We start from the raw sequence: 224477 nt of genomic DNA, 5'->3' as shown, positions 1-224477 counted from the left end.
GCAGCGCATCGCTGAAGAAGCGCTGCGCTGCGTCCGGGGCACGGGAGCGCAATGTGCGCGCATACTCTCTCCACGTCGTCATTGCGAGCGCAGCGAAGCAATCCAGAATCCCTCCGCGGAAACACTCTGGATTGCTTCGCTGCGCTCGCAATGACGGAGTGTGTGGCATCTGCGTCGTTCTCCAAATACCGCCGTCATTCCCCGCCTTGTGCGCAATTGCGCACTGGAGCAGGGAATCCTGTACCCCGCGGCTCCTCGGCTGAACCACGACTGTCTCGGAGAAAATGACGACCACATGATCGCCCCTCAAGGATGAGCCGGGATGAGCAATATCTACGACAAATCCGAATTTCGGTAAAGTGGAATATTTTTGGCGCAAGGGCCTGACAGTGACATCCACCGAAAACGTCGGCTGGTTTGCCCGTCGGACAATGACGCCGGGGCCGCGTGGAAAATCCATGAAACGGGCAGTCGAAGGCTGGACTGTCTGATCTCTCGTTGTCATTGTATTCGCGGTTTCCGGCAGAGCCACGAGCGCCGGGCCAGGAAACGACCTATGGTTTTTCAGGGGGCAAAATGAAGAATAAGGTTTTGATTGCTGCCGTCGCGGCGGTTTTGGGGGCATCGACGGCGAAGGCAGCTCCGCTCTACGAGTGCCATGGCGATCCGTCCTGCCAGGCCAAACGCGACAGCATGTCTCGTGCGACATATGACAGAAACATCAGGCGATGCCTCGCCTCCGCGGGTGCCACGATCGAGCAATGGCGGGCCCATGCCGTCCCGAGAGGACCCGCCGACAAAGTCCGCGCCTGCCTCGCCGCCAACGGATAACGCGAGCAGGCCCCTTACCCGCCGCCGAAATCCCGCGGGCTGAACGGCAGGTCCAACACCTTCCATTCCTCGTATTTGTCGGCCGGCAGCATCTTGTAGGGCTGGCAGGCCTGCAGCGCGCTCGTTGCGGACTTCACGATGGCCACGCCCTTCGCGGATGGCGGGGCTTCGAGCAGGATCGGCGGGCGCGCCAGCGTGCCGTCGGTGGCGAACACCGTGCGGAGCTTGATGTGCACGTTGTCGGTCGGGTCGACCCCGGCCGGCAGCTTGGCGCAGCCTCTCAAATGACGGCGAAGCGCGGCGATGACTTCGGCCGGCAGCTTGGCTGCAATTGAATCCTTGGCATCGCCGCCATCGTCCTTGGGGGCATCTTTCGGTAGGTCGGGCGGCAGTTCGGGCGGCAGCCCGAGCATGACGCCGTACTTGACGGTGACGTCAGGCTCCGGCGCCTGATAGGCCGGCGGCGGCGCGGCCTGCGGCGGCGGCATCGCCTGTGGCGGCTGCGGCGCCGGCTGGGGCTGCGATGGCTGCGGTGGCTGCGGCGGCGGCAGTTGCGACGGCTGAGGCTGCGGTTGCGGCGGCTGTGGCTGCTGGACCTGTGGCTGCGCGGTCGCCTCAGTTTGCTTCGGCGCCTGCGAAGGTTGCGGCTGCGGCTGTTTCTGCTCCGGTTCGGGCGACGCCTTCTGCTGCGATGATTGCGATGCGGCCTGCTGCTTGGCCGCAGGCTTCGGCGCTGTTTCCGCCTTGTCCTTGTCGCTAAAATCCAGCTTCGGCAGCTTCAGGTCGGGGACCTCTTGCTTTGCCTTCTCCTCTGCCTTCTCTTGGGCCTTCTCCTCCGCCTTGGCCTCCTCCTGCTTCACCTGCTCCGGCGTGACGATGTCGACCGAAACGGTCTCGGGTGCCTGGCTACGAAACGGATGGACCTCGCTGATCACGATGATCAACGCCACCAGCGTCAGATGCGCGATCGCCGACGCTGCAATGTCCGTCCGTATGATCTTCCGCAGTTCCATCGCCCGGTCTTGGGTTGCCGCCCTGCTGTTAGCATACCGCGGTCTCCCCTCAATCCCATTTCGGTGCGAAGCCGAAATCGGTCAGTCGGCCCTTGGGGCTGGCCAGCGCGGCGACCTGCGCCATCTCGTCGTCCGAGAGCTCGAAATCGAAGATATTGATGTTCTCCGACAGGCGTTCGACGCGCGAGGTGCGCGGGATCGCAGCGACATTCTGTTGCAGCAGCCAGCGCAGGCAGACCTGCGCCGGCGTCTTGCGATGCGCGCGACCGATGGCGACGAGGGTCTGGTCGGACTTGATGCGGCCCTTGGCGATGGGGCTGTAGGCAACCAGCGCGAGGCCGTGCTGGTCGCAGGCCGCCCTCACCTTCGCCTGGTCGAGATAAGGATGGAATTCGACCTGGTTGCAGACCAGCGGCTCTGATGACAGCGCCACCGCCTGCTCGATCAACGCCACCGTGAAGTTGGAGACCCCGATGTGGCGGGTCAGCCCCATGCGCTTCGCATGCGACAGCGCGCCAAGCGTCTCCACCAGTGGCACATGCGGATTGGGCCAGTGCAGCAGCAGCAGATCGACGCAGGGAAGCCGCAGGCGCGCGAGGCTCTCCTTGACCGAGCGCTCGAGATCGTGGGGCGCGAAATGGTTGGTCCAGACTTTCGTCGTGAGGAAAATGTCGTCGCGGCGCACGCCTGAGGCGCGTAAGCCGTCGCCGACCTCGCGCTCATTGTCGTAGACCTGGGCGGTGTCGATGTGGCGATAGCCGAGCCGCAGCGCCTGCTCGACCACACGGGCGCAGGTGCGCCCTTCCAGTTCCCAGGTCCCGAGCCCGATCGACGGGATCCTTACGCCATTGGCCTCGACGAACAGCATGAGGAGTCCTCTCTGTTACGCAGCCCCGGCCGACATTATGAACCTCACCCGTCATGGTTGCCAACGGACGTCGGTGCCTGCGGGACGGATATTCAGGGCAATGCTAACAGGAGGTTCGCGCGAAGCCTTGACGTCGGGCCTCAGGCCTTGGCCAGTGCCTGGAACACCGTGTCGGGCGCATGCGCGATCACCGCGAGCAGCGCGCGGGCGGGTCCCCGCGGAGCGCGCTTGCCCTGCTCCCAGTTGCGGATGGTCTCGACGGGAACACCGAGCTTGGCGGCGAACTCCATCTGGGTCAGGCAGGCACGGCGCCGCAGGTCGCGCACCGCGAGCGAAGAGGTGTCGCTGGACGCGGCATTGGCCGCCGGCTGGACCGGAAATTCCTGTCCGTCCCGCAACTCGACGATCCGTCCATCCGCCTTCAGCCGCAACCGCATGTCCATTCCCCCAAGCGCAGGCGATGATGCGGCAGGTCGCTTAAGTTCGGATTAAAGATAGCGAGGTCTCGTGCCCCGGACGCGGCGCAGCGTACCCGGAGCGTGAAAGTGAGGGGGCCCAGCTGCCCGCCGCCGTCATTGCGAGGAGCTCTTGCGACGAAGCAATCCAGACTGCCACCGCGGGGATTCTGGATTGCTTCGCTACGCTCGCAATGACGTGGAGAGAGCCCGGCCTCTCAAGCTCTCCTACTTCAACCCGAACCAGAGCGTCGCGATGCCGAGGAAGGAGAAGAAGCCGACGACATCCGTCACCGTGGTCACGAACGTGCCTGATGCCACCGCAGGGTCGGCCCTAACGCGTTCGAGCGCCATCGGGATCAGGATGCCGCCGAGCGCGCCGGCGACGAGGTTGCAGATGATGGCGAGCCCGATGACGATGCCGAGGCCCGGGATCTTGAACCAGGCGACCGCCGCGATGCCCGTGATCACAGCGAAGGCGAGGCCGTTGACGAGGCCGACCAGGCCTTCGCGCATCACCACGCGCCAGGCGTTGGAGGAGCCGAGCTCGCGCGTCGCCAGCGCGCGCACCGCGACCGTCATGGTCTGGGTCGCGGCATTGCCACCCTGGCTCGCCACGATCGGCGCCAGCACCGCGAGCGCGACCATCTTCTCGAGCTGGCCCTCGAACAGGCCGAGCACGGAGGACGCGAGGAACGCCGTCGCGAGATTGACCAGCAGCCAGTTGAACCGCGCGCGCGCAATGGTGAACACGGTGTCGGACAGTTCTTCGTCGCTGGTGACACCGCCGAGCGCCTTGAGGTCTTCGTCCGCCTCTTCCTCGATGACGTCGACGACGTCGTCAACGGTGATGACGCCGACGAGGCGGTCCTGGGTGTCGAGCACGGGGGCTGCGACCAGATTGTACTTGCCGAACATGCGCGCCACCTCCTCCTGGTCCTCCAGGACGGAGACGCGGCGGCGATCCTCGTCGGTCAGCTCGGTGAGCGGCACTGGACGGCGGGCGCGCAGCAGCACGTCGAGCGAGACCGCACCCTGCCAATGCTGGTCCTTGTCGACCACGTAGATCTCGTAGAAGCGGTCGGGCAGGTCCGGCGTCTCGCGCATGTAGTCGATCGCCTGCCCGACGGTGAAATCCTGGGGCACGGCGATGAACTCGGTCTGCATGCGGCGGCCGGCGGAATTTTCCGGATACAGCAGGCTGCGCTCGAGCGCGACGCGCTCCTGCAGCGGCAGCTTCTCGAGGATCTCCTCCTGCTCGTCCTCGTCGAGGGTCTCCAGCAGCTCGACCGCATCGTCGGATTCGAGCTCGCGGACGCCTTCGGCCACCGTCTCCGGCGGCAGCTCCTCGAGGATCTCCTCGCGCACGGCCTCGTCGACCTCGTTCAGCGCCGAGAAGTCGAAGTCGCGCCCCGTGAGCTCGACCAGGCGGACGCGGTCGTCGGGCGCGAGCGCGCCGATCAGATCGCCGAGGTCCGCCTCGTGCAGCTCCGCGACACAGGCGCGCAGCGCGGCGCTGTCGCCGGCCTCGATCGCATGGGCGATTTCCTCGACGAATTCGTGACGAATCTCGCCGTCTTCATTGCGCATCGGGACGTGGTCGAGTACCGAATCCGCAGCGGATGGGGCACCGTCCATATGTTCATCCATGGTGCGCCTCGCCGTTTGACAGGTTGGAACGAGTGGTCTGAGCTGATGGTTCAGGCAATACCCACAAGGCAACTGCAAGCGCAATGGCAAAGATGCTTCGGCTGAAATGGACATCGATGTCGGCGGGCGCGGTCCTTGCGGCCCTCACCGGCATGGGCTCGGCGGATGCCGCCGAGTGCCCGCGCAAGGATGCGCTCGGTACCTCGCGTATCCTGAGCGTCGATGCCAAGGCCACGCCGCGCGTCGGCCTGAAGAGCTTCCCGCAGACGCTGGCGCTGGCCGATCACGAGGTCGTGCTAACCTTCGACGACGGCCCGCATCCGCCGACGACGTCGAAGGTGCTGGCGGCGCTGGCGCAGGAATGCGTGCGCGCGACGTTCTTCCTGATCGGCCTGCACGCCTCCGAGCACCCCGAGATGGTCAAGCGCATCGCGCGCGAAGGCCATACCATCGGCCATCACACCTTCTCGCATCCGTTCATGGCGCGGATCCCGTTCGACAAGGCCAGGAGCGAGATCGACCGCGGCATCGCAGCCGACGAGATGGCGCTGCACGGGGTCTCGACGACGACGCCCTCGACGCCGTTCTTCCGCTTCCCCTATTTCGAAGCGACGCAAGGACAACTCGACCTGCTGCAATCGCGCGGCATCGTCGTGTTCGGGGCCGATCTCTGGGCCAGCGACTGGAACGAGATGACGCCGGAGCAGGAATTGAAGCTGGTCACCGAGCGCCTCGCTGCGAGCGGCAAGGGTATCATCCTCTTCCACGATCCGAAGGCGCGCACGGCGGCGATCATGCCGGCCTTCCTGCGGTATCTGAAGCAGAACGGGTTTCGGGTGGTTCACGTGGCCCCGGCGGGCACGTCACAGAAAAGCGCCGATGCGCGCTGATGCTGGAATGTCACGGCGGCGCAAAATGGGGTGATTTTGGCCCTATTAACACTCTGTTCATGCTAAGGCATGCAATGATGGAAGGGTATGGCGGCTGAACCGTTTCCAGGCGTCTCCGACCTACTATGGCGGCAATCGCATGAGGCAGACGGGATTCATGATCGGAAGTAGCGTTGTGGTTCGGACGCGATCGTGGATCGTCCTGTGTCTGGGTTTTCTGACCGTGGGCGCACCGGCAGCCTATGCGGCCGACTGCCCCGGCCACCCGGACGCGCTCGGGACGTCCCGCACCCTCGTGGTCGATCCGCGCGAGCATCCGCGCATCGGCACCATGCAGTACCGCGAGACGCTGCCCCTGAAGGACCACGAGGTCGTCCTGACCTTCGACGACGGCCCGCTGCCGAAATATTCCAACCAGGTCCTCAAGATGCTCGACGACGAGTGCATCAAGGCGACCTTCTTCATCATCGGCCAGCAGGCCAAAGCGAACCCGGAAGGCGTGCGCAAGCTGGTCGCGGCGGGACACACCGTCGGCACCCACAGCATGAGCCATCCGCTGACGTTCGACCGGATGCCGGTCGAGAAATACGAGCCCGAGATCAACGGCGGCATCGAGTGGACCTCGGCCGCGATGACCGATCCGTCAAAACTCGCGCCGTTCTTCCGCATTCCCGGCCTGATGCGTGCCGAGGGCGTCGAGAACTATCTGATCTCGCGCGGCATCCAGGTCTGGAGCGCCGATTTCCCGGCCGACGACTGGCGGCATGTGTCGTCCGATCGTGTCTACCAGCTCGCGATCCAGCGGCTGGAGGCCAAGGGCAAGGGCATCCTGCTGCTGCACGACATCCAGGCGCGGACGGTTGCAGCGCTGCCAAAAATCATCCGGGACCTCAAGGCGCGCGGCTATCGCATCGTGCATGTGGTGCCGGCGACAGCGGACCGGCCGGCGACGCCGACCACGCCGGTCGAATGGCTGCTCCATCCGCCGACCGAGACGACGCCGATCGCGCGCTGGCCGTCCGTTCCGAATTTCGTGTTCACCGAGACCCGGACGCTGCCGGCGCCCGCGCTGGCCGACCTCAATGCGCAGACCGAGCACCAGCCGCTGCTGCCGCGCCGGACCAAGGGGCAAACAGATATTGCATCCACCCTGCCCGTGCCCGGCCACGATCTCTTCTCGATTCCGGAGGGCTCGGTCGAGGTGCTGCTCTCCACGACCCTGTCGCGGCGCGCCGCGACGCGGATGGCCATGGCGGCCGAGACGCCCCGCGCGGGCAAGGACAAGGCTGCAAAGGGCAAGGCCGTCAAGCCACACGCTGCCCGGACGGCGCGTGCGGCGCCTGTCACCCCCAAGCATGCCGCGCAAGCCAAGCCCCGCCCGACCCGCGTTGCGACCAGCGTGAAGAAGCGCGCCTAAAGCGGCTATTGCCGCATGATCGCGGCGACGCAGAGCAGCACGATCAGCGCCAGGAAGAACAGGTCCATATAGGACTTGAGCTCGCCATCGCGGCGCAGCCGTGCGACGTCGGCAACGACCTGCTTGCGCGCACTGGTTCCGCCCGAGCCGTCGTTGATCGGGGCCTGAAGACGCTTCGTCTCGGCCTCCAGCTTCTCGATCTTCTGGAAGAAGTAGAACGCACGCAGCGTCGAGGCGGCACGCATGCCGGCATAGACCAGCACCAGGATCGCGAGGATCGCCCGGTTCGGATACTTCTCCATGAAGTTCAGGCTGAAATAGACCACCGCCATGAACGCGAAGTTGGTGACGAAGCGGTAGACGAAGCTGAGAAAAACCATGCTGGCTTGAGCCTTGAGGGCGCACAGGCGGGCGCGCGTGCGAATGCGGGATCGGGGAGCCAGACCGGAACTGCCAGCCGGATCCCTGCAGACGCCCGTCTACGCCAAGATTGTTTCAACAAAGATACCACGGCCCTGCAATTTGCCGCCTTTTAGCCACGCGCTGCCATAATGCAAGGGCGCGCCTGCCGGACGCGGGCCGTCCGCGACGGCTCAATGGCGATTTGGCGGAAGTCGCGTTAGACTGGGCGGCGCCGCCATATCTGGGGTCTGCCGATGCCGAAGAAGGGAATCACGGGCCACGACGAATGGGTTCTGACCGAGGCCCTCGCGACCGCGCTGGTCGCGCTGGAGCAGCTCGCGCCGAAGCACCAGCCGAGCGCGCATATGGACGACATCCGCAAGATGCTCGCGAACGGCAAGGAGCCGGCGGCGGTGAGCCTGCACCTCGCCCAGGCCAAATGCCGCCTGTTTCCGGATATGGATCCGCTGGAGATCTACAAGGAATACGGCATCGGCGAGGAATACGGCTGAGGCGCATTCGCCCCCGGCTCCCTCGCCGGCCTCCGGCCGCCGCTAGTTTCCCGACACCTTGAGCAGCGGGCATTCGCTTTGGCTCAGGGGAAGATAGGCGTCCTCGGCCGGTATCTTCTCGACGACCTTGTAGTAGTCCCAGGGGGTTTTGACGTCCGCGGTCTGCTTGACCTCGACCAGGTAGAAATCGTGCACGAGCTTGTTGTCGGCGCGCAGCCGCGCTCCCCGGGCATAGAAGTCGTCCACCGGCATCGCGCGCATCTTCTCCAGCACGGCGTTCGTCTCGTCCGTTCCGGCCGCAGCCGCGGCCTTTAGATATTGCAGCACGGCGGAGTAGACGGCGGCCTGTGGCGCGGTCGGCATCGCCTTGTGCAGCTTGAAGAACCGCTCGGCGAAGGCGCGCGTCTCCTCATTCAGATTCCAGTACCAGGCCGTGACCGTGGTCAGCCCCTTCGCTGTTTCGACGCCCATGGCGTGGACGTCGGTCAGGAACATCAGCTCGGCGACCGGCTTCTGCGGCCCCGTCGTCATTCCGAACTCGTTCCACTGCTTCATCGAGGTCACGAGCTGCTCGCCGGCATTGGCGAAGGCGACGACCTTCGCCTTCGAGGCCTGGGCCTGCAGCAGGAACGAGCTGTAGTCGGCATTGCCGAGCGGGTGAAAGACCGCGCCGAGCGATTTGGCGCCGGCCGCAGCCAGCACGCGCTGCGACACCTCCACCATGTTGCGCCCGAACGCATAATCGGCCGCGATGAAGAACCAGCTGTCGTAGCCCTGCGACACCAGCCTGCGAACGGATCCTGCGACCAGGTTGTAGTTGTCGTGCAGCCACATCAGGCCAGTGCGCGAACATTGCTTGCCGCCGATATCGGTGGTCCCGACCGCCGAATAGATGACGATCCTGTTCTTGTCGCGCGCGATCGACTGGATCGCGAGCGCCACCGCGGAGTTGCCGACATCGGCCACCATGTCGACGCCGTCAACGTCGAACCATTTGCGCACCACCTGGGCGCCGATATCAGGCTTGTTCTGATGATCGGCAATGACGATGTCGACCTTCAGCCCCGGCGACGTCTTCTGGAAATCCTCGACGGCCAGCTTTGCGGCGACGACCGAGCCGGGTCCGGCGAGGTCCGACAACGGTCCGGCCTGATCATTGACGATGCCGATCCTGATCTGCCCGCCGGAGAACTCGGCGGCCGCGCTTCGCGCAATCAGCGCGACCGGACCCAGCGCCAGGACAAGAGCCAGGCTCATCCGGCAAAGCCGTCGCTGCCACGACCGCAACTCTCCAACACGACAAGGCGCCATTGCCCCCTCCGTTTCAGCATCGCGACGCATGTCGGCGATGACCTGCGCTATCCCCGTTGACCCACGGCCTTCCTGACGAACTCCAGCCGCCGCGCCTGTGACGGCGCCACGCGCTCCTGCATCGCCGCGACGATCGCGGCCGGCGCCGTATCCGGCGAGCCGGCCTCAAACGGTGGCGCGGGATTGTATTCCATGCGGAGCTGGATCATCTCGGCGGCGGCGCGGCCCCGGAGCATCGAGACCAGCGTGAGCGCGAAATCGATTCCCGCCGTGATGCCGCCGCCTGTGATGCGATTGCGATCGATGCACACCCGCTCCCGCGAGACCGAGGCGCCGAAGAACGGCAGAGCATCGACGGCCGTCCAGTGCGTCGCCGCGCGATATCCCTGCAACAGGCCGGCGGCGCCCAGCACGAGCGAGCCGGTGCAGACCGACGTGACGTATCTGGCGCCCCGCTCCTGCTCGCGCAGGAACGCGAGGACCTCCTCGTCGAGCATCAGCTCGTCGGTGCCATAGCCCCCGGGTACACAGATCACGTCGAGCTGCGGACAATCGGCAAAGGTGACGGTCGGCGTCAGCAGGATCACGGAATCGCTCGGCACCGGTTCGATCCGCTTCCAGATCAGATGCACGTTCACGTCGGGCAGACTGGAGAAGACCTGCGCCGGACCGGTGAGATCGAGCTGGGTGACGCGGGGAAAAACCAGAAGACCGATCTGCAACGGACCCGACATGACCAACCTCGACATCGCGCTTGACGATGGCAGCCTGCCATGTTGGCCTTGAGATCGGAAACGGCGTAATTCCCTCATTTTTGGACGCGTCCATGATCGGCTTCCTGATCTTTCCCGAATTCCAGTTGCTGGACGCGGCAGGTCCGATCTCGGTGTTCGAGATCGCAAGACGCCATGTGCCGCATGCACCGCGCGTGATCACGGTCGCGGCCAAGGCCGGCGCGGTGCGCAGCTCGTCGGGCACCGAGATGCTGGCGCGCAGCCTGCGATCGGCCAGCGGGGTCACGACGCTGTTCGTCGCAGGCGGCGAAGGCGTTGAGGCCGCGGCGCGCTGCAAGACGACGATCGCCTTCATCCAGAGACTGGCGCGGCGTGGCGTGCGCATGGCCAGCGTCTGCTCCGGCGCCTATCTGCTCGCCGAAGCGGGACTGCTGGACGGCCGCTGTGCAACCACGCACTGGTCCTGCACACGCGACTTCACCGGACGCTACCCGAAGATCCGGCTCGAGCCGGACCAGATCTTCACCCGCGACGGTCATGTGTGGACGTCGGCGGGCATCACCGCCGGAATTGATCTCGCACTCGCCATGATCGCCGAGGATCACGGAGAGGACGTCTCGCAAGCCGCCGCGCGGCAGCTCGTGCTCTATCAACGCCGCGGCGGCGGGCAATCACAGTTCTCGACCTTGCTCGAACTCAAGACGCCGAGCGGCCGCTTCGCCAGCCTGCTGTCCTGGGTGCGGGAAAATCTCGACGCGCAGCTCACCGTCGATGCGCTTGCCGAGCGCGCGGGATTGAGCGCGCGGCATTTCGTGCGCTCCTTCATCGCCGAAACCGGATCGACGCCGACCAAGGCCGTCGAGCGCCTGCGGGTCGAGGTGGCGCGCGAACGGGTGCAGTCCTCCGGCGAGGCGATCGAGCGCGTCGCGCAATCCACCGGCTTTCGCGATCCCGAGCGGATGCGCCGCGCCTTCATCCGGGCCTTCGGCCACCCGCCGCAGTCACTGCGGCGCTCAGCACGGAGCGCGTGACGGCAGGCGAATCGGCGAGGAATACGCTGAGGGCGGCCGACCGCGCGAGCTAGGGTCCGCCCGCGACCGATCCCGCGATCACCATGACCAAAGCGGCAAGATCGATCCTGCCGTTGACGATCAGCTCTTCCGAGCGGTTCGCCTCGCTCGCGCCCTGGAGCTTCAGCGCTTGCGGCCGGTCAGCCGCCTGGCGTTCCAGTTCGCCGATGATGGCTTCCTTGAGCTTCTCTTCCAGCATGGGCATCGCCTCACGCTGCCATCGCGCGGCAGGATTGGGCGCAGGAGCGGCACATCGCGACGCATTCGTCCATGCCGCCGATCCGCTCGCAGTCCTTGGCGCATTCGCTGCAGATCTCGGCGCATTCGCCGCAAGTATGCCGGTGATGCGGCGTGTTGATCAGCATGAAATGCGCGGCCGTCCGGCACATTTCGGCGCAGGCCATCATCAGGCGGAAATGGTTGGGCTCGACGTGCCTGCCGCCGGTCTCGAGGCAATGGTTCATCGCCGTGCCGAGGCAGGTCTGGTAGCAACTCATGCAATGCGCGATGCAGCGCGTCATGTCTTCCGATTGCACCATGCGGTCTCTCCAGTCGTGCAGACGTCGCCCTCGCCCGCTCAACCAAGGCCAGCCACCGCGCTTGGTTCCTGGTTCCCGCGATTGTGAGACTTGATCGAGGTCAGTCACACCAGGCGCCGCGGCAGGCCGTGATGGATCGTGCAGGCGGCAACCGCCGCGTGGCCGAACGCGACCGAGATCTGGTGCAGGTCGGTGACGACGTCGCCGATGCCGTAGAGCCCGCTGATCGTCGTGCGCTGGTGGTCGTCGACCTTGAGATAGCCCTCCCCGGTATGCTCGGCGCCCAACGCCATCGCGAGCTGCGAGCGCACCTGCGCTCCCATCGCGGGATAGACCACGTCGAAGCGCGCCGTCCTGCCGCCGGCAAAGACGGCTTCGAGGCTGCCGTCGCCCCGTCGCAATCGCAGGTCGGGCGCGATCTCGACCTGAACCCCCGCCTCGGCCAGTCCTGATCTTGCGGCTTCGCCGTCATCCCACCGGGTTGCGAGCAGCATCACGTCGCGCGAGTAGCCGCGCAGGAACAGCGCCTTGCCGGCGGCACGGTGAAGCGGTCCGATGACACCGATGCGGCGGCCGCTCGCCTCGAAGGCGTCGCAGACCGGACAGTAGCGCAACAGACCATCGGCGACCGCGGCACGCCATTGCTCGAACGGCGGATGGGTATCGACGATCCCGCAGGCGAGAATGACGGTGGCGGCGCCGTGCGCACCGCCGTTCCAGCTCGCCTGAAAAACGCGGTCGTGACGTTGCAAGGCCGTGACCTCGGCCTCCACGCGTGTCACGGCGAGCTCGTCCAGTTGCGCCGACATGCGCGCGATCAACTCGTCACCCGACAGGCCGTGCACGAAGCCGGGGACATTATGACTGCGTGGGATCAGCGCGGCCCGGCTCGCACCCGCGTCCACGACGCAGACGCGGCGACGGAAGCGCGCCAGATATATCGCCGCCATCAACCCTGCCGGGCCGCCCCCGATGATGATGCAATCGAACGCCTGCGTACCGCTCATTTGGAGGGTGGATCCCGAAGCCTTGCGCCGGTCTCCTCGAGGCTCCTCATCGCTTCGCGCGTGGCGTTTTGCCCCAGCGACAGGCTGACCGGCCGAATTCCATCGCGAAGGTCGATCACCATCTTGCCGGCTCCTCCTCAAATCGATCCCGTGTGACCAACCTTGAGGTGCGGCTTGCGGTTCCAAGCGCGCGATGAACCGGGCTGCGGGCCGCGATTATCGCCTACGTCCGCCATAACTTCGTCCGGGGTCAATTCGCGCCCCATGTCAGCGTGTTTTTGACCTGCGAGGTAATCGACCGAGCGCGGTCGCGTGAAGCACTCTTCCCGGGCAGGCCCGATACGCCGTTCCGTCGCCGCCGAACACATGCCGAGGAGAAGCACCATGCCGGTCACCTATGTCATCAAGTTTGACGTCGTTCCCGAGCAGCGCACGAATTTTCTGCGACTGCTCGGGGCGGTGCTCGACGCGATGAGACACGAGCCGACGTTTCATCAGGCGGTCCTGCATCGCGATCCGGCGTCCGAAAATCGCTTCATGCTCTACGAGACCTGGGAGAGCCATGAGGAGGTCGTGAACGTCCAGATCAAGCGACCCTATCGAGACGCCTGGCATGAGGCGCTTCCCACATTGCTCGCACGTGATCGCGATATCGAGATGTGGCAACCGCTCTGTTAGGGCATCACACAGATATGAGGGTGGTCGAAATGAAAAACTGACCTGCAAGCCAGCATTATGTTTCGAGCAGCGCTCGAGCGACTTGCTGAAGATCATCGAGGTCATCAAGAACCACACCGAGAGCCTGGTGACAGGCAAACATCCGGCTGAGGAGGTGATGCCCAATCTGGTGCGGGATGTGAACGGCCTCATGCCCAAATGCAGCGGCTAGAGCTGGGTGAGCCAGGCGAGCAGGAGCGATGCCCGCACCGGCTCAGCCCTGGCGTCATTCCCGGCTCAGCCGCCACACTGCTGCTTCATGTATTTCAGGTAGTTGCCGAGGTGGTGCTGCCAGAAATAGTCCAGCTTCTGGCATCCCGGCGTCCCATCGGTCGGGTTGCCGCCCGGGTTGGCGAATAGCGGCAGCAGCGAGCCGGCGTCAGCATAGTTCAGCGAGGCCTGAAGCTGGTCGAGGATCTGCTGGATCATATCCGCGATCGTCGATCCGGTGATCGCTGCGGCGGTTGCCGCGCCGAGATCGGCGGCGTTCAAATGGATCGTCTCGGATGTCAGTCTCCGAGAAAGACTCTCGACCCGCTGCTTGAGCCGCCTCACCGCGTCGTCGCGAACGCGATTGACTGCGCTCTCACCGTCGGCGGCCACGCTGCCGAGCGCGATCATTGCCTCAGGATTGGGACTGCCGCCGAACCCACGCAGCGGCGGCGAAGGCGAGCAGGAAATCGGCGGCCTTCGAGGCCTTGCTCGCGGCGCGGAAGATCGCGCGGCTATCTTCTCGGAGGACCTTGAGCCATGAGCCGAGATAGTCGGCATGGCGGACGGTGGGCTTGATCGACAGCGCGGCGCAGACGAAGGCTGCGGTCAGTTCAGCGATCAGCTCTTCGTTGGCGTAGAGTTTCGAGCCAAATGCGCCTGACAGCTCGCGGTTCAAGCGCGAGAGGTGGCCAGTCCAGTGGCCATTATGCCGATATCGGCATAACGGTCATTATGCCGTAAGTCGGATTATGCCGCATGGCCGAGTTTGGCGGCGGTTACGCCTGCTCTTGGCCATGCGGCGGTTCGGCATAATCAGAGCGCTTCGAGGAAGGCGAGCAGTTCGTCGCTGGGACGATACCGCCCGGGATGCATTTCTGGACTGGCGACCTGCGAGAGTGCCTTTTCCTTCAGCCTCATGTCGGCGTGGATATAGATCTGTGTTGTTTCCACGGACTCGTGCCCGAGCCATAGCGCGATCACGGATTGGTCAACGCCGTGATGGAGCAGCTCCATCGCCGTACTATGGCGCAGCGTGTGCGGCGTGACGCGTTTGCCAGCGAGGCGCTGGCAGGCTCGCGATGCCGCTAGGCAATGCTTGCCAACCAGATGTTCCAAAGCATCACGGCTGAGCCGCTCGCCCCGGATCGATGGGAACAATGGTCCGTCGCTGTCAAGGCGTTCGCCTATCCAGGCCTGGATCAGCTTGGCCGTGTCACGACGAAGAGGCGTGCTGCGTTCTTTCCGCCCCTTGCCGATGCACCGGATATGAGCCCCCGTGCCGAGGATCACGTCCTTGCAGCGCAGGTGGATCAATTCGGACGCCCGCAACCCGGTCTGAAGTGCAAGCACCAGCAGGACGTGATCACGCCGGCCCACCCACGTCTTTCGATCCGGCGCGGCCAGCAGCGCCGCTATCTCCTCAGCATCAAGGAACGTCACGCTCCGCTTCACGTACCGCTTGTTCGGCATTGAGAGAATGCGCTGGCAATGAAGAAGGCAGCTCGGGTCGGTCAATGCAACGTAGCGGAAGAACGAGCGGATAGCGGCAAGACGCGTATTGCGGGTGCGTGCCGTGTTGCCTCGCGCCGTTTCCACATGGGTCAGGAAGTCGGCGACAAGATCAGCGTCGAGATCTTCGATCGTCAGTTTCGTGGGTGGCTTTCCACGCCGTGAACTTGCATACCGGATCAGCAACCTAAATGTATCGCGGTAGCCAGCGACGGTATGGCGGCTCGCTTCCATCTGCGTGCCGAGCCGATCGGTGAAGAAGCGCTGGATCAGCGCGGGGAAGTTGGTCGCCTTCATCGGGTTTCCGCCTCCACTGCCGCGCCTGTTATCCGAGCGGAGGCCAGCTCCAGCAGTTCCGGGACCGCTTCGAGATACCAATAGGTATGGGCGGGGTTCGCATGACCAAGCCATGTCGTGAGCTTGATCATCTCGCGGCCGACGTCTTTGCCCGACCGATACCAGCTCAGCATGGTACGCACCGCGAAGGTATGGCGAAGATCGTGGATGCGTGGTCCACGGCCGTGCCGAAGATAAAGCTGCGGCTCTCGCAGCCCGATCTGCTGGCATACATGCGCGAAGTTGTACCGCGCACCGCAATCGCCAAGACGATGCCCCTCGCAGGTCACGAAGAGTGCTTCCGGCCTGCGCCCGAGCAGTCGGTCCCGCTCGCGGCCGTAGCTTTCCAGCCGCTGCACGACGCTTGGGTCCAGCGGCAGCAACCGTTCCTTGCCGAGCTTGCCCTGCCGGACATGAAGCACGCCGGATTCGACATCGAGATCGGCAGGGTCGAGACCGAGAGCTTCGCCGATCCGAAGTCCGGTCACGGCGACAAGGCCGAAGAGCGTCGAGCACGTCAGGCCACGCATGCCGTAGACCGATGGCAGAGTCCGCGCATGCTCGATGATCGCAACGATTTCGGCCTCACTATAAATATATGGATGCACGCGTTGAACGCGACCGGGCACCAGTCCCCGGGGCGGGGCTTCATGCTTGGGGTCTATGCCATGCAACCATTCGGCAAATTGGCGAGCTACTCTGAAGCGTGTTGCCCGGGTTCCGGTACTGGCAGAGGACAAGCTCTCGAGCCAGCGCATGATCAGGTTGGTATTGACGTACTTCATTTCATCGCGGTCGGCGAAGATAGCGAAGCGACGTAGTATCCGCTCATCCGTGCTCAGATCGGCGCCGAGCTGTCTTCTGACGGTCAGGTAGCGGTCGAGTTCGGCAAGGAAGCTCATCGTGCCACCTCCGCGACCGGCCAAGGCTGGGCGATGGAACGCAGGCCATCCGTGTCAAGCTTCGCGTAGATCATCGTCGTCGCCCGCGATCGATGCCGCAGCAGATCGCCGATCTCTTCCAACGAGGCGCCGGCGCGAACCATGTTCGTCGCCAGGCTGTGGCGCAGAACATGCGATCCCACGTAGGGTGTCGGCGGCTTCACGCCCGTCGCCGCGAACGCCTCCTTCAATATGGCGTTGATGACCTGGCTGTCCTTGAACGGGCGGTTTGGCGCCCGATGCGTCACGAACAGCGTGCGCGTGCGCGTGGTCGTTGAGGTTCGCTCCTCCTGTAGATATCGGATGATCGCTTCGCCGACGTCTGGCGGGATCGGCAGCCGGTCATGGCGCTGCCCTTTTCCACGAACGAGAAGCTCGCCCGAGCGCCAATCGATGTCATCCAGTTGGATAGCGATAACCTCCGGCGCGCGCAGGCCAAGGCGGGCCATCAGCAGCAGCATTGCGTAATCGCGTGCGCCGTGCCGCGGATTGGTGCGCACCGAGGCCAGAACAGCCTCCACCTCATCAAGCGACAGATAGCGAGGGAGCCTTGCGCCCCAAGGTTTGTGGGCCCTGGGGACGCAGAGCGACAAATTTGTCGTCGTGAGGCCCTGTGCGAACAGATACTGGAAGAAGCTGCGAAGATGAGTTGCCGGTGTCTTATCGCGGAATGGGCGCTTGCGTGAGAGAAGGTGCTCCATGAACGCCACGACATCCCGGGCGTTAAGCGCCGGCAGATCGAGCACATGGTCGCCGAAGCGATGATGGAGAAAGCGATCCGCGAACCGGAGCACGTGATAGACGGAGCGAGGGCTGAGGCCGCGCTGCCGCAGAAGATAGGTTTCGAAGTTGCTCAGCAGTTCGTGACGTTCGGCCTGCGAAGGCGTAAGCGGTGGTCGGCTCGCCACTCCTATCTCGATGAGATGCAGGACGAACAGCCTGGCAAGATTGGGAACCTTGATCTGGCTCTTCGGTGTGATCGGCAACCGCCGCCCCAGCGCGACAGCAAGGTCTGGCGTCAACGTCGACGGCACAATGCTCTCGGCTTCGAGCAAGCGGCCGAAGCGTCGAAGCAGGTAGCGATAGTTCGCCAAGGTCTCTGGCTTGTAGTTCCTTGAAGAAAGACTTTCCTCGAATGATACGAAGTAGGGATCGAGGCAGGTAATCTTGTCGGATATTTCCATTTCTTGTGCTCCATGTTGTTGGAGCAACAAACTTCCCATCAAAACCTCGATATGTAACTAGCCATCGGCGTTCCCGCGCTGAGGATCAGCGCAAGTGGCAGGGCCGCCGCTTACAGAAAGCCCGATGTGCCGCAAAAGTCGGCCGCAAATCGCCGACTTTCGCGATGGATTTTTGCGACACGAATTCTCTTTAGATTTGAGGGGGCTTAGATTTGAGGGGGCGATCTGCCGTGAAACTTAGGATTTTTGCGACGCCGCGGCAATCGCCTGAAGTAGTTTCGCTGTGCTGTAACCGATATCTTCCCGCGTCAATCCCATGCGCAGGATCACCAGTTTACGCGAGGGGATGATCGCGATCACCTGACGCAGGTGCCCTTGCATCATGAACGTGTCGGCTGGAAGTCGGAATCCCTGGCCCGGCCCCAACCAAAGCTGTCCGCGACCGTAGACCGGGCCATGTCCCTCTTCGGAAACCAGCACAGGCGAGCGCATGTAATCGACGAAGCCCGCCGGCAAAAGCTGTTCGCCGTTCCACTCTCCGTTCAGGCGCAGGAATTCGCCGAAACGCACCCAATCATGCGCATTAGCGAAGAGAAAAGCTTCACCAAGGAATGTACCTGAAGGGTCGGCTTCGAGAACGGCGCTGGTCATGCCCAAAGGCTTGAACAATCGCTCCTGCGGATAAGCTCGCGCGTCCGCTCCAACCGCGTTCTGCCAGAGCCGGGCCAATAGGACGGATGACCCCCCGGCATAGTTGAACTTCGTTCCAGGCGGGGCGACGAGCGGTCGATCCCTCGCGAAGGCCGCTGCATCCTTTGCGAGATTCTCCAACCCGTCAGGGTCGGGAGAATCGCCAGCTTCACTCCATTTCAATCCGCTCGTCATGGCCATCAAATCGGCCACGGAAATGTCCGCACGCGCGTCGCCGGCCCACTGCGGAAATAAGTTCTGTCGATCGAGCGAAAGCTTTCCGTCCTTGATCGCCATGCCGGCCAGGGCAGCGTTTACGGTCTTCGTCATCGACCAGCCCTGCAAGGGCGTCGAAGCGCTAAACCCTTCGCCATAGGTTTCAGCGACGATGCGCCCGTCCTGAACCACGACGATCGCGCGCATGCCGGGCCCTTGGAGAGCCGGATCGTTCAGCGCTGCCAGCAAACGCTTGTCTTCGGACAATTGCACCCTCTCGCCGGCCGGCCAGAGCGCATCAGGCTTTGCCGGACGTGAAGGCGGCGCGGCGCGATCGGGGATTTCGTCCTTCGAGACCAGCGTGCAACCGCGTCCGTCCTCATATTGGGCGTCGCGTTTGGCGAAGAGGCCGCGAAATGCCACTTCGACACGCTGGTTGGCGGGGTCCACCGAGATTTTCAGACGGTTGGCGACATGAGGGAGCGCAAACGCTACATCGCTTCCAATGACGGAGGCCGCGTCGCGTTTGGCAATGAAGACGTTCGAACAAACCATTTTTGCCGCAACGGCCGATGCCGATAGAAGTCCATCGGGCGGGCTGAAGGTTAGCCAGCCGATTATCCCCGAAATCCCAATCATTGTAATTGCAACAACAAAAAGGAATAGTTTCTGGACGCGCCGCATATTTCCCGACCTTCCAATATCCTAAAAGAACTGTCGCGAAATTCCCGATTAAAGCGACGATTTTGAATCCGACTTCAGCTACGTTGCAGAATAGCGAATTTTGCAACGGCTTCAATGTCAGCAAAGAAAGGCCTCTCGGAACGATTATGCGTTTCGTATAGTTGGCGCGATTATGCCGACTGTCAGCGCATTGACGACGTCCAATTCCAACGGCCTTCTCGAAAATTCGGCATAATCCGGCTTACGGCATAATGGCCAAGCTCATGGAACAGCGTGCGGTAATAGTTGATCTGCTCGAAAAAGGCAGGCTGTGGCGGGACGTGGACGGTGTCGTCTGATGGTGAATAGAAGGCCTTTGCGCCGCCGATGCGGATATCAGCCCGTGTTGCGACAGTGAGCGCTTCGGCCTGCGGCACGATCTCGCGCTCAGGCAAGGCCGGCGCTTCCACGAGGTAATGATCCGGCAGGTCGTCGCACTGATCGACGTTGAAGACGGTGTAGCGCCGCAAGAATGGAACGGCCGCCCCTTCCGCGTCCTGCTGGTCTTGAGAGGCACGCCCTGCGCCACCCTGCTCGCGCTTGGGAACGAAGCGGTCAGCATAGCAGACCGTAACGCCGTGCTCGCCCTTGCGTACCGATCCGCCGAGACTTGCGGCCTGGCGGAAGGTCAGCCATCGCCCCGAGGCAAAGCTGCGCTCGAACAGCCGTCCCCACAGGATCAGAACGTCGATCCCTGAATAGGTCTTGCCCGTGGCTGCATTTCTCGGCAGCGCGAAGGCCTGATTGCCCCCACCGGTGCTCCATGGCCGGGCCCATGGGAAGACGCCAGCCTCCAGATCGGCAACGATGTGGGCGGTGATTTCTTCGTAGAGACTTGCCTTCGGCTTGGCCGCGTGACGGCGGGTTGAATTCTTGGACATGACGATCTCCGCTCGCTCCTCTTCCGCGCCCTGCCCCCGAAAGGCGGGGTGGGCGGCGAAGAGCGACCGGAAAGCCCCGAACGTGAAGGTGGACCGCACCGGAACGGCCGGAGCGTCAGCGGAGGACCGCGCCGGGCACACAAGCGACACAGAGAGCCTAAGCAAGGCGCGGTTGCGGGCCGCCGGTTCGGGGCTATGCGGGAGCGCCGCCCACCCCGCCTTCCGGGGGCTTATCAAAAGCGCCGGCCGCCTGCGGCCGGCTCCTCAAAAGCATCGCCTCAAACGGATCGCCGGCATGTCATCGAGACCGTCGCGCACTATCGACCACGCAGACGGCACATGGGCCCCTGCATCCGCGGACGACGTGTTTGCGCCAGGGATCGAAGCCGGAGGCCGAGACCGCAAAGCGGGCTCGGTTCACGAGAGCCCGGCCCGCAAGCGGCAGCCTGCGGGAGGCGCCATGTTAGAAAGGAAATCCCAAAACTGTGCCTGACGGCCTGATCGTCAGAGACGCGCCTCATTCGAGGAGTGCTTGGCGGATCGTCGTAGAGATGAGCGCCCAAGCATGGAACGAGACCTCGGCGACCGACGAGCAAAGACTACGAGTTTGGCCGCTGCACCCTATTTCAGCAATTGCCGGATTTCCCCGATCAGACCGTGATCGCCAAGGCACACGGCCCACTCCAGCAATGTCTGGCGAACAGTCGTCACGAGCATGCCATGGAGCACCAGACGGTCGAACATCGGCCTCCGTTCGGCTTCGCGCCTCGCGGCCGACAGATCTGATAGGAGGCGTATATCGTAGCCCCGCGCGGCGCCCTCCAGGGCTGTAATAAGCACATCCTCCTCGAGCCAGGCGCCCGCGAGATACAGGAAGCGAAAGCCGTCTTGCACCATACGTTGGACGAACCGCTCATCCTTCCAAAGAAGCTGTCCATCAAGCGGAATCATTTGAAAGACTTGCCCCGTACGCGCGGCCGATGTTTGCAGCTTGCAGTCGCCCACGGCTAACGGGGTGACGCCCAATATCCGACACCCCGCCTCCAGAAGCGGGAAATTCTCGATATGGGCATCTACCTCCGGAGCGCCGGTCCTCGGCCAGTCGGGATTCAAGATGACGACGACGCTGTGCCTCGGGTCCGCCAGCATGGATCACCTTCCGGCCGTTCCCGGAAAGCTTTGACCGCATAACGTCAAGCTGCGGCAGGAATAGACGTGACCGGAATCAAAACCCGCCCAGGGACGCCAGCGGCTTGGTAGAGCACGTGAAGGGCCGCGTCAGAGGCATGAAGGTATCCTGCGAGAGCTGTGGTTTGTCCGACACGGCACGGTGCGCCTAGCCGCTCGAGGGGCCACCCCGCGCGGCGCAGGATACGCTCCATTCGAACGTCCGTCACAGTCACGATGCTATCGGCATTTGTGGCCTTAAGGTATTCGATCATGGCCGCAAACATCATGATGGTAGCGCGATTGATGCCGTTGCCGGCAAGTTGGGAGGCCCGATGTGTATCTACGCAGAACCTCGAGCTTTCGAGGACCTTCTCACTTCGCGGCACTGGACTATCGCCCAGCAAGAAGGGAAATGTGTCCGCGAGCATGTTTGGCCCGACCGTCCGCAACAGCCTGACGCTGCCCACCACAGCGCCATCATCAGTCAGCACCAGAAGATAGGTTGGACTGAGAGCGTCGAAGAGATCGACTTCCATGTCCCCGGAAACCGCGACCGACCAATCGAGCCGGTCTTTGAAGATCTGCCTGCGTAGCCGATACATGTCGGCAAGCAGATCGACATGCTGTCCGAAAGCGTGATGGTTCAAAGCGGTTGCAAGCATGGTGACCTCCGGTTGAATCGGTGACAAACCACCACAGCAGAAACCGCAGTTTGCAGCGCCTGTGTTTTTTAACAGGTGCCTCCGGCAGAACCGAACTTAGAAGAATTTTGATCTAACGAGATCTTGGGGCCCGGCCAACGAATGCCAGCTGTTCTTGCGGGCCAGCATACCGAACGGCACCGGCGCCGACTCATTCGTGGCAACGGCCGGAACGGGCTCGGCGGCTTCCATCGAACACGCCAGGCCACTTAGGAAGTTCTCGGAGGTGTCACTGCCGACGGCGATACTGGTTAATGCGCCTGTCTCGGTGGCCTATTTTACGTACCAGCAGCCCGTATTGTTTCGCGATAAACTGCCAACCGTGCAAGCCGAGGTAGCAGGAACCTGGATGAAAATCGCCTAAGTCAGCAGGCGACGACGGATGGCCTCGGCGACGCATTGCGCAATCGAGGTCGCATCCAGCTTGCGCTTGGCATTCTCCAGGTGAAAGGACACGGTCCGGGGCGAGATTCCCAACAGCAGCGCGCTTTCCGAGACCGTCTTGCCACGTGCCACCCAGGCGAGGCATTGCCGTTCGCGATGTCCGAGGACCGGATCGACCAGCGGTACTTCGGCGACCAACTGGCGCGCCGCCAGATGCGTGTGGAAGTGCAATCCGACTAGACGCAATATCTGCGCCGAGGTCGCAATCAAGCGCTCGGGATGCAAACCACGATCATCGCTGGCCAGCGTAAACGCCGCCATGCGGCCGAAGCCGCCACGGATCGGTATCGTCACGCCGCAGCGAATTCCAAAGGAGACAGCCTCTTCAAAGAACCTGCGCTGATCCTTCGTGCCACCCGGCCCTGCCGCGCCGCTCCTCCAGCAGAAAAGGTCATGGTCGAGCCGGGCTCTGCGAATCACCGGATCAAGCTGCTGATAGTGCAGATCGAAATAGCGGCTTGACCACGATTTGGGATAGCAGGAGATCAGCTTCGGTGCCCCCTCGACTATCCTCAGATAAGCAAACCAACGAAAGCCAAGACACACCGCTGTGCGCGCCGCCGTACGCTCGAACTCAACGTCGTTGCGCGCCAACTCGATCGCATCCACGAAGTCCTGAAACACGCGATCCCATCTCTTCATCGTGGCTGATCCGATACGCAGCAACCGCCGCCGGGCTCGTGACGGCTGGTCCGGAAGGGCATTACGGAAGCGAGGCCTTCTGATGGCTCATAAGAGCGCGTCGCGGCGCTGAGCAACGTGGCTTTCGAGAGCAATCGCTGTCGAAGCGAGAGTTCAGAGGGGCTCCTCGTTCGAGGACAATAGGTCGTCTGAACAGATATTCAGCTTGCCTCACCCGTTCGCCCTGCTTGGAAACGGGGACTTCAGCAGTGCTTGCGCCATCTCCAGCGCCTCTGTCTCCGAAGCGGCGACCAGCATCGGGTATCCCCAAAACTTCTCTGACACGATCTGGAAGGCTCTCATGCCGAGCCGCTTCGTCCTTGAGGGCTCAACATAGATCAGGGCCTTCACAAATTCGCGCAATCGCGGTTTGTGCTTCTTCGACCAGAGCGCAAGCCTTCTCTGCTCACCCGGATCGTGCTCGTGGTCGTCGATATCGGCGTTTGCCCCTTGCCCTATGATGACGAAGGGCGCGGCACGATCGAGCAGAGCTTCGAAGGCAGCGAAGGCCTCGTCAGCCGTTTCGGCCGGGCCCTGATCGTAAGACAGCCTTACAATCGGAAAAGTCGCGGTATTCAACAGCATCGTCATCCCTATCGGTCAGGTTTGCGCAGCGTGGTTCAATTCACGTGCGCATGACCAGCGACGATAGTTTGGATGATGCCTTAACTCATTCACCCAAGGCGCCAAAGCGTTACCCAAATCAGACAATCACTGCGACCCGCAACCAGATGCTGCGATGCCAGGTCTTGGTTGCCAAGTCTTGGCGGCATTTTGGACGAATTCTTGGCCGCTGGCCGAATTGAGCAATGGTCTGGCCGGATTGCACGATGCAGCGCCGCACCGGGCTGCTGTAGCCATTCCGTTAAACCCCGGCCTGCGCGAAGCGAAGCACGATGCCAATCCACCCACAGCCCAGAGCTGTTCCTGAGCGCCTGTCCAGGAGGCTTGCAAATCCCTACGCCTCAATGGCCCTGCCCCGACCACTCCTGCAAATTCGCGCGCAACGTTTGACCAAGGCGCAGCTGCGTGACTTGCTCGTCAGCAATCCCCACGATGCGACGCAGTGGATCAAGGCAGCAGCCGCGGCCGATATCATTCCCGCGCAGATCGTGTGGGGCCAGTTGCTGCTCGATGGGACGCAGGCCGCGCGTGATCCGGTGGCCGCCTTCGTCTGGTTCGAACGTGCCGCCCAATTCGGGGACCCGGACGGACAAAACATGGTTGGCCGCTGCTACGAACAAGGCTGGGGTGTCGAGCCAGATCCGAAGCTCGCGACGGAATTTTTCGAGCTGGCCGCGGCAGCCGGCCACGTCTGGGGCCAGGTCAATCTGGCGCAGATGCTGATGCGCGGCGGAGATCCGGCGGATCGGCCGCGGAGCTTCGAGCTGTTTCGGGCAGCAGCGGAAGGCGGCACCTCCAAGGCCAACCTGAAGGCAATGAATTCGCTTGCGCGATTTCTTGAAGAAGGCTGGGTCGTGCCGGCCAATCCGAGAGGCGCCCTGTATTGGTACAGCCGCGCAGCGGCGCTTGGCGATCACTGGGCCCAGTACAATCTGGCCACGATCCTGCACGCTGGCGGTGACCCGGCCGGTGCCGATGTTTGGCTGGAACGGGCGGTGTCCGGTAGCGATGATGGCTTTCGCCGGCGCATTGCGCCGCTGTTGCTGGCGCACGGCGAACTTGCGCTACGCCGGCATGGCCTCGAGGCACTTAGGCGCATAGCGGCTTCCGGCAGTGCCGCCGATGTGCAGGCCTACGCCTCCGCGCTCAACGACGCTGCAGCAACACCCTCTGACCTTGAAGACGCCAGGAGGCTGCCAGAGCGACCGCCAACCGATGGACATCCGGATTCGCGGAATTGTCGTCAGGCGTCGATCGGCCGAGGCCTCGTTGGCTATCTCGGTGGCCGTCTCGCAGCGATGTCACGCCGCATCGCAAGACTATCCAACTCAACATCATCCTGCTCGAAGGGGGCTCTGTGACCATCATCGAAACTTTGCGGCCAGCACTTTCCGGAATTGGCGCAGCAGCGAGCCTTGCGAACGGCTTTCTATTCGTTACCGCCGCGAACGCGGAAGGCCAGAACAATCAACCGACGTCGGCGCCTGCGGACAAGGCTACAGCGCTTCCACCGGTCGAGGTGGACGCTCCTGTTGCCAAGCGGCGACGAGCGCCGGACGCCGGCGCGAAGCAGGCCTCGAGACCTGTCTCGGCCAGCCATCCGAGCAAACCGGCCGAACCGCGTCCGCAGGCTGCGTCCTCGGCTGTTTCGCCTGGGAATTCGCTGCAGCGAACCACTGGTCTCAGCCGTCTTTCCGATTCTCTACAAAGCACGCCGCAAACCGTCACTGTCATACCGCGCCTTGTAATCGAGCAGCAGCAAGCAGCCACCATCAATCAGGTGCTCCAATATGTGCCGGGAATCACCGTCGCCACCGGAGAAGGCGGCGGTGGCATCAACGGAGATCAGTTCCGCATCCGGGGTTTTGACGCTTCTGGCGATGTGTATGTCGACGGCTTACGCGATTTTGGTTCGTATGTGCGCGATAGTTTTGCAACCGAAAACGTATTGGTGCTGAAGGGACCCTCGTCACAGAGCTTCGGCAATGGCACGACGGGCGGCGTCATCGAGATCGAAAGCAAGAAGGCACATCTCGGCGACCAATCAACGTTCGAGGCCTCGGCTGGGACGGGCCCCTACGGACGCGGCATTCTGGACATCAACAAGCAGATCAACGACACGACGGCCCTCCGATTCATCGCCATGGGGAACGGCCAGGATATTGTCGATCGCGACCATGTCTATTCCGACCGGGGCGGCTTCCTCGGCTCGCTAGGACTTGGCCTCGGCACCGAGCAGTCCCTGATCGTCAACTACATGCATCAGCAGAGCGTACAGCGCCCTGATTTCGGCGTTCCGATCGTCAGCGCGCCGGGCGTCGTCGGGAAGCCCGTGACGGAGTACGGAGTTCCCCGCTCAAACTATTTCGGCCGGGAAAGTGATCGCGACCGCGCGACGGCCGACGTTGCAACCGCTCTCTACAAGGGCGAATTCGGCGATTGGCTCACGCTAACGAACGACACGCGTGTCGGTTACTATACACGTGACCTGAAGTTTACGCCCGCGCTCTGCGCCTCGCCCGGCTTCCCGTTTCCAAGCAGCTGCGCAACGGACGTTCTCGCCGGCAATCTGGCGACGCCCTACACAATCTGGTCCGTCGGCGGGACGAAGCAGGTCAGTCACGGCGGGGAAAACGTCACGACCGCCACGATGCGTTTCGACACCGGGCCCTTTCGGCATAAGCTCGTCGCCGGCTTTGACGTCTATTCTCAACATGCGACGACCAATTTTTATCTTCCTTCGGGCCCCGAGCCGGCAGGGACTCTTCTCGATCCCATTTTTGCGAACTCACCCGGGTTTGCACTGACAGTCTCGCCGGGCAATCAATTGTCGGCCACGAGCTGGGACGTTGGTCCTTTTATAAGCGACCGCATGTGGTTGACGCCCATGCTCTCGATCCTGACTGGTGTTCGATGGGACCACTATCGGGTCGACGGCCAGGCAGGCGCGTCTCCGCTTGCGACGACGTCCGAGTTCGCCAGCCCAAAAGCATCCCTGATCTTCGAACCCACCACGCATCAAAGTTACTACTTCAGCTATGCACGTTCATTCACGCCGCCGGGCAACAACATCACTTCGCTGAGTTCGTCGCTCGGCCTGTCCCAGGCGCCAAGCGCTGCAAACCTCCAGCCGGAAGCGGATACGACCTTCGAGGTCGGTGCGAAGTGGGGCCTGTTCGAGGACCAGCTCGGCGTGACGGCAGCATTGTTCCGCGTCGAGAAGAACAACGCGTCCTATACCGACCAGGTATCGGGAATCCAGACGACGACTGACGACAAGGTGCAAGTCCAGGGAGTTGAGCTCGGATTGACCGGCAAGCTCACGGCGAATTGGGACGTTCAGGCCTCCTATTCGTACATGGACAGCAAGATCATCGCTTCGTCGATCAGCCCGTTCACGCCCGTCTCGGCCGCAGGCAACCGGGTCCCGTACGTGTCTCAGCATGGCTTGGCGATCTGGACCACTTACGACATCGCTCCCCTGCTGCCAAACGTGCCGGGTCACATGCTTGTCGGAGGCGGGCTCAATTATCGTTCGGACTATTACCTCAACAACCTCAATTCGATGGTGATCCCTGCAGCGACCACGATCGATGGGATGCTCTCCTACGATCCCAACGAACGACACCATCTGGCGTTCAAGGTTACGAATCTCACGAACAAGCTGACCTACAGCTCGGCCTTCGGAAACGGCTACGCGACACCCGTTGCTGGCCGCAGCGTCACCCTCACCGCAGCAATCAGATTCTGAAGACACATGCTCATCGAAATCCCAGACCTGCTATCCGCCGACGAAGTTAAGTCCGTACGCAGTATCATCGAAGCCGCTGACTGGATCGACGGACGGGCAACTGCGGGTGAGCTGGCATCGCGCGCCAAGCGCAATGCTCAGGTCCCCGAGGACTCGCCTCAGGCTCGCCAAGCCGGCGACATCATCCTGCGAGCTCTCGGTCGGAATGCATTGTTCAATAGTGCCGCGCTGCCCTCGCGCGTCCTTCCGCCCCTTTTCAATCGATACGACACCGGGATGTTCTTTGATTCCCATGTCGATGGCGCAGTGCGATCCGCGCCTGGACTCGGCACTCGCATGCGCGCCGACCTGTCTTCAACCCTCTTCCTCACGGCACCTGAGGATTATGACGGTGGCGAACTGATCATCGAAGACAGTTACGGCGTTCACGCCGTCAAGTTGGCGGCCGGCAGCATGGTCCTTTATCCAGCGGGGAGCCTGCATCGTGTGAGCGAGATCACCCGAGGTGCGCGCTTGTCATCGTTCTTCTGGACTCAATCGATGATCAAGGACGAGGGGCTTCGCACAACGCTCTATGATCTCGACCGGGGCATTATTGAACTGCGCAGATCTCTGGCCGGCGATGCACAAGGCATCCTCACGCTTACCGGCGTCTATCACAATCTTCTGAGACGATGGGCGGAGCTGTGATGGCAGATCCGACGCTCTGAACGAGCTTAGCGCGACAATCCAAGGTATCGATATCAAACTGGGTTACGACAATGACTGATATGACGACTGAACTCGGCGCTCAATTTGCCCGTCAAAAGGTGGCGCTGCTATGGTTGATCTGTGGACTCGGAAGCACGATCTACGCAACCATCCAGATCCTTACTTTCGTTAACCGCCAAATCGACGGCTCCGGCGCGGCGTCGGCCGCATTCGATGCGGTGGCTCTTTGGTACTTTGGCGTCGCATGCTCGATATGGATCATTCCTGCCCTACTTCCTCTCGTCACACGGGGGCGCGCTGGGGTTCTCACCTCGTCCGTCTTGGGAGGCCTTCTGGCTGTCACCAGCGTCGCGGGCGGAGTCTTCGACGGCATGCGCGACGGCATTCACATAGCAGCGACAGCAATCATCGCCGTGGCCCTGCCCGGAATTTGTGCCATTCGCGCATCCTGGCGACACTTGCGAGGTGGGGATGCGCCTGTCCATCCTGTCAAGGAAACAGCATCTGGGCCAGCCCTGCAGCGACCTGCCACACCGGTTTAGATTGCTTCAAGACGCCGCAATTCCGGGTGGCCCCTCTCCTTTCGATTTGCGATGGTCGAGTCGAAATATTTGGTGGGTCAGTTCCCGACACAAGACTTCCGAAAAGGCGACGAGATGCTCCATCGCTCTGTTGACCCCGACATCGACCGCGTTCCCCGGGCCGTTGCACTCCGAAGTGAAACGCTGTCGAGTGATTGGACCTATGGTCGGCACCAGCATCGCAAAGCTCAATTACTGTACTCCCAACGGGGCATTCTTTGCTGCGAGACGGCCAATACCGTTTGGCTAGTACCGCCGGGATGCGCGTTATGGATCCCCGGTCAGCTGGCGCACTCGGCTCGTGGCGCCGGTCTCGTAGAATGCCACTGCCTGTATATTGAACCGAGCGCCGCCAAGAGCCTGCCCAAGACTTGCTGCACGATCTCGATATCACCCTTGATCCGGGAGCTGATCCTCAGAGTGGCTAAACTTCCGGAGTGTTATCCGCTCGGAGGTCGCGAGGATCGACTGGTAATGACCTTGTTAGACGAGCTGTCCGATGCGCCGATCAGTGACCTGAACTTACCGATGCCACGCGAGGCGCGCCTTCGGCGTCTCGCCGAAATGCTGATTGCCGATCCAAGCGCGAAGACCTCGTTCACGAACTGGGCAACTTCGCTTGGCATGAGCGAGCGCTCCTTAAGCCGCTTGCTCATACAGGAAATCGGAATGAGCTTCGGACGCTGGAGACACCAGCTTCATGTTATCCTAGCATTGCAAAGAATGGCGCGCGGTGACAGCGTCAAGACAGTCGCCATGGAGCTCGGATACGAGAACGCAAGCAGCTTCGTCAACATGTTCCGAAAGACCTTGGGCAAGCCGCCGATTCGCTATCTGGCGGAACATCGCGTCACTGCGGTGAGCGGCTGAACTGTAGGTCCCAAAAACCCCTAGTGCCGTTCGGGGGTCCGCTAAATCGCTAGACCCACTATTTTTGAAATCCTGTTTTCCTATCGAAGGGCAGCCTAACTCAAGACGTGGATCCTGGTAGTTCGTCAAATGCGGCCGTTCGCACGCATCCCTCGCCGGCGAGAAATGGTCCGCGAGTAGGTTCAAATCCTGGAGCCGCAACCACCGTTTATTGATTGAGCAGCCGGGTGCGATTGAGAGGCAGTGCGGAGGAGAGTGTCAATTAGTCCCCGTTGAAATATAGGCCGTTCTTCATTTCAGCACAGTCAATCTGCGATCTTGGCTACCAGTAGCAACCCGGCGAACGGGCGACGCTCCACTTCGACGACCAGGGCGCGATAGATTACCCGTGAAGTCATCGATTGCTCCTGTCAAGTTCCGAAGGCCTCGCGATGAAGGGGTTCGACGCGCGGCGCAAGCTGCCGACAATCGTAGCCATTCGGCATCGGTTTCTTCGGAAGGCCTCCTCAACGGCAGCCAATGCGGCACAAACCCGCAAAGATCACCCGATGCCAATCGGGAGCTAAGCATGTCCCAGTCAGTAAACGATCGGGTCTTTCGCGACCTTGTGGGCGACGGAGGCGTTGTTGACGACCCGGAGCGGATCGTCACCTACACAACGGATCAACGTCAGCTCTTCACCGGGTCGACGTTTGCCGTGCTGAAGCCGGCCACGACACAGCAAGTCGCCGATGTCGTACGGCTGGCGGCGCACTACGGTATCGGCATCGTTCCGCAGGGCGGCAACACCAGCTACTGCGGCGGCGCGACACCGGATGCTTCCGGACGGCAGATCATCTTGAGTCTCGAGCGGATGGACAGGATTCGTGAAGTCGATCCTGTCTCCATGAGCATCTCTGTCGACGCTGGCGTCATCCTGAAGAACGCTCAGGACGCCGCAGCGGCTGCCGGCCTTCTGTTGCCGCTTAGCCTCGGCGCGGAAGGCAGTTGCCAGATCGGCGGCAACATCGGCACGAACGCCGGCGGGCTGTCGGTCGTCAGGTACGGAATGACGCGCGATCTGCTGCTCGGGATCGAGGCAGTGCTGGCGGATGGCACGGTGGTCTCCGACATGCGCAAGCTGCGGAAGAACAATACCGGCTATGACGTCAAACAGTGCTTCGTCGGAAGCGAGGGAACTCTCGGCATCGTCACGGGCGCAGTGTTGCGTCTCGCGCCTCTGCCGACCCGCCGCGCGACTGCCTGGCTGAAGCTCGCGAACGGCGCGCCGCTCGCCGAGCTTCTAGCTCTGGTCCGTCGCGAATCCGCAGATCTGCTGACCACGTTCGAATTCATGGCGGCCAGATCCATCGCGCTCGCGACCGAAGCAATGGCCGACCCGCCCTCCCTTCGAGCAGGCCCGACAGGCGCCGTTCTCGTCGAGCTCGCCTCTTCCTCACGGCATCTCGATCTCGACGAACTGATGCAAGCTGTTCTGGCCGAGGCGATCGAGTCCGGATGGATCGAGGACGCATTGCTGGCGCAGATCGGATCGCAGCGGACCGCGATGTGGCGGCTCCGCGAGACCATCCCCGAGGGCGAGAAGCGCCGGAACGGATCGGTCAAGCACGACATCTCGATACCGCTTTCCTCCATTCAGCGCTTTCTGGATCTGGCCGGCGCGCTGGTGCAACGGTATGACGCCGACCTTGAGCTGTCCATCTACGGCCATGTCGGCGACGGCAATCTGCACTACAACGTGCTCGTTCCTCCCGATGTTGACCGGCTGGAGTTCACCAAGCGGATCGAAAGCAGCCTTTCGTTGCAACTCTACGACACGGCCGCGGCGCTCGGCGGCACGTTCAGCGCGGAGCACGGTGTCGGTCGTTTCAAGAAGCACCTTCTGGAGCGGTACGGCGATGTCGGGCGTATCGCGGCGATGCGGCGAATCAAGACCGCCTTTGATCCGGCTGATATCATGAACGCCGGCGCGGTTGTTGGCCCGTTGGGAGAGAAGTCTGCCCGTTGAACCATCGGCCGGCGAGCTGACGATGCTTTCGTCCAGGCCCAAACGGTGCATCTGCGGCCGAGTCACGATCAGCCAAATCGTCTTATCCATAAAGAAAGAGCCACTCCGAAGGAGTGGCTCAAGTTGGGGAGGAAACGCCCTTAGGGACTGCAGGGCCTGACTTCCGGCTCGATCTTCAGATGGCGGCAATGTCCAGCTTGGAGCCGTCAACCAGACGCGACAGCCGGAACGGTGTGGGATCGACGCAAGGCGTGTCGTTGACGACAAGCTCCGCGGCCAGATAGCCGAGCCCCGGGCCCAGACCGAAGCCGTGACCCGAGCAGCCCGCCGCGAGGACGAGACCTTCCACTCCGTCGACCTGCGACACCACGGGCACCGCGTCTGGCGTGCAATCGACGAAACCGCCCCAGGCGCTGTCGATCTTTATTTCGCCGAGTTGGGGAAAGGTTTTCCGGACACTCTCCACTACTTGGCTCACCAGCCATTTCAGGGGTGGAGGATCCAGCACGCGATTCTGTTCGAAGATCCTGTTGTCGTTGGTCAGCAGCGCCGCCATCGAATCCGGCCCCGAAACGAACGATTGGCCGACACCGAGCCTGACGTTCTTCAGGCGACGCAAGAACTGCGGCATGAATTCGCGGCTATACCTGATTGCCTGCGGCGTGATTTCGAGGTTCGCCTTGCCGCTGATCGCAAGCGTGTAGCTGCCGTCCAGTCGGCGCGTAATCGTGCAGTAGGGTGTGGAGATCGCCTCGCCTATGTTGATCGTCGGGGTGGAGCGCAGCGCGGTCTGCCGGATGCTCGCTTGGGGGAAGCTGATCCCGAGCGGCCGAAGGAAGCGCGACGACCAGGCGCCGGCGGCGCACAGCACCGCGCTGGTTCTGATATAGCCCTGTTCCGTGTGCACGCCTGCAATCTTGCCGTTGGCCAAATCGAGCGCCCGCGCGGCGCATCCCTGGTGGATCGTGGCGCCCAAAGTTCTGGCCCCCTCGGCAATACCAGGCGCGGCAAGCGCAGGTTCGGCCTTGCCGTCCCGCTCCGAATAGGTCCCGCCGACCCATTTGTCGCGGGCTTCGGGGACGCGCTCGGCCACCTCCGCCCGGCTCAGGACGCGGGTGTCGACGCCGTACTCCCTGGCGATCTCGCGCCACTTTTCCCAGCCGGCGAGCACAGCTTCGTCGTGGGTTGCATAGACGAGACCGCAGCGTCGAAATCCGAGGTCCCGATTGATATCGCGCGTGAGCTCGTCCCACAGCCGCATGGAGAGCACCGAGAGTGGCAGTTCGCGCCGGTCGCGGTTTTGCTGACGGCACCAACCCCAGTTCCGGCTCGATTGCTCACAGGCGACGTAGCCCTTCTCGAGCAGCGCCACGGAGAGGCCGCGCTTCGCCAGGAAGTAGGCGGCGGTAGAGCCAAGGATGCCGCCGCCGACGATGACGATGTCGGCTTCGGCCGGGAGACGCTCATCGCTGTGAATGCGCTCGACACGGGGCGACATGCTTCAACGAACCTCGGCTGCCAGGAATGCGGAAGCAAAGTTCCGATCAGCCCTTCATCGCATCGTGCGCGCGACAGAATATGCTGAAATCATCTAGAACTTCGCAAGATGTTCGGTTTTTGAGCGCGTGAGCGATACGCGCTGCTTAAGCGCATGGTCGACGGCGATAAGCGTTTGCTCCAATCGCAGGCAGACGGTCTAGCCATCGTGAGCGGCGCCGGCATCCAGGGCTGTGCCGGGTTCGAGCAGCACGACCTCGCAGATGTCGTCCAGCGCGACAGGGCAATGCTCGACCCCGTGCGGGACCACGATGAACTCGCCTTGCTCGATGATCTCGTCCCGATCGCGGAATTTCATCAGCAGGCGGCCCTTGTGCACCAGGAAGAGTCCATCCCTGCTCCTGTGAAAGCGCCAGGCGAACTCGCCCGCGAACTTGGCGAGCTTGATTTGCATGTCGTTGATCTGACCGGCGATCCTCGGAGACCAGGTCTCCTTGAGCTGCCCGAACGAGCTGGCCAGGTTCTTCTTGTGGAGCGGCGAGAGATGTCGATTGAGCGCGGCCACGTCGCGGATGATGGCCCCGAGCTGGCGAGCGACGTCCTTGTCGTCCGCAGGATACTTGCCGTCCAACGCGGCCGTGCCGATGGTGAATCCGGCGGCGCCAGCGTCCTTCAGGGCGGCGATCCGCTCGGGCGTATCAATCGAGCCGGCCACATAGACGGGTTTGGACACCGCCGCGCAGACCGCTTTGATGAGGGCCGGGACGTCCTCCCTGGAGCGATAGGCGAGCAGGTCGAGGCCGTGCACGCCCTCCCGCGCGGCGAGCGCCTTGGCGCTTTCAACGATCTCCTCGATGCTCCCTTCGAGCACGCTCGGGTGACCCATGATGCGCCCCGGGAAGGGACAGTATTGAATGTCCGTGCCCGCAAGGATCGGCAGGACATCGTCCACGCGTGTGCCGCCGAGCAAGACGTCAACGCCGATTTCGACCGCCGCCTTCGCCGAAACGATCTCGCTCTGCTGGTCAAGTGAAACGACTTCGAGGTAGGAGGTCGCGCCGTCTGCCTTGATGGCCTGGTTGAGAACTTTGAGTCGATCGGTCGGCAGCCCGATGTCCTTGAAGCCAATATGACGAACGCCGAGGCTCAGCGCGGTCTTGAGCTGTTCCGAGGCGTCCTCGACCGTGCGATCGTTGCGCGTGAGCATGAAGATGAAGCGAAGGCCCATTAGACTACCCTTTTTTTGTCTTGATTTGCGCGGCGACGAGCCTTCGCGCGTAAGCCAGCGCGGTCTCGAGACTGGCGGTGTCGGCGATGCCTCGGCCCGCGATGTCGAACGCCGTGCCGTGATCAGGGCTTGTACGGACGAACGGCAGGCCGAGCGTGATGTTCACACCCTTTTCGAGGCCGAGATATTTCACGGGGATCAGGCCCTGATCGTGATATTGGGCCACGACCACATCGAAGCGGCCCTTGCGGGCCTGCATGTAGACGGTGTCGCCGGGCCACGGGCCGCTGGCGTCGATGCCCTCCGCGCGTGCCGCCTCGATCGCGGGACCAATGATCCGGATTTCCTCGTCGCCGAAGAGACCACCTTCGCCGGCATGGGGGTTGAGCCCTGCGACCGCGACGCGAGGTGCCACGATTCCGAGGGCCTTCCCACCCTCGTTTGCGAGCCGGATGGCCGACATCTGCGCATCAAAATCCGCTTCGTCGATGGCTTTGCGCAGAGACGTGTGGATCGTGACGAGAACCGTGCGGATATCGTCGTTGGCCAGCATCATCGCGACACGCTTCGCACCACCATACTCGGCGAGAATCTCGGTATGCCCGGGATAGCGAACGCCCGCCCTTGCCATTGCCTCCTTGTTGATCGGTGCGGTGACGATGCCGCTGACTTTGCCGGTTTTAGCTGCCGCGATGGCCGCGACGACGGCGTCGAAGGAAGCTTGGCCGGACATGGCGCTGACGCTCCCGAGCGGAGGCGGCGCGATGATTTGCGTCGCCTCGACGACCTCGATGGACCGCGGCTCAGAGCGCGCCTCTTGGAGTTCGGCGATGCGCTTGACCTTGAGGCCGAGACCCAGACGACGGACGATATTCTCCATCACGACCGAGCTGCCAAAGACGACCACGCTTTCAGCGCCTTTGGCCAATGTCTTCGCCACGATCTCCGGGCCGATGCCTGAGGCATCGCCCATGGTGATGGCGAGGGGAGCGATTTGGGTCACTACAGAGCCTTTTCTGATACCGAGGCGCAGGCGCGGAGCCGCGCGACCGCACGACGTAGGGTGTCGTCGTCGCCAAAGCCGCCTGCCTTCATGGCGATGAGCAGCTCTCGTCCATTCCCGAGGGACGCGCGGCCAAGCGGAAACCCTGGCTCGAGCTCCTGCAGAATCTCGAACGCAGAGATGTCCAGGCCATCGAGGATCGCTTCCATCGTATCCCCGCCAGTGGCCACCACCACGTCGCAAGGCTCATCGACGACCCTTCGAGCCGCGGCCTGCGCAATGTCGCGCAGAATGGAATTGGGGTCGTCGATACGTTCCACCGGAGCTCTCAATAGAGCAACGCCGCGCTCGACCCCGATCCGATCGGCCTGACGATGGCTGCGCGGGTTAGCGCTACCGACAACAACAAGAATCTCACGGCCCCCGGCCAGCGTCACGTCAGACGCAACCTGAACCGGCGCAAGCCGCTTCGCCAAAGCCAGAGCCATGCCTGGAGAGCCCACCCACAGGATCGACTCCGGATCCGGCAATGCTGCAATCTTTGCGTCGAGTTCGCCCTGTGTCGTAGCATCGAGGATCACGACATTGCCGATGGAGGACGGGACGAGTTCAACCAGCCGCGAGTGTCGCGCCGGATGGACGGGATCCCGACCATAACCGGTCTCCGCGACCGGGATGCCATCGACAAGCTGAACGCCGCTAACGGTCGTACGCCCTGCGCCCGGAAACGCAGGTGCGAAGACCAGCATCTTGCGACCGCTGGCGGTAAAGGCCGCTTCCATCTCGGCCCTGACATGGCCGCGAAGAGTCGAGTCCACGGTCTTGTAGAGGACATCCTGTGAAGCGAGTTGCCCGGCAAGTTCCGATGCTCGCTGCATCGCCTGCGAAGCTAGAAGCGATCGTGATCCGCTATCGACGGCAAGGATCGTTGCGTTCGGTAGAGGCAGTCGGCGTCGGCCGACAACGGCTCGCAGGCCCCGCTGCACAAACGGAGCGGCCCCATCCGCGGCGCTGGTCAAGTCGTCGGCAAGAATACCGATTGTGTACTGGCCATTGGTTCGCATGGATCAATTATGCGAACAAGTTCCAGCGTGAAAAGCGATACTTTCTGCGCGCAATTGGTGATATAACATCACCAATGAAGCGGTCAGAAGTACCTTCCTTGGACGACTTACGTGCGTTCGAGACCACGGCGCGCCTCGGGTCTGTCCGCTTGGCCGCAGACAGCCTCGCCTTGACCCACGGGGCCGTGAGCCGCCGCATCACCAAGCTGTCCGAAGACCTTGGCTTCAAACTCTTCGAAAAAAGCGGACGTGGCTTGCGCCTCACTGCCGCGGGAGAGGCGCTCCACCTCACGCTCGGCCGATTCTTCACCGAGTTGGCGACAACCGTTGAGAGCTTGCGTGCTGCCAACGCTCGGCAGAATTCCCTCGTTCTCTCATGCGAACCTTCAGTGGCCATGCGCTGGCTTATTCCACGACTTGCGAACTTTCAGGCCGTCCATCCCGACATCGCTCTCCATCTTTCTGTCGCCGGCGGCCCTGTCGAGTTTCGCCGCGACCGGATCGATCTCGCCATACGCCGGCTCGACTTTGCGCTTCCAGATGCGTGGCATGTCCGGCGCCTTTTTCCCGAAAAGGTAGGACCGGTCATGAGTCCGCAACTCGCGTCGGCGTTTGCTTCCGGGGAGTACATCGCCTTGGGATCAAAGACCCGGCCGGACGCCTGGTCGCGCTGGCTTTCCGTCCACCCGTCAGTGCGGCGCCCCACGGAGATTCGCTTTTACGACCACCACTTCCTGATCGTTGAAGCCGCATCCGCCGGGCTGGGTGTTGCGCTCAGCCCTTGGGTCCTTGCTACCGACGACATCGATAGAGGGCGGCTCATCGCACCTGCCGGTTTCGATGCCGACGAAAGCCACTACGGGCTCATCTGGACAGGAGAACCTGAACTGTCAGGGACAGCACACCATCTTGCTCAATGGCTGCAAGAACAGGTGCAAAATTTCGTTTAAAGCGTGATGGCATCGGGTTTGATAGTCCAGCCCCGATGGCGTCTGTGATCTAGTCTAGCCTGCGATCTTGATGAGCGCCCGCTCCATGGTTGCTAGGAAGAGGTCAACATGCTCGGCGTCGCAAACGAGCGGAGGGCGCACTTTAAGGGTATCTTCATTGGCACCGGTCGTGCTGATAAGCACCCCGTCATCCCGCATTGCGTTGACCAGGTCCAAAGCCATCGCACGCCGACCTGCCGGCGGGGTCCCCTCAGCCCCTATGTCGACGCCGAAGAAAAGACCAGCATTTCGTATGGCGCGAATTTCATGTTGCTGCTTTGCGAGCTTCTCCAGTCCGCTGCGGAGGCGCGCGCTCATCGCAAGGGCCCTTTGCGGAATTTGGTCGCGCTGCAAGATCGTTAGCACGGCGTCCGCTGTTGCTATCCCGACTGTGTTTCCGGCGAATGTGTTCGAGTAGCGAGAGGTGGCACCAAATTGGTCCATCCATGTTCTGCGACCAACGACAGCGCCAATCGGGAATCCGTTGCCCATCGGCTTGCCGAGGGTAACAAGATCCGGAACGATCCCATGTCGCTCGAAGCCCCACATACCGGCGCCAGTTCGTCCGAAGCCTGGTTGAACTTCGTCGGCAATGACGAGACCACCGGCCTCGTGCACCGCCGCAACTCCGCTCGCGATGAATCCAGGAGGATCTACCCATACGCCATCGCTGGAGAAAATGCTGTCGATGAGCAGGGCCGCAACGCCCATGCCACGACGGTTTAGATCCATTATGGCCGAACGAATCTGGCTCTCGAAGAACTCCGCAGCCTGGGCTTCCGGTATGCCCGCCGGCCCGGGTAAAGACACCGTCCGCACAAACGGGCTGAGCTCGACTGCGTCACCCAGGTTCGGCGAAACCGCGGCAGTCGCAGCACTAGTGCCGTGATAGGCATAGGTGGACACGATCACGCCTTCGTTGCCGCTCGCACATCGCGCAATGCGAAGCGCCAGATCGTTGGATTCACTCCCCGTGCAGGTAAACACCACGCGATCGAGCTCGTTCGGGAAAGTCCCGACGAGCCGCTCGGCATAGTCGACAAGCTTTGGCTCGAGATAGCGCGTATTGGCGCTTATTCGGCCCGCCTGCTCAGCCATTGCAGCGTTCACTTCCGGGTGGCAATGGCCGAGACACGGCACGTTATTGTAGAAGTCGAGATAGGCCCGGCCGTCCGGATCGTACAGCCACATACCTTCGCCGCGAACGAAGTGCACGGGCCGGCGGTACTGGAGGCGATAAGAAGCGCCCAGAACTTGGTCACGACGAGCAATGAGCTCGGATTCGCGGTTAGGAAGGTTTGATTCGCCAGGTCTGTAGCGGTTGGGCATGAGATCTGTGGACATGTGCTGCTGCCTGTTTGAAAGAGTACCGCGGTTACTTCGCAATTTTACGCCCCTGTTGCTCGAGGGAACCTAAGCGGCGTTACGGCAAGGACGACGATACCGCCGCCAGGACTGCCGCCTCGCCCAACGCGACATCAAGAGGCTCCAGGATAGAAAGGCCGTGCTCGGCACGCGCGACGTTCTTTTTGATGTAGTGGGCGTCGGCCGGAAAAAGGTGGGCGCGCCAGTAATTGACCAGGATCAATGCACTTTGTCGCGCCCGCATCAATCCGACGAGGAGTCTTGCTTCCAGCCTTGAAAGCGCAATGACAGAGGCGTAGCCGGCAATGAGATATTCTGCGCCCCCCAGAGGAAGCGTCGAATCCGATACGAGGTGGCTTGCTGCAATCGTCAGATCCTGGATCCTGGGGCTCCAGCAGCCATCACCAAAATCGATGAAGCCCAGTCCCTGGCCAGTCACAATCATATTGAACGGGCTGGGATCGTTATGAGTGACCTGCCAGACGACGTTCGAGAGTTGCGGCTCAACAAACTCCAGATACTCCGCCATAGCGGCGCGAACGCTATCGGCAACGCTCCCGCTTGGTAGGTATTGCTCCAGTTCCATCAGCCGCGACCAGCACCCGACATGCCAAAGAACGGGCCGATGGGCTGCAAGCACGTCGACTTGCGCAAGCGCCAAATCAAGCCGAGCGAGGGCGCAGCCAGTCCGAAAAAGCAGCTCGGGAGTGGGCACCACCTGATGCAGCGGAATGCCCTCGATCCGGGTCTGCAGGTACCCGCATATCCCCTCTTCCTCAAACATCAATACGCCGCTGCTCGTGCGGAGCACTGCGGGTGCAACGAAGCCCGCGGCCTCCTGCAATCCTGCCATGGCCGAGGTTTGGAAACGGAAGCTGTCGACCGCCTCCGGTCTGGTCGACGTCTTCAGGATGCAGCGCCCGCCGTCCGGGATGCCGACTTCGACGGTGCGCTCAACCTCGGACGACAATGTCGCGATTGATCCGGTCACTCCGTAGTGACGCTTCAGCAGTGTCGCCGACATGTCCGGTCCGGAGGAGCCGGACCGCATAGCCAGGGCGGCGGCAGCCGCGCGAAAATAGGTTTCAGCAGACTTTGCGGCAGCGTTCATCGGTAAAATCCGAGGACGGCCTTGGTCTCCAGATACTCCTCCATGCCCTCACGGCCGTATTCCCGGCCGTTGCCGGAGCGCTTGTAGCCGCCGAAAGGTGCGTTGGGGTCCCAGTCGGGATGGTTGAGATGCACTTGCCCCGACTGGATCTGACGGGCGACTGCGCGCACCGTCTCCATATCAGTGCCTTGTACATGGGCGCCGAGACCGTAGACGGTATCGTTGGCAATCTCGATCGCCTCGTCTACGGTGTCGTAGGGAATGATCGACAATACTGGACCGAAGATCTCCTCCTGCGCGATCCTCATGCCGCGACGGACATTGGAGAAGATCGTCGGCCGCGCGAAGAAGCCAATCTGAAGGTCGCCGGGCCGCCCCGGCCCGCCGATGATGAGCTTGGCGCCTTCGTTCAGACCGACATCGATCATGGTCTGCACGCGCTCGAACTGCGGCCGGTTGGCGATCGGGCCATGCGTCGTGCTTTCCGCAAGGGGATCGCCGACCACCAATTCAGAAGCGGCCGCCACCGCCAGGAGCTCGACCTCGTCCATTTGTGAGCGGGACACAAGCATGCGCGTCGGTGCGCTGCAGGACTGGCCGAGATTGCGGAAGGCGGCGCTGACGCCGAGCGGAACAGCGCGCCGCAGATCGGCATCCGGCAAGATGATGTTCGGCGACTTGCCGCCGAGCTCCTGGGCGACACGCTTGACGGTGGGCGCCGCCGCTTGCGCGACGAGAACGCCGGCCCGGGTCGAGCCGGTGATCGAGATCATGTCGACCTGCGGATGCGACGCCAGAGCAGCGCCAACGATCGGACCTGTTCCATTGACGAGGTTGAAGACGCCGGGCGGACAACCGGCATCGTCCACGACCTCAGCGAATAGCAAGGCGCTCAGCGGCGATAATTCGCTCGGCTTCAACACCACCGTGCAACCGGCCGCGAGCGCGGGGCCGACCTTGGCTGTGATCTGGTAGAGAGGCCAATTCCAGGGGGTGATGAGCCCGCAGACACCGATCGCCTCGCGCATGATCGCCGTGCTGCCGCGTCGGGTGACGAACGGATAATTCGCGAGATTGTCGCGGGCGACACGGATATGTTCAGCGGCCAGCGGCACCTGGGCGCGGCGCGCGTAGGTGATGGCGGCTCCCATCTCGCACGTGAGGGCCTGCGCGAACGACTCCAATCGCTTGAGGAGCAAACCATGAACCCGGTCGAGCAGCGCCGCTCTCTCAGCAGACGGTGTTATGGACCAGCGGGCGAAGGCTCGTCGAGCGGCTGCGATGGCGCAGTCCACATCATCGTCATCGCCGAGCGTAACCTCGGCGATCGGCTGCTCCGTCGCCGGATTGACGACGGTTGATGCTGCCGCGTGTGATCCGATCGGCTTCCGCCATTCTCCGTCGATGTAGAATTTTCCAAGGAAGCCGGCTTCCCTCAGGTGTGGAAGGGGAGAGGTCATTGGGGGCGATCCTTTCGACAGCCTACCAGCCGCGCATCCGGGGCCATCGCGCTGCAATCGCGCGGCTGCCGGCGGAGACGACGTTGTAGAGTTCGTGCTGCGAGGCCGTTGCACAGGCATGATTGGGGAGAATCCTGACCTTCGCCCCGATCGAAAGGTCGGGCAAGGCCTGCGCCGACCCGGGCCTGATAGCGAGGATGCCGTGCTCCTGGCTCGCTTGGGAAACGATCAGGTCGGGATAGACCTTGCCGGCCACATCGCAGACCAGACCGTATCCCTGGTCGACGTGCTGCGCCGCGGTGCCGCGGTCGCGCGACAGCGCCATCCACCCGGCATCGACCAAAATCCAGCCCTTCTCGGGCTTCTTGCCGATCACGGTGGCGAGCACAGAGATGGCGATGTCATCGGTTGTGCAGACGCCGACGCCGTGCATCACCAGATCAAAGAACATGTAGACGCCGGCTCGCATTTCCGTGACGCCGGTCAGGTCTTGGGCAAAGTGGGCGGTCGGCGTCGAGCCGACGCTGACGACAGAGCACTTATGCCCCGCTGCGCGCAACCTCGCCGCAGCAGCGACGGCCACGGCCCTTTCGTTCTCCGCAGCCGCCACGAGGGTTTCAGGCGCGCAGAGACCATAGGATTCGCCGGCATGGGTGAGAATGCCTATGAGGTTGACGCCGGCCTCGGCCACGGCGTCCGCGAGGGCGATGAGCTTGGGGTCCTCAGGCGTCAGCCCGCCACGGTGACCATCGCAGTCGATTTCGATGAAAGCAGACGGCGTCACGCCGGCGGCACGAGCGGCCGCGCCGAGGATGATCGCCTGCTCCGGCGATTCGAGCAGCACCTTGACGTCGACGCCGGCTTTCCGCAGACGCATAGCTCTTTCAGCTGTGTGGGGCGCCAGACCCACGGCATAGGTGAGATCCCGGAATCCATGCTGCGCGAAGTACTCCGCCTCCGCCAAGGTCGAGACAGTGATTGGTCCCGGCCCCGATGGATAGACGCGTTGGGCAACGCCAATGGATTTCGCCGTCTTCATATGGGGACGCAGCACGACGCCTTGCCGGGCCATACGAGAGGACAGGCGCGCCAGATTGCGATCCAGCCGGTCCTTGTCGAGCAGGAGCGCCGGTGTTGCCAGCACATCAATCGTTGCGGCCGTCTCGCCCGCACCGGCGTTCGGGACATCCGTCCTGTCCATCTCCACCCGCAGCATCCCGATGCCCCCTTAGCCGAATGACTGGTTGGCGAGCCCGAACATGCGCGCTGGTCCAGTCCATGGAGCCGGCGTCCCCAGCACCATGGTGGTGGCATCACTGACCAGACGCAGGCCGATGCTTTCGAGCCATTCCCCGAGTTGCGAGGATGCAGGAGTATCGATCCGGACAAAGACAGGCCCGAGACGCGCGATCGTGAATTCGATCAGCGCGCGCGCATCGGTCGGGTTTTCGGCCACGACGGGACCGATGACATGCCCACGGCCGAAAAGGCGAGAGATGGCGTATCCGCAAAGTAAGCCGTCACGCAGCAGGACATAACCGTCACCGCTATCGAACAGCCGATTCAGCAATTGCCGGCGCTCCAACCCAGTAGCAGTGCGGTCGAGCCGCGCGATCGCTTCGAACTCCGATGCGGCCATCGGTCTGAGGAGGCCCGATCGTGGCGTCTCGTGGCTTTGGTGTGGAATTCCCTGATGCTGATGGATGATCCCGGTCGGCACAAAGCCGCGGCGGCGATAAAGCGTAATGCCTTCGGCCGTCGAGTTCAGCGAGATGGTCCGCGGGCGCGCGGACTTCAGCAACGCATCCATCAGCCGCGCCCCATAGCCGCGGCCCTGAGCGGCCTTCGCGACGATGATCATGCCGGCGGACGCATGAGTCTCGCCGTATGGCCACCACGCCGCGGTTCCGATCACCGCCCCGTCGCGCTGCAGAACGAAGCCATGGCCCAACTGCAGCGCAACGTCCCAATCCTCGATTCGGTAGGGCCAGGACATCTCCTGCGAGAGCGTCAGGGCGCCTTCCAGATGAGCTCTGGAGAAAGGAAGCAGGGCCACGTCCTCATTGTCGCAATGCCCGACTGGATAAGCTGCGGCTGTCATGATCGGTCAACGTCTCTTGCTCGGGTTGCAGGCCCAATCGCCAGCACCTGATACCGTGAGGCCACCTCGATGACCCCCGCACAGTTCGCAGCGTAACTTGGGTCCGACAGCATTACGCAACCCGCCTGGCGCAAAGTTCGGCATAGAATTTCATTGATGATGCGGCGGCAGGATCAATCTGCCGTCCTGCGGCAGGCGCACTCTCGAAGGCGTATTCACGCCTTCCAGTCCAGGACGATCTTGCCGCAGTTGCCAGTGCGCATGATCTCAAATCCGGCCTTGAACTCCGTCACCGGCAAGCGGTGCGTTATGATTTTCCTGATGTCGAGACCGCTTTCGAGCATTGCGAGCATCTTATGCCAGGTCTCAAACATCTCCCGCCCGTAGATTCCCTTGACGGTGAGCATCTTGAAGACAAGCTTGGTCCAGTCGACCGTGGCGGGCCGAGCAGGGATGCCGAGCATCGCTATCTTGCCGCCCATTACCAGATTTTCGACCATTTGGTCGAACGCGACGGGCGCGCCGCTCATCTCGAGCCCGACATCGAACCCTTCCTTCATGCCGAGGCGCTGGGTCACGGATCGAAGATCTTCCTTGCTCACGTCGACGGGAACGACGTCAGCGACATCAGATGCCAATGCCAAACGATTCGGATTGACGTCGGTAATCACGATGTGCCGCGCACCGACATGCCTGGCGACGGCGGCGCTCATGATGCCAATTGGGCCTGCCCCGGTGATGAGCACATCCTCGCCCACGAGGTCGAACGACAGCGCGGTGTGGACGGCGTTGCCGAGCGGATCGAGGATGGCCCCGATCTCGTCGTCGATGTCGTCAGGCAGCGGCACGACATTGAAGGCGGGCAAACGCAGATATTCGGCAAAAGCTCCGGGAATGTTGACACCGATCCCCTTAGTTTCGGGATCCAGGTGAAACCGCCCTCCCCGTGCAGCGCGGCTGCTCACGCCGACAACATGGCCCTCACCCGAAACCCGCTGCCCAATCGCGAACTTCGTGACGTTCGCGCCCACCTCGGCGATCTCGCCTGCATACTCATGGCCGACGACCATCGGGACAGGGACGGTCCGCTGCGCCCACTCATCCCAAGCGTAGATATGGATATCCGTGCCGCAGATCCCGGTCTTGTTGATCTTGATGAGAACGTCATCCGGTCCGATCTGAGGGATCATCCGTTCGTCGAGCCAGAGCCCCGGTTCGGCAGCTGCTTTGACAAGAGCTTTCATGAGAGCACCTTTGTAATCATCAAATCACGCCAAGCGCCTTGCCGGCGTCGGCGAAAGCGTCGACGGCCTGTTCAACGTCCTTTTCGCTCAGGGCGGCGGACATCTGTGTCCTGATCCGCGCCTTTCCTTTGGGGACGACGGGATAGAAGAACGCGGCGACGTAGATGCCGCGTTCATCCAGCGCGGCTGCCATATCCTGCGCCAGGCGCGCGTCGTGCAGCATGACTGGAATGATTGGTGTCTCTCCCGCGAGCAGTTCGAAGCCAGCCTTTTCCAAGCCCGACCGAAAGCGCCGCATATGCGCAGCAAGAATCTGCCGTCGGTCGTCGGCTGTTTCCGCGATCTGGATCGCCTTGATGGATCCCGCCGCCACTGCCGGAGCGAGGCTGTTGGAGAAGAGATACGGACGCGCTCGCTGTCGAAGCAGATCAACAATTGGTTGGGACGCCGCAACAAAGCCGCCCATCGCGCCACCGAGGCTCTTGCCGAGCGTTCCCGTGACGATGTCGACCTGCCGGTTTGTGCCTGTTAGCGTCGGCGTGCCGCGGCCGGCTTCGCCGATATGACCGGTGGCATGGCAGTCGTCGACCATGACGGCGGCGCCGTACCTCTCGGCCAAGGCGCAAATGGCGGGGAGCCTGGCCACGTATCCGTCCATCGAGAACACGCCGTCCGTGGCGATCAATTTGAACCGGGCTCCGCCCCTGTCTGCCTCCTTGAGCCGATCCTCGAGCTCGTTCATGTCGCCGTTGGCAAAGCGGTAGCGCCTCGACTTGCAAAGACGCACGCCGTCGATCATGGAAGCGTGATTGAGAGAATCAGAAATGACGGCGTCGTCGGTCTCTAGAAGCGGTTCGAAGACCCCGCCATTGGCGTCGAAGCAGGCCGCGAACAGGATAGCGTCATCCTTGCCCAGATAGCGAGCGATCGTGCGCTCGAGTTCGCGGTGCAGGGTTTGCGTACCGCAGATGAATCGCACGGATGCCATGCCAAACCCGAACTCATCCAGGCCCCGCTTGGCGGCTGCGATGACTTCGGGATGATCGGCGAGGCCCAGATAGTTGTTGGCGCAAAGGTTGACGAGCTCGCGCTCGGAGGACTTCGAAACGACGCGGATCCGGCCCGCCTGCGCGCCAGTGATCATCCGCTCATGCTTGTAGAGGCCCTCCGCCTGGATCTGCGAAAGAAGCCCGCGAATTCGGCCTTCTAGGGTCGGCGCCAACGTACCGCCATCCTCGCTGCTGCAAATTGGACGATCATGATAATGCGAACTCTCCCCGGAGCATGAGTAAGATTCGCTCGAAGTGGCTGGGATCATGTGGCTTGAGGAGCGCAGCCTGCCGAGGCAGGTGCACATCCCACAGGCGCGACAGCCAAAACCGGAATGCCGCAGCGCGCTGCATCGCAGGAAGCAGCTTGTGTTCGGAGGAAGTCAGCGGCCGGACGCTCTCATAAGCACCCAGGAAAGCGGCGGCTCGCTCGACATTGGCGCGGTGGGTGAGGCCATCGACACACCAGTCGTTGAGGCACACCGCTATATCGAACAGAAACGTGTCGCATCCGGCGAAATAGAAATCAATGACGCCGGACAGGCGCCCCCTCTCGAACAACACGTTGTCGCGAAACAGATCGGCGTGGATCGGCCCCCTGGGGAGTTGCCTGTAGGTCGAGGACAAAGCCAGCTCGTTCTGAAAGGCCAATTCAGTCGAGAGCAGCGAGCGCGGTCCGGCAGATACGCGGCGGCCGAGCACCGACACGACCTCGTTCCACCATTGAAGACCGCGCGGATTGGCTTGGCGTCGTGGGTAATCACTCCCGGCCAAGTGCAGGCGCGCAAGGCACTCCCCGACGGAACTGCAATGGGCGGCGGTAGGTTCTGCCGCGCTTGCACCAGGAAGCCTGTTGACAACCACGGCGGGCCGCTCCCTCAGAGAGTGAAGGATAACGCCATGTGCATCATCAACCGGATCCGGGACGGGCATGCCTCGAACCGCGAGATGCTTCATCAAGTGCAGGTAAAAAGGCAATTGCTCGAATGTGAGACGCTCAAACAAGGTGAGCACATACCTTGCGCCATCCGTTTCGACGAAATAGTTCGTGTTCTCAATTCCGCTGGTGACGCCGCGAACGGCAAGCGGCGCGCCAAGACCCAGCGCTCGAAAGAACGCAGCAACCTCGTCGAACGACAACTCGGTAAAAACGGCCATCGTGCAGCAGCTCCCGGTCCGGACTCGTCTGTTCAGCTGCCCTGCACGACGTCGGCGATGTAGTTCTTGACCGCCTCTGCATCTGCCGGAAGGACTCTGACCCGTTTCGGCAAATCTTCGATGCCATCGAAACGTTGCGGGCGATCCGGATCGCGGCCTAACGCTTCCCTGATCGTCGCGGCGAATTTGATTGGCAGCGCAGTTTCGAGCACGATCATCGGCTCCTCGGGGGAGCCGTGCATACGCGCGATCGTCACACCATCTGCAGTGTGGGGGTCGATCATAGTGTCATAGCGCTCCCACGTGTCACGGATCGTCGCCAGCCGATCGGCATGGGTGCTCCTGCCGCTCCGAAAGCCGAAACGCGTTGCCGCGTCGGCGAAGCAGGGATCTCCGCTTAGATCGAACGCCCCGCGTTCCCTGAGTTGATCTTCAAACAGTAGTTTGGTCCGACTGGCGTCGCGACCGAGCAGGTCGAACACGAAACGCTCGAGATTGGAGGCCTTGGAAATATCCATCGAGGGGCTCGATGTTTCAAGCGTGTCAGCCCGGCTTCGAACGCGATACACGCCGGTGCGGAAAAACTCGTCAAGCACGTCGTTCTCGTTGGTCGCAAGGACGAGGCGGGATATCGGAAGGCCCATCATGCGCCCGACGTGACCGGCGCAGATGTTTCCGAAGTTTCCTGATGGCACGGCAAAGCTTGCACCCGCCGACTGCGGCTCGGTCGCCTGCAGATACCCATAAAAGTAATAGACGACCTGCGCCAGCAGCCTCGCCCAGTTGATCGAATTCACCGCGCCGATCTTGTATCGCTGCTTGAATTCCAGATCGCCGGACACGCGCTTGACGATGTCCTGGCAGTCGTCGAACACACCATCGATGGCGATGTTGTGGATATTGTCATCCTGGAGGCTGAACATCTGAGCTTGCTGAAATGCGCTCATCCGCGCGCGGGGTGACAGCATGAAGACACGCACCCCCTTCTTGCCACGCATGGCGTATTCTGCAGCGCTGCCGGTGTCGCCGCTGGTCGCGCCCAGAATGTTCAACTCCTCATGCCGGCGCGCCAGTTCGTACTCGAGCAGATTGCCGAGCAACTGCATGGCCATGTCCTTGAACGCCAGCGTCGGACCGTTCGACAAGCCCTGGAGGTAAAGGCCGTTCTCCAGCTTTCGCAGCGGCGCGATCTTCGAGCTTCCAAAGACCTCCGGCGTATAGGTCCTCTCGCAAATGGCTTTCAGGTCAGCGGGCGGGATATCGTTGATGTAGAGCGACAGAACCTCGAAAGCCAGGCTCGGGTAGGACAAGGTACGCCACGCATCCAGCGTCGCGTCATCCACACGAGGGTAGGTCTGGGGTATGTACAGCCCGCCATCCGCGGCGAGGCCTTCAAGCAAGGTCTCAGAGAACTGCTTGCGGCCCGAATGGCCGCGTGTGGAGACGTAGTGCATCGATTCTTTTCTTTCGAGAGGCGGCGGCGCCCCTAATTTGGACGATATGCTGCTGGCCCTCAGCGGCTGGCACGCCACAGCGCAATGCGATCACGCATGCGATAGGTCTGGATGAAGGCAGGCATGAACCATGGACTGCCTCGATAGAACGGGATGAAGGCCGGCGGCCGGAAGTCAAAGGCCGTGCGTGCCCCCTCCTCATGCCCCATGAGCTTGTGGGCCGCATGCATGCCGATCCATGGGGCCCAAACGACGCCCGAGCCGCAAAAGCCGGTGGCATAGACCACGCCGTCCTTCTCGAAGATACGGGGAATCATGTCGCGGTTCATCGCCACGTTGCCGAACCAGCTGTGCGAGAGGCGAACGCCGTCCAGCTCCGGAAACAGATTGACCAGGCCCTTGCGCAGAAGCAGCTTTGGAGCCACGGGATCGCCGACGCGGGAACTGTCGCGGCCACCGAGCAGAATGCGTTTGCCGTCCGGCGAAGGCCGGTAATAGAAGCCGACCTCCCGATTTTCGATAATCATCATCCGTTTCGGCATCAGCCGCGCCATGACCTCGGGCGCAAGCTCCTCGGTCGCAATGATCCGGCTGCGAACCGGCACCAGCCTGCGGCGCAGGAAGGGCACGGCAGCATCGGTGTAACCATTCGTGCAGACCAGCACCTGACGTGCCTGCACCGAGCCGGCCGAAGTGACGACGCGGAATCCGGCGCTATCTCTTTCGATCGAGATCACGGGCGTCCGCGCGTGGACTGTCAATCCGGAAGCGAGCGCGACCCGCAGGAGCTCAGCGTGGAATTTGGCCGGATGCAGTCCGCCGATGTCCATCCGAACCGTGCCGCCGCGATAGACATCCGTGCCGATGTACTTTCGCTGCTCGGCATAGGGCACTGTGTAAGCCTCGATCCCCAGCCTCTTCGCGAGCCTCTCCGCGGTCCGCGCCATGGATTCGTATTGTTCATAGCCGAATGCCCCCTTGAACTGTCCCACCGGCTGGAAGTCGCAGGCAAGTCCTTCCGTCTTGATGAAATCGTACAGGAATTCGCGCGCGCTCTTGCCTTCGGCCTCGATCGCCAGCGCCCGGTCCTCCCCGAACCGCCGCGTAAGCGTCGCGAAATCCGGCCGAATGGATCCGCTGGTGATGCCGCCGTTGCGCGTAGAAGCTCCCTCTCCCGGATCCATTGCATCGAACGCCGCGACGGAGCGTCCTTCGCGCGCCAGCACCAGACCAGCCGAGAGTCCGGCATAGCCCGCGCCCACGATCAGCACATCGAGTTTCTTGGACAGTGGCTGTCGAGGCAGCGGTTTGAGCGGGGCGGCCTCCCACCAATAGGGCGTCGCCTTCTCGTCAACTCTCGGCGCATGCATGGCGTTTGCTTCTCTTATGACATCTATGTTCAGCCGCGGCTTGGTTCACATTGATCAAAAATTGTCGTTTCGCACGTCGAGGGCATCTCGCAAGCCATCGCCGATGAAGTTGAAGCTCGTCACGGCGATCGTGATCGCGGCACCGGGAATGATCGCAAGCCACGGAGCGCTCGCCAGATATTGCTGCGCGCCATTGAGCATGTTGCCCCAGCTCGGCAGCGGCGGCTGGATGCCGTAGCCCAGGAAGCTGATATAGGCTTCAAGAAGGATCGCGCGGGCGACCGCGAGGCTTGCGGCGACGATGATCGGGCCCATCGCATTGGGCAGGACCTCGCGGAACATGATATGCCCTCGGCTCAGTCCCACCATACGCGCCGCCTGGACAAACTCGCGCTCGCGCAGCGAGCGGACCTCGGCCTCGACGATGCGCGCAGTCTCCATCCAGCTCGTGACGGCAATGATCACGGTAATCATCACCGGACTCGGCCGCAGCGTCGCGGCCAGCGCCAGCACGAGGAAGATCGAGGGATAAGAGAGGAAGCCGTCCACCATGCGCATCAGCGCCGCCCCGACCCAGCCGCCGCGATAGCCGGCCGTCACGCCGACGAGTGTTCCGATGAGTGTTGACAGCAACATCGCCGAGAATCCCACCAGCAGCGAAACCCGCCCGGCCATCAACAGCCGCACAGCCAGATCACGCCCCAACGGATCCGTGCCGAGGTAATGCTGACCGGTGAGCGGCGGAGCAAAGCGGGCACGCAGGTCGATGTGGAGCGAGTCGTAGGGCAGAGCATAGGGCCCAATGGCGCACGCCAGCACGAGCAGGGTGATCATCGCGATCCCGATGAGCGCCAGATGATGTCGCATGAAGCGATAGACCGCGCGGCTGTGCCACCAGCGGGTCGGAGCTGCGTCGGCTACGATGGCGGTCATATCTGCTAGCTCCTCTAGTCTGTCGTGAGTCCGCAGGCTCAGGCCAGGCGAATGCGCGGATCGACGGTGGCGGTCACGATGTCTGCGATCAGATTGCCCAGCACGACCAGGATGGCCGAGAAGATCAACAGCCCCATCACGACCGGATAGTCACTGTAACCGAGACTATCGAGAAACAGCCGGCCCATTCCGGGCCACGTAAAGACCGTCTCCGTAACCAATGCGCCGGTCAGAATGCTGGGCAGCTGCATTCCTGCCAGCGTGATCATCGGTAGCAATGCGTTGCCGACGACATGCTTCAGCAGGATGCGGCGCTCGCTGACGCCCTTGGCGCGCGCGGTCTTGACGAAATCCTGACTTAGCGCATCCAGTGTCGCCGTCCGCATGTAGCGGCTCCAGACCGCGACATGAACCAGCGATAGCACCAGGCTCGGCAAAATCAGGTGGTGCAGATGGTCCAGCACCGAGCCGTCGCCGATCGTGTACATGTTGCCTGCAGGAACCCACCCGAGCTTCAGGGTGAAGATATAGATGCCGATGAGACCGAACCAGAAAGTCGGGACCGACAAGGCGACCATGGCGCCGACGGTCGCGCAGTAGTCAAACAGGGAATAGCGGTGGGTGGCGCCTCGGATTCCGATCCAGGCACCGACCGCGATCGCAAATGCGGTGGATGTCCCCATGAGCAGCAGCGTCGCCAGCAGGTGCCGACCAATCACCGCCAGCACCGAGGAGCCGTCGCGGAACGAGTGTCCCCAATCGCCCTGGAGCAGCCGCCAGGCCCAATCGAGATACTGGATCCATAGCGGCCGGTTCAACCCGAGCTGCGCTGCGAGCCGCTCCACGTCCTTCTGCGTCATGCCCGGATCGAGCCCGAACTGCGCCAGAGGACCACCCGGCATGAGGTTGAGAACCGTAAAGCCGATGATCGAGACGATCACCAGCAGGACGATGCTCTGCGAGAAACGATTGAGCAGGAACCCGGACATTGGAGCCACCATGTTGGCTTTGCAGCATCACTCCAGCGCCGGCCTCGGCCTCCCGGGCCTAGGCCGGCAGCACATCAGCTCGCCCAATACCAGGCCAGCGCATTCCAGGATTCCGTGCGCGTATTGCCGTTCGGCACGAAACCGTTGATCCCCTTCTTGAGGCCTTCGACCGCATTGGTCTGATACAGCGGCAGGAAAGGCAGGTCGCGACGCACGAGTTCCTGTACCCGGAAGTAGATCGCGCGCCGCGCTTCCGGATCGAAGGTGCGTGCGCCCTTGTCGAGCAGGGCATCGACCTCCGGGTTTGTAAATTGTGCATTGTTCGAGCCGCGGCCGCCCTTCGCGGCGATCGACCGCGAGTGCAAGCGGTTGGTCACGTCGGGGTCTGCGCCGATCAAATAGGTGCTGCCGACGATGACGGAATCGAATTTCGATTGCCCCCAGAACTCGCCCCACATCACCGCGGCGGGCAGGTTCGATATCTTCATCTCGACCCCCAGCTGAGCAAACGTTTGCTGCAGATACTGCTGCACCTGTTCGCGGAGGGGATCGCCCGACGTGGTCGAATTGGTAAAGGACAGGCGAACGCCGTTCTTGGCACGAATGCCGTCCGCGCCTTTTGCCCAGCCGGCTTGATCGAGGATCTTGCCCGCGCGATTCACATCAAATTGGTGCAGGGGCAGATTGGGGTTGAAGAAGAAGGACTGCCTCGGCATGAACGTCTCGGTCGGACTAGGCACCCCGTAATACAGCCCCTGAATGATCGCCTCCTTGTCGATCGCCGCGTAGAGCGCCTCGCGAACGGCAAGCTCCTTGAACTGCGGGCGCTCGAGATTCAGATAGAAGGATTCGAACGCGGTCCTTGGAACGAGCGTCACCGTGCGGTTCGGCAACGTCTTGGCTTCCCCGTAATGATCGGGCGTGATGTAAGGCTGACCTACGAGATCAATGTCGCCGCTCTTGAACTGGGTGTAGAGGACGGTGAGATCGGGAATGTATTTGAAGACCAGCTTTTCGATGTGCGGGCCTTCACCGAAATAGTCGGGGTTCGCCACGAGCTCGAGATGATCGCCGGCGACCCGCTGCCCCCACTTGAACGGACCGGTGCCGACCGGCGCCTGATTGAAGGCGGCGTTGTTCGGATTGGACTCCTTCCCGAGGATGTGCTTGGGGACGATGAAGGTTTCGGTCAGGAAGGACAAATACGGCGCAAAGGCCTCTTCCATCCGCCACGAGATCTCCGTCGGCGAGATCACGGTGATGTCGCGCACGAGAGCATGGCCGGCCGTGCGCCAGCTGCGGAAGTTGGGATTCATGATCAGCTCGAGCGTGAACTTCACGTCCTCGGAGCTGAACGGCGTGCCGTCGTGCCAGCGCGCATCATCACGCAAACGAATGCGCCAGTTGAGACCGTCCTGCGAAATGCCGCCGTTCTTCTGATCCGGCACCTCCAGGGCAAGGTTGGGGCGGATGACGCCCTGAGGATCGATGCGGAACAGCGCGTCGAAGACCGAGAAATGCACGCCGTCATCGACTTCAATATGTGCCATCAGCGGATTGAAGACGGTCGGCTCTTGTCCAAGCCCGACGACCACGCGGCCGGTCGGTTTCGCCGTAGTAGTACGTGCGAAGGCAGGCTGGCCCAGCAAATTTGATCCCGCGAGGCCAGTTGCCCCCGCGATCATCAACTGGAGTGCGCTACGCCGCGAATAGATCGGTGCAGTCTTTGCTTCAGTCATGACCCCTCCTCATTTGTGGCTGTGTCCGGCCAATGTCGACTGGCTTCCGACGGCGCGGGCGCTGCTTTGCTGCTCGCCGGGGATGGCAGCGACCAGTTCCCGTGTGTAGGCGGATATCGGGCTCAGGAAGATCTGCGACGGCGGCCCATGCTCGACGATCTGCCCTCGATGCATGACCGCGATTTCATCGCAGATCTGGCTGGCCACGCGCAGATCGTGCGTGATGAAGATCATCGATACGCCGGTCTCCCGCTGGATCTGGTCCAACAGCTTCAAGATCTGCGCCTGGATCGATACGTCGAGCGCTGAAACGGCCTCGTCAGCGATCAGCAGCTTCGGCTTGAACATCAGCGCCCGAGCGATTCCGATGCGCTGACGTTGGCCACCCGAGAACTCGTGGGGATAACGATCGAAGGTTCCCGCATCCAGGCCGACATGGGCCAGAAGCTCTCGTGCCTGCTCACATGCGTCCTTGCGCGGCACTCCATGCGCGATCGGACCAACCGTCAGTATTTGCCCGACCGTTGATCGCGGATTGAGCGAGGCAAATGGATCCTGGAAAATCATCTGGATCTTTGGCCGAAGCGGCCGAAACTGGGCTTCGGATAGCCGGGCAACGTCGCCTCCCTCGAACAGGATAGAGCCGCTGTCACTGTCGAGGAGCTTGATCAACAATCGCCCGAGCGAGGATTTGCCGGACCCGCTTTCTCCAACCACGCCCAGGGTGCGTCCCGGCGAAAGGTCGAACGACACGCCGTTAACCGCGGGCACGATCCGCTGCTTGCCGAACAGCGCACTGCCGCTGCGATAGGTCTTGACCAGACATTCGACCTTCAGGATGGAAGACGAAGCCGCAGCTTCCGCCGGAACGCGGTCCTTACCCGTCAGATGCGGCACGGCCGCGATCAGACGGCGCGTGTAGAGATGGCTCGGGGACTTCAGCACCTGCTCGGCGCTCCCCTGCTCCACGCAGTGACCCTTCTCCATCACCACAACGGAATCGGCAATCTCAGCCACGACTCCGAAGTCATGGGTAATGAACATCACGCTCATTCCCTTGCGGCGTTGAATGTCGCGGATCAGTTGCAGGATTTGCGCCTGGGTCGTCACGTCGAGTGCGGTGGTCGGCTCGTCCGCGATCAGGATCGCGGGCTCGAGAGCCAGAGCCATGGCGATCATCACCCGCTGTCGCTGCCCGCCCGAGAGCCGGAACGGATATTGATGATACATCAGCGGCGGATCGGGCAGGCCTACCTCCGTCAGCAATTCTATGGCGCGGCTACGGCGGGATTTCGGCGTTCCGATCCGGTGCGCCGCCATCACTTCTTCGATCTGCGCGCCGACTGTCATCAGCGGATTGAGCGCGGATAGCGGGTCCTGGAAGATCATGGAGACGACACGGCCACGGAGGTCTCGCAGACTCTCTGGCGAGAGTCCTACGAGGTCCATGCCTTCCAGATGGATTGCTCCCGAAGACACGCGGATCGATTTGGGCAAGAGCCCCATGATCGCGTTGGCCGTGACAGACTTGCCAGAACCGGATTCCCCAATGATGCAGAGGATCTGCCCGCGCTTCAGTTTAAAGGAGACGTTCTCGACCGCGTGCGCCCGCTCCATGCCCGCCGGCAAGCTCACAGTCAGATCGCGGACCGCGAGTGCCACATCTTCCGAGGCTAAAGGCTGCGGGGCAGAGATCATCTGAACATTCTCCCCTTTCGAGCGCATCCCATGATCCCGTTGCGGATCGGCTCTTCGGCCTCTTTTGCCGCCACTACGCTCGGACAGGTCAACAACTCGTCGCTCATTCTGCCATTCTCCGCGCGGTGAATACGACATGATTCAGAGGTGGCTGCTCTATAGGCAAAGGCGTCGCAGAGGGCCGACGATCAGTCGAATGGACCGCTCGAACAATGAATCGAGGTCCGGGAGGCTGCCATTGGCGCCCAGCTCGATCGCTTCGGCGAAGGTCTCCTCCCAGACAAGGCACATCGCGCGTCACCTTTTGAATTTCTGCCCGTTGATCGACATTGATCCGGTACTCACAAGTCTGGCCGCTTCAATCATCCCGGAGTCGCCGAAACGCGAGGGGTAGGCAGCATGAAGTTCTAAAAACGAAGCCCGATTTGGCATTTCGGTCTGCGGCTGCCGGCGCGCATGTTCGGCTGAGGTTTGCCTCCAAGCCACGAAAAGGCGGATCCGAGTGCAGAGATTATCCTCAGTTTCGCGCCGACGGGATCGCGTACGATCGAGATATCTTCGCAATAACCGCCTGCACCACAAGCCGCAAACCGCAGGATATTCCGCGCAACCACGAAAGTCCGCAACGTGCGTGCCGCAACTGCTCGGATACGATACGGCGAGCATCGGAGTCTCCGCCCCCATGAACGCGCCACTCATGCACATCGAATCCAGCCCCTCGCTGCCTCGAGAGGCAGACGTGGTCGTCATCGGCGGCGGGGTCGTGGGCGTGTTCACGAGCTATTACCTCGCCCGCCGCGGCCTCAAGGTCGCCTTGCTCGAGAAGGGCCGCGTCGCCGCCGAGCAATCCAGCCGCAACTGGGGATGGTGCCGCCAGCAGAACCGCGACGCGCGCGAGTTGCCGATCGCAACCAAGAGCCTCGATCTGTGGGAGCAAGTCGCCCGAGAGACGGGCGAAGATACGGGCTTCCGCCGCTGCGGCCTGTTGTATTTGTCGAACGACGAAAGTGAGCTGGCCGGCTGGGCCAAGTGGCGAGATTTCGCCAGAACGGTGGGCGTTACGACGCACATGTTGAGTGCCGAAGAAGCCAACGAGCGAGGCAAGGTCACCGGCCGCAAGTGGAAAGGCGGCGTCTTCTCTCCCACCGACGGGACGGCAGATACCTCAAAGGCTGTGCCCATCGCCGCGCGTGCGATCATGGCGGCCGGTGGGACGGTGCACCAGCAATGCGCGGCGCGCGGCGTAGAGCTCAGTGGCGGCCGGGTCAGCGGAGTGGTGACCGAAGCCGGCACGATCCGGACAAAGACGGTGGTCATGGCAGGAGGCGCATGGGCCTCTTCGTTCTGTAACCAGCTGGGAATTCGCTTTCCACAAGCATCCGTGCGCTCTTCCATTCTCGCCCTGGCCCCCGGCGCAGCGGGGCTACCTGGTGCCCTGTACGCCGGACTGGTGTCGCTCACCCGGCGTGGCAATGGCGGATACACGCTGGCAATCAGCGGGCGTGCGCGGGTCGATCCGACGCCGCAGCAGTTCAGGTTCGGCCGCGAATTCCTGCCCATGTTCGCCCGCCGGTGGCGAAGTCTTAGCCCTGGGGCTTTCGAGGGCCTGCGGCAGGGCCATGAATCCCTGGCGAAATGGGGGCTCGATGAGGTGACGCCGATGGAGTTGAACCGGACGCTTGATCCTCGCCCTGACATGAGACAGATTCGGCTGACGCATCGACGAGCCTGTAAGCTGGTGCCGGAACTCCGGCACGTCGCAATCTCCAACGTCTGGGCCGGCTACATCGACAGCACGCCGGACGGCATCCCCGCAATCGGCGAAGTTCAGTCGATTCCAGGTTTCATCCTGGCCGCAGGGTTCAGCGGCCACGGTTTTGGCATTGGCCCGGGCGCAGGGCATATGATCGCCGACATCATCACCGGTCGTGCGCCGATCGTCGACCCGCGCCCCTACAGGCCGGAGCGCCTCAAAATGAGCGCCTGGGGCAAGGTCAGCGAGTTCTAGAGTCCGGTTTTCACCCCCGATGGGAAAAAATGCTGGTTGGTGTTATGACAATGCATATGACGCTGAAGCCTCGAACCCCTGACGCCGTTGTCGGCCCCATCTCATGGCATTGCGATGAAGCTCGATAAGATCGACATCAGGATTTTATGCGAACTGCAGAAGAACGGGCGGATTTCCAACGTCGAGCTCGCAGAGCTGATCAACCTTTCCCCGAGCCCGTGCCTGATGCGCGTCAAGAGGCTCCAGACCGAAGGTTTCATCACCGGCTATTCCGCCCAGATCGATGTTGCCAAGCTCGGACAAACTCTGACCGTCTTCGCCGAAATCACCCTGAAGAATCACCGGCAGATCGATTTCGCGCGCTTTCTCACAACCATCGAAAAGATCGATTCCGTCGTCGAGTGCCATCTCGTTTCGGGCGGGTACGACTATCTCGTCAAGTTCATCACGGCGGGGATCAGCGAATACCAGGCGGTGATGGAGCGCCTGGTCGAGATGGATATCGGTATCGACAAATACTTCAGTTTCGTCGTGCTGAAATCGCCAATCGTGAAGTCCCATTTGCCGCTCGAAAGCATATTCAACGGCTAGAGGACAGGCTGGGTCCTTATCCCTTCATGGCCGCGCGGACGTCCTCGTCTTCGAGCGTCTGGTCGAGCGTTGTCCTGGTCCGCTCGATGATACCGTCGATATCAGCATCCGTGCAGCACAGCGGTGGCGCATAGCCCAGCACGCCTTGCGCGAACGCGCGGATGACGAGACCGTTGTCCCAAGCGCGGTCGAAAATGCGGCGCCCCGCGTCGGCTTCCACTGGCAGGGGCGTCTTGCGCTCTTTGTCGGTCACGAGCTCGATTGCAGCCAGCATACCGCGCCCCCTGACATCGCCAACAAGCGGATGATCAGCAAGCGCGCGAAGACCCTCCATCAGACGATGCCCTGCCTTTCGGCCGTTTTCCAACAGGCCGTTTTCGTAAAGGTCCAGGCACGCGAGCCCGACAGCTGCGCTGACGGGATGTGCGGAATAGGTGTAGCCGTGGCCGACGGCCGCCCTGCCGGCGCCGTCTGCAATGGTGTTGTAGACGCGGTCGGACATCAGAACGGCCCCCATCGGCACATAGCCCGAAGTCAGGCCTTTTGCCGTGGTCATAAGATCCGGCACGACGTCGTCGTCTTCACAGGCGAACAGCGGACCGACACGACCGAAACCGGTGATGACCTCATCGGCAACGAACAAAACATCGTGCTCCTTGCAAACAGCGTGCATCGCTTTCAGCCAAGACGGCGGCGGAACGAGGACGCCTCCGGACCCCTGTATCGGTTCGACGTAGAAGGCGGCGACGCGTTCGGCGCCGAGCTCGGCGATCTTGGCCCGCAGAGCTGCGACCGATGCCGCAATGATCGCCTGGGGATGCGAACCGACGGGATTGCGATAGGCGTAGTGCGACGGGATCTTGTGCTGCCAGCTGTAGGGCACTCCAAAGCCCGCATGAAAGGCCGGTAGCGCAGTCAGGCCGGACCCTGCCGTCGACGATCCATGGTAGCCAGACTCGACGGAAATGAACTGGTCCTTCTGCGGCCTACCCTTGGCGTGATAATAGTACCGGATGAACCGGATCGTGCTGTCGACGGCATCGGAGCCGCCCAAGGTGAAATAGACATGGTTCAGATCGCCCGGCGCCAATTCGGCCAGCCTGGCGGCAAGCCGAATGGCCGGGTCGGAGCCCAATCCGAAATAGCCCGTCGCATAAGGCAGTTCGCGGAGCTGCCTCAAAGCCGCTTCGACGATGCTGTCCTGTCCGTAGCCGGCATTGACACACCACAGACCCGCAAAACCGTCCAGCAATTGACGTCCCGAGACATCGGTCAGCGTCGCGCCCTTCCCTGACTTCAGCACACGGACGCCCGTCGCCTCGTGGCTGCGATAGGATGAGACCGGGTGAATCAGATGCGCGCGATCGAGTTCAATCAGCGAGTTGCTCAACATGTCGTCCTCCAGCTCAACTGCAATGCTTGTGCGGCCACCACGATGTCTTCGGAGCTCAACGTAAGACGCCCAGGACGGCAGTTGCTCCCGGGCTGAACATGAACGAAGAGCATTTTGACTATCATTGACGACCGGCGCCGCATCTTATGCGGGCATCGGGCTGCGCAAGGCATTGGCGCACAACTCGGAGGCGCCTTTTCACAAAACTCTCTGCCACAGCTCCGATCCGATACGACACAATCTGCTCCCGGTCGCCGCGACAGCGGTGCTTTATCCGGTCGTCTGCCCGCTATGATCCCTGTCGTACCGGAACGCGGTGCGTGAGGACCAAAAGGATTGAACCATGGCAACGTTTAGACCCAAGTACATCACCTTCGACTGTTACGGCACGCTGACCAATTTCGACATGGCCGGCGCAGCAAGGAGGGTCTATGGCTCTGAGCTCTCGGCGACGGCTATGGCAAAGCTGATCAAGGACTTTTCTGCCTATCGCCTGGACGAGGTTCTCGGCGCGTGGAAGCCGTACTTCGAGGTCGTGCACAATGCGCTGGAGCGCTCGTGCAAGCGCAACGGCATCGTATTTCGGCCGGAGCATGCCCAGCGCATCAATGACGAGATCCACACATGGGGTCCACATCCCGATGTCCCGGCAGGTCTCGCCAAAGTTGCCAGGGAGATTCCGCTGGTCATCCTGTCGAACTCCATGAAGAACCTCATCATGTCGAATGTGGAGAAGCTTGGCGCTCCCTTCCACATGGTCATCACGGCCGAGGAAACCGGCGCCTACAAGCCACACATGAAGGGCTTCGAGTATATGCTCGACAAGCTGGGTTGCGGCCCGGAGGATATCACCCACGTCTCCTCCTCCTTCCGCTACGACCTGATGACCGCCTACGACCTCGGCATCAAGAGCAAGGTCTGGGTGAACCGCGGTCACGAGCCCGCGAACCCCTTCTATGAATACACCGAGGTCGCCGGCATCGACGGGCTTGCGGCGGCCGTCGGCCTGGAGCCTCTGCGCAAGAGCGCGTGAGCGCAGTTCCCTCGGGCCCACTCGTTGCGCTTCAGTTCTTCAAAAGCTTCAATCGAGATCGGTGTGCTGTGAAGGAAAAAGGGGGCGGTTCAGCCGCCCCCTTTTCTTGTTCAGATACTAATCCGATAAGCTTTCAGTCCAGCCCGCCGACATGCAGCGCCTTGATCTCGAGATATTCTTCTATCCCGAGCTGGGATCCCTCGCGTCCGAGGCCCGACTGCTTGACGCCACCGAACGGCGCCACCTCGGTCGAGATCAGGCCGGTGTTCAGGCCGACCATGCCGAATTCCAGCGCGTCGGCAACACGCCATGAACGCTTGAGGTTTTCCGTGTAGAAATAGGCGGCAAGGCCGAAAGGCGTGCCGTTGGCGATCGCAATTGCCTCGTCCTCGGTCTCAAAGCGGAAAAGCGGCGCGACCGGACCGAAGGTCTCTTCTGAAGCCAACAGCATCTCAGTGGTTGCGCCGCCGAGCACGACAGGGCGGGCATATTGCCGCCCTTCCGGCACCGCTTCACTCTCCGAGATGATCTTTGCGCCCTTGTTCAGTGCGTCCACGACGTGCCGTTTGATCTTCTCGATCGCTGCGCCGTTGATCATCGGCCCGATTGCGACCCCTTCTTCCGTACCGGGACCGACCTTCATTTTTGCGACCCGGCTGGCAAGCTTCTGGGCGAAGGCGTCGTATATGCCGGATTGAACGAGAATGCGGTTGCAGCAGACGCACGTTTGCCCGCCATTGCGGAATTTTGATGCAATCGCTCCCTCGACCGCCCGGTCGATATCGGCATCGTCAAAAACGATGAACGGCGCGTTGCCGCCGAGCTCGAGGCTGAGCCTCTTGATATTGTCGGCGGCACCCTTCATCAGCAACGCGCCGACGCGCGTCGATCCGGTGAACGAGATCTTACGGACGGTTTCGTTGGCCATCAACTCCGCGCCAATTTCCACCGGCATGCCCGTCACTATGTTGATCACGCCCGCCGGGATTCCGGCCCGCTCAGCCAGAACAGCGATGGCGAGAGCCGAAAAAGGCGTAAACTCAGATGGCTTGATGACGACTGTGCAGCCCGCGGCAAGCGCAGGCGCCACCTTGCGCGTGATCATCGCATTTGGGAAATTCCAGGGCGTGATGATCCCGCAGACCCCGACCGGTTCCTTCAGCACCAGAATGCGGCGATCGGCGCTGGGCGCCGGGATTGTCGATCCGTTGATGCGGCGGGCCTCTTCGGCAAACCATTTGACGAAGGATGCCCCATAACGGATCTCTCCGAGCGATTCAGCAAGCGGCGTGCCCTGTTCCAGCGTGAGCAGAAGAGCCAAATCCTGCTCATGGCGCCGCATGAGCTCATACCAGCGCTCCAGCAGCGCGGCACGCTCTGCATGAGCTTTGGCCTTCCAATGCTTGAACGCAGCGGCCGCTGCGTCGATTGCTGCCCTGGTCTCGTCTCGGCCCATATCGGGGATGGTGCCAAGCACTTTCTGGCTGGCAGGATCAATGACATCAACGCTGGCTTTCGTGCTCGCGTCCCGCCAAGTGCCGCCGATCAGCGCTTGCTGGCGAAACAGATCCTTGTCCTTTAGTGCAATCATGGGCTTGCTCCTTGCCTTCGGGTCGGCCTCACCATCACTGCCTGATTTGGGAGTGGCGAGACGAAGCCGTCTCATGCGAGCAGTACAGGACTGCACGAAGCATTTTTCATTGAGAATGAAGTGTCTGGCCGCGTTGAATCTGCTCAGACGCTGTGCCGGAGGTCGAATATTCTGAGGGCCGCTCTAGTGCCCCTCAGCATCGTCTCAATCGTAATGGCAGACGTAGATCTTTCGCACGGTCTCGATCGTGCGCCAGACGCCGACAAAGCCGGGTTTCATCACAAAGCTGTCGCCGGCGCGGTACCTCCTGGTCTCGCCACCCTTTTCCTCGATTTCGATGAGGCCCGAGAGAATGTGGCAGAACTCGAAGGTGGTGCCCTTGATGGAATGGGTCTCGCCAGGCGTTGCTTCCCAGACGCCGGTCAGCACCTTCTCGCCTTTCGAGGCGTCCTGGGCCCAGGTCTTGAAGGACGGATTGCCGGAGATGAGCCGTTCCGGAGCAGGCAATGCGTTCTTCGGTGCGAAGTCCGGATTGGTGTCGATGGTGACCAGAAGTGACATGGCGCTTTTCCTGTTAGTAGCCGAGTGTTCGATCGACAAGGCCGATCGGATTTCGTCCAGCGCGGTGCCGCCGGATGTTCTCGATGACGGATCGTGCTGCCGTGTGCGGTTGCGTCACGGACGCGATATGCGGCGTGATGATCACCTTCGGATGGGACCAGAGTGGATGGCTTTCCGGCAGCGGCTCGGGATCGGTGACGTCAAGCATGGCGGCTGCCAGCTGCCCGCTGTCCAGCGCCTCGATGAGTGCGCCCTGGTCAAGCTGCGGGCCGCGGCCGACGTGCAGTAGCCTCGCTCCCGCTGGCAAAAGCGAGAAGAGCCTTGCGTTCAGGATGCCGCTCGTTTGCTCCGTCAGGGGGAGAAGACAGACGAGGATATCCGTTCCTCGCAGGAAGTCGCCAAGCTGGTCGTCGCCATGAAAGCAGGCGACGCCCTCGATCACCTTCTTGCTTCGGCTCCACGCTGCAAGGGGAAATCGAAACGGTTTCAAGCGGTCGATCGCGGCTTGCGCCAGCATGCCAACGCCGAGGAAGCCGACACGCCGATCAGGCGCCTGGGACGTTGCCAGCGCTTGCCAAACGCCCCTTCTCTGCTGCTCCCGATAGGCCAGCATCTCGCGATGCAGCGTCAGCACCCCGAGGACGACGTATTCCTGCATCATACGTATGATGCCATCCTCGACCATGCGCACGAGCTTTACATGGTCAGGTATGGTTTCCGGCCTGAACTGATCAACCCCGGCGCCGATGGAAAAGAGGACTTCCAGATTACGAAAGCGCGAGAGGTCGTCGGGCGCGCTCCACATCAGCAGGTACCGCACCTTTTCCGGGTCGAAACTCTCGCTGCAATGATGAAATCCAGGTCGGGGAGCTCGCGCGCAAAGACCTGGCGGAAGATTGCCGCCCTCGCAGCATCTGACTTGAACAAAAATGCCATCGGTGTACGCCTCTGCCTAGGTTGGCGTGTCGACGACGCCGGGAAAAGCGACTAGCCTCGCAAGACCTTCTTGAGCATTCACGGCGCCCCACTCTACTGCGCAGTTTGCCCAACACCGAGAGGGTAGCTGCAAGCCGGAGCTTTCCCTGCCGAATTACGTTGCAAGACAGGCCGAAGATTTCGAAAAGAAGGCCCAAACAGGGGAAACCTGCTGGCTTTCCGTGCGATAGTGCGGCGAAATACGCCTGCTACCCTATTGTGGCGGAAGAGAAAAGGCGCGATGTGCGAGCAATTGGCATCCCGCGAAGGAACGGACGAGTCGAGATGGGACGAACGGTACGCGTGAAGTCCTTTGAGCTGGCCGCGAAGGACATCAACGACGTTGATGTGACGCTGCTCCACGCACTCTCGACCGGCGTTGGCTGGCCGCATCGACCCAAGGATTGGGATTTCTTGCGCCGCGCAGGTCATGGCATCGTAGCCGTCGATGGTATTGGACGCGTCTTTGGCAGCGCGATGTGGTTCCCATATAGCCGCGAGTTCGCGACGATTGGCCTGGTGATCACATCGCCCCGAACGCAGGCTCAGGGTACTGGCCGCTGGCTCATGGAGCAGGTGTTCGAGCGGTGTGGCGACCGGAATTTGGTCCTCAACTCGACCGATGCCGCGTATCATCTGTATCTTTCGCTAGGCTTCACAAAGGAAGCCACCGTGTATCTGTGGCAAGGAGAGGTCGTGTCACCGTCTCCGCCAGTGCCGGCTCTCGACGGCGAATTGAGCTCGCTGTCTACCGGGAATATCGAAGAGATCGCAGCACTGGATAAACGCGCGTTTGGAGCCAGCCGTCAGAAGCTGCTTGCATTGCTTTCTGAAGGTTCGTCAATCTGCGTCCTGCGCCGTGGCGGTGCGACCGTCGGTTATTCCATGAAGCGCGAATTCGGGCGCGGTCATGTGATCGGCCCCATCGTTGCCAGCAATGATTGTGACGCGATCCATCTTACGGCCGTGCATCTCAAGGATCTCGCCGGAAGGTTCGCCCGCGTGGATACGCGGGAGCAGACTGGTCTATTTGCGGACTTCCTTCAACAGAGCCGCCTCGGGATGAACGACACAGTCACAACCATGTCCAAGGGACGGCGATTCCTGAACCGAAAGGAAAACGAGCCGTGGGTCTACGGATTGGCCGGTCACGCCTTGAGCTGAAGCTGTGAAGCGCTTCGTCAATTGAAGATTGGCGCGCATCCTGCGACCAAGCAAACCTGTCCGGAGGCACACCACTCCATCAATTTCTTGCCGGCGCCGCATCGCGGACAATATCGTTCCAACCATTCGACGGCAACGTGAGCTCTACGCGGACGTCTCCTCCTTGACTTTGCTTCGTGCTCATCTGCCCCCTCACTCGAGTTGAGACGCTCGGCGCCGATCAACACGGCCGAGCCTTCCTGGGACAAGCGCAGATCAATGACCAGTCTGTTCTGGTCTCACGAACACATACACATGATGACGGTGGGCTGATCCGTACGTCGATGGCGACCCGACGCTCTCTCGCGGGGAGGCCAGATCACGAGTGAACCTGGGCCGGTAGCTCGCGAGTACAAAGCCGCGCGAAAGCGCGCACGATCGTAGAGGGTCGTAGGTTGGCGTACAAATCGCGCAAATGCGGAGAGAGTGGGACTCTCTGCCACCCAACGGGAGATACCAGAATTCGCAGAAAAATCAGCTTGTTACAGACGCCCGATATTCGGGCCGTGTACCAGAAACGTGTACCTGGTACAAGCCCGATCGCGAGCCGGACGCAGTGAACGAATCCTTGGAAGGCGATGCATCGGCGAATGCACCAAGAGACGTTTCAGGTGATGAGCGGACGACTGTGCCCCGTCTCGGCGGGGCAATTGCGCAGTCCGATGCCGCAGCAACGAAAGCGCCGCATCAGATGACTCACCTCGGCATCGGCGCATGAAGCACGCTGAGGCTAGCCGCTACGACGGTCCTGCCGCGGCCGGGCGCGAGCTCCTCGAGCTGGCCGCCGGGGTCGAGCCGATCCAGGATGGAGGAGACGCGGCGGATCATTGAGGAGTACGCCGCCGACCTCGAGAGCTGCTTCGGAAACTACGCCGCAAGATGAACTAAGGTCGTCTTCGGCTGATCTGCATTTCGCGCAGCCTAGACCGTCCGGGAACCGGAACGTCGGCTTCTGCATATTGGATTCGTGAAATTCAAACCCAACGGTTAGGACCCGTCAGACGAGGTTGTGTCATGCAGCGACGACGCCGTTTCACGCAAACCGTGTCCCTGGAAGAACGCCTTGCCGAAGAAGCAAAACGCCTCCGAGAAGCAGCCAGATCCCTCCCTCCCGGTCCGCTACGGGAGGACACCCTCCGCAAAGCCCGCCAGGCCGAGATCGGCTCGCACATGAGCCAGTGGCTGAGATCGCCCGGCCTACAGCCGCCGGACTGAGACGGCCATGGCAATGCCCTGGGTTTGGTAGTGAGCGGCCGCGGCAACGCGTGGGTCAAGAAGACCTGCGCGCAGCGGGAGACGCTCACCATCGCCGGTTTCGCGCTCGAGGAAGGCAAGTGGGACGGCATCTACCTTGGCCGGCGCAAGGGCGGCGACCTCGTCTATGCCGGCAAGGACGGCTTCGACAAATCCTCCGCCGCCGACCTGCAGAAACGGCTGAAGCCGCTGATCCGGAAGACGCAGCCTTACGCCAAGCGCATCGCGCACAAGGGCATCTGGGTCGAGCCGAAGCTGCTCGCGGAGATCGAGTACCGGGCCAAATCGGCCGAAGGAAAGGTCCGGCACCCGCTCTTCAAAGGACTGCGAGAGGACCTTTAAGAAGCCAGTTACGCAGCCTTTACGTGCCCTAAGTCATATGTAGCGGACTGATCGGGGAATCCGCCGTGCAAGTCGTCCAGTAGCCGCTGCTCGCGCTCGATCCGGCTTCGGTAGAGCTGGCGCTCGGCCTCGGTTTTGGCGCTCGCCAGCAGGAGGCGATAGTGTCCGATCACCTTTTCGCTGCCGCGGATGAGGAGGTCGCGAAGGTCGCTCATAGCCCGCCCCTCGCTTCTACGGAGCCAACCGGGCCGTTCGGCACCGTAAACGCGACAGGCAAGGTTTTCGTGGCAAGGGATTCGAGCGAAGCCTTCTCCTCGGCGAGGCGACGTTCGATAAATTGACGTTCAAGCTCCGATAGCTTCGTGCGAAGCAGTCGCCGGTAGCGGTGGATGTTGTTGCGGTGCGCGCGGATGCGGGCCAGATCTTCATCGAGCATCGTCGTCACTCCTGACGGTCGTCACGGTCCTTTTGGTGTTGAGCAAACTGGGAAAGAGAATTCCCGGCGCAAAAAAATATTCGGACGCGAGTGGCTGTCAAGTCACCTCTCGCCGCATCTCCGAGTCCTTGGTAGTGCGCTGCAGCAGGTGGCGAGCGGGGCCGGGATCGCCGCAAAAATTTTTGTGGCAGACCTCTTGAAACGGCTTCTCGTTTTTCTAGATCATTTTTCGCCGCGAGAGCGGTGTGCCGGGCGCCTTCACGGGTCCGGCGCGGGCGCCGGGCCGGGTATCAGACCCGCTCTGACTCCTGCCTTGCGCTCCTTGTATCCATCTTGCTCTTTGGAGGACTTGGTTATGAGGACCACGTTGGACTTCGCGCCCCTGTGGCGCTCCACCATCGGCTTCGACCACCTGGCCGACCTCGTCGACAGCACGCTGCGCCAGGCAAGCGAAGACCACTATCCCCCGTACAACATCGAACGTACCAGCGAGGACCACTACCGGATCTCGCTTGCCGTCGCCGGCTTCGGAGCCGACGACATCGCCGTGACGGCCGAGCAGAACGCGCTCATCATCGACGGCAGGAAGCCGGAGAAGGCGGCCGGCGAGTACCTGTACCAGGGCATAGCTGCGCGTCCGTTCCGGCGCGTGTTCAACCTGGCCGACTATGTCCAGGTGAAGGACGCTTGCTTCCGCGACGGCCTGCTCATCATCGATCTCGTCCGCGAGGTGCCAGAAGCCATGAAGCCGCGCCGGATCCAGATCGGAAGCGGCGCCTCTCCGTCGCAGATCGAGCAGAAGAAGGCAGCCTGACGCTGGATCGAGGTTCGGCGGCGGAACGCGGCGCGCGCAAGCGTGGCCGCGCTCCCTGGCCCATGCAATGAAGGAGAAAAATCATGGCAGTTCGTGATCTCATTCCCTGGTCCAGAAACCAGGAGCTCGCGACGGGGCGCGGCACTCACGATCCCTTCATGACGCTTCATCGCGAAATGAACCGACTGTTCGACGATGTCTTCCGCGGCTTCGGCGGGACAGGCCTGTCGCCGCTCGCGGAAGGGCAATTCGGCTGGCCCAAGATCGAGCTCAGCGAGACCGACAAGGCGCTGACGATCTCGGCCGAGCTTCCGGGCATGACGGAGAACGACGTCCAGATCGAAATCGCGAACGGCGTCTTGAGCATCCGGGGCGAAAAGAAGAGCGAGCGCAAGGACGAAGGCAGATACTTCAGCGAGCGCTACTACGGCTCGTTCCAGCGGCAGATCGCGCTCGAGGACGTCGATGAGGACAAGGCCGAAGCGTCGTTCAAGAACGGCGTCCTGACCATCTCACTGCCGAAATCCGAGAACCCGAGAGCGGGCGTCAAGCGTATCGCGATCAACACGCAGTAACGATCATCACGGGCGGCGGTCGCCGCCGCCCGAACTCACCGAAACCGTCCCGAGGAAAGGAGTGTAAAGGGAGGCAATCGATGACCAACGCCAATACCAACCCAGGTAATCTCAATCCCCTCTTCCATCCGGCCGCGTACTATGCGTCTCCGGAGAATGTCCTGAACGACAACGAGCTCTCCGCGCCGGAGAAGCGGATCATCCTGTCGTCCTGGGCGTCCGACATGTTCGCCGTCGAATCCTGTCCCGCGCTACGCGAGATTCCCGGCATGGGCCACGCGATCCGGCTCGCCGATATCCTCGCCGCGCTGCGGCGGCTCGACGGCGACGACGACCCGCCGCCACGCGGGGGCGTGCCGATGCGGTTGCGGCGGCCTTGGGCCGCCGCGTTGTGGAGGTCGGCATGATGTTCACGCAGGCCGTCCTGACCTTGGTATTCCTAGGCAACGCCTCGGCGGCGTGGGCCGTCCCCTTTGTCGCCCTCATGGGCGGGACGGGAGCCGGGCAAGCGCGATGAGCGCCGAACGGTCTCGGCGCTCCGAGGCAATCCTGTGCACGACGCAGGCAACCTCGTTGTCCGTGTGCAGGTTTTCTGGGCGGGCAGCAAGCAGGGTCGGCACGGTATCCCGCAGCTTGAGGGACCTAACCACGCCCAGGGTCGTGGACCTCGTACGTCTTGAAAATGCGCCTGTTCGAGACGAGCCTTGTACGCCCCCACGTCCGCGAACATCTCGAACACGAAGACGTGGGCCGGATCGTCGTTGTCGGCGCAGGAGACAGCGTCAGGGGGCCGGAATCGCCCGAGCCATCGCAGCTTCCATGGTTCCGATGCCCTCGAGCACCGGTCGGGCGAGATGGAGCAACATTTGCCCATCATCCGTCAGGCTGAGCTTGCGGGTGGTCCTATGCAGCAGTCGAACTCCAAAACGCTCGTCCAGAAAGGTCTGCGTGACGCGCACCAGCACCTTCAAGGCGTTTACGATGTCCATGCTTGCGAATTTCGGACGCCCAACATTTCCAGACGCCGATACCTCGGCGTGGACGCCGTGCGTTCCGGTATCAAACCGATATGAAATCTCCGGTTTCCGCGGCGCGCTTGATCGCATCGATCACTCGAAGGGTTTTCAGCCCTTCGCGCCCGCTCACCACAGGCTCGGTGGTACCGCGGATAACCCGACAGAAATTTGCGATCTGCAGGCCAAGCGGGTCCTGCTTCTCGTAGCGCAGCCGCTCGCGCTCGATCGGCGCCCACCAGCTGGCCTTGCTTGGGTGACGCCATAGATCCAGTTGCGGAATGGCCAGCGATGCCCTCGTGCCGCCGATCTGGTAACAGGCCTCCTGCGTACGACTGTAGGCCGGGTTCTCACCGGCCGTGAATTCCCAGCTCCAAGGCGACTGGATGGTGTCCGAGACATTGACCGTTCCCAGCGCTCCGGAGGCGAAGTGCAGAATGATCACCGCCGTCTCTTCAACCGCATGTCCACGCAGCCGATTGGACTGGGCAGCCTGTACGGACACGATATCCCCACAGAGGTACCGCAGCAGGTCGACATCGTGGATGAGATTCAGGAAAACAGGCCCCGCACCTTTTTCGCGGCGCCAGGCCACATCGAAATAATCGTCCGGCTTGATCAGCCAGAACATGCCATGCACCGACACGATCTGGCCGAGCCGACCGCTGTCAATCTCCGCCTTGGCGCGTTGGATCATCGGGTTGTGGCGGCGGTGATGGCCGGTAAGCAGCGGCACGCCCGCCCGCTCGGCGGCTTCGACCAGGCCCTGTGCAGCGAGCACGTCATCCGCTAACGGCTTCTCGATCAGCGCTGGGATGCGAGCCGCGATACAATCCATGCCGTTGGCCACGTGCATCTGGTTGGGGGTGGCGACGACCACCCCGTCCGGCCGATTATTGGAGAGCATGTCCTGAAAGGACGGAAACCAGTCCACCTTGTGCGAAACCGCCAACTCTCGGGCCGCCGGCGCCGGATCGACGATCGACGACAGCATCGCCTCCGGCCGCGCGAGAATATGCTCGATGTGTCGCTTGCCGATGAGACCCGCTCCCAGCACCGACAGGCGGACGGGTGCACTCATAACATGCTATCCCTTCGTCTCATCAAGCAGCTTGGCCACACGACGCAAGCCGAGCAGATAACCTTGGGTGCCGAAGCCCGCGATGACCCCATCAGCTCGTTTGGAGACAAACGAATGGTGGCGGAATTCCTCGCGTTTGTGCACGTTGGAAATGTGCACCTCGATCACCGTCCCCTCGAACGTGTTCAAAGCATCCAGGATAGCCACTGACGTATGGGTGAAAGCGGCGGGATTCATCACGATCCCGGCGGCCGTCTCGCGCGCCTCGTGGATCCAGTCGATCAGCTCGCATTCCCTGTTGGATTGATGGAAACGAATCTCCAGGCCAAGCTCATTGCCCAGCGCCCGGCAATCCCGCTCCACGTCCGCAAGCGTCTCGTGACCATAGATGTGTGGCTGGCGTTTGCCGAGCAAATTGAGATTTGGGCCGTTGAGGACGTAAACAAGACGACTCATAAGAGAACTCCGTTCAGTGATGGGCAAGGATCTCGCCGAGGAACTGCCTGGTGCGGGCATGCTGTGGATTGCGGAAGAATGCTTCGGGCGCGCCCTCTTCGATAATCTGCCCTTCAGCCATGAAGATGACCCGGTCGGCAACCTGGCGGGCAAAGCCCATCTCGTGGGTGACGCAAATCATGGTCATGTCGTCGTTGGCGAGGCCTATCATCGTATCGAGCACCTCCTTGACCATCTCAGGATCGAGTGCCGAGGTCGGTTCGTCAAACAGCATCACCTTAGGCTGCATGCAGAGCGCACGCGCAATCGCGACGCGCTGTTGCTGGCCGCCCGAAAGGTGAGCCGGGTACTTTCCGGCCTGGTCACCGATGCGCACGCGCTCGAGATATTTTCGCCCAATCGCTTCCGCTTCGCTCTTGCTGATGCGGCGCGCGCGGATGGGTGCGAGCATGCAGTTCTGCAAAACCGTCATATGCGGAAAGAGATTGAAGCTCTGAAAGACCATGCCGACGTCCTGACGGACGACATCGATCGCCTTGATGCTGTCGTCAAGCCGATGACCGTTCACCACGATGCTGCCCTGTTGGATCGGCTCGAGGCGGTTGATGCAGCGGATCAGCGTCGACTTGCCTGAGCCCGACGGACCGCAGAGCACGATCTTCTCGCCTTTTCGCACGATGAGATCGACGTTGCGGAGAGCCTGGTACCCGCCGTACCACTTCTGCACGCCCTTCATTTCGATCAGGATCTGGTCCTGCATGCTGGTCTCCGCCGTTGGGCGGCGGCCGACGCGGATCGCGTCGGCCGCTCGCGGTGGCTACTGGACGGTGAAGGGAACGCCGGGGACGGAGTCCGGGAAGACAGGGACCGGGACCTTCATCCATTTGGCGTAGAAACTGGCCAACTTGCCGTTCGACTTGATCTGGTCGATGAACTTGTTGGCCGTCTCGTTCCACTCCTTCTCTCCGAGGCGCGTGCAGGCGCCGTTGTACAGAGCGGTAAAGTGAAGTTTGGGCTCGAACCCCAGTTCCGGCTTTGCGGCGTTGAGGCGCTGCGGATAAAACAGATCGCGCCGACGGCCTGGACTTGGCCAGAGAGCAGCGCCTGGATGGTGGCGGCGTCATCGTCGAATCTGCGGATCTCGGTCCCGGACGGGGCGTTGTTGGTCACCTGAGTATCCTGCGTGGAGGACCGCGGAACGCCGATGACGAATTTGCTCATGTCGGCATTGCTGTTGATCGGCGTTGCCTGGGCTGCGACCAGTGTAATCTCGTTGGCGACGTAGGGTTTGGAATACTGCACCGCCTTCGCACGCTCGGGCAGCATGGCCATGGTCGCGAACAGAATGTCGACCCGGCCTGTGGTCAGCGCCGGAATACGATTGGCCACCGCCAGCGGAACGAACTCGGCCTTCACGCCAAGATATTCAGCGAAGGCCCGTCCCATGTCGGCATCGATGCCATCCTGCTTTCCCGAGCTGTCGACATAGCCCCAGGGAGGATTGTCGCCCTGAATGCCAATGACGACGACGCCCTTCTTCTTCACGTCTTCCAGAGTGCCGGCCTGCGATTTGCCTGCGATGGCGATAGCCGCCAATGCCAGCAGCGCGATGCCGAGCTGGCGACGGTTGGGTGAAAACAACATGAATATCTCCTCCTGGTGATGGCTGTTTGTGATTGAGCAGGTGCGCCGTTCCTACCTTTGACTGGCCAGGGCGAGCCTGGCCTCCATCCGACTGCCCCACCACGACAGTGGCCAGCAGAGGATGAAGTACATCGCGCCGACCACGCCGAAGACGAGCAAGGGCTGGAAGGTCTGGTTCGATACGATTTGACCGGCGCGGGCGAGTTCGATGAAACCAACGATGGCGGCGAGCGACGTGCCCTTGATGAGCTGCACGAGATAGCCGATGGTCGCGGGCAGCGAGATGCGGATTGCCTGCGGCAGCACGATGTCGCGCATGCGCGACGAATAGTGCAGTCCAAGCGCCATCGCGGCCTCGGTCTGGCCACGCGGCACGGCCTGTATCGCTCCGCGCCAGATCTCACCAAGGAAGGCGGAGGCATTCACGGTGAAGCCGATCGCCACCGCCACGAAGGCGTCGAGCTTCAGCCCGGTGAGCGCCAATCCATAGTACACGACGAAAAGCTGCAGCAGCAGCGGAGTGCCCTGGAACAACCCGATGTAAATGCGGGTGATCCACTCCACGCCCCTATGACCACAGGTACGCAGCAATGCTACAGCCAGACCTGCCGTGCAGCCGCCCACAAACGCAACCAGAGTCAGCAGCATCGTCCATTGCAGACCACGCAGCAGGAAGCCGAACTCGGGAAGGCCAAAATGCGGTGTCATGATCGCTCCCTCAGCGTGTCGGATATGAGAAGAAGCGGTGAGAGACGACGGCGAAGCCCAGCATCAAGAGCCAGGAGATCGCGAGGTAGAGGAAGGTGACGAAGAAATAGACCTCGAAGCTGCGGAACGTGTCGCTTTCGATGCGCTGCGCAACCGATGTCAATTCGTAGGCCGATACCGCCGAACAGATCGATGAGGTCAGCGTCAGCATGATGAACTGCCCCGTCAGCGAGGGGTAGATCGCGCGAAGCGCGGGCTTGAGCACAATGAACCGGAATACCTGCCCTTTGTGCAGTCCGAGCGCGTAGCCGGCTTCCACCTGTCCTTTATGAATGGACTGCACCCCGCCGCGGATGATCTCGATGGCGTAGGCGCCACCATTGACGCCGAGCGCGATGATGGCGGTGGCGGTCGGATTGAGCCTCAATCCGATGAGCGGCAGGGCGAAGAAGAGAAAGAAGATCTGCACCAGGAAAGGCGTGTTGCGCACGATCTCGACAAAGCCGATCACGATGGCCCGCAACCAGGCCGCCTTCGAGATCGCGTGCCGCGACGCCGGCGACGCCGATCATCATTGCGAGCGTCATGCCGGCAAGCGCCAGGGCCAACGTTCCCACGCACCCCCACAGCAGGGCCGGCATCGCGTGCCAAACCACCGAGAAATCGAGCGTATAGCCCATCTTGCGTTTCCTCTCGGGCGTTGTGCGTGCCGCTCGCCCATCGGCCGGGTGTTACCCTCCCAGGGATGCAAAAGTGGCGAAGAAAACGTCTGGATCAGGTGAGATGCCCGTGAACAGGCGGAATGCTTCGGTGCCCTGGAAGATCGCCATGCCACCACCATCGACGGTGCGGCAGCCGAGGGCACGCGCCGCGCGCAGCAGGGCGGTTTCCAGCGGGAAGTAGACGATCTCAGCGACCCACAGATCGGGACGCAGCAGAGCCGTCGGCAGCGGCGTGCCCGGATATTTGTCCATGCCGATCGGCGTCGCGTTGACAATTCCGTCTGCGGCAGCAACGGCGGCCGCGACATCCCGGCCGACCCTCAAGCGCCCTTCTGCAAATCGCGGGGACAAGCCGTCGACCACATTCTGCGCCTTGGCCGGGTCGACGTCGATGATGGTCAACTCCCGCACGCCGAGCTTCATCAGCGCGAAAGCGACTGCCGCTCCTGCACCGCCGGCGCCGAATTGGACGACACGACCGAGCGATGCACCCTGCATGTTGCGGCGAAAGTTCTCGGCAAAGCCGAACCAGTCGGTGTTGTGGCCGATGATTCGGCCATTCCTGACGACCACGGTGTTCACGGCACCAAGCGCCTCCGCGTCAGGCGAAAGCTCATCCAGGAGTGGAATGATCGCCTGCTTGCAGGGATGAGTCACGTTCAGCCCGTCAAAGCCCATCCACTTTGCCGCCGTCAGCAATTCCGGCAGCGCTTCGGCACCAAGCTTCAACTCAGTCAGGTCAATCTTCTTGTAGAGATAACGGATGCCCGCGGCGTCAGCGGCCGCTTCATGCATAGGCGGAGTGCGTGACGCCGCGATGCCGCTCCCGATCAGGCCGACGAGAAAGCTGGACTTCTGATGCATGGCCGGCATCGCCCGTCAGCTCAAAGGGACAGTCAGCTCGGCGATGACCTGAGCCGTGCTCGGTCGAACGCCGCGCCACCAGGCAAAAGCTTCCGCCGCCTGCTCGACCAGCATGCCGACGCCGTCCGCCAGCTTGGCTACGCCTTCGGCGCGGGCCGCTTGCAGAAAGGGAGTCAGCCCTTTGCCATAGGCGAGTTCGTACGCCAGCTCCGCACCGCGGAAGACGTTGCCTGGAAGCGGCGGCAACTCACCCCGCAGGCTGGCCGATGTCGCGTTGACCACGACGTCATAGCCTTCGGCGAGATCGGCCAGTTCAGCATAGCCGCTGACGATCAGGGGACCAAAACCGGCGAACTCTTCGGCCAATGCCACAGCCTTCGATAAGGTACGATTGACGAGAACCAACTCGGATGGCTCCTGACGCAGGAACGGCAGCAGCGCGCCACGCGCTGCTCCTCCAGCGCCGAGCATCAGGACGCGGCGGCCGGTCATTTTGACGCCGAGATTGACGGTGATGTCGCGCACGAGGCCGATCCCGTCGAAATTCTCGGCAACGATCCGATCGCCGTCGAACTTCAGGCAGTTTGCAGCGCCTGCTCGTTTGGCGCTCTCTGAAAGCTCATTTGCGTAGGCGAAGGCATCGAGCTTGAACGGGGCGGTGATGTTCAGCCCCTTGGCGCCCTCTGTCCGGAATTGATCAACCCGCTCGTTGAAACCATTGAGGGGGCCCTCGATCGCCTCATAGACAAGGTCCTGTCCTGTCATTCTGGCGAAAGTGCCATGGATGAGAGGTGATTTGCTGAAGCCGATCGGATTGCCGATCACCGCATACCGGTCGCTCATCGCTCACTCCCGCACTGCGACTTCGTTGTAGAGAACCCCGTCACGCACCATCGCCTCGACGAGGCCAGCCGAGAGTCCCAGCGACTCTGCAATGCGGCGATTGTCCTGGCCGAGCAGCGGCGCTGGAGTACGCACGGTGGTGTCGCAATCAGAGAACCGGAACGGCAGGTTCGGCAACGTCACCTTGCCGAGCACAGGATGCTCCTGCTCGACCAACATGCCGCGCGCGTGGATCTGCGGATCGTTCACGACCTCTTCGATGGTCTGCACGGGAGCGGACGGCACACCAGCTTCGTCGAGTGCCGCAAGACAGGCGTCCCGAGAGGGTTGCGACAGCGTCCAGGTGCGCACAATCTCCATCGCTTCGGCATAATGGGCGTTGCGCGCAGCAGGCGTGGTGAAGCGTTCGTCGGATGACAAGCTGCTTCCCCCAATCAGTGTCGCCAATCGTCGCCACGCATCATCAACTTGCGCGGCGATGACAAGATTGCCGTCCTTTGCCGGAAAGACGCCGTAGACGGTCGAATCTGGCTGTCCGCTTCCGGTCTGCTTCGGCAGGTCGGTACCGCCGGAGAGGAAGTAGCGCTGCACCGCATAGTCGTGCATCGAGACCATGCAGTCGTACAGCGCCAGATCGATGTGTTGACCGCGCCGGGACGACGCGCGGCCGACCAGCGCGGCATTGACGGCAGCCACGCCGTGAATGCCGGTGTACATGTCGGCCAATGGCATCCGCAGCAGCGGCGGCGCTTCGCCGGGATTGCCCAGTTGCGCCAGAGCGCCCGACATCGCCTCTGCGATCAGGCCGAAGCCGGGACGGTCGGCATAGGGACCGGTGTGGCCATAGGCGGAGACCGAACAGTAGATCAGTCCGGGATTGCGCGCCGACAGCGTCTTGTAACCGAGCCCGAGGCGTTCGAGTGCGCCGGGGCGGTAGTTCTCGATGAAGACATCGGCCGTGTCGACCAGCTTCATCATCATGTCGAGGCCACGCCTGTCGCGCAGATCGATGCACAGGCCCTGCTTGCCCATGTTCTGCTGCAGGAAGTAGCCGGATTGTCCGTCCTTGAAATAGCCGTGGGCGCGACCCGCATCGCCTTGCTTCGGACGCTCCACCTTGATGACCTCAGCGCCCATCGCGGCGAGGCAACGGCCCATGAACGGGCCTGCGAGAAAATGGCTGTAGTCGATGACGCGAATGCCTTTGAGCGGCAGATCTTGGAGCGGCAGATCTTGTGCGGTCATGCCTGCCCTCCCGCGACGCTGGTCTTCGGGCGCATCGGAATCATCAGCCGGTGCTCGCCTAGCTGCACCACTTCGCCGCGCTGGTTGATCAGCTCCGAGGGCAGCACCACGATGCCCCACCCTTCCCGCTTCGTGGCGCGCATTGAACCAACGCGGAACTTCACATGTACGGAGTCGCCGAGCTTGATCGGCAGCTTGAAATCCCATGTCCAGCCCAGCGACATTCCCGGGAGGAAGCGGTAGTCGGCACGGGTCTTCAAACCATCGGCCAGCGACAGACCAAACAGCCCGTGCGCGACGCGCGTACCGAATGGTGTAGTCCTGGCGTATTCCTCGTCGACATGGACCGGCGTGAAATCGCCCGTCAGCTCGGCGTAGGCGTTCACCATCGTTTCGGTAACCGTCACTGAGGGAGTGACGCATTCGTCACCGACCCTGGCATCGTCCCAGTAGCGCTCATCGGTCATGTCGCGTGTTCCTTAGGCCCGTGGATCGATCGCCAGCGCCGCTTCCACGGCACCCGTACTGGCTTGCAAGATTTCGACGTTCAGCCCGCCCGGCAGCTCGAGCCAGTTCGGCCCGGCGGGCAGTGCTTTAGCGCCCCACGCGGCAGCTCGGGCGAGCACACCTTCGTAATCGTCGACCATGATGCCGAGATGGGCGAGGCGGCCCTCCGGTCCGACGAAGTTCGGATCCTCGATGAGTTGCACGCTTCCGAGCACCCATACCTGACGCGGGCGCGGGCCATCGGCGGGTTGCTCGTCTCGGATAGCGAGACCAAGCACCTCACGAAAGAAGTCGACGTGACGATCAACATCCGGCACGCGAATCGCGACGTGCTCGACATAAGCGCGGGGCAACGACATCGTCTCAGGCCTTTCCTGGATAATCGCTGCGGGCGTATTCGAGCCCTTTGATCAACGCGACGAGGGTCGAATTGACGGGGGTCGGGACGTTGAACTTGGCCCCCCAACGCACGACCGAGCCGTGAATGTAATCGACCTCAGTCAGGTTGCCGGACTGCAAGCTCTGCAGCATCGAGGTCTTGAACTCGGATGGCAGCCCAGCGGATGCCATCGTCCAAGCGAGCCGAGGGTCGGCAATCGAGATCTTGACGCCAGCGGCTTGCGCGACTGCGATGCTCTCCGAGATTGCGGCCAGCGCACACTCTTCCAGGACAGGCAGTGAATACAGGCCGCCATAGGTCAGCCCGGTAACTGCGGTAATTCCCCCACCGGCCACGTTGATGAACAACTTGTCCCACATCGTGCCCAAGATGTTGTCGCTGAGCAGTGTGAGAACACCCGCACGATTGAACGTCTCGGAAATTCGCTGTGCGCGTTCGGTCAGGCGTCCATCGAGCTCGCCGATGATGGTTTCCTTGCCGACGACCCCGGAGCGAACATGACCGGGTCCGAGCAGCACGCCGCCAACATAGGTCTTGCCTGCCATGACCCTGTCACCACCGACTTCCTCCGAAAGGATGTCTTCGTGGCCAAGGCCGTTTTGCAGCGACATCACGACTGTCTGCGGTCCAATGACCGGCGCCGCCGCCCGGATCGCGTCGCGCGTGTGGTAGGATTTGACGAGGATGATGACCAGGTCCGCCGTGTTGCCGACCTGGTCCGCGGAGGTGCAGGCAGAGACCTTCACGATGGTCTCAGCGCCACCTTCGAGCATCCGCAGACCACCGGCGTTGATCGCGTCGACGTGAGCCTGAAACGGATCGATCAACCAGACCTCGGCACCGCCGCGCGCCAGCGTGCCGCCGATGGTCGAGCCCAAGGCTCCCGCTCCGACAAAGCAGATCCTCATCCGAACGCTTCTCCCTCGCCGATTTTGGCGTTGGAAGCGTGCTAGCAGGCTGCCTCGTATTTGGATATGCTATGACACTTATAACCATTATTGCAGATCGCAATGAAGCAACGGGACCCATCCGAGACGAACCTTTTGGAGCCGCGCCTGCTCCGGCTGTTTGACGCGTTGTTCTCCACGGGCAGCGTCACCAAGGCCGCCGAGAAGCTAGGTCAAAGCCAGCCGACCATTTCCATTTGGCTGGCGCGCCTGCGAAAGGAATTGGACGATCCGCTCTTCATTCGGTCGGCCGAGGGAATGCTGCCGACGCCGCGCGCCGAGGCGCTCATCGGCACAGCGAGGCAGGCGCTGGAAATGCTGCGTCGTCTGGCCGAGCTTCGTTCCGAGTTTGATCCGGCGACCGCAAAGCGCCACTTCGTTATCTGCATGACGGACGCGAGCCACATCACGCTCCTTCCCGCCATACTCGCCCACGTTCGCAGCGTTGCACCGGGCATCCGCATTGAGGCCGCGCAGATCGGCGGCGATACACCACGAATGCTGCAGTCTGGCGAGGCCGATCTGGCGCTCGGCTACATCTCGGATCTCGACACCGGGCACTTCCAGCAGGCACTGTTTCCGCAGGATTGGGTCTGCTTGTCGAACGCGCAACATGCCCGGATCCGCGACCGCATCACCGCAAGGGATTTCACGCGTGAGGCGCACGTCCTCATTCGCTCCGGCACCGGACATCAGTTGCTCGCGGACGCGCTGCGGGATCAGCGGGTGGTCCTTGACGTTGCGCTTGAGCTGCCCGGCTTCTTGGGGCTACCCGCAATCGTCGGGACGACGGACCTGATCGCTACCCTGCCAAGGCACATCGGCGAAACGTTGGCTCACTATTACGGACTGCGCGTGCTCGACTGCCCGCTGGCGATCTCCGGCTTCACGGTGAAGCAATATTGGCACGCTCGCTTCCACCACGACCCGGCAAACCAGTGGTTGCGTGACCTGTGCGGAGAGCTCTTTCAACAGCAGGAAGTGCGGGGTCTCTATCGTTCCGGCCGGCCGAGGAAACGAAGGCCACGCGATTTGCAGTCGTAGTGGTCCCCGGTACGGAGGAACTACCGCCCCCGAGGCCGCCGGCTGGGCGGACTGCGGCACGGCTGCAATTCCGCACAAAGCGCATCTCGCGTCCGCTTCGTTCGCCGTAGCTTCTCCGATAACGTGGTCAAGGGCTGTAACTACTCCCAAAGCTTTCATTGATCCGAGATAAGTCGTGCTTTTCTAGCTGTCGACGCCACACTCGCTGGTCTCGATTGAGCCGGCCGGTCTCGCGGTATTGTTCGTTCGAAGCCCAAGGCAAGGCCGACGTTCCCTTCCCTCAAGCGGCTGATTGCGGCGTCGGCATCCAGCCGCTGTCCTCCCCCACTGCTGCCCCGGGGATCTTCGATCCGGCTGCGGGTTCGGGAGCGTTATTCTGTCCGAGTTCACGGGCCAACACCTCGCGGTCACAGGCGTTCTCCCACAGCGAAACGGTGATGGCAGCGACACAGTTGCTGATCATGCTGGTCAGCGCCCGCGCCTCTGACATGAAACGGTCGATACCGACGAGCAGCGCCACGCCGGTCGCGGGCAGGTCCGGCATGACGGAGAGGGTCGCGACAAGCGCCACGAAGCCGCTACCGGTGACGCCGGCCGCCCCTTTGGACGTCAGCAGCATCAGTCCCAGCATCGCCGCAATCTGTCCCCAGGACAGATGAATGTCGCAGGCCTGGGCGATGAAGATGGACGCCAGGGTGAGATAAATGGCGCTGCCGTCCAGATTGAAAGAGTAGCCCATCGGCAACACGAGCCCGGACACGCCTTTCCGGCATCCGAGCTGCTCCAGTTTGCGCAGCGCGCCAGGCAGCGCCGGCTCCGACGATGACGTGCCGAGCACGATCAGCAGCTCTTCCTTGAAATAGCGGATGATCTTCCACAGGCTGAAGCCGTTAAGCCGCGCCAGCGTCCCGAGCACGACGGCCACGAAGATGGAGCAGGCGATATAGAATGTCAGGATCAGCAGTCCGAGTGAGCCAATCGAACGGATGCCATAGCGGCCCACCGTGAACGCCATGGCGCCAAAGGCGCCGAGCGGGGCAAGCTTCATGACGAACCCGAAGGCCACGAACAGCACGTGAGAGAACGAGGTGACGGCCTTGGTCACCACCACACCGTCGTCACCGGCGCGGCTCAGCCCAAAGGCGATGAGGATGGAGACCAGCAGGACCGGCAGCACTTCGCCATCGGCAAACGCGCCAAAGAAGGAATGCGGGATGATGTGCAGCATGAAGTCCGCAAATCCGGTCACACCGGCCTGCTTGGTGAATTTCGCGGCCACCGACGGATCGAGCGTATTGACGGACACATGCATGCCCACGCCAGGCTGGATCAGCAACACCGCGATCAGCCCGGCCAGCAGGGCGAGCACGGTCAGCAGGTAGAACAGCGCCATGGATTTCACCAGAGTGCGGCCGACCTCGCGGGAATCACTGATGCTGTTGATGCCGCTGACGATGGTGCAGAATACGATCGGCGCGATCATCATCTTGACGAGCTTGACGAAGCCGTCTCCCAGGGGCTTCAGCGCGGCACCAAATTCAGGCCAGAGATGGCCGGTCAAGACACCCAGCACGAGGCCGATCAGCACCTGAATGTAAAGGATCCGATAGAATGGCTTTCGCGCCTCGATGCGCACAGACCCGGCCAGCGCTTGCGTGTGCATTTTCGTTTCTCCCAAAATTCCGATTTTTCGGCTGTGATTTTTCTTGATGGTTGAAGGCGGACCGAGTTCAGGCCGCCAGGATTGAATGAAGCACGTGCGCTCGCCGGGCGAAAACGTGACCCTGAAGAATTCGGCGGGCCGTCCGCTGCACCCGGGCCACCGGGCCGGGCTCCAGCCGAACCACGAGTTGGCCGGAGGGATGGGCGAGCGTGATCGGCACCGGCGGCGCCAGCGATCCAACCATCTCCGCCGCGATTGTACCTGACGTCACACAGGCCGTCGCGATCGCGACTGCGCCGGTCACAGCCAGAGCGCTATGACAGTCGTGCGGCATGAAGTACCGCGTGTTCAACGTCGCTTCCGTCGCGGGAGCAATCAGGACCGGTTTCGGAATCACCATGGCCGCGGAATTCGGAAAGCCCATCCGGCGTCCGGCCTCGATGCGCAGGCTTTCGAGCCGCGCGCGGAAGCCGCCGTCGGCGAACTCCGAAGGTGCCTCGCGGCCGGTCCATCCCAAATCCACGGCGCGGACCAGCATGACCGGCATGGCTGCGTCGATGCAGCTGACATCGATCCCTTCGATACGGTCGACCGGCCGTCCTGTCGGCAGGAGGCGACCGGTGCGTGCGCCGGCCGCGTTGGGGAACGACAGTTCGATGGGCGCGGCCGTTCCCGGCACCCCGTCGATCCGCGCCTCGCCCTCATAGGTCACCCGCCCGCCAGGGGTGGACACCGTCGCGTCGATCAGCTTGCCGGTGTTGACGTTGTGGATCCGCACATGGGTGCGATCTGGGGACGCGGCGACCAGACCGGCTTCGATTGCGAACGGTCCCACCGCTGCCAGCATATTCCCGCAGTTAGGCGACATATCGACGATCCCTTCATGCACCCTTACCTGGGCGAACAGGTAGTCGACATCTGCGCCGGGGACCGATGCCGGTCCGATGATCGCGACCTTGTTGATGACGGCATTGCCGCCGCCGATTCCATCGATGCCCAGATCGTGCCCGCCCCCCATCACCGACAACAGGACCGCATCGCGTGCCCTGGGATCGGCCGGGAGATCGCTGGCCAGGAAAAACGGCCCGCGCGAGGTTCCGCCGCGCATGACCACACAGGGAATGGCAATCTGATCGTTCATTGGAGCTGTTCCGTTCGGCGACATCTTCGTGCGAACAGAGCATGGGCTCTTGCAACTCTTCTGTAAAATGCAAATATATGAAGTATTAATGCATCATACGGTATAATGGGAGCCAGCCATGAACGCAGAATTGCTCGACCTCAAGGCGTTCATTACCGTCGCAGAGACTGGAAGCTTTGTCCGCACCGCCAAGGCGCTAAACCTGTCGCAGCCGGCGCTCAGCCGACGCATTCAGAAGCTGGAAGAAAGCCTGGGTGCGCCGTTGCTCGAACGTTCGACGCGTCACGTCAATCTCACCATGACCGGCCGCGACTTCCTGCCGAAGGTGCGCCGTCTCATCGACGAGTTCGAGACCTCGGTGCTCGCCATCCATGATATTGGCGCGCGAAGTTCAGGCCTGGTCTCGGTGGCTGCGGTGCCGACAGCGGTGTTTTATTTCCTGCCGCGTGCGATCGGTCGTTTTGCCGAGGCGTATCCGCGCATTCGCGTCCGGATTCTGGACATCGGGGCCAACGAGGGATTGGAAGCGGTCGCGCGCGGAGAAGCCGACTTCGGCATCAATTTCATCGGTGCGTCGCATGCCGAAATCGAATTCGAGAAACTGGTCGAGGATCCTTTTGTCCTGGCCTGCCGCCACGACCATCCGTTGGCATCGCGCAAACAGGTAAGCTGGTCGGAGATCGCCCCGCACCGGGTCATCACCGTCGGTCGCAACAGCGGCAATCGCGCATTGATCGACAATGCGCTGGCGCGACACGGCCTGCAGCTCAACTGGTCCTACGAAGTCGCTCACCTCTCCGGTTCGCTTGGCTTGGTCGAAGCGGGGCTGGGCATCGCGGTCCTACCGAGGCTGGCGACCCCGGCCGCCGGCCATCCGATCATTCACACCGTCAGGTTGACCGAGCCGGAGGTGTCGCGAACGATCGGAATCGTGCGCAGGCACGGGTCGATGCTATCCCCTCATGCCAGCCAATTTCTCAAGATGCTCCTCGAGGCATGGCGCTCGCCTTCCCGGACGACTATTCGCGGTAGGCCGCGCCCCCGACCCTAGAGCCAAAGACGACCACCAACTTCGCATACGATCTCTGCGGCCGTTCGTCTTGGCCGCCTGTCAATGAGAACCGTTGAGCGTGAGACCATGTTGTACGCAGCAATGGTCGCCATGACTTCCACGATCCCACCGTCGTCGAACGTTTCCCTGAGCTTCCCAAAGAGTGCGTCCGACACGATGATGTCGCGCGTCATCGCATCGGTAAGCTCGAGCATCAGCGCTTCGCGGGAAGCGAACGCTGCCGCGATGCCATCCTGTTTGAGAGCCTCGATCTTCTCGTCGCTAAGACCAGCGCGCTTCGCGATCGGCGCGTGGGCGGAAATTCAGACCCCGCGCATGCGCCACAAGCCTGCTCACGTTGGCTGTGAAAAGATTTTTCTTGATCTCCCGGTGCACACGCCGTGCACACGCCGCCTTCTAACCGATTGAAAACCTTGAGCTCTCGCTCCAATCCATCATGGGGAAGTTTGAGCTAGGTCCAGCCAGCGCGAAATAGCGAAATCCAACATGGGACTATAACGACCGCTTTGCGCTAGAAGCGCTCGATCACGAGTACCTTCTTGGGAGTGCCAGGCAACTCAGTCCGCGTATATGATATGCTCCTGACAGAGCGACGCGGAGGGGATGGCAGAGACTCCCTGTGCCGACTTCCTTGTCACTCAGCCGCTCGTCGACCGCGACGGCGAAGCTTGCCCACGTCGCCGGCACGGCCGTTGGACCTTTACGCCGCGCGAACGTAGCCGTACCGCAGATTCGAGGGCTCTTTGGCCGCCAGCGCATACTTGTCCTTGAGCGAAGCGAGACGATCATGTGAGAAGGCCGGCATCCCGGTGTTGTCAGCCGCTTTCAGCCTGATCTTATAGAATTTGGTGGCGTTGCCGCCGAAGATCAGCTGCTTGGTGACGCTATTCGCGTCGCCAAGCGGCGCAAATCCGTGTTTCTTCTGCATGTCCTCCGGAATTTCGAGGCGGCGCAGCGCCTCGATCTGCCACTGCGGCGAGCCGTACCAGACCGAGTCAGTACCCCACATGACGTGATCAACCCCCATGCCCTTAATCAGCGTGCCGACCAGCGCGGCGCAGAACTTCGGATGCGCCACCGCCGAGTTGGCAAAGGACGTGCCGAGTTCGGCATAGACGTTGGTGACGCCGAACTTCTGCGGGATCTCGGCGAGATCTGTAGCCCACTGGATGTGGCCGGTCTGCTCAAACTCAGCCCAGGCCTTGTCCGGCAATTCGAGGAACGCCCTTAGCGCCGAGTGGTAGATCACGAAGTTCATCTGCGGCCAGTCCTTCGCCGCCTTCCCGATGTCCCAGGCGGTAGCGTATTCCCACACGCCGGCGAACGACTTCTCGTAATCGGGCGGCAGCAACCCCTTGTGGATACACAGCGTGTTGATGCCGGCCTTGACCGCTTTTTCGTAGAACGGATACATCACCTGCTCGTCGTCAAGCCGCCATGGGAACTTGGAGGGCGCCAGAGGATCGCCGATCGTGTAGGACTTCCAGGAATCCGGCTTGTAGACCTCGATCGCCTTGTCGACCTCCTCCATCCAGCCGGGCTGCTTGGGGGTGATGACGCTATGCGCCAGCAGGCGGCGCGAACCGGCAAAATCGTTGATGAGTTCGCGCGCCTTGACGATCTGCTCGTTGGAGAGAAGCCACCAACTCGGATCGTCGAACGGCGCGCCGCTCAACAGCGCCATGTTAGTGTCGCTGTCGTAGTAGATCTCTTTCACGTAATTCTGGAACTTGTAACGGGCGAGCGAGGAGACGCCCTCCTCCTTCATCCTCGGATTCCAGTGCTGGCTCGCAAAGTCCGCCAGGCCCAGAAGCTCCTTGTGATCGAAGTCGTCGCGCACGAAATGGGTCTGGACGTCGAAGATGAACTGGCCGGCGAGGCCTTGCGCGCGCGCCAGCATCAGCTCGGGCTCGCGGGCTTCTGCGGGCGCTACTTGGAAGACATTGCCGTAGACGTCGTTCATTGCGAGAAACGCGGCCGCCATGCCGCAGCTCGTGTGCAGGAACTGCCTGCGGCTTAAGCCGAGGTGCTTGCGGTTCAGATCGGCGAGCTCGTTGATTCGCGCCTCGACCTTCTTTTGTGTGGTGCTCTGCGGCGGCGGGAGATACTCGCCATTGGAAACGATCTGGGTGGGAATCGGCGTTGCCGCAGAAGCCGCTTCCGCACCCGCGACGAGGCGCTGCTCTCGTTCACTAAGCCAAGTGCTCATCGTTCTCCTCCCTATTTTGAGATCGAAGCGCGTGATGATCGTGACCACATCGAGGCTGCATGCGTCCGGCTCCTTCGGAGCAGTTATCGGCCGGCTCGCCACAGCGCGCTGTCTCGCTCAAAGATTGCATAGCAGCACGCACGACGCGACGAATTCAACGCTCAAACTTCCATGACCACAAGCGGAGTAATCCGGCAGCCGCACTGTCCCAAACTATCTCGCTTCTGATCGCTTTCAGAATTCAAGAACGAAATCTTTTCGGCTGAGTGGAGCACTCTGTGGTCTTTCGCTGCCTTGTGTGCGGCCGACGTCTGCTTAGTACGAGGCAGCTCCTACTCATCGTCCAGGGCAAGCCTCAATTGCTGCAAACGTGGACGACAACTGCATGTTTCCGCTTTTCGGGGCGCGTTTTGGGTGTCACCATGCTCGTGAAAGGACGGGAGGGCCGCCATGCGCTGGTGTGTCTCGGTCGGGGCGGTGCTTGTTGCGGGGGCGATGGTCGGAGGAGACGTTGCTGGCATTGCCGCGCCAAGCCCGAAATCTCGATTCGCCGACACCAAACACAATGTATCATCCGTCAATGTCGAGCTCATTATCGCCGTCGACGTCTCTTATTCGATGGATATCGACGAACTTGCCATTCAGCGCGATGGCAATGCACAGGCCATCGTGTCGAAAGACTTCCTGCAGGCGCTGAGGGCCGTTCCGGGCAGCAGGGTCGCCGTGACCTATTTCGAGTGGTCGATGTCGGGCGACGACAAGATCATCATTCCCTGGCGCGTGATCGACGGCCCGGAATCGGCGGATGCCGTGGCCGCCGAGATCATGAAAACGCCGGTTCGCCGAGGTTCGAGCACCTCGATTTCCGGTGCGATCAATTTCGCACTGCAGTTGTTCGAAGAGAGTCCGTATCGCGGGTTTCGGCGCGTCATCGACATTTCCGGCGATGGGCCGAACAACGATGGAGCCCCCGTAACCGGCCCGCGCGACGCTGCCCTGGAGCAGGGCATCATTATCAACGGCCTCCCGATCATGGTGAAGGAGCCATCCCTCTCGACGACCGATATCGAGAATTTCGATCTCTACTACGAGGACTGCGTGATCGGAGGGCCGGGCGCCTTCATCATGACGATCAAAGATCGCGAAAAATTCCAGGAAGCGATCCGGACCAAGCTTGTTCGCGAAGTTGCGGGCCTCACGCCAGAACACGGGATCGTCCCAGCCGCCGAGAAAGAGCCTCGGGTGCCCTGTCTGATCGGCGAAAAAAAATCGCGGGAGCGCGGCCGGCGGTGAACGTCGAGACAATCATTCAGAGCCGCCGACGAACAAACTTTAAGTCGGGTGTTAAGGGGTCGACCGGAAATGGCTGACGTATGGCCAAAACGGCGCGACTGGCGAGCAGGCTTTGGAAACTGTGCCCCAGCAGACCGTCGTCAACATAAATTGGGATATATTGCGGCACACGGAGGTGCGATATGGCGACGGCAGCTACCCAAGTCGTTCTTGATACGCCGGCGGCTGTGTTCCAGCTTCCGGCCACCGACGGCAATACTTACACACTGGACGACGTTGCGGGCGAAAAAGGCACGGTCGTCGTCTTCATCTGCAACCATTGTCCCTATGTAAAAGCGGTGATCGACCGCATGGTTTCGGACGCTCGCGTGCTGATGTCGGAGAGCATAGGCTTTGCGGCGATTTGCTCGAACGATGCGGCGAGCTATCCTGAAGACTCATTTGAGAATATGAAGCATTTCGCGAAGGCTCATGATTTCCCGTTTCCATATCTCCACGACGAGACCCAGACAGTCGCTCGGGCGTATGGGGCGGTCTGTACGCCGGACTTCTTCGGTTACAATGCCGACCGCAAGCTCAAGTATCGCGGCCGGCTCGACGAAGGGCGCACAACTCCGCCTCGCGCGCGGGCGCCCCGAGAGCTTGTCGAGGCCATGTGCGCGGTCGCGTCCACCGGCCTGGCGCCGGCTGACCAAAAGGCGTCTATTGGCTGCTCGATCAAATGGAAGGACGAATGAAGCCGATCCCTGGCAACAGGTTTCGCATCTGAGACCCCTGCGTGCGGCAACATTTGCTGCACATGTGCGATTTGACTAGCGGCATCACGAGGGCCCTGCGGCTGCTGCCGGGGTCGCATTCGCCCCTCCTCCTTCAGGTCTGCTTCAGGGGCAAAACGGACATCAATCGGTGAGAAAACCGGCTAACTCAGTCGAAGTTACCCATCTCGGACCATCGGAGCCATTGGTTTTAGCTGGATTGTTTGTGCGACATCCTGGTCAATATGAGGGTCTTTTGGATGGGGATGGGATCCTGTAATCTTCTTTAGAGCTGCTTTTTTGAGACGGGATGTGCCGACGTCTCCGTTCGAGGCGAATGGCAGCGAAGAATGCCGTCGGCGGGCATTGCACTCTCAATAGAACCGACCATCCTTTTTTGCCGGTCACTGACCGAGCACTCGCCGTGCGCACGGGCACGCGAGATGCTTAATTTGACCGAAATGAGGGAGGGCCGCTCATGGTTAGAAAGACACATCCCGAACCAGGCGATCCGGCGGCGGGCAATGGAATTCTAAGCCGCCGTATCTTTCTTGAAGGCGCGCTCATTGTTGGTGCGACGGGCGCGGGCCAGTCCTGCGGATCGGCAGAACCGCTTACGGTGCAGCCATGGATGAAGGTGCCGGGTCCAGGATTTGCGGGCTACGGCCAGCCCTCACCGTTCGAGAGTAAGGTCGTCAAAGTCTTTCCGGCGCCTCCCAACCCGGCCGGTGTCGGCGCATCACGGACGCCGCTGCACATGCTCGAAGGAATGATCACGCCATCTGGGCTGCATTTCGAGCGTAGCCATTCCGGCATCCCGGAAATCGATCCCGATCAACACCGGCTGGTGATCCATGGACTTGTGAAGCGGCCGCTTGTGTTTACGGTCGAAGCGCTGTCGCGCTATCCGATGCAATCGCGCATCGCCTTCATCGAGTGTGGCGGCAACAGCCAGGCGCTCAACGCGCCTCAGGCCCAGCCACTCAATGTAGCGGCTATTCACGGCCTGCTGGGTTGCGCGGAATGGACCGGCGTGCGTCTCTCCACGTTGCTCGACGAAGCCGGCGTCGAACCGGAGGCGCGGTGGGCGATCGCCGAGGGCGCTGATGCCGCCGCGATGAGCCGCAGCATCCCGCTCGCCAAGGCGATGGATGATGCGCTGCTCTGTCTCTATCAGAACGGCGAGCGAGTGCGGCCTTCGAACGGCTATCCGGTTCGGCTGCTGCTGCCTGGCTTCGAGGGCAACATGAACGTGAAGTGGCTGCGCCGGCTTAAGCTGACTGCCGGCCCCGCCATGACCAAAGACGAAACATCGAAATACACTATCCTGCTCAAGGATGAAAAGGCCTGGCAGTTCGTGTTCCCGATCGAAGTAAAATCCGTCATCACGCGTCCGTCGCCGGGACTCGCGCTGAGGGGACCGGGATTCCACGAGATTTCCGGGCTGGCCTGGTCGGGCAACGGCAGCATCCGGCGGGTCGACGTGTCGGCTGACGGCGGACGAAGCTGGGCGCCGGCAGCTTTGCAGGGCCCGATCCTACCAAAGGCGCCCGTGCGCTTCCGCGCAGCGTGGCAATGGAATGGCGGTCCCGCCGTGCTGCAGAGTCGCGCCACCGACGACACGGGCATGGTGCAGCCAACGCGCGCGCAGTTTGCCGACGAGCGCGGATTGCGTGGGGTCTACCACTACAACGCCATCGCAAGCTGGCGCATCGACGAGATGGGGGAGGCCAGCAATGTTTACGCTTAAACCCATTGCAGTCTGCATATCTATGCTGACCATCGCACCGGCGGCCCTGGCCCAGGCCCCGCAGTTGGGGCAACCGGTCGCGCCCGCCGACATTGCAGCGTGGGACATCAGCATCGGACCGGATGGCGCAGGTCTGCCGCCTGGTCGTGGCACCGCAAGCGAGGGGGAAGCCATCTATGTAGCGAAATGTCAGGCCTGTCACGGCGAGAAGGGAATCAGCCCCAGTGTCGCGCTCGCTGGAGCGCTCGTCGGCGGCATGGGCACACTGGCGCCGGACAAAACGCCGATAAAGACTGTGGGAAGTTTCTGGCCCTATGCAACAACGCTGTTCGACTACATCAGCCGCGCAATGCCATTCCAGGAGTCTAAATCGCTCACCGCGGACGAACTCTACGCGGTATCGGCCTATATCCTCAATCTCAACGGGATCATCGGGCCGAACGATGTGATCGATGCGCAGTCGCTGCCCAAGGTGAGAATGCCGAACCGGGACGGGTTCATCCCCTTCCCGCGCAATCCGAAGTAGCCCGGGCCGGACCTTGGTCCGCTTGTGGCCCGTTTGGGACATGCCAACCGGCCCGAATGGCACTTGCTGCGTGTCCTCGCCGGGCTCCGGGACAGCACAAATGGCTTGGCAACCCCACCTCTTAGGCGCTGCTCGGCCCGTGTCGAAAGAGGTGATCGAGTGAGTGCGCTAGGCAAGCTGGTGCGATCCATCCAGCCGGCGGAAGACCGGTCCGAGTAAGGGGTAGCGCTCTCCCGGGTCTCGAGGAGGACCAGCGTCGTGAAGCGGGACTTCGACCTCATCGTCTATGGCGCGACGGGTTACACCGGCCGTCTCATCGCCGAATATCTGGCGACGTCCTATCGCGGCGACGATGCTCCGTCCTGGGCGATCGCGGGACGTTCGATCGACAAGCTCCAGAAAGTGCGTGCCGACATCGGCGCACCAGAGGATTTGCCGTTGGTGAAGGCGGATGCCGCCGAGCCGGCCAGCCTGCGTTCGATGTGCGAGCGCGCGACCGTGATCATCACGACGGTCGGGCCTTATCAGCTCCACGGTCCCGAGCTCGTGGCGGCCTGCGCGGCCACGGGCACGGCTTATGTTGATCTGTGCGGCGAACCGGCCTGGATGCGGCGCATGATCGACGCCCATCACGAAGAGGCGAAACGGACCGGCGCGCGCATCGTCTTCTCCTGCGGCTTCGATTCCATCCCATTCGATCTCGGCGTCCTCACATTGCAGGAGAAGGCGCGCGAGAAATTCGGACGCCCGACGCGGCGGGTTAAAGCCCGCCTGCGCAAGGTGAAAGGCGGCATGTCCGGCGGTACCGCGGCGAGCGCCCAGGCGACCCTGGCGGCCGCGGCGCGCGACCCAGCCCTGATCCGGCTGCTGACCGATCCCTTCGCGCTGACACCGGGGTTCACCGGGCCGTCTCAGCCGTCGGGCCTTATCCCCGAATACGACCCGAGCATGAACGTGTGGCTCGTGCCGTTTCCCATGGCGCCGGTGAACACCAAGAATGTGCACCGCACGAATTTCCTGTTGGGTCATCCCTACGGCACGGACTTCGTTTACGACGAGATGATGGTCGCGCCGGGATTTGGGGAAATCGGTCGCGTGACGACGGAGACCTTCGCCACCATATTTTCCCTGCTCGGGACCGGCGGTCTCAAAGCCGGCGCAGGCCCGACTCGGGAAGAGCGCGAGAAGGGCTTCTACGACATTCTCTTCCTGGGCGAGCTGCCGGATGGCCGACGGGTCGAGGCGGTAGTCACGGGCGATCGCGATCCGGGCTATGGCTCGACCAGCAAGATGATCGCCGAAAGCGCTCTCTGCCTCGTGCGCGACGTGCAGGGCGAGGGCGGCACCTGGACACCGGGCGCGCTGATGGGTCCGGCGTTGCGTAAGCGTCTAAAGGAGCGCGCCGGCCTCACCTTCAGCGCGCGTTGAGGTAACGCTCAGAACCGCAGCAGCGTGCTCGATGACGTGGATCGTAACCAACGAGAGCGCGGATTGGCGTGCGCGACCCGGTTCAATGGCCGCTTTCGGCCCGTTTGAGACCTCCCCTCTGGCTCTGAGAATGTCCGATTATCGGGATAGCGACGAGCTTCAGCGCAAGGTTGCACGATGAGCAAGGTAGTCAACTCAACACCGTCGCGCCGCCACTTTTTGCGGCTCACGTCAATGGCCACGGCATCAGCTCTGACTCCAACGGTGTTGTGGGCCAAGCAGCAGGAAGCAGCGGATTCGGCCACATCCCAAGCTGTGCCCGCACGCGTCGCCACGTTCGAGGAGGTATGGCGGACCGTGCGAGACCGGTTCTACGATCCGCACCTACACGGGCTCGATTGGTCGGCGGTCCGGGAACGTTACTTGCCGGACGCCACGCGGGCGAGTTCCGAAGAGGCTGCGCGGACTGGAACGTGTTTTTCCGAGTGGCCGTATCTCCTATCCCGGCATTGGCGTCCTCTCGCGTCTCGACATGCAGGGTCGCAACATGATCACCGGTGCTATAGAAGGCACGCCGGCCCAACAAGCCGGCCTGCTCGCTGGCGATGTGATCGTCTTCGCCGATGGTGCACCGTTTCAGCCAGTACAGTCATTCCGTGTTGGACTGCTAAGGCCAGCGCCCGTATAATACCGGCCAACGGCCGAAGCATCGGCTATGTTCATGTCTGGTGCTACGCTGGTTCGGTGTATCAGCGGACGCTCGCGCATCTTCTATCGCAGAGTCCCCTGAACGGCGCCGACGCGCTGATCTGGGACCTGCGCGATGGCTGGGGCGGCGCGATCCCCGGGTATCTTGACTTGTTCAACACGCGAGCGCCGACGATCCAGGTCACTGATCGCAATGGCGCCAGCGAACTCGAGAACGTGAAGTGGCGCAAGCCTGTCGTCATGCTTGTCAACGGTGGCACCCGCAGCGGCAAGGAGATCCTTGCCTATGGCTTCAAGAAATATCGGCTCGGCGAGGTCATCGGTAGCCGGATCGAGGGAGCTGTCCTCGCTGCGACGGCATTCCTCATTGGCGGCGGCTTGCTGTTGCTCGCGGTCGCGGACGTGCAGGTGGACGGCGAGCGGCTGGAAGGCTTTGGCGTCGCGCCCACGATCGAGGTCCAAGCTGACCCGGCCTCCATGGGTCTAGGTGATCCTCAACTCAATCGTGCAATCGCGGTCCTATCCCGAGCCTGATCCTCAGGAGGCAGCCCGCTGGCCCTGAAACTGATCCGCGAGAACCGGACGCCACGAGTGAGATGCTGCTCTTCCTGCTGGAGCATTCGCTCCCACAGCAGCCAAGTTAGAGTTAGTCCGCTCGTGGCCCCTCTGAGACGCCGAATGTCCGGCTTGCGCGGCGGGTTCAAACCGGCAATCAAGCGAGCGTTAGATTGCTGTTCACCCGTGCGTGAAATCGCCAGGCTTCAATCCGAGCGCTTTCACAGCGGCCTCCGGAAGCGGTCCCCACGCTTCCACCTTTTCGTTCGGAGCCATCATCGCAGCGATAATCGCCGCGGCGGTTTCCGGATCCCTTTCCGCCACGAAATAGACCGAGCGAACGGGTGGACCGCCGTCTAACGGCTGAGTTGTTAACAGGACAACCTGACCATTTGCCATGCTTCGATATACCACCGCCGCAGTGCCGCTTCCATGATCGCGTAATCCCGCAAGATGGCAATGGCGCACGCCAAGGCAAACGCGCCATGGTCCTGCATCGTCCTGGCGTCACCACCAAATGGCACAGTCGTGGGAGGCACAATCGCTCGATGAGCGAAAACGTAGCCGGCAAAAAATGCAAACCCAGGGTCTTCCGGTGATCGCTCGCTTCGAGGTATGCCACCGCAATTGCCTCGCGCCAGACGGCTCCGTCAACCGCCAGCTCCCCCAGGTACGGCCGAAATATTGACCATTACGCAAGCCAGGCCGCTTGGTGCAACTTACCTAAGTACCAGCCACTGATTAAGTTGCGCAAGAATAGCACGAGCGATCTCGACTGAGGGCCTCTAGACGGCTCGGGAACCACTTCTGAGACTGTCCGGTTAGTTTATGGGGCGATGACAGGACCATCGCCATGAGGACTCAATATCTCGCTGCGATCGCAATAGCTGTGCTTACTGGCACTGGGTTGGCAGTCCATTCTAGAGGTTCGCTGCCTCCTCAACCGAAATCCACACCGGCCATGCAAGTGGCAGACCGATTAGCTGCGTCGGTCGATGCGTTTTTGCTCGGGTCTGGCGGCTAACAGCTGGAGTTGCGGCATGGCGCCACTAACATCCGGCGGGCAAACCGTCGCCGCAATAGATCAGCCTATCCCTCTTTCCCTTGGGCATTGCGATCGCGGCGACATCCGATTGCTCCCGCAAATGATCCATGCCCCGGCGGGACACACTCGGGGTTGTGGAATTCTCTCGGTCTGAGCCTGCACATCACTGCCGTTTCCGCACGAGGCGGATGTGCCGGTCAGAAGGAGCTATTCACGCCGTGTATCGGCCCTTATGCCGTCGGAAGTGATTTCATAATCGTCGCCGCGATTCCTGAGCCAGCCTACCTTTACCATCGCCATCGCGGTCTCTTCACTGCATAACCGGTGGTTACCGCCGGGATAGTACAATTTCCCATCATGTGCGACCAAACGGCCATACAGGTGCGCTTGCCGTAGCACTCTCCGCATTCCGGGCGTGGGGTTGACCATGATGCCCATAAACCTTGGGGCTCAGCAGTCCTTCGAATGAAAATATATCGCGGCGCGCTGCCCGCGGCGAGGGGTATTACCGAATTGATCACCGCATTGCAGAACGATGGCGGCAACTGACGTTGCCGGACGGGGAGATGGGTCGCCATCGCGGTAACGTCATCACAGGTCTGCTAGCAACTTGCGAGCTTCCACGAGATCGCGTGTTTCTAAGCCCTCGCTGAACCAGCTGTAGATCGGCACAAGAGCGTCGCGCGCCTCCCGCCGCATGCCCCGCGCCGCCTGGAGTCTGGCGCGCGCAACGCTTGCACGAAGCTCGGGCAGCCTCGCTCCCTGGGCAGCGGCAATTTCAATCGCGGCCTCGAACTCCGCGTCAGCTTGATTTTCGGCCTTCTCCCCGGCTGCCAGCAACAGCAGTTCACCGCGCTCCCGGTGAAGTTCGACGGCGCACCAGCTCTCAAGACTTGCGTCCGCAATTGCGACCGCTTCGTCGATGACCCGAAGCCCGGCCATGGCGTTTCCAGCCTTGCGATGAAGCGCCGCGAGCAAGCCAAGATGGTGCGGAATACGTAGCCCCGCACTTGTACGCCGGAAATCCTCAAGCCCAGCATCAAAGTCCGCAAGACCTTCCTCAAGCCTGCCGGATTCAGCGATCGCCCAGGCGCGAACGAGGCTGGCCCATGCGCCATAGTAGTCGAAGCGGTACTCGGCGCAGATGTCGCGTGACTCTGCCGCGGCTTTCAGTGCGGCATCGGGCTCTTGCCGGAATTGATATAGCATCGCCAGATAGTTGAGCGCGAGCGCGACGCTGAATGGATGTGAAATCTCACGCGCGACGGCGAGCCCTTTCTCAGCAATCCCAAGGCTACGAACGGGATAGCCGAGATGCCAGTCGCAATGGCTCATGTAGGCGCGGCAGAATACGCTCATATCAATTCCGTAGACCTCGGAATAATAGCGGCCGCGATATTCGCCGGCTTGTGCGCTTCTCTCGAGCCGGTCGCGCGAGAATTGAAACTGGCCAAGGTGGAACGAGAGCACTCCCGCAAGATGATCGGCTTCGGCTTGACGGACGGGATCACCGCTTCGTTTCGCTAGCGCCTCCGTCTCCTCAACGAGGCTTGTGACCTCGCGCAGGTTGGCGCGCACGTGATAGACGTGGCCGAGCCCCTTCAACGCGGCGGAGAGATCAGCCTCGCTCTGCAGCTCGCGGCTGAGCTCCTGTGCGCGCTGGAACGCCGCTTCTGCCTCGCGTGATGCAAATCCTTTTGTAGCAATCAGCGGGCCGCCAAGCCCAAGCTGCAGGGCAAGCTCGAAGCGCGAGCATGATGCTCCGGGAGGAAGTGCTTGGGTGCACTGGAGCCCTGATCTCAGATGGGCAATTGCCTCCATATTCGCCGATCGGGCGGCTGCGAGGCGCCCGGCCCTCAGCCAGTATGGAATAGCCTTCTCGGCCAATCCCGCCTCGCCAAAGTGACGGGCGACGAGCTCCGGCTGTGCTTCGACAAGTTGCGGAAAGAGCGCTTCGATCGATGTGGCAATCCGCGCGTGCAGCTCGTGGCGGCGCCGCTTGAGCAGGCTTTCGTAGGCGGCATCGCGCACCAGGGCGTGCTTGAAGACATAGGTGGCGGCGGGCGCGAGGCCGCGCCGGAAAACGAGCTGTGCCGCTACCAGGCGGTCAAGCGCCGCGGCGAGCTCCCCACCTGGCATCGAGACGACCGCAGCAAGCAGCTCGTGATCGAACTCACGGCCGATACAGGCTCCGATCTGGGCAACCTCCTTGACTGGGGCAAGACGGTCAAGCCGCGCCATCAACGAATCGTGCAGCGTCGCCGGGATCGCCAAGGACGGGAATGCTCCGGCGAGCACGTAGCGAGCGCCGGTGTAGCGGAGGATCCCGGCTTCAAGAACGGCCTTCGTGAGCTCCTCGGTAAAGAGCGGCACACCCTCGGTCCGCGCCAGAATCTGGTCGAGGACCTCGGCGGGAAGCGCTTTGCCTTCGGTGATCCGGTCGACGAGTGCAACCACCTGCGCCTGTGGCAGGCGATTTAGCATGAGCAACGTGACGTGCGGAAACCCGGTCCACGGCGGTGGGAGTTCTGGGCGGAACGTGGCGACGACCAGCACTGGCAGGTTCTGAAGACGATCAACGATCTGGTCGAACAGCTCGCGCGAGGTGGGATCGAGCCAGTGCGCGTCTTCAAGCACCATCAGCACCGGGCCACGAGCGGCAAGTCGATCGAGCCGGGCCAGGAATGTGCGGAACAGGAGCGTCTTCCTTTGCTGCGGCGACATCTCTGGCTGGGTGCTCGGTCTCTCAGTTGGAATGCCGAGCAGATCGGCAAGAAGCTGGATTGCATCGCTAGACAGCCCTTCGCCGTTTTCGCCAAGGAGTAATTCGAGGCGCTTGAGCCGTGTTTCCGCGGCATCCTCAGGCGCGAACCGCGCCTCGCGCTCGAGCTGTGAGATGAAGGGAAAGAGCGGGCTGTTTAGGTGATGCGGCGAACAGGCGTAGCTAACGAGCGTGATTTGTTCGGCCTGTAGCCGTTCGCGCAGCGCGAGCACCAATCGTGATTTTCCGATTCCTGGCTCGCCGAAAATCAGGACGACCTGTCCAGCCCGTCCTTTGACAAGCCGCCACCGTGACAGCGTCAAATCGAGCTCCTCGCTGCGCCCGACGAGTGGCGTGACATGGGCTCCGTGCAAAGCCTCGAACCTGCTCTCTACACGGCCTTCGCCGATGACCCGCCAAGCTTGCACCGGCTCGGCAAAGCCCTTGAGCCGAAGGGAACCGAGCTCAACAAAATCGAAGAGATCGCCGACCAGGCGGCGCGTGCTGTCGGCGATAACGACCGTACCGGGCTCCGCAACCTGTTGCAGACGGGCCGCGAGATTAGGCGTTTCCCCAGTAACCGCTTCCTCCTTCGCAGCACCTTCCCCGAGCAGATCACCCACCACGACAAGCCCGGTGGCGATGCCGACGCGTGCTGCCAGCAGGCCTCCTGCGCCTGACGACAGGCCGCTGACCGCTGTTGCGACCGCAAGTCCCGCCCGGACAGCTTGCTCTGCCGCATCTTCGCTTGCGCGCGGCCAGCCGAAATAGGCCTGCACTCCGTCTCCCAGAAACTTCGCGACGTGGCCCTCCAGTCGCGCAATCTCGCCCGCCACCGTGTTCGAGTAGGCCCGCATGACCTCGCGCAGTTCCTCGGGATCGAGACGGCGGCTGAGGTCGGTCGAGCCGACGAGGTCGACGAACATGAGCGTGAGCTGACGGCGCTCCACCGACGCGGGGGAATGCGCCGCCGCCAGGTCCGCTGGTAGCAGGCCGATTGCATCGAGAAGCTTCCGTCGGTGGCCGACGGCCTGGACTCCAATCTCCTTGAGATCCTCAGCCGTCAGGTGGGGCAGTATCTCAAGGTCAATTCCGTTGTCGCGGAACGTCTGCTCATAGGACTGCAGGCCCAGGCTGCGCAGCCATTCTCCGATGTCCAACTTCGTCTCCGTAGCCCCCTCGATTACGGATCCCCTTCCCCTCTTGTCAGGCGGCTGGTCGCTGTGCAGCGGACGGCCTGACGTTCTGGTTTAGCCGGAACAGGTTGCCGGGATCGTACTTGGCCTTCAGCGCGGCAAGACGAGCGTAGTTCGGGCCGTAGGCGCCGGCTATGCGATCGGTCTCGTCCTCCGGCATGAAGTTGACGTAGACACCGCCGGTTGCGTGAGGCGCGGTCTCAGTAAAGAGCCTGCGCGCCCAGGCGATCGAATGTTGCTCATCCGCCGGCTCGCGCCATCGCGTGTGAACGTTCATGACAAACTTCGCATCGCGGTGGGGGAACGCCGTGGCGTCGACGGCCATGCGACTGGTGGCGCCACCAAGCTGACCAATGAAAATCTCGCACTCCCCGGTCGGCAGGCTTGTCGTATGGCTCACCAGCGTGTCGAGAAGACCGTCGTTGAGCTCAACGAAATTGTGCGACTTCCAGTAATTATAGGCGCCGGGCGTGAGCAGCGGGTCAAACGCGGTCTGCCAAGCCGCGAAGGGCTGCATACCGATCACGTCCGCGATCGGCTCTCCGAGCGCGCGCAACGGCTCCAATGCACGCTTGCCCTCGTTCTCATCTCCCGCATAGCAGACGGCGAACGCGACGATCTCCTTGCCGTGAACCTCGGCGGGCAAAAACGGCAGCGGCGGCGCCTGCCTGAGTACCACCCACACCGTCAGTTCGTCGGGCGCCGTGGCGGCGACGTCGCGATAGCCCGCGAGCAGCTCCTTCGCGCGCACAAAGGGATGGACGATGAGTCCGGCCAGAACCATTGGGCCAACAGGGTGCAGGCGGAACTCGAACGAACTCACCACCCCGAAATTGGCTCCGCCTCCGCGCAGCGCCCAGAACAGGTCGGTATTCTCGGCGATGCTTGCCCGGACGAGCTCACCTTCGGCCGTCACTACGTCGGCCGAGATCAAGTTGTCGGCGGCAAGCCCGAACTTGCGGCTAAGCCACCCGAAGCCGCCGCCCAGCGTCAATCCCGCAACGCCGGTCGTCGAGTTGATCCCGAGCGGGGTCGCAAGGCCGAAAGCTTGCGCCTCCTTGTCGAAGTCGCCAAGCGTAGCTCCTGGGTCCACGCGCGCGGTGCGGTGAAATGCATCGACCCGGACGGAACGCATCAGCGAAAGATCGATCAAGAGCCCGCCGTCACACACAGCATTGCCCGCGATGTTATGGCCGCCGCCGCGCACGGCGACCAAGAGGCCGTGCTCCCGCGCAAACCGTACGGCACGAATAATGTCTGCGGCCCCTCTGCAGCGCACGACCGCCCCTGGGCGGCGATCGATCATCGCGTTCCAGATAGTGCGTGCTTCATCATAGCCCGGCTCCTCGGCCAGACAGACGTTGCCTCGCAAGGTTTGGCGAAAGGCAGCAATTGCATCGCTTTCAAGCGTAATCGCCCCGCCCTGCAGCGAGGCCAGCCGGATCTCCGCCATGGCATCTCCTCCGTGACTAGCGGTCAGTATTTCGACAATCAGCGCGCTGGTGTTTGCAAGTCCCCGACATCGGACCCGCAACGGTGTCCGCATCTGCAATCGGTCTCAACGAGACTTAAGCCTTCAGGTCCGTGATCCTCATAATTGCGACCACGTTCCCGTCATTGAATGATTGCTCTTTTGTCTCCTTATTGCAGGTCCAGACAAAATTCTTCTTGGCCGTAAAGGTCTTTCCTTCCTGCTCAACCCGGAGCTCCCCTTCGGTGATATGGCAGATCATGGCATTCATCATCGGGGGACCCATAGTCTTCGACCCCGGCTGCATGATGATATCGCGCATCGAGACGATCTTGAAACCAGGGATGAGGGATGGTGTCTCGCCCTCATATTCACGCACCACCACACCTGGCCACGGCGTCGTATCCTTGTAGCCCGCGGTTTGAGCGGCGGCGGGCTTCATCACGGCCGCCGTAGCCGCAGCCAAACCGATTCCCAGTGCAGACCTGCGATTGATCTTGCTCATCGCTTTCTCCTAAGGTTACTGCAACGAGCCGCCGCTGATGCAGCGCGCGTTTCGTGGACTGTGAAATCGCGGTGTGAAACCGAAAAGGGGGCGGTTTCTTAAGGAGCGTCGCTGCCGACAGCAATACTACTGCTCGTTCGTCCCGAACGGTGATTTCGGCACATCCCGCTTCAACGGCAACTACATTCTACGCGGCCCCACGCGCCTTAGAAACCGGTGTTTCGCCCAAGAGGCACAATGTCTCAATTTGCTTAGAATCTAAGGTCGAACTCGGTGTCAGCAGCTTCACTTCGGCTAACCGAATATGGCCCGTCAGTGACGCTGACTGATCCTGCGGCCGGTCGCAATAATTGCGCGGCCACAGCTCATTGGCATCCCGCGCAGGCGACGAACTGTATGGTTCCCATAGATGTCTCGGGCTTACGACTTACGCCAAAGGGTCCGCTTTGCGCCCAACAGCGGCCGTGGTCGCTTTTGACCAAACGGACATTGACCCCTCGTTCACGAGCCGGGTTCAAAAAGGTATCCGCGGCCCTTCTGGATGCCCGCGTGGAACACGCCTAGGCGACCATCGGAAGCCCTCGGAACATCCTGAGAGCCTGACTCAAAAAGCGAAGACGTCTTCAAGTTCGGGCCAAGCGGCGAGTTAGGAGCCTCAGATAACGAGCAGCCAGGCGAGCTCGGTAGCGGCAGAGCCTTCGAAGTCTTTGGAGAGGCGCCGGCATCTGCCGAGCCATGCCAGCGCCTGGGCAGCAGCTGGAAGCCTTTGACCCCGTGCGGTCGCTCGACGATCTCTATCGTCCACGGTCCGCAGTCTGAGAGTGCGTTGACGAGCTGTTTGCCGCGATAAATCCGGTCGGCAAAGACATGCTCAAGCCTTGGGAAGCGGCCTCGCAAGCCCTCCAACAGGGGAACGGCACCGTGGACATCCTGAATGTTGGCGGGATGAACATATGCCGCCAGCAAGAGACCGTTGGTGTCGGTCACGATATGGCGCTTGCGCCCATGGAGGCGCTTGCCGGCGTCGAAGCCGCGTGGCCCACCGGCCTCGGTCGTCTAGGCGGTCTGGCTATCGATGACGGCAGCAGTCGGTTTGGCTTTCGTCCCAGTTGCCGGCGCGCCTTCCGAACCAAAGCGTCGACGATCTCCTGCCATCTACCTGTGTCGCGCCAGGCGTAAAAATAGCCCTGCACCGTCGAATATGGCGGGAACTCCTTCGGCAAGGCTCGCCATTGGCAGCCGCTCGACAGAATATAGAAGATCGCCCGCACGATCTCGCGCAGATCAACCTCCCGCGGTCGGCCCAATCGCCGTCGCCGCGGCATCTTCCGGGCGATCAACGCCCACTCTGCATCGGTCAGATCACTTGTGTAACGCAGTCCACTGCGCTGATACTTGATACGAGCGGCTTTGGTCCACGGCATGGTGTCCTCCCTCGAATCTTTGCAAATCCGAAGGAATCACAGGCCCGCTAAAGCCGCTCACCTTTTTCGGTCAGGCTCTGAAGGAGATGTACGCCCTTTGCTCGCGATACATTGCACGGTGGAAGGTCCTATGGTCTCCACCATATGATACATGATCTCGACATCGATCCGCGCATTGCACGGCGTTGTCTGCACGCCTCCAAGCAGGAGCTTAGCCGGAGGGCAGTTGGTGCCGTCCGGACATCCCTTCCTTCATCACATGATCGGATGGTGGTTGTTGCTGCACGCATGGATCCGGATGCTGGCCCTTCTTAGAAGTGCGGCTTGCCGAATGGCTGGTTTGCGTCAGCAGTTGGCAATCTTCGGAAGTCCGCTCGTACGCCTCAAGACGGACGTCAATCGTTCGAGCGGTCTTCCACTCAGTGCCAAGAGCGGCGCCCTACTATTTCAACCCGCACAACAGAATTCAGCGCCATCCGACTCGACCAGCATCGCACGCAAGGAGATGAGGTCACGCGAGGACCGCCCAAACATATGGCCGAATGGGACCCGCCTCACTCTTGCTGGGGGTAGATTTTTCTTGATCTCCCGGTGCACACGCCGTGCACACGCCGCCTTCTAACCGATTGAAAACCTTGAGCTCTCGCTCCAATCCATCATCGGAGCTACTGAAATCCAGGAGTCCCGTCATTTCAATGATTTACGGGATCTTCCTAGCGGGCCGAAACCTCCACGTATGCAATCTGAGTTTGCCGAAACTGGACACCATTGTACTCGTCTTGACCTTTCGGTGCACACGTAGCGCACACGAAATGAGGAGTGCACACGGTCATGACCGCGCTCATCGTTGGCGCAGCATTCGAAGCGCGAAAGAAATCCTTGAGAAACTGCAGAGCGCAGCCAAGCCGATCAAGAGAAAATGATCGCCATCTTCTTCTTCGACTTCGCTAGCTCACGATGACTTTTGACTCTTTCCACTATCTCACAATACTCCAAGCCTTCTCTGCCTTCACTGGATTGATTACCGAACGCGGTGGTTAAATAAATCAACGCGGCGCTCTCTCCTGAGCCATTGCTGTCGATTTCGAGGTCGCCAACCCTGCCAATGCACTGTGGTCACACTGGGAATGATCGGCGAGGACGCGCTGAATTTTCACTTCGGAGAATATGTTATGCCGCGGCGTCCGGCAAAGGTTACACAAGCCGACTTGGCTCGCGCGATCCGGAGCTGCCAAGGAATCCGGCGCGAGCGCGGTCAGCGTTGATCCAGACGGTGTTATTCGGATTGCGCTGACGTCGAGCGCCCCGCCAACCAAACCCACTGCAGGTGTCGACGAAATATGGGTTCCATCGGAGGCGTTGCAGCGTTACCTGAAACGCACCGAAAGCGGGTAAAACGCACCTTATGCAATTGATGCGGAGTCACCGCATCGTTAGACTCGAAGCATTGGTCCGCGGAGAAAGCCAATGCTTGGAGACGAACGCCGCAGTCCGCGCGCGCCTGGGGATTTGCGCAGGTATCTCTACTTCGATTATTCCGCGCGGGGCGCGCCGCGCTGGTACGTGAAGGTGAGCGCCAAAGGCCGCCGGATCGGCATCAGTGAGGAATACGGCACCGAGGGGTTCGACCTCGCCTATGAGGCGGCGATCGCAACGCTCGGCGGGGTGAAGCGAATGCGTCGGGTCAAGCCCACCGTGAAACCGGACCAGCCGGAGCGACGATATCTTTATGTGGACGTCAGCCAATGGGGCCAGGTGCGCTATTATGTGCAACTGCGCAACAAACTGCCTAAGATGCGGATCAAGGCCGAATTCGGCACGCCCGAGTTTGAGGCTGAGGTCGATACTGCCATCGGCGCACAGATCGCGCTGTATGGCAACGAGGGCGACTACATCAACGCGCAGAAGCAGCGCAATGAGCCCCGCCCTACTCTGCCGGCGACGCCGCCGAAGCCGGGTACCCTGCGATGGTACTGGAGCGCGTACAAGCAAAGCGACCATTGGCTCGGCGATCTGAGCGTCGGGTACGAGGGGCTTGCGGACTCGACAAGGCTTCAGCGCACTGGGCTAATCGAGTCGCTGCTGCCTGAAAATGGCGAGAAGCCGTTTGCGGTCCTGACCCGCAAGGTCATCAAGGCAGAGATGAAGGCGCGAACACCGGCGCAGGCCGGCAACTTGCTGTCGGCGCTGCGCGGAATGATCCGCTGGATGATCGCGGAGGATCATCTCGACGAAGACGACGATCCGACCATTGGGCTGAAGTCTGGCAAGGCGAAGGCGAGCCGCGAAAGCGGCGGTTTCGTGCCCTGGACCGAGGAGGACATGGCGCTCTTTCGGGCGAAGTGGCCGCTCGGCACTGAGGCGCGGCTGATGTTCGACATTCTGCACTACACCTTCCTGCGCCTTGGCGACGCGCACCGCTTCGGGCCGCCGCATCTCCGACAGATCGTCCGCAAGATGGCCGTGCAGATCACCACCGAGAAGAGCCGCGGCAACACCACCGTGACGGTGCCGGTGCACCCGGAGTTTGCGGGTAGCCTGCGGGCGGCGCGGGCGGCGGGGATCGTCGGCGCGGAGGTGTTCACCGGCAAGACGGTGCGCGGCCGGGTTCTGCCGATGAACAAGAAGGCATGGGCGATGAAGTTCAAGAAGTACGCGGTCCTGGCCGGCGTCAACGAGCCCAAGAAGAGCTGTCATGGGGTCCGCAAGGCGCGAGCCGAGGTCGCGGCGTACGCCGACTGCACAGAGAGCCAAATGATGGCGATGTTTGGCTGGACCGATCCGAAAATGCCGGCGCACTACATAGCACAGGCGAACCGGGAGAAACTCGGGATGAGCGGCATGGAGAAGATCGTGGCGTTCGATCAGACTCAGTCGCTGGACGACTTCATGCCGGTGCCCGATGCGAACAGGGCCGGAACGTCAGGCGAGAACAGAGTAGTAACTTTGCGTAGTAATTCGCGCAAAAAAGTTTAGCGATTTCAAGGCTAAAGCTGGGTTTATGGTGCGCTCGGAGGGACTCGAACCCCCACGGTGTTACCCACTGCCACCTCAAGGCAGCGCGTCTACCAGTTCCGCCACGAGCGCTAGGAGATGCCGGCCTGAGGCTTTGAAGGCTGGCCGGATCAGCGGCGCCGATCTAACAAATCCATCAGGGGGATACAAGCCTCCAAAGGCCCTGAATTCCACAAGCTTGGCAGGAAAATCCCCATCCCTGCCCGGATCGGCCCTATCGGGTGTCCGGGCCGCTACCGGGTCCCCGGCGAGCGCGGCAGCATCTGCTTGACCTCGACTGCGATTCGATTGCGGTCGACCAGCACGACGCCGGAGGCAACCGGCAGATTATTGGCGAGCACCTTGACCTCGTCGGCCTCGGTTGCGTCCAGCTCGATGATGGCGCCGCGGGAAAGACGTAATACTTGATGGATCGGCATCGTGGTCGTCCCGAGGACGACCATGAGATCCACGGTGACTTTGTCGAGAGTGGGCACTGTCAGGACCGCCGCAACTTGGGACTTAGGACTTGGGACTCTTCATTTGCTCCTGATCATCACCACGTTATGGTTAGCCAATGGTTAATTCGCCCCAAAACCCCCGCCAAGACCTCGATTTGACGTCGTTTTCCGCATCCGCGGGCGCGCCCGTGGAGTGGCGAATCTCGGATGCTCCGGTGCCCTATCCGGAGGCGGTGGCCACCATGGAGGCGCGCGTTGCGGCGATTGCGGCGGGCGAGGCGCCGGAGCTGGCTTGGCTGCTCGAGCACCCCCCGCTCTACACCTCCGGCACCTCAGGCAAGGATTCGGACCTGCTCGATGCCCGATTCCCGACCTTCGCCACCGGCCGCGGCGGGCAGCTCACCTATCACGGGCCCGGCCAGCGGGTGGCCTACATCATGCTCGACCTCAAGCGCCGCCGGCCGGACGTGCGGGCCTATGTCGCGAGCCTGGAGGAATTGATCCTGAAGACGCTGGCCGCCTTCAACGTCCGCGGTGAGCGGCGCGAGGACCGGGTCGGCGTCTGGGTGAAGCGGCCCGACAAGGGGCCCGAGCACGAGGACAAGATCGCCGCGATCGGCGTCCGGCTGAAGCGCTGGGTGTCGTTCCACGGGATCGCCATCAATGTCGAGCCGGAGCTGTCACATTTCGCGGGCATCGTGCCCTGCGGGGTCGCTGATCCCCGCTACGGCGTCACCTCGCTGGTCGATCTCGGCCAGCTCGTGACCATGGCCGATGTCGACGTCGCGTTGCGCCAGGCATTTGAAGACCTGTTCGGGCCGACCAAAGCGTTGGTGCCGGAAGCGGCGGTTTAAGCGGCCGTTGGTGCGTTCGCCGTCAAGTCGCGGCGATGCGCTTCAAGGCGACAGTCAGGCGATTTTCAAGATAGGTCTGCGCGACGTCCAATGGAATGAACACCGCCTCGTTGGTGACGTGCTCGTCCTTTAGAGATCGCCAATCAAACTTTGGTCGTTCGTTTCCGGGTATTGCCAGCTTGGCGAGCTCCCAATCTTCTCGTTTCAACTCACTCTGCTCAAAGATGCCTCGATACAAGCAGGCTTGGGTTACCAAAATTCGCCAGAAGATGGGCCGTGAACGCGGGTGGAACTCGTCGATGAGAAAGCTAATCTCATCGAACTGCTTTCGAACACTGCTTGTTTTCTTCGCGTAGGCCGCCTCGCATTCCGCATAGGTCATCAGACGCATCCTGCCGTTGTCGGAAATGAGAAGCGCCTCGATTGCAGATTCCATGACCCCAAGCGGCAGACCCTGCCGGTAGTATCTTTCAGGATTTGCCTTGGCCTTTCGATCGGCATCCGCATCAAAGGGATCGTAGTCGATCATCGGGTTGGTCTTTGCGAGCGTAAACTCCGCTCCGAATGCAAAGAATGCTTGTCGCGCGAGCGTGTACTGTCGCCAGATCAATGCGTCCAACGACAGGTCTACCGACGTGATACTGCGCTGCAACAGCTTCAGCGTCGCGCAGGGAGCCAAGAACCGATAAAGGGTGGACGTGCGATAGTATTCATCCCGCAAAAAGCACTCCTCATCGTCGGGCTCCAGATTGCCTGACTTCGCGTTCTCGGCCAGACCGACGATTCTGAAATATGCTGCCTCGCAATGCTCGACCAACTGGAAGAGAATCGGGCCACATTGCTCGTAAAGCCGTTTGCGCGCTTCATATTCATAATCGCGCTTGGCGTCCCTTTCGGCCTTTTCGCGACCAAGCCTGTCCCTAAGCTCCTCGATAGCGGCTTGGTTCTTGCGAGTAGAAATTTGTGAGATCACTGCGACGGCAAGTGATGCCGAGGCAGCAACCAACGCAACGGCCATCGTCTGATCCATCTTCGCCCAATCAATTATTCGGAAAGCAATGCAATATCGCCCAGATCATCAACTTCAAGCTGCATTGGCTCAAGACAAGTGTCAAGCCGCGCGGCCGGGCGTTAGTTTGAGCTTGCCCGCGAAATAGCGCCGCAGATGCGGCCGCAAAACGGTCGCCTCGCCGCCCGTCGCGGAATCGGTTATGCTTGCTTTAGGTGCCGCCCACGCCTCCCCCCTCCGCCGGGAAAGCAGACCTCATGCCGGGCGAGTTGATCATCGGCCGACTGTTCGAGCGCCAGGCATAAGGAGGGGTTGCGATCCATGCTCGCAATGGGAGGTTTTGACGATGAAACTGTCTGCGCCCATCTACCATCTGAAGCGCAAGGCGAAGCGCCTGTCCCGCGAAGCCAGCATTCCGCTCCACGACGCGCTTGACCGCGTCGCCGCGACGGAAGGCTTTTCCGCCTGGAGCATGCTCGCAGCGAAGGCTGCAGCAATGACGCCGGCGAGCAAGCTGTTCCTGCAATTCCGCCCGGGCGATCTCGTGCTGGTCGGGGCGCGTCCCGGCCAGGGCAAGACGCTGATGAGCCTCGAACTTGCCGTCGAAGCCATGAGATCGGGCCATCGCGCCGCTTTCTTCTCACTCGAATATACCGAGAAAGACGTCCTGGATCGCCTTCGTGCGATCGGCGCGGACCCCGCGCAGTTCGCCGACATGCTCGAGGTCGATTGCTCCGACGCGATCAGTGCCGACTACGTCGTCAAGCAGATGGCCGCGTCTCCCCGCGGCACATTCGTGGTGATCGACTATCTTCAACTGCTCGACCAGAGGCGGGAGCATCCCGATCTGGCCGTTCAGGTGCGCGCGCTGAAATCGTTCGCGCGCGACAAGGGGCTGATCGTCGTCTTCATCTCGCAGATCGACCGGTCCTACGATCCAACGGTCAAGCCCTGCCCCGACCTCGGCGATGTCCGCTTGCCGAACCCGCTGGACCTGAAGCTGTTCGACAAGACGTGCTTCATCAACAACGCCGAAGTGCAGTTCCGCGCGGCGAGCTGACGGCTTCAGGCCGCGGGTGAATTGTTCACCCGCGGCCTGCAACGTCAAGCCGCCTTCAGCGCTACCTCGAGCTTGCCGGCGATGTAGCGCCGCTCCTGGGTGAGGCCACCGAACCCGTAGGCGTCGCCCTTGACCTCGTCGACATGCAGGTAGGTCTCGGGATGCAGCGGCCCCAAAATCCCGGCCATGCGCTTGAACATTGCGGCGAGATAGGCCGCCTTCTCGTCCTTGGTGTTGGTGCCCTCGGTGACGTGGATATCGATCCAGTAGCTGGCAAGCTTCTGCTCGGCGAGCGACTTGCCGCCGGCGAACCAGTCGCCGGCATCGACGGACTTCACGATAATCGCGGTCACCTTGGGATCCTTGTGCAGTATCTCGGCGGTGAGCTCGGACACGGCGTTCGCGATATCGGCCTTCAGCGAGGGCGACTGGCGGGAGGTGGTGTAGGACACAGTGATCAGGGGCATGGTCGTTCTCCTCGATATGCTGCGCGACTTGCGCGGCGTTGGGGAGAAACTAGACCTTGCACCGTCATTTTTGTATCTTATCTCTACCGATACCAGTGATAATGATTCATAATGACAGCCACACTCGACATCGCCACCGTCCAGGCGTTCCTTCTGGTCGCCGACCTCCAGAGCTTTACCCGTGCCGCCGAAGCGCTCGGCACGACGCAGGCGGCGGTCAGCCTGAAGCTGCAGCGGCTGGAGACATTGTTAGGCAAACGCCTCGTCGAACGCTCGCCACGCGCGGTCCGGCTGACCGCCGACGGCGCCGCGTTCCTCGATCGCGGCCGCGCGCTGATGGAGGCGCATGACCGTGCGCTGTCGGGCGAGGCTTCAGCCGCGCAATCACTCTCGCTCGGCATCTCCGATCACGCAGCGGGCCCCGAGCTGGTGCCGCTGCTCGAACGGCTGCACGCGGTGTCCTCAAGCCTCACCCTCGCCGTCACCATCGGCTTCTCGCGCGAGATGCAGGACGCTTACGACGCGGGCGAGCTGGATGCGGTGATCGTCCGCCAGGAAGGCAGCCGCCGCGGCGGCGAGAAGCTGGCCGAGGATGAATTTGCCTGGTTCGCCTCACGACGCTTCACCCTTCCGAAAGGTGAGCCGCTGCCGCTCGCAACACTCGCCCCGCCCTGCGGGGTGCGCGCCGTCGCCGTGCGCGCACTCGACAAGGCCGGCCTTGCCTGGCGCGAGCGCTTTGTCGGGGGCGGCGTCACGGCGGTGGTCGCGGCCGCGTTGGCCGGGCTTGCGATCGCACCGCTGGCGCGACGGATCGCACCTCCCGGGCTGGTCGACATCGGGCCTGCGCACAAGCTGCCGAAACTCGGCGGCTCGAAGGTGATGCTGCATTCGAAGGTCAGCGATCCCGCAAAGCTTGCGGCGCTGCGCGCGGTGGCGGCGACGTTTCGGAGTGCGGCGGCTTGACGCTGCGAGCGCCTACAAGATCGCCTCGAACGCGCTGCGCAGCGTCTCGTGACGGAACACAAAGCCTCGGCTGAGCGCCTTGTTCGGCAGCACGCGCTGACCGCCCAGCAGGAGCTCGTCGGCAAAGCCGCCGAGGAGCCGGCGCAACAGGCCGCCGGGAATGCGGAACACCGCGGGCCGGTGCAGGCGACGGCCGAGCTCTTCGGTGAACTTTGCGTTGGTGACAGGGATCGGCGCCGTGGCGTTGACGGGCCCTGAAAGATCGGGCGTTGCGATCACATAGGCGATCAGCCGGATCAGATCGTCGCGCTCGATCCAGGACATCCATTGCCGCCCCGTTCCGAGCGGGCCGCCGAGGCCGAACTCGAACGGCGTCAGCATCCGCGTGATGAAACCGCCTTCGGTGCCGAGCACGAGGCCGATGCGCAAGTAGACCACGCGCACGCCGAGCTTCTCCGCCGGCCGCGCCGCCTGCTCCCAGGCCGCGCACAGCTCGTGGCTGAAGCAGGCGTGCGACTTCGCGGACTCCGTCAGCACCTGGTCGGCCCACAGGCCGTACCATCCGATCGCCGAGCCGCTGACCAGCAGCTCGGGCTTGCGCTCGAGCCGTGCGATCAGCTTGACGACCTCTGCGGTCAAGTCGATGCGTGATCCCAGAATCTTCGCGCGCTTCGCTTCGGTCCACAGGCCGTTACCGATCGGCTCGCCGGCGAGATTGACGATGGCGTCGATTGGCGTGTCCGCAGCGAGCTGATCGAGGCTGGTGATCAGCGTCACCGGCGGCGGCAGCATCTCGGCCTTGGCGGAATTGCGGATCAGCGCGATGACGTGATGCCCTGCCCCGCTGAGGCTCGCCGCGAGCCGGCTGCCGATGAAGCCGGTGGCACCTGATATCAGGACGGTCTTGCGGCCGGGAAGCTTTTCGACGAGGTCGGCCGCCGGAACGCACTTCATGCGGCCGAGCCGCCGCATCGCCGCAAAATCCCTGACACCGCAGAGCGCTGCGCCGACCGCACAGGCGGTCGCGGCGATGCTGAGCAGGCCGTGATGGACGACGCTCACGCCGAACGGCTGCATCGCCCAGGCGATCAGCACCGGCAGCAGCAGCACCAGGATGGCACCGTAATTGATCGCCAGCAGCGTATGATTGATCCGCTCGCTCGGCGGCAATTTCCGGCTCAGATCCTCCTCGACGAAATCCATCAGCGTGATGACGATCTCGGCGACCAGCACCGCGACAACCAGCAGCGCCAGCAGGCCATAGACCTCGAGCCAGCCGAGCAGCAGGAACAGCAGCGCATAGAGCATGTTGCGGATGCCGTGCAGCTTCAGCTCGAAACGCTGCGACGGACGCCAGGCCAGGCGCTCGGTGAATTCGTGGTGATAGAAGGTATCGAACACGCCCATCACGATCTGGATGGCGATGAGGGTCCACAACAGCGGCGTCATGATACGGCCTCCCTGAAGACGGCGGACTGGTGGATCAGCGCGCCGTAACGCGGGTGAGTGACATCGAGGGTGAAGCGGAAGGCGCCCTCGCCGAGATCGGAATGCGTCACCGTGAGGTCGCCCGGCGTGAGCCATTGCGGCAGCGGGATCCAGAGGCGTCCGAGCTGGAGGCCGTAACCGGCGCTGCGGAAGGTCAGTGCCTGTCCCTCGACCGCAATGCGCAGCGCCATCGAGACGCCGAAGCCGACATATTCCTCGAGCCCGGTCGGCCCGGCGAAACGTTTGGCGGAATGGATCACCTGCGGAAAGCCGCGCTTGCGCGCGCAGATGCGCGTCCAGGTCTGGCCGCCGGTCGCGCCGTCCTCGGTGACTGTCACGATCATGGGGACGCCGATGTCACGGCCGGTCGGCAATGGCCCGCCGATCAGCCGTGCGGCCTGCGCGAACCACCAGCCGACCTCGCTGAAGGCGACCTGGTCGACGACACCGACATAGACCACGCTGTCGCCATCGGCGACGCGTTTGGAAAAGCGCCGCCAGGTCGCGAGCGGCAGGCGGCCCCAATCCTCGTCCGGCAACAGCGCACGGAACCGGCGATCGTCGAGCAATTTGGTGTGAGCGGAGGGAGATGCGCCTAAGCCTGGTAATCGAGCCGACGTCATCGCACCCTCCTCAACGCTATTTGGCCTTGCCCAGCGGCAGCAGGTTGGCGATCTTCTCGCCAAGCCGCATCAGGGCGACCAGCCGCGGCCGCGGCACCTTCAGCATCTGCATGAACCAATGGTCGGCGAGCTCGGTGAAGGCGAGCATCTCCTTCAGCCGCTTGCTCGCGACCGGATTGATGGCCGGATCCTCGGCGGCATCGGACACGCAGGCCCTGAGCGCTGCGATCGCCGGATCGAGCTCCCGCTCCTTGCGCCGCGCCGCGATGCGGGCCGCGACCTCCCAGATGTCGGTCTCGGCCTCGTAGTGATCACGGCGGTCGCCGAGGATCGGCACCCTCCGGATCAAATTCCAGGCGAGCAGCTCCTTGAGCGAATTGGAGACGTTGGAGCGCGCCATGCCGAGCGTGTCGGCGATGTCCTCTGCCGTCATCGGCGCCTCGGACAGATAGAGCAGCCCGTGGATCTGGCTGACAGAGCGATTGACGCCCCATTCGTCGCCCATGTCGCCCCAATGCAGGATGAAGCGCTCGACGGCGGCGGGGAGTTTCTTCTTTCCGGTTATTTCTGTCATGACAGAAATATCTGACAAATGCGATTGCGTGTCAAGGGCGCTTGCCCTGGCGGGCCTCCTGCATACCGTCTGCGGTATTTGCCTAAAAAGTTCCCAGAGAGTCGGAACCAAAACGCCGGCCCGAGCGTTTGCTCCCGTCGAGGCGGGGTCTAAGAATGGTAAAAAAGTTCAGTCAGCAGAGAGACTTGTTCGAAAGCGAGCGCAGTTTCCGGCTGCTGGTTGAAGGAGTTGCCGACTACGCCCTCTACATGCTCGATCCCAGCGGCACCATCACCAGCTGGAACATCGGCGGCGAGCGGATCAAGGGCTACGCGCCCGAGGAAATCGTCGGCCAGCATTTCTCCCGCTTCTATACCGAGGCCGACCGCGCCAACGGCAAACCTGCGCGAGCGCTCGGCATCGCGCGCGAAAAGGGCCGCTACGAAGAGGAAGGCTGGCGCGTTCGCAAGGACGGGACGTTCTTCTGGGCGAGCGTGGTGATCGATCCGATCTACGAGGATGGCACGCTGGTCGGCTTCGCCAAGATCACGCGCGACATCACCGAACGCCGCAATGCCCAGCTCAAGCTCGAGGCGATGCAGAAACAGCTCGCCGAATCCCAGAAGTTCGATGCGCTCGGTCAGCTCACCGGCGGCGTCGCCCATGACTTCAACAACCTCCTGATGATCATCAGCGGCAGCCTCCATGTCCTGAAGAAGGGGGCCATCGACGATACCAGGCTTCAGCGCGCGATCTCCGCGATCGAGACTGCGACCAGGCGCGGCGCCGCGCTGACCAACCAGCTCCTCACCTTTGCGCGGCGACAGAGCGTCAACCCGCAGGCGATTGATCTCACCGAACGCGTCGCGGCGATCCGCGCGGTGCTTGACGCCGGCCTCGGCAGCTCCGTGCGCCTCGCCTTCGACATCGCCCCCAAGGTCTGGCCGGTCAGGACCGACGTCTCGGAGCTCGAGACCGCGCTGCTCAACCTCGTCATCAATGCCCGCGATGCGATGCCCGACGGCGGCACGGTGACGATCAGCGCCCGCAACGTGGTGCTGGACGAGACCCCGCTCGCCGGCGAGTTCGTGGCGATCGACGTCGCCGACACCGGGCTCGGCATTCCCGCCGACGTCGTCGACAAGATCTTCGAGCCGTTCTTCACCACCAAGCCGATCGGCAAGGGTACCGGCCTCGGCCTCTCCCAGGTGCACGGCTTCGCCCATCAGGCCGGCGGCACGGTGAAGGTCGCAAGCGAGCTCGGCAAGGGCACGATTTTCACCATCCTGCTGCCGCGCGGCACGGATGCCCCGGCACGGGACACCGCGGAGGCGATACCGTTCCGCGGCAGCGGAACGGTGCTGCTGGTCGAGGACAATCCCGAAGTCGCGCTCGTCAGCATCGGCCTTCTGGAACAGCTCGGCTACCAGGTGCACCGGGTCGCCGACGCCGAAGCGGCACTGCGCGAGATCGAGACCAACGGCGTCGATTTCGTGTTCTCGGACATCGTGATGCCCGGCAAGATGGACGGCCTCACCCTCGCCCATCGTCTGCGCCAGCTCCGCCCCGGCCTGCCGGTCCTGCTCGCCACCGGCTACAGTGAGGTTGCCGCCGACGTGCGCGGCGACTTCCCGATCCTGCGTAAGCCGTACGAGATCCACGAGCTCAGCGAAGCGATCGCGAAATTGCCGAGGTGACTCTTAACCTCTCCCCGCTTGCGGGGAGAGGTCGAATTCGATCGCAGATCGAATTCGGGTGAGGGGGTACAGGTCTCTCGACGACCGCCCGTGTTGAGAGAGGCCCCTCACCCCAACCCTCTCCCCGTAAGAACGGGGCGAGGGAGCGCACCGCTCGCGCCGAAAGAGAATTGGCGCTCAAACCGTCGGCAACACCGAGAACGCTTCCCCTGCCCTGCGCAGATTCAGCTCGTCCACGCTTGCGGTCTCGCTGGTGACGCTGTCGACGCGCGAGGATGGCGGGCCATGGCGGCACAGTGCGACCATGTCGGCGACGTGGTTCGGCGCGCCCGCGAACAGCGCTTCCACGCTGCCGTCGCGGCGGTTGCGGACCCAGCCTTCGAGACCGCTCGCGGTGGCCTGGTATTCGACCCAGGCGCGATAGCCGACGCCCTGCACGCGGCCGCGGATCATGACCTGGAGGATCGCCCGGCTCATGTCTTCAGCCCGAGAACATCGGCGCTGCGCGCCTTCGTCTCGGCCTCCCGCATGACGCGGCCCGTCAGCTCCGCAGAGGCAAGGCCCTTGAGTGCCTTCGGCGCGGCGCCTTCGCGGAGCGCCTTCAGCGTGTCGTGGACGGCCTGCGTCGCGGCCGCGATCGGCGCATGGCCCTGCAGCGCGATGCGCACGCGCTGGCTGGCGAGATAGTCGAGCGCGCTCAAGTCCTCCGGCGCGCCGCCGAGCACGATCGGCAGGCGCGTCGCAGCCGTTATCGCCTCGAGCTCGGCACGCGACTTGATGCCGGTGAAGAACAGTGCATCGACGCCGGTGGCCTCATAAGCCTTGGCACGGCGGACCGCATCCTCGATCGAGGTGATCGAGGCCGCACCCGTGCGGCCCATGATGACCAGCAACGGATCGCTGCGGCCGCTGAGCGCGGCTTTCATCTTGCCGACGCCCTCCTCCAGCGAAATCAGCTGCGTCTTTGCTTCACCGAAGGCAGCCGGCAGCAGCGTGTCCTCGATGGTGAGGCCGGCGGCACCGGCCGTCTCCAGCTCCTGCACCGTGCGGCGCACGTTGAGCGCATTGCCGTAGCCATGATCGGCATCGACCAGCACCGGCAGTGCGGACGCACGCGACATCCGCCGCATCTGCTCGCAAAGCTCGGTGAGCGTGATCAAGGTGACATCAGGGTCGCCGAGCACGGCGAGCGCAGCCACCGAGCCGCCGAACATCCCGATGGGAAAGCCGAGATCCTCGGCGATGCGGATCGAGATTGCGTCATAGACCGAGCCGGGATGGACGCAAGTCCCGCCCGACAGGATGGAACGCAGTTTCTCGCGGCGGGAACGAAAGGCCATGATTGCCCTCCCAATTGTTGCGACGCAGCCGCAACATACTCCGTCATTGCGAGCGTAGCGAAGCAATCCAGAGTCTTTCCGCAGAGGCAGTCTGGATTGCTTCGCTGCGCTCGCAATGACGGTGTTCGTGGGCCGGCGAGAGCCCAACTCACATCTTACGCAAACTCCAAAATCAGCGCGTCCACCGCGAGCGTCGCGCCGGCACTGGCGTGGATCTTCTTCACGGTGCCGTCCTGCTCGGCGCGCAGCACGTTCTGCATCTTCATGGCTTCGACCACGGCGAGCGTCTCGCCGGCCTTGACCTCCTGCCCCTCGCTCACCGCGATCGAGACCACGAGGCCCGGCATCGGACAGAGCAGCTTCTTGCCGGTGTCGGAGGCCGCCGTCACCGGCATCAGCCGGGCAGAGGTCGCTTCCGTCTCGGTCCAGACATAGACCGGCACCTCGACGCCCTGATGCGCGAGGCGGATGCCGTTCGCAATCGGCCGCGCCTGCACCGCGACGAAGTGCCCATCGATGGTGCCCTGCCAGACCGGATCGCCCGGCTTCCACGGCGACTGCAACAGATGCGCATTGCCGACCTTGCCCTCGGCATCGACGAAGCGGATCGCGATGGCGTCGCCCTCACGTCCGACCTCGAGCTGGATTTCCTGGCGGTCGAGCCAGACCGCGCGGCGGCGTTCGCGCTGCACGACGCGGCCGCCCATCTGCCCCGAGATCTGCCGCTTGCGCTCGCCGAGCACGTGATCGATGGCAGCACCGACGGCGGCGATCCTCCGGGCGACCTCGCCCTCGGGCACGCGCACCGCAAAACCCTTGGGGAACTCTTCGGCGATGAAGCCGGTCGAGAGCCGACCCTCGCGCCAGCGCGGATGATGCATCAGCGCCGACAGGAACGGGATGTTGTGCCTGATACCGTCGACATAGAACGAGTCGAGCGCAGTCGCCTGGGCCTCGATAGCGGCCGCGCGCGACGGCGCGTGGGTGACGAGCTTTGCGATCATCGGATCGTAATGGATCGAGATCTCGCCGCCCTCCTGCACGCCGGTGTCGTTGCGCACGGTGATGCCGTCCTTGCTGGCTTCCGCCGGCGGACGATACTTCACGAGACGCCCGATCGAGGGCAGGAAGTTGCGGAACGGATCCTCAGCATAGAGGCGCGATTCCACGGCCCAGCCGGTGAGCGTGACGTCCTTCTGCGCGATGGCGAGCTTCTCGCCGGCGGCAACGCGGATCATTTGTTCGACGAGGTCGATGCCGGTGACGAGCTCGGTGACGGGATGCTCGACCTGGAGGCGCGTGTTCATCTCCAGGAAGTAGAAGCTCTTGTCCTGGCCGGCGACGAATTCGACGGTGCCGGCGGAATCATAGTTCACGGCCTTGGCTAGCGCGACCGCCTGCTCGCCCATCTTGCGGCGGGTCGCTTCGTCGAGCAGCGGCGACGGCGCCTCCTCGATAACCTTCTGGTTGCGGCGCTGGATCGAGCATTCGCGCTCGCCGAGATAGATCACGTTGCCGTGCTTGTCGCCCAGCACCTGGATCTCGATGTGGCGGGGATCGACGATGAATTTCTCGACGAAGACGCGGTCGTCGCCGAACGAAGCCTTGGCTTCGGCCTTGGCAAGGTTGAAGCCTTCGGCGACCTCGGCCTTCGAATGCGCGATGCGCATGCCCTTGCCGCCGCCGCCGGCGGAGGCCTTGATCATCACTGGATAGCCGATCTCGTCGGCGATGCGGACCGCGTGCTTGTCGTCCTCGATGACGCCGAGATGGCCGGGCACGGTCGAGACTTTTGCTTTTGCGGCGGCCTTCTTGGACTCGATCTTGTCGCCCATCGCGGCGATCGCGCCGGGGTTCGGGCCGATGAAGACGATGCCGGCGGCTTCCAGCGCGCGCGGAAACGCCTCGCGCTCGGACAGGAAGCCGTAGCCGGGATGCACGGCCTCGGCGCCCGTCTTGCGGCAGGCCTCGACGATCTTCTCGATCACCAGATAGCTCTCGGCCGCGGCCGGCGGGCCGATCAGCACCGCCTCATCGGCCATCTCGACATGGAGGGCATCGCGGTCGGCCTCGGAATAGACCGCAACCGTTTGAATTCCCATCTTGCGGGCAGTCTTGATGACCCGGCAGGCGATTTCGCCGCGATTGGCGATCAGAATGCGTTTGAACATGCTTTTCTTGAGTCTCGACCTTGGGCGGGACCCTTCCCCGGCCGTTGGGGCCTATGGGACGGGCCGTGTGGCTCCCGTGGTACATCAAAATGGGCCGGAGGCAACGGTCTAAATCCGGGCCGCTCTGGCGTACCAGCGCAAGACCGAAACAGCCGCGAGGGAGCCCTTGGGACGGCCTACGCCTTCCGCGCCTTGGCCACGTCCCGGACCAGGCCGTGAATGAAGCCCAGTTTGCCGACCACCGCCGGCGATAGGATGAAGGGGTAGAGGTCGCGCAGGCCCATGGCCCGGTTGACGCTGTTCATGGCGAAGGTGAAGGGCAGCCATGCGTCGATGAGCGCCTGGACGTCCCTGGCCTCGTAGGGGTTGAAACGGATGCGCGCAGTCAGCTCCCCGTCGCGATCCACCTTGGGGCGCACCTCCATGCCGAACTCGGAGGCCATCTCCAGGGTGTCGACGATGTGGAGATAGTGCGCCCAGGTCTCGGCGAAGTCTTCCCAGGGGTGCGTCGTGGCATAGGCCGAGACGTAATTCTGCTGCCAGTCAGCCGGGGCGCCTTCAGCGTAATGGCGCTGCAAGGCCTGGCCGTAATCGGCTGAATCGTCGCCGAACACCGCGCGGCATTCGTCGAGCTTGCCGCCGCCCTGAACCAGCACGTCCCAGAAATAATGCCCGACCTCGTGGCGGAAATGCCCAAGCAGCGTCCGGTAAGGCTCGCCCATCTCCAACCGGCGCCGCTCGCGCTCGATGTCGTCAGCCTCGGTCAGCGCGATCGTGATCAGGCCGTTGTCATGGCCGGTCATGATCTTTTGTCCGCTGTTCGGATCGTCGGCGAGGAAGTTGAAGATCAGGCCGTGCACCGCATTGTCCTGACGGTTCTGGAGCGGCAGCTTCCAGCGGATCAGGGAATAGAACAGCCGGTGCTTTGCCACCTCCAGCTCACGCCAGCGGGCGAGCTGCGCGGGGTCCGACAGGTCCGGCACCATGCCGTTGTGGCGGCAGGCACGGCAATAGCCGTTGCCGTCGCCGGTGTCCGTCAGCCAGTTGCAGGCGTCGTAGTCGGCATTGCGGCACAGCAGCCGCCCCCTGCCCTTGTCGGCCAGCGTCGTCCAGGTCCCGCTTTGAGCCTCGTCGTCGGGCTCGAGCGCCGACATCGTCTCCTTCTCCGGGAGGAAGGCGACGCGGTGACCGCAACGCCCGCAGGCGCGGTTCTCGAAATAGAGGACGTTGCCACAGGACTGACAGACAAAGAGCTTCAAGATTTAGCCTCTTCGAAAAGGGAGTTTTATGAATGAGAGTTGTGGCGCCTCGCGAAGACGCGTCCGCAGGCGCATCGTTCCAATATCAGGAACAAAATGCCAGACCGGGCGTTGGTTGACCGCATTTTTCCCGCGTTCTGGCTGGCCGCGGGTCCTTCCAGACAGTCTATTTCCTCTAAGCAATGGCCATCGCGCTCCGTCTGTGTGAATATCGGTCCGGCACGTGCGCACCCGCATGACAACGGCCGACGCCTTGAACGATCCTTTGCCCGAGACCATCGCCGCCGAAAGGCTGCGCCAGCACCTCGAAGACGTCGCGCGCGAGCGCGACAACGCCTATCGCGCCCTCCAGGAGCGAGAGGCCGAGCTCGCGCGCATCCAGCGCATCGGCAAGGTCGGCGGCGTCGAGGTCGACTTCCGCGAGGGCTTCAAGAACCGCCGCTCGCCGGAATATCTGATGATCCACGGCCTGCCGCCGGAGGCCATCGACGAGTCGCACGAGGACTGGGTCAACCGTATCCATCCTGATGACCGCGACGCGGCGGTGAACCACTTCTTCGAGGCGCTTTCCGGGACCAGCGAAGATTACACGGCCGAATACCGCATCATCCGCCCGAGCGACGGCGAGACCCGCTGGATCCGGGTCGTCGCCAAGTTCGAGCGCGACAAGGACGGCCGCGCCATCCGCCTCGTCGGCGCCCACATCGACATCACCGACCAGATGCTCGCGCGCGAGACGCTGCGCGAGAGCGAGGAGCGCTTCCGGCTGATCGCCGACAGCGCGCCGGTGCCGATCTGGGTCACCAAGCTCGATCGCAAGCGCTCCTTCGCCAACCAGGCCTATGTCGACTTCGTCGGCCTGCCCTACGACCAGGCGATCGATTTCGACTGGCGCAAGGTGCTGCATCCGGACGACCTTCCGCATGTGCTGCAGCAATCGGTGCAAGGCGAAGCCTCGCTGAAACCCTTCGTGCTGGAAGCGCGCTACAGGAACGCCAGCGGCGAATGGCGCTGGCTGCGCTCGGAATCGCAGCCGCGCTGGGACCCGACCGGCAAGCATATCGGCTTCATCGGCGTCGCCCACGACATCACGGTCGCCAAGCAGGCCGAGATCGAGCTCCGGCGGCTCAACGAGACGCTGGAGGAGCGGATCGCCGAGCGCACCGCCGAGCTCGAGTCCAACGAGGCCCGGCTGCGCGCGATCCTGGAGACCAGCAACCAGTATCAGGGCCTGGTCGATCTCAGCGGCGAACTGCTCTACGCCAACAAGACCGCACTCGACGGCATCAACGCCGCGGCGCGGGATGTCATCGGCAAGCCGTTCTGGGATACGCCGTGGTTCACGGGAACCCCCGGCATGAGCGATGTCGCGCGCGACGCCTTCAGGACCGTCCTGAAGGGCGAAGCGGTGCGGCTGGAGATGCGGCTGCGCCTGCCGATCGGCGAACGCGATTTCGATTTCGGCATGCGCCCCGTGCTCGACCGCCACGGCAACATCACCGGCGCGGTGCCCGAGGCCGTCGACATCACCGAGCGCCGCCTCGGCGAGGAGGCGTTGCGGCAGTCGCAGAAGATGGAAGCGATCGGCCAGCTCACCGGCGGCGTCGCGCACGATTTCAACAACCTGCTCACCATCATCCGTTCGGCGACCGACTTCCTGCGCCGGCGCGAGCTGCCGGAAGAGCGGCGCCGCCGCTATGTCGACGCCATCTCCGACACCGTCGAGCGCGCCTCAAAGCTGACGGCGCAGCTCCTGGCCTTCGCGCGCCGGCAGCCGCTGAAGCCACAAATTTTCAATGTCGGCAGCCAGGTCGAGGGCGTGGCACAACTGGTCCGGCCGCTGGTCGGCGGCCGCATCGAGATCAGCGTCGAGATCCAGGACACGGATTGCTTCACTGTCGCCGACGTCGCACAGTTCGAGACCGCGTTGATCAACCTCGCCATCAACGCCCGCGACGCGATGGAGGGCGAAGGCCGCCTCACCATCGCGGTCTGCAAGGTCCAGGGGATTCCGAGCCTGCGCGCGCAGTCGGCACGTGGCGGCGACTATGTCGCGATCTCGGTCAAGGATACCGGCAGCGGCATCGCGCTGGAACATCTCGATTCCATTTTCGAACCGTTCTTCACCACCAAGGAGGTCGGCAAGGGCACCGGCCTCGGTCTCAGCCAGGCGTTCGGCTTCGCAAAGCAGTCCGAGGGCGACATCGCGGTGACGAGCACGCAGGGCGAAGGCGCGACCTTCACCATCTACCTGCCGCAGGCTCAAAGCCCCACCACCGAGAAGGATGCGGCGGCGCTGACCAGCGAGGCTGCGACCACCGGGCGCGGCTACCGCGTGCTCGTGGTCGAGGACAATGACGATGTCGGCCAGTTCTCGACCGAGCTCTTGGAAGACCTCGGCTATGTCGTCCGCCGCGTCGCCAACGCCAACGCGGCGCTCGCGATCCTCGGCGAGAACGAATTCGCCGTCGACCTCGTCTTCTCCGACGTGATCATGCCCGGCATGAACGGCGTCGAGCTCGCCGGAATCATCCGCGAGCGCTATCCGGGCCTGCCCGTCGTGCTCACCTCGGGCTACAGCAACGTGCTCGCCGAAAACGCCCATCGCGGATTCGAGCTGATCCAGAAGCCCTATTCGGTCGAATCGCTCTCGCGCATCCTGCGCAAGGCGATCACGGAGAAGCTGTCGGTGGCGCGGTGATTGTTATAGCTGCGCGAAGCTGGCCACAAACTCCGTCATTGCGAGCGCAGCGAAGCAATCCAGACTGCCTCCGCGGAAAGACTCTGGATTGCTTCGCTGCGCTCGCGATGACGGCGCTGATGCGCCGTCAAAACAACGGATATCGATAACATGAACCCCGCCCTCCTCTCCGCCTGGCAGACCTGGGCGCTGCTGTCGGCCTGCTTTGCGGCGCTGACCGCGATCTTCGCCAAGGTCGGCGTCGAGAACATCAATCCGGACCTTGCCACCTTCATCCGCACCATCGTGGTGCTGCTCGCCTTCTCGGTTCTGCTGTTCTTCACCGGGCAATTCGTCGTACCCTCGACGGTCTCCTCAAAAACCTGGCTGTTCCTGGTTTTGTCGGGACTGGCGACCGGCGCTTCATGGCTCTGCTATTTTCGCGCACTCAAGCTCGGGCCTGCCACGCTGGTCGCGCCGATCGACAAGCTCAGCGTCGTGCTGGTCGCCCTGTTCGCGTTCGCCTTTCTCGGCGAGCGTCCAACGGCCCAGGGCTGGCTCGGCATCGCGATGATCGGCGCCGGCGCGGTGTTGTTGGCTGTGAAGTTCTGAAGCGATGCAAAAATGCCGCGACGTCCGTTTCTGCCCGGACGTTTCCGCTCCTCGATCGAGACACCGATGTCGAGCCAGGACCCCGATCTAACGAGGCGAGCCGGCCGCGCTCTGGATGCGGCCAATTTCTTCCTTGCCGACGTCCGCGACGGGCTCGGCCCCTATCTTGCCGTCTATCTCCTCACCGAGCAGCATTGGGACGAGGCGCGCATCGGCCTCGTGATGTCGATCGCGACGATCGCCGGCATCGTGGCGCAGACGCCCGCCGGAGCGCTGGTCGACGCGACGCGAGCGAAGCGAGCCGTGATGGTTGTCGCCGCCATCATGGTGACAGCAGCCTCGCTGTCATTGCCTTTGTTTCCGGCGTTCCTGCCGGTCGCGATCTCGCAAGGAGTAGCACAGGCTGCCGCCGTGATCTTTCCTCCGGCGATTGCGGCCGTCTCGCTCGGCATCTTCGGCCACGCCGCCTTTACCCGGCGGATTGGCCGTAACGAGACCTTCAATCACGCCGGCAACGCGGTCGCAGCGACACTTGCAGGGCTCTCCGCCTATTGGTTCGGACCGACCGTCGTGTTCTACCTGCTCGGCACCATGGCGATCGCAAGCCTCGTCAGCATTGTCGCCATCCCCGAACAGGCCATCGACCACGACCTCGCCCGCGGGCTGCACGATGCCGACGGCGACAGCGCGCGCGAGCAACCCTCGGGCCTCGCCGTGCTGCTGACCTGCCGCCCCCTGCTCGTGTTCGCGATCTGCTTCGTGCTCTTCCATCTCTCCAACGCAGCCATGCTGCCGCTGGTCGGGCAGAAGCTCGCACTCCAGGACAAGAACATGGGCACCAGCCTGATGTCGGCCTGCATCGTCGCGGCGCAATTGGTCATGGTACCGTTCGCGATGCTGGTCGGCGCGAGGGCCGACCGGTGGGGACACAAGCGCTTCTTCCTCGCGGCACTCCTGATCCTGCCTGTTCGCGGAGCGCTCTACACGCTCTCCGACAATCCGTTCTGGCTGGTCGGCGTGCAGTTCCTCGACGGCGTCGGCGCCGGCATCTTCGGCGCCATCTTCCCCGTCATCGTCGCCGACCTCATGCGCAAAACCGGGCGCTTCAACGTCGCGCAAGGCGCGGTCATCACCGCTCAGGGCATCGGAGCTGCGCTGTCGACAGCGCTCGCCGGCTTCGTCGTGGTCGGCGCGGGCTACAGCGCGGCCTTCATCACGCTCGGTCTGGTCGCGGCGATCGGCGCCGTCATCTGCCTTCTCGCCTTGCCCGAGACGCGGCATGGCGCCTTGCAGCCGAAGGGGAAGACAGCGCCGCCGACATCGGATATCGCTGCCGAATGAACCCGTTCCACATTGAGGACTGACCGTGCCGTCTGACGCCATCTGGGCCTGGAGCATCATTGTGCTTGCGACCGCAGGCGTCATTATCCGCCCGTTCCGCCTGCCCGAGGCGATCTGGGCGGTCATCGGCGCCGGTGCCCTCGTGCTGCTCGGTTTGCTTCCGTGGCAGGATGCGCTTGTCGGCATCGAGAAAGGCCTCGACGTCTATCTCTTCCTGATCGGCATGATGCTGATCGCCGAGCTGGCCCGGCTCGAGGGCCTGTTCGACTATCTCGCCGCGCTCGCGGTCGAATATGCAGGCGGCTCGCCGCAGCGGCTGTTCCTGCTGATCTATCTCGTCGGCACGCTGGTCACCGTGCTGCTCTCGAACGACGCCACCGCGATCGTGCTGACGCCGGCCGTCTATGCCGCGACGCGCGCGGCCGGCGCCAAACCGCTGCCTTATCTCTTCATCTGCGCCTTCATTGCCAATGCCGCAAGCTTCGTGCTGCCTATCTCCAATCCCGCCAATCTCGTCGTGTTCGGCGCGCGCATGCCGCACCTCACGGAATGGCTGCGCCTGTTCGCCCTGCCCTCGGCGGCCTCGATCCTGCTCACCTATGTCGTGCTGCGCCTGACCCAGCACCGCGCGCTCAAGGAAGAAACCATCGCCCGCAGCGTGCCGCATCCAAAGCTCGGCCGCGGCGGCAAGCTGACGGCCGTGGGCATCATCGCGATCGGCGTTGTGCTGGTCACGGCCTCCGCGCTCGACAAGCAACTGGGCCTGCCGACCTTCATCTGCGGGGTGGCGACAGCCGCGATCGTGCTGCTGCTGAGCCGGCAATCACCGCTGCCTGTGCTGCGGGGCGTGTCCTGGAGCGTGCTGCCGCTGGTCGGCGGGCTCTTCGTCATGGTGGAAACGCTGGTCAAGACCGGCGTAATCGGGCAGCTCAGCGCGCTGCTGCACCAGGCGGTCGCGCAATCGGTGCCGAAGGCCGCCTGGAGCGTCGGCATCGCGACCGCGATCGGCACCAATATCGCCAACAATCTTCCGGTCGGCCTTATCGCCGGCTCGGTCGCTGCCAGCGATCATCTGCCCGCGCCGGTCGTCAGCGCGATCCTGATCGGCGTCGATCTCGGACCGAACATGTCGGTGACGGGATCGCTCGCCACCATCCTCTGGCTGGTTGCGCTCCGGCGGGAGAAGATCGAGCTCAGTGCCTGGCCGTTCCTCAAGCTCGGTATGCTGGTGACGCCGCCCGCTCTGATCGCGGCGCTGGCGGCGGCGATCAGGTAGCGGCAGAGAATTCACTGCGATTGTTTGCGGTGCCTCAGCCCGTAGCGGGCGAGGCCCGATCGCGGCCATCAGGCCGCGACCGGGCAATTTGTCAGTCGTTCTCGTAGCCGTAGACTTCCGGCAGGATGAAGATCGCGGCGAGCAATCCGATCAGCGGGAAGATCGCGACCATCAACGTGGCATTCGCCTGCCCGATCGCGGCGAACACCGTCGGGAACAGGAAGATCGCCAGGAACGACGGCAGCTTCACGAACATGTAGGCGAAGCCGCTGGCAGTGCCGCGATATTTCGGCTTGGCGACCATGGTCGGGATCGTCATGCAGTTCGAGGCGTCCCAATAGTGGCCCCACAACATGGCGGCGGCCGCGAACGGCAGCAGGATCTTGTTGTCGGTGTAGAGCGCGAAGGCCGCGACCAGCAGCGAGGCCAGCACGATCGAGAAGCCGGCGATCGAGATGCCGCGGTGGCCGATCTTCGGCGTCAGCAGCGGACCGACCCAGCCCGACAATGCGGCGAACGAGAACAGCGCCATCGTCACCAGATTGATGCCGAGCACGCTCGACACGCCGACCATCACGAACAGCACCGGCAGGTAGAAGGCGAAGGTCGAGAACTCGCTCGCCTGGGTGAAACAAGCGATCCAGCCGTAGACCGTGGCGCGCCAGCGGATCGGATCCTTCTTGAGATCGGCGAGGAACGCGCGGGTCGAGACCTTCGGCACCTCGACGTCATGGTCCGGCAGCATGTCGAGATTGTCATTGAACATCTCGCGCGCCACCCGCTTGGCCTCGCGATAGCGCCCCTTCTGCACCAGCCACACCGCCGTCTCCGGCACGTCGTGACGCATGAGAAGGATGATGAGCGCTGGCACCGCGCCGAGGCCGAGCGTCACGCGCCACAGCATCTCGTGCTGCATGTCGATCAGCAGGAAGATCACGATGACGCCGATGGTCATGACTTCGCCGACGGCGAACATGAACTGCCAGCGGTTGCCCATGACCTCGCGCTCACCCTTGGCCATGGATTCCATGATGTAGGTGTAGCCGGTCGAGATATCCGAGCCGAGCGGGATGCCGAGCAGGAAGCGGATCACGACGAGCCAGCCGACGCTGGGCACGAAGGCCTGCGCCAGCGCCAGCACGATGAACAGCACCATCGTCACCAGGAACATGACGCGGCGGCCGATCTTGTCGGACAGCCAGCCGCCGAGCAGCGCGCCGATCAGGGCGCCGCCCTGCGTGCCCGCCGCGGCAAGGCCGAGCATCAGCGGATCCGGATTGTACTGCTCCTTGATGAAGATCAGCACGAAGGCGATCGAGTAGAGATCCCAGGCCTCGACCAGGATCGAGGCCATCATCAGCCAGCCGACCTTGTTGCCCTTTGGACTGTAGTTCGTGATGAGGTAGCGGACCGCGGCTTCGCTCGCGGTCGGTTGTGGCATGGCCATTGTCTGCATGTTTGGTCCTCTCTTCAAAATTCTCTACGCGCCGAGCAGCGGCTCGATGCTGCAATCGAGCAGGCGCGGGTCGATCCCCGCCTCCATCCCTGCGAACATCTCGCCCATGTAATCGATCAGCGCATCGCTGGCCTTCACGGCCTCCTCGACGCGGCGGCTGGCGACTGCACTGAGAATGGCGAGATGATGATCGATCGTGCCGGACAGATCGGCCTGCCCCGGCATGAAGCGGTGATGGATGTAGCCGATGCGGCGATACAGCGTGTGCAGCGGCCGCAGCGTGTGGACCAGGAACGGCTCGCCGGCCGCCTCCAGCACCAGCGCGTCGATGCGGCGGTCGATGCTGTTGAACTCGTCGAGTGTCAAAGTGGCGCGACGTTCGCGCAGCAAACGCTCAATGTGCAGCGCCTGATTGCGGTGGGACAAGCTGGCGCGATCCGCCGCGAGGCGAATGACAAAACGCTCCATGTCGCGGCGGAGGCCAAGCAGCATGCGCTCGCGCGCGAGATCGATCGGCGCGATGTGCAGGCCATGACGCGGACGGATGATGATGAGCGTATCGGCGGAGAGACGATTGACGGCGTGATGCACCGGCGTGCGGCCGAAACCGGTGATCTGCTGCAATTCCAGCATCGTCATGAACTGTCCGGGCTTCAGCTCGCAATGAACGAGCAGCTCCTCGATCTTCTGATAAGCGAGCTCGAAGAAGTTGAGACGGTTGCGCCGGGAGGGCCTGCCCTCGCCGTCGTCGTGTCTCACCACCTCGAGCGCGCGCTTGCGCCGTGCCATGTCGTGCTCTCCCGTCAGCCCGCGCTCTCGTTGCTGGGTGGCGCCTTGTTTGTGGCACCCTTAAAACATGTTGTGATATATTACAAGCAGGCGTAAGACTTCGACGCGATCTGCAACATGCTGCAGTGCGAAATGAGACGCCGGGCGCGAGGCGCCTTTCGATGGGAGGAGAGTTGCCGTGAAGATCACGTCGATCGAGACACTGCGTACCGAGGAATTTTCCAACGTCATCTGGGTGCGCATCCACACCGACACGGGACTGATCGGTCTCGGCGAGACCTTTTACGGCGCCGGCGCGGTCGAGGCGCAGATCCACGACACCTTTGCCGGCCGCCTGCTCGGCCGCAATCCGCTGCACATCGAAGCGATCCATCGCGACATGCTGAACCTGCCGATGGCGCAGTCCTCGACCGGCGTCGAATATCGCGCGGCCTCGGCGATCGACATCGCGCTGTGGGACTTGTTCGGCAAGGTCTGCAATCAGCCGGTGCACCAGATGCTCGGCGGCCTCTGCCGCGACAAACAGCGCATCTACAACACCTGCGCCGGCACGCAGTATGTTCGCTCGACCAATATCAGCCCGGTCGCGAACTGGAATCTCGGCGCCTCCAAGGGCCCCTATGAGGACCTCGACGGCTTCATGAATCACGCCGACGCGCTGGCCGAAAGCCTTTTGGAGAGCGGCATCTCGGCCATGAAGATCTGGCCGTTCGATCCGGCGGCGCAGGAGAACAAGGGCCTCTACATCACCGCCGCGCAGATGAAGCAGGCAATCGAGCCGTTCGAGAAGATCCGGAAAGCCGTCGGCGACAAGATGGAGATCATGGTTGAGCTCCACTCGCTGTGGAACCTGCCGACCGCCAAGCAGATCGCGCGCGCGCTCGAGCCCTACAAGCCGACCTGGTATGAAGACCCGATCCGGATGAACTCGCCGCAGGCGCTGGCCGAATATGCCCGCTCCACCGACGTCTGGGTCTGCGCCAGCGAGACGCTGGGCTCGCGCTTCCCGTACAAGGACATGCTCGACCGCGACGCCATGCATGTGGTGATGGCGGACCTGTGCTGGACCGGCGGCCTCACCGAGGGCCGCAAGATCGCGGCGATGGCCGAGACCTATCACCGTCCCTTCGCACCGCATGACTGCATCGGCCCGATCGGCTTCATCGCCGCCATCCACATGTCGTTCAGCCAGCCCAACACCTTGATCCAGGAATCGGTGCGCGCTTTCTACAAGGGCTGGTACAATGAGCTCGTCACCACGATGCCCGTGATCAAGGACGGCTATGTCTTCCCGATGGAAGGCCCCGGCCTCGGCGTCGACCTCCTGCCTGCTGTCTTCGAGCGCACCGATCTCACCGTGCGCCGCTCCAACGTCTGAGGATTTCCTAGGATGAGCACCTCCCTCTTCGATCTCTCCGGCCGCACCGCCCTCGTGACCGGCTCCTCCCGCGGACTCGGCCGCGCCATTGCCGAGGGCATGGCCAAGGCCGGCGCCAAAATCATCATCAACGGCGTCGATCCCAAGCGCGTCGAGCAGGCCGTCGCCGAGTTTCGCGCCGCCGGCCATCAGGCCGAGGGTGCTGCGTTCAACGTCACTGACGAGCAGGCGATCGTTGCCGCCTTCGAGCGTTTCGACCGCGAAGGCCTCGCGGTCGACATCCTCGTCAACAATGCCGGCATCCAGCACCGCAAGCCGCTGGCGGAGTTCACCACCGACGAATGGCGCAAGGTGATCGAGACCGATCTCACCAGCGCCTTCGTGATCGGCCGCGAGGCCGGCAAGCGCATGATCCCGCGCAAGCACGGCAAGATCATCAATATCGGCTCGCTCGGCAGCGAGCTCGCACGTCCCACCATCGCGCCCTACACCGCCGCCAAGGGCGGCATCAAGAACCTGACCCGCTCGATGGCGGTGGAATGGGCCCAGCACGGGATCCAGGCCAATGCCATCGGCCCCGGCTACATGCTCACCGACATGAACGAGGCGCTGGTCAATAACCCCGACTTCAACAACTGGCTGATGGGCCGCATCCCCTCCAAGCGCTGGGGCAAGCCGGACGAGCTCGTGGGCGCGGCGATCTTCCTCGCCTCGGATGCGTCCACCTATGTCAACGGCCAGATCATCTATGTCGATGGCGGCATGATCGCCGCGATGTGACCGCCAAGACAACGAAGGAGCAAGCCATGCGCGCCGTCGTCATTCACGCCCCGAAGGACCTGCGGATCGACACCTACCCCGATCCGACGCCCGGCCCGGGCGAGGTCCGCGTCAAGATCGCCAATGGCGGCATCTGCGGCTCCGACCTGCACTACTACCATCACGGCGGCTTCGGCGTCGTGCGCATCCAGCAGCCGATGGCGCTGGGTCACGAGATCGCCGGCGTCGTCGCCGCGGTCGGCGACGGCGTCGCCAGCGTGAAGGCTGGCACCCGCGTTGCGGTCAATCCGAGCAAGCCGTGCGGGGCGTGCCTGCACTGCCAGGAGGGCATGCGCAACCAGTGCCTCGACATGCGCTTCCTCGGCAGCGCGATGCGCTTTCCCCATGTGCAGGGCGGCTTTCGCGAGTTCATCACGGTCGATGCGACGCAGGCCGTGCCGATCGCGGACAAGCTCTCGCTGGCGGAGGCCGCGGTCGCCGAGCCGCTCGCGGTGTGCCTGCATGCCGGCAAGCAGGCCGGCCCCCTGCTCGGCAAGCGCGTGCTGATCACCGGCTGCGGCCCGATCGGCGCGCTGATGATTCTTGTGTCGCGCTTCGGCGGTGCATCCGAGATCGTGGTGACGGATGTGGCCGACGCGCCGCTCGCGGTCGCAAAGAAGCTCGGCGCCACGCATGCGATCAACGTCGCGGCCCATGCCAGCGCGCTCGATCCGTGGCGCGCCGGCAAGGGCGTGTTCGACACGCTGTTCGAGGCTTCCGGCAATCAGGCGGCGCTCCGCACCGCGCTCGACGTGCTCAGGCCCGGTGCCACGCTGGTGCAGCTCGGCCTCGGCGGCGAGATGACGCTGCCGATCAATTCGATCGTCGCCAAGGAGCTGCAGCTGCGCGGCACCTTCCGCTTCGATCCCGAGTTCGAGCTGGCGGTGCGGCTGATGGGCGAAGGCCTGATCGACGTGAAACCGCTGATCACGGCGACCATGCCGTTCGAGAACGCGGTCGCCGCCTTCGAGCTCGCCAGCGACCGTTCGCAGTCGATGAAGGTGCAGCTGACCTTTTAGGGTTTCGCCTGGCTCTCGATCAGCCGGTCGCTGACCAGCCGCACGGCGCCCCGTTTCCAGGAATAGTCTGCGCCCATGCGCAGGCCGCTGTCGCCGCGCGCCAGCACTGCACCGGTCCTGGAATCGCGGAGCTGGAAGCCCAGCGTGTATTCGGTGCGGCTGACCCGCCGCACCACGCCGATCAGCGACTGGTCGGCGCCGAGCTTTTGCGCAATCGCCGCCTCGCAGCCGCCACAGTCGCGCAGGGCGGGCACCTTCGCCGCCTCACCGCTGACATCGACGATGCGGTAACGGCCGGACTGGCTGAGCGACTCGCGCACGCCAGCGGTGACTTCTGCCAGATACGACGCATCCGACGCGGCCGAGGCGCCGACTGTTGCGGCGGTCGTGTCCTCGAGCTCGAATTCGAACACCGCCAGCGCGACCGGCGCAGGCGTAGCGAGCGCGGCCATCACCTCGCGGGAGACAAACATCTCGGCGCGCTCCCAGGATTCATCATTGTCGCCGCGGAAGGTGTAGAGCTTGTCCATCACGAGCTTCTTGGCGCCGACATCGATCACGGCGACCTTGGCCCATTGCACCAGCGTGCTGGTCTTCTGGATGCCGCCGATCACCTTGAACGCCGCCCCGTCCTGGGCCGATGCCGCGAGCCGGTAACGACCGTCCGCACTGACATCCCGCCTGAGCGCGGCCATGAACGCCGACAGCCGCCGCTCATGGGCCGCGGTCTGGTTCGCCGGCTCGGCCGACGTGTCGGTATAGCTGAAATCGTCCATGGCAACGCCGATGGCCTCGGCACCTGCCGGCGCGTGAGAGAGGACGAACAGGAGAATGGCAGCGAGAATCAACCGGGAGCGGTGCATGAACGCCTCGTGGGATGGAACGGCCCGCAAATCTGGACGGCTGGCTTGAGACCACGCAGCCGTGACTGTCCCGACGAACGCCGGGAAAATTTCACGACATTGCACTGCGGTACGGCGGGAACGCTTCCCGCCGCCTGCGTTCTGCCGTTTAATACGGAGCGACAATTCCGTTCGCACCAGGTGCCTGCCGATGTGGAACCGCCCGAGGTTCGATCTGAAGGTTCGTCTGACGCTGCGCGTGGCCGCCATATCGGCCGCCTGCTTCGCCGCGATCTCCGCCTATTTCCTTGTCACGGCTGACCGCGCGGCGCATGCGCGCAGCGACAGCATTGCCGCCATCGTGGCAAAATCACTGGAGCTGCAGCAAGGCAAGGTCCAGTGGGTGGCGAACCCGCGCTCGGACTTTCCAAACCTTGATCCCGTCGCGGCCTACGTGATGACGCCCGGTCTCTGCCTGGCATTCCGTGGCCCCGGCGGCGACATGCTCCAGCGCTTCTGCAGCGGCGCGCCTGCCCCGGCGAACCCGCCGCCGCAGGCCTTCGCCGCGTTCTATCGCAGCCTGTTCAACCCCGGCCGCGAGGCGGCTCGGCCCGTGATCGTGCGCGGCACCAAGCTCGGCGAGACCGTGGTCTCGGTCGATCCGGCGGTGCAGACGGCGGAGGCCTGGCATGAGGCCGGCCGCCTGATGCTCGCGCTCGCGATCGCATTGCCGCTGCTCTGCGTGCTGGTGTACGCGGCGCTGGCGCGCGCGCTGCGGCCCACCCGCATGATCCGCACCGGCCTCGAACGCATCGCCGCCAATGACCTCACGACGCGGCTGCCGCCCTTCGACCTCGCCGAGCTCTCCGCCATCCGCGACGTCTTCAACCATCTCGCCCAAAGCCTCGACACCGCGCTTGCCGAGCGCAGCGAGCTGACGCGGAAGCTGATCGCACTCCAGGACGAGGAGCGCCGCCATCTCGCCCGCGAGTTGCACGACGAGTTCGGTCAGTCGCTGGCCGCCATCCGCGCGCTGGCCTCCTCGGCCCGCCAGACCGCCGCGCAGGAGTGCCCGTCCCTGCTGTCCGAATGCGACGGCATTTCGCGGACCGCAACCGGCATGATGGAGACGCTGCGCGGTGCGCTGTTCCGGCTGCGGCCGCCCGACGTCGAGGAGCTCGGGCTCGTCGCCAGCCTCGAAGGGCTGGTCGCCGGCTGGAACGGGCGCAGCCGCGGCGAGACGCGGTTTTCGATCCGTTTCGACGGCGCTTTCGAGACCCTGCCGGCCGCCGTCAGCGCCAACCTCTATCGCATCGTGCAGGAGGCCCTCACCAATGCCGCCAAGCACGCCGGCGCCACGAAAGTGAGCCTGGAATTGACGATGCGGCCCGACGAGATCGCGCTTGCGATCGACGATGACGGACGGTCGAACGAGCCCGCCGCGAAATCGGGCATGGGCCTCCTCGGCATGCGCGAGCGCGTCGCGGCGCTGCGCGGCCGGCTGAGCTTCGAGGCCGGACCGAACGGCGGCTCCGCGCTGCGTGTCGTCATTCCGCTAGAAGCCGCCGATCGGCAGTTATTGGATCACGCGGCATGAGCGCGGGCGATGCCACCATCCTGCTGGTCGACGACCATTCCGTGGTGCGCGAGGGCTATCGCTCGGTGCTCCAGAAGCAGCCGGGCCTGCGCGTCGTCGCAGAAGCCTCCGACGGCGCGGAGGCCTACCGGCTGTACAAGTCCGAGGCGCCCGATCTCGTCATCATGGATCTGAGCATGCCCGGCATCGGCGGCATCGAAGCCGTGAGGCGCATCCGGCAGCGGGACAAGGGCGCAAAGATCCTGGTGTTCACCATGCACCAGAATGCGGGCTTTGCCGTGCAGGCGATCCGCGCCGGCGCGCGGGGCTACGTCACCAAGACCAGCCCGCCCGAGACGCTGGTGCGCGCGGTGATGGATGTACTCGCCGGCAGGATCGCCATCAGCCCCGACATCGACCACGAGCTCGCGCTGAGCCGGCTCGCCGGCGAGAGCTCGGCGGCCGACGTGCTGACGCCGCGCGAGTTCGAGGTGCTGCGGCTGCTGCTGGCCGAGAGGACGACGGACGAGATCGCCGAGACGCTGCATGTCAGCCCGAAGACGGTGGCGAACCTGCATTCCCTGATCAAGGACAAGCTCGGCGTCGGCTCCGACATCGAGCTGGTCCGCCTGGCGCTGCGCCAGGGACTGCTGACGCAGGTCGATCTCGGCGAGGCCTGAAGCGTTCAGGCGAGATAGCGCGTCAGATAGCCTTCCATCGCATAGAGCGCGCAGAGCGCGAGGCTCGACCACACCGCGGCGCTGAAATACAGGAACATCCAGGTCAGCTCGCCCTTCCAGTGCGCGATGTCGTGTGTCACCACCCAGCGCGTCGAGACGTCATGCAGGCCTTCGAGGAAACCGAGAAATCTGTTTCCCTCGGCGTGCCCTGCCCGCCAGCGGCTGAGATACATCGGCACGTCCACGGTGACGAGGAAGGCGAGGAAGCAGGCTATGCCGACGATGCCGGCCATCAGCGCCCAGCGCACAGGCCCCTGGAATTCCGGCATCAGGCGGCACAGCGCGATGCCGGCGAGGAAGAAGGTCACCGCCCACAGCGAGTTCTCGATCGCGTTGTAGAGGAAGTTGGTCGTCACCACCGCGTACCAGGAGAAGCACTCGGCGATGATGATGATGGGCACGATCACGAGCGCGATGTTCACGGCGGTTTCCGCGCCGGTCATTTGACCCAGCTGATGGAGGATGATCGCCCATTGCGCGACGAAGCAGAGTTCGGCCACGGTCGCGACCGTCCGGCCGACGAAGATGCTCGATAGCCAGGTATCGAACAGGCAGATGCGCTGCACGTCGGCGCGCGGCAGCACCGAGCGGAAGGCGCAGCCGAACACATAGCCGGCGCAGAGCAGGAACATCAGCCCGATGTCGGAGCCGCCACTGATGCTGCCCGCGACCGTCGGGTAGAACTCGCGATACAGCATGAACCAGACGAGAATGTTGGCGCTGCTCACAAGCGTCAGCGACCCCCACCACCACGCGAGGGGATTTGACCGCGCCTGCCACTTCAACATGAATCGCTCCGCCGTAATCGATATTTCATTCAGCGGTAGCAATTCTGTCATAAATCGGCAGCACGGCGCGACAGAAATCGATGTCATGATACTGTCATAATAGCGCTGCGCGCTGTCATATTCGCGGAAGGCTGCTGAAAGTTTCGCGACGGAAAGCGCCCGTCCGAATCATGAGTATGAATCACGACGACTCTTTCGGCATCGCACATATGTCCCGCTGATGCGGACGACGAAGCGAGCGCTCGGCGCTACTCAATCATCTTGATCTCCTTCCAGCGTTCGCCGCTCTGCATGGACGTGAGAATTTGGCGACCACTTGGAGCGTCGACGGAGTCGCAGCAACGACAACCTCTTTGCCCAAGGCGAGGAGATCATGACGTTTCATGGATAGCCCCAAGAAACATCGGCAATCCAAGGCCGCAGAACGACGCTCCTTAATTGCGATGAGCGTAGAAGCCGCGCTGTCCACATATCGGACAGAATTAGAAATATGCTATATTTATTCGACAATATTGGTTTGTTCGTCCATAAGAAGCCTATGGCCCAAACTATTCGGTCCAAATCGCCCCAAGCTTCCTCGTCCGCCGCCGCGGTGCTGGCGTCGCGCGGCGACGATGCCGCGTTCGCGACGACACTCGCAAAGGGCCTCGTGGTGCTCGAAGCCTTCAAGGCCGGGACGACGTTGCTCGGCAACATGGAGCTGTCGATTCTGACGGGGATTCCGCGACCGACGGTGGCGCGGCTGACGCATACGCTCGCCGAGCTTGGCTATCTCCGCTACGATGCCGATCGCGCCAAATATCGCGTCGGCGCGCGCACACTTCGCATGGCGCATCCGCTGCTCGCCGATATGCAGTTCCGCCAAGTCGCGCGACCCATGATGCAGGAGCTTGCGCAGAGCGTGCGCGGCACCGTCTCCATCGGCCTGCTGGATGCGACCTCCATGATCTATGTCGAGACCGCGCGCTCCGGCGACGTCGGCCCGCACGTTCCCGACATCGGCATGCCCATTCCCGTGGTCATGACGGCGATGGGCCGCGCCGCGGCTGCAACCTTGCCGCAGACAGATGCCGCACTCCTCGAAGAGCGCCTCGCAAGCGAGGACGCCGAACTCTGGTCAGCCTTCCGCGAAAAATACCGCGCCGGTCTTGTGCAATGCGCGAGCCGTGGCTTCTGCGTCTGCTGGGGCGAATACATGGCCTCGATCCACGCCGTCGCGGCGCCGCTGTTTCACGCGAGCGAAACCAGGCAGTCGTTCTCGATCAATTGCGGCATCCCCGCATTCCGGCTCCAGCCGGGCCAGCTGGAGGGCGAGGTCGGCCCGCGCATCGCGGCACTCGCCGATAGCATCCGCGCCATCGTCGGCACGGCAAGGCCGGCGGCCGAGACAAAACAAAACAAGAAGAGGGCCAGGAGATGAACAAGAACACTGGCGCTCCACCCCCGGGAGGCCGACATGACCATCACACGCCGAACATTGCTGGGCACCCTCGCCCTTTCCCTGTCCATTCCATTCTCCGCGCAGGCTGAAGACGCCTGGCCGTCGCGCCTGGTGCGGCTGATCTCGCCCTACGGGCCCGGCGGCTCCAACGACATCTCGCTGCGCCTCCTTGCCGAAGAGCTCGGCCGCAGCCTGCACCAGCAGTTCATCGTCGAGAACAAGCCGGGCGCCGGCACGCGCATCGCGAACGATCTCGTCGCGCATGCGCCGGGCGACGGCTACACCTTTCTCTACGTCGCAGCCCCCTACGCCACTGCCGAGGCGCTGTTCGGCAAGCTGACTTACGATCGCAGGGATCTTCAGCCCGTCGCAATGGCGGTGGTCGCGCCGCTGTTCCTGATCATCAGCGCCGATGCGCCGTTCAAGACGCTTCCAGAGCTGATCGCCTACGGCAAGTCGAAGCCTGACGGGCTGACCTTCGCCTCGCCCGGCGCCGGTTCGCAGCCGCATCTCGCCGGCGAGCTGCTGTTCCGCGATGCCGGCGTCAAGGGACTCAATATTCCCTTCCGGGGTGATGCCGCCTCCTACACCGAACTGCTTGCGGGGCGCGTCGATGCCACGCTGACGGCGCTGCCGACCGCGCTGCCCTACATCCAGAGCGGCAAGTTCAGGGTGCTTGGCGTTGCCTCCAGCGAACGCAGCCCGCTCTATCCGCAGGCGCCGACCTTGCGCGAACAGGGCTTTTTGAGCGTGATCGCCGCCGGCTGGTTCGGCGTCATGGCGCCGGCGACGACGCCGCGGCCGATCGTCGACAAGCTGCAGGCCGAAGTCGCGCGCGTGCTTACCGAGCCCGCCGTGAAGGACAGGCTCACCGCGCAGGGCCTGGAGGTGCGCACCGGCACCGCCGCCGAATTCGGCCAGTTCATCGACAACGAGACGCAGAGATGGAGCGTGCTGATCCGCGAGGCCGGATTGAAGGGGGAGTGACGGTACACGCCGTCATTCCGGGGCGCCTTGAAGGGGCGAACCCGGAATCTCGAGATTCTCAGGTGCGCAATTGCGCACCTGAGTTCTCGCTTCGCGAGCCCCGGAATGACAACAATCACCTCTTCATCCCAGCCACATACGCCGCCAGCTTGTCCAGCGTCTGGTAGCCGTATTCGACCGCGCCGAAGCCGATCATGCCGTCGCGCTGCTCCGTGCTCGAGGCCAGTTGCCGCATCATCAGCACCGTCTTGCCGTTGCTCTGCTCGGCAAAGGTGAGGGTGAAGCGGAACATGCCGGGATCATCATCCTGGTCGGTGCCGTGGTCCATCTCCATCAGCGACGGCCGCTCGATACGGCGAAAGCGCATCCGGTTCGGATAGACCGTCCCGTCGGGACCGATCATGTTGAAACGCCAGACGCCGCCGACCCGTACGTCGATCTCGAAGGTCTCGACCTTGAAGCCCTTCGGCCCGAACCATTGCGGCAGGTGCTTCGGGTCGGACCACGCCTCGAACACCAGATCGCGCGGCGCATCGATTACGCGCGACATCACGATCTCGCGGTCGAGCGACCATTGCGACAGGGCAGGATTGGCAGAATTCGTCATCACTCGGAACCTTTCTTCTTGGTTGTACGCGACGGCCGCTTGGCCGCCCTCTCCTTCTTCAGCTTCATCACATAGGCTTCGAACCGGTCGAGCCGCGCCTCCCAGATCGCGCGCTGCTGCTGGAACCAGTCTTCCGCGCCGACGAGCGCGTCCGGGCTGAGCCGGCAGGTCCGCACCCGGCCGGACTTCTCCGACTCGACCAGCCCGCTCACCTCCAGCACGTGGATGTGTTTCATGAAGCTCGGCAGCGCCATGTCGAAGGGGTCGGCGAGCTCGCCGACCGAGGCTTCTCCGGCGCACAGCCGCATCACGATCGCGCGCCGTGTTGGATCGGCGAGCGCTGCGAAGATCTGATCGAGTCGGTTCAATTGGTTAGCCATTGAGCTAACTATAGACCGCAGACCGTGAATGTCAATGATTGTTAGCCGATCGGCTAAGTTAAAATTGATGGCACTGTAGCCCGGATGGAGTGCAGCGCAATCCGGGATATTGCCACAAGCACGACGGCCCCGGATTACGCTTCGCTCCATCCGGGCTACAGGCCCACTACGCGGAACCCACAACGCGCGATCGTGAATTGGGACCTCGCCTCCTCCCCGCTAAAAGAGCGTCGGGGGCGCACAAGCATCAATCATCAGAGCACGTGCCGCCTGTTGCCATCTCATCCCCGATCACCCGGCGAACGCTCGCCCGGGCTGCGCTCATTCCGCTTGCGATCGCGCTTCGCCCGCGCCGTGCATCGGCGGATTCGGACATGATCGCGCAGATGCGCGATATCGTCGCCGCCGAGCTGGCGCCGACCGCAACGCCAGATCATCCGGGCGGCCTCGCCGCCGCGCTCTATGCCGGCCGCCATGTCGAGTTCTTCAACTATGGCTTTGCCGACGGCACCCCACGACGGCCGGTGACATCGGACACGCTGTTCAACCTCGCCTCGCTGCGCAAGCCGTTCGAGGCGACGCTGGTCGCGCTGGGGACGCTTCGCGGTGAGCTGCGGCTCGACGACCGTCTGCAAAAATACCTTCCCGAGCTCGACGGCGACTATATCCGCCGCGTCACCGTCGGCGAGCTCGTCACCCACACCTCGGGCCTGCTGCTGCCGACCGACCATCCGCCCTGGCCGAACGAGCAGTTCACACGTGCGCAGTTCATCGAGATGCTCAACGCCTGGAAACCGCAGGCTGGCGAGCAGCCCGGCAAGCAACGCATCTACAGCCACGCCGGCTACGTGCTGCTCCAGCTCGTGCTCGAGAATTGCTACCGCGCGCCGATCGCACGGCTGTTCGAACAGCGCATCCTCAAACCGCTCGGCATGACCGCGACCTCTCTGCCCGAGCGCGGCGACGACAACCGCGCCGCCATGGACGCGGCCTGGATGCAGCGCGCGGTCCAGGGCTATTCGGATCAGGGCATGGCGATTGGGCCAATCGGCAACCAGCAGAGCTATTTTGACTTTCCCGGCACTGGCCAGATGTTCTCGTCTGCGCGGGATCTTTCGACCTTTGTCGCGGCCTGCCTCGACGGCCGCTCGGTCGACCCGCATTTGCACGAGGCGCTGCGGATGACGCAGCGCGAAGCCTTCCGCGTCGACGGGAAATTCGGGCAAGGCATGGCCTGGGAAACGGTGCATCTTCCCGATGTCACCGTCGTCGACAAGCCGGGCGGCCTCAACAACGCCTCCGGCTATCTCGGCCTCGTGCCGGCGCGGCGGATCGGCATCGTGCTGCTCGCCAATCGCGGCGAATATCCGCACGAGATCGCCCGCTACAAGATTTTGCCGGCGCTGGCGCATCTGGTCGCCGCGCATGGCGGCTGAACCCTCAAAAGCAGAAAGCCCCGGCTGAGCCAGGGCTTTCCACACCAGATCCGGAACGGGATGGGCTCAGTACCTGGCGACGACGGGTCCGCCGAACTTGTAGTTCACGCCGACGCGCACGATGTTCGACGTGAGGTCGACCGAGTGGGTGTAGACGTTGGTCGGGTATCGCGTTCCAAGGTCGGCCAAATTGGTGCTGGTCACCGTGCTGCGCCCGAGATCGACGTAGAGATATTCGGCCTTGAGCGACCAGCCGCCGCCGAAGGCGTATTCGGTACCGACGCCCGCAGTCCAGCCGACCCGCGTATCACGGATCGTGGCCGATTCCGTCGCGGCCGCGAACGTGTCGGTGAAGTTGAAATTGCCCTTCACCTCGGCGATCGCCGCACCGCCCGTGGCGTAGAGCAGCCAGGTCGGAGCCGCGAGGAAGCCGATGCGGCCGCGGATGGTGGCGAGCCAATCCGCCGAGACCGACGAATTGACGGTGAAGCCGGTCGGTGCGCAGCAGGGATAGAGAGCCGAACCGGTCGCGCTGCCCTTGAAGCCGAAATAGTTGATGTCGCCTTCGAGGCCGAGCACCGCGTGGTTGACCTGCCAGTTGTAGCCCGCGGTGAAGCCGCCGGTGACGCTGGAGCTGTTGACGCCCTGGGCGCCGATCGTGTTGATCGCGGGAACGCTGCTGGTGGCGAAATAGCCGGTCGGCGAGTATACCGTCGAGGTGGTGAGGTCGGCGCTGCCCCACTGCCCGCCGACAGTGCCGCCGACGTAGAAGCCGGTCCAGTTATAGGCCGGCGCCATCGCGGGCGCCTTGGTGTATTGCGCGGCAAGGTCAGCGGCCTGCGCGGATGCGGCGCCGAGCACAATCGAAGCGACCGCAAGCAAGAACTTGTTCATTCCAGTCTCCATTCCCCCACGCGCTTGATCTCGCGTTTTCGATGCGCGCAGGCGGGAGCGATCCGGCGCAGATGGGGAATAGGCGGAGCACCGCTCGCGCGTCTCGGCCTGTCGCGCAGTTCGTAGGGACTGTGACGCAATCAGTGACTTATCGCGCAAGTCGTGCGACGAGTGTGACCTCGGCGCCACGCATCGCGCCCGCCGCAGTGACGCGCGATGCAAACCGGCGGCGCGTCACGACAAGGTGCGGGCGAATCCGCGCGCCGTCTCAGACCGAGCGCGTCAGTCCGCCGTCGACTCGGATGTTCTGGCCGGTGATGTAGGCCGCGCCGTCGGACGCCAGGAACGAGATCGTCGCGGCGATCTCCTCGACCTTGCCGTAACGCTGCATCGGCACGCTGTCGCGGCGCGCATCGGTTTGCGGCAGGCTGTCGATCCAGCCCGGCAGCACGTTGTTCATGCGGATGTTGTCGGCGGCATGGGTGTCGGTGAAGATCTTCGTGAACGCGGCGAGCCCGGCGCGGAACACCGCGGAGGTCGGAAACATCGCGCTCGGCTCGAACGCCCAGGCGGTCGAGATGTTGATGATGGCGCCGGCCTTCTGCGCCTGCATCACCGGCATCACCAGCCGGGTCGGACGGATCACGTTGAGCAGATAGGTGTCGAGGCCGGTGTGCCACTGCTCGTCGGTGATCTCCGTGATCGGCGCGCGGGGCCCGTGGCCCGCACTGTTGACGAGCACGTCGATGCGTCCCCATTTGGCAAGTGCGCCATCAACGAGGCGCTTCAGGTCGTCGTTCGACTTGTTGGAGCCGGTGACACCGAGGCCGCCGAGCTCGGCCGCCAGCGCCTCGCCCTTGCCGGAGGACGACAGGATCGCGACGCGAAAGCCGTCCGCCGCCAGCCGCCGCGCGGCGCCCGCTCCCATTCCGCTGCCGCCGGCGGTGACGAGTGCGACCTTCTCTGCTGCCATGACCGTTATCCTTGCGATGGAGTTGAGGCGAGCCGCAGGCCCGGCCTATCATGAGGCCTTCTACCGCCGGACCTGCCGGCAGGTCCACCACCCGAAGGCATCCTTCATGAGCGAATTGCAGATCCGCAACCTGCGCCCGGAGGAGATCTCCCTCGCCATCGACTGGGCCGCGGCGGAAGGCTGGAATCCGGGCCTCTCCGACGCGGCCTGCTTTGCGATTCCGGATGCGCGGGGCTTCTTCGTCGGCGACATCGGCGGCGAGCCGGTCGCGACCGTCTCCTGCGTCAATTACGATGACCGTTTCGCCTTCCTCGGCTTCTACATCGTGCGCGCCGACCTTCGCGGATCCGGCCACGGCCTGCGCATCTGGAACGCGGCGATCGCGCATGCAGGCGGCCGCGTGATCGGGCTCGACGGCGTCGTCGCCCAGCAGGACAACTACAAGAAGTCCGGCTTCCGGCTTGCCTACGCCAACATCCGCTATGGCGGCACCCTCGCCGCGCCACCGGTGCCGCCTACCGGTGTCATCGCGCTCGATTCGATCCCCTTCGCACTGGTTGAAGCGGACGATGCTACGGTCTTCCCGGCCGCACGCGTGGCCTTCCTGCGCGCCTGGATCAACAGACAAGGTCACGTCGGCCGCGCATTGCTGCGCGACGGCAGGCTCGCCGCATGGGGCGTGATCCGCCCGTGCCGGACGGGCAGCAAGATCGGCCCGCTCGTCGCCGACGATCGCGCGGCGGCGGAAACGGTCGCGCAAGCCCTGCTGTCCAGTGCGGGCGGCGGCGAAATCTTCCTCGACGTCCCCGCCGTCAATGGCGAGGCGATCGCACTCGCGGAAGGACTCGGCCTCAAGCCGGTGTTCGAGACGGCGCGAATGTACACGGGGCCGATCCCGCCGCTGCGGATCGACCGCGTCTTCGGCGTGACCAGCTTTGAGCTCGGCTAGCTCAGTAGCAGCGCATGATGTTGACGGTGTGCTCGCCGCCGCCGCGGCCGGGCACCGTCACCTGCTCGGTCGGGCAGCTCGGCACATAGGGCCGGTCGGACGGCACGACGTTCGGCGGGAAGCGATGCGCCCAGTCCCAGGGCACGTCATAGGTGTAGGTGTAGCGCACGTCGTTCGAGAGCGGCGGCTGTCCGGCATCGCCGAAGGGCTGACTGTACGTCGCACCGTCGTAGAAGAACCCGCCTCCGCCCGGCCAGTAGACGAAGGGATTATTGCGACGGTGGAAGCGCGCCCCCGGCGCGATCGACGGACGCGCGGCAGCCGGCGGCACGGCAGCGCCGGCCACGGCCGGTGCGGCACCGCCGGGTCTGGCAAAACTGTCGCTGGGGCTAAGGAGCAGCGCGGCCGCGCTGAGCGAGGCAAATAGCGCCGCAAATGATCTGCCATGTGATCTGGACGTCATGATACGCACCAACTGGTTTGGCTTCGCGATAGCTCCCCACTGCACGCTAGGCCGGGCCGTCCGCCCGCCGCAAACGTATTATTAATTATTGGTTAAGGCACGGGATTAACGGGGAACCCGGTGCGGCAAGACGCCCTCGATGTCCGGCGATTTCAGCCGCTCCGTTCCCCGGAACGCCCTTCATAACCAGTTGATCGGAGTTGATCGCACCCGCCGGATACAATCCGGAACGCCCCCTTGCCGCGGTCGTTGGCCCCGACAAGAAAGCAAGGAGCATCTTCAATGCAGAACACGTCAAAACTCCTCTGCCTGATCACGGCATCGCTCGTCGCGGGCACGACGGCTGCCTCGGCACAAGGCTACGACAGGAACGGGTCGCGGGCCGGCTGGGACCGCACCGCCCCCACCTACGAACCCGTTCAACCGCGCGCGTACTACCCGGACGCCGGCGGGCCGTATGGCGCACTCAATGGCACCAACCATCCGACACCGAGCTCGACCCAGGGCGATGTCGGCCCTGACGGCAACAACAACGGCACGCTGACCGGCCATTATCGCTGGTAGCCTCGCCTGCAACAAGGCCCGTCGTCCTCGCGGGGCGACGGGCTTTTTGCGTGTCAATGCTCCTGCAGCTGCTTGCGCAGCCACTCGAGCATATCAGGCGAAGCGCCGGTGCCCTGGGTCACGATGGCGGTGTTTCCGCCGCTGCGGCGATAGACCGTGGTGCGCCCGGGCTCCTTCTCGATCCTGACCTCGGCCTGCGCCGGATCGCCACTTTGCGTGATGACCGAGGTTCCGTTCTCGTCCTGCACCACCGTCGTGTGACCGTCGGCAGCACCCGCCGGCGCCGCTGCGATCACGCTCATGAGTCCTATTCCGGATGCGAGTAGCAGCAATCTCATGTCACACCTCCATCATCGGCCGAACTGGAAGATCGCCAGCCAGTTGAAACGTCCGAACTGCCTCACCGCTCCCGTGTTCATGTCGCCGATCTGAAGCAGGAGCGCATTGGTGGAATTGCCGACCTGGGTGATGTCGGCGATGTTGCTGAGGCCGGACTGACCGACCGCTACGTTGGTGGTGCCGCCGACCTGGATCACATTGGCATAGTTGCGCGTGCCGTTCTGGATGATGGTCGCATCCACCGTTCCCGTCCCGCCGAACTGGATCACCCGGGCGATATTGATCTGGCTGTTCTCCTCGATCGTGACGGGCTGAAAGTCGTTGCCGAATTGCACGACCGTATCGATTCTGACGTTCCGGTCCGTCACGCTGCGCAGGACGGATGCGGCCGGCGCCGGCGTCGCCGTGCCGATCGCAGCCAGCAGCACCGCAGCAGTCACAACCCGCTTCAACACGTCTCTGCCACACCGCATCGCGCTTCCCCGTCGGTTCCCGCGATTACGGACGGGTCTGAACGATGGTCGAGTTGTTGACCGCGCTGAATTGCATCACAGCGCCTGAATTCATCGCGCCGAGCTGCGACACCAGGCTGGTCGCCGACTGGCCGGCCTGGCCGACGAAGGCGAGATTGATCGTTCCGGTCTGGCCGACCGATGCCGAATTCGTCCCGCCGAATTGCAGCACGCCGGTGGCATTGTTGGTGCCGTTCTGGGTCACTGTCGCGCTGGTGCTGCCGCCGATCATGAACACGCCCGCCATGTTGAGCTGACTGTTCTGGTTCAGCACCACCGGCGGTCCGCCGACCGACACGATGGTCTTGATGTCGGCGGTCTGGGCGCCGGCTGATCCGGCGCCGACCGAGCACAGAGCGAGCATCACGGCGCCCGCGCTTCGCAAAGGATGTTTCATGACATGCCTCATCACTTCGAGATTGCTCACGGCGTCTGCTGCAGAATCGTCGAGCCGTTGAGGATTCCGAGCTGCCCGACGCCGGCCGTGTTGTTGGCGCCGATCTGGCCGATCAGGCTTGAATTGGAGCCGCCCACCTGGCCGGCCAGCGCGGTATTGGACGCCGTCGGGGTGGTGCCGCCCTGCCCGATCACCGAGGTGTTGACGGTCAGGAGCGAGCCCGTCTGCAAGGTGGTCGCCGTATTGGTCGCGCCGAACTGCAGCGTCGTGGCGCTGTTGCTGGTCGATCCGCTCTGCGAGATGAATGAGTTGTTGGTCGTGCCGAACTGCAGCACGCTCGCCGAGTTGCCGGCCTGTGCATCGACGGCAGTGAGCGCACCGAGCGCCGCGACCATCGCAACGAGATAGGTGATCCGCATGTCATGTCCTCCAGAGTGGCCCGGACGCACCGCAATCGGGTGCGCCCGGCCGAACGATACGTGGCTCAGTGCGCCGTCTGCGAGACGGTGCTGCCGTTGACGCCGAACACGCTGAGCTGGCCGACGGCGGCGGCGTTGTTCTGCAGCGCGGGAGGCCCGAACGAGTTCTGGGTGATCGAGCTGCCGTTGTTGCCGAACGCAACCTGGCCGGTGGTCGCCGAGTTCTGCACGCCGATCTGGTTGACCGTGCTGGCGTTGTTGAGCGAGGCCGCGCTGGTCCCCTGCATCGTGGTCGCACTGTTCACGATGCCGAGCTGGCTGGTCGAGGAAGTATCATTGGTGAGACCCTGCTGCGAGACGCTCGAACCGTTCACAACGCCGACCTGCACTGTGGTCGCGGTGTTGGCGGCCTGCGCCGCGGAGGACAGGGCGAGCACGGCAACGGAAGCAAAAAACAATTTACGCATGGAGTATTCCTTTCTGGCCAAGTTGTCTGACTGGGTGGGGATGCCGGTCCTGAATGCGACTGACATCGTGGGAATACTCTGAACCGGTCGCGTGCCGCGCGACAGACTGCAGTTCATGCTAGTCGGTACGGACTAGACGATGCGCGGCGTCCGCTCGAAAGCCCACACGATGCGCGGCTAGCCCGCACCGGCGCGCGGCGCCTCGGCTCCGCGTCCCATGCTGTCGATCAATCGCACCACCTCGATCGGCGAGCGCAGCTCGAGCTTTCGCATCATCCGGGCGCGATGGACTTTCGCCGTCACCTCGCTCACGCCAAGCCTTGCCGCGATCTGCTTGGCGACGAGCCCCTCGGCCATCAGCATCATGATCTCGCGCTCGCGGCTCGTCAGCATCTCGACGCGCTGCCGGGCGTCGCGGACCGCGTCCTCGCGCTCCATCCGCCTGCGGTCGCGCTCGATGCCGTGCCTGATCGCATCGAGGATCTCCTGCTCGCGAAACGGCTTCGGCAGAAACTCGACCGCGCCGCGTTTCATCGCCTCGACCGAAACACGGACGTCGGAGTAGCCGCTGATGAAGACGATCGGAATGAACACGCCCTTCTCGAGGAGTCGGCGCTGCAGTTCGAGACCGGTCGGCGATGTCCCGGGAAAGCGGACGTCGAGCACGAGGCACGACGGCCCCTCAGAGAGACTCTCGGCGAGGAACTCGTCGGTCGACGCGAACAACTTCACCTTGTGCCCGGTCTCCTCACAGAGACTTCCAATCGCATTTCGAATCTGGACTTCGTCATCAACGACATAAACCGTGGCTTGACCTGAATTCATTGCAACAAACTCCCCGGCTTGGGGCTCGATGGGCGAGCAGCGAGCCGTCCATTCTTCTTGCAAGCGATAACAAGGTGCTTGGATGAATTCGCGGGAATCGAACAATCGGCGTCCGTCCGCCGGTTCGACGTCTTAGGGCCAATGCTCGCCGGAAGCGAGTGAAGGCGTTCACACATCGGGCTTCGTGATTGCATGGAATTTCGCGGCGGCACAGGCGGCATCGCGGCGAGGCGCGTTATCGCTGACGTGACGATCCGGTATCGTGGCCGCAGCGTCGCCGACTGCGTCATGGCATTGCTACCCATGGACCAGCTGAACGCCGGCGACCAGCGATTTTGCCGGATCATACGGGACGTTCAGTCAGCTTATCGAGTTCGATACCGCGCGCAGCATATCGATACGACGGGTATGCACTTCCGGCAAATCACGAAACGTCGCAGCCGCGGACTTTACTTCTGGATCGTGCTGCACACCCGACCGTCGCCCCGGCAAGGACGACATACTGTCGTTCGATACTACCTTAGATGATTTGCAACTATAGCGCGTTGCCGCTTTTTCCCGACCGCCAACGAAACCATTTCAACCAGGGCGGGTTTTGATATGCGATTTGTGCCAGCAATTGCCTTGCTCGGAACTGCATGCGGCCTCGCCGCGATCTACGCCGCAGGGCCGACCGTCATCGCCGGCGCCGCCGGCAGCGCGGCAGACAAAGCGACTCACGCCTATGACCAGACCAGGCGGCTGCTTGCGCCCGCCGCCCGCGAGCCGTCGACCTTCGGGTCGGATGCGCCCGTATTCCGCTATGCCGCGATCCAGCGCGGCAGCATCGAGCAGACCGTCACGGTCACCGGCGCCCTGCAGCCGGTCAAGACCATCGAAGTGGGTTCCCAGCTCTCCGGGCAGCTCGCCCGCGTCTATGTCGACTTCAACGACACCGTCGCCAAGGACCAGCCGCTGGCGCTGATCGATCCACGCAGCTTCGCGGCCAAGGTCGACGAAGCCAGGGCTTCGCTCGCGGTCGCCAATTCCCTGGTCGACATCGCGCGCGCCAAGCTCGACCGCGCCAGGATCGATCTGCAGAACGCCAAGGGCAGCCGCGACGTGCTCGCCGCCAAGCTCGAGAGCGCCCAGGCGGTCAAGACCTCGGCGCAGAAGACCCTGCAGCGCAAGCTGGCGCTGCAGTCGCAGAACGTGGTCGCAACGACGACGGTCGACGATGCCCAGACCGAGTTCACCGCGCGTCTGGCCCAGGAGCGCGAGGCGGAGGTCCTGATGTCTCTCAACTCCTACTCGGTGGACGGGGCGCAGGCCGATGTCCGCCGCATCGAGGCCGAGCTGCAGCAGGCCCGCATGGCGGTGCCGGAGAAGGCGGCCGTGCTCGCCGCGGCCCAGGCCGACCTCGACCGCACCGTGATCCGCTCGCCGATCGACGGCGTCGTCGTCGGCAGGTTCGTCAACGAGGGCCAGACGCTCGCGGTGGGCCTGGAGTCGCGCACCACCTTCGTGGTCGCCCACCGTCTCGAAGACATGGAGATTCATGCGCAGGTCGATGAAGCCGATATCGGCCGCATCGCGCCTGGCCAACGCGCCCATTTCACGGTCGATGCCTATCCCGACCGCCGCTTCGAGGCCGTGGTGCGGCAGGTGCGCAAGGCGCCGCAGACCCAGCAGCACGTCGTCACCTACACCGTCGTGCTGGCGACCTCCAATCTCGACGGGGCGCTGCTGCCCGGCATGACTGCGCTCGTGAAGATCGTGATCGAGCGGCAGGACGACGTGCTGAAGGTGCCGCTCGCAGCGCTGCGTTTCCAGCCGTCCGGCACGCGGCCGGACTCAGCCAGCGCGCATAGCGGCGTGTGGGTGCGCACCGCCAGCGGCTCGCTCCAGCGCGTCGCGGTGACGGTCGGCGCGGCCGGCACCGAGCAGGTCGCGCTCAAGAGCGGCGACCTCGTCGAGGGCAGCCAGGTCGCCGTCGGCCAGGCGATCCGGCCGGCCGGCATGGAGTTCCTCGGAATCAGGTTCGGATCATGACCGCCCTGCCCCTCATCAGTCTTCGCTCCGTGTCCAGGACCTATCGGACCGACGGAGTAGCAGTGACCGCGGTACGCAACGTCAGCTTCGACATTGCACAGGGCGAGATCGTCGCCGTGATGGGACCGTCGGGCTCGGGCAAGTCGACCCTGATGAACATGATCGGGCTGCTCGACCTGCCGAGCGAGGGCGCGGTCCATCTCGAGGGAGCCAATGTCGCCGAGCTCTCGGAAGACCGGCGATCGTCGCTGCGCGCCCGCAGCATCGGCTTCGTGTTCCAGTCGTACAACCTGCTCGCGCGCCACAATGCGATCGAGAACGTCGCACTGCCGCTGGTCTATTGCGGCGTCAGTCGCAAGGAACGCTTGGCTCGCGCCGAGCAGACCCTCCAGGCCGTCGGCATGCTGCACCGGGCCCATCACTTCCCGCGGCAGCTCTCCGGCGGCGAGCAGCAGCGCGTCGCGATCGCGCGCGCGCTGATCGCCTCCCCGCTGATCGTGCTCGCCGACGAGCCGACCGGCGCGCTCGACAGCCGGACCGGCGCCGAGATCCTGGCGCTGTTCGCAGCCCTCAACCGCACCGGCCAGACCATCGTGATGATCACACACGATCCCGGCATCGCGACGCAGTGCCGGCGCACGATCCGCCTGCATGACGGCGAACTCGTGAGTGACGAGACGGTCGCGGAGCTGCTGCCGAGACGGAGCGCTGCGTCATGACGATGCTCCAGGGGTTTCAGATCGCCCTGCACGCGCTGCGCCTCAATCCGCTGCGCAGCTTCCTCACCATGCTCGGCATCGTGATCGGCGTCGCCTCCATCGTGACCGTGTTCGCGATCGGCTCCGGCGCGCAGCTGCGCCTGCAGGAGCAGATCCGCTCGATCGGCGCCAATGTGCTGATGATCACACCGGGTGCGGTCTATCAGGGCGGCGTGCGCCTCAAGGACGGCAGCAAGCTGACGATGACCGAGGGCGACGTGCAGGCCATCCTCGAGCAGATCCCGGAAATCCAGGCCGCCGCCGGCTCGCTCGCTGGAACGGCGCAGGTCATCCACGAGGGCAAGAACTGGAACACCACGATCAACGGCACGACCACCGGCCATTTCATGGTGCGCGACTGGCAGCTTGCCTCCGGTCGCTATTTTTCCGGCGCGGAAGAGTCGGGCGCCGGCAAGGTCGTGATCCTCGGCAGCACGGTCGCGCGCGAGCTGTTCGCAGCCGGCGACGACCCCATTGGCGCGCAGATCAGGATCATGAAGGTGCCGCTCGAAGTGGTCGGCGTGCTCGATCGCAAGGGCCCGGCGCAGGACGACGTCGCCTTCGTGCCGCTCAGCACGGCCAAGCTGCGCTTCCTCGGCAGCGCGAGCAACATCAACCGGGATTCGGTCGCCTACATCATCGCCAAGGTGGCCGCGGACGGTCAGATGGCGGGCGCGCGGGCGGAGATCGAAAGCCTGCTGCGGCAGCGCCACCGCGTCCCCGCCGGCCAGGAGGACGACTTCAAGGTCCAGGATCCGGCCGCCGCCATGGAAGCGCAGCAGGGCGCGATCCGCACCGTGGCGCTTCTGCTCGTCGCCATCGCCTCGGTCTCGCTGCTCGTCGGCGGCATCAGCATCATGAACGTGATGATCGTGTCCGTCACCGAGCGCACGCGGGAGATCGGAATCCGCCGCGCGCTCGGCGGACGGATGCGGGACATCCGACTGCAGTTTCTCTGCGAAGCCCTGGTGCTCTGCCTGCTCGGCGGCGCCATCGGCGTTGCCGGCGGCATCACGCTCTCGATGACGGTCGCCCGCATGGCCGGATGGGTCACTTCGATCGACAGCGAGGCGATCGGCCTTGCCCTCGCCTTCTCGATCGCGACCGGTCTCATCTTCGGGTTCTATCCCGCCCACAAGGCATCGAGGCTCAGCCCGATCGAGGCGCTGAAGACGGAGTGAGACGATGCCGGGGGCGGCCACATCAACGCGACAACCAGGGAGGAGCCAGTCATGAGCGCGGATCCGAAGGATTCGATCACACCGACACCCCGCGAGCGTGAGTTGATGATGTTGATCGCCCGGGGGCTACAGAACAAGAACATCGCCTACGAGCTCAAGATCTCGGAGAACACGGTGCGGGCGCATATCGGCAACATCATGCGCAAATACCGGCTCCAGAACCGGACCCAGATCGCGATCATCTATGCGCTCAAGACGGTGCCGCTGTCGCTGCGGCGCGATCTCACCAGGAACCGGACCGGCCCGGCAACGGTGAAGCCGGCACAGGCGCTGGCGCCGGATCCGCGGGTGCCGACCGCGCCGGACTAACCACAATCCCTTGCGCAGCCCGGCGGGCAAAACACCCAAGCCCGGGGTCAAGAGCGCGGCATCGAAATAATTCTCTTTATTAGAATTCGGATTTTTGTTAGACATTTCCTACTCCGGCCCAAGGAAGAGGGGCGCATCGCGATCGTCACGACACGCGGGCCGGGCGGCGGTGGACGCTCATCGCATCGGCGCGATCGGCTTTGCAGGGCGGGCAACCGTGAGCGAAGTCGTCGCGCCAACGACAGGTGTGATCAGCGTACGGCAAAATCGTGTGGTCCTGACGCCCGGGGTCTGTGCGTCAAGTCTTGCGGTGATGTGAGCGGCCGACCGGGCCCGCACATCAGTCATCCGCACGGCGACGGGGGCAATAGTGCATCGCTCCCCGGGGAGATCACGACATAAGCCGTAAAACCACTGCGCAGGGAAGGCCGGATGTTTGGCTTCACCTGTATGCCGCTGTGCAAATTCTTTGTTGCCACCCTTCGCACAGTGGACCGTGGGTGCCCGGCCGGCACTCGGTCTTCCCTGCGCCCTCTTTCATTGGGGGAGCCAAGCAAAGCTCGGGCGGAAAATGCCGCGAGGACGCGAAGGTGTGTCTGCGAATGGCAATGCGAATTGAAAGAGCGAGGCCGTCACCACACACTTCGTCATTGCAGGAGCCCTTGCGACGAAGCAATCCAGAGTCCTTCCGCGGAAAGATTCTGGATTGCTTCGCTACGCTCGCAATGACGGCGTTGCGGCAAGTGAGCAACAAAACTTCGCTCGCGTGCCCCGGACGCAGCGCAGCGCCTCTTCGGCGGTGCGCTGCAGAGCCGGGGCCCATGCATCAGCGCATTCGCGGCTCTCTGGGTCCCGGCTCTGCGCAGCAACGCCAAGGGCGTTGCAGCGCGTCCGGGACACGAGCCTACGCTATCCCCCTCCCCAGCCCTCTTGCCCGACAACAGGCCCTTGTAACAAAACCGTCATACAGCAAAACTAAACGATTGCCGGGGGCCGCGGTCGGCGGCCATGCCGCCTCACGCCAGGAGACTTCCATGCGCCGTTCACTGCTGTTGCTGTCCGCCGGACTGACAGTGCTGTCCACCGGACTCGCGTCCGCCCAGAACAATACCCCCCGCAACCTGATCCTGTTCATTCCGGACGGTCTGCGCGCGCTGAAGGTCACCCCTGAAACGGCCCCCGCGATGGCCGAGCTTCGCGACAAGGGCGTCAACTTCAAGAATCCGCACTCGCTGTTCCCGACCTTCACCATGGCCAACGGCTCGGCGATGTCGACCGGCCATTATCTCGGCGATACCGGCGTGTTCTCCAACACGATCTGGACCAATTACACCTCGGTCCCGGCCGGTGACACCGTGGTCCCCTTCATCGAGAACGACGCCGTGCTCGGTGACATCGACGAGCATTTCAAGGGCGACTATCTCAACGAAGAGACCATTTTGAAGATGGCCCGCGACAAGGGCCTCAGCACCGCGGCGATCGGCAAGGTCGGTCCGACCTACCAGTTCGACCACACCGACAAGCCCGAGAAGCCGGGTCTGCATTCGGTCGTGTTCGACGATTCCACCGGCGGCAAGAACAGCGTGGCGCTGTCGGACGAGGTGAAGGCGGCGCTGACCAAGGCGGGCCTCCCCCTCGCCACCCCGCCGCGCGGCGACAATTCCAAGGCCGGCGATGCCAAGACGCCGGGCACCACGGTCGCCAACGTCGCGCAGCAGGCCTATTTCGCCGACGTCGCCGCCAAGGTGGTGCTGCCGATGTTCAAGGCGCGCAACAAGCCGTTCGTGCTGGTGTTCTGGTCGCGCGACCCCGACGGCAGCCAGCACAATACCGGCGACAGCCTCAACCAGATCCTGCCCGGCATCAATGGGCCGACCTCGATGGCCGGCATCAAGAACGCCGACACCAACCTCGCCCAGCTCCGCAAGGCGCTCGACGAGCTCGGCCTCGCCGCCTCGACCAACATCATCGTCTCGGCCGACCACGGCTTCTCGACCATCTCCAAGGAAAGCAAGACCAGCCCCTCGGCCAAGGTCAGCTATGACGACACGCCGAAGGACTTTTTGCCGATGGGCTTCCTGGCGCTCGATCTGGCCAAGGCGCTCGATCTGCCGCTGTTCGACCCCAACGACAAGAATGCGAAGATCGAGGGCAACAAGCATCCCAAGGCCGGCAACGGCGTGCTCGGCAAGGATCCGGAAAAGCCCGACCTCGTCGTCGCCACCAATGGCGGCTCGGACCTGATCTATCTGCCGAACAAGGACAAGAAGCTGGCGGCGAAAACCATCAAGGCCTTGCTCGAGCAGGACTACGTCTCCGGCCTGTTCGTCGAGGACTCGCTCGGCCGCTTCCCCGGCACGCTGCCGCTGTCGAGCATCAACCTGCGCGGCAAGTCGGCGACCCCGACGCCGTCCATCGTGGTCAACTTCCGCTCCTATGCCAGCGAGTGCGGCGAGGCGCCGACCAACTGCTCGGTGCAGGTCGCCGACACTGTGCTGCGTCAGGGCCAGGGCATGCATGGCAGCTTCAGCCGCGGCGACACCATGAACTTCATGGCCGCCATCGGTCCGGACTTCAAAGCCGGCTTCGTCGACGAGCTGCCGGTCAGCAATGCCGACGTCGGGATGACGGCCGCGCAGCTGATGGGCCTGCGCGCCGCGCAGAACGGCGGCCTGGTCGGCCGCGTGATGTCGGAGGCCCTGCCCAACGGCATCGTGCCGAAGGCGTACAAGGCGGTTGAGAAATCCAAGATGTCCGAGAACGGCCTTCAGACCGTGCTGAACGTCCAGCGCGTCGGCAGCCAGCGTTATTTCGATGCCGCCGGCTTCCCGGGCCGCACGCTTGGCCTCGAGCCGGATGCCGGCAAACAAAAAACGGCGGGGAAATAACCCCGCCGCTTGCGCTCGCGCCCCGCAAGGGGCGCGAGAATATCTCGGTTCTTACATACCGATGTCGAACACGTTCGGCAATTGGCCCGCCAGAGGCAGCGCGGTGGCGCCGAGGAACGTCGCCACCATCGCCATCAGGCGACGGTTGTTCTGGCGCTTGCCGCGCATCTGGCCGGCGATCCACTCCAGCATTTCGCTGTTGACCTTGGAGGCGTAGGACGGCGCCCAGCTCTCGATGTCGGTATCGGCCGACAGCGCGACGCTGCGCGGCGGCACCTTCAGACCCGAGGCGCTTGCGGCATAATGGGCAACGGCCTTGGCGAGCAAATCGTCGAAGCGGCCGCCATCGGTGCGCTCGGTCGCGGCCTCGTTGATCTCGAACAGGACTTCGGCCTCGGTGCGGCTGACCGGCTGGTCGTTGACGGCGGTCGCGGTCAGGATACGGGCGCACCAGGCGGTGTCATCAGCATCGAGCGAGCGGGAAAAATGCACCCGGCCCTTGGTGGTCGGGCCTTCGCCCGTGATCACGCCATCGCGTACGATGGAGAGTGCGTGGACCGCGGTATCGCGGCAGGACGGTTCGAGGGACGGCGACTCAACTGACTTCTCAGCGGACTTAGGCGCAGCGGCAGACATAGTTCACTTCCAGATTTCTACTGATCGGCCAGCATTTTCATGCGGGCGTAAAGGGGTGGTTAATGATTCGATACGGGGATCGCGACTTTTCTCAATGGTTGCCGATTAGTCGCTACGAGGACCATTTCGGTTCCGGAGAGCGTCGGGCGAGCGTGATGCGTGTCATAAAAGGCTTAATCGCGGCAATCGGGACCGGTGGAGATGTTTCGCCGCAGGTGCCGCTGTAACAGAAAAGTGCTAGGAGATCGGCTCTTCAGAGAAGGAATTCACATTTTACTTCAAGCGGTTCAGTCAGCGTTCACTTAGCCTCGCCAAGCCCCTATACTGACGGCGACGGCCAGAGACAAATTCTCAAGTAAATTCAATATGATGAGGTAGAACCATGACACTTCCGATCGGCACCACCGCCCCCGACTTCGAAGCCGAGACCACCGAAGGGAAGATCAAGTTCCACGACTGGATCGGCAACAGCTGGGCCCTCCTGTTTTCGCACCCCAAGGACTTCACCCCGGTTTGCACGACCGAACTCGGCGCGCTCGCCAAGCTGAAGCCGGAATTCGACAAGCGCGGCGTCAAGCTGATCGGCCTCTCGGTCGATCCGATCGATCGCCACGCCAAATGGGCCGAGGATATCAAGGAGACGCAGGGCGCTGCTCCCAACTATCCCCTGATCGGCGACACCGACTTCAACGTCTCGAAGCTTTACGAGATGCTGCCGGCCTCGACCTCGGGCGATCCCCTCACGCGCACCCCGGCCGACAACCAGACCGTCCGCAACGTCTTCATCATCGGACCGGACAAGAAGATCAAGCTGGTGCTGGTCTATCCGATGACCACGGGCCGGAACTTCCAGGAGATCCTGCGCGTCATCGACTCGCTCCAGCTCACCGCCAAGCACCGCGTTGCGACCCCGGCCGACTGGACGCAGGGCGAGGACGTCATCATCGCGGGCTCGGTCTCGAACGACGAGGCCAAGACGATCTATCCGCAGGGCTGGAAGGAGCCGAAGCCCTACATCCGCATCGTGCCGCAGCCGAAGTGACTTTTGGCGGTTGCGCCTAGCAACCGCAAAAAGTCATCCCGGGATGGTCCAAAGGACCAGACCCGGGATCTCGAGATTCCGGGCTCGGTGCTTCGCACCGCCCCGGAATGACTGCGTTGAGTCTCTACGCCGCGTGCACGCGGTCGAGGAAGCTGTCGACCTCGGCCTTCAGATGCAGGCTCTCGCCCGACAGCGCCTGGGCGGAGGCGAACATCCGGCTCGACGTCTCGCCGGTCTCGCTCGCGCCCTTGGCGGCGTGACGGACATTGACCGCGACATCGGCGGTGCCTGACGCCGCGGCGCGAACGCTGGCCGCGATGTTGTGGGTGGCGCTCCTCTGCTGCTCGACCGCGGCCGAGATCGAGCCGGCGATGCTGCTGATGCGCTCGATGGTCTGGCCGATCCCCTTGACGGCGGTAACCGACTCCTCGGTCGCAAGCTGCATGCTGGCGATCTGGTTCGAGATCTCCTCGGTCGCCTTCGCGGTCTGGCCGGCGAGCGTCTTGACCTCCTGAGCCACGACCGCAAAGCCGCGGCCGGCATCGCCGGCGCGAGCGGCCTCGATGGTGGCGTTCAACGCCAGCAGATTGGTCTGCTCGGCGATGGAGGTGATCAGCTTGACCACGTCACCGATCCGCGAGCCCGCCTCGGAGAGCTGCGCAATGCGCTGGTCGGTGGCCTCGGCCTGCCGCACCGCTTCGGCGGAGATTTGGTTGGATTCCTGCACACGACGGGTGATCTCGGAGATCGACTGGGACAATTCGTCGGAGGCTGCAGCCGCCGAGCGGACATGTTCGGAGGCGTCCTCGGAGGCCCCGGCCGACCGCGCCGACAGATCCGCGGTGGAGCGCGCGGTGTCGGTGAGCTGCCGTGCCGCCCGCTCGAACTCGCTGGATGAGCTCAGCACCTTGTCGAGGATGCCGCCGACGCTGCCGCGGAACTCCTCGACGAAATTGCGCAGCTCCGCCTTGCGCTGCTCCGCCGCGGCGGCCGTGGCCGCCGTCTGCTCGCTGCGCAGGCGCGCCCGTTCCAGCGAATTGCTCCTGAACACCGCGACCGTACGGGCGATCTCGCCGATCTCGTCGGCGCGGTCCTCGCAATCGATCTCGACGTCGCTCTGGCCGTTGGCGAGCGCCGTCAGCGAGCGCGTCACCGAGGTGAGCGGCCGGGTGACGCGGCGGACGATCAGCAGCGTGAGGACCAGCACCAGCAGCGCGGCGAGCCCGGCCGCGGCGGCCATGCTCGAGATCGCCTGGGTCAGCATGCTCTCGAACTGGGCCATCGGGATGCCGACGTAAAGGATGCCGGAGACCTTGCCGGCCGCGTCGACGACCGGGAAATAGGCGGTCATGAACGACTTGCCGAACAGGACGGCCGGACCCTTATAGGCCTCGCCGCGGCGCAAGCCGGCCTGCGCCGGATGATCGGCGGCAAGCTGGGTCCCGACGGCGCGGTCGCCATTCTCCTTCTTCACGTTGGTCGAGCGTCGCACGAACTGCCCGCTCGCATCGTCGAACACGAACAGGGTCGCGTTGCCGCCGACATAGGACACCGCACGATCGACGATCGCATGGTCCTTGAACTCGGGCATCCTTGGCACCTCGGCGCGGACGACCGCACCATCCCTCACCGTGATCTTCACGTCCGGAGCGGTTTCGGCGAAGGCCAGCGCCAAGGTGCGCAGATTGACCTCGATGTCGCGCAGCGCGCGATCATTGAAAGCGGACGTGAGCGACCAATAGCCGGCGCCGACCACGAGCGCCGTGTTGACGGCGATCAGCAGCACGGCAGACAGGACTGCCTTGGTGCCGAGCTTGAACTGCGGCAGGAACCTTGCCGTCGAAAGGTTGGACATGGATGGAATGACCCCCGTAATTCCTGCATAATCGTGCAATCGGCTTACGGCAGCATTAACGACGGTTCACACCGCCGCGAGCGGCATGCTTTCCAAATCGTAAACGAGGCCCCGCCTGACCACGCCAAGCGCGCCGCCCGTCATCGTCTGGTTTCGCGATGACCTCCGCCTGCCCGACCACCCCGCCCTCCACGCCGCCGCGAAATCCGGCGCGCCGGTGATCTGCCTCTACGTCCTCGACGACATGGTCGGGCGAGCGCCGGGCGCCGCGGCGCGCTGGTGGCTGGCGCAATCGCTGCGGGCGCTCGGCGCCGAGATCGCCGCGCGTGGAGGGTCGCTGATCCTGCGCAAGGGACCAGCGGCCAGGGAGATCCCCGATCTGGCGCGCGAGAGCGGCGCCCGCGCCGTTTACTGGAACGGGATCGCGCAGGCGCCGCATCAGGCGGTTGAGCGGCAGCTCGAAGCTGCGCTTTCAAAGCTCGGCGTGGACTCGCAAATCTTCCCCGGCGACTTGCTCGTCCCGCCCTCGGCGATCCGCAACAAGGACGGCCGCGGCCTGCGCATATTCACGCCGTTCTGGCGGCGGGTGTTATTGCTCGGCGATCCGCCAAAGCCCCTGCCCGCGCCGAAGGAGCTGCGTCCGAGTCTGAAGATCGCCAGCGACAGGCTGGAGAGCTGGACGCTCGAACCGAGCAAGCCCGATTGGGCCGGCGGCCTGCGCGAGACATGGACGCCGGGCGAGGCCTCGGCCCGCACGCGCCTGCGCGATTTCCTCAAGCACACCGCCCGCAGTTATGCCGGCGACCGCGACCGCCCGGACCGAATGGGCACCTCAGGCCTCTCGCCGCATCTGCGGTTCGGCGAGCTCAGCCCGCGCCAAGTCTGGCACACCGCGCGGTTCGCTGCGGCCGAGAATCCGGCGCTCGGGCCCGGTGTCGAAAAATTCCTGAGCGAACTCGGCTGGCGCGAATTCTGCCGGCACCTCCTCCACGACCATCCCGACCTCGCCACCGAAAACCTGCAAACGAATTTCGACGACTTCCCCTGGAAGGCCGACAAGAAAGCGCTCACCGCTTGGCGGCGCGGGGCCACCGGCTACCCCATCGTCGATGCCGGCCTGCGCGAGCTCTGGCACACCGGCGTGATGCACAACCGGGTGCGCATGGTGGTCGCCTCGTTCCTGGTCAAGCACCTCTTGATCGACTGGCGCGATGGCGAGTCCTGGTTCTGGGACACGCTGGTCGATGCGGATGCCGGCAGCAATCCCGCCAACTGGCAGTGGGTCGCCGGCTGCGGCGCCGACGCCGCGCCCTATTTCCGCGTGTTCAATCCGCAGCTGCAGGGCGAGAAGTTCGATCCTGACGGAGCCTATGTCCGGCGCTGGGTGCCGGAGCTGAAGGACCTGCCGGCGAAGCTGATCCACCAGCCCTGGCAGGCGACGCCGATCGAGCTGGCCAGCACCGGCATCACGCTCGGCAAGACCTATCCGCAGCCAATCGTCGATCATGCGAGAGGACGCGAGCGCGCGCTCGCTGCCTACGCAAAGATCCGCAAAGGTTGAGCGTTGCTTTGACACAATTGTGAATCCAGCTATCGTCATCGCTCCATACAAACCGTGGGGGACGATATGGACGACGAGAAGCCGATCGCCGAACAGGCGATGGAGACGATGACCACAGCCGTGGAAGCAACCAACGACGCCGCAATCACCGCTGCCAAGCCGGTGAAGAAAGCCGCCAAGAAGGTCGCAAAGAAAGTAGCACCGAAGAAGGCCAAGAGGGCGAAGAAGTCTTCGAAGAAGGCTGCGAAGAAGTCGTCGAAGAAAGCCGCCAAGAAGACCGCGAAGAAAGCGGTGAAGAAATCCGCGAAGAAGGCCATCAAGAAGAAAAAGAAGGCCAAGAAGTCGAAGCGCTGATCGCGGCGCGAGACGCATGTCTCCGGGTGCGGGCGCGCCCGGAGACGGCTCCTGCGATACCCTACCCTCACTTTTTGGCGGCGAGCCGGCCCGGGTGATGCTTGCCTTGCGGATCGCGGAATTCGCTGCGATGACCGCGCCGGTCCTCGCTATTGAAGCGCCGCCGCTTCGCCGGCGAGCCGAACGCCTTGATCACCTTCCTGCCGTTGACCTTCTTGATGACGTAGCCGCCCTCGGTCATCGAGAACGGCTCCTTCAGCGTCCCCTTGTGGTCGAACCTGGTGCCGCGCGGATGCTTGAACGGTTCGAACCAGGACGGGTAGACGAAGTTCGACATCTCGAAGCGGCCGACGCGGAAGGAGTCCTCCTCAACGGCGTCGCAGACCTCATAGGCGTATTGCGTGTTCGGGTTCTTGTCGGCCCAGAGATTGGCCATCGGGTCGAGCACCATCTCGAACAGCTCATGCGAGGCCGCGACGCTGAGCGGCTCATCGCCCAATGCCTTGACGAAGATCTTCGAGATCGGCTGGCCGCGATGGGTCAGCTCGTGTCGCCCGAGCATGTTCTTGTGCGAGGCGTCGTCGAAATAGACCAGCTGCCAGTCGGTCGGCCTCGGCTTCCGGGTAACGTAAAGGTCGACAGGATAGCCCCACACCGGCAGGAAATGCTTGTCGTAGCATTTTTGCAGTGCCGCGGTGAGCTCGGCCATTTTGCGGCCGCTGATCGACTCCTCCGCGTAGTTGATGCAGGCAATCCGGACCGGCTTCAGGGACCGGCCAAGCAGCGCACGTCTCGCCTTCTTCATGGAAATCACCTGTGAAAGGGAAAGCTGAAATGTGCTCAGCCTAACACGGACGCGGCCCGCACGTCAGGGATGTATTCCGCCGTACCGGCCCATCTGCCTAGAACCGCCGGTTGACCACGAACACCGCAGCTGCGCACATCGCCATGCCGGCAATCGCCAGTGCATCGAGCTTTTCATCGAACAGCAGATAGGCCATCAGCGCGGTCACCGCGGGCACGAGGTAGAACAGGCTCGCCACCGACGTCGCCGCAGCGTGGCGGATCAGCCAGTACAGCAGCCCGATCGATCCGATCGAGAGTGCGACCGCGAGCCAGGCCAGCGCGAGCACGAACTCCCGCGTCCAGTGCACGACGCGGTCCTCGAACAGGAAGGCGCCGATCGCGAAGAAGATGGTGACGGAAACGTACTGCACGAGATTGCCAGCGCGCCAATCGATGTGATTGCAATAGCGGCGCTGGTAGAGCGTGCCGAGCGTGATGGAGATCAGCGACACCACCGAGGCGAGCCAGCCGAGCCCTGCTTCTCCGGTCATCGGGCGGTTGTGCAGGATCATCACCACGCCGCCGAGACCGAGCATGAGGCCGGCCCATTGCACCGGCGTCACCTTCTCGCCGAGCCAGCGGTTGGCGATGGTCGAGGTCAGGATCGGCTGAAGGCCCGGAATCAGCGCGGAGAGCCCGGCCGGAATCGAATGCGCGATCGCGATCGCGGTACCGCCGAGATAGAAGCCATGGACGAGGATGCCGGCGACTGCGCTGTGGGCGATGCCAATCCGGTCAGGCCATTTCGGGCGGGCAATCGCGACGATGAGCGCCATCAGGCCGACCACGATCGCCATGCGGATGGCGAGATAGGTCAAGGGATCGGCATTGTTGACGACGTATTTGGTGCCGATGAATCCGGTGCTCCAGAGCAGCACGAACAGGATCGGCGCGGCGCGGGCGGTCAGGGCTTCTTGATTATGGTTCATTGCCGCCCTCATTGCCCCATGGGGGCCTATGCGGCAATGCGAATTTCTTGATCGGCGATGCTGCGCTGCGACGGACGGCGGCTAGCTCAGCCGCTCACCATTCTTCCGGACAGGGATCGATGATCTTCCAGAGCTCGACACCGTTCTTGATCTTCTTCATGTCGGTGGTGAGCCCGCCATTGCGGCGGATCCAGTCCTTCACCGTGTCGGGGTAGTAGGACATCAGGTCGGACGTCCCTTCCGTGCTGGTGACCTTGATGCCGAAGGTGAAGGCCTTGTCGTAGTAGGCCTGGTGGAAACCGAGGCTGGCGCGCGGGGTCACGCAGATCTTGTTCATCGGCACCATGCCAAGCACGAGCGTGCAGGCCGAGTTGCAGATGCCGTCGATGATGACGCGCTCGCCCTTTTCGCGGACGCGCTTGTACTTGGCCTTGTACTCCTCGACATAGCCGCCATGGTCGCGGGTAATGTGCAGTTCGGCCCGCGCCGGCGTCGTGGCGGCGAAGCAGAACAACAGCAGGCTCAGAAGCGTGATGCGCATGACGAGGTGACGGTGAAAACCTTGCGGGGACGGGCCGGCCTCAAAGAGCACCCCAGGCGACCGGCAGGAATCTCTAACCGAACTCTTCTTGGTCATACTTGTGTGGGGAATTCGTTAAGCATCCCGAAAAGGCCAAAAATGGGCAGAGTTCGACCGCACTTCCGGCAATTCTGTCACACCCACCCGGGAATCGGCGGGATTAGCCCCTGATTCCGGCCGCTTGACGGGTGCCCTCGCGGCCCGAAATGGCTATAACGGCTGAGCTATTTGCGCGGGTTCCGGAGAATCGAGATGAGCAAGTTGAAGCTTGTAGCCGCAGTTGCTGCCCTGTCAGCCGCAATCCTGGCCCCTGGCCTTGCGGAAGCAAATGGACATCACCGGTATCACCGCTCCTACGTCAACCCGCTACCCTACCCGATCAGCTATCTGCACAATTACGGCCCGGGCCTCACCCCCGGCACCTTCGCCTATTACGACGGTCCCGCAACCAACCACTGCTACCAGAGCTCGGCCGCCTATATCGGCCAGGACCGCCGCCGGCACCCCTGCTACTGAGGGGCGCCAGCGCGTCCGCTGCGGGCGTCCTTATTTCGCGGCGCCCGACCGCAGCAACTGCTTCTCGATCTCATAGACCGGCAGCTTGACGAGGTCCTTGCCGACCTCGCCCTGAAGCGCCTTGCGCACGACGTCGGAATAGTCGGCGCGGATCATGCCGAGCGCACGCGGCGAGGCCACCATGGTCAGGGCCGAAGTCTCGCCTGAGCTGACTGCGGCGTCGAGCCGGCCGGCAAGGCTGCGCAGGAAGGCGCGCTCGGCCTCGTCGTGCCAATCGGTCTGCTCGACTGAGCTGCGTGCGCCGCCGGCTGTGCCATGCAGCCGGCCCGGCGCATCGCTTCCTTGTGCGCTGGTCGAGGGATTGGGCTGCTCGTGCACCTCCCTGGTGTGGAGGTTCGGAAACATCTCGTCGCCGAGGTTTTCCAGAATGAGCGCCTTGCGCCCGTCGCAAACGATCAGCCAGTCACCCTTGTCGATTCTCATCTTGTCCATTGCACAGCTCCAAACAAACGGTGGGCTCCGGGCCGATGCGAACCGCCGGACGCGCTTCGCATTCCGCGAAGGACTGCCCACGGCGACAAGACTATGGACGAAGCCGCCGAAGCGACTTGCGCAGGATCAAGGATGGGTGGCGATGCCGATGACGCAAGCGCGGCATGGCCAGGGGCATGAAGCTGGGCTAGTTTGGCCGAGCTGGATCAGGCCCGCGGCGGAGTGGCTGAAGATCTGTTCATCAGCATTACATTTCGGCTCCGCCACAATTTGATCAGAACAACTTCGATATCCTGTATTGCGTAAGCAGAGGAAGACATCATGAAGCTTAAGATTGGCCTCGTCGTCGCGTCTATGTTCGGTGCCCTTGCGGCATCGCCGGCGGCGTCCGCCATGCCCGTCGCGCCTGCACCTGCCGTCCCGCAGGTCTCCGACGTCGAGCAGGTCCGTATGGTCTGCGACGCCTGGGGGCGCTGTTTCTGGCGTCCGAACTATTATGGGTATTACGGCCCGCGGCCGTATTACGGGCCCCGATATTATGGGTATGGGCCCCGTGCCTACGGACCACGCTATGGATACTACGGCTACCGCCGCTGGTGATCAGAAGGGGCCCTCGGGGGCCCCTTCGCTTTTGCGAGATCACCCGTTCGGTCCGCCTGGAGCCATTCCAAAACTGATCTAGATCAAAGTGGGAAATCCGCCGCGGCGCCATTCTGCGCCGATGGCCGATTTGATCGTTTTTCGATGCCCTCAGACGGGTATGAATGTGCAGACGCATCTGGAAAAGCAACAGAGACCGGAGGGGCGAAGCTTCGAGTCCTACGCCTGTCCGGCCTGCACGCGTCTCCATTTCATCGACCTCGTCACCGGCCAACCGATGAGCCGGGACCGTTGACGGTGACAATGATCAGGCACACTTCGTGGCATGATGTCCGCAATACTACGGCCCGGAATCCGGTTTACTGAGGCGGCCTGTTTCGCCATTGATGGCAATGTACTGACGTTCATTTCATTGTCACATTGCAGCAGCCGGCCAGACGCATGTTCGATGCCCTCGTCCCGTCCTCCGCGCTTCAATTGATCGGCTTTGCCGACGTCGATGCCTTTCGGCCGATCGAGTCGATGGAGGATGCGCGAAGCATTCCACTCGACGTTGTGAACTTCGCGGCCGCCCGCGCCGTCGTCTCCTTGCCGGCATGCCGCATCATCGTGATGAGGTCCTTCGCGCGCATCCTCGACACCGCCTATCGGATGCCGGGCGGCATGGTGATCCTGTCGATGACCGACGACCTTCAGGCCAATTCCAAGGGCATGGACCTCGACGCCCGCTTCTTCGTTGCGCTCCGCGGCAACGACGAGTGCCATTTCGTCGAACCCCAGACCAATCATTACGCGATGATCATCCTTTCGCCCGGCCTGCAAGACCGGGGCTGGTTCGATCACGCCGACGATTTGCGGGCCTATGTCGCAAACCGGCCCGCCCTGCTCCATACGCGTCATCTCGTGCTCGACATCCTGCGAACCGCCTCGATGCAGCCGTTCCTGTTCGAGACCACCGAGGCCGCCGCCCATCTCCAGGAGGGCCTGCTGCTCGCGCTCGACGATCTGTTTCGGATCGGTGCGGGCCCGGACCGGAGCACCTCGGTCCTGAGCGGGCGGTCGACCAGGCTGGTGCAACGGATCGACGATTACGTGGCTGCCTATCCGACCGCTCCGATCTACACGGCCGATCTCGCCGGTGAGTTCGGCGTCTCGGTCCGGACGCTCAGCGGCGCGGTCAGCAAGGTTCGCGGCATGAGCCTGCACCAGTACATTCGGCTGAAGCGACTGTGGGCGACCCGTGCCCGGCTCCTGAAGGGCGGCGGCGCCACCGTTGCCACCTGCGCGCGTGCCCAGGGCTTCCACCACATGGGCGAGTTCGCCGCGGCTTACCGTGCGACCTTCCACGAGGCCCCCTCGGACACGCTGGCGCGCGGGCGGCAGAGCGGTCTGCCTATCCGCTGACCCTGAGGGCCGCAGCGACGGGACCACGATTGCAATCTCAGAGCAGAGTGAGCAGTAGATGCTACTTCGCTACCTCCTTCGCTGATTTAACGAGGTCAATCAACTGAGTGACCGGCGGCGGCGGCGTTCGCCCAAACTCAACCGTCGGAGACAACGCGGTTGAGAGCAACACAAAATCAGAAATTTCGATGTCAGGAGCGAAGAGCCTCAGTGCATCCGCTCGCGCCAGATAGAAGGCTGCAAGACGAATGTTGTACCGATACAGTGAAACTAGGATGCTAACGAAAAAGCCGACGACGGCCAGCAATCCGAAGCGCGTTATGCTCGTCTGCAACAGCGTTAGGAAAAGATCATCACTCTTGTTGGGACTACCCTTTGTCCCCTCAGACTGCTTTACGTCTCCCCGTTTTGCTTTCTCCAGATCCGCTTCAATTTTCTCTAGGTTATATCGTGAGGCAAGACTGTCGAGATCGTCCGCGCGCGCTGCTAGACGACCAACTTCAAGAATAAGAGCCGAGTCTTCCGCAGAGGCGAAGATCTTTCCCGCTAGTTTTGATCTGAAATCTGGCAACTGCTCTGGATCGACAAAAATGTAGTAGCTTTCCCAAGCCCCGCACCCGCGAATTTCGACGGCGCGTCTCGACCCACGACGGCCCTCTCTTTGGCCATCATCCAAACGCCTCTCGATTAGCTCAACTAACCTGTCGCCAGTCGGCAGATTGCTTGAGTAGCGATCTCGACTACTAACACTAAATTCGTACATACTATCGCGAGAGACAACCCAAGGCTGCAAAGCGAAACGTAGAGCTGCATTACAATTCTTTACTGCTCCTTCCTCGATCTGCTTCACTCGCATTTGAGTTTTTTGCTTTTCTTGTTGTTCAGCTGCAATCTTTTCATCCAGCGTGAGAGCGCCGATATCACCAACTGTAAGGTTTTTGGCGTAGACGACGGCTAAGGCGCCCGCAACAAGCAGCGCCAATACTCCCGCAAGAAATATCCATGCCTCCTGCTTTAGTCGTCGGCTCCGTTTCTCGAATTTTTCAATCACTTCTTGAGTGATCGTCCGAGGAGCTTGGGCCGCCAACAGCACCTCTCGGTCTGATCGATGCGCCATCCGAGTAGCTGCGGTAGCCGCCAGAATCGATGCCGCAAATACCGTTGCGGCCGTGGCAACAATATCTCTGCCGTTCGCATTCGAGATCGGGAGGAATATGCTGGCTAAGGCCCAAAACGCGCTTGCTGACAATGCTCCAAGAGCGAGTTCACTTGTCTTCACGTCCCTTCCCCCCAACCGGACTCAACCGGAACGGGCACGCAAAGGCAATGCCCCTCACGGCAAATATTCGGAACGAGCGCGGGTTATTGAGGTCTCGGGTATGGACAACATCGACGCGGTTCCGCGCCCGATAAATCAGGCATCCTCGGATGCGCACCGGAAGATCGGATCGTCAATGGGACTAAGCCGTTGATTTTACTGGCGCGCTCGGAAGGATTCGAACCTCCGACCCTCGGAATCGAAATCCGATGCTCTATCCAGCTGAGCTACGAGCGCCCTGGCCCGGGGTTGGGCCGTTAGCCGCGAAGCGCCGGACCGTGGCTGGCGAGCCAGCGCACCGGACGGCGTTCGGACGGGTTCGAATTAGCAGAGAGGCTGGCCAATAAAAAGCCCTTCCCGCCTCCACGGAGGCGGGTCACAGCCGGCTTGTCACCAGGTCGTGTTGAAGAGGCCGAAATGCGGCTGCTGTGCCACCATCATCGGCCGGCCATACTGCGGCCCGCCATATTGTGGCCCGCCATAATACTGCGGCGCCGGATGCGCTCTGGCGACCTTACGCTTGGGCTGAGCCTGGGCCAGCGGCTTCTTGGCGGCGTCGGCCTTCGAACCGGGCGTAAACTGGGCAAAGGTCTCGCGCACCCGCGCCTTGGCCGACATCTCCGCGAGGGCCGCTGCCGACACGGTATCCGGCGGCTGCGGCGCCGCGACAGCGGCGGTCTTCACCGCAGGCGGGGCAATCGTCGGCTGGCTGGTGTCGAGCACGACACGCTCGGGCAGATGGCGATCGGACCGGATCCGGATCGACGGCTGGTCATTGCTTGCGGTCGCGACGGCTGGCGTCACGGGCGAGGCCGGCACGACGAAGTTCACCGCAAACAGCAGTGTGAGCAACGCTCCGCCGACATACATGAAATACCGAAAGATGGGCATTGGCCGCACTCCGCCCCCCGCAATCCCCGCGTGGGCTCTCCGCCTTAACAGGCGATACTCTGATTGGTTCCTGGCCCTGCCCTTCGGTTCAAATGGCGACGCCAAGTTTTTCGGCCAAGGCCAGAACAAGGCCGGAAACGGTAACTTTTCCGCTACCGCAGAACGCCGCCCTCTACGCCCGCCGTGCCGCGACCAGCGAGCACTTCGCCTGATCGGCATTAACGTTGACGTACCCGACCGGAATACGGGCGAAGGTTTTGCGGCTCTTCATGCTGACGGTGTCGGTCAGCACGCGGCTGCGGACGGTGAGAGGCGTGCCGTCGCGACGCACGAAGGCGCAGACGATCTCGACATCTCTTACGGCATAGTCGTTGTCGTTTCGCAGCGTGAACGTCACCAGCGCCTTCGAGCCGAGGCCGCCACGACGCCAGGTCTGTGATGAAATCCTGAGATGATCGAGCTCGGCTGAAGCCGGAGCTTCGGCCGTCGGCGGGACCGCCGCTGCAGCATCGCCCGGAGTAGCCGGTTCGACGGCGGCCAAGTCTGACTTGAGGTCTGACTTGAGGTCCGACTTGACCGGCTCGGTGGTGTTGCCTTTGGAGAGCGGCAGCAGCATCCAGATGCCGCATCCGACGATGATGGCCGCCAGCAGCCACAGCAAGCCTCGGCCAAACGAGACGCTCGCGGCCGTCACGGCTCGCGCCAATCGTTCGCCGGCCCCGGCAAAGCGTTCCAACCTGATCCGGTCAAGCCTGGTGCCCATGGATGCATCACCGATAGCGGCCGAACTGCGTTTGCACGACGAACAGACCACCTGCTTACCTTAACCCGGGACAGGAACTAAGGTTCCCGCGCTTCAGGCGAGTCGGCACGGTGGCGACCACCGGCTGGTGCCGCTAACATGCGCCGCAACATCGCAAGACCCCGTTGGGAGACTATGAAATGCCAATCGCCGTCACTTGGGATCACGTCCATCTGCGCAGCCCCGATCCGGAGGCCACAGCGGCCTGGCTGCGGGACATCCTCGGCGGCGAGATCGTGCGCGCGCCGGGACGGATCGACGTGAACCTCGGCGGCGCAAGGATCTTCATCGCCCCGCTCGAGGGCGACAATGCCGTCAATCCGCCGCCCCCGCACCCGCATCAGGGTCTCGACCATTTCGGTCTGACCGTGAAGGACATCGACACTGTGGCCGCCGAGATCAAGGCCAAGGGTGTCACCTTCACGCGCGAGCCGACGACGATCCGGCCCGGCGTGCGCATCTGCTTCATCCGCGGCCCTGAAGGCATCTCCATCGAGCTTCTCGAGCGCGACAAGAAGTACACCTGACATCGCGCGAGCCGCGTCAAGCAACAGCGAGACCATGCGGGGTGCCGCCTGGCGCGCTTATGTCATGCTGCCGGGCATGAAGCAGCGGATGGTGACGCCCATGTAGCCGTAGATCGGCCACACCATGGTGCGCCCCACCCGGTTCGGCTCCGAGATCACGGCCTCCTCGGGCACATCGACCCAGACAAGTTCCTGCTGCTGGCCGTCAAGCACGTAGCCAAGGCGTGGGACGCGCACACGATAGTGCCCGTCCTTGCTCTCCCAGTCGGTGTCCGAGAGCGCCGAGCCGTCGGCATCGGAGCAGCATGGCCCCTTGCCGCTTCGCAGGCTGTCGAACCAGGCCTTCAAGTCGGCATTGGTGTTGACGAACTGGCCCCGGTCACGGGCGTGCCCAAAGGGGGCCGCGAGCCCAATCAAGGTTACGGTGCATGCCAGCCTCGTCACGCTTCGCCAGCGTGTCTCGCTGCCAATCCACCGTCGTTCGCTTTTGCAATTCGTGGGACGCGCACTGTACAGACGCGGCTCATCGCCGCCGGAATCGATCCAGTTGCTCACGTTCGTCTTGCTCCAGCACCCCGCGGCCAGTGCAACAATGGGTTATGCATTTCGCGGGCCAACTTGATTCGCAACGACTGGCCTCGCCCCGTGATGAGACCGTCATATCGGCGTCACAGACAAGCCGGGACGAATACGGCCCGCGCGACAGAGGTACTTGCCGGCCGGCAAACTGCCGCGTTGCGCGAGGGGATGTGCTTTGGCATAAAAGCTGGACCGGTTACGCCATTGGGCGATGGCGGCCGGCCCACGGGACGTTATGAAGAACGGCCTCTATTCGATCCACGTCACGCTGCTCGACGGTCGAGTCGGCAAAGGCAGCGGTGTGATCCTTTTTCGCGACGGCAAGATTCTTGGCGGCGATGCCTATCTCTATTACACCGGCAGCTATGTGGTGAAGGACGAGCACACCTTCAAAGGCGAGGTGCTGGTGCAGCGGCACACGTCACCTCGGGGCGATGACAATCCGCTGTTCGGCGGCCCTGCGCCGGTCGGCATTGGCGTCAGCGGGACCTACACGGACACCCGCGCGGAGATGACGGGGACGGCGCTGGTCGGCAAGGCCAGCCTGATTTTCGGCGCAACCCTGCACAAGCTCGCCGAGGCCGACTAAGGCGCGAGCGCTATTCGGCGGCCTGCTCCAGCGGCGCCGTGCGCGGCAAGATCATCTGGATGCGCGTACCACCGCCCGGCTCGGAATCGAGATCGAGCCGTCCGCCGAGCCGGTTGGTGACGATGCTGTAGACGATATGCAGCCCGAGACCGGTGCCGCCCTGGTCGCGTCTTGTGGTAAAGAACGGATCAAATGCGCGGCGGCGCACGTCGAGCGACATGCCGCAGCCATTGTCGGAAAAGATGATCTCGACATTGTCCTTGCCGGATTCGCGCACCTGGATGTCGATGATCCCCGGGCGCCCGTCGGGAAAGGCGTGCGCCACCGAATTGAGAAACAGGTTGGTCAGCACCTGCCCATACGGGCCGGGATAGCTGTTCATGGTCAGGCTGGGCTGGCAATCGACGTTGAGGGTCAGGTTGTGCTTGCGCAGGCCCGGCCGCAAGCTCATCACCACCTGCTCGGTGAGATCGCCGAGGTCGAAGGTGCGCTGGTCGGAATAGTTGCGATCGGCCGCGACCTGCTTGAACGACTGGATCAGCTCGGCGGCGCGGTTGAGATTGGAGACGAGCTGCGAGGATGCGTCGCGGCTGGTGTTGAGGAAGTCGTTGAGCGTGGAGCGGCGAAGCTCGCCGCGCTCGACTTCGGACGAGAACATCGCGGTCTTGCGCTCCAGCGCGGAGGCGACCGTGAGACTGATGCCGACGGGATTGTTGACCTCGTGCGCGACGCCGGCGACCAGCCGTCCGAGCGCAGCGAGCTTCTCCGCTTCGATCAACGAGGCCTGGGTCTCGCGCAGATTGCGCAGCGCGGTCTCCGCCGATTCCTTGGCCTTGCGCATCTCCTGCTCGCCGCGCTTGCGCTCGCCGATGTCGAGCGCCACTGTGACGATCCGCTCGATCTCGCCATCGGCATCGAGCAGCGGCAGCTTGTTGACCAGCCATTGCCGCATGTTGCCGGCAGCGTCCTTGTACTCCTCCTCGTAGAAACCGAGTCCCTTGCGCAGCTTGAGCACGCGCTTGTCGTTCTCGTCGGTCTTGGCCGCACCGTAACGCGACATCAGGTCGGCCGTGGTCCGGCCGAGCGCATCGCCCGGCTCGATACCGAAGATGCCGGCCATGTAGCGGTTCATCAGCACGTAGCGCAGGTCGCGGTCCTTGACGTTGATGACCGCGGGCACGGTGTCGATGACCTGCTGGAGCAGGCGGCGGCCTTCGGCGATGGCGTCTTCCGCCCGCTTCTGGTCGGTGATGTCGCGTAGCGTGCCTTCGTAACGGACGATGTTGCCCTGCTCGTCCCGCACGCCGGTGGCGCTGTCGGAGAGCCAGAGGATGTCGCCGCTGCGCTGGCGCACCTGGTACTCGAACTCGCGCACCATGCCGTCGCGTGCCATCAGCCGCTGATATTCGTCGCGCGCCTCGGGATGGACGTAGATGGTGTGGGCGATGTCGTTGATGCTGTCGATGAGGTGCTGCGGGCTGTCATAGCCCATCATCCGCGCCAGCGCCGGATTGGCGTTGAGGAGATCGCCGGCCGGCGTCGTGACGTAGATGCCGTCGACCGACCCCTCGAACAGTTTTCGATAGCTCTCTTCGGCCAGGCGCTGCTCGGTGAGCGCGCGCACCGCCGCCTCGCGCGCGGTGTCGGCCTCGTCCAGCGCGCGGCGGAACACTTCGGCCGCACGCGCGATGTCGCCGATCTCGTTGTCGAGATCGGCGGACGGGATCGAAGTGTCCTTCTGGCCGGCCGCGAGGGCGCGAATCGATCGCGCGATCTGCGCCAGCGGGCGCACCGTGCGCCGCACCACGAAGCCCGCCGCGAGAATGCCGATCAGCACGCCGATGGAGCCGAGCACGATGCTCTGCCAGCGCGCCTCCGTCAGCGTGCGGGCAAAATCGCGCGACAGCACGTGGCCGCGCCTTGCGCTGACCTCGCGCAGCAACTCGGTGACGCGACCGATCAGCCGGCCCTCGGTTCCCAGCACCTCGCGATCGATGTCGGCGATCTGCCGCTCGCGGACCGCGACCGCCATGATCGCCTCGGCATAGTCGTTCACCGCCGCCTTGAGCTTGGGATCGGTGATATCCATCGCACGCATGCCCTGCGCGGCCTGCTCGGCCGCCGACGGGTTGCGCGCCAGCAATCCAAGCGCGATCCGGCTCTGCGCCTCGGACAGGCGGGAGGCGAGCTCGCGGTCGGCGGCGCCGGAGACCGCTGCGTCGAACTGCTCGCGCAGCGGCGGCAGGCCGGCGAGCAGCTGGGCGCGGCGGTCGATCAGCGTCGAGATTCGCTCGAGGCCATTGCGATAGGTCGCAAGCCGCTCGGTCACCCCGTCGATCATGTCCTGCTGCTCGGGCGCGAGCTCGATGCGGGTCTTCTTTAGAATGTCGCTGAGTGTCGAGGCCGCCTCGCCCACCTGCTTGAACTGGATGCCGGCGCCGGGATCGGTGACGAAGTCGCGCGCGGCGAGCCGCAGCTCGTTCATGCGGCGGTCGATGTCCTCGGCGAGGTCGCCGACGCTCTGCAGCCGCTGCAACTCGGCGAAGGTCGTGTCGATGTGCCGGATCGCAATCACGCTCGCGGTCGAGGTGACGATGATCACCGCCAGCACCAGGATGAAGCTTCCGAACGTCAGTTGGCCGATGGACAGCGAAAATATTCGCTTTTTCTCAGGGGGCGGCGTCAAGTCGGCGGACATAGGTTGCGTTGAGGACCGGGCTATTGAAAGCCCAATATACGACGTATTGCGGGCCCGGGGGAACATGCCTGCCGCCGCGGAATATCGTTAATATCGTTGTTCTCGGCCCGCCCTCCGCACCGGATTATGACGTTTTGACGCTTGCCCGCCATCCGGCCGGGATCGTCATGGCGGCGACGCCGAGAACGACGCAGGCAAGGCCGATCCAGGCGGTCCGGCTCAAGGTTTCGCCGAGCAAGGCGACGCTGATGGCGACCCCGATGGGGACGCGCAAATAGGCCTGCGCGGTGGTGCCGACCGAGCCCAGGGTCTGGATCAGGCGGAAGTAGATCGCAAACGCCGCGGCGGTCGAGAAGGTCGCCAGCGCGAGCAGCGCCAGCATGGAGCTAAGTGCCGGCGACAGCGTCCAGGGCTGCTCGACGAGCAGCGAAGCCGGGATCAGGACCGCCGCCCCCGCCAGCAGCGAGCCGGCCGCGGGCGCCATGGGATCGAGGCCCTTGAAGCTGCGGCCGAAGATCGCGGCGCAGGCGTAGCAGATGGTGGCGGCGACGATCGCGGCCTCCGCGATGAGGCCACTGCCGATATCCTGGAAGGCATCAACGCCGACGATCAGCAGGATGCCGGCCATGCCCGCGACCACACCGAACAGCTTTCGCGGTGTCGTCGCCTCGTGGCGGGTGACGATCGCGGTGAGCAGGAAGGTGAAGATCGGGCCGGCCGAGTTGAGGATGGTGGCGAGCGCGGCATCGACATGGCGCTCGCCCCAGGCGATCAGCGTCCAGGGGATGACGCTGTTGAGCACGGCCTGGAATGCGAAGCGCTGCCAGGTCGCGGAATCCATGGGCATCCTGATGCCGCGTGCCCGCATGACGATGAGCAGCAAGAGGCCGGCGATCGCGGTGCGCGCCGCGATCAGCGTGATCGGCGGGATGGTGGCGACGCCGAGCTTGATGAAGGTGTAGGAGCCGCCCCAGAGCGTTGCGAGCGCGACCAGCAGCGCCAGCTCGACGGCGATGTTGGTGTCCTGCCGGTTGTCCATTGTGCGTCCGTCCATTCCGCGGTGGACGGAACCTAGCGCGTCTGCGCTCGCCGATACTTCGGCGCAAATCGAAGTGTATCAGCCGACCGCGCCGACCTCGAACACCTCGCCGTCATAGCCGGCCTCGCGGGGAATGCGGAGCTGGCGGCCGGTTTCGGTCCTGGTCATGATCGGCATAACGGTGACGATCGACATGCCCTTGGCATGGTCGAGCGCGGACTTCACCGTCGGCTGCTTGGCGAGGCGGATCAGATTGCGCGTGGTCGGGAACGGCAGCTTGAAACGGCCGCTCTCGCCGCCCTCCACGGCCTCGCGCGCGGAGACCCAGATCGAGTCGGTCGATTCCCTTCCGTCGTGAGCACCGAGCTGGTCGGGCGGCGCTGCTGCGAGGAAGAACCAGGTGTCGAAACGCTTCGGCATGCCCTCCGGCGTGATCCAGTGCGCGTAAGGTACCAGCGTGTCGAGCGCGAGCTGGAGGCCGTTGTCGGCGAGGATGCCGAGGAAGCTGATCTTGTGCTCGTTGAGCGCGACGCGGTGCTTGTCCGCGATCTCGCCTGCGCGTTTGGCATCGATCGGCGTGCCCGAGTCCTTCGAGCGCGCCAATAAAATGCCGCTCTCCTCAAAAGTCTCGCGGATCGCGGCGATACGAAAACCGCGGTCCGCTTCGCTCAAGCCCTCGCCGCCTGAATACAGGTCGGCGCGGGCGACGATCTCGTTGTCGCCGGCATCGACGCTGCCACCGGGAAACACCAGCGCGCCCGAGTTGAACTCGATCTGATGATGGCGGACCATCATGAAGACCTCGACTTCCCTCGCGCCATCGCGCAGCAGGAGGATGGTCGACGCCGGGCGTGACGCTGATGTCTCGGCCATTCGATTAACCTGCGGCGCTGGATTGCGGGCCGAGATTGGCACGCTTATCGAAGCGGGCGACGCGCGACAGCAGATAGTCGACCTCGGCCTTCGCCGTCGCCGTCATCGTCGCGCCGGGCTTGCGCTGCGCGCTGGAGGCGATGATGCCGCGCTTCTGCAGCACATATTTGCGCACGGTGAGGCCGACGCCGGGCTGCTGCTCGTAGCGGATCAGCGGCAGATGCGCGTCGAACAAATCATGCGCGGCATCGCGCTTGCCGGCCTTGGAAAGGTTCACGACGTCGATCAGCAGCTCCGGGAAGGCATAGCCGGTCATGGCGCCGTCGGCGCCGCGCTCCATCTCGAAGTCCAGGAACGTGCCGCCATTGCCGCACAGGATCGAGAGCGGGCGGAGCGAGCCGTCCTTCTGGAAGCCGCGCAGCGTCGAGATCTTCTCGAGGCCCGGCCAGTCCTCGTGCTTGAGCATCACACAGTTCGGATTGTCCATGACGATCTTGCGGATCACGGCGGGGGTGAATACCACCTGCAGGGTCAGCGGATAGTCCTGGAGCACCCAGGGCACGTCGGGCCCGATGGCTTCCGCCGCCTGCTTGAAATAGCCGACGATCTGGTCGTCGGTGCGAAGCGAGGGCGGCGGCGCGATCATCACGCCGGCCGCGCCGGCGTCCATCGAGGCCTTCGCCAGCGAACGCATGGTGGCAAAGCCCGGCGCGGAGACGCCGACGATCACCTGCATCTTCTTGGCGCGCTTGACGTAGCGCACCGCCACCTGCTCGGCCTCGGCGGCATCGAGCTTGGGGGCCTCGCCGAGGATGCCCAGCACCGTGACGCCGTCGCAGCCGACCTCCTCGTAGAAGTCGGTCAGGCGGTCGATCGAGCGCTCGTCGATCCGGCCGTCATCGTGGAATGGTGTCGGCGCGATTGCGAAGGTGCCCTTAGCGTCGGCGGTGAGTTTCATCTAGTCCTCGTCTCTCTCTATCTGTCATTCCGGGGCGCGACGCAGTCGCGAGCCCGGAATCCATAACCACGATCCGGAGTATGGATCCCGGGCTCACGCTTCGCGTGCCCCGGGATGACGGCCTTCTAAAACCTCCGCGCGCCCATCTTGATCTGCTCCTCGGAGAAGAAGACCTCCTTGGCATGATCGACGATGTCCTGGGCGTTCCAGCCCGAGTGCGGCGGCTTCCAGCCTTCCATCTCCATCATCCGCATTTCGCGCACGCCGCGGGGCCCGGACACGCCCAGCACCTTGCCGGTCTGGTCGCCCGACAAGTCGCTGACCATGTATAGCACGGCCGGCGCGATGCCGTCCGGCCCCAGCGCCGCCCCGGGGTTCTCCTTATAGCGGGGCAGGTCTGCGGTCATGCGGGTCAGGGCACCCGGGGCGAGCGTCCAGATCCGGATGTTGTACTTCCGCCCCTCGATCGCCAGCACGTTGGACAGGCCCCAGATGCCGCCCTTGGCAGCTCCATAGTTGGTCTGGCCGAAATTGCCGATCAGGCCCGAGGTCGAGGAGGTGTTGACGATGACGCCCCCGCCGTTTTCCCGCATCCAGCGAAACACCGGCATGGTGCAACAAAAGGTACCCTTCAGGTGGACCTTGATGACCTTGTCCCAGTCGGCCTCGGAGGCCTTGGCGAAGGTCTGGTCGCGCAAAATGCCGGCGTTGTTGACCAGGATGTCGGCCCGGCCGAAATGCCTGATGGCGTCGTCGAACACCGACTGGCCGCCCTCCATGGTGGAGATGTCGGCGCCGTTGGCGACCGCCTTGCCGCCTGCCGCCTTGATCGCATCCACCACCTGCTGCGCCATCGAGGTGTCGGCGCCGGAGCCGTCGCGGGGCCCGCCGAGATCGTTGACGACGACCGAGGCCCCTTCCCGCGCGAACAGCTTGGCATAGGCCTCACCGAGCCCCCCGCCCGCGCCGGTGATCAGCGCAACCTTGCCGTCGAGTAGTCCCATGGCGGCTTCTCCCTGTTTGTTTTTGTTCTCGTGTCCCGGACGCGATGCAGCGTGAAACGCTGCGTCGCAGAGCCGGGACCCAGCTCTTTGTTACGGCACTCTCTGGGCCCCGGCTCTGCAGCGCACCGCTTAAGGAGCGCCGCGCTGCGTCCGGGGCAAGAGACCGCCTAACCCAGCACCGTCTTGCCGTTCTTGATCACCGTGACCCCGCGCGACTTCACCTTGGCTTCGAACGAGATCGTGTTGCCGTCCTTCCAGAGGTCCATGGTCACGGTCTCACCGGGATAGACCGGGGAAGAGAACCGCGCGACGTGCTGGCGGAAGGCGCTCACGTCATAGTCGGCATAGGTCTGCAGCACGCCGCGGCAGGTGATGCCGTACGTGCACATGCCGTGCAGGATCGGGCGCGGGAAGCCGGCCTTCTTCGCAAACTCGGGATCGCTGTGCAGCGGGTTGCGGTCGCCGCAGAGGCGATAGACCAGCGCCTGGTCGGGACGCGTGACGATGTCGATGGTCTTGTCGGCGCTGCGCGAGGGGATCTTGTGCGGATCGGGCTGGGTCAGGTTCGGCCCGCCGAAGCCGCCGTCGCCGCGGGCGAAACGCGAGGCAACGAGCGTTGCCAGCTTCTCGCCCTTCTCGTTCTTGAGCACGGTCTGGTGGCTGATCACGACGCCCTTGTCCTTGCCCTTGTCGTAGACCTCGAGCACGGAGGAGTCGGCGGTGATGTTGGCGGCCACCGGCAGCGGCTGATGGAAGGTGATGTCGCGCTCGCCGTCCACCACCATGACGCGGTTGAGATTCATCTCGCCCGGCCCCGCGCCCCACGCGGCAACGGATGCAAAGGTCGGCACCACCTTCAGCGGCCGCGGCGTGAACGTGCCCTCGTTGACGAAGGCGAGCTCGTTCTCGTCCATCGGGTCGGCGCCGAGGCCGATGCCGTAGGCGTAGAGCATCACCTCGCGATCGCTGTAGGCATATTTCTGCCCGAGGTTTTTCAGGCCTTTGAGCTCTTCGTATCTGGCGGACATGTTGTTTGTGTTCCTCCCGGTGGTTCTCATCCTCATGGTGAGGAGGCGCTCTTGCGCCGTCTCGAACCATGAGGATGCCCGAAACGCTTCTTTGTTGTGGCTATCCTTCGAGACGCTTGCTTCGCAAGCTCCTCAGGATGAGGACCGTCCTAAGCCGGCGTGAAGAACGGCAGCGGGGCGCCGTCGGTCGGCTTGAACACCACCTTCACCTTCTGGCCGATCTTGAGCGTCGTAAGATCGCAGTCGACGAAGTTGGTCTGCACCGACGGCCCCTCCTTCAGCGTGACGTAGCCGATGGCGTAAGGGCCGGTCGGCGACTTCCGCATCAGGCTCCAGGTGTAGATCGTGCCCTCGCCTGACGCCTCTTCCCACACCGTCTTGTCGGAGTAGCAGAACGGGCAGATCGAGCGTGGGAAGTAGTGCGCTTCGCCGCAGGCGGTGCAGCGCTTGATCATGAACTTGCCTTGCTTGGCCGCATCCCAGAAAGCTGCGGTTTCCGGATTGGTCACCGGGGCCGGATACTTTTTCACTTCGCTCATCACACGCGCTCCAGAATGGCCGTCGAGGCGGCGTGGCGGACGCCCAAGAGGCCGCCGGTGCCGTGGGCAATGGCGAGATCGCAATTCTTGACCTGCACCTTCGGATGCGCCTCGCCGCGCAGCTGGCGCACGGCCTCGATGATCTTGGTCATGCCGCCGCGGTTGACGGGATGGTTGCTGCAGAGGCCGCCGCCGTCGGTGTTGAACGGCAGCTTGCCGACGCCGGAGATCAGATTGCCGTCGGCAACGAACTTGCCGCCCTCGCCCTTCTTGCAGAAGCCGAGGTCCTCGAGTTGCATCAGCACCGTGATGGTGAAGCTGTCATAGATCGAGGCGTATTTGATGTCCTTCGGCGTGATGCCGGCTTCCTCGAACGCACGCGGACCGGACCAGACGCCGGCGGAATATGTGAGGTCGAGATCCTTGCCGCCGCGCGGGCCCTTCATCGCCTCGCCATGGCCGATCAGCTTGACCAGCGGCTTCTTCAGGCTCTTCGCAATCTCGGGCGTGGTCACGATCAGCGCGCCGCCGCCGTCGGAGACGACGCAGCAATCCATGCGATGCAGGGGATCGGAGATCATCGGCGAGTTCAGCACGTCCTCGACGGTGACGACGTCCTTCAGCATCGCGTGCGGATTGTACTGCGCGTGATGGGAGGCCGCGACCTTGATCCAGGCGAGCTGTTCGCTGGTCGTGCCATAGTCGTGCATATGGCGCATGGCACACATGCCGTAGGCATTGTGCGTCGTCGCGCCGTAAGCGGACTCGAAATCGAGCTCGGCGCCGGCCGCGCGCGGCGGCATTGCGCCAGTGCGCGGCTTGCCGGCAAGCGTGATCAGCGCGATCGAGCACTTGCCCGTCGCGATCGCCTCGGCGGCGTGGCCGAGGTGGATGATATAGGAACAGCCGCCGGTCTCGGTGGAATCGACGTGGCGGAGTTTTTTGGTGTTGAGGCCGAGATAGTCGACCATCGGCCAGGCGCCGCCGGGCGCATCGCCCGCGCAGAAATAGCCGTCGACATCGTCCTTGCTGATCCCGGCGTCCTCGATCGCGCCCTTGGCGACCTCGGCGTGGAGCTGGGCGGTGGATTTGTCCGGCGCATGCCGGGTCGGGTGTTCGTAGATCCCGGCAATGTAGGCCTTGCCCTTGATGGTCAAACTCAGGTCTCCGCTCGCGTTTCTTCTTGGCTCTTTTTTCTGAACCGCACCGGCCTGATTGGCAAGCGCGGAAATATTCCGTCGGGTGGGCAGCGGGTTGGCGCAACTCCCCCGCTCCGTCATCCTGAGGCGCGAGCGGCGCGATGCAAAGCATCGCGCCGGGAGCCTCGAAGGATGCACGGCCGAGATGCTTCGGCGCACTCCTCGCGGCGACAGCCGGGCTGTCGCCCTTCGAGGCTCGCCGAAGAGGCGAGCGCCTCAGGGTGACGGTTATGCATTGCTCGCTCCCTCAACGCCGTCGTTGCGAGCGCCGCGAAACAATCCAGGAGTCTTTCCGCGGATGCATTTCTGGATTGCTTCGCTGCGCTCGCAATGACGGATGCGACAGGCGAAATCCTAAAGGTGTTTTGCGGATTTCTTTTTTGCCGAAAACAACCCCATGCACAGTAGGATGATGGTTGAATTCAAACGGAAAATCGTGCGGTCGATTGTAGCCCGGATGAGCGCAGCGACATCCGGGATTCCGTGAAAACCGTCCCGGGTATCGCTTCGCTCACCCGGGCTACAAGTAAATCAATGCCCTACTCTGCTGCGATCTGCCGTGGCGCGGGCGGCGGATTGGCGAGATCAGCTGCGAGCTGCGCGTAGCGGGCTTTGGCGTCCTGAACCGCCTTCTCTTTCACCGGGCCGTAGCCGCGGATGCGGTCGGGCAGCGAGAGCAATTCGACCGCGGTGTCGATCGTGACGGGCGACAACAGGCCGAGCACGGTGGTGACGTCCTTCTCGTAGCCGGCGATCAGGTCGCGCTCGAGCTTGCGGTCGGCACTGCGGCCGAAGATGTCGAGCGCCGTGCCGCGCAGGAATTTGAACTTTGCCAGCACGCGGAAGACCTTCAGCATCCACGGGCCGAAGGCGCGCTTCTTGGGGCGGCCGATCGCATCGACGCCGCTGCTGAGGATCGGCGGCGCGAGGTTGAAGCTGAACTTGAAGTCGCCCTCGAACTGGTCGCGGAGCTGCTGCTCGAAGGCGCCGTCGGTGAACAGGCGCGCGACTTCGTACTCATCCTTGTAGGCCAGCAGCTTGGCGTAATTCACGGCGACCGCGCGCGGCAGCGCATCGCCATAATCGCCCTGCTTGGCGGCATCGCGGACCTGGTCGACCAGCTTGCGATAGCGCTTGGCGAGGCGGGTGTTCTGGTAGGCGGTGAGATGCTTGGCGCGATGCTCGATGACCTCGTCGAGCGTCATGGCATCCAGCGTCTTCGGCGCAACGACCTCCTCCGTCCCCTTCAGCATGTCAGCAAGACGCTTGGGATCGGCGACCGCGAGGCGGCCGAGGCGGAAGGCTTCCTTGTTCATCTTGATCGAGACGCCGTTGACCTCGATGGCCTGCTCGATCGATTCAGCGGATAGCGGGAACAGCCCTTTCTGATAGGCATAGCCCATCATCATCATGTTGGTGGCGATGCTGTCGCCGAGCAGCTGCTCGGCCGGTCTGGTGAAGTCGAAGAACACGGAGTCCTTGTGCAGCGCCGTCTCCAGCACCGCATCGAGCTTGCGGGTCTGGAAGTTGAAGTCGCGATTGAGGATGAAGTCGGCGGTGGGGATGACGTGGCTGTTGATGACGCCGCGGGTGCGGCTGCTGTCGCACAGCGAGATGGTGTCCTTGGCGACCGCGACCACTTCGTCGGCGGCGAGCACGAGATCGGCCGTGCCGGTGACGATGCGCGAGCAGGTCACCTCGGCCGGATGATCGGACAGGCGGACATGGCTGAGCACCGCACCGCCCTTTTGCGCCAGGCCCGACATGTCCAGGATCATCGACGCCTTGCCCTCGATGTGCGCGGCCATGCCGAGCAGCGCACCGATGGTGAGCACGCCGGTGCCGCCGACGCCGCCGACCGCGATGTTATAGGGTTTTTCAAGTGTCGGGCGCGAAGCGGGTTCCGGCAGTTCACCAATGTCAGCAAGCTCGGCTGGGGCGCGATGACGCGGCGCGCCGCCGTCAATGGTGACGAAGGACGGACAGAACCCCTTGAGGCAGGAATAGTCCTTGTTGCAGGACGACTGGTTGATGGCGCGCTTGCGGCCGAACTCGGTCTCCAGCGGCTCGACCGAGATGCAGTTCGACTGTACCGAGCAGTCGCCGCAGCCTTCGCAGACCGCCGGGTTGATCATGACACGGCGCGCCGGATCCTCCATCAGGCCGCGCTTGCGGCGGCGGCGCTTTTCGGCGGCGCAGGTCTGCACGAACACGATCGCCGACGTGCCCTTGTATTCGCGGCACATCTTCATGACGTTCTGCAGCTCGTCGCGGTGATATTTCTTCACGCCCGGCGCGATGGTGTCAGCCGGATAGGCGTCCGGATTTTCCGAGACGAGATAAATCTCGCTGATACCCTCGGCGTGAAGCTGAGCCATGATCTTCTGCGGCGAGAGATCGCCGTCATGGCGCTGGCCGCCGGTCATCGCGACGGCGTCGTTGTAGAGGATCTTGTAGGTGATGTTCGCCTTGGAGGCGATCGACTGGCGGATGGCGAGACTGCCGGAATGGAAATAAGTGCCGTCGCCGAGGTTCGCGAAAATGTGGTTCTCGTTGGTGAAGGGTGCGATGCCGACCCACGGCACGCCCTCGCCGCCCATATGGGTGAAGGTCTCAGTCGAGCGGTCCATCCACAGCGCCATGAAGTGGCAGCCGATGCCGGCGAGCGCGCGACTTCCCTCGGGGACCTTGGTCGAGGTGTTGTGGGGACAGCCGGAGCAGAAATAAGGGGTGCGGGACACCGGTGCGACCGCCTGCATCTGGGTCGCCTGACGGCCGTTGAACCAGTCGGCCTTGACGCGAAGCATCTCCGCGATCTCAGGGTTGAGATTAAGTCGGAGAAGTCGCTCGGTGAGCGAGGTCGCAAGCGAGGCGACGCTGAGCTCGGCGGCGAAGGTCAGGAAGCGCTTGTCGTGCTCGTCCATCTTGCCGACGATGCGCGGGCGGACGTCGTCGCGCCAGTTGAACAGCTCCTGCTTGACCTGGTTCTCGACGATCTCGCGCCGCTCCTCGACGATGAAGATCTCCTCGAGGCCGACCGCGAACTGGCGCACGCCTTCCGGCTCCAGCGGCCAGGGCATCCCGATCTTGTAGAGGCGCAAGCCGATCTTGGCGGCGACCTCCTCGGTAATCCCGAGCTCGCGCAGCGCCTGCCGCACGTCCTCATAGCTCTTGCCGGACGCCATGATGCCGAACCGGGCATTCGGCGAATCCATGGTGATGCGGTTGACCTTGTTGGCGCGCGCAAAGGCGATCGCGGCAAAGCCCTTGTAGTCCTGCAGGCGGCGGTCCTGCTCGAAGCGGTCGTCGGGCCAGCGTAGATTGAGGCCGCCGGGCGGCAGCTCGAAATCGGTGGGAATGATGAAGGGCTTCATCTCGTCGGTGAGATCGATCTCGGCGGTGGTCTCCACCGTCTCCGTGATCACCTTCATGCCGACCCAGCAGCCGGAATAGCGCGACATCGCGATGCCGAGCAGGCCCATCTCGATCATCTCATGGATGCTCGAGGGATAGAGATACGGCATCAGCGCCGAGATGAAGGCATGGTCGGACTGATGCGGGACGGTCGAAGACTTGGCGCCGTGGTCGTCACCGGCGAGGCACAGCACGCCGCCGTTCTTGGCCGAGCCGGCGGCATTGCCGTGGCGGAACACGTCGCCGCAGCGGTCGACGCCGGGACCCTTGCCGTACCAGATGCCGACCACGCCGTCATACTTGGCGCCGGGCGAGAGGTTGAGCTGTTGCGAGCCCCACACGGCAGTCGCGGCGAGGTCCTCGTTCACGCCGGGCTGGAACTTGATGTTGTACTGCTCGAGATGCTTGCGGGCGGCGAACAGCTGCTGGTCGTAGCCGCCGAGCGGCGAGCCGCGATAGCCGGAAATGAAGCCCGCGGTGTTGAGGCCATTGGCGCGGTCGCGCCGGATCTGCGCCATCGGCAGGCGGACCAGGGCCTGGATGCCCGTGGTGAAGACGTGTCCGGTCTGCTGGGTGTATTTCTGATCGAGACTGATCGGACCCTGGTTGATGCCCATTCTTGTCCTCATCCGCCCTTTTGAGCGTTTGGCTGCTTAAGCCGTTGCCTGCCCGTCGTTTTTAGCTAGGGCGCGCCGACCACCTGTACCACTCTATGTCGGATATTTAACGCTCCGCACCACAAATCTGGACCAAAGGGAGCGCCGGGTAAAAATCGCAATTTCGTGGCTGCAAAGGCATCGGGCATTTTCAATTTGTGTCACCATACCCCCGCCATCGCGAAATGAATTGACGCTCCTTTCACGCGGGTGCGGTCGATTGGTCGCAAGAGAGGCTTTCGATGCGGACGATTCTGGCCGGCTTGGCCCTTGCGGGTTTGGCGTTGTGCAGTGCGGTTGCAGGTACGGTTACAAGCGCGGCCCGTGCCGCCGAACCGTCGCCGGAGCTGATCGCCTATGGCAAGGCTCTGGTCCAGGCCGGTGACTGCGCAGGCTGCCACACCGCCGATCCGGCAAAGCCGTTCGCTGGCGGAAAGCGCATCGACACACCCTTCGGCGCGATCTATGCGCCGAACCTGACGCCCGACCGCGACACCGGGATCGGCGCCTGGGCGGATGCCGATTTCACCCGGGCCCTGCGCTACGGCATCGCGCCGGATGGATCGAACTATTATCCGGCCTTCCCCTACCCTTACTTCACGAAGATGACGAAGGACGACACGCTGGCGATCCGCGCCTATCTCGGCACGCTCGCACCCGTGGCGAGCCGCAACAAGCCGCCGGAGCTGCGCTGGCCGTTCGGCTACCGCGGCCTGATGCGGATCTGGAACGCCGTGTATTTCAAGCCCGGCCTGTTCGAGCCGGATCAGAACCAGAGTGCAGCGTGGAACAGAGGCGGCTATCTCGTCACCGGTCTCGGCCATTGCGGCGCCTGCCACACGCCGAAGAACTATTTTGGCGCCGACAAGCAGGCCCAGGCGCTGTCGGGCAACGAGGTCGGCGGCTGGTACGCGCCGAGGCTCGATGGCGCCGCGCGCACCGGGCTGAAATCCTGGAGCGAGGCTGATATCGCGGAGTATCTGCAAAGCGGACGCAACGCGAAGAGTCATGCCGACGGTCCGATGGCCGAGGTGGTCGTCAATTCCACGGCGAAGATGAGCGATGCCGATGTCCGCGCGATCGCGCTGTATCTGAAAAGCCTGGCACCGGCACGGCGCGAGACGATCGTCACGCCGCCCGACGATGCCGAGATGAAGGCCGGCCAGGCTGTCTACGCCAAGCTCTGCATCGCCTGCCACGAGGCCGACGGCTCAGGCGCGCCGCGGATCTATCCGCCGCTGCCGGGCAATGCGCTGCTGCAATCGGTCAATCCATCCTCGACCCTGCGCATCATCCTCGACGGCGCCTATACCGTGACGACGCCGCGCGCGCCGAACACCGGCGAGATGCCGGCCTATGCCAAGACATTGTCCGACGGCGAGATCGCCGCGGTGACGAACTACATCCGCAATTCCTGGGGTAATGCCGGTCCGCTGGTGACGCCGTCGCAGGTGGCGAGGGCAAGGAGGGAGGAGTAGTCCTCCGCTGCCTCCTTCTCGTCATTGCGAGCACAGCGAAGCAATCCAGAGTCCCTCCGAGGAAAGATTCTGGATTGCTTCGCTGCGCTCGCAATGACGGGGTGGATAGAGCTACCTCTCCTCATCCCCCGTGAACACGAATTTCGGCATCTCCCATTTGTAGCGCACCGCGAGCAGGCGGAAGCTGATGCCGAGCACGAAGGTCAGGATGGTCCAGAGCCCCGCGTTGAGCTGCAAACCGAACGCGGTCGCGTAGAACAGCCCCGTCACCACCGAGACACTGGCGTAGAGCTCGGAGCGGAACAGCAGCGGCACGTCGTTACAGAGCACGTCGCGCAGCACGCCGCCGGCGCAACCCGTCACCATGCCGGAGACGATCACGATAGGCAGCGTCGCATCCATCTGCCAGGCGACGTCGCAACCGGTCATGGTGAAGACGACGAGACCGATGGCATCGAGCACGATGAAGGCGACCTTCAGCCGGTGCACGAGGCGCGCGATCAGAATGGTAACGAAGGCCGCGCCGCCGGCGAGCGCGAGATAGATCGGGTTCTGCACCCAGGCCAGCGGATAGTGGCCAAGGAACAGATCGCGCAGCGTGCCGCCGCCGAGCGCGGTAATGCAGCCGAGGAAGCAGACGCCCAGCCAATCCATGCTGCGCCTGCCCGCAGCGAGCGCAGCCGTCATCCCCTGCGCGGCCACCGCGACCAGTGACAAGAAATGCAGCACGCTATCGGTCGGTGGCAGGCTCCACATCGCCCTGTTCCCTCCTCGCGCAATGGAACTCACGCGCGGGGCTCCCGGCGGAACAGGTTCCCGATTCCCGAGGCGAAGGCAACATGCGACGAAAGCACAAAGGGGGCGGAACGGAATCTCGCACCTGATGGTTGTCCCGGCGTCATAACCGAGGAGACCAATCGATGGCTGACGACCGTTTTCCCAACGATCCGTATCGCCCGAACCTCGCCGACGATGAGTATCTTCGCGCGGCACGCCGGGATGCCGACCTTCAGGCCGATCCCGAGCTGGGCGAAGGCCCTGCCTCCAGCGGCAAGATTGCGCTGTTTGCCGTGGCCGTCGCCCTGGTGCTCGGCGCCGTGTTCTACGGCCTGAACAACAGCACCACGGGCAACCAGGCGAGCAACGAGCCGACGCCGCGGACTGCTCAGCAGTCGGCGCCGGCCAATCCGGCCGCCCCTCCCGGCATGCGTGACGTGACGCCGCGCAACAACACCGAGCCGGGCACGACCACGGGTGCTGCGCCGACCAAGCCGGCTCCGGATACGCAGAAGCCGTCTGACGGCGCGAAGTAAGCGCCACACGATAGCTGTCGTCGCCCGGCTTGACCGGGCGACCCAGTACTCCGAGGCGGCGGTGATTCAATCGAGAAGCCGCGGCGTACTGGATGCCCCGCTTTCGCGGGGCATGACACCGAGAGGATGAGAGAGCGGCCGGACTCAACATCCCGCCGCTGTTTGTTTAGCTGAACATCTTGTTGAGCTCGCCGCCGGGATAGCCGCCGCCAAGCTCGGCAAAGGTGCCCTTCTCCGCCATCTCCTTCGCGGCGCGCATGAAGCCGCCCCAGGCGGCGCGGGCGAGCGAGCCGCCGACGCTGATGCGGCGCACGCCGAGATCTTCGGCTTCCTTGAGCGACAGGCCGGAGCCGCCGATCAGAAGGTTGAACGGTTTGGGTGCGACAGCCTTCACCACCGCGGCGATGTCCTCGCGGGTCTTCAGGCCCGGCGCGTAGAGGCAGTCGGCGCCGGCATCCGCATAGGCGGTAAGCCGGTCGATGACGAGCTTGAGATCGGTGACGCCCCAGAGATAGGCCTCGCAGCGGCCGACCAGCAGCGTGCCGCTTTCGCCGATCGCCTTGCGCGAGGCCTTGATGCGCTCGACCGCCAGCGCGCGGTCGTAGAGCGGCTTGTCCTTGTCGCCGGTGGAATCCTCGATCGACAGGCCGGCGACGCCGGTGCGCACACCGCGCTCGACATTGTCGGCGACCTTGTCCGGCTCGACGGCAAAGCCGCCCTCGAAATCGGCGTTCACGGGGATGTCGACCGCCGAGCTCAATGCTGCCAGATGCTGACAGACGTCCTCGACGGTGACGTGATTGTCGGCCTTGCCGATGGTCCAGGCAAAACCCGCGCTCGATGACGCGATCGCCTTGAAACCGAGATGTTGCAACGCCTTGGCGCTGCCGACATCGACCGGATTGGGCAGGATGAAGCAGCCGCTCTCGTGCATCTTCTTGAACGTCGCGCGCTTGTCAGCGGTCGTCACATGCATGTTTCTCTCCCTTGTTGGCCGCGCAGACATAGGCACGCATCATCGAGCGCGCTAGTGCGCGTCATGCACGGCGCGGCTGTCCTTCGGCGCTTCCTCGCGATCGTTCATGCCGTAGTCCCTGACGACGCTGGCGATGCGCAAGTGATAATCGGCGAAGATCTGCGCCCTGCCTTTGGCCTGGGTGCGCCGATGCTCCATGGTATTGCGCCAGGCCTGCACGGCCGCCTCGTCCCGCCAGAACGACAGCGACAGGATCTTGCCCTTCTCGGTCAGGCTCTCGAAGCGCTCGACCGAGATGAAGCCGTCGATGGTTTGCAGGAGCGGCTTCAGATCGGCTGCGAGGTCGAAATAGGTCTGGCGGTGTTCCGGCTTGGGCCAGACCTCGAAGATCACGGCGATCATGGGCATCTCCTCATGTTTGACGGCCTACAATACCACCTTGCGCAGGAAGGTGCGCTCTTCGGCGAGGATGAATTTGTGCTCCTCGGCGAAGTGGAAGTTCGCCATGCCCTCCGCATCCTGGCGCAGTCGGGCGCGATAGGCCTCATAGGCGGCGAGGCTCTCGAAGGTGATCAGCGCGAAGGCGATGTTGTTGGTGCCCTCATGCGGCATGAAATAGCCGATCAGGTCGCCGCCGCATTTCGGGATGATGGTGAGCCAGCGTTTTGAATATTCCTCGAACTGCGCGCGCTTGAACGGATCGAGCTGGTAGCGGATGAAGACAGTGACGGACATGATGGGCTCCTTGGTTTTTTTCCGTCAATGCGAGCGCAGGTCTCGTAGGGTAGGCAAAGCGAAGCGTGCCCACGGTCCTTTGTCCGCAACGACGATTGGTGGGCACGTCGCTGCGCTCCTTTGCCCACCCTACGGCACCGGTGTGCTCGCAATGACGTGTTCGTGGCGACACGCTACGCGCTTGCCCGACCACAATGCTTCGGCTACCATCGAAGCATGAAATCAGGACCCGACATCGCCATGGTCGCCGCGCTGGTCGGCGACCCCGCCCGCGCCAACATGCTCACGGCGCTGATGAACGGACGCGCGCTGACCGCCAGCGAGCTGGCGCAGGAGGCCGGCATCACGCCGCAAACCGCGAGCTCACATCTGGCCAAGCTCGAGGCCGGCGGACTGGTTGAGCCGGAGAAGCAGGGCCGCCACCGCTACTACCGCCTCACCGACGACGACGTTGCCGGCGTGCTCGAGGGGCTCGCGGGCCTTGCCGCGCGCACCGGCCACATGCGCGTGCGCACCGGACCGAAGGATCCGGCGCTGCGGCGCGCGCGGATCTGCTACGACCATCTCGCCGGCGATCTCGGCGTGCAGATGCTCGATTCCTTGCGCGAGCGGCATCTGGTCAAGCAGAAGAAGCAGGAGATCGAGCTGACCGCCGAGGGCGAGCGCTTTCTCGCCAAAAACCTGCAGATCTCGCCCGACATGCTCAGCCACCCGCGCCGCCCGGTCTGCAAGGCCTGCCTCGACTGGAGCGAGCGGCGTCACCATCTTGCCGGCACGCTGGGCGCCGCCATGATGCAGCGCTTTGCCGAGCTGAAATGGGCCGCGCGCGATCCCACGCCCGGCAGCCGCGTCGTGAACTTCACCCGCACCGGCGAGAAGCAGTTTGCGGCGTTGTTCGGCAATGGGAAGGACTGATCACACGAGAAGCGTGGGATCGCACGTTTGCGTGTGATTGGATGATCTCGTCATGGCCGGGCTTGACCCGGCCATCGATCGCTTTAAGCGCAGTGTCATTCCGGGATGGTCCGAAGGACCAGACCCGGAATCTCGAGATTCCGGGTTCGCGCTACGCGCGCCCCGGAATGACAGCTCCAAACACGAGATCCCAAATGAACCGCCTCCTCCCGGCCGCGCTCGCCGCCGCCCTCTTTGCTTCCCCGCTCACCTTCGCCCGCGCCGCCGAGACCGCACCGCGCGAGCCCTATGGCATTGCGCTCGAGGGCTTTGCCTATCCCTATCCGGTACACCTGCTCCCCGTGGTCAATGACGGCGAGCAGCTCAGCATGGCCTATATGGACGTCGCTCCCCAGCAGCCGAACGGCCGCACCGTGGTGCTGCTGCACGGGCGCAATTTTCCGGCGAGCTATTGGGCACCCGTCATCAAGATGTTGAGCGAGGCCGGCTATCGTGTCGTGGTGCCGGACCAGATCGGCTTCGGCAAATCCTCCAAGCCGGCGGGCGAGCTGCATTTCGACAATCTGGCGCGCAACACCATCGCGCTGCTCGACCACTTAGGGATCAACAAGGCCGAGATCGTCGCGCATTCGCTCGGCGGCATGCTGGGGGTGCGCATCGCCCGCGCCTACCCTGACCGCGTCGCCCATCTCGTGCTGACCGCCCCGATCGGCCTCGAGGACTATCGCCTCTACGTGCCGCCGACGCCGACCGAGAAGATGATCGAGACCGAGGACAAGCTCACCGCCGACGGCTATCGCAAGCAGCTCCAGACCAACTACGCGATCAAGCTGCCGGGCGAGGCGATCACGCCGTTCATCGATGCCCGCTTCAACATCAAGGGCAGCCCCGATTATCCGCGCTGGCTGCGTGCCTTCGTCTCTTCCGGCCAGATGATCTATCGTGAGCCGGTCGCGCACGAGATCCCGCTGATCGCGCTGCCGACGCTGTTCATCATGGGCGCAGACGACCACAACGCGCCGGGCCGGCCGCTCGCGCCGGAGGCGCTGCGCGCAAAAATGGGGCAGAACGCAGAGCTTGCGAAGCAGCTTGCCGCGAAGATGCCGAACGCGCGGGCCGAGGTGATCCCCGACACCGGCCATCTCGTCTTCCTGGAGTCGCCGGAGAAGTACCGCGAGCTGGTGCTGGGCTTTCTCGGCCGCTAGCGACAGCTGCGTGTCGCCTGAGGCAGGATGCGGCGCACGTTCATGCCGCATTCAGGTCATGATTGGCAGGTTTGGATCGCGACGTGTCGGCACGTGTCTCCCAGATTTAACGTGTCGAATCGTGTCTGTTGATTCATTGTGCGCCGCAAGCGCCCTGCCCCAAACAATCTGCCCAAGGACGAGAAGGAAGATCAAATGAAATACCTCTTCGCCGCCGCCATGCTCGCGAGCGCGGTCGTCGGTTTCAGCGAGGCGGCCAGCGCCGCGCAGGGTTGCGGTCCGGGCTGGTACCGTGGCCCCTATGGCGGCTGCCGCCCGATGCGCGGCGCGGTCGTTGTGCGCCCCGCCCCCATCGTGGTCGCCCCCGCGCCGGTCGTCGTCGTGCCGCGCGCCCGCGTGTGCCCCTATGGCTTCCGCTGGTGGGGTGGCCGCTGCCGCCCGATCTGATCTCGTCTCTTCGCACTGCGAAGTGGCCGCGCGGGAGTGCCCCGCGCGGCCTTTTTCTTTTGAGGCCCTCCAACAGGCCATCGGCGGAGTCACGCAACAGCCACGAATCAAAACGGGGACCGCGATCGCGATCCCCGTCCAAAGCCTGGCTTGTGTGAAGCTTACCAGTGACGGCGATGCCAGCGCCGGCGATGCCAGCCCCAGTGGCGACGGCGCCAACCCCAGTGGCGGTGGTGGCCATGCCAATGCACCTGCTCGGGCTTGAGCTGCGCGGCCTCATCGCCGGTGGTGACGGCCGGATGCAGATCGGCATCGGGCTGCGGCATGCGGCCCGGACCGCCGACCGGCTGCGGTGACAACGGCGCGGCCTCGGCGGTCGCGGCGAAGGCGGCGGCGCCCGCCGTCACACCCAATGCAAGTTTCAAAAAGTTCCGGCGCTCCATGGACATGTCCTCTAGGTGATCGAGCAAGTGATGCAGAGGAAGTGTCGCGGTCACGACATGAACCCAAGCTGAATCGCGCATTCAGATTCGTTGCGAAGTGGATAGCTTCGTAGCCCGGATGAGCGAAGCGACATGCGGGAACGCTTTCCCCGGATATCGCTGCGCTCATCCGGGCTACGGGAGCGCAACTACTTCACGAACTCCTGCGCCAGCACCAGCGTCTCGCGCGAGCGCTTCACGTCGGGCCAGTCGCGGTTGAAACCAGCGACGAGCTGTTTGAGCGCATCGCCCTTCAGCATCGCATCGAGCTTGGCCTCGTCATCGAACTGATACATCGCCTGGTGCAGCGAAGGATCGTCGAGACTCCAGAACCGCCAGGCTTTGCTGACGCCGAACGCCTTCACCGCATCGGGCACGTGCTCGGTCTCGTACCATCTGTCGAAGGCGGCGCGCTTGCTCGCATCGGCGACGATGGCGCGGACGACGAAGAAGGCTGCCGGCATCGGATTTCCTCCTGTTGTTTAGCCTCAGGATAGCCGGTTATAGTCGCCGCAACAAAAAGCCCGCGTGGAACTTGCCGTCGCGCCATACAAGGGAGGGACAGCCATGCGCAGGAACATCTCGGGTCTCATCGCGATCACCTGCCTGTGGCCTGCGGCCTCGCTCGCCGAAATCGTCCGCTTCGACATTTTGGAACGCGTGCCCGCCTTCGCCGGACGCAGCTTCGGCGCCGTCGGCACCTATGAGCGCATCACCGCGCGCGCGACCTTCGCGCTCAACCCGTCCGACGACCGCAACGCCGTCATCACCGACCTCGCGCTCGCACCGCGTGGCGCCGACGGCAAGGTCGAAGCCACCGCCGACGTCGTGATCCTCAGGCCCAGCGATGCCAGCCACGGCAACGGCACGCTGCTGCTGGAAGTCCCCAATCGCGGCCGCAAGCTGGCGCCGCAGCTGTTCGACGATTCCGCCCAGCCCGGCGCCAACATTGCGGAGAAGGCCGAGGACGCCGGCATCGGCTTCCTGCACCGCCAGGGTTTTACGATGGTCTGGGTGGGTTGGCAGGGCGAGATTCCGTCGAAGCCGGGGCAGCTCGCGATGACCGCGCCGGTGATCAAAGCCGTCACCGGCCCCGCGCGCGAAGAGGTGATCTTCGACAGCACGACCAATCCCGCGCGCGCGACGCTGACGTGGCCCGCAGCCGACGCCGCCAACCTCAACGTCACCGTGCGCGCGGCCTGGGCCGACGCGCGGCAAACGCCGTCAGGCCTTGCGGCAAAGCCGGTCGATCCCGTGACGGTGGAGATCATCCGACCCGAGGGCTTCGATGCCGGCGCGCTCTACGAGATCACCTACACCGCACGCGATCCGGTGCCGCTCGGCATGGGCTTTGCCGCCGTGCGCGATGTCGTCAGCTTCCTCCGCCACGACGAAACGCAAGCGAACCCGCTACTGAATGGCCTGCATTCGTCCATCAGCCGCGCCATCGGCTTCGGCGTCTCGCAATCCGGCCGTTTCCTGCGCGACTTCCTCTATCTCGGCTTCAACGAGGATCTCCAGGGCCGCACCGTGTTCGACGGATTGATGCCGCATGTCGCGGGCACGCGGCGGATGGCGACCAATGTCCGCTTCGGCCAGCCCGGCCGCAACCCGCGCCATCCGCAGGATCCGGCGTGGCAGGCCGATCTGTTCCCGTTCACCTACGCGACGTTGAGCGATCCCTATTCCGGCAAGACCGACGGCCTGTTGCGTCGCTGCTCGCTCTCGGCGACGTGTCCGAAGGTGATGCAGACCGACAGCGAGCACGAATGGTGGGCCTCGCACGCCTCGCTGCTGGTCACCGATCTCGGCGGCAACCATCTCGATCTCCCCGACAACGTCCGCGCCTACATGATCACGGGCACGCCACATTTCGCCGAAGCCGCGGAGGTCGTGCGCAAGGGCTTGCCGGCGATGTCGCTGCCGCAGAACCCGATGCATGCGGGCATGCCGATGCGCGCGCTCCTCACCGATCTCAACGCCTGGATCAGCGATGGCATCAAGCCGCCCGCAAGCCGCATCCCGATGCGTGCCCACGGCACGCTGGTGCCGGCGTTAGGCGCGGTGCCGACGGATATTCCCGGCCTGCCCTATGCCGGCATCCACACGCTCTCCGTCTTCTCCGACCAGAGCGTGCTGCCGCCCAAGGAGATCGGCCGCTATCCCGTGTTCGTGCCGAAGGCGGACGCTGACGGCATGGCGATATCAGGTATCCGTCAGCTCGCAGTGGCGGTGCCGCGCGCGACCTACATCGCCTGGAATCCGCGTGCGCAGGGCTTTGGCCCGACCGCGCTCTATCCGCTGCAAGGCGCGGTGGTGCCGTTCGCGCCGACCGAGGCGGCACGAAAGGAAGTGCACGATCCCAGGCTGTCGATCGCGGAGCGCTATGCGGATGACGGGGCCTATGTGGCGGCGGTGAAGCGAGAGACGGCACGGCAGGTGGCTGAGCGATTGCTGCTGCCGGAGGATGCGGACCGTGCGGTTGAAGCCGCGAAGCAAGGTAAACTGGCCAAGCTTGGGCAATGAGCTTTGTCGATCCCGTAGGGCGATTAGCGAAGCGTAAGCTTCTAATTCCGTGAGCGCGTAAACGGGACAAAGCGCACGAGGGCAACGGCGCGCGTCGTCGTCTTGCCGGGGGCGACTTTTTCGACGACCGTGAGCTGCTGAGTCAAGTAAGCCGGTCCTACCGGCATGACGAGACGGCCACCCACTTTGAGCTGCTCGATCAGCGGCGGCGGTGGCTGCCCCAGCGCCGCAGTCACGACGATGGCGTCAAAAGGACCGCATTCGGGCCAGCCATCGTAGCCGTCGCCGAGCCTGACGCTCACGTTGTCATATCCGAGGTCTCTTAGTGTTTTCGCGGCGGTCTCGGCCAGTTGCGGGATGATCTCGATGGTACAGACCTTTTGCGCGAGGCGCGCAAGAATGGCGGCCTGGTAGCCCGAACCCGTACCGACTTCGAGCACAACATGATCGGGCGCGACCTCGGCCAACTGGGTCATCAAGGCGACGATATAGGGCTGCGATATGGTCTGGCCGAGGCCGATCGGTATCGGTCGATCCGCGTACGCGACAGAGCAGGATCGCTCGGGGATGAACAGATGGCGCAACGTTTGCGCCATGGCGTCAAGGACCCTCTCCGACAGGCCTTGCTGTCCCAGAACACCGGCGGCGGACCGGGCGTAGGTCCGGATGGTTTCGACCATAGCGGCGCGTTCGCGGACGCATTGTGCGTCCAGTGCGATCGCCTCCCGCGCGAGGACAATCATGGCGATCACTAGCAGCAAGCCCTTCATGATGGCGCGCTCTCCAACCTTGAAAGGAGTGCCGCGACCGAGCGCGGATACCTCTCTGCCAGCCCTACGTCCTCTGCAATAAGGCCGATTGCCGGCTCGAGGCCGGTCTAATCTTCGTCCGGCTCGCGCACGACCGCCGGTTCGTCGCTTTCGTCTTCGTCCTCCTCATCCTCATCGTCTTCGTCGTCATCAGGATCTCGGGGCGGCCATGTGTTACCGACGATCGCAGAGGGACTCCAGTCCATCGAGCTGGTGGAAAATTTCTCGGGGGTGTGTTGCTTCATCTCATTGCTCCTCGGATGTGGAGCTCGAGAGCGTCGCCGGTTCGACGGCATTGTCGATGCACTCCGGTCGCTTCCGACTTCGGCTGCTACAATTTGTAGCCGATCTTTCGCAGCAGGTCCTTCCGCCACGCAATGTCGGCGTCGGTTTCGATGCCCAAGGGCGAGGCGCCATCCACCACGCCGAGCACGCCGCGCCCCTGCTCTGTTTGCGCGACGATCACCTCAGTCGGGTTGGCCGTCGCGCAGTAGATGCGGCAGGCCTCCGGCACCCCGCGCACCTGAGCCAGCACGTTGACCGGAAAGAATCCTTCGCCCAGGAAGATCAGGAAGGTGTGGCCGGCGCCGATGGCCAATGCGTTGTCGCGTGCAAGCGCAATGGCGGCTTCGTCATTGCCCGACCAGCGCACCAGCCGCTTGCCGGAGGCCTCACAGAAGGCCAGCCCGAAGCGGATGCCGGGGACAGCGCCCACGAGCGCCTCGTGGAGGTCCTCCACGGTCTTGATGAAATGCGACTGGCCGAAGATGAAGTTGGCGGCGTCCGGCTTGACGATGGGCACCACGGTGAGTTCCATGGCTGCGCTCCTTCAAGGTAGACACGCAACACATGGTAGGCCACCGGGAGGCGATTGCAAGCCGCTACGAGCGTCAGTTTCACACCCCTGGAATCCGCGCGCGCAGGGCTTTGGCCCGACCCGTGGAGAAAAAACATCGCCTCGCTGTCGGAACGCGCGCCCCTCGTCCGTCCTATGCGTAAGACAGCACGGAGGCCTCACATGCCCGACCTCACGCTCACCACCTTCGACTGGGTTCCCGAGATGCCGCGCGGTCTGGTGCGCGATCTTCGCGTGCGCTGGGCGCTGGAAGAAGCGTCCCTGCCCTACCGCGTCGCGAGCACGCCGTTCGGCGACCGCGGCGCTACGCACCTCGCGCACCAGCCGTTCGGCCAGGTGCCGTGGCTGACCGATGGCGACCTCTCGATCTTCGAGACCGGCGCGATCCTGCTCCATCTCGGCGCGCTCAGCGCGAAGCTGATGCCGACTGATCCGCGCGGCCGCAGCGAGGCGACAAAATGGGTGTTCGCGGCGCTCAATTCGGTGGAGATGGCAAGCCTGCCCTGGTCCATGTTCAAGTTCACCGGCAGCGACGACGGTTCACCGGCCGTGAAGTTCGTCGACGGCTTCCTGAAGATCCGCCTCAAGAATCTCGAGCCGGTGCTGGCCGGCCGCGAATGGCTGGCGGGCTCCTTCTCCGTTGCCGACATCCTGATGGCGGACGTGCTGCGCCCCGTCGATCGCTTTGACGGGCTCGCGGACAGTCCCGCCTGCCGCGCCTATCTCACGCGCGCCACCGCCCGCCCGGCCTTCGTCAAGGCCCACGCCGACCAGATGGCGCATTTCGCCGCAGCGGATAAGGCGCGTTGATAGGGGCTAGGCTGGCGCTAACGCCGTCGCCGCTTCACACCAACTTCATTGGCGCATCGTCTTGCGGTTCCCGCGCACGCGGCGTAGCTTTCCACCACAGGTAGCTCGTTCGAAGGTGATCTGTCGGGTTCGGCCTAGCGGGAGGGAGCGATGGTGGACCAGGTCTCGTGGCAGCTTTCCGGTGACTATTTCGAAAATTGCAGTTGCAGCATCGTGTGCCCGTGCCTCGTGTCTGCGGGTGCCCCGCTGACCGCGCGACCGACCGAGGGCTTCTGCAACGTGCCGCTGATTTTCCACATCGAGACCGGGCGTTACGGCGACGTCGCACTCGATGGACTGAACGTGCTGGTTATTCTCCATGCGCCCGGAGTCATGGCCGACGGGAACTGGTCGCAGGCCACCTATGTCGATCAGAGCGCCGACGATCGGCAGACCGAGGCGCTGGCTGCGATCTTCAGCGGCGCGGCCGGTGGTCCCATGGCCGCGTTCGTACCGCTGATCAGCAAGAACCTGGGGGTGAAGAAGGCCCCGATCACATTCCGGATCGACGGCAAGACTCGGTCCGCGGAAATCCCGGGCATTCTGCAGATGTCCGTTGATCCGTTACCGACCATGCACCCGAGCGGCGAAATGTGGGCCAACATCGGCCACCCCGTCAGCCCCGACAGGATGGTGATGGCGGTCGGCGCCGCCGGCAATACATACAGCGATCATGGCATGCGCTGGGACAATTCCGGCAGGAACGGTCTCTATGCGCCGATCCAGTGGTCGAACCAGGCTTGATGCCGCTCCTGACGTGACGGTCTGCGAGAAGGCCGGCAACACGCATCACAAATGACCGACAGCGCTCTCGAAACCGTGCTGCGCCGCGACCGCTGGATCGTCGGCGGCGCGATTCTGACCATCGTCGCGCTGGCATGGGCCTATGTGCTCTGGCTCGCGGACGACATGGACATGGGCGGCATGGACATGACCGGCTTCCGCATGATTCCGGCCGGGATCGGAATCATGTTGCCCGCCAGCGAGCCGTGGCGAACGTTCGAGTTCGCATACGTATTCCTGATGTGGGCGGTGATGATGGTCGGAATGATGGCGCCTTCGGCCGCGCCCATGATCCTCATGTACGCCAGCGTCGGCCGGCGGGCGAAGGCACAGGCCAAGCCGTTCGCGGCAACCGGCTGGTTTGCGGCCGGCTATCTCCTCGCCTGGGCCGGCTTTTCGCTTGTCGCAACCCTTCTGCAATGGGGGATCGATCGCGCAGCCCTTCTCGACTCCCGGATGACGCTCGCCAGCAACCTGCTCGGCGCATGCGTGCTGATCGCGGCCGGCATCTATCAATGGACGCCGCTCAAGGACGTCTGCCTCGTCCAATGCCAGTCGCCGTTTCTGTTCCTGATGCGCCACGGCGGGTTTCGCGACACGCCGCGGGGCTGCCTGCTGCTGGGGCTTCGGCACGGAAGCTATTGTGTCGGCTGCTGCTGGCTCTTGATGGCACTTCTGTTCATAGGCGGCGTGATGAACGTGCTCTGGATCGCGCTGTTGGCGCTGCTCGTCCTGCTCGAGAAGCTGACGCCGGCCGGACGATGGATCGCGCGCGCTGCCGGCATTGCATGTGTGGCCGCGGGCGCGTGGCTGCTGGTGTCCTCGCTGCGGTGATGCGTTTTGTGTTGCGAAAGCCGCGCCTCCTTTGACCGGCTAAACCCACCCTCCCCGCGCCATCACCGCTGCACAGAGCAGGATGACCACGATGGCCGCGAGCTCGCCATGAATGATCGACGCCACCAACCGCTTCCGTCTGGCGTCGAGCACGGGCGCCTGCCCCGCCTTGATCGACGCGCTCCACGAAAGGAACTCCTGCGTCGGAATGACGGACAGCGCTCCGAGGGCGACAAAGAGCGCGATCTTCGCCAGGAAGGCGTAGCTATGAAGGTAGTAGTCGTAGCCTTTCTCGAAAAAGAGCACCCGCAGCAGCCCGACGACGAACAGCGCCGCGGCTGCCGTGCCCAGCACGATATCGGTGACCTGGAGCCGTCGCGCGGTCGACACCGTCAGTTCCTGCCGGATCAGCGTGAACTCGACCGCGACCGCCGCAACCAGCGTGAAGGCGCAGAGGTGATGGAAGAAGGCGAACAGCGTGGACATGGCAAATTCCTGATCGCCCGACGGGCAGTGAGACTCATCACACCAGCTTCATCGGCGCATCCTCGACCACGCGAAGGTCGATCGCGCCGATCAATCGCGAGCGGAGCGCCTCGGCGCTGCTGATCGCGTCGTTGGTCTGCCGCAACGTGCTGACGTTGGAACCAAGCGAGACGATCCCGCCCAGCACCAGCGCAATCGATCCGAGCGCCGCGGTCTGACCCGTCCCCAGCAGGCCGAGGATCGTGATCAACAGCAGCACCGCCCCGCCGCCGATCGCGATCTTGGAGGCCAGGATGTACTTACGGCACCGCTCGGCGATCTCGGCAAGCCGCTCGATCCGGTCTTCGATGTCGGAGATTTCGTCGGTTGGATCGTCTTCGGTCATTGGATCGAGGATGCCAAATCAGCTGTAGCCCGCATGAGCGAAGCGACATGCGGGACTCTTGGGCCGAAACCCGGATGTCGCTGCGCTCATCCGGGCTACGTGTCCTCACAACGGCAAATTGTCGTGCTTCTTCGCCGGCATTTCCGTCTTCTTGTCCTTCAGCATCGCCAGCGCGCGGGCGATGCGCTTCCTCGTCGAGTGCGGCATGATGACGTCGTCGATGTAGCCGCGCTCGGCGGCGATGAATGGGGACAGGAAACGGTCCTCGTATTCCTTGGTGCGGGCGGCGATCTTGTCGGGGTCGCCGATGTCGCTGCGGAAGATGATCTCGACCGCGCCCTTGGCGCCCATCACGGCGATCTGGGCGGTCGGCCAGGCGTAGTTCATGTCGGCGCCGATCTCCTTGGAGGCCATGACGTCGAAGGCACCGCCATAGGCCTTGCGGGTGATGACGGTGACGAGCGGCACGGTGCACTGCGAATAGGCGAACAGCAGCTTTGCGCCGTGCTTGATCAGGCCGCCATATTCCTGCGCGGTGCCCGGCAGGAAGCCCGGAACGTCGACGAAGGTGACGATCGGGATGTTGAAGGCGTCGCAGAAACGGACGAAGCGCGCCGCTTTCCGCGACGCATCAGAGTCGAGCACGCCGGCCAGCACCATCGGCTGGTTGGCGACGAAGCCGACGGTGCGGCCGGCGATGCGGCCAAAGCCCGTGACGATGTTCTTGGCAAAGCTCTCCGCGATCTCGAAGAAGTCGCCCTCGTCCACGACCTTCAGGATCAGCTCCTTCATGTCGTAGGGCTTGTTCGGATTGTCGGGGATCAGCGTGTCCAGGGAATCGTCGAGGCGCTCGATCGAATCGAAGCTCGGCCATTCCGGCACGCCGTCGGTGTTGTTCGACGGCAGGAAGTCGATCAGGCGCCGCATCTGCAGCAGCGTCTCGACGTCGTTCTCGAAGGCGCCGTCCGCGATCGAGGAGCGCGTGGCGTGCACCGAGGCGCCGCCGAGCTCTTCCGCCGTGACGACCTCGTTGGTCACGGTCTTCACCACGTCGGGACCGGTGACGAACATGTAGCTGGTGTTCTTCACCATGAAGATGAAGTCGGTCATGGCAGGCGAATAGACGTCACCGCCGGCGCAGGGGCCCATGATGACGGAGATCTGCGGGATCACGCCCGAGGCCAGCACGTTGCGGCGGAACACATAGGAATAGCCGGCGAGCGCGGCGACGCCCTCCTGGATGCGGGCGCCGCCCGCGTCATAGAGGCCGATGATGGGCGCCCGCGCCTTCATCGCCATGTCCTGGAGTTTCGTGATTTTCAGCGCGTGGGTCTCGGACAGCGACCCGCCGAACACCGTGAAGTCTTTGGCAAAGACAAACGTCTTGCGGCCGTTGACGGTGCCCCACCCCGTGACGACGCCGTCGCCGGGCACCTTGGACTTCTCCATGCCGAACTCGGTGGAGCGGTGCTCGACGAACATGTCGAACTCCTCGAACGATCCCTTGTCGAGCAAGAGCTCGATGCGCTCGCGCGCGGTCAGCTTGCCGCGGGCGTGCTGCGCCTCGATGCGCTTCTCCCCGCCGCCGAGCTTCGCGCCGGCACGACGATCTTCAAGGGCGTCCAGGATGTGTTTCATTTGCTCCCGCCAGGTCTTAAGTGATGCGGGGTTCTAACACGGCATTTTGCGGCCCGGAAAGCCGCTTTCGCCGTCGCAGGGCTGCCCTGCCGTAGCGGGAAAGCACAAGGAATTACAAAGTTTTGTCCGGGAGACGAGCATGACGGAAGGAACGGCCGAGACTGGCGCGGCGACGGGCGGCGTCAACATCCTGCTGCGGCTGGAGGGCCTGACCCTGTTTGTGGGCATGGTGATGCTCTACGCGGCCTGGGATGGGTCGTGGCTGGTGTTTGCCCTGCTGTTCTTCGTGCCCGATCTGAGCTTCCTGGCATACCTGTCCGACGCCAAATTCGGCGCGATGGTCTACAACGCCGCCCACAGCTACATGGCGCCGGTGACGCTGCTGACGCTGGGCTTCGGCCTTGCCTCGCCCCTCACCCTGTCCATCGCCTTGATCTGGCTCGCCCATATCGGCATCGACCGGGCGCTCGGCTACGGCCTGAAATATTCCGCCGGGTTCGGCTTCACCCATCTCGGCCGGATCGGGCGGCAGAGGGATGCCTGATCTCCCGCTTCGGCTGACTGACTGCGTAGCCCGGATGGAGCGGAGCGTAATCCGGGACAAGTGCGGCGCGGGCGCGATCCCCGGATTGCGCTGCGCTCCATCCGGGCTACGGGACCGTATTTGCCGCGCTTGCCGGTTGACCGGGCCGGCCGATTCAGGCTTGCTTCAAGCCTTGCGATCAGGCGCCGAATGTTGCGTGAGCCAAGTCGGTACGGCGGCGGTCATCATGCCCTGGCTCAAGCATCACCCATGTCCGCGACGGTCGTCCCACTGCCGCCGAACCCATCGTCCGAAACCATCGACTTCCTGCGGCGCATGGCCAGCATGGTGTCGGGGCGGAACGGTGAGATGCTGCTGCGCGCAGCCAGCATGATCGAGTCGCTGAGCCAGCGCGCGATGTCGGCCGAACGGCTGTATCATCAGGCACAGGAAGAGAGCACGCGCAGTACCGAGCTGCGCGAGGCCGCCGAGCTCGCCTCCGATGCCATGGTCGGCCAGATCGAGGCGCTGCAGAGACAGCTTGCGGACGTCACCGCGGCGGCGGCCGCCGAGCGCGCGGCCTTCGATGCCGAGCGCAACAAGTTGCTCGGCCTGATGCAGCACGCAGAGAGCCACATCGGCAAGCTCACGAGCGAGCTCGACAGCTTGCGCGCCTCCGTGGACAGTTTCAACGAGACCGTGGTCTCGGTGCCGATCGAGGTGCTGCGGCTGGCGCGGACGCAGTTCGATTATCTCTCCAGCGGCTTTGCGCGCCGCGGCGACGTGATCTCGCAGGCGATGAGCGAGATCGGCGGCTTTGCCATCGACCAGGCGCTGACGGCGAAGAAGCCGGCGGACAAGGGCTGAGACCGTCGCGCGTCAAATTGACAGCGCGCAGGTCCGTTGCTCTACTCCCCGAAAATCACAAGGGAGGATCCGATGCCGACGCATTCCGCGCCGCCATGGTGCTCATTGCGCTCTGCGTTTCCACTGTGCTTGCCAATGCGCAGGCGCTTCCCAAGGAAGTCGCCACGCGCGCCGAGATCTACCCGATCCCCTCGCTCACCCTCTCCGACCAGCAATTTCTCAGCGGCGATGCAGCCGCGGGCAAGACGGTGACGGTTGCCGGCGAATTCCGTGTAGCCCAGGGCACCGGCAAGCTCCCGGTCGTGGTGCTGATGCACGGCTCCAGCGGCGTCGGCGCCACCACCGAGGCCTGGGTGCACGCCTTCAACGCCATGGGCATCTCGACCTTCGTGATCGACGGTTTTACCGGCCGCGGGCTGACGGTGGTGGGGCCGAACCAGGCCCTGCTCGGCCGGCTCAACCTGATCGTCGACATCTACCGCTCGCTGGAGATCCTGGCGAAGCACCCGCGCGTCGACCCCGACCGCATCGTGCTGATGGGTTTTTCGCGCGGCGGCCAAGCGACGCTCTATGCGAGCCTGGAGCGCTTCAACAAGCTCTGGAACAAGTCCGGCATCCAGTTCGCAGCGTACATCCCGTTCTATCCGGACTGCTCGACGACCTATGTCGGCGATAGCGAGATCGCCGCGCGCCCGATCCGCATCTTCCACGGCACGCCCGACGACTACAATCCCGTGAGGAGCTGCAAGGCCTTCGTCGAGCGGCTCAAGAGCGCCGGGCGGGACGTCGTGCTGACCGAATATCCCGACAGCGCGCACGGCTTTGACAGTGGCCTGCTCGGGGTCAACACCGTTGCCGTGTCGGCGAATGCGCAGACCGTGCGCAACTGCAAGATCAGGGAAGGTGACGGCGGCGTGCTGATGAACGGCGATACGAATGCGCCGTTCTCCTACAAGGATTCCTGCGTCGAGCTCAATCCGCATGTCGGCGGCAATCCGGCGACGGCCGCGGAGTCGCGCAAGGCCGTGGAGGAGTTTTTGCAGGTGTTGTTCAAGCTGGGATGAGACTGCCTGCTCCACACGCGCTGCCGTAGGGTGGGCAAAGCGGAGCGTGCCCACCAACTAGATGATGGTGGGCACGGCGCTGCGCGCCTTTGCCCACCCTACGGCTCCTCGGCCATGGGAGACACCGCATACTCCGTCATTGCGAGCGCAGCGAAGCAATCCAGAATCTTCCCGCGGCAGCAGTCTGGATTGCTTCGTCGCAAGAGCTCCTCGCAATGACGGTGATGGAGCGGCGCCGGCGCGACAGCGCTAGATCGCGCCGATCTCGGCAAGGCAGGCTTGCGTCAGCGGCATGCGCTCGCCGACGAGGCGCGGCTCCTTGCAATCCATGTTGAGCGCGAACACGGTGTGCGCCTCGCCCTTCTCGGCCCAGCCGACCATCCAGCCGAGCGACGGCTCGCCGCGCTCGGCACCCAGGAGACCGGACTTGGCGCGGATGACGCTGTCGCCGACCTTGGTCACCGGCAGGATATCGGCGACGAGGTCCTGGCTCCGCTTTGAGATCGGCAGCGCGCGGCGGCGCAGACGGTCGACGAAGTCGATCTGCTCGACCGGATCGATGCGCAAATTCCCGGTGAGCCAGAACTGGTCGATGCCGCCGCCGATGTCGCGATTGCCGTAGTCGAACTCGTCGACATATTTCTGCATGCGTTCCTGCCCGATGCGGCGCGCGATCTCCTGATAGACCGGCACAGCGCTGACGGCGATCGCGCTGCGCAACGTGTGATCCTTGTTCCAGGCTTCGATCGGCCGCTTGACGCCGTCCCAGGGAAACACGTCCTTGTCGGGATCAGCGACGACACCGGTCTCGAGCGCGATCAGCGAGTTCGGAATCTTGAAGGTCGAGGCCGGCAGCTTCCCCTCGCCCGAGCGCTCCTTGTCGCTGGCGACGATCAGGTAGTCCTCGACCTTGTAGCCGACGAAGGTGCCTGAGGTGCCGAGGTCGGTGAAACGCTTTGCGAGGCTGTCGCGGATCTCGTTGCGCGGCGGCGCGACATGGGCGAGTGCACGTGACGGCAATGTGGCGGCTGCGGCGAGAATGCCGAGGGTGGAGCGGCGGGTGAGCAAGAGCGGGATCCGGTAAATGATGAAGGTGGCCGCGACCATGCAGCCGCTACGTGGTGAAACGATGACAGCTTGTTTCTACCGCCCCCGGCCCGACAGCCGCAGCACGAACACCAGCACTTCGGCGACGGCCTTGTAGAGATCCGGCGGGATCTCCTCCCCGAGTTCGACCTTGGAGAGCGCGCCGGCCAAAATTTCGTTTTCCTCGATCGGGATGTCGTTTGCCTTGGCGATCTCGACGATCTTTTCGCCGATCGTGCCCTTGCCCTTGGCGACGACGACGGGCGCGCCAGAGCCCTTCTCGTAGTGCAGCGCGATCGCGAGCTTGGACGGATCGCTCATGTGGCGCGATCCAGGAAGTGGCCGGCGCGGGCCGGCGCCGGCTGCGGCGGGGTGCCGTCGCGCACGACGATATCGCCGGGCTTGAGCTCGGCCCTGGACATCGCCTGGCTGAGCTCGCCGATTCCGGCGCGGAGCTGCTGCGCGGTTGCCGGCCGCTCCGCCCACATCCGCACAAAGGTCTTGTCGCCGTTCAGCGTGATCAGCGCGTGCACGGGCCCGGCCGGCTCGACATTGAGCGTGAAGCGCGCGCGCCAGGCGCGCTTGGCGGGATCGGCGGATTCGTTGCCGCCGTCGCGCGAGATCTCGAACTGCGCCATCGCGGTGCCCTGCGGTGTCGCGAACGGGATCTCGAAATTCCACTGCGGCACGGCCAGATCGATGCGGTGACCAGAGGCATCGGTGCGATCGGGGAGCGAGGCAACCTGCAACAACGTCTGCCGCGCGATCGCGGCATCGGTGTCATCGAGCAGACGATGCACGGTCGCGGCCAAAGGTGCGTCCGCCGCAAGCGATGGCAAAGCGACAGGCTGCGACGATGGCAGCGCACCGCGGAACGGCGGCGGTGTGGTCGCGCGCGCGGCGGCCTCGAACACGTGACCATCCGGCACGGCCTTGCTGGAGCCCGGCAAATTGCCGAGCATGCGCGGCAGGTTCTGCGTGACCTCTTGCAGCAGGCTCGCGGCAAGGCCTGCGGACATGGTTCGCGCCACCGCGGCTTGCGGATTTCCGCCCGCCATCTCCGCCAGCACGGCGGCGGCAAGCGCGCCGCGCGACAACTGCGTCGGTTGGGCGATCTGCGCGTCGGGCAACGGCAACACTGCCTGCGTGGTCTGACCTGCCACCAAAGCTGCGGAAGCCGCGGTCTGCGGCGTGGCCGCGGCACTCGTCGGCAGCGCGGCGCCTTGCGCCGGCGCCTGCGGCACGGTGGTCTCAAGGGTGGCCAGGGTCTGGCGCAGCACCAGCAGCGCGGCCTTCAAGTCCGGCGTCGCGCCAGGAGACGGCGTTGTGCCTGCGGCCAATGAGGCTTCGAGGAAGAGCCCGGACTTGTTGAACGCGGATTCGATATCGCCGCCATCAAGCGCGGTGTTGAGCGGCGTCTGCTGCGCCAGCACGTCCAGCACCGCCTGCTTCAATCCCGCTGGCAAATCACTGCTTGTCACGACGGAGGCCAGATTGGCGAACAGCGGCGCCTGGCTGCCCTGTTTCGTCACGGCCTCGGCCGAAGCGGCGCTGACGGCGACCTGCTCGGACGGGGTCAGGGTATCGCGCACCGGGACTGCCGACGGCGCGAGCGGCGGGCTGTCCACCAGCGAGGCCGCGCGCGGCGTCAGCGTAATCTGATCGGCGCTCGCCTCGCCCGCCCCGTTCATCACGGCGAGCCGGATCGTGCCGTCGTTCTGCGACACCGCGAGCTGGAGGTTTTGCCCCGGCGTCAGCGCCACCTCCGACATGACGTCCATCGAGAGATTGGCGATCGCGATCCGCACCAGATTGTCGGCCATCACGCTGACGACCCTGGCGTCGACGACGCTGCCGGCCTGAAGCACGAGATCGGGCGTCGTCGCATCAGCCACGGGGCTGGCGGCATTGACGGGAACGATCGAGCTTATCGGCGTCGGCATCTCAGGAGCCCGGGGGAATGCTAGTCCCACCCTAAGGCCCCCTCGTAAACCTCTCGTTAAGGACCTTGGGCCGCGGGCGGCTTCACGGCCGCCAGAACCGTCACAGCGGCCCGAAAATCCTTCAGGCGGGCGGCGCGGCGGGCGGCCGCCTCCTCGTCCACGCCCCATTGCTCGGCGTTCCAGTCCTCATCGACATGGGCGGCGGCCCAGACCTGGTCCGCATCGCGCACGCCATGGGCGAGCGCCAACGCCAGCAGCGCCGAGCCGGTCAGGGTCGTCACCACGTGGAGGGCTGCGACCGACCAGGCATCGCCGGGCAGCGCGGCGCGGGCGGCCTTCAGCGCCTCGTCCGGCTGTTTCACATGCATGACGCCCTCGGACAGGATGAAATGCGCGCCCAGCGTCTCCGCGGCCCAGAACAGCACGGGGTCCCAATGCGTGGCCTCACGGGCGACCAGCCCCTCGGGATGGCCGGCCCGATAGAACAGCAGATCGGACTCGAAGTATTTTGCAAGATCGTCGCTGACGAGCTCGACACGGTCGACGACGCCCTCGACCACGCTGTTGGCGATCCGGGTCAGCGGCATGGTGACAGGGTCGATCGTCTCGCCCTGGGCCGCCCATTCCGCGGCCACCGCATCGGCCAGCGCGCGCGCGGGGATCGCCACCTGACGGCCGGAGGGCGTACGGATCGGCTTGCCGTCGAGCGTGATGGCAAAGCCGCCCTCGGCATCCGTGACGCCGGCCTCATTGTAGAAGCGCTTGCGCAGCGGCGTGCGCGCGGACTGGCGCGCCGATTCCCGCGGATCCGGCGCGGGCTGGCTTGCTGCTTCTTCGAACAATTCGCGCATGTGAGTTTTCGGTCCCGGTCGCTGGATGCTAGGCTTGTAAGATAAGACCTGTGGCCGATAAAGCGAGCGGCGGGCATGAGGGAACTTGCGGGCATTGGGGCCCTGTTGGCAGGACTTTGGCTGGCCGCGGCGGAGGCAGGTTTCCGCAGCCCGGAATCGCTGGTCCGCAATGTCTATGCCCATTACGGCGAAGGCGCGCCGGAGCTGTCGAAAGGCCTGCCGCGCGACGCCGTGACCGCCCGCCAGTTCTTCGATCCGCCCCTGCGCAAGGCCTGGAGCACGCCGAGGGTCGAGCCCTATGATTTTCTGGTGCAGAGCCCGAGCTGGAAGCTCGGCCCGGTCGCGATTGAGGTCGTCCGCAAGCAGTACGACAAGACCTATGTCGCGGCGAATTTCGACAATCACGGCCGCCGGGTGGTGCTGAACTTCGTCCTCGTGAACGGGCCCGAGGGCTGGCTGATCACTGATGTCGAGAGCCCGCACGACTCCTTGCGGATGTTTCTGGAGCAGTTTCGGAATTGAGGGTGGCCAACCACTGCTGTCTCCGCACCGTCATTGCGAGCGCAGCGAAGCAATCCAGAATCTTTCCGCGGAGGCAGTCTGGATTGCTTCGTCGCAAGAGCTCCTCGCAATGACGGGGCTAGCAGCGGAGCTCAGCCCTACTCCTCCGGCGCATTCTCGATCGGGTCGAACCGGCTGGCATCGAGCCCAAGCAGATTCCACGACTGCTGCATGTGCGGCGGCAGCGGCGCGGTGGCGTCGATCACGCCGCCGCGCGGATGCGGAATGACGATGCGGCGCGCGAGCAGGTGCAGGCGGTTTTGCAGGCCGCCCGGCAGTTGCCAGTTCTCGATGTTGAAATATTTGGGATCGCCGACGATGGGATGGCCGATATGCTCCATGTGGGCGCGCAGCTGGTGGGTGCGGCCGGTCACCGGCTTCAGCGACACCCAGGTCAACTTGTTGCCGGCAGTCTCCACCACCGCGTAGTACGTCACCGCGTGGCTGGCGCCCTCGTCGCCATGCTGGGCGATGCGCATGATGGTGTCGTCTTCGCTCTCCTCCTTCGCCAGGAAGGTCGAGATGCGGCCCTGCTTGGGCTTGGGCAGGCCCGGCACCAGCGCCCAATAGACCTTTCGCGCCGACCGCGAACGAAATGCACCGGTCAGATGCGAGGCGGCAAAGCGCGTCTTGGCGATCAGCAAGCAGCCCGAGGTCTCGCGATCGATGCGATGCACGAGGCGCGGCTTCTGGCCCTTGGCATCGCGCATCACCTCCAGCATCTGATCGATGTGCCGCGTCATGCCCGAGCCGCCCTGCACGGCGAGGCCGGCCGGCTTGTTCAGCACGAGGACGTCGTCGTCCTCCCAGATCGTCATCTCCTTCAGCGCCTTGAGCGTCTTCTGCGCAGCCTCCGAGAGCTCGCCGACAACCTTCGGCGCGTCGAGCTTCAGCGGCGGAATGCGGACGCTCTGCCCTTCCTCCAGCCGGTCCTTGCTGTCGACGCGCTTGCCGTCGACCCGCAGCTCGCCTTTACGGACGACGCGCTGGATGTGGGAGAACGACAGGCCGGGAAAGCGCGCCTCGAGGAATCGATCGACGCGCATGTTGTTCTCGTCGGCCGACACGATGACGGTCTGCACCTTGGTCGGCAGCAGCGCCTCGACCGGCTTCTCCGGCGCAGGCCTTTCCTGGGCGGCTTTGGACGGCCGCCGCTCGGCGCGCTCGGGGCCACGCCGCTCGGCACGTTCTCCGGCAAAGCGCGGCGGCTTCCCGCCGGGCTTGCCGCCCGGACGCGGTCCGGCCTTCTTCGCGCTGCGCGCCTGATGTGGACGTGCGTCGTCGCGCTCGTCACGCGAACGGGGCTTCGGGTTCATTCTCTTGATGCGGCGGCTCATGGTTGCCTGCGTACCCTAAAAGCGGCCTTCCGTCACGGTGAAATGGCCGCCTCTAGCGCGAGCCGCCCCGCTCCTTGCGCAGCTTGGCCCAGTAATCCAGCCGCTTCCTGATCTCGCGCTCGAAGCCGCGCTCGGGCGGGTCGTAGAAGGTCTGGCGGCCCAGGGCTTCCGGGAAATAGTCCTGCCCGGAGAAGGCGTCGGGGGCGTCGTGGTCGTATTCGTAAGCCGCACCGTAGCCTTCCGACTTCATCAGCTTGGTCGGCGAGTTCAGGATGTGCTTGGGCGGCAGCAGCGAACCGGCCTGCTTGGCGACCTGCATCGCGGTGCCGAAGGCGGTGTAGACCGCGTTCGATTTCGGCGCGGTGGCGAGATAGACCACGGCCTGCGCGATGGCGAGCTCACCCTCGGGATGGCCGAGGAAATCGAAGGCATCCTTCGCCGCATTGGCGATGACGAGCGCCTGCGGATCGGCAAGGCCGATGTCCTCCACCGCCATGCGCACGACGCGCCGGGCCAGGAACAGAGGGTCCTCACCGGCGTCCAGCATGCGCGCGAGATAATACAGCGCGGCGTCGGGATCGGAGCCGCGCACCGACTTATGCAGCGCCGAGATCAGATTGTAGTGGCCGTCGGCCGACTTGTCGTAGATCGGCGCGCGGCGCTGCAGGATGTCCTGCAACTGCGCGGCGTTGAAAATCTCGTCCGCTCGCGCCGAGCGCCAGACCTCTTCGGCGAGCGTCAGCGACGCGCGGCCGTCACCATCGGCCATGCGTACCAGCACCGCGCGCGCTTCGGCGTCCAGCGGCAGCTTCTTGCCCTCGACCGCCTCGGCATGCGCGAACAGCTTTTCGATCGCGGCCGCGTCAAGCGAGCGGAACACCAGCACGCGCGCGCGAGAGAGCAACGCCGCGTTGAGCTCGAAAGATGGATTCTCCGTGGTGGCGCCGACCATCACCACCGTGCCATCCTCCATCACGGGCAGAAACGAGTCCTGCTGGGCGCGGTTGAAGCGATGTACCTCGTCGACGAACAGCAACGTGCCCTTGCCCATCTCGCGGCGGGCGCGCGCGGCATCGAACGCCTTCTTCAGGTCGGCCACGCCGGAGAACACCGCCGAGATCTGCTCGAAATGCAGATCGGTGGCGTCCGCCAAGAGCCGCGCCACCGTGGTCTTGCCGGTGCCGGGCGGGCCCCAGAACACCAGCGAGCCCAGCGTGCGCGTCTCCAGCATGCGCGTCAGCGCGCCGTCGGGACCGAGAATGTGATCCTGGCCCACGACCTCCGACAGCGCGCGCGGACGCAAGCGATCCGGCAGCGGATGCGGGGCCTCGTGATCGAGCCCCGCCGCGGCGAAGAGCGTTGGCGTCTCCTGTGGTCGCTTCGGACTCATCCGCCCAGCGTGACGTTGATCTGCTGACCGCCGCGCACCAGCGTGATGCGCCAGATCCGCGGGCGCTCGCCCGCGGCCTTCTCGAGATCGCCGGTCTTGCTGATCTTCTGGTTGTTGACCGCGAGGATGATGTCGCCCTTCTGGAAGCCGACACTCGCCGCCGCGCTGTCGCCGCCGAGATCGGCGATCACGACGCCTTCTGTGTCGGCGTCCAGATGCAGCTCGTCGGCAACCGCCGGCGTGATGGTCGAGACCTTCGCGCCCTGGAACGGCGAACGCGCGGTAATGACGAGCTCGCTGCGCCCGGTGTCGGGCGCGGTCTCCAGCGCCACCGCCAGCTTGACCGGCTTGCCGCCGCGCTGCACGTCGATCTGCGCGGTGCCGCCCAGCGGGCGCGTGGCGAACCGATAGTCGAAGGCGTTGGGATCATCCACGGCCTGGCCGTCGATCCCGGTGATGAGATCGGAGGATTTCAAGCCAGCCTTGGCCGCGGGGCCGTTCGACACCACGCTCGCGACCAGCGCGCCGGTCGGCGAGCGCAGACCGAGGCTCTCGGCGATCTCCGGCGTCACCGCCTGCAATTTCGCGCCGAGCCAGGGACGCTTCACCGCCTTGCCGCCGCTCTTGGCGGAGGCGACGACGACACGCACCATGTTGGCGGGAATCGCAAAGCCGATGCCCTGCGAGCCGCCGGAGCGCGAATAGATCGCGGTGTTGATGCCGGCGAGCTTGCCGCTCATGTCGACCAGCGCACCGCCGGAATTGCCAGGATTGATCGCCGCATCGGTCTGGATGAAGAACTGGTAGTCGGTGATGCCGACCTGCGTGCGCGCCAGCGCCGAGATGATGCCGTGCGTCACCGTCTGGCCGACGCCGAAGGGATTGCCGATCGCGAGCACGATATCGCCGACCAGCAGCTCGTCGGAATTGGTGAAGTCCAGCGTCGGGAATTTCTCCTTGGTGTCCTTCAGGCGGAGCACGGCCAGATCAGTGCGCGAATCTTTCAGCAGAATCTCGGCCTCGAACTCACGCTTGTCCGACAGCGACACCCTGACCTGGTCCGCACCCTCGATGACATGGACGTTGGTGACGACGAGGCCGGAGGCATCGACGATCACACCGGAACCGAGCGAGCGCTGCATCTGCTCGGGCTGCTGGCCCGGCACGCCGAAGAAGCGGCGGAAGATCGGATCGTCCAGCAGCGGGTTGCGGTTCTGCACTACCTTCGCGGCATAGACGTTGACGACCGCCGGCTGCACCCGCTGCACAATCGGCGCATAGGACAGCCGCAGTTCGGCCGGCGACGACGGGACCCGACGGTCCTGCGCAGCAGTCGGATTGAAGTGAGCTGAAAACGCTATGCACAATGCAGTGACGATAGCGGCGGGACGGATCGATCGAAACATTCCTACCTCTCGGAAAAGACGACGGAATATAGGCGCGTTCGTCCCCCAATAGAAGGGCGCCGGGCGGCAATATTCGGCCCCTTCCCCGGTGTGTCCGGAATGCAAGTGGGCCGTGCGAATCGGTAATTTGCCCGGGCGGTGGATTGGCATGATGCGCGTCATCTTGCATGCTGATGGGAAGCGGATTCGGTTGCGACGAATTTGCATCAGTGGGAACCGCGCAACCGGGCGCAGCGTCGCGGGGCAGTCATCGACCACACCTAGGCTCTCCGTTCGCGACTTGGGGAAGTTCGTCAAACGATGGAGGCGTAACGTGAGCAGGACAAGGATTGCAGCCACGGCGATTGGTCTCGCCGGCGCGCTGGCGGCCTCGCAGGCCCAGGCCCAATCGGCCAGCAACAGTGAGCAGGAAATTGCGCTGCTGAAGCAGCAGCTGAAGCTCCTGGAGCAGAAGCTCGACAAGCTCCAGAGTCAGACCGCCGCGAACACGGCCGCCACGGCGAAGGCCAAGGCCGAAGCAAAGGCCGAGGCCAAAGCTGAAGCGCGATCGGAGGCGAAGGCGGTCGTCGCCAATGCCAACGCGGCAATCCCGCTCAAGGGACCGGCGCATCCGTCAGGCGTCGTGGTGACGATGCCGAACAACCGGCCGACCATCTGCACCGCCGACGAGGCCAACTGCGTTGCCATCACCGGCCGCGTGCATTGGGATGTCGGCGGCTACGATTACCGCCCCAACACCGCGGCCACCGTACCGCAGAAACTGGACAGCGGCGAGAACGTCCGCCGCGCGCGCATCGGCGTCACCGGCAAATTCCTCAACGACTGGAATTTTGCCCTGATCTACGATTTCGGCGGCTCGTCCGACGGCTTTGGCGGCACCGGCGCCGCCGGCGCGACCCCTGTCGGCTTCCTGCCCGGCGGCGGCACGTCCGGCATTGAGAACGCGTATATCAGCTACACCGGGCTGAAGCCGTTCGGCGGCAAGATGGCGATCGAAGCCGGCATCATGGATATTGCCTGGACCTTGGATGAATCCACGAGCTCCAACGATATCGCCTTCATGGAGCGAGCCTCGGTCGGCATCATCGCGCAAAATATCGCCGCCGGCGATTTCCGTTCTGCCGCCGGCGCCCGCTGGTACAACGACGTGTTCTACGCCGGCGCCTACGTGACCGGCCCGACCACGGGTGCCATTCACTCGGCCTCGAGCATTTCACCTCCCGGCACCAGCGAGCAATACGGCGCGACGGCCCGCGTTGCGGGCCAGGTCGTGAGCGGCAACGACTACTCGGTGCATCTCGGCGCCGACGCCGAGTGGCTGATCCAGCCACCGCGCAATCTGGTCGCGAACACGCAAACGCTTACGCTCAGCGATCGTCCCGAGCTGCGCATCGATCCCACGACGCTGATCTCGACCGCTGCGATTGCAAATGTGTCGGGCGCGCAGGTCTATGGCGTGGAAGCCGCGGCCACCTATGGACCGCTCTGGGTCCAGGGCGAATACTACTGGTTCAACATCGATCGCGGTGCGAACACTGCCGTGCCGCCCATCGGTACGTCGAGCCTGAAATTCCAGGGCGGCTACGCTCAAGCGGCCTATGTCCTGACCGGTGAATCGCGCAAGTACAATCCGGGCAACGCGGCCTATGGCGGCGTCAAACCGAACAATCCGTTCTCGATCAACGGCGGCGGCTGGGGTGCATGGGAGATCGCCGGTCGCTACTCGACCGTGGATCTGAACGATCAGCTGGCGACCGCTGCCGGAATCGCCGGCGGGCGGCAGACCGTCTACACGCTGGCGCTCAACTGGTACGTCAACGGCAACGTCCGCTTCATGCTCGACTACCTGCACGGCACGGTGTCGAAGCAGGCCACGGCGGTGTCGGCGGCGGACACCGGCTCGAAGTTCGACGCGGTCGCGTTGCGCACGCAGTTTGCGTTCTGAGCTCGTCGTCCCGGGGCGCGCGAATGCGCGAACCCGGGACCCATAGCCACAGGGAGTGGTTTGGCGAAGGCTCGGAGTTGCCGGCTCGCGCCACAACTTGCCTCTGTGGTTATGGGTCCCTGCTTTCGCAGGGACGACACCGAGAGCTGGGCGGCCTACCTCTCACTACGCCGCCCGCTTCGGCTTCTTCACCACCACCGGCGGCGGCGCGCAGGACAGCCGCTGCTGATGGCTCTCGCCCCAGGCCTTGAGGATGTCGATCACCGGCTTGAGGCTCTCGCCAAGCTCGGAGAGGCAATACTCCACGCGCGGCGGCACCTCCGCATAGACCTTGCGGATGACGAGCTTGTCCTCCTCCAGCGCGCGAAGCTGTTTCGTGAGCATGCGCTGGGTGATGCCGGGCATCCGGCGGCGCAATTCGCCGAAGCGCTGGGTTCCGCTCTGCAGGTGGTAGAGGATCACGCCCTTCCACTTGCCGTCGATCAGATCCAGCGTCGCCTCGACCGAACAGCCGGGACGACGGGCAAAATTGCGCCGTTTCATGCGTGTTTTCCCAATAGTATCCAAACAGGGACTGTATCCCCGAATTTACAGTACTTGCCAAATGGACGCCAGCGGGACAGTTAGCAGGCCAGGCGCACGCGACAAGCTGCGCCAACTGATGGAGACACGCCATGAAGGCCGTCGGCTACAAGAAGTCGCTTCCGATCGAGGACGCGAATTCACTGATCGATTTCGAGACCGCAAAACCCGAGCCGAAGGGGCGCGACATCCGCGTCGCCGTGAAGGCGATCTCGGCCAATCCGGTCGATTACAAGGTGCGCAAGCGCGCCGCCCCGCCCGAGGGCGAGGTGAAGATCCTGGGCTATGACGCCGCCGGCGTGGTCGATGCCGTCGGCCCCGATGTCACGCTGTTCAAGCCGGGCGACGAAGTGTTTTATGCCGGCTCGATCCTGCGCCAAGGCACCAACGCCGAATTCCACCTGGTCGACGAACGCATCGTCGGTAACAAGCCGAAGTCGCTCTCGTTCGCGCAGGCAGCAGCCCTTCCCCTCACCTCCATCACCGCCTGGGAATTGCTGTTCGACCGTCTCGGCGCCGTACCCGGCAAGAGCGTCGATCTGCGCACGCTGCTGATCACGGGCGGTGCCGGCGGCGTCGGCTCGATCCTGATCCAACTCGCGCGTCGCCTCACCGGGCTCACGGTGCTCGCGACCGCGACGCGGCCGGAATCGCAGAAATGGTGCCTCGATCTCGGCGCACACGCGGTGATCGATCACGGCAAGCCGATGAAGGAGCAGATCGAGAAATTGAAGCTGCCGCCGGTCGCGCTGGTGGCGAGCCTTACCTTCACCGACCAGCACTACAAGGCGATCGCCGAGTTCATGGCGCCGCAGGGCAGGTTCGGCCTGATCGACGATCCCCCGGAGTTCACCATGAGCACGTTCAAGGGCAAGGCGATCTCGGTGCACTGGGAATCGATGTTCACGCGCTCCTCGTTCCAGACCCCTGACATGATCGCGCAGCATCATCTGCTCAACGATGTCGCCGACCTCATCGACAAGGGCGTCTTGCGCACCACGCTCGACCAGACCTTTGGCACGATCAATGCCGCCAATCTCAAGCGCGCGCATGCGCTGCTGGAGAGCGGCAAGTCGCGCGGCAAGATCGTGCTGGAGGGGTGGTAGCAGCCCCGACCTCGGTGTGTAGGGTGGGTTAGCGCAGCGTAACCCACCTCTTCTTCTTGTTCTGCGGAGACACCCAGTGGTGGGTTACGCGAGCGGACTGCGCTTCGCGCAGCCGCGCGCTAACCCACCCTACGTTTCCGCTACGCCCTCGACAAATATCAATTCGCCGCTCCAGCGCAGCGGCGCGGATCTTCAACGCCTCGGCGTATTCCGGCGAAGCGTACCATTCCTTCAGCCTTGTCATCGACGGGAATTCGACGACGACGATGGCCTTCGGCGGAAGGTTGCCTTCCGCCAGCTCGGCCTTGCCGCCACGGACGAGATAGCGTCCGCCAAACTGCGCGATCGTCTTCGCGGCAAGCGCGCGATAGGCTTCAAATCCCTCGAGGTCGCGCATCTCGACTTCAGAAATCACATAAGCGGTCATAGGTGGCTCTTACGCGATCGTATTGACGATGCCACCTTCCGCCCGCAGCGCCGCGCCATTCGTTGCGGACGCCTCCTTCGACGCGACATAAACGACCATGTTCGCGATCTCCTCGACACTCGCAAAACGCTGGATCAGCGAGCTCGGGCGATGCTGCTTGACGAAATTGGCTGCCGCCTCGTCGACGGACTGCGCGTTTTGCTTGGCGAGATCCTTCACGAAAGTCTCGACGCCCTCCGACATGGTCGGGCCCGGCAGCACCGAATTGACGGTGACGCCCGTGCCGCGGGTGAGCTGCGCAAGGCCGCGCGCGACCGACAGCTGGGCCGTCTTGCTCATGCCGTAGTGGATCATCTCGACTGGAATGTTGAGCCCGGACTCCGAGGAGATGAAGACGATGCGGCCCCAGTTGCGCTTGAGCATGCCCTTCATGTAGGCCCGCGACAGCCGCACGCCGCTCATCACGTTGACCTCGAAGAAGCGGGTCCAGTCCTCGTCGGGGATGTCGAAAAAATCCTTCGGCTCGAAGATGCCGGCGTTGTTGATGAGGATGTCGACCTCCGGCAGAGCGGCCACAAGCGCCTTGCAGCCGGCAGCGGTGGAGACGTCGGCGGCGATGCCGCGGACCTTGGCGCCCGTCCCTTCCAGCTTGCGCACGGCCGCATCGACCTTGTCCTTGCCGCGCCCGTTGATCACGACGCTCGCGCCCGAGGCGGCAAGGCCTTTGGCGATGGCATGGCCGATGCCGGCGGTCGAGCCGGTCACGAGGGCGGTCTTTCCGGAAAGGTCGATGTTCATGTACTATCTCCATCAGATTGATGATCGGGATATCGGACGCCGCGGATCGGGCTGCAATCGGCGCTCACCAATCAGTGAGATGCCCGGCACCTTTCCTGCAACCCCGCGGACACCGTCCACCGCCACTGGAACAATTGTTGCTTGTCTATCCGGGATTCTCTTGCTCACACAGAAACGGAAGAACGACGCGATGAACAGAACGGCTTTAACGGTTGCGCTCGGTTTGGTCGGTTTGATTGCTGGCAATGCGCCCGCACCGGCTCAGGCGGTCTATCCGGAAAAGTCGCTGCAATTGATCGTCCCCTTCCCGCCCGGCGGCGCCTCCGACGTGGTCGCGCGCATCATCGGCGGCGAACTGGAGACGCGGCTCGGCAAGCCCGTGATCATCATGAACCGTCCCGGCGGCGGCACCACGATCGCGGCCAAGGAGGTCGCGCGCTCGGCGCCTGACGGGTACACCCTGTTCTTCAGCTCGAACTCGAGCTTCACGCTGCCGGCGGCCGTCAAGGAAAGCGTGCCTTACGATGCGGCGAAGGACTTTGAGCCAATCGGCCGGACCGGAAAGATCACGCTGGCGCTGGTCACCTACAAGGACAACCCGATCAAGGACGTGGCTTCGCTGGTCGCCGAGGCGAAGGCCAATCCCGACAAGCTGTCGCTGGCGTCCTTCGGCGTCGCGACGGTGTCGCATTTTGCCGGCGAGCTGTTCAAATCGGCCGCCGGGGTCAAGATGGTCCACCTGCCCTACAAGGGCAGCGCGCCGGCGATGAACGACCTCATCGGCAAGCACATCCAGTACCACGTCGACACCGTGATCGCGGTGAAGCCGCAGATCGAGGCCGGCACCGTCAAGGTGCTCGCGGTGTTCTCGGGCAAGCGCACGCCCTTCCTGCCCGACGTGCCGACGCTCGCCGAGCTCGGCTATGGCAATATCGACTTCGCCTCATGGGGCGCCGTGGTCGCGCCCAGGGGGCTGCCGCCGGCCGTTCACGACAAGCTGTCGGCGACGCTAGAGGAGATCATCAACAGTCCCTCCGTCGTCGAGCGCTTCAGCAAGGTCGGCTTCGAGCCGGGCTTTGCGCGCTTCGACGATTGGGCGGGCGCGGTGACCAAAGAGACGGCGGAGATGAAGGACATCGCGCAGAAGGCGGGAATCAAGGAGGAGTAATCTTCCGCTCGCCAACGGAAGTGATGGGTACGGCGCAAGTGCGCAGTGCTCGCCCTGCAGGTCCGCTCCCGCTACACCGTCATTTTTTCTGGGCGACGGCCTGAATCTCCTTCCAGTCGAACCTGTCGGCGAGCGCCAATGCCTCGTCCTCGCCGACGCCCTGATAGGTGAAGCTGAACACCGCCTCTTTGCCGAGCGCGACGATCAGCATGCCGGACTTGTCCTTGACGTGGAAGGTCTTGAAGACCTGCATGCCCCGCGCGCTGCCTGTGATCATGTGACCATCCGCCGTCTGGACGTTCATGCCACTCTGAATCGGCGCCAGCGCCCCCTCGGCGGCCGGGCCGAGAATGATGGTGGCGTGAGCCTGCGCCTCACCGCGTTCGTAGTCGCGCGTCGCGGTGGTCACGCTGGTCTCTGCCATTTGCATCGACATGCCCTCCGGCTTCTTGCCCTCCCAACCATTCAGATCGACCAGGAACGGCAGAAAGCGCTGAAATGCCTGCTGGGCTTGCGCGAGGCCGACCGGCCAGATCATTGAAAGCGCCAAAAGAACAATGGAGATCATGTATCGCGGCTTAAACATCGCTTTCCCTCGGAGGTTGAACGCGAACAGTAGAGTTGCATTCGTGGCGTGAGAAAGGCGGCACGGCAGCGAGGCCGGACGGTAGACGCGCGACGTTGTAGATAAAAAAAGCGGCGCCCGAGGGCGCCGCTTTCAATTCAGATTTGCGATGCGGCTTACGCCGCCTCGGCTTCCTTTTCCTGCACCGGGCCGGAGTCCTGGCCCTTGGCGTCGACGTCGCGATCGACGAACTCGATCACGGCCATCGCGGCGTTGTCGCCGTAACGGAAGCCGGCCTTGATGATGCGGGTATAGCCGCCCTGGCGGTCCTTGTAGCGGGTCGCCAGCACGTCGAAGAGCTTCTTGACCTGATCCTTGTCGCGCATCTCGGAGATCGCCTGGCGGCGCATGGCCAGCCCGCCCTTCTTGCCGAGGGTGACGAGCTTCTCGACGATCGGACGGAGCTCCTTGGCCTTCGGCAGCGTGGTGACGATCTGCTCGTGCTTGATCAGCGCGGCCGCCATGTTGGCGAACATCGCCTTGCGATGCTCGGCCGTGCGGTTGAGCTTCCGATGAACCTTGCCGTGACGCATGTGTGTAGTCCTTACTTTAAAACTGCCGCGACGGTTCGTCGGACATGTTGCTCAGGTGGGCTGCCTGCGTTCGCCCATGGTGTCATTCCGGACGACGCGAAGCGGCGATCCGAAATCTCGAGGTTCCGGGTTCGGCTCTGCGAGCCGCCCCGGAACGACGAATTCTCAGTAATGATCCTCGAAGCGCTTGGCGAGCTCGTCGATGTTCTCCGGCGGCCAACCCGGCACTTCCATGCCGAGGTGCAGACCCATCTGGGCCAGCACTTCCTTGATCTCGTTCAGCGACTTGCGGCCGAAGTTCGGGGTGCGGAGCATTTCCGCCTCGCTCTTCTGCACGAGATCGCCGATGTAGACGATGTTGTCGTTCTTCAGGCAGTTGGCCGAACGCACCGACAGCTCGAGCTCGTCCACCTTCTTGAGGAAGGCCGGGTTGAAGGCGAGGTCCGGGATGATCTCCTGGGCGACTTCCTTGCGCGGCTCTTCGAAGTTGACGAACACGTTGAGCTGATCCTGCAGGATGCGGGCGGCATAGGCCACCGAGTCATCCGGCGAGATCGCGCCGTTGGTCTCGATCGTCATGGTCAGCTTGTCGTAGTCGAGGATCTGGCCCTCGCGGGTGTTCTCGACCTTGTAGGAGACCTTGCGGACCGGCGAGTACAGGCTGTCGACCGGGATCAGGCCGATCGGCGCGTCCTCGGGACGGTTGCGCTCGGCGGGCACGTAGCCCTTGCCGGTGGAGACCGTGAACTCCATGCGGATCTCGGCGCCCTCGTCGAGGGTGCAGATCTGGAGGTCCGGGTTCAGCACGGTGACGTCGCCGACGGTCTGGATGTCGCCGGCGGTGACGACGCCCGGGCCCTGCTTCTTCACGACCATGCGCTTGGGGCCTTCGCCCTGCATCTTGATCGAGATGTCCTTGATGTTCAGCACGATATCGGTGACGTCCTCACGGACGCCAGCGATCGAGGAGAACTCGTGCAGCACGCCGTCGATGTGCACCGACTGCACCGCCGCGCCCTGGAGCGAAGAGAGCAGGATGCGGCGCAGCGCGTTGCCGAGGGTCTGGCCGAAGCCGCGCTCGAGCGGTTCGGCGACGATGGTCGCGAAACGCGAGGAGTCACTGCCGGGCGTGACCTGGAGCTTGTTCGGCCGAATCAGTTCTTGCCAATTTTTCTGGATCGTCACTGTTTCACCCATACAGGCCAGTCGAACTGCCGTTGCAGACACTGGCGTTGGAGAAAGGCCGCAGGCCACGCCCGCGGCTTCTTACAAAAGTCATTGCGGGCGCCGATGCGCCCGCAACTTGGTATCAAACGCGCCGACGCTTGCGGGGACGGCAGCCGTTGTGCGGGATCGTGGTCACGTCGCGGATCGAGGTGACGGTGAAGCCCGCGGCCTGGAGCGCGCGGAGCGCCGATTCGCGGCCCGAACCGGGACCGGCGACTTCGACTTCCAGCGTGCGCATGCCGTGTTCCTGCGCCTTCTTCGACACGTCTTCCGCCGCAACCTGCGCGGCGTACGGGGTCGACTTGCGCGAGCCCTTGAAGCCCATCGTGCCGGCGGAAGACCAGGCAATCGTGTTGCCCTGCGCGTCGGTGATGGTGATGGTCGTGTTGTTGAACGACGAGTTCACGTGCGCAACGCCGGAGGCGATGTTCTTGCGCTCACGACGGCGAACGCGGGTGGCTTCCTTGCCCATTGAGTCCCTTTCCTGAAGATCTCAAACGCCGCCGTAATGCCAGCGGCTACACCTGTGGAACGAAAAGCGCGTGGCGAACGGGTATCCCCTTTCGCCACACGCCGCGATGGAGTGCGAAAACTTACTTCTTCTTGCCGGCGATGGCCTTGGCCGGACCCTTGCGCGTACGCGCATTGGTGTGGGTACGCTGACCGCGCACCGGCAGACCGCGACGATGACGCAGGCCGCGATAGCAGCCGAGGTCCATCAGACGCTTGATGTTGATGCCGACCTCACGACGCAGGTCGCCCTCGACGAGATAGTCGCGGTCGATCACTTCGCGGATCTGAAGAACTTCGGCGTCGCTGAGCTGATTGACGCGACGATCCTCGGGGATCTTCACCTTCTCGATGATGTCACCGGCGATCTTCGGGCCGATGCCATGGATGTACTGAAGCGCGATCAGCACGCGCTTGTTGGTGGGAATGTTCACGCCGGCAATACGGGCCACGGCCTTCTCTCCTGTTGCCGATCCCTCGTCAGGAATCGGGCTTAAGTGCTTGCTTTCTCGGGCAGGTGTTCACAAACGCGAACACGACGCCCACCCCCGGTCTTCCTGGGGCCCGGCATCGTCTGAAACTATCCGACTTGGATGCGGGGCTTATTAGGGGATTCCAGGGGCTTTCGTCAACCGCTGCTAGCGCTTGGCTCGCTTTTTCGTGACCTTTTTTGGTCCCTTCTTCGAACCTTTTTTGACGGTCTTCTTGGCGGTTTTCTTGGCGGCTTTCTTCGCCGCCTTCTTGGTCCCCTTCACGGCCTTCTTCGCCGTCTTTTTGGTGGTTTTGGCCGATTTGGCGGCCTTTTTGGCTGTTTTCACCGCCATTTTGGCCGATTTCTTGCCAGCCTTGGCTTTCTTGGCCGGCGCCGCCTTGGCCGCGCTGCGGGCGTGGGTCTTGGGTTCCACCGCCCCGAGCGCCAGGAGCTGGCGATGGATGGCGCGGGTGACCTCGTCGATGGCCATCATGCCGTCGATGGTGGAGAGCTTCCGCCGCTCGGAATAGTAGTGAATCAGCGGTTCCGTCTGGCTGCGGTAGCTCGCGAGGCGCTTGGTCAGGACCTCCGGAGTGTCGTCGACCCGGACCTCCTCCCCGCGCTCCCGCATCTGGGCGACGCGGGTCTCGACGCGGCTCAGCAGCGCACTCTCGTTGACGCGGAGCTCGATCACGGCGTCGAGCTTCAGGTGCTTGTGCTTCAGCAACTCATCCAGCGCTTCCGCCTGCGGCACGGTGCGCGGGAAGCCGTCGAGGATGAAACCGTTCTTGGCGTCCGGCTGGTCGATGCGGTCGGAGATGATTCCAACCACGACGTCATCAGGGACGAGGCTGCCGCTGGCCATGATCTCCTTGGCCTTCAGCCCGACCGGCGTTCCCGCCGCAACGGCTGCGCGCAGCATCTCGCCGGTCGAGAGCTGGACGATGCCATAGCGCTGCACCAAGAGCTGCGCCTGGGTCCCCTTGCCCGACCCCGGCGGTCCCAGAAGTATAATTCTCATCGGCGTACGCCCCCCGGATTGGTGAGCGATACGTCGCGCACCTGTGTTTTGATATCAAGAGCGGTGCAAACCACAACCAGCGCCGCACCACCATCGACGACCATACTATAAGGCAGCCCTATCCCGTAAAGGTCGAACACCTCCGGAATCAACTGCAACGCAGTCAGGTAGACGGCTCCGACGACCGTCGTCAATGACACGACGCGATCGAGATAGCCGGCGGTCGCCTCGCCGGGCGCGACACCGGGAATGGTGCCATCGTGCTGCGCCAGGGATTTGGCCGTGTCTTCGGGATCGACGACATAGGCCGTGTAGATGAAGGCGAGCACGAAGACCGCGATCGACACGAGGATCATGTGCGCCGGCTGCCCCAGCTGGAGATGCCGGTAGGCCGCGGCGACCAAGGGGTGATCGCCGCCCAGGATGAAGCCGGCAAAGGCAAGCGGAAGAAAGAAGATCCACGGCGCCACCGTGACCGGAATTAGATACCCGGCGCTGTTGAGCTTGATCGGCAGCACGGCAGCGCGCGCCGGCAATTGCCGCGCGCCGACATTGAGCGCGCCGAATTCGACCCGAACATTTCGCCGCGCGCCTTCGACGAGAACGATCACGGCGACGGTCACGACCCAGAGCAAAGCGTGGATGAACACGAGATTGCCCGAGACCGCCCCGCTCCGCACGACATCTGCGATGCCGGCGACGTCTTGCGGCAGGGAGACGAGCATGCCGACACTCAAGATCACCGCCAGGCCGTTGCCGATGCCGTAGCGGGTGATCTGTTCGCTCAGCCACACCAGCACGAAGACGCCACCAACCATCGAGGCCGTAGCCGTCGTCACGAACCAGCCGTCCGGATTTCTGACGAGCTCCGGAATGGAAATCAGCGCGGAGGCGATGCCGTAGGCTTGAAAGGCAGCAAGAGCCAGCGTGAGTCCGAGCGTTGCACGGGCGACCTTGCGTCGGCCGTCCTCGCCCGAGCGCTCCAGCGAATTCAGGCCGCGCCACACCACGGACAGCAACCGGACAAAGATCGCCGCAGTCAGATAGGGAATGAGGCCGAGCGAAAAGAGCGAAAGGCGGACGTTGAAGTTGGGCAACGACGAGAGGCGCGAAACATCGAGCCCCGCGATCGGGATCTGGGTGCCGAGCCTGAAAAGGAGCAGCGCGCCAATCGTGAAAGCGATCCGGCGCGCGAGCTCCCTGCTCATCTAGAGCGACGCCGCACCTAGCGGCGGCGACCGCGCAGCTTGGACTTGCGGATCAGGCCTTCGTACTGATGGGCCAACAGATAGCCCTGCACCTGCGCCACCGTGTCCATGGTGACGCTGACGACGATCAGCAGCGAGGTACCGCCGAAGTAGAACGGCACCGAGGCATAGGAGATCAGGATCTCCGGGATCAAGCAGACGATGGCGAGATAGATCGCACCGAGCACCGTGATGCGCGACAGCACGTAGTCGATATATTCGGCGGTGCGCTCGCCCGGACGGATGCCCGGAATGAAGCCGCCATGCTTCTTCAGATTGTCGGCGGTCTCGGTCGGGTTGAACACGATCGCGGTGTAGAAGAACGCGAAGAACACGATCAGCGCCAGATACATGATCAGGAACAGCGGACGGCCATGGCCGAGCTGGGTGGTGATCCACTGGAACCATTCCGGCCCGCTGCCGGCGTTGAAGTTCGCAACCGTGGTCGGCAGCAAGAGCAGCGAGGATGCGAAGATCGGCGGAATCACGCCCGAGGTGTTGAGCTTGAGCGGCAGATGCGAGGACTGGCCCTCGAACATCTTGTTGCCGACCTGGCGCTTCGGATACTGGATCAGCAGCCGGCGCTGGGCGCGCTCCATGAACACGATGAAGGCGATCACGGCGACGGCCATGATGATGACGACCAGGATCAGGCCGGTCGACATCGCGCCCTGACGGCCGAGCTCCAGCATGTTGGCGAGCGCCGCGGGCAGCTCGGCGACGATGCCGGCGAGAATGATCAGCGAGATGCCGTTGCCGATGCCGCGCGAGGTGATCTGCTCGCCCAGCCACATCAGGAACATGGTGCCGCCGGTCAACGTGATCGCCGTGGACAGGCGGAAGAACATGCCGGGGTCGCTGACGACGTTGCCGGCGCCTTCGAGACCCACCGCGATACCGTAGGACTGGAACGCGGCCAGGATCACGGTCAGGTAGCGGGTGTACTGGTTCAGCAGCTTGCGGCCGGCCTCACCCTCCTTCTTCAGCGCCTCGAGCTGCGGCGAGACGGTGGTCAGGAGCTGGATGATGATCGAGGCCGAGATGTACGGCATGATGTTCAGCGCGAAGATCGCCATGCGGTGAATGCCGCCGCCGGCGAACATGTTGAACATGCCGAGGATGCCGCCCGCCTGGGACTTGAACACCTGTTCCCAGATGTTGGGATCGATGCCCGGCAGCGGGATGTAGGTTCCGAGCCGATAAACGAGCAGCGCACCCAGGGTGAACCAGATGCGCTTCTTCAGTTCGTCGGCCTTGGCAAACGCGCCGAAATTGAGATTGGCTGCCAGTTGTTCCGCTGCAGAGACCATCTTGGACTTTCTCCCGCCGCCTGTTGCGCCGTCATGCCCGCGGCCGGGCTACTATCTAGCGGACGCCGGACATTATCTGGGGCTCGGCTTCGATAAGTCCACGTCCCGCATGCGTAAAGGCCCGCGAGCCGCGGGCCAATGACGCAGTTGTTACGCCGCCTCGCCTTCTTCCTTGGCAGGGGCGAGGATCTTCACCGAGCCGCCGGCCTTCTCGACCGCCGCAATCGCGGTCTTGGTGGCGCCATGCACTTCGATGTTGAGCTTGGACTTGAGCTCGCCACGGCCGAGCAGCCGCAGGCCGGCCTTGGCGCGGCGCAGCACGCCGCCCTTCACCAGGGCCTCGACGTTCACGACGCTGCCGGCGTCGATCTTCTTGGCATCGACCGCTTCCTGGAGCCGGTCGAGATTGATCTCGGCGAACTCCACGCGGAAGATGTTGTTGAAGCCGCGCTTGGGCAGACGGCGATGCATCGGCATCTGGCCGCCTTCGAAACCCTTGATGCGCACGCCCGAACGCGCGGTCTGGCCCTTGCCGCCGCGGCCGGACTGCTTGCCCTTGCCCGAACCGATGCCGCGGCCGACGCGCATACGCTTTTTGCGCGAGCCGGCGTTGTCGGCGATATCGCTGAGCTTCATCGCCCTTCTCCTTGTGTCTTGCGCCCGATCGTCACCGAAAACCGGTCCCCGCTTTTCGGGATCGTGCGCCGCTTCTTACTTCTCGTCGACGATGCGGACGAGATGGTGAACCTTCTCGATCATGCCGCGGACCGCCGGGGTGTCCTGCAGTTCGCTGGTGCGACCGATCTTGTTGAGCTTGAGCCCGATCAGCGTCGAACGCTGCGAGTGATGGCGGCGGATCGCGCTGCCGATCTGCTCGAGCTTGATCGTTTTGGTGGCCTTGGCCATGGGAGTCTACTCCAAAGCTTCCGTTAGTCGGCAGCCGCCTCGGCGTCGCCACCGATACGGCGCGACTGCAGAGTGGACACCTTGATGTTGCGGCGGGCTGCGACCGAACGCGGCGAATCCTGATGCTTCAGCGCGTCGAAGGTCGCGCGAACCATGTTGTACGGGTTCGACGAGCCGATCGACTTGGCCACCACGTCCTGGACGCCGAGCGTCTCGAACACGGCGCGCATCGGTCCGCCGGCGATGATGCCGGTACCGGCCGGAGCTGCACGCAGGTAGACACGGCCCGCGCCATGACGGCCGGCGATGTCGTGATGGAGCGTGCGGCCCTCGCGCAGCGACACCCGGGTCAGGTTGCGCTTGGCGGACTCGGTTGCCTTGCGGATCGCCTCAGGCACTTCGCGCGCCTTGCCGTGACCGAAGCCGGCGCGGCCCTTCTGGTCGCCGATCACGACCAGCGCCGCGAAACCGAAGCGCTTGCCGCCCTTGACGACCTTGGCCACGCGGTTGATGTGGACCAGCTTGTCGACGAACTCGCTGTCGCGCTCCTCGCGCTCCTTGCGTTCGCGTCCGCCGCCGCGTTGATCGCGTCCACCACGTTGTTCGCGTTCTGCCATTTTTCCAATCCTTCAGAGGCTTACGCCTCAATCCTCAAATTCTGTTAGAAGCTCAGCCCGCTCTCACGCGCGGCGTCGGCCAGAGCCTTGACCCGCCCGTGGTAGAGGTAGCTGCCGCGATCGAACACGACTTCCTTGACGCCCTTCTCGGCGGCGCGCTCGGCCAGCAGTTTGCCGACCGCCTTCGCCGCATCGATGTCGGCACCGGTCTTGCCGCCGTCGCGCATCGCCTTCTCGAGCGACGAGGCAGAGGCCAGCGTCTCGCCCTTCAGGTCGTCGATGACCTGGGCGTAGATGTGCTTGGACGAGCGGAACACCGACAGACGCGGACGGCCACCACCGGAGCGGCGCAGCTTCAGCCGCACACTTCGCTTGCGCCGGGCATTCGTAACCTTGGCTTTGGACATGACCGGCTCCGTTACTTCTTCTTGCCTTCCTTGCGGAAGATGAATTCGCCCACATACTTCACGCCCTTGCCCTTGTAGGGCTCCGGCGGACGGTAGGCGCGGATCTCCGCGGCGACCTGGCCGACGCGCTGGACGTCGCTGCCCGCCACCGTGATCTCGGTCGGCTTCGGCACGGTGATCGTGATCCCTTCCGGAATCGGATAGATCACGTCGTGGCTGTAGCCGAGCGCGAGCTGGAGGTTCTTGCCCTGCATCGCGGCGCGGTAACCGACGCCGGTGATCTCGAGCTTCTTCTCAAAACCCTTGGTGACGCCTTCGACCAGATTCGCGACCTGGGCGCGAGCGGTACCGTACAGCGCGCGGGCGCGGTTGGTCTCGGCGCGCGGCTTGACCTTGATCTGGCCGCTCTCGAGCTTCACCTCGACGTCGTCGTGGACGACGAACTGAAGCTGACCCTTCGGCCCCTTCATCTTGACGGTCTGCCCATCGACGGTCGCGGTCACACCCGACGGAACCGCCACAGGCCTTTTGCCAACTCGTGACATGGATGAAAAATCCTTCTCAGAACACCGTGAAGAGGACTTCACCGCCCACATTCGCGTCGCGCGCGCTGTGGTCGGCCATGATCCCCTTCGGCGTCGACAACACCGAAATGCCGAGCCCGTTGTTGACCCGCGGCAGGTTCTTCACCGAGGCGTAGACACGACGCCCGGGCTTGGAAACGCGTTCGATCTCGCGGATGACGGGCTCGCCGTCGAAATACTTCAGCTCGATCTCGATCTCGCTGCGGCCCGAGGGATGCTCGAGCGTGGCGTAACCGCGGATGTAGCCCTCGGACTTGAGGACCTCGAGCACGTTCTCGCGCATCTTCGAGCCAGGCGTGGAGACCTTGGTCTTGGAGCGCATCTGCGCG

General features: G+C 63.5%; 220 protein-coding genes, 2 tRNA genes and 8 pseudogenes (1 of these 230 running past the window's edge). 79 read left to right on the top strand and 151 right to left on the bottom strand.

What is annotated here, in order from left to right; all coding sequences use genetic code 11:
• Positions 1-845: 845 nt before the first annotated feature.
• The 4 genes from N2603_RS19465 to mgtE form a co-directional block, all read right to left on the bottom strand.
• Entirely contained in the window at positions 846-1844 is a 999-nt protein-coding gene (locus N2603_RS19465; RefSeq protein ID WP_260390008.1) for a hypothetical protein, read from the bottom strand.
• A gap of 49 nt (positions 1845-1893) precedes the next feature.
• Positions 1894-2712: an aldo/keto reductase gene (locus N2603_RS19460; RefSeq protein ID WP_260390007.1), complete on the bottom strand. Its 819-nt coding sequence runs from the start codon at positions 2710-2712 to the stop codon at positions 1894-1896.
• Positions 2713-2852: 140 nt separating this feature from the next.
• Positions 2853-3155 carry a helix-turn-helix domain-containing protein gene (locus N2603_RS19455; protein WP_260390006.1) on the bottom strand — a complete coding sequence of 101 codons (303 nt, stop codon included), beginning with the start codon at positions 3153-3155 and terminating at the stop codon, positions 2853-2855.
• A gap of 240 nt (positions 3156-3395) precedes the next feature.
• Positions 3396-4817: a magnesium transporter gene (gene mgtE / locus N2603_RS19450; RefSeq protein ID WP_018647386.1), complete on the bottom strand. Its 1422-nt coding sequence runs from the start codon at positions 4815-4817 to the stop codon at positions 3396-3398.
• Positions 4818-4933: 116 nt separating this feature from the next.
• Here mgtE and N2603_RS19445 point away from each other — a divergent pair, with 116 nt between their 5' ends.
• Positions 4934-5707, top strand: a complete 774-nt coding sequence (locus N2603_RS19445; RefSeq protein WP_026312693.1) for a polysaccharide deacetylase family protein — start codon at positions 4934-4936, stop codon at positions 5705-5707.
• A 157-nt stretch (positions 5708-5864) separates the two neighbouring features.
• Complete coding sequence (locus tag N2603_RS19440) at positions 5865-7124, top strand: polysaccharide deacetylase family protein (protein ID WP_260390005.1); 1260 nt, start codon at positions 5865-5867, stop codon at positions 7122-7124.
• Positions 7125-7129: 5 nt separating this feature from the next.
• Here the strand turns inward: N2603_RS19440 and N2603_RS19435 are convergent, their stop codons facing one another.
• Positions 7130-7504 carry a hypothetical protein gene (locus N2603_RS19435; RefSeq protein WP_018647383.1) on the bottom strand — a complete coding sequence of 125 codons (375 nt, stop codon included), beginning with the start codon at positions 7502-7504 and terminating at the stop codon, positions 7130-7132.
• A 276-nt stretch (positions 7505-7780) separates the two neighbouring features.
• Between N2603_RS19435 and N2603_RS19430 the strand changes: the two genes are divergently transcribed.
• Positions 7781-8038: a hypothetical protein gene (locus N2603_RS19430; protein WP_018647382.1), complete on the top strand. Its 258-nt coding sequence runs from the start codon at positions 7781-7783 to the stop codon at positions 8036-8038.
• Between the two features lie 42 nt (positions 8039-8080).
• Here the strand turns inward: N2603_RS19430 and N2603_RS19425 are convergent, their stop codons facing one another.
• Both N2603_RS19425 and N2603_RS19420 read right to left on the bottom strand, forming a co-directional pair.
• Positions 8081-9295, bottom strand: a complete 1215-nt coding sequence (locus N2603_RS19425; RefSeq protein ID WP_260390004.1) for an ABC transporter substrate-binding protein — start codon at positions 9293-9295, stop codon at positions 8081-8083.
• A gap of 101 nt (positions 9296-9396) precedes the next feature.
• Positions 9397-10083 (bottom strand): DJ-1/PfpI family protein, encoded by a 687-nt coding sequence (locus N2603_RS19420; protein WP_260390003.1) that lies wholly within the window; start codon positions 10081-10083, stop codon positions 9397-9399.
• 92 nt (positions 10084-10175) lie between these two features.
• On the opposite strand from N2603_RS19420, the gene N2603_RS19415 reads away from it, so the two are divergent.
• Complete coding sequence (locus N2603_RS19415; protein ID WP_260390002.1) at positions 10176-11114, top strand: GlxA family transcriptional regulator; 939 nt, start codon at positions 10176-10178, stop codon at positions 11112-11114.
• 49 nt (positions 11115-11163) lie between these two features.
• Here N2603_RS19415 and N2603_RS19410 read toward each other — a convergent pair whose 3' ends face one another.
• The 5 genes from N2603_RS19410 to N2603_RS19390 all read right to left on the bottom strand — a co-directional run bounded on the left by N2603_RS19410 (position 11164) and on the right by N2603_RS19390 (position 13085).
• Positions 11164-11352: a hypothetical protein gene (locus tag N2603_RS19410; protein ID WP_260390001.1), complete on the bottom strand. Its 189-nt coding sequence runs from the start codon at positions 11350-11352 to the stop codon at positions 11164-11166.
• A gap of 10 nt (positions 11353-11362) precedes the next feature.
• Positions 11363-11692, bottom strand: a complete 330-nt coding sequence (locus N2603_RS19405; RefSeq protein WP_260390000.1) for a four-helix bundle copper-binding protein — start codon at positions 11690-11692, stop codon at positions 11363-11365.
• Positions 11693-11796: 104 nt separating this feature from the next.
• Positions 11797-12699: an NAD(P)/FAD-dependent oxidoreductase gene (locus N2603_RS19400; RefSeq protein ID WP_260389999.1), complete on the bottom strand. Its 903-nt coding sequence runs from the start codon at positions 12697-12699 to the stop codon at positions 11797-11799.
• The gene (locus N2603_RS19395) at positions 12696-12821 is read right to left on the bottom strand and encodes a hypothetical protein (RefSeq protein WP_260389998.1); all 126 of its coding nucleotides are present in this window, start codon (positions 12819-12821) and stop codon (positions 12696-12698) included. Before N2603_RS19395 ends, N2603_RS19400 begins: the two co-directional genes overlap by 4 nt.
• A gap of 15 nt (positions 12822-12836) precedes the next feature.
• Positions 12837-13085 carry a hypothetical protein gene (locus tag N2603_RS19390; RefSeq protein WP_260389997.1) on the bottom strand — a complete coding sequence of 83 codons (249 nt, stop codon included), beginning with the start codon at positions 13083-13085 and terminating at the stop codon, positions 12837-12839.
• Between N2603_RS19390 and N2603_RS19385 the strand changes: the two genes are divergently transcribed.
• Both N2603_RS19385 and N2603_RS19380 read left to right on the top strand, forming a co-directional pair.
• Entirely contained in the window at positions 13084-13377 is a 294-nt protein-coding gene (locus tag N2603_RS19385; protein WP_018647374.1) for a putative quinol monooxygenase, read from the top strand. The two genes, N2603_RS19390 and N2603_RS19385, sit on opposite strands and share 2 nt — an antisense overlap.
• A gap of 82 nt (positions 13378-13459) precedes the next feature.
• Positions 13460-13588, top strand: coding sequence for a hypothetical protein (locus tag N2603_RS19380; protein ID WP_260389996.1), 129 nt, complete (start codon positions 13460-13462; stop codon positions 13586-13588).
• Between the two features lie 65 nt (positions 13589-13653).
• On the opposite strand, the gene N2603_RS19375 is transcribed toward N2603_RS19380, so the two are convergent.
• From N2603_RS19375 to N2603_RS19325, 11 genes and pseudogenes are all read right to left on the bottom strand, one after another.
• On the bottom strand, positions 13654-14037 hold the full coding sequence (locus N2603_RS19375; protein ID WP_260389995.1) for a hypothetical protein: 384 nt from the start codon (positions 14035-14037) through the stop codon (positions 13654-13656).
• 4 nt (positions 14038-14041) lie between these two features.
• Positions 14042-14332: pseudogene (locus tag N2603_RS19370) on the bottom strand (zincin-like metallopeptidase domain-containing protein); the annotation flags it as partial.
• 110 nt (positions 14333-14442) lie between these two features.
• Positions 14443-15435, bottom strand: coding sequence for a site-specific integrase (locus tag N2603_RS19365; protein WP_260385883.1), 993 nt, complete (start codon positions 15433-15435; stop codon positions 14443-14445).
• On the bottom strand, positions 15432-16376 hold the full coding sequence (locus tag N2603_RS19360) for a tyrosine-type recombinase/integrase (RefSeq protein ID WP_260385882.1): 945 nt from the start codon (positions 16374-16376) through the stop codon (positions 15432-15434). Before N2603_RS19360 ends, N2603_RS19365 begins: the two co-directional genes overlap by 4 nt.
• Complete coding sequence (locus N2603_RS19355) at positions 16373-17599, bottom strand: tyrosine-type recombinase/integrase (protein ID WP_260385881.1); 1227 nt, start codon at positions 17597-17599, stop codon at positions 16373-16375. Before N2603_RS19355 ends, N2603_RS19360 begins: the two co-directional genes overlap by 4 nt.
• A gap of 237 nt (positions 17600-17836) precedes the next feature.
• On the bottom strand, positions 17837-19189 hold the full coding sequence (locus N2603_RS19350; RefSeq protein ID WP_260386657.1) for a serine hydrolase domain-containing protein: 1353 nt from the start codon (positions 19187-19189) through the stop codon (positions 17837-17839).
• A 182-nt stretch (positions 19190-19371) separates the two neighbouring features.
• Positions 19372-20208: an ArdC family protein gene (locus tag N2603_RS19345; RefSeq protein WP_260389994.1), complete on the bottom strand. Its 837-nt coding sequence runs from the start codon at positions 20206-20208 to the stop codon at positions 19372-19374.
• 522 nt (positions 20209-20730) lie between these two features.
• On the bottom strand, positions 20731-21258 hold the full coding sequence (locus tag N2603_RS19340; protein WP_260389993.1) for an isochorismatase family protein: 528 nt from the start codon (positions 21256-21258) through the stop codon (positions 20731-20733).
• A gap of 44 nt (positions 21259-21302) precedes the next feature.
• Complete coding sequence (locus N2603_RS19335; RefSeq protein WP_260389992.1) at positions 21303-21941, bottom strand: acyl-homoserine-lactone synthase; 639 nt, start codon at positions 21939-21941, stop codon at positions 21303-21305.
• A gap of 399 nt (positions 21942-22340) precedes the next feature.
• Entirely contained in the window at positions 22341-23066 is a 726-nt protein-coding gene (locus N2603_RS19330; protein WP_260389991.1) for an autoinducer binding domain-containing protein, read from the bottom strand.
• A gap of 210 nt (positions 23067-23276) precedes the next feature.
• Positions 23277-23696: a hypothetical protein gene (locus N2603_RS19325; RefSeq protein ID WP_260389990.1), complete on the bottom strand. Its 420-nt coding sequence runs from the start codon at positions 23694-23696 to the stop codon at positions 23277-23279.
• 419 nt (positions 23697-24115) lie between these two features.
• Between N2603_RS19325 and N2603_RS19320 the strand changes: the two genes are divergently transcribed.
• From N2603_RS19320 to N2603_RS19295, 6 genes are all read left to right on the top strand, one after another.
• Positions 24116-25090, top strand: a complete 975-nt coding sequence (locus N2603_RS19320; RefSeq protein ID WP_260389989.1) for a tetratricopeptide repeat protein — start codon at positions 24116-24118, stop codon at positions 25088-25090.
• Positions 25087-27480, top strand: coding sequence for a TonB-dependent receptor (locus tag N2603_RS19315; protein WP_260389988.1), 2394 nt, complete (start codon positions 25087-25089; stop codon positions 27478-27480). The genes N2603_RS19320 and N2603_RS19315 overlap by 4 nt, the downstream gene beginning before the upstream one ends.
• Before the next feature lie 6 nt (positions 27481-27486).
• The gene (locus N2603_RS19310; RefSeq protein WP_260389987.1) at positions 27487-28170 is read left to right on the top strand and encodes a Fe2+-dependent dioxygenase; all 684 of its coding nucleotides are present in this window, start codon (positions 27487-27489) and stop codon (positions 28168-28170) included.
• Positions 28171-28241: 71 nt separating this feature from the next.
• Positions 28242-28733, top strand: a complete 492-nt coding sequence (locus N2603_RS19305; protein WP_260389986.1) for a hypothetical protein — start codon at positions 28242-28244, stop codon at positions 28731-28733.
• 51 nt (positions 28734-28784) lie between these two features.
• Entirely contained in the window at positions 28785-29642 is an 858-nt protein-coding gene (locus tag N2603_RS19300; protein ID WP_260389985.1) for an AraC family transcriptional regulator, read from the top strand.
• A gap of 568 nt (positions 29643-30210) precedes the next feature.
• A complete protein-coding gene (locus tag N2603_RS19295; RefSeq protein WP_260389984.1) occupies positions 30211-31650 on the top strand; it encodes an FAD-binding oxidoreductase in 1440 nt (479 codons plus the stop codon).
• A 175-nt stretch (positions 31651-31825) separates the two neighbouring features.
• Here the strand turns inward: N2603_RS19295 and N2603_RS19290 are convergent, their stop codons facing one another.
• The 4 genes from N2603_RS19290 to N2603_RS19275 all read right to left on the bottom strand — a co-directional run bounded on the left by N2603_RS19290 (position 31826) and on the right by N2603_RS19275 (position 36442).
• Complete coding sequence (locus N2603_RS19290; protein ID WP_260389983.1) at positions 31826-33148, bottom strand: NAD(P)/FAD-dependent oxidoreductase; 1323 nt, start codon at positions 33146-33148, stop codon at positions 31826-31828.
• Positions 33149-33346: 198 nt separating this feature from the next.
• Positions 33347-34375 (bottom strand): HisA/HisF-related TIM barrel protein, encoded by a 1029-nt coding sequence (locus tag N2603_RS44750; protein WP_311741473.1) that lies wholly within the window; start codon positions 34373-34375, stop codon positions 33347-33349.
• Positions 34376-34379: 4 nt separating this feature from the next.
• Positions 34380-35378 (bottom strand): 4-hydroxythreonine-4-phosphate dehydrogenase PdxA, encoded by a 999-nt coding sequence (pdxA, locus tag N2603_RS19280; protein ID WP_425248994.1) that lies wholly within the window; start codon positions 35376-35378, stop codon positions 34380-34382.
• Complete coding sequence (locus N2603_RS19275) at positions 35378-36442, bottom strand: four-carbon acid sugar kinase family protein (protein WP_260389982.1); 1065 nt, start codon at positions 36440-36442, stop codon at positions 35378-35380. Before N2603_RS19275 ends, pdxA begins: the two co-directional genes overlap by 1 nt.
• A 98-nt stretch (positions 36443-36540) precedes the next feature.
• On the opposite strand from N2603_RS19275, the gene N2603_RS19270 reads away from it, so the two are divergent.
• Positions 36541-37392 carry a LysR family transcriptional regulator gene (locus N2603_RS19270; RefSeq protein WP_260389981.1) on the top strand — a complete coding sequence of 284 codons (852 nt, stop codon included), beginning with the start codon at positions 36541-36543 and terminating at the stop codon, positions 37390-37392.
• Between the two features lie 54 nt (positions 37393-37446).
• Here N2603_RS19270 and N2603_RS19265 read toward each other — a convergent pair whose 3' ends face one another.
• From N2603_RS19265 to N2603_RS19200, 14 genes are all read right to left on the bottom strand, one after another.
• Positions 37447-38775: an aspartate aminotransferase family protein gene (locus N2603_RS19265; RefSeq protein WP_260389980.1), complete on the bottom strand. Its 1329-nt coding sequence runs from the start codon at positions 38773-38775 to the stop codon at positions 37447-37449.
• Positions 38776-38854: 79 nt separating this feature from the next.
• Complete coding sequence (locus tag N2603_RS19260) at positions 38855-39907, bottom strand: phosphotransferase enzyme family protein (RefSeq protein WP_260389979.1); 1053 nt, start codon at positions 39905-39907, stop codon at positions 38855-38857.
• A complete protein-coding gene (locus N2603_RS19255; protein ID WP_260389978.1) occupies positions 39904-41367 on the bottom strand; it encodes an aldehyde dehydrogenase family protein in 1464 nt (487 codons plus the stop codon). Before N2603_RS19255 ends, N2603_RS19260 begins: the two co-directional genes overlap by 4 nt.
• 22 nt (positions 41368-41389) lie before the next feature.
• The gene (locus N2603_RS19250; protein ID WP_260389977.1) at positions 41390-42583 is read right to left on the bottom strand and encodes an alanine racemase; all 1194 of its coding nucleotides are present in this window, start codon (positions 42581-42583) and stop codon (positions 41390-41392) included.
• A 12-nt stretch (positions 42584-42595) separates the two neighbouring features.
• A complete protein-coding gene (locus tag N2603_RS19245; protein ID WP_260389976.1) occupies positions 42596-43468 on the bottom strand; it encodes a GNAT family N-acetyltransferase in 873 nt (290 codons plus the stop codon).
• A gap of 215 nt (positions 43469-43683) precedes the next feature.
• Complete coding sequence (tdh, locus tag N2603_RS19240; RefSeq protein ID WP_260389975.1) at positions 43684-44712, bottom strand: L-threonine 3-dehydrogenase; 1029 nt, start codon at positions 44710-44712, stop codon at positions 43684-43686.
• A gap of 19 nt (positions 44713-44731) precedes the next feature.
• Positions 44732-45934 (bottom strand): glycine C-acetyltransferase, encoded by a 1203-nt coding sequence (locus N2603_RS19235; protein ID WP_260389974.1) that lies wholly within the window; start codon positions 45932-45934, stop codon positions 44732-44734.
• A 34-nt stretch (positions 45935-45968) separates the two neighbouring features.
• On the bottom strand, positions 45969-46919 hold the full coding sequence (locus tag N2603_RS19230) for a homoserine kinase (RefSeq protein ID WP_260389973.1): 951 nt from the start codon (positions 46917-46919) through the stop codon (positions 45969-45971).
• Between the two features lie 32 nt (positions 46920-46951).
• On the bottom strand, positions 46952-48373 hold the full coding sequence (gene thrC, locus N2603_RS19225) for a threonine synthase (protein ID WP_260389972.1): 1422 nt from the start codon (positions 48371-48373) through the stop codon (positions 46952-46954).
• 59 nt (positions 48374-48432) lie between these two features.
• Complete coding sequence (locus tag N2603_RS19220; protein ID WP_260389971.1) at positions 48433-49743, bottom strand: NAD(P)/FAD-dependent oxidoreductase; 1311 nt, start codon at positions 49741-49743, stop codon at positions 48433-48435.
• 54 nt (positions 49744-49797) lie between these two features.
• Positions 49798-50676 (bottom strand): ABC transporter permease, encoded by an 879-nt coding sequence (locus N2603_RS19215; protein ID WP_027544589.1) that lies wholly within the window; start codon positions 50674-50676, stop codon positions 49798-49800.
• Between the two features lie 38 nt (positions 50677-50714).
• On the bottom strand, positions 50715-51665 hold the full coding sequence (locus N2603_RS19210; protein WP_260389970.1) for an ABC transporter permease: 951 nt from the start codon (positions 51663-51665) through the stop codon (positions 50715-50717).
• Between the two features lie 74 nt (positions 51666-51739).
• Positions 51740-53404, bottom strand: a complete 1665-nt coding sequence (locus N2603_RS19205) for a peptide ABC transporter substrate-binding protein (RefSeq protein ID WP_027544591.1) — start codon at positions 53402-53404, stop codon at positions 51740-51742.
• A gap of 9 nt (positions 53405-53413) precedes the next feature.
• On the bottom strand, positions 53414-55102 hold the full coding sequence (locus N2603_RS19200) for an ABC transporter ATP-binding protein (RefSeq protein ID WP_260389969.1): 1689 nt from the start codon (positions 55100-55102) through the stop codon (positions 53414-53416).
• 682 nt (positions 55103-55784) lie between these two features.
• On the opposite strand from N2603_RS19200, the gene N2603_RS19195 reads away from it, so the two are divergent.
• Both N2603_RS19195 and N2603_RS19190 read left to right on the top strand, forming a co-directional pair.
• Positions 55785-57110, top strand: coding sequence for an NAD(P)/FAD-dependent oxidoreductase (locus N2603_RS19195; protein ID WP_027544592.1), 1326 nt, complete (start codon positions 55785-55787; stop codon positions 57108-57110).
• Positions 57111-57224: 114 nt separating this feature from the next.
• Entirely contained in the window at positions 57225-57701 is a 477-nt protein-coding gene (locus N2603_RS19190; protein ID WP_027544593.1) for an Lrp/AsnC family transcriptional regulator, read from the top strand.
• A gap of 16 nt (positions 57702-57717) precedes the next feature.
• Here N2603_RS19190 and N2603_RS19185 read toward each other — a convergent pair whose 3' ends face one another.
• Positions 57718-59094, bottom strand: coding sequence for an aspartate aminotransferase family protein (locus N2603_RS19185; protein ID WP_260389968.1), 1377 nt, complete (start codon positions 59092-59094; stop codon positions 57718-57720).
• A 343-nt stretch (positions 59095-59437) separates the two neighbouring features.
• Here N2603_RS19185 and N2603_RS19180 point away from each other — a divergent pair, with 343 nt between their 5' ends.
• Positions 59438-60127, top strand: coding sequence for a haloacid dehalogenase type II (locus tag N2603_RS19180; RefSeq protein ID WP_027544595.1), 690 nt, complete (start codon positions 59438-59440; stop codon positions 60125-60127).
• A 133-nt stretch (positions 60128-60260) separates the two neighbouring features.
• Here N2603_RS19180 and N2603_RS19175 read toward each other — a convergent pair whose 3' ends face one another.
• The 3 genes and pseudogenes from N2603_RS19175 to N2603_RS19165 all read right to left on the bottom strand — a co-directional run bounded on the left by N2603_RS19175 (position 60261) and on the right by N2603_RS19165 (position 63215).
• Positions 60261-61718 (bottom strand): NAD-dependent succinate-semialdehyde dehydrogenase, encoded by a 1458-nt coding sequence (locus N2603_RS19175; protein ID WP_260389967.1) that lies wholly within the window; start codon positions 61716-61718, stop codon positions 60261-60263.
• 204 nt (positions 61719-61922) lie between these two features.
• Entirely contained in the window at positions 61923-62279 is a 357-nt protein-coding gene (locus tag N2603_RS19170) for a cupin domain-containing protein (RefSeq protein ID WP_027544597.1), read from the bottom strand.
• Between the two features lie 13 nt (positions 62280-62292).
• Positions 62293-63215, bottom strand: a pseudogene (locus tag N2603_RS19165) (2-hydroxyacid dehydrogenase).
• A 324-nt stretch (positions 63216-63539) separates the two neighbouring features.
• Between N2603_RS19165 and N2603_RS19160 the strand changes: the two are divergent.
• From N2603_RS19160 to N2603_RS19150, 3 genes and pseudogenes are all read left to right on the top strand, one after another.
• Positions 63540-64418, top strand: a complete 879-nt coding sequence (locus N2603_RS19160; protein ID WP_260389966.1) for a GNAT family N-acetyltransferase — start codon at positions 63540-63542, stop codon at positions 64416-64418.
• Positions 64419-65471: 1053 nt separating this feature from the next.
• Positions 65472-65672, top strand: coding sequence for a hypothetical protein (locus tag N2603_RS19155; RefSeq protein ID WP_080584096.1), 201 nt, complete (start codon positions 65472-65474; stop codon positions 65670-65672).
• Positions 65673-65705: 33 nt separating this feature from the next.
• Positions 65706-66053: pseudogene (locus N2603_RS19150) on the top strand (ATP dependent DNA ligase); the annotation flags it as partial.
• Positions 66054-66061: 8 nt separating this feature from the next.
• Here the strand turns inward: N2603_RS19150 and N2603_RS19145 are convergent.
• Both N2603_RS19145 and N2603_RS19140 read right to left on the bottom strand, forming a co-directional pair.
• The gene (locus N2603_RS19145; protein ID WP_260389965.1) at positions 66062-66268 is read right to left on the bottom strand and encodes a hypothetical protein; all 207 of its coding nucleotides are present in this window, start codon (positions 66266-66268) and stop codon (positions 66062-66064) included.
• Positions 66265-66489, bottom strand: coding sequence for a hypothetical protein (locus tag N2603_RS19140; RefSeq protein WP_260389964.1), 225 nt, complete (start codon positions 66487-66489; stop codon positions 66265-66267). The genes N2603_RS19145 and N2603_RS19140 overlap by 4 nt, the downstream gene beginning before the upstream one ends.
• Positions 66490-66844: 355 nt before the next feature.
• Between N2603_RS19140 and N2603_RS19135 the strand changes: the two genes are divergently transcribed.
• The 3 genes from N2603_RS19135 to N2603_RS19125 all read left to right on the top strand — a co-directional run bounded on the left by N2603_RS19135 (position 66845) and on the right by N2603_RS19125 (position 68285).
• Positions 66845-67303 carry an Hsp20 family protein gene (locus tag N2603_RS19135; RefSeq protein WP_212495966.1) on the top strand — a complete coding sequence of 153 codons (459 nt, stop codon included), beginning with the start codon at positions 66845-66847 and terminating at the stop codon, positions 67301-67303.
• A gap of 83 nt (positions 67304-67386) precedes the next feature.
• Positions 67387-67878 (top strand): Hsp20/alpha crystallin family protein, encoded by a 492-nt coding sequence (locus N2603_RS19130; RefSeq protein ID WP_260389963.1) that lies wholly within the window; start codon positions 67387-67389, stop codon positions 67876-67878.
• Between the two features lie 80 nt (positions 67879-67958).
• Complete coding sequence (locus N2603_RS19125; protein ID WP_027544601.1) at positions 67959-68285, top strand: hypothetical protein; 327 nt, start codon at positions 67959-67961, stop codon at positions 68283-68285.
• Positions 68286-68660: 375 nt separating this feature from the next.
• Here the strand turns inward: N2603_RS19125 and N2603_RS19120 are convergent, their stop codons facing one another.
• From N2603_RS19120 to N2603_RS19060, 13 genes and pseudogenes are all read right to left on the bottom strand, one after another.
• The gene (locus tag N2603_RS19120; protein ID WP_027544602.1) at positions 68661-68867 is read right to left on the bottom strand and encodes a LysR family transcriptional regulator; all 207 of its coding nucleotides are present in this window, start codon (positions 68865-68867) and stop codon (positions 68661-68663) included.
• Between the two features lie 70 nt (positions 68868-68937).
• Positions 68938-69972: a Gfo/Idh/MocA family protein gene (locus N2603_RS19115; protein WP_260389962.1), complete on the bottom strand. Its 1035-nt coding sequence runs from the start codon at positions 69970-69972 to the stop codon at positions 68938-68940.
• 6 nt (positions 69973-69978) lie between these two features.
• The gene (gene aroQ, locus N2603_RS19110) at positions 69979-70428 is read right to left on the bottom strand and encodes a type II 3-dehydroquinate dehydratase (RefSeq protein ID WP_260389961.1); all 450 of its coding nucleotides are present in this window, start codon (positions 70426-70428) and stop codon (positions 69979-69981) included.
• A 13-nt stretch (positions 70429-70441) separates the two neighbouring features.
• Positions 70442-71188 carry an amino acid ABC transporter ATP-binding protein gene (locus tag N2603_RS19105; RefSeq protein ID WP_260389960.1) on the bottom strand — a complete coding sequence of 249 codons (747 nt, stop codon included), beginning with the start codon at positions 71186-71188 and terminating at the stop codon, positions 70442-70444.
• A 57-nt stretch (positions 71189-71245) separates the two neighbouring features.
• Positions 71246-72072, bottom strand: a pseudogene (locus tag N2603_RS19100) (transporter substrate-binding domain-containing protein).
• A 51-nt stretch (positions 72073-72123) separates the two neighbouring features.
• Positions 72124-72780 (bottom strand): amino acid ABC transporter permease, encoded by a 657-nt coding sequence (locus N2603_RS19095; RefSeq protein ID WP_018643974.1) that lies wholly within the window; start codon positions 72778-72780, stop codon positions 72124-72126.
• A 10-nt stretch (positions 72781-72790) separates the two neighbouring features.
• A pseudogene (locus N2603_RS19090) lies at positions 72791-73460 on the bottom strand (amino acid ABC transporter permease).
• 51 nt (positions 73461-73511) lie between these two features.
• Positions 73512-74366, bottom strand: coding sequence for a shikimate dehydrogenase (locus tag N2603_RS19085; RefSeq protein ID WP_260385728.1), 855 nt, complete (start codon positions 74364-74366; stop codon positions 73512-73514).
• Between the two features lie 15 nt (positions 74367-74381).
• A complete protein-coding gene (aroE, locus tag N2603_RS19080) occupies positions 74382-75209 on the bottom strand; it encodes a shikimate dehydrogenase (protein ID WP_018643971.1) in 828 nt (275 codons plus the stop codon).
• Between the two features lie 3 nt (positions 75210-75212).
• Positions 75213-76454 (bottom strand): CaiB/BaiF CoA transferase family protein, encoded by a 1242-nt coding sequence (locus tag N2603_RS19075; protein ID WP_260385729.1) that lies wholly within the window; start codon positions 76452-76454, stop codon positions 75213-75215.
• Positions 76451-76921 carry a MaoC family dehydratase gene (locus N2603_RS19070; RefSeq protein ID WP_260385730.1) on the bottom strand — a complete coding sequence of 157 codons (471 nt, stop codon included), beginning with the start codon at positions 76919-76921 and terminating at the stop codon, positions 76451-76453. The genes N2603_RS19075 and N2603_RS19070 overlap by 4 nt, the downstream gene beginning before the upstream one ends.
• Positions 76922-76933: 12 nt before the next feature.
• Positions 76934-77320: a VOC family protein gene (locus N2603_RS19065; protein ID WP_260385731.1), complete on the bottom strand. Its 387-nt coding sequence runs from the start codon at positions 77318-77320 to the stop codon at positions 76934-76936.
• Positions 77321-77324: 4 nt separating this feature from the next.
• Positions 77325-78269: a ketopantoate reductase family protein gene (locus N2603_RS19060; protein ID WP_311741472.1), complete on the bottom strand. Its 945-nt coding sequence runs from the start codon at positions 78267-78269 to the stop codon at positions 77325-77327.
• A gap of 102 nt (positions 78270-78371) precedes the next feature.
• Between N2603_RS19060 and N2603_RS19055 the strand changes: the two genes are divergently transcribed.
• On the top strand, positions 78372-79352 hold the full coding sequence (locus N2603_RS19055) for a LysR family transcriptional regulator (protein ID WP_260389958.1): 981 nt from the start codon (positions 78372-78374) through the stop codon (positions 79350-79352).
• 280 nt (positions 79353-79632) lie between these two features.
• Here the strand turns inward: N2603_RS19055 and dctA are convergent, their stop codons facing one another.
• Positions 79633-81015: a C4-dicarboxylate transporter DctA gene (gene dctA, locus N2603_RS19050; RefSeq protein ID WP_260389957.1), complete on the bottom strand. Its 1383-nt coding sequence runs from the start codon at positions 81013-81015 to the stop codon at positions 79633-79635.
• A 67-nt stretch (positions 81016-81082) separates the two neighbouring features.
• A complete protein-coding gene (locus N2603_RS19045) occupies positions 81083-82156 on the bottom strand; it encodes a 4-oxalomesaconate tautomerase (RefSeq protein ID WP_260389956.1) in 1074 nt (357 codons plus the stop codon).
• 118 nt (positions 82157-82274) lie between these two features.
• On the opposite strand from N2603_RS19045, the gene N2603_RS19040 reads away from it, so the two are divergent.
• Complete coding sequence (locus tag N2603_RS19040; RefSeq protein ID WP_049813027.1) at positions 82275-83207, top strand: LysR family transcriptional regulator; 933 nt, start codon at positions 82275-82277, stop codon at positions 83205-83207.
• On the opposite strand, the gene N2603_RS19035 is transcribed toward N2603_RS19040, so the two are convergent.
• Complete coding sequence (locus N2603_RS19035) at positions 83204-83422, bottom strand: carboxymuconolactone decarboxylase family protein (protein ID WP_027544618.1); 219 nt, start codon at positions 83420-83422, stop codon at positions 83204-83206. The two genes, N2603_RS19040 and N2603_RS19035, sit on opposite strands and share 4 nt — an antisense overlap.
• Positions 83423-83928: 506 nt before the next feature.
• A complete protein-coding gene (locus N2603_RS19030) occupies positions 83929-85437 on the bottom strand; it encodes an amidohydrolase family protein (protein ID WP_260389955.1) in 1509 nt (502 codons plus the stop codon).
• A 450-nt stretch (positions 85438-85887) separates the two neighbouring features.
• Here N2603_RS19030 and N2603_RS19025 point away from each other — a divergent pair, with 450 nt between their 5' ends.
• From N2603_RS19025 to N2603_RS19000, 7 genes and pseudogenes are all read left to right on the top strand, one after another.
• Positions 85888-86730, top strand: a complete 843-nt coding sequence (locus tag N2603_RS19025; RefSeq protein WP_260389954.1) for a DUF1194 domain-containing protein — start codon at positions 85888-85890, stop codon at positions 86728-86730.
• 182 nt (positions 86731-86912) lie between these two features.
• Complete coding sequence (locus tag N2603_RS19020) at positions 86913-87467, top strand: thioredoxin family protein (RefSeq protein ID WP_260389953.1); 555 nt, start codon at positions 86913-86915, stop codon at positions 87465-87467.
• Positions 87468-87963: 496 nt separating this feature from the next.
• Positions 87964-89235, top strand: a complete 1272-nt coding sequence (gene soxC / locus N2603_RS19015; RefSeq protein WP_260389952.1) for a sulfite dehydrogenase — start codon at positions 87964-87966, stop codon at positions 89233-89235.
• Complete coding sequence (locus N2603_RS19010) at positions 89222-89761, top strand: c-type cytochrome (protein WP_260389951.1); 540 nt, start codon at positions 89222-89224, stop codon at positions 89759-89761. The genes soxC and N2603_RS19010 overlap by 14 nt, the downstream gene beginning before the upstream one ends.
• A 258-nt stretch (positions 89762-90019) precedes the next feature.
• Entirely contained in the window at positions 90020-91189 is a 1170-nt protein-coding gene (locus N2603_RS19005; protein ID WP_260389950.1) for a saccharopine dehydrogenase family protein, read from the top strand.
• A 177-nt stretch (positions 91190-91366) separates the two neighbouring features.
• Positions 91367-91588, top strand: a pseudogene (locus tag N2603_RS44950) (twin-arginine translocation signal domain-containing protein); the annotation flags it as partial.
• A gap of 345 nt (positions 91589-91933) precedes the next feature.
• Positions 91934-92431 (top strand): S41 family peptidase, encoded by a 498-nt coding sequence (locus tag N2603_RS19000; protein ID WP_260389949.1) that lies wholly within the window; start codon positions 91934-91936, stop codon positions 92429-92431.
• 201 nt (positions 92432-92632) lie between these two features.
• On the opposite strand, the gene N2603_RS18995 is transcribed toward N2603_RS19000, so the two are convergent.
• The 5 genes and pseudogenes from N2603_RS18995 to N2603_RS18975 all read right to left on the bottom strand — a co-directional run bounded on the left by N2603_RS18995 (position 92633) and on the right by N2603_RS18975 (position 100854).
• Positions 92633-92851 (bottom strand): hypothetical protein, encoded by a 219-nt coding sequence (locus N2603_RS18995; protein ID WP_260389948.1) that lies wholly within the window; start codon positions 92849-92851, stop codon positions 92633-92635.
• Between the two features lie 1237 nt (positions 92852-94088).
• Complete coding sequence (locus N2603_RS18990) at positions 94089-97418, bottom strand: adenylate/guanylate cyclase domain-containing protein (protein WP_260389947.1); 3330 nt, start codon at positions 97416-97418, stop codon at positions 94089-94091.
• 46 nt (positions 97419-97464) lie between these two features.
• A complete protein-coding gene (locus tag N2603_RS18985) occupies positions 97465-98907 on the bottom strand; it encodes an FAD-binding oxidoreductase (RefSeq protein ID WP_260389946.1) in 1443 nt (480 codons plus the stop codon).
• 115 nt (positions 98908-99022) lie between these two features.
• Positions 99023-99430: a hypothetical protein gene (locus N2603_RS18980; RefSeq protein ID WP_260389945.1), complete on the bottom strand. Its 408-nt coding sequence runs from the start codon at positions 99428-99430 to the stop codon at positions 99023-99025.
• 623 nt (positions 99431-100053) lie between these two features.
• Positions 100054-100854: pseudogene (locus N2603_RS18975) on the bottom strand (IS5 family transposase).
• A 1467-nt stretch (positions 100855-102321) separates the two neighbouring features.
• Here N2603_RS18975 and N2603_RS18970 point away from each other — a divergent pair.
• On the top strand, positions 102322-103830 hold the full coding sequence (locus tag N2603_RS18970) for a tyrosine-type recombinase/integrase (protein WP_260389944.1): 1509 nt from the start codon (positions 102322-102324) through the stop codon (positions 103828-103830).
• 26 nt (positions 103831-103856) lie between these two features.
• Here the strand turns inward: N2603_RS18970 and N2603_RS18965 are convergent.
• Positions 103857-103941: transfer RNA gene (locus N2603_RS18965), tRNA-Leu, on the bottom strand.
• 161 nt (positions 103942-104102) lie between these two features.
• On the bottom strand, positions 104103-104345 hold the full coding sequence (locus tag N2603_RS18960) for a FliM/FliN family flagellar motor switch protein (RefSeq protein ID WP_018647371.1): 243 nt from the start codon (positions 104343-104345) through the stop codon (positions 104103-104105).
• An 80-nt stretch (positions 104346-104425) separates the two neighbouring features.
• Here N2603_RS18960 and lipB point away from each other — a divergent pair, with 80 nt between their 5' ends.
• Positions 104426-105163, top strand: a complete 738-nt coding sequence (lipB, locus tag N2603_RS18955; protein WP_260389943.1) for a lipoyl(octanoyl) transferase LipB — start codon at positions 104426-104428, stop codon at positions 105161-105163.
• Between the two features lie 22 nt (positions 105164-105185).
• Here the strand turns inward: lipB and N2603_RS18950 are convergent, their stop codons facing one another.
• A complete protein-coding gene (locus N2603_RS18950) occupies positions 105186-106181 on the bottom strand; it encodes a hypothetical protein (RefSeq protein ID WP_260389942.1) in 996 nt (331 codons plus the stop codon).
• Between the two features lie 337 nt (positions 106182-106518).
• Between N2603_RS18950 and N2603_RS18945 the strand changes: the two genes are divergently transcribed.
• Positions 106519-107232: a DNA helicase gene (locus N2603_RS18945; RefSeq protein ID WP_260389941.1), complete on the top strand. Its 714-nt coding sequence runs from the start codon at positions 106519-106521 to the stop codon at positions 107230-107232.
• Between the two features lie 44 nt (positions 107233-107276).
• Here the strand turns inward: N2603_RS18945 and N2603_RS18940 are convergent, their stop codons facing one another.
• Positions 107277-107699, bottom strand: a complete 423-nt coding sequence (locus N2603_RS18940; RefSeq protein ID WP_026312690.1) for a tautomerase family protein — start codon at positions 107697-107699, stop codon at positions 107277-107279.
• Between the two features lie 111 nt (positions 107700-107810).
• Between N2603_RS18940 and N2603_RS18935 the strand changes: the two genes are divergently transcribed.
• Entirely contained in the window at positions 107811-108662 is an 852-nt protein-coding gene (locus N2603_RS18935) for a LysR family transcriptional regulator (RefSeq protein ID WP_260389940.1), read from the top strand.
• Between the two features lie 12 nt (positions 108663-108674).
• On the opposite strand, the gene N2603_RS18930 is transcribed toward N2603_RS18935, so the two are convergent.
• Genes N2603_RS18930 through N2603_RS18920 form a run of 3 tightly spaced genes read right to left on the bottom strand, consistent with a single transcriptional unit; the run spans position 108675 to position 111347 of the window.
• Positions 108675-110111 (bottom strand): TIGR01777 family oxidoreductase, encoded by a 1437-nt coding sequence (locus N2603_RS18930; protein ID WP_260389939.1) that lies wholly within the window; start codon positions 110109-110111, stop codon positions 108675-108677.
• On the bottom strand, positions 110108-110773 hold the full coding sequence (locus tag N2603_RS18925) for a DUF4166 domain-containing protein (RefSeq protein WP_260389938.1): 666 nt from the start codon (positions 110771-110773) through the stop codon (positions 110108-110110). The genes N2603_RS18930 and N2603_RS18925 overlap by 4 nt, the downstream gene beginning before the upstream one ends.
• Before the next feature lie 16 nt (positions 110774-110789).
• Complete coding sequence (locus N2603_RS18920; RefSeq protein WP_260389937.1) at positions 110790-111347, bottom strand: GbsR/MarR family transcriptional regulator; 558 nt, start codon at positions 111345-111347, stop codon at positions 110790-110792.
• Positions 111348-111502: 155 nt separating this feature from the next.
• On the opposite strand from N2603_RS18920, the gene N2603_RS18915 reads away from it, so the two are divergent.
• A complete protein-coding gene (locus N2603_RS18915; RefSeq protein ID WP_260389936.1) occupies positions 111503-113023 on the top strand; it encodes a PAS domain-containing sensor histidine kinase in 1521 nt (506 codons plus the stop codon).
• A gap of 177 nt (positions 113024-113200) precedes the next feature.
• Here N2603_RS18915 and N2603_RS18910 read toward each other — a convergent pair whose 3' ends face one another.
• The 4 genes from N2603_RS18910 to N2603_RS18895 form a co-directional block, all read right to left on the bottom strand.
• The gene (locus N2603_RS18910) at positions 113201-113500 is read right to left on the bottom strand and encodes an acylphosphatase (RefSeq protein WP_018647361.1); all 300 of its coding nucleotides are present in this window, start codon (positions 113498-113500) and stop codon (positions 113201-113203) included.
• Positions 113497-114363 (bottom strand): isocitrate lyase/PEP mutase family protein, encoded by an 867-nt coding sequence (locus N2603_RS18905; protein WP_260389935.1) that lies wholly within the window; start codon positions 114361-114363, stop codon positions 113497-113499. The genes N2603_RS18910 and N2603_RS18905 overlap by 4 nt, the downstream gene beginning before the upstream one ends.
• 155 nt (positions 114364-114518) lie before the next feature.
• Entirely contained in the window at positions 114519-116534 is a 2016-nt protein-coding gene (locus tag N2603_RS18900) for an acetyl-CoA carboxylase biotin carboxylase subunit (RefSeq protein ID WP_018647359.1), read from the bottom strand.
• Between the two features lie 176 nt (positions 116535-116710).
• Positions 116711-117793 (bottom strand): zinc-binding metallopeptidase family protein, encoded by a 1083-nt coding sequence (locus N2603_RS18895; protein WP_260389934.1) that lies wholly within the window; start codon positions 117791-117793, stop codon positions 116711-116713.
• Between the two features lie 223 nt (positions 117794-118016).
• On the opposite strand from N2603_RS18895, the gene N2603_RS18890 reads away from it, so the two are divergent.
• From N2603_RS18890 to N2603_RS18875, 4 genes are all read left to right on the top strand, one after another.
• The gene (locus N2603_RS18890; RefSeq protein ID WP_260389933.1) at positions 118017-120494 is read left to right on the top strand and encodes a hybrid sensor histidine kinase/response regulator; all 2478 of its coding nucleotides are present in this window, start codon (positions 118017-118019) and stop codon (positions 120492-120494) included.
• A gap of 150 nt (positions 120495-120644) precedes the next feature.
• Positions 120645-121085, top strand: a complete 441-nt coding sequence (locus tag N2603_RS18885; RefSeq protein ID WP_260389932.1) for an EamA family transporter — start codon at positions 120645-120647, stop codon at positions 121083-121085.
• 66 nt (positions 121086-121151) lie between these two features.
• Complete coding sequence (locus tag N2603_RS18880) at positions 121152-122426, top strand: MFS transporter (RefSeq protein ID WP_260424219.1); 1275 nt, start codon at positions 121152-121154, stop codon at positions 122424-122426.
• Between the two features lie 25 nt (positions 122427-122451).
• The gene (locus N2603_RS18875) at positions 122452-123702 is read left to right on the top strand and encodes an arsenic transporter (protein ID WP_260389931.1); all 1251 of its coding nucleotides are present in this window, start codon (positions 122452-122454) and stop codon (positions 123700-123702) included.
• A 91-nt stretch (positions 123703-123793) separates the two neighbouring features.
• On the opposite strand, the gene N2603_RS18870 is transcribed toward N2603_RS18875, so the two are convergent.
• On the bottom strand, positions 123794-125158 hold the full coding sequence (locus tag N2603_RS18870; RefSeq protein WP_018647353.1) for an MFS transporter: 1365 nt from the start codon (positions 125156-125158) through the stop codon (positions 123794-123796).
• A gap of 24 nt (positions 125159-125182) precedes the next feature.
• The gene (locus tag N2603_RS18865; RefSeq protein ID WP_018647352.1) at positions 125183-125947 is read right to left on the bottom strand and encodes a GntR family transcriptional regulator; all 765 of its coding nucleotides are present in this window, start codon (positions 125945-125947) and stop codon (positions 125183-125185) included.
• Positions 125948-126125: 178 nt separating this feature from the next.
• Here N2603_RS18865 and N2603_RS18860 point away from each other — a divergent pair, with 178 nt between their 5' ends.
• Genes N2603_RS18860 through N2603_RS18850 form a run of 3 tightly spaced genes read left to right on the top strand, consistent with a single transcriptional unit; the run spans position 126126 to position 129163 of the window.
• A complete protein-coding gene (locus N2603_RS18860; protein ID WP_025036888.1) occupies positions 126126-127325 on the top strand; it encodes a mandelate racemase/muconate lactonizing enzyme family protein in 1200 nt (399 codons plus the stop codon).
• A gap of 12 nt (positions 127326-127337) precedes the next feature.
• Positions 127338-128105, top strand: coding sequence for an SDR family oxidoreductase (locus tag N2603_RS18855; protein WP_260389930.1), 768 nt, complete (start codon positions 127338-127340; stop codon positions 128103-128105).
• Positions 128106-128131: 26 nt separating this feature from the next.
• Complete coding sequence (locus N2603_RS18850) at positions 128132-129163, top strand: L-idonate 5-dehydrogenase (RefSeq protein WP_260389929.1); 1032 nt, start codon at positions 128132-128134, stop codon at positions 129161-129163.
• Here N2603_RS18850 and N2603_RS18845 read toward each other — a convergent pair.
• Positions 129160-130026 (bottom strand): DUF3280 domain-containing protein, encoded by an 867-nt coding sequence (locus tag N2603_RS18845; RefSeq protein ID WP_260389928.1) that lies wholly within the window; start codon positions 130024-130026, stop codon positions 129160-129162. The genes N2603_RS18850 and N2603_RS18845 overlap by 4 nt on opposite strands.
• Positions 130027-130216: 190 nt before the next feature.
• Between N2603_RS18845 and N2603_RS18840 the strand changes: the two genes are divergently transcribed.
• Both N2603_RS18840 and N2603_RS18835 read left to right on the top strand, forming a co-directional pair.
• A complete protein-coding gene (locus N2603_RS18840) occupies positions 130217-131602 on the top strand; it encodes a HAMP domain-containing sensor histidine kinase (RefSeq protein WP_260389927.1) in 1386 nt (461 codons plus the stop codon).
• Positions 131599-132261 carry a response regulator gene (locus N2603_RS18835; RefSeq protein ID WP_018647346.1) on the top strand — a complete coding sequence of 221 codons (663 nt, stop codon included), beginning with the start codon at positions 131599-131601 and terminating at the stop codon, positions 132259-132261. The genes N2603_RS18840 and N2603_RS18835 overlap by 4 nt, the downstream gene beginning before the upstream one ends.
• A 5-nt stretch (positions 132262-132266) precedes the next feature.
• Here the strand turns inward: N2603_RS18835 and N2603_RS18830 are convergent, their stop codons facing one another.
• Positions 132267-133109 carry a hypothetical protein gene (locus tag N2603_RS18830; protein WP_260389926.1) on the bottom strand — a complete coding sequence of 281 codons (843 nt, stop codon included), beginning with the start codon at positions 133107-133109 and terminating at the stop codon, positions 132267-132269.
• Between the two features lie 538 nt (positions 133110-133647).
• On the opposite strand from N2603_RS18830, the gene N2603_RS18825 reads away from it, so the two are divergent.
• Both N2603_RS18825 and N2603_RS18820 read left to right on the top strand, forming a co-directional pair.
• Complete coding sequence (locus tag N2603_RS18825) at positions 133648-134529, top strand: IclR family transcriptional regulator (protein WP_260389925.1); 882 nt, start codon at positions 133648-133650, stop codon at positions 134527-134529.
• Positions 134530-134565: 36 nt separating this feature from the next.
• Positions 134566-135537, top strand: coding sequence for a Bug family tripartite tricarboxylate transporter substrate binding protein (locus N2603_RS18820; RefSeq protein WP_260389924.1), 972 nt, complete (start codon positions 134566-134568; stop codon positions 135535-135537).
• Positions 135538-135652: 115 nt separating this feature from the next.
• On the opposite strand, the gene N2603_RS18815 is transcribed toward N2603_RS18820, so the two are convergent.
• Both N2603_RS18815 and N2603_RS18810 read right to left on the bottom strand, forming a co-directional pair.
• A complete protein-coding gene (locus tag N2603_RS18815; RefSeq protein ID WP_260389923.1) occupies positions 135653-136144 on the bottom strand; it encodes an SRPBCC family protein in 492 nt (163 codons plus the stop codon).
• Entirely contained in the window at positions 136144-136524 is a 381-nt protein-coding gene (locus N2603_RS18810) for an ArsR/SmtB family transcription factor (RefSeq protein ID WP_026312686.1), read from the bottom strand. Before N2603_RS18810 ends, N2603_RS18815 begins: the two co-directional genes overlap by 1 nt.
• 374 nt (positions 136525-136898) lie before the next feature.
• Here N2603_RS18810 and N2603_RS18805 point away from each other — a divergent pair, with 374 nt between their 5' ends.
• The gene (locus N2603_RS18805; RefSeq protein ID WP_260389922.1) at positions 136899-137960 is read left to right on the top strand and encodes a serine hydrolase; all 1062 of its coding nucleotides are present in this window, start codon (positions 136899-136901) and stop codon (positions 137958-137960) included.
• A gap of 66 nt (positions 137961-138026) precedes the next feature.
• Here the strand turns inward: N2603_RS18805 and N2603_RS18800 are convergent, their stop codons facing one another.
• Together N2603_RS18800 and N2603_RS18795 are read right to left on the bottom strand one after the other, a co-directional pair.
• A complete protein-coding gene (locus N2603_RS18800; protein ID WP_260389921.1) occupies positions 138027-138854 on the bottom strand; it encodes an outer membrane protein in 828 nt (275 codons plus the stop codon).
• 268 nt (positions 138855-139122) lie between these two features.
• The gene (locus tag N2603_RS18795; RefSeq protein ID WP_260389920.1) at positions 139123-139827 is read right to left on the bottom strand and encodes an SDR family oxidoreductase; all 705 of its coding nucleotides are present in this window, start codon (positions 139825-139827) and stop codon (positions 139123-139125) included.
• 106 nt (positions 139828-139933) lie between these two features.
• On the opposite strand from N2603_RS18795, the gene N2603_RS18790 reads away from it, so the two are divergent.
• Positions 139934-140776 (top strand): GNAT family N-acetyltransferase, encoded by an 843-nt coding sequence (locus tag N2603_RS18790; protein ID WP_260424218.1) that lies wholly within the window; start codon positions 139934-139936, stop codon positions 140774-140776.
• Between the two features lies 1 nt (position 140777).
• On the opposite strand, the gene N2603_RS18785 is transcribed toward N2603_RS18790, so the two are convergent.
• The gene (locus N2603_RS18785; protein WP_018647335.1) at positions 140778-141239 is read right to left on the bottom strand and encodes a hypothetical protein; all 462 of its coding nucleotides are present in this window, start codon (positions 141237-141239) and stop codon (positions 140778-140780) included.
• 282 nt (positions 141240-141521) lie between these two features.
• Between N2603_RS18785 and N2603_RS18780 the strand changes: the two genes are divergently transcribed.
• The gene (locus N2603_RS18780; protein WP_260389919.1) at positions 141522-141803 is read left to right on the top strand and encodes a hypothetical protein; all 282 of its coding nucleotides are present in this window, start codon (positions 141522-141524) and stop codon (positions 141801-141803) included.
• Positions 141804-141856: 53 nt separating this feature from the next.
• On the opposite strand, the gene N2603_RS18775 is transcribed toward N2603_RS18780, so the two are convergent.
• The 6 genes from N2603_RS18775 to N2603_RS18750 all read right to left on the bottom strand — a co-directional run bounded on the left by N2603_RS18775 (position 141857) and on the right by N2603_RS18750 (position 144762).
• Entirely contained in the window at positions 141857-142141 is a 285-nt protein-coding gene (locus tag N2603_RS18775; protein WP_183245116.1) for a hypothetical protein, read from the bottom strand.
• Between the two features lie 12 nt (positions 142142-142153).
• Positions 142154-142597 (bottom strand): curlin, encoded by a 444-nt coding sequence (locus N2603_RS18770; RefSeq protein ID WP_260389918.1) that lies wholly within the window; start codon positions 142595-142597, stop codon positions 142154-142156.
• Positions 142598-142640: 43 nt separating this feature from the next.
• Complete coding sequence (locus N2603_RS18765) at positions 142641-143051, bottom strand: curlin (RefSeq protein WP_035667951.1); 411 nt, start codon at positions 143049-143051, stop codon at positions 142641-142643.
• Positions 143052-143077: 26 nt separating this feature from the next.
• Positions 143078-143470 carry a curlin gene (locus N2603_RS18760; RefSeq protein ID WP_260389917.1) on the bottom strand — a complete coding sequence of 131 codons (393 nt, stop codon included), beginning with the start codon at positions 143468-143470 and terminating at the stop codon, positions 143078-143080.
• A gap of 65 nt (positions 143471-143535) precedes the next feature.
• Complete coding sequence (locus N2603_RS18755; protein ID WP_026312681.1) at positions 143536-143937, bottom strand: hypothetical protein; 402 nt, start codon at positions 143935-143937, stop codon at positions 143536-143538.
• Between the two features lie 177 nt (positions 143938-144114).
• Positions 144115-144762 carry a response regulator transcription factor gene (locus N2603_RS18750; RefSeq protein WP_260389916.1) on the bottom strand — a complete coding sequence of 216 codons (648 nt, stop codon included), beginning with the start codon at positions 144760-144762 and terminating at the stop codon, positions 144115-144117.
• Between the two features lie 600 nt (positions 144763-145362).
• Between N2603_RS18750 and N2603_RS18745 the strand changes: the two genes are divergently transcribed.
• The 5 genes from N2603_RS18745 (at position 145363) to N2603_RS18725 (ending at position 151989) form a co-directional block, all read left to right on the top strand.
• A complete protein-coding gene (locus N2603_RS18745) occupies positions 145363-146793 on the top strand; it encodes an efflux RND transporter periplasmic adaptor subunit (protein ID WP_311741471.1) in 1431 nt (476 codons plus the stop codon).
• The gene (locus tag N2603_RS18740; RefSeq protein WP_018647327.1) at positions 146790-147512 is read left to right on the top strand and encodes an ABC transporter ATP-binding protein; all 723 of its coding nucleotides are present in this window, start codon (positions 146790-146792) and stop codon (positions 147510-147512) included. The genes N2603_RS18745 and N2603_RS18740 overlap by 4 nt, the downstream gene beginning before the upstream one ends.
• Positions 147509-148732, top strand: coding sequence for an ABC transporter permease (locus N2603_RS18735; RefSeq protein ID WP_018647326.1), 1224 nt, complete (start codon positions 147509-147511; stop codon positions 148730-148732). The genes N2603_RS18740 and N2603_RS18735 overlap by 4 nt, the downstream gene beginning before the upstream one ends.
• 51 nt (positions 148733-148783) lie before the next feature.
• On the top strand, positions 148784-149101 hold the full coding sequence (locus tag N2603_RS18730) for a response regulator transcription factor (RefSeq protein WP_260389914.1): 318 nt from the start codon (positions 148784-148786) through the stop codon (positions 149099-149101).
• A 1034-nt stretch (positions 149102-150135) separates the two neighbouring features.
• Positions 150136-151989 carry an alkaline phosphatase family protein gene (locus N2603_RS18725; protein ID WP_145831356.1) on the top strand — a complete coding sequence of 618 codons (1854 nt, stop codon included), beginning with the start codon at positions 150136-150138 and terminating at the stop codon, positions 151987-151989.
• Between the two features lie 51 nt (positions 151990-152040).
• Here N2603_RS18725 and N2603_RS18720 read toward each other — a convergent pair whose 3' ends face one another.
• Positions 152041-152625 carry a hypothetical protein gene (locus N2603_RS18720; protein ID WP_020608101.1) on the bottom strand — a complete coding sequence of 195 codons (585 nt, stop codon included), beginning with the start codon at positions 152623-152625 and terminating at the stop codon, positions 152041-152043.
• A gap of 382 nt (positions 152626-153007) precedes the next feature.
• Between N2603_RS18720 and N2603_RS18715 the strand changes: the two genes are divergently transcribed.
• Positions 153008-153667: a peroxiredoxin gene (locus N2603_RS18715; protein WP_018647322.1), complete on the top strand. Its 660-nt coding sequence runs from the start codon at positions 153008-153010 to the stop codon at positions 153665-153667.
• 124 nt (positions 153668-153791) lie between these two features.
• Here the strand turns inward: N2603_RS18715 and N2603_RS18710 are convergent, their stop codons facing one another.
• Positions 153792-155522: a methyl-accepting chemotaxis protein gene (locus tag N2603_RS18710; protein ID WP_260389913.1), complete on the bottom strand. Its 1731-nt coding sequence runs from the start codon at positions 155520-155522 to the stop codon at positions 153792-153794.
• 169 nt (positions 155523-155691) lie between these two features.
• On the opposite strand from N2603_RS18710, the gene N2603_RS18705 reads away from it, so the two are divergent.
• Together N2603_RS18705 and N2603_RS18700 are read left to right on the top strand one after the other, a co-directional pair.
• Positions 155692-157083: a cryptochrome/photolyase family protein gene (locus N2603_RS18705; protein ID WP_260424217.1), complete on the top strand. Its 1392-nt coding sequence runs from the start codon at positions 155692-155694 to the stop codon at positions 157081-157083.
• 66 nt (positions 157084-157149) lie between these two features.
• Positions 157150-157437, top strand: a complete 288-nt coding sequence (locus N2603_RS18700; RefSeq protein ID WP_260389912.1) for a histone — start codon at positions 157150-157152, stop codon at positions 157435-157437.
• Between the two features lie 67 nt (positions 157438-157504).
• On the opposite strand, the gene N2603_RS18695 is transcribed toward N2603_RS18700, so the two are convergent.
• The 3 genes from N2603_RS18695 to N2603_RS18685 all read right to left on the bottom strand — a co-directional run bounded on the left by N2603_RS18695 (position 157505) and on the right by N2603_RS18685 (position 159753).
• On the bottom strand, positions 157505-158242 hold the full coding sequence (locus N2603_RS18695; protein WP_018647318.1) for a hypothetical protein: 738 nt from the start codon (positions 158240-158242) through the stop codon (positions 157505-157507).
• A 97-nt stretch (positions 158243-158339) separates the two neighbouring features.
• Positions 158340-159212 (bottom strand): DMT family transporter, encoded by an 873-nt coding sequence (locus tag N2603_RS18690; RefSeq protein WP_260389911.1) that lies wholly within the window; start codon positions 159210-159212, stop codon positions 158340-158342.
• Between the two features lie 94 nt (positions 159213-159306).
• Positions 159307-159753, bottom strand: coding sequence for a hypothetical protein (locus N2603_RS18685; RefSeq protein WP_260389910.1), 447 nt, complete (start codon positions 159751-159753; stop codon positions 159307-159309).
• Positions 159754-160044: 291 nt separating this feature from the next.
• Between N2603_RS18685 and N2603_RS18680 the strand changes: the two genes are divergently transcribed.
• The gene (locus N2603_RS18680; protein ID WP_018647315.1) at positions 160045-160308 is read left to right on the top strand and encodes a hypothetical protein; all 264 of its coding nucleotides are present in this window, start codon (positions 160045-160047) and stop codon (positions 160306-160308) included.
• Positions 160309-160338: 30 nt separating this feature from the next.
• Here the strand turns inward: N2603_RS18680 and N2603_RS18675 are convergent, their stop codons facing one another.
• Entirely contained in the window at positions 160339-160800 is a 462-nt protein-coding gene (locus N2603_RS18675; RefSeq protein ID WP_260389909.1) for a host attachment protein, read from the bottom strand.
• A gap of 321 nt (positions 160801-161121) precedes the next feature.
• Here N2603_RS18675 and N2603_RS18670 point away from each other — a divergent pair, with 321 nt between their 5' ends.
• Both N2603_RS18670 and N2603_RS18665 read left to right on the top strand, forming a co-directional pair.
• Complete coding sequence (locus N2603_RS18670; protein ID WP_018647313.1) at positions 161122-161400, top strand: hypothetical protein; 279 nt, start codon at positions 161122-161124, stop codon at positions 161398-161400.
• Between the two features lie 441 nt (positions 161401-161841).
• Positions 161842-162804, top strand: a complete 963-nt coding sequence (locus N2603_RS18665) for an AraC family transcriptional regulator (protein ID WP_260389908.1) — start codon at positions 161842-161844, stop codon at positions 162802-162804.
• A gap of 61 nt (positions 162805-162865) precedes the next feature.
• Here N2603_RS18665 and N2603_RS18660 read toward each other — a convergent pair whose 3' ends face one another.
• The 4 genes from N2603_RS18660 to N2603_RS18645 all read right to left on the bottom strand — a co-directional run bounded on the left by N2603_RS18660 (position 162866) and on the right by N2603_RS18645 (position 165776).
• Positions 162866-164083: a hypothetical protein gene (locus tag N2603_RS18660; RefSeq protein WP_260389907.1), complete on the bottom strand. Its 1218-nt coding sequence runs from the start codon at positions 164081-164083 to the stop codon at positions 162866-162868.
• A 199-nt stretch (positions 164084-164282) separates the two neighbouring features.
• Positions 164283-164359: transfer RNA gene (locus N2603_RS18655), tRNA-Arg, on the bottom strand.
• A gap of 153 nt (positions 164360-164512) precedes the next feature.
• Complete coding sequence (locus tag N2603_RS18650; RefSeq protein WP_260389905.1) at positions 164513-165013, bottom strand: hypothetical protein; 501 nt, start codon at positions 165011-165013, stop codon at positions 164513-164515.
• Between the two features lie 172 nt (positions 165014-165185).
• Positions 165186-165776, bottom strand: coding sequence for a hypothetical protein (locus tag N2603_RS18645; RefSeq protein ID WP_260389902.1), 591 nt, complete (start codon positions 165774-165776; stop codon positions 165186-165188).
• A 179-nt stretch (positions 165777-165955) separates the two neighbouring features.
• On the opposite strand from N2603_RS18645, the gene N2603_RS18640 reads away from it, so the two are divergent.
• On the top strand, positions 165956-166342 hold the full coding sequence (locus tag N2603_RS18640) for a VOC family protein (RefSeq protein ID WP_260389901.1): 387 nt from the start codon (positions 165956-165958) through the stop codon (positions 166340-166342).
• A gap of 57 nt (positions 166343-166399) precedes the next feature.
• Here N2603_RS18640 and N2603_RS18635 read toward each other — a convergent pair whose 3' ends face one another.
• Positions 166400-166897 carry a hypothetical protein gene (locus N2603_RS18635; RefSeq protein ID WP_018647307.1) on the bottom strand — a complete coding sequence of 166 codons (498 nt, stop codon included), beginning with the start codon at positions 166895-166897 and terminating at the stop codon, positions 166400-166402.
• A 259-nt stretch (positions 166898-167156) separates the two neighbouring features.
• Between N2603_RS18635 and N2603_RS18630 the strand changes: the two genes are divergently transcribed.
• Complete coding sequence (locus N2603_RS18630; RefSeq protein WP_260389900.1) at positions 167157-167510, top strand: GrlR family regulatory protein; 354 nt, start codon at positions 167157-167159, stop codon at positions 167508-167510.
• A gap of 10 nt (positions 167511-167520) precedes the next feature.
• Here the strand turns inward: N2603_RS18630 and N2603_RS18625 are convergent, their stop codons facing one another.
• The 9 genes from N2603_RS18625 to N2603_RS18585 form a co-directional block, all read right to left on the bottom strand.
• Complete coding sequence (locus N2603_RS18625; protein ID WP_260389899.1) at positions 167521-170208, bottom strand: PAS domain S-box protein; 2688 nt, start codon at positions 170206-170208, stop codon at positions 167521-167523.
• Positions 170209-170332: 124 nt separating this feature from the next.
• Positions 170333-171247, bottom strand: coding sequence for a DMT family transporter (locus N2603_RS18620; RefSeq protein WP_260389898.1), 915 nt, complete (start codon positions 171245-171247; stop codon positions 170333-170335).
• Between the two features lie 78 nt (positions 171248-171325).
• A complete protein-coding gene (locus N2603_RS18615; protein ID WP_260389897.1) occupies positions 171326-172120 on the bottom strand; it encodes an NUDIX hydrolase in 795 nt (264 codons plus the stop codon).
• A gap of 4 nt (positions 172121-172124) precedes the next feature.
• A complete protein-coding gene (locus N2603_RS18610; protein ID WP_018647302.1) occupies positions 172125-173078 on the bottom strand; it encodes a dihydrodipicolinate synthase family protein in 954 nt (317 codons plus the stop codon).
• 125 nt (positions 173079-173203) lie between these two features.
• Positions 173204-174082, bottom strand: coding sequence for an SDR family oxidoreductase (locus N2603_RS18605; RefSeq protein WP_260389896.1), 879 nt, complete (start codon positions 174080-174082; stop codon positions 173204-173206).
• Between the two features lie 167 nt (positions 174083-174249).
• Positions 174250-175110, bottom strand: coding sequence for a MaoC family dehydratase (locus N2603_RS18600; RefSeq protein ID WP_260389895.1), 861 nt, complete (start codon positions 175108-175110; stop codon positions 174250-174252).
• Between the two features lie 149 nt (positions 175111-175259).
• Positions 175260-175649 carry a Zn-ribbon domain-containing OB-fold protein gene (locus N2603_RS18595; RefSeq protein ID WP_260389893.1) on the bottom strand — a complete coding sequence of 130 codons (390 nt, stop codon included), beginning with the start codon at positions 175647-175649 and terminating at the stop codon, positions 175260-175262.
• On the bottom strand, positions 175649-176806 hold the full coding sequence (locus tag N2603_RS18590; protein ID WP_260389892.1) for a thiolase domain-containing protein: 1158 nt from the start codon (positions 176804-176806) through the stop codon (positions 175649-175651). The genes N2603_RS18595 and N2603_RS18590 overlap by 1 nt, the downstream gene beginning before the upstream one ends.
• A 581-nt stretch (positions 176807-177387) precedes the next feature.
• Positions 177388-180879 (bottom strand): indolepyruvate ferredoxin oxidoreductase family protein, encoded by a 3492-nt coding sequence (locus N2603_RS18585; RefSeq protein WP_260389891.1) that lies wholly within the window; start codon positions 180877-180879, stop codon positions 177388-177390.
• 281 nt (positions 180880-181160) lie between these two features.
• On the opposite strand from N2603_RS18585, the gene N2603_RS18580 reads away from it, so the two are divergent.
• Entirely contained in the window at positions 181161-182396 is a 1236-nt protein-coding gene (locus N2603_RS18580; RefSeq protein ID WP_260389890.1) for a cytochrome c, read from the top strand.
• Between the two features lie 111 nt (positions 182397-182507).
• Here the strand turns inward: N2603_RS18580 and N2603_RS18575 are convergent, their stop codons facing one another.
• Complete coding sequence (locus tag N2603_RS18575; protein WP_260389889.1) at positions 182508-183152, bottom strand: trimeric intracellular cation channel family protein; 645 nt, start codon at positions 183150-183152, stop codon at positions 182508-182510.
• A 164-nt stretch (positions 183153-183316) separates the two neighbouring features.
• Between N2603_RS18575 and N2603_RS18570 the strand changes: the two genes are divergently transcribed.
• Positions 183317-183709: a hypothetical protein gene (locus tag N2603_RS18570; RefSeq protein ID WP_260389888.1), complete on the top strand. Its 393-nt coding sequence runs from the start codon at positions 183317-183319 to the stop codon at positions 183707-183709.
• Positions 183710-183875: 166 nt separating this feature from the next.
• Here the strand turns inward: N2603_RS18570 and N2603_RS18565 are convergent, their stop codons facing one another.
• The 3 genes from N2603_RS18565 to N2603_RS18555 are packed head-to-tail and all read right to left on the bottom strand — an operon-like array spanning position 183876 to position 185420.
• Positions 183876-184685, bottom strand: coding sequence for an isocitrate lyase/PEP mutase family protein (locus N2603_RS18565; protein WP_260389887.1), 810 nt, complete (start codon positions 184683-184685; stop codon positions 183876-183878).
• A gap of 51 nt (positions 184686-184736) precedes the next feature.
• Positions 184737-185087 carry an antibiotic biosynthesis monooxygenase family protein gene (locus tag N2603_RS18560; RefSeq protein ID WP_026312673.1) on the bottom strand — a complete coding sequence of 117 codons (351 nt, stop codon included), beginning with the start codon at positions 185085-185087 and terminating at the stop codon, positions 184737-184739.
• 24 nt (positions 185088-185111) lie between these two features.
• Positions 185112-185420 (bottom strand): NIPSNAP family protein, encoded by a 309-nt coding sequence (locus tag N2603_RS18555; RefSeq protein WP_018647290.1) that lies wholly within the window; start codon positions 185418-185420, stop codon positions 185112-185114.
• Between the two features lie 216 nt (positions 185421-185636).
• Between N2603_RS18555 and N2603_RS18550 the strand changes: the two genes are divergently transcribed.
• The 3 genes from N2603_RS18550 to N2603_RS18540 all read left to right on the top strand — a co-directional run bounded on the left by N2603_RS18550 (position 185637) and on the right by N2603_RS18540 (position 187987).
• Positions 185637-186335, top strand: coding sequence for an ArsR family transcriptional regulator (locus tag N2603_RS18550; protein ID WP_260389886.1), 699 nt, complete (start codon positions 185637-185639; stop codon positions 186333-186335).
• A gap of 194 nt (positions 186336-186529) precedes the next feature.
• Positions 186530-187540, top strand: coding sequence for an alpha/beta fold hydrolase (locus N2603_RS18545; protein WP_260389885.1), 1011 nt, complete (start codon positions 186530-186532; stop codon positions 187538-187540).
• Between the two features lie 195 nt (positions 187541-187735).
• Positions 187736-187987 (top strand): GCG_CRPN prefix-to-repeats domain-containing protein, encoded by a 252-nt coding sequence (locus N2603_RS18540; RefSeq protein WP_026312672.1) that lies wholly within the window; start codon positions 187736-187738, stop codon positions 187985-187987.
• A 161-nt stretch (positions 187988-188148) separates the two neighbouring features.
• On the opposite strand, the gene N2603_RS18535 is transcribed toward N2603_RS18540, so the two are convergent.
• Together N2603_RS18535 and N2603_RS18530 are read right to left on the bottom strand one after the other, a co-directional pair.
• On the bottom strand, positions 188149-188430 hold the full coding sequence (locus N2603_RS18535; RefSeq protein ID WP_260424216.1) for a twin-arginine translocation signal domain-containing protein: 282 nt from the start codon (positions 188428-188430) through the stop codon (positions 188149-188151).
• A 188-nt stretch (positions 188431-188618) separates the two neighbouring features.
• A complete protein-coding gene (locus N2603_RS18530; protein WP_260389884.1) occupies positions 188619-188933 on the bottom strand; it encodes a hypothetical protein in 315 nt (104 codons plus the stop codon).
• A gap of 103 nt (positions 188934-189036) precedes the next feature.
• Here N2603_RS18530 and N2603_RS18525 point away from each other — a divergent pair, with 103 nt between their 5' ends.
• On the top strand, positions 189037-190995 hold the full coding sequence (locus N2603_RS18525; protein WP_260389883.1) for an alpha/beta hydrolase domain-containing protein: 1959 nt from the start codon (positions 189037-189039) through the stop codon (positions 190993-190995).
• Positions 190996-191036: 41 nt separating this feature from the next.
• Here N2603_RS18525 and N2603_RS18520 read toward each other — a convergent pair whose 3' ends face one another.
• The 3 genes from N2603_RS18520 to N2603_RS18510 form a co-directional block, all read right to left on the bottom strand.
• Positions 191037-191765, bottom strand: a complete 729-nt coding sequence (locus N2603_RS18520; protein WP_260389882.1) for a protein-L-isoaspartate(D-aspartate) O-methyltransferase — start codon at positions 191763-191765, stop codon at positions 191037-191039.
• Positions 191766-191872: 107 nt separating this feature from the next.
• Positions 191873-192049, bottom strand: coding sequence for a hypothetical protein (locus N2603_RS18515; RefSeq protein ID WP_260389881.1), 177 nt, complete (start codon positions 192047-192049; stop codon positions 191873-191875).
• Between the two features lie 86 nt (positions 192050-192135).
• On the bottom strand, positions 192136-192621 hold the full coding sequence (locus tag N2603_RS18510) for an adenosine-specific kinase (RefSeq protein WP_260389880.1): 486 nt from the start codon (positions 192619-192621) through the stop codon (positions 192136-192138).
• Between the two features lie 201 nt (positions 192622-192822).
• Here N2603_RS18510 and N2603_RS18505 point away from each other — a divergent pair, with 201 nt between their 5' ends.
• The 3 genes from N2603_RS18505 (at position 192823) to N2603_RS18495 (ending at position 195126) form a co-directional block, all read left to right on the top strand.
• Positions 192823-193470 carry a glutathione S-transferase family protein gene (locus N2603_RS18505; RefSeq protein WP_260389879.1) on the top strand — a complete coding sequence of 216 codons (648 nt, stop codon included), beginning with the start codon at positions 192823-192825 and terminating at the stop codon, positions 193468-193470.
• A 150-nt stretch (positions 193471-193620) separates the two neighbouring features.
• Entirely contained in the window at positions 193621-194253 is a 633-nt protein-coding gene (locus tag N2603_RS18500) for a DUF1326 domain-containing protein (RefSeq protein WP_260389878.1), read from the top strand.
• Positions 194254-194304: 51 nt separating this feature from the next.
• On the top strand, positions 194305-195126 hold the full coding sequence (locus tag N2603_RS18495) for a DUF2182 domain-containing protein (protein ID WP_260389877.1): 822 nt from the start codon (positions 194305-194307) through the stop codon (positions 195124-195126).
• Between the two features lie 39 nt (positions 195127-195165).
• On the opposite strand, the gene N2603_RS18490 is transcribed toward N2603_RS18495, so the two are convergent.
• From N2603_RS18490 to N2603_RS18480, 3 genes are all read right to left on the bottom strand, one after another.
• Positions 195166-195612, bottom strand: a complete 447-nt coding sequence (locus N2603_RS18490; RefSeq protein ID WP_260389876.1) for a DUF2214 family protein — start codon at positions 195610-195612, stop codon at positions 195166-195168.
• Positions 195613-195649: 37 nt separating this feature from the next.
• Complete coding sequence (locus N2603_RS18485; protein ID WP_260389875.1) at positions 195650-195997, bottom strand: hypothetical protein; 348 nt, start codon at positions 195995-195997, stop codon at positions 195650-195652.
• Positions 195998-196102: 105 nt separating this feature from the next.
• Positions 196103-197635: an acyl-CoA carboxylase subunit beta gene (locus tag N2603_RS18480; protein ID WP_018647278.1), complete on the bottom strand. Its 1533-nt coding sequence runs from the start codon at positions 197633-197635 to the stop codon at positions 196103-196105.
• A 139-nt stretch (positions 197636-197774) separates the two neighbouring features.
• On the opposite strand from N2603_RS18480, the gene N2603_RS18475 reads away from it, so the two are divergent.
• The 3 genes from N2603_RS18475 to N2603_RS18465 all read left to right on the top strand — a co-directional run bounded on the left by N2603_RS18475 (position 197775) and on the right by N2603_RS18465 (position 200089).
• Positions 197775-198179, top strand: coding sequence for a DUF4260 domain-containing protein (locus tag N2603_RS18475; RefSeq protein ID WP_018647277.1), 405 nt, complete (start codon positions 197775-197777; stop codon positions 198177-198179).
• Positions 198180-198428: 249 nt separating this feature from the next.
• Positions 198429-199025, top strand: coding sequence for a hypothetical protein (locus N2603_RS18470; protein WP_260389873.1), 597 nt, complete (start codon positions 198429-198431; stop codon positions 199023-199025).
• A gap of 95 nt (positions 199026-199120) precedes the next feature.
• Positions 199121-200089: a dienelactone hydrolase family protein gene (locus N2603_RS18465; RefSeq protein WP_260389872.1), complete on the top strand. Its 969-nt coding sequence runs from the start codon at positions 199121-199123 to the stop codon at positions 200087-200089.
• Between the two features lie 249 nt (positions 200090-200338).
• Here the strand turns inward: N2603_RS18465 and blaOXA are convergent, their stop codons facing one another.
• The 4 genes from blaOXA to N2603_RS18445 are packed head-to-tail and all read right to left on the bottom strand — an operon-like array spanning position 200339 to position 203969.
• Positions 200339-201196, bottom strand: coding sequence for a class D beta-lactamase (blaOXA, locus tag N2603_RS18460; protein ID WP_425248993.1), 858 nt, complete (start codon positions 201194-201196; stop codon positions 200339-200341).
• 36 nt (positions 201197-201232) lie between these two features.
• On the bottom strand, positions 201233-201496 hold the full coding sequence (locus N2603_RS44870) for an EscU/YscU/HrcU family type III secretion system export apparatus switch protein (protein WP_011088117.1): 264 nt from the start codon (positions 201494-201496) through the stop codon (positions 201233-201235).
• On the bottom strand, positions 201493-203118 hold the full coding sequence (gene fliK, locus N2603_RS44865; RefSeq protein ID WP_341850479.1) for a flagellar hook-length control protein FliK: 1626 nt from the start codon (positions 203116-203118) through the stop codon (positions 201493-201495). The genes N2603_RS44870 and fliK overlap by 4 nt, the downstream gene beginning before the upstream one ends.
• Positions 203119-203174: 56 nt before the next feature.
• Positions 203175-203969: an ATP12 family chaperone protein gene (locus N2603_RS18445; protein WP_260389870.1), complete on the bottom strand. Its 795-nt coding sequence runs from the start codon at positions 203967-203969 to the stop codon at positions 203175-203177.
• A gap of 75 nt (positions 203970-204044) precedes the next feature.
• On the opposite strand from N2603_RS18445, the gene N2603_RS18440 reads away from it, so the two are divergent.
• Positions 204045-204491 carry a hypothetical protein gene (locus N2603_RS18440; protein WP_260389869.1) on the top strand — a complete coding sequence of 149 codons (447 nt, stop codon included), beginning with the start codon at positions 204045-204047 and terminating at the stop codon, positions 204489-204491.
• Positions 204492-204628: 137 nt separating this feature from the next.
• Here N2603_RS18440 and N2603_RS18435 read toward each other — a convergent pair whose 3' ends face one another.
• Genes N2603_RS18435 through N2603_RS18425 form a run of 3 tightly spaced genes read right to left on the bottom strand, consistent with a single transcriptional unit; the run spans position 204629 to position 208663 of the window.
• Positions 204629-205867, bottom strand: coding sequence for an RluA family pseudouridine synthase (locus tag N2603_RS18435; protein WP_260389868.1), 1239 nt, complete (start codon positions 205865-205867; stop codon positions 204629-204631).
• Positions 205868-205919: 52 nt separating this feature from the next.
• Positions 205920-207257, bottom strand: coding sequence for a replication-associated recombination protein A (locus N2603_RS18430; protein ID WP_018647269.1), 1338 nt, complete (start codon positions 207255-207257; stop codon positions 205920-205922).
• Positions 207254-208663: a DegQ family serine endoprotease gene (locus N2603_RS18425; RefSeq protein WP_260389867.1), complete on the bottom strand. Its 1410-nt coding sequence runs from the start codon at positions 208661-208663 to the stop codon at positions 207254-207256. The genes N2603_RS18430 and N2603_RS18425 overlap by 4 nt, the downstream gene beginning before the upstream one ends.
• A gap of 313 nt (positions 208664-208976) precedes the next feature.
• On the opposite strand from N2603_RS18425, the gene N2603_RS18420 reads away from it, so the two are divergent.
• Positions 208977-210608, top strand: a complete 1632-nt coding sequence (locus tag N2603_RS18420; RefSeq protein ID WP_260389866.1) for an OprO/OprP family phosphate-selective porin — start codon at positions 208977-208979, stop codon at positions 210606-210608.
• A gap of 165 nt (positions 210609-210773) precedes the next feature.
• Here N2603_RS18420 and N2603_RS18415 read toward each other — a convergent pair whose 3' ends face one another.
• Complete coding sequence (locus N2603_RS18415; protein WP_018647266.1) at positions 210774-211151, bottom strand: winged helix-turn-helix transcriptional regulator; 378 nt, start codon at positions 211149-211151, stop codon at positions 210774-210776.
• A 131-nt stretch (positions 211152-211282) separates the two neighbouring features.
• On the opposite strand from N2603_RS18415, the gene N2603_RS18410 reads away from it, so the two are divergent.
• The gene (locus N2603_RS18410; protein ID WP_260389865.1) at positions 211283-212296 is read left to right on the top strand and encodes a zinc-binding alcohol dehydrogenase family protein; all 1014 of its coding nucleotides are present in this window, start codon (positions 211283-211285) and stop codon (positions 212294-212296) included.
• Between the two features lie 129 nt (positions 212297-212425).
• Here N2603_RS18410 and N2603_RS18405 read toward each other — a convergent pair.
• Positions 212426-212723, bottom strand: a pseudogene (locus N2603_RS18405) (DUF1330 domain-containing protein).
• Positions 212724-212732: 9 nt separating this feature from the next.
• The gene (locus tag N2603_RS18400; RefSeq protein WP_260389864.1) at positions 212733-213521 is read right to left on the bottom strand and encodes an SDR family NAD(P)-dependent oxidoreductase; all 789 of its coding nucleotides are present in this window, start codon (positions 213519-213521) and stop codon (positions 212733-212735) included.
• 190 nt (positions 213522-213711) lie between these two features.
• Here N2603_RS18400 and N2603_RS18395 point away from each other — a divergent pair, with 190 nt between their 5' ends.
• Entirely contained in the window at positions 213712-214689 is a 978-nt protein-coding gene (locus tag N2603_RS18395; protein WP_260389863.1) for a Bug family tripartite tricarboxylate transporter substrate binding protein, read from the top strand.
• 79 nt (positions 214690-214768) lie between these two features.
• Here the strand turns inward: N2603_RS18395 and N2603_RS18390 are convergent, their stop codons facing one another.
• The 14 genes from N2603_RS18390 to rpsH all read right to left on the bottom strand — a co-directional run.
• Positions 214769-215227 carry a hypothetical protein gene (locus N2603_RS18390; RefSeq protein ID WP_260389862.1) on the bottom strand — a complete coding sequence of 153 codons (459 nt, stop codon included), beginning with the start codon at positions 215225-215227 and terminating at the stop codon, positions 214769-214771.
• A 203-nt stretch (positions 215228-215430) separates the two neighbouring features.
• Positions 215431-215847, bottom strand: coding sequence for a 50S ribosomal protein L17 (gene rplQ, locus N2603_RS18385; protein ID WP_018647260.1), 417 nt, complete (start codon positions 215845-215847; stop codon positions 215431-215433).
• A 165-nt stretch (positions 215848-216012) separates the two neighbouring features.
• On the bottom strand, positions 216013-217044 hold the full coding sequence (locus N2603_RS18380) for a DNA-directed RNA polymerase subunit alpha (RefSeq protein ID WP_018647259.1): 1032 nt from the start codon (positions 217042-217044) through the stop codon (positions 216013-216015).
• A gap of 112 nt (positions 217045-217156) precedes the next feature.
• Positions 217157-217546, bottom strand: coding sequence for a 30S ribosomal protein S11 (gene rpsK, locus N2603_RS18375; RefSeq protein ID WP_007603045.1), 390 nt, complete (start codon positions 217544-217546; stop codon positions 217157-217159).
• Between the two features lie 121 nt (positions 217547-217667).
• The gene (gene rpsM / locus N2603_RS18370) at positions 217668-218036 is read right to left on the bottom strand and encodes a 30S ribosomal protein S13 (protein ID WP_018647258.1); all 369 of its coding nucleotides are present in this window, start codon (positions 218034-218036) and stop codon (positions 217668-217670) included.
• A gap of 186 nt (positions 218037-218222) precedes the next feature.
• Entirely contained in the window at positions 218223-219077 is an 855-nt protein-coding gene (locus tag N2603_RS18365) for an adenylate kinase (RefSeq protein ID WP_260389861.1), read from the bottom strand.
• Entirely contained in the window at positions 219074-220285 is a 1212-nt protein-coding gene (locus tag N2603_RS18360) for a preprotein translocase subunit SecY (RefSeq protein ID WP_260389859.1), read from the bottom strand. The genes N2603_RS18365 and N2603_RS18360 overlap by 4 nt, the downstream gene beginning before the upstream one ends.
• 17 nt (positions 220286-220302) lie before the next feature.
• Positions 220303-221634, bottom strand: a complete 1332-nt coding sequence (gene secY, locus N2603_RS18355; protein ID WP_018647255.1) for a preprotein translocase subunit SecY — start codon at positions 221632-221634, stop codon at positions 220303-220305.
• Positions 221635-221784: 150 nt separating this feature from the next.
• Positions 221785-222270 (bottom strand): 50S ribosomal protein L15, encoded by a 486-nt coding sequence (rplO, locus tag N2603_RS18350; protein ID WP_018322273.1) that lies wholly within the window; start codon positions 222268-222270, stop codon positions 221785-221787.
• A gap of 75 nt (positions 222271-222345) precedes the next feature.
• A complete protein-coding gene (gene rpmD / locus N2603_RS18345) occupies positions 222346-222540 on the bottom strand; it encodes a 50S ribosomal protein L30 (RefSeq protein ID WP_018647254.1) in 195 nt (64 codons plus the stop codon).
• A gap of 23 nt (positions 222541-222563) precedes the next feature.
• Positions 222564-223157 (bottom strand): 30S ribosomal protein S5, encoded by a 594-nt coding sequence (gene rpsE / locus N2603_RS18340; RefSeq protein WP_008136332.1) that lies wholly within the window; start codon positions 223155-223157, stop codon positions 222564-222566.
• Positions 223158-223201: 44 nt separating this feature from the next.
• Positions 223202-223564: a 50S ribosomal protein L18 gene (rplR, locus tag N2603_RS18335; RefSeq protein WP_008549238.1), complete on the bottom strand. Its 363-nt coding sequence runs from the start codon at positions 223562-223564 to the stop codon at positions 223202-223204.
• Between the two features lie 11 nt (positions 223565-223575).
• Positions 223576-224109 (bottom strand): 50S ribosomal protein L6, encoded by a 534-nt coding sequence (gene rplF, locus N2603_RS18330; protein ID WP_130369847.1) that lies wholly within the window; start codon positions 224107-224109, stop codon positions 223576-223578.
• Between the two features lie 16 nt (positions 224110-224125).
• Positions 224126-224477: the 3' portion of a 30S ribosomal protein S8 gene (gene rpsH, locus N2603_RS18325; protein WP_018647252.1), read on the bottom strand. Its footprint extends 47 nt past the window's final position; only the last 352 of its 399 coding nucleotides appear in the window; its start codon lies off the right edge, out of view; its stop codon occupies positions 224126-224128.

The organism is Bradyrhizobium huanghuaihaiense, assembly GCF_025200885.1.
Lineage (GTDB): Bacteria > Pseudomonadota > Alphaproteobacteria > Rhizobiales > Xanthobacteraceae > Bradyrhizobium > Bradyrhizobium huanghuaihaiense.
Note: the sequence above shows the minus strand (reverse complement) of the source record. Positions and strands in the feature narration are given on the sequence as shown.

Bases quoted from the DNA above. Each gene is read 5' to 3' on its own strand.
- N2603_RS19465 (WP_260390008.1), bottom strand. From the start codon at position 1,844: ATGGAACTGCGGAAGATCATACGGACGGACATTGCAGCGTCGGCGATC.
- N2603_RS19460 (WP_260390007.1), bottom strand. From the start codon at position 2,712: ATGCTGTTCGTCGAGGCCAATGGCGTAAGGATCCCGTCGATCGGGCTC.
- N2603_RS19455 (WP_260390006.1), bottom strand. From the start codon at position 3,155: ATGGACATGCGGTTGCGGCTGAAGGCGGATGGACGGATCGTCGAGTTG.
- mgtE (WP_018647386.1), bottom strand. From the start codon at position 4,817: ATGGATGAACATATGGACGGTGCCCCATCCGCTGCGGATTCGGTACTC.
- N2603_RS19445 (WP_026312693.1), top strand. From the start codon at position 4,934: ATGTCGGCGGGCGCGGTCCTTGCGGCCCTCACCGGCATGGGCTCGGCG.
- N2603_RS19440 (WP_260390005.1), top strand. From the start codon at position 5,865: ATGATCGGAAGTAGCGTTGTGGTTCGGACGCGATCGTGGATCGTCCTG.
- N2603_RS19435 (WP_018647383.1), bottom strand. From the start codon at position 7,504: ATGGTTTTTCTCAGCTTCGTCTACCGCTTCGTCACCAACTTCGCGTTC.
- N2603_RS19430 (WP_018647382.1), top strand. From the start codon at position 7,781: ATGCCGAAGAAGGGAATCACGGGCCACGACGAATGGGTTCTGACCGAG.
- N2603_RS19425 (WP_260390004.1), bottom strand. From the start codon at position 9,295: ATGAGCCTGGCTCTTGTCCTGGCGCTGGGTCCGGTCGCGCTGATTGCG.
- N2603_RS19420 (WP_260390003.1), bottom strand. From the start codon at position 10,083: ATGTCGGGTCCGTTGCAGATCGGTCTTCTGGTTTTTCCCCGCGTCACC.
- N2603_RS19415 (WP_260390002.1), top strand. From the start codon at position 10,176: ATGATCGGCTTCCTGATCTTTCCCGAATTCCAGTTGCTGGACGCGGCA.
- N2603_RS19410 (WP_260390001.1), bottom strand. From the start codon at position 11,352: ATGCTGGAAGAGAAGCTCAAGGAAGCCATCATCGGCGAACTGGAACGC.
- N2603_RS19405 (WP_260390000.1), bottom strand. From the start codon at position 11,692: ATGGTGCAATCGGAAGACATGACGCGCTGCATCGCGCATTGCATGAGT.
- N2603_RS19400 (WP_260389999.1), bottom strand. From the start codon at position 12,699: ATGAGCGGTACGCAGGCGTTCGATTGCATCATCATCGGGGGCGGCCCG.
- N2603_RS19395 (WP_260389998.1), bottom strand. From the start codon at position 12,821: ATGGTGATCGACCTTCGCGATGGAATTCGGCCGGTCAGCCTGTCGCTG.
- N2603_RS19385 (WP_018647374.1), top strand. From the start codon at position 13,084: ATGCCGGTCACCTATGTCATCAAGTTTGACGTCGTTCCCGAGCAGCGC.
- N2603_RS19390 (WP_260389997.1), bottom strand. From the start codon at position 13,085: ATGGTGCTTCTCCTCGGCATGTGTTCGGCGGCGACGGAACGGCGTATC.
- N2603_RS19375 (WP_260389995.1), bottom strand. From the start codon at position 14,037: ATGATCGCGCTCGGCAGCGTGGCCGCCGACGGTGAGAGCGCAGTCAAT.
- N2603_RS19365 (WP_260385883.1), bottom strand. From the start codon at position 15,435: ATGAAGGCGACCAACTTCCCCGCGCTGATCCAGCGCTTCTTCACCGAT.
- N2603_RS19360 (WP_260385882.1), bottom strand. From the start codon at position 16,376: ATGAGCTTCCTTGCCGAACTCGACCGCTACCTGACCGTCAGAAGACAG.
- N2603_RS19355 (WP_260385881.1), bottom strand. From the start codon at position 17,599: ATGGAAATATCCGACAAGATTACCTGCCTCGATCCCTACTTCGTATCA.
- N2603_RS19350 (WP_260386657.1), bottom strand. From the start codon at position 19,189: ATGCGGCGCGTCCAGAAACTATTCCTTTTTGTTGTTGCAATTACAATG.
- N2603_RS19340 (WP_260389993.1), bottom strand. From the start codon at position 21,258: ATGCTGGCGGACCCGAGGCACAGCGTCGTCGTCATCTTGAATCCCGAC.
- N2603_RS19335 (WP_260389992.1), bottom strand. From the start codon at position 21,941: ATGCTTGCAACCGCTTTGAACCATCACGCTTTCGGACAGCATGTCGAT.
- N2603_RS19330 (WP_260389991.1), bottom strand. From the start codon at position 23,066: ATGAAGAGATGGGATCGCGTGTTTCAGGACTTCGTGGATGCGATCGAG.
- N2603_RS19325 (WP_260389990.1), bottom strand. From the start codon at position 23,696: ATGACGATGCTGTTGAATACCGCGACTTTTCCGATTGTAAGGCTGTCT.
- N2603_RS19310 (WP_260389987.1), top strand. From the start codon at position 27,487: ATGCTCATCGAAATCCCAGACCTGCTATCCGCCGACGAAGTTAAGTCC.
- N2603_RS19305 (WP_260389986.1), top strand. From the start codon at position 28,242: ATGACTGATATGACGACTGAACTCGGCGCTCAATTTGCCCGTCAAAAG.
- N2603_RS19300 (WP_260389985.1), top strand. From the start codon at position 28,785: ATGGTCGAGTCGAAATATTTGGTGGGTCAGTTCCCGACACAAGACTTC.
- N2603_RS19295 (WP_260389984.1), top strand. From the start codon at position 30,211: ATGTCCCAGTCAGTAAACGATCGGGTCTTTCGCGACCTTGTGGGCGAC.
- N2603_RS19290 (WP_260389983.1), bottom strand. From the start codon at position 33,148: ATGTCGCCCCGTGTCGAGCGCATTCACAGCGATGAGCGTCTCCCGGCC.
- N2603_RS44750 (WP_311741473.1), bottom strand. From the start codon at position 34,375: ATGGGCCTTCGCTTCATCTTCATGCTCACGCGCAACGATCGCACGGTC.
- N2603_RS19275 (WP_260389982.1), bottom strand. From the start codon at position 36,442: ATGCGAACCAATGGCCAGTACACAATCGGTATTCTTGCCGACGACTTG.
- N2603_RS19265 (WP_260389980.1), bottom strand. From the start codon at position 38,775: ATGTCCACAGATCTCATGCCCAACCGCTACAGACCTGGCGAATCAAAC.
- N2603_RS19260 (WP_260389979.1), bottom strand. From the start codon at position 39,907: ATGAACGCTGCCGCAAAGTCTGCTGAAACCTATTTTCGCGCGGCTGCC.
- N2603_RS19255 (WP_260389978.1), bottom strand. From the start codon at position 41,367: ATGACCTCTCCCCTTCCACACCTGAGGGAAGCCGGCTTCCTTGGAAAA.
- N2603_RS19250 (WP_260389977.1), bottom strand. From the start codon at position 42,583: ATGCTGCGGGTGGAGATGGACAGGACGGATGTCCCGAACGCCGGTGCG.
- N2603_RS19245 (WP_260389976.1), bottom strand. From the start codon at position 43,468: ATGACAGCCGCAGCTTATCCAGTCGGGCATTGCGACAATGAGGACGTG.
- tdh (WP_260389975.1), bottom strand. From the start codon at position 44,712: ATGAAAGCTCTTGTCAAAGCAGCTGCCGAACCGGGGCTCTGGCTCGAC.
- N2603_RS19230 (WP_260389973.1), bottom strand. From the start codon at position 46,919: ATGGCCGTTTTTACCGAGTTGTCGTTCGACGAGGTTGCTGCGTTCTTT.
- thrC (WP_260389972.1), bottom strand. From the start codon at position 48,373: ATGCACTACGTCTCCACACGCGGCCATTCGGGCCGCAAGCAGTTCTCT.
- N2603_RS19220 (WP_260389971.1), bottom strand. From the start codon at position 49,743: ATGCATGCGCCGAGAGTTGACGAGAAGGCGACGCCCTATTGGTGGGAG.
- N2603_RS19215 (WP_027544589.1), bottom strand. From the start codon at position 50,676: ATGACCGCCATCGTAGCCGACGCAGCTCCGACCCGCTGGTGGCACAGC.
- N2603_RS19210 (WP_260389970.1), bottom strand. From the start codon at position 51,665: ATGTCCGGGTTCCTGCTCAATCGTTTCTCGCAGAGCATCGTCCTGCTG.
- N2603_RS19205 (WP_027544591.1), bottom strand. From the start codon at position 53,404: ATGACTGAAGCAAAGACTGCACCGATCTATTCGCGGCGTAGCGCACTC.
- N2603_RS19200 (WP_260389969.1), bottom strand. From the start codon at position 55,102: ATGATCTCTGCCCCGCAGCCTTTAGCCTCGGAAGATGTGGCACTCGCG.
- N2603_RS19195 (WP_027544592.1), top strand. From the start codon at position 55,785: ATGAACGCGCCACTCATGCACATCGAATCCAGCCCCTCGCTGCCTCGA.
- N2603_RS19190 (WP_027544593.1), top strand. From the start codon at position 57,225: ATGAAGCTCGATAAGATCGACATCAGGATTTTATGCGAACTGCAGAAG.
- N2603_RS19185 (WP_260389968.1), bottom strand. From the start codon at position 59,094: ATGTTGAGCAACTCGCTGATTGAACTCGATCGCGCGCATCTGATTCAC.
- N2603_RS19180 (WP_027544595.1), top strand. From the start codon at position 59,438: ATGGCAACGTTTAGACCCAAGTACATCACCTTCGACTGTTACGGCACG.
- N2603_RS19175 (WP_260389967.1), bottom strand. From the start codon at position 61,718: ATGATTGCACTAAAGGACAAGGATCTGTTTCGCCAGCAAGCGCTGATC.
- N2603_RS19170 (WP_027544597.1), bottom strand. From the start codon at position 62,279: ATGTCACTTCTGGTCACCATCGACACCAATCCGGACTTCGCACCGAAG.
- N2603_RS19160 (WP_260389966.1), top strand. From the start codon at position 63,540: ATGGGACGAACGGTACGCGTGAAGTCCTTTGAGCTGGCCGCGAAGGAC.
- N2603_RS19155 (WP_080584096.1), top strand. From the start codon at position 65,472: ATGCAGCGACGACGCCGTTTCACGCAAACCGTGTCCCTGGAAGAACGC.
- N2603_RS19145 (WP_260389965.1), bottom strand. From the start codon at position 66,268: ATGAGCGACCTTCGCGACCTCCTCATCCGCGGCAGCGAAAAGGTGATC.
- N2603_RS19140 (WP_260389964.1), bottom strand. From the start codon at position 66,489: ATGCTCGATGAAGATCTGGCCCGCATCCGCGCGCACCGCAACAACATC.
- N2603_RS19135 (WP_212495966.1), top strand. From the start codon at position 66,845: ATGAGGACCACGTTGGACTTCGCGCCCCTGTGGCGCTCCACCATCGGC.
- N2603_RS19130 (WP_260389963.1), top strand. From the start codon at position 67,387: ATGGCAGTTCGTGATCTCATTCCCTGGTCCAGAAACCAGGAGCTCGCG.
- N2603_RS19125 (WP_027544601.1), top strand. From the start codon at position 67,959: ATGACCAACGCCAATACCAACCCAGGTAATCTCAATCCCCTCTTCCAT.
- N2603_RS19120 (WP_027544602.1), bottom strand. From the start codon at position 68,867: ATGGACATCGTAAACGCCTTGAAGGTGCTGGTGCGCGTCACGCAGACC.
- N2603_RS19115 (WP_260389962.1), bottom strand. From the start codon at position 69,972: ATGAGTGCACCCGTCCGCCTGTCGGTGCTGGGAGCGGGTCTCATCGGC.
- aroQ (WP_260389961.1), bottom strand. From the start codon at position 70,428: ATGAGTCGTCTTGTTTACGTCCTCAACGGCCCAAATCTCAATTTGCTC.
- N2603_RS19105 (WP_260389960.1), bottom strand. From the start codon at position 71,188: ATGCAGGACCAGATCCTGATCGAAATGAAGGGCGTGCAGAAGTGGTAC.
- N2603_RS19095 (WP_018643974.1), bottom strand. From the start codon at position 72,780: ATGACACCGCATTTTGGCCTTCCCGAGTTCGGCTTCCTGCTGCGTGGT.
- N2603_RS19085 (WP_260385728.1), bottom strand. From the start codon at position 74,366: ATGCATCAGAAGTCCAGCTTTCTCGTCGGCCTGATCGGGAGCGGCATC.
- aroE (WP_018643971.1), bottom strand. From the start codon at position 75,209: ATGAGCGACCGGTATGCGGTGATCGGCAATCCGATCGGCTTCAGCAAA.
- N2603_RS19075 (WP_260385729.1), bottom strand. From the start codon at position 76,454: ATGACCGCACAAGATCTGCCGCTCCAAGATCTGCCGCTCAAAGGCATT.
- N2603_RS19070 (WP_260385730.1), bottom strand. From the start codon at position 76,921: ATGACCGATGAGCGCTACTGGGACGATGCCAGGGTCGGTGACGAATGC.
- N2603_RS19065 (WP_260385731.1), bottom strand. From the start codon at position 77,320: ATGTCGTTGCCCCGCGCTTATGTCGAGCACGTCGCGATTCGCGTGCCG.
- N2603_RS19060 (WP_311741472.1), bottom strand. From the start codon at position 78,269: ATGAGGATCTGCTTTGTCGGAGCGGGAGCCTTGGGCTCGACCATCGGC.
- N2603_RS19055 (WP_260389958.1), top strand. From the start codon at position 78,372: ATGAAGCAACGGGACCCATCCGAGACGAACCTTTTGGAGCCGCGCCTG.
- dctA (WP_260389957.1), bottom strand. From the start codon at position 81,015: ATGCACACGCAAGCGCTGGCCGGGTCTGTGCGCATCGAGGCGCGAAAG.
- N2603_RS19045 (WP_260389956.1), bottom strand. From the start codon at position 82,156: ATGAACGATCAGATTGCCATTCCCTGTGTGGTCATGCGCGGCGGAACC.
- N2603_RS19040 (WP_049813027.1), top strand. From the start codon at position 82,275: ATGAACGCAGAATTGCTCGACCTCAAGGCGTTCATTACCGTCGCAGAG.
- N2603_RS19035 (WP_027544618.1), bottom strand. From the start codon at position 83,422: ATGCTCGAGCTTACCGATGCGATGACGCGCGACATCATCGTGTCGGAC.
- N2603_RS19030 (WP_260389955.1), bottom strand. From the start codon at position 85,437: ATGAGCACTTGGCTTAGTGAACGAGAGCAGCGCCTCGTCGCGGGTGCG.
- N2603_RS19025 (WP_260389954.1), top strand. From the start codon at position 85,888: ATGCGCTGGTGTGTCTCGGTCGGGGCGGTGCTTGTTGCGGGGGCGATG.
- N2603_RS19020 (WP_260389953.1), top strand. From the start codon at position 86,913: ATGGCGACGGCAGCTACCCAAGTCGTTCTTGATACGCCGGCGGCTGTG.
- soxC (WP_260389952.1), top strand. From the start codon at position 87,964: ATGGTTAGAAAGACACATCCCGAACCAGGCGATCCGGCGGCGGGCAAT.
- N2603_RS19010 (WP_260389951.1), top strand. From the start codon at position 89,222: ATGTTTACGCTTAAACCCATTGCAGTCTGCATATCTATGCTGACCATC.
- N2603_RS18995 (WP_260389948.1), bottom strand. From the start codon at position 92,851: ATGGCAAATGGTCAGGTTGTCCTGTTAACAACTCAGCCGTTAGACGGC.
- N2603_RS18985 (WP_260389946.1), bottom strand. From the start codon at position 98,907: ATGGCGGAGATCCGGCTGGCCTCGCTGCAGGGCGGGGCGATTACGCTT.
- N2603_RS18980 (WP_260389945.1), bottom strand. From the start codon at position 99,430: ATGAGCAAGATCAATCGCAGGTCTGCACTGGGAATCGGTTTGGCTGCG.
- N2603_RS18970 (WP_260389944.1), top strand. From the start codon at position 102,322: ATGCTTGGAGACGAACGCCGCAGTCCGCGCGCGCCTGGGGATTTGCGC.
- lipB (WP_260389943.1), top strand. From the start codon at position 104,426: ATGGTTAATTCGCCCCAAAACCCCCGCCAAGACCTCGATTTGACGTCG.
- N2603_RS18950 (WP_260389942.1), bottom strand. From the start codon at position 106,181: ATGGCCGTTGCGTTGGTTGCTGCCTCGGCATCACTTGCCGTCGCAGTG.
- N2603_RS18945 (WP_260389941.1), top strand. From the start codon at position 106,519: ATGAAACTGTCTGCGCCCATCTACCATCTGAAGCGCAAGGCGAAGCGC.
- N2603_RS18940 (WP_026312690.1), bottom strand. From the start codon at position 107,699: ATGCCCCTGATCACTGTGTCCTACACCACCTCCCGCCAGTCGCCCTCG.
- N2603_RS18935 (WP_260389940.1), top strand. From the start codon at position 107,811: ATGACAGCCACACTCGACATCGCCACCGTCCAGGCGTTCCTTCTGGTC.
- N2603_RS18930 (WP_260389939.1), bottom strand. From the start codon at position 110,111: ATGACGCCGCTGTTGTGGACCCTCATCGCCATCCAGATCGTGATGGGC.
- N2603_RS18925 (WP_260389938.1), bottom strand. From the start codon at position 110,773: ATGACGTCGGCTCGATTACCAGGCTTAGGCGCATCTCCCTCCGCTCAC.
- N2603_RS18920 (WP_260389937.1), bottom strand. From the start codon at position 111,347: ATGACAGAAATAACCGGAAAGAAGAAACTCCCCGCCGCCGTCGAGCGC.
- N2603_RS18915 (WP_260389936.1), top strand. From the start codon at position 111,503: ATGGTAAAAAAGTTCAGTCAGCAGAGAGACTTGTTCGAAAGCGAGCGC.
- N2603_RS18910 (WP_018647361.1), bottom strand. From the start codon at position 113,500: ATGAGCCGGGCGATCCTCCAGGTCATGATCCGCGGCCGCGTGCAGGGC.
- N2603_RS18905 (WP_260389935.1), bottom strand. From the start codon at position 114,363: ATGGCCTTTCGTTCCCGCCGCGAGAAACTGCGTTCCATCCTGTCGGGC.
- N2603_RS18900 (WP_018647359.1), bottom strand. From the start codon at position 116,534: ATGTTCAAACGCATTCTGATCGCCAATCGCGGCGAAATCGCCTGCCGG.
- N2603_RS18885 (WP_260389932.1), top strand. From the start codon at position 120,645: ATGAACCCCGCCCTCCTCTCCGCCTGGCAGACCTGGGCGCTGCTGTCG.
- N2603_RS18880 (WP_260424219.1), top strand. From the start codon at position 121,152: ATGTCGAGCCAGGACCCCGATCTAACGAGGCGAGCCGGCCGCGCTCTG.
- N2603_RS18870 (WP_018647353.1), bottom strand. From the start codon at position 125,158: ATGCAGACAATGGCCATGCCACAACCGACCGCGAGCGAAGCCGCGGTC.
- N2603_RS18865 (WP_018647352.1), bottom strand. From the start codon at position 125,947: ATGGCACGGCGCAAGCGCGCGCTCGAGGTGGTGAGACACGACGACGGC.
- N2603_RS18855 (WP_260389930.1), top strand. From the start codon at position 127,338: ATGAGCACCTCCCTCTTCGATCTCTCCGGCCGCACCGCCCTCGTGACC.
- N2603_RS18850 (WP_260389929.1), top strand. From the start codon at position 128,132: ATGCGCGCCGTCGTCATTCACGCCCCGAAGGACCTGCGGATCGACACC.
- N2603_RS18845 (WP_260389928.1), bottom strand. From the start codon at position 130,026: ATGCACCGCTCCCGGTTGATTCTCGCTGCCATTCTCCTGTTCGTCCTC.
- N2603_RS18840 (WP_260389927.1), top strand. From the start codon at position 130,217: ATGTGGAACCGCCCGAGGTTCGATCTGAAGGTTCGTCTGACGCTGCGC.
- N2603_RS18835 (WP_018647346.1), top strand. From the start codon at position 131,599: ATGAGCGCGGGCGATGCCACCATCCTGCTGGTCGACGACCATTCCGTG.
- N2603_RS18830 (WP_260389926.1), bottom strand. From the start codon at position 133,109: ATGTTGAAGTGGCAGGCGCGGTCAAATCCCCTCGCGTGGTGGTGGGGG.
- N2603_RS18825 (WP_260389925.1), top strand. From the start codon at position 133,648: ATGGCCCAAACTATTCGGTCCAAATCGCCCCAAGCTTCCTCGTCCGCC.
- N2603_RS18820 (WP_260389924.1), top strand. From the start codon at position 134,566: ATGACCATCACACGCCGAACATTGCTGGGCACCCTCGCCCTTTCCCTG.
- N2603_RS18815 (WP_260389923.1), bottom strand. From the start codon at position 136,144: ATGACGAATTCTGCCAATCCTGCCCTGTCGCAATGGTCGCTCGACCGC.
- N2603_RS18810 (WP_026312686.1), bottom strand. From the start codon at position 136,524: ATGGCTAACCAATTGAACCGACTCGATCAGATCTTCGCAGCGCTCGCC.
- N2603_RS18805 (WP_260389922.1), top strand. From the start codon at position 136,899: ATGATCGCGCAGATGCGCGATATCGTCGCCGCCGAGCTGGCGCCGACC.
- N2603_RS18800 (WP_260389921.1), bottom strand. From the start codon at position 138,854: ATGAACAAGTTCTTGCTTGCGGTCGCTTCGATTGTGCTCGGCGCCGCA.
- N2603_RS18795 (WP_260389920.1), bottom strand. From the start codon at position 139,827: ATGGCAGCAGAGAAGGTCGCACTCGTCACCGCCGGCGGCAGCGGAATG.
- N2603_RS18790 (WP_260424218.1), top strand. From the start codon at position 139,934: ATGAGCGAATTGCAGATCCGCAACCTGCGCCCGGAGGAGATCTCCCTC.
- N2603_RS18785 (WP_018647335.1), bottom strand. From the start codon at position 141,239: ATGACGTCCAGATCACATGGCAGATCATTTGCGGCGCTATTTGCCTCG.
- N2603_RS18780 (WP_260389919.1), top strand. From the start codon at position 141,522: ATGCAGAACACGTCAAAACTCCTCTGCCTGATCACGGCATCGCTCGTC.
- N2603_RS18775 (WP_183245116.1), bottom strand. From the start codon at position 142,141: ATGAGATTGCTGCTACTCGCATCCGGAATAGGACTCATGAGCGTGATC.
- N2603_RS18765 (WP_035667951.1), bottom strand. From the start codon at position 143,051: ATGAAACATCCTTTGCGAAGCGCGGGCGCCGTGATGCTCGCTCTGTGC.
- N2603_RS18760 (WP_260389917.1), bottom strand. From the start codon at position 143,470: ATGCGGATCACCTATCTCGTTGCGATGGTCGCGGCGCTCGGTGCGCTC.
- N2603_RS18755 (WP_026312681.1), bottom strand. From the start codon at position 143,937: ATGCGTAAATTGTTTTTTGCTTCCGTTGCCGTGCTCGCCCTGTCCTCC.
- N2603_RS18750 (WP_260389916.1), bottom strand. From the start codon at position 144,762: ATGAATTCAGGTCAAGCCACGGTTTATGTCGTTGATGACGAAGTCCAG.
- N2603_RS18745 (WP_311741471.1), top strand. From the start codon at position 145,363: ATGCGATTTGTGCCAGCAATTGCCTTGCTCGGAACTGCATGCGGCCTC.
- N2603_RS18740 (WP_018647327.1), top strand. From the start codon at position 146,790: ATGACCGCCCTGCCCCTCATCAGTCTTCGCTCCGTGTCCAGGACCTAT.
- N2603_RS18735 (WP_018647326.1), top strand. From the start codon at position 147,509: ATGACGATGCTCCAGGGGTTTCAGATCGCCCTGCACGCGCTGCGCCTC.
- N2603_RS18730 (WP_260389914.1), top strand. From the start codon at position 148,784: ATGAGCGCGGATCCGAAGGATTCGATCACACCGACACCCCGCGAGCGT.
- N2603_RS18725 (WP_145831356.1), top strand. From the start codon at position 150,136: ATGCGCCGTTCACTGCTGTTGCTGTCCGCCGGACTGACAGTGCTGTCC.
- N2603_RS18720 (WP_020608101.1), bottom strand. From the start codon at position 152,625: ATGTCTGCCGCTGCGCCTAAGTCCGCTGAGAAGTCAGTTGAGTCGCCG.
- N2603_RS18715 (WP_018647322.1), top strand. From the start codon at position 153,008: ATGACACTTCCGATCGGCACCACCGCCCCCGACTTCGAAGCCGAGACC.
- N2603_RS18710 (WP_260389913.1), bottom strand. From the start codon at position 155,522: ATGTCCAACCTTTCGACGGCAAGGTTCCTGCCGCAGTTCAAGCTCGGC.
- N2603_RS18700 (WP_260389912.1), top strand. From the start codon at position 157,150: ATGGACGACGAGAAGCCGATCGCCGAACAGGCGATGGAGACGATGACC.
- N2603_RS18695 (WP_018647318.1), bottom strand. From the start codon at position 158,242: ATGAAGAAGGCGAGACGTGCGCTGCTTGGCCGGTCCCTGAAGCCGGTC.
- N2603_RS18690 (WP_260389911.1), bottom strand. From the start codon at position 159,212: ATGAACCATAATCAAGAAGCCCTGACCGCCCGCGCCGCGCCGATCCTG.
- N2603_RS18685 (WP_260389910.1), bottom strand. From the start codon at position 159,753: ATGCGCATCACGCTTCTGAGCCTGCTGTTGTTCTGCTTCGCCGCCACG.
- N2603_RS18680 (WP_018647315.1), top strand. From the start codon at position 160,045: ATGAGCAAGTTGAAGCTTGTAGCCGCAGTTGCTGCCCTGTCAGCCGCA.
- N2603_RS18675 (WP_260389909.1), bottom strand. From the start codon at position 160,800: ATGGACAAGATGAGAATCGACAAGGGTGACTGGCTGATCGTTTGCGAC.
- N2603_RS18670 (WP_018647313.1), top strand. From the start codon at position 161,122: ATGAAGCTTAAGATTGGCCTCGTCGTCGCGTCTATGTTCGGTGCCCTT.
- N2603_RS18665 (WP_260389908.1), top strand. From the start codon at position 161,842: ATGTTCGATGCCCTCGTCCCGTCCTCCGCGCTTCAATTGATCGGCTTT.
- N2603_RS18650 (WP_260389905.1), bottom strand. From the start codon at position 165,013: ATGCCCATCTTTCGGTATTTCATGTATGTCGGCGGAGCGTTGCTCACA.
- N2603_RS18645 (WP_260389902.1), bottom strand. From the start codon at position 165,776: ATGGGCACCAGGCTTGACCGGATCAGGTTGGAACGCTTTGCCGGGGCC.
- N2603_RS18640 (WP_260389901.1), top strand. From the start codon at position 165,956: ATGCCAATCGCCGTCACTTGGGATCACGTCCATCTGCGCAGCCCCGAT.
- N2603_RS18630 (WP_260389900.1), top strand. From the start codon at position 167,157: ATGAAGAACGGCCTCTATTCGATCCACGTCACGCTGCTCGACGGTCGA.
- N2603_RS18625 (WP_260389899.1), bottom strand. From the start codon at position 170,208: ATGTCCGCCGACTTGACGCCGCCCCCTGAGAAAAAGCGAATATTTTCG.
- N2603_RS18620 (WP_260389898.1), bottom strand. From the start codon at position 171,247: ATGGACAACCGGCAGGACACCAACATCGCCGTCGAGCTGGCGCTGCTG.
- N2603_RS18615 (WP_260389897.1), bottom strand. From the start codon at position 172,120: ATGGCCGAGACATCAGCGTCACGCCCGGCGTCGACCATCCTCCTGCTG.
- N2603_RS18610 (WP_018647302.1), bottom strand. From the start codon at position 173,078: ATGAAACTCACCGCCGACGCTAAGGGCACCTTCGCAATCGCGCCGACA.
- N2603_RS18605 (WP_260389896.1), bottom strand. From the start codon at position 174,082: ATGGGACTACTCGACGGCAAGGTTGCGCTGATCACCGGCGCGGGCGGG.
- N2603_RS18600 (WP_260389895.1), bottom strand. From the start codon at position 175,110: ATGTCCGCCAGATACGAAGAGCTCAAAGGCCTGAAAAACCTCGGGCAG.
- N2603_RS18595 (WP_260389893.1), bottom strand. From the start codon at position 175,649: ATGAGCGAAGTGAAAAAGTATCCGGCCCCGGTGACCAATCCGGAAACC.
- N2603_RS18585 (WP_260389891.1), bottom strand. From the start codon at position 180,879: ATGGGCATCAACCAGGGTCCGATCAGTCTCGATCAGAAATACACCCAG.
- N2603_RS18580 (WP_260389890.1), top strand. From the start codon at position 181,161: ATGCGGACGATTCTGGCCGGCTTGGCCCTTGCGGGTTTGGCGTTGTGC.
- N2603_RS18575 (WP_260389889.1), bottom strand. From the start codon at position 183,152: ATGTGGAGCCTGCCACCGACCGATAGCGTGCTGCATTTCTTGTCACTG.
- N2603_RS18570 (WP_260389888.1), top strand. From the start codon at position 183,317: ATGGCTGACGACCGTTTTCCCAACGATCCGTATCGCCCGAACCTCGCC.
- N2603_RS18565 (WP_260389887.1), bottom strand. From the start codon at position 184,685: ATGCATGTGACGACCGCTGACAAGCGCGCGACGTTCAAGAAGATGCAC.
- N2603_RS18560 (WP_026312673.1), bottom strand. From the start codon at position 185,087: ATGATCGCCGTGATCTTCGAGGTCTGGCCCAAGCCGGAACACCGCCAG.
- N2603_RS18555 (WP_018647290.1), bottom strand. From the start codon at position 185,420: ATGTCCGTCACTGTCTTCATCCGCTACCAGCTCGATCCGTTCAAGCGC.
- N2603_RS18550 (WP_260389886.1), top strand. From the start codon at position 185,637: ATGAAATCAGGACCCGACATCGCCATGGTCGCCGCGCTGGTCGGCGAC.
- N2603_RS18545 (WP_260389885.1), top strand. From the start codon at position 186,530: ATGAACCGCCTCCTCCCGGCCGCGCTCGCCGCCGCCCTCTTTGCTTCC.
- N2603_RS18540 (WP_026312672.1), top strand. From the start codon at position 187,736: ATGAAATACCTCTTCGCCGCCGCCATGCTCGCGAGCGCGGTCGTCGGT.
- N2603_RS18535 (WP_260424216.1), bottom strand. From the start codon at position 188,430: ATGGAGCGCCGGAACTTTTTGAAACTTGCATTGGGTGTGACGGCGGGC.
- N2603_RS18530 (WP_260389884.1), bottom strand. From the start codon at position 188,933: ATGCCGGCAGCCTTCTTCGTCGTCCGCGCCATCGTCGCCGATGCGAGC.
- N2603_RS18525 (WP_260389883.1), top strand. From the start codon at position 189,037: ATGCGCAGGAACATCTCGGGTCTCATCGCGATCACCTGCCTGTGGCCT.
- N2603_RS18520 (WP_260389882.1), bottom strand. From the start codon at position 191,765: ATGAAGGGCTTGCTGCTAGTGATCGCCATGATTGTCCTCGCGCGGGAG.
- N2603_RS18515 (WP_260389881.1), bottom strand. From the start codon at position 192,049: ATGAAGCAACACACCCCCGAGAAATTTTCCACCAGCTCGATGGACTGG.
- N2603_RS18510 (WP_260389880.1), bottom strand. From the start codon at position 192,621: ATGGAACTCACCGTGGTGCCCATCGTCAAGCCGGACGCCGCCAACTTC.
- N2603_RS18505 (WP_260389879.1), top strand. From the start codon at position 192,823: ATGCCCGACCTCACGCTCACCACCTTCGACTGGGTTCCCGAGATGCCG.
- N2603_RS18500 (WP_260389878.1), top strand. From the start codon at position 193,621: ATGGTGGACCAGGTCTCGTGGCAGCTTTCCGGTGACTATTTCGAAAAT.
- N2603_RS18495 (WP_260389877.1), top strand. From the start codon at position 194,305: ATGACCGACAGCGCTCTCGAAACCGTGCTGCGCCGCGACCGCTGGATC.
- N2603_RS18490 (WP_260389876.1), bottom strand. From the start codon at position 195,612: ATGTCCACGCTGTTCGCCTTCTTCCATCACCTCTGCGCCTTCACGCTG.
- N2603_RS18485 (WP_260389875.1), bottom strand. From the start codon at position 195,997: ATGACCGAAGACGATCCAACCGACGAAATCTCCGACATCGAAGACCGG.
- N2603_RS18480 (WP_018647278.1), bottom strand. From the start codon at position 197,635: ATGAAACACATCCTGGACGCCCTTGAAGATCGTCGTGCCGGCGCGAAG.
- N2603_RS18475 (WP_018647277.1), top strand. From the start codon at position 197,775: ATGACGGAAGGAACGGCCGAGACTGGCGCGGCGACGGGCGGCGTCAAC.
- N2603_RS18470 (WP_260389873.1), top strand. From the start codon at position 198,429: ATGTCCGCGACGGTCGTCCCACTGCCGCCGAACCCATCGTCCGAAACC.
- N2603_RS18465 (WP_260389872.1), top strand. From the start codon at position 199,121: ATGGTGCTCATTGCGCTCTGCGTTTCCACTGTGCTTGCCAATGCGCAG.
- blaOXA (WP_425248993.1), bottom strand. From the start codon at position 201,196: ATGGTCGCGGCCACCTTCATCATTTACCGGATCCCGCTCTTGCTCACC.
- N2603_RS44870 (WP_011088117.1), bottom strand. From the start codon at position 201,496: ATGAGCGATCCGTCCAAGCTCGCGATCGCGCTGCACTACGAGAAGGGC.
- fliK (WP_341850479.1), bottom strand. From the start codon at position 203,118: ATGCCGACGCCGATAAGCTCGATCGTTCCCGTCAATGCCGCCAGCCCC.
- N2603_RS18445 (WP_260389870.1), bottom strand. From the start codon at position 203,969: ATGCGCGAATTGTTCGAAGAAGCAGCAAGCCAGCCCGCGCCGGATCCG.
- N2603_RS18440 (WP_260389869.1), top strand. From the start codon at position 204,045: ATGAGGGAACTTGCGGGCATTGGGGCCCTGTTGGCAGGACTTTGGCTG.
- N2603_RS18435 (WP_260389868.1), bottom strand. From the start codon at position 205,867: ATGAGCCGCCGCATCAAGAGAATGAACCCGAAGCCCCGTTCGCGTGAC.
- N2603_RS18430 (WP_018647269.1), bottom strand. From the start codon at position 207,257: ATGAGTCCGAAGCGACCACAGGAGACGCCAACGCTCTTCGCCGCGGCG.
- N2603_RS18425 (WP_260389867.1), bottom strand. From the start codon at position 208,663: ATGTTTCGATCGATCCGTCCCGCCGCTATCGTCACTGCATTGTGCATA.
- N2603_RS18415 (WP_018647266.1), bottom strand. From the start codon at position 211,151: ATGAAACGGCGCAATTTTGCCCGTCGTCCCGGCTGTTCGGTCGAGGCG.
- N2603_RS18410 (WP_260389865.1), top strand. From the start codon at position 211,283: ATGAAGGCCGTCGGCTACAAGAAGTCGCTTCCGATCGAGGACGCGAAT.
- N2603_RS18400 (WP_260389864.1), bottom strand. From the start codon at position 213,521: ATGAACATCGACCTTTCCGGAAAGACCGCCCTCGTGACCGGCTCGACC.
- N2603_RS18395 (WP_260389863.1), top strand. From the start codon at position 213,712: ATGAACAGAACGGCTTTAACGGTTGCGCTCGGTTTGGTCGGTTTGATT.
- N2603_RS18390 (WP_260389862.1), bottom strand. From the start codon at position 215,227: ATGATCTGGCCGGTCGGCCTCGCGCAAGCCCAGCAGGCATTTCAGCGC.
- rplQ (WP_018647260.1), bottom strand. From the start codon at position 215,847: ATGCGTCACGGCAAGGTTCATCGGAAGCTCAACCGCACGGCCGAGCAT.
- N2603_RS18380 (WP_018647259.1), bottom strand. From the start codon at position 217,044: ATGGGTGAAACAGTGACGATCCAGAAAAATTGGCAAGAACTGATTCGG.
- rpsK (WP_007603045.1), bottom strand. From the start codon at position 217,546: ATGGGCAAGGAAGCCACCCGCGTTCGCCGTCGTGAGCGCAAGAACATC.
- N2603_RS18365 (WP_260389861.1), bottom strand. From the start codon at position 219,077: ATGAGAATTATACTTCTGGGACCGCCGGGGTCGGGCAAGGGGACCCAG.
- N2603_RS18360 (WP_260389859.1), bottom strand. From the start codon at position 220,285: ATGAGCAGGGAGCTCGCGCGCCGGATCGCTTTCACGATTGGCGCGCTG.
- secY (WP_018647255.1), bottom strand. From the start codon at position 221,634: ATGGTCTCTGCAGCGGAACAACTGGCAGCCAATCTCAATTTCGGCGCG.
- rplO (WP_018322273.1), bottom strand. From the start codon at position 222,270: ATGAAGCTCAGCGATATCGCCGACAACGCCGGCTCGCGCAAAAAGCGT.
- rpmD (WP_018647254.1), bottom strand. From the start codon at position 222,540: ATGGCCAAGGCCACCAAAACGATCAAGCTCGAGCAGATCGGCAGCGCG.
- rpsE (WP_008136332.1), bottom strand. From the start codon at position 223,157: ATGGCAGAACGCGAACAACGTGGTGGACGCGATCAACGCGGCGGCGGA.
- rplR (WP_008549238.1), bottom strand. From the start codon at position 223,564: ATGTCCAAAGCCAAGGTTACGAATGCCCGGCGCAAGCGAAGTGTGCGG.
- rplF (WP_130369847.1), bottom strand. From the start codon at position 224,109: ATGTCACGAGTTGGCAAAAGGCCTGTGGCGGTTCCGTCGGGTGTGACC.